This window comes from Paenibacillus sp. FSL R7-0340 (assembly GCF_038002205.1).
GTDB lineage: Bacteria > Bacillota > Bacilli > Paenibacillales > Paenibacillaceae > Paenibacillus > Paenibacillus polymyxa_B.
Genome location: NZ_JBBOBY010000001.1, coordinates 230,687 through 461,372, shown reverse-complemented (window position 1 = coordinate 461,372; position 230,686 = coordinate 230,687). Strand labels below are relative to the sequence as shown.

The following is a 230,686-nucleotide window of genomic DNA, read 5'->3' as shown; positions in this document are numbered from 1 at the left end:
TAGTCGGAACCCTGACTGGCGAGGAAAACCACAACTCCCATCAAATCAGACGGATCGCCCCAACGACCCGCAGGAATACGCGACAAGATTTCTTGATTGCGACTTTCATCCGCACGGATTGGAGCCGTGTTTGCCGTAGCAATATACCCCGGCGCAATGGCATTAATCTGAACGTTATGAACTGCCAGCTCGTTCGCAAATGCCTTGGTCAAACCAGCTACCGCATGCTTGCTCGCTGTATACGGCGGAACGAATTTGCCACCCTGAAAAGCAAGCATAGAAGCGACATTGATAATCTTCCCGCTTTTTTGCTCTACCATCACCTTTGCCACTCCCTGGCTCAGATGATATACGGCATTCAGGTTGATCTCCATGACAGCGTCCCAATCCTCATCTTTATACTCGAGCAGAGGGGCGCGTCGAATCGTACCTGCATTGTTTACAAGGATATCAATTTTACCGAATTCATTGACGCATTCTTCTACAATTTTTTTAATGGATTCTTTTTGCGTCAGATCCGCCTCATGAAAGACAACCTTCACACCTGTAGGTTCGAGCAGACGTTTTGTTTCTTCATAATCATCATTGTTAGCTACAATGAACAGGTCTGCACCCGCTTTGGCCAAAGCTACGGAATACCCTTGACCCAAACCACTGTTGCCTCCTGTTACAATTGCCGTTTTACCTTTCAGACTGAAAAAATCCAATGAAAAATTGTCCAGACCCATGCCTACGCCTCCATCACAAATTAGTATAAAAACCTATATTTCCTGAAGCCTACAGCGCTGCGCGTACTTCCTTATATTTAGCTACATAACGTGCTGCATTTTCTGTGATCAAGTCGTAGCGACCCTCTTTGGCTGGAGCCGTCAAATTACCCCCAATTCCCACGGCTACACATCCGTTACGCAGCCAGGTTTCCATATTGTCCAGATCAACGCCACCGGTTGGCATAATCTGTACATGAGGCATTGGACCTCTGACGGCCTTAACAAAGTCCGCCCCCATCGCACTTCCTGGGAACAACTTCACGACATCACTACCCAATTTCATGGCTTCCTTGATCTCATTTAGCGTCATACAGCCGGGCATATAAGGAATCGCATACAAGTTGCACAGCTTCGCTGTTTCTTCTTCAAAAGAAGGACTCACGACAAACTCTGCTCCGGCCAGAATAGCAATTCTCGCCGTCAGTGACTCCAATACCGTTCCTGCACCAATCACTGCCCGATCTTTAAATTCGTCTCTCAATCTTCGAATGACCTGATCCGCATCCGGCGTCGTAAATGTAAGCTCAATATTATCCAAGCCGCCTTCAATGCAGGCTTTAGACATTAGATATGCTTCCTCCGCCGTGTTTCCCCGAATGACTGCGACGACACCTACTGAAGTGATATGTTCCAAAACTTTCTTTTTCGTCATGTTCCTGATCCTTTCCACGAATGGGATGATCATGTACCCTCAGCCGCTTGCAGGTCTACGCTCCAACACACTGATCGGATTAACGCAACTCGCTCATGGCAACCTGATCCATGTCTTTGTATGTTTTATTTTCACCGGCCATGCCCCAAATGAAGGTATAGCTGCCCGTAGCCGCACCGCAGTGGATAGACCAAGGTGGAGAAATAACGGCTTCATCATTCTTCATCACCAGATGGCGCGTTTCGTTCGGTTCACCCATCAGGTGGAACATTCTCGCATTCTCATCCAGTTCAAAGTAGAAATACACTTCCATACGACGGTCATGAACATGTGTCGGCATGGAGTTCCACACACTGCCGTTCTCCAACGTCGTCATCCCCATAACCAATTGGCAACTTTGAATGCCTTCATCATGGATAAAGCGACGCAACGTACGGTTGTTGGCTGTTTCCTGCGAACCCAGACTTTCGGACGGTACATCGGCAAAAGACTGCTTTGTCGTCGGATATGTGGTATGAGCCAGGGCCGAAACGATATAAAATTTTGCAGGCTTTTCACTGGAATCGCTTTCAAAGATCAACTCCTTACCACCTTTACCTACGTAGAGACAGTCTTTTGTGGCCAGCTCGTAAGTTTCACCGTCCACCTTGACCGTACCGCTGCCCCCGACATTAAAAATACCCAGTTCGCGGCGCTCCAGGAAAGTTTCCGCTTTGATTTGATCGTTACCTTCCAGTGCAACAGATTTATTCACGGGATAAATGCCCCCGATAATGACACGATCTTCATGCGTATAGACCAGCTTTACCTCCTCAGGTACAAACAGTTCCTGGATCAGATAGTGCTGACGCAACTCTTCAGTCGTAAAATGCTTGGCATGTTCGGGATGAGTTGAATAACGCATTTCCATAAAAACATTCCTCCTGTTTAGATAAACTTTTTTATCAACGGAATTGTTATAAAAGCGGTTTCTAACTCTACTTCTTAGCTAGAATTGTAATAATTATCTAAGAGGGTGTCAACCCAAAACTTCACTAATCCTAGAAAAACCCTTAATACACACGAAGTTTTACACGATTTTCACATTTTGATAAACAAAATCGAATTTTTTTATCTATATTACCCAAAAAGTTTTTAACAGATATATCAACTTCATCATTGTGAAAAACCGATTTATGTGATAATTTCAATTTATTCAGTTGGTGCATGCGCTTACAGATTAAGTTTACTAAACATAAGGAGGAATACAAATGACCGCAACATTGGATGCTGTTACCTTCGGAGAACCGATGGCCATGTTTTATGCCAATGAAGCAGGCTCTCTGGATGAGGTGCGTTCATTCACCAAAGCGTTGGCCGGGGCAGAGACGAATGTTTCAGCCGGTTTGGCGCGTTTAGGTCTACGGGCGGGACTCGTGACCAAACTCGGCGAGGATGCGTTCGGCAAGTTCATTGCCAGTGCGCTACGTCAAGAAGGGATCGACACCCAGAACGTCATGTTTACCAAAGACCACTCTACCGGCATGCTGATTAAATCCAAAGTTACAAGTGGGGACCCAGAGGTGGAATACTTTCGCAAACATTCCGCCGCCTCCACACTAAGCATCGCTGATTTTAACGAGGCTTACTTTTCCGGAGCTCGCCATCTGCATTTTACAGGTATTTCTGTCGCCCTCTCCCCTGAGTGCCGTGATTTCGCACGACATGCGCGGCAATTTATGAAAAAGGCTGGCAAAACCGTATCCTTTGATCCGAACCTCAGACCCAAATTATGGCCTGACACGCAAACGATGGTGGAGGCGATTAACGAAGCATCTGAGGGGTGCGACTGGCTTCTACCCGGCATTCATGAAGGTAAAATATTGACAGGCTACACCTCACCGGAGGATATCGCTTCCTTCTATCTTGACCGAGGTACCTCGCTGGTCATCATCAAGTTGGGAACCGAAGGTGCATATTACAAATCCGCAGATGCTGAGGGATACGTCAAACGCTTCCGCGTAGAGCATGTTGTTGATACCGTAGGCGCGGGTGACGGATTTGCCGCAGGTGTTATCAGCGCGCTACTGGAGGGCTTGCCCCTGGCAGAGGCCGTCAAACGCGGTAATGCCCTTGGCGCACTGGCTGTCATGTCAGCTGGAGATATGGACGGCTATCCGACACGAGCCGAGCTGGAATCCTTTTTGCTCAGCGCCAGCACGAATTAATCCGGTTTTATTCCCCGCATAGCCTTCACCGCTATTAGCGCAAGCTCAACAAGGCCGAATCCAAAGTCAGCCTTAACTTCCAATAGCCCGTATTCGCGTTTGTACGATCTGAGCAGCATACGCATACTCAGATCGTACAAAGGAATACGGGCTATTTTTATAATACATGACACATTGCTCGTCTACAGCGTTTTGACGGATTCTCCCCGATTAATATCCGGTACAAATCGGTAGATAATCGGAACCGATTCGCCGCCCTCCTCAATGCTGGACAGCAGCGTCTTTGCCGCTTGCTTCCCCATATCCGCAATCGGTTGTGTAATAGTCGTAATCGGCGGATTGTAAATATGGGCAAACTCCGCATCGTCAATCCCGATAATAGACAACTCCACCGGAATGCGTATACGACGGGCATTCACATATTTCAGCGCTTCTGCTAGCACAATATCATTCCCGGCCAACAGCGCAGTCGGCGGCTCTGGCAGCTGGAACAACTCCTTCAGTGTCTGCTGGATTTCTTCTCTCGGCACACTGCGCATATACTCTTCTCGAAATGGCAAGCCATGCTCCTCCAGCGCCTTTTTGTATCCGCTGAGCCGCTCCACCCGTGGAGTAATCCGATTCAAGCCAAGGGGCAAAGTAATCAGCGCAATTCGCTCATGTTTGTGAGCCACAAGTTCCTGAATCGCCAGCTTAATCGCCATTTCGTTATCCAGCAGCAGGCTGCGCGTATTCACCCCGTCTACCAAACGGTCCAAAAACACTAACGGATACTTTTCACGAATGAGCTGGTTGTAAATATCTGCATGCTTGCCTGTCGGGAAGATGATCAGGCCGTCCACCTGCCGAGCCTTGAGCATCTCAATATATTGGCCCTCCTTGTCCGGGTTTTCATCGGCGTTGCAAATGATCACCTGAATGCCAAAACGCTGCAATTCCTCCTCAATCGCACGGATGGACTGGATCGAAAGGGTATAGTCAATGTTGGCTACAATGACCCCGACCATAAACGTCCGGTTTTGCTTCAAGCTGCGGGCCAGCCCGTTAGGCTGATAGTTCAGCTCTTGAATAACCTCGGCAATCCGGTCTCTGGTCTGGTCGCTCATATATTTATATCGTTTGTTCAGAAATTGCGAGACAGTGCTTTTAGACACTCCTGCCTTCTGGGCAACATTCTCAATCGTCGGCTTCTTCATCGGTACACTCCTTGTCTTTCATGTACTGCGTTAGTGCAACAAAAGTATATCTTTTTTTTAGTAAATTTACCATACTTCTATTTATGAATGCCATTATGATATAAGTCGAACTTCAAAGTTGCCTATCGTGCCACCGTGTAGAAGTATGGTTCTCCAGCAGCAAAAAGAGGCAGCTCAAGATGTTCTCTTGAACTGCCTCCACGTAACCATAAATACTGCTCGGATCAGTGTGCTGGAACGGGCGTTGCAGACTGATCTGGTGTATCGTGCTCAACCAGCGCATGCTTTTCCCATAATCGGCTTTTCCAGCGGGCATACATGATGACAGCACGAGTCCATTCATCAGCAGCAATCGCCAGCCACACACCAGCGAGCCCCATGTCCAGCTTGAACACAAGCAGATAACCAAGCGGCAAGCTCATGCAGACCATGGAGATCAGACCCATAAAGACCGGGAACTTCGCATCTCCAGCAGCACGCAACGAGTTAATAATGACGATATTCGTTGTCCGGCCAGTTTCTAGCAGAATGCTAAGTAAAATGACCTGTGCTCCCAAACGAATAATTTCAGGGTTTTCCGTGAACAAACCAAGCAAGGGAACACGGAAAAAGATGACCACCGCATCAATAATCACGGTCACGAGCAACGCCCATTTCACACTGGTCAGTACACGTTTATAGGCAGTATCCTTCTGTCTGGCTCCCACGAGCCTTCCTACCACAATAGCCGTACCCATACCGACTGCCATACTGAACAAGTAAATATAGCTTGAAATATTATTCGCATATTGACGTGTCGCCATTGCTTCTGCGCCCAGATAAGTCACGTACAGTGTGAAGATGAGCTGACACGACTGATACATAATGGACTCCAGCGCGGATGGTACACCAATGCGCAATATCTTAGAGATAAACTTTTTGGACAGTTGGACGTAATATTTCCACTCGACACGAACCTCAGTGACCCGGTACATCAGCCAGAAGAAGATCAAGAGACAAATAAAGCGGCTACCTACTGTAGAAATAGCAGCCCCCTCTACTCCAAGTGCAGGCATTCCCCAATGCCCAAAAATCAAAACATAGTTGCCGACCACGTGGATCACGTTCATAAAAACCGATACATACATCGTTTCTTTGGTAAAACCATGTGTACGAATGGTCGCCGCCAGCGCATTAATCAATGCTTGAAGAAAAATGGCACCCCCGACGATGCTCATATACGACTCCGCGTAAGCCAGAATCTCACCCTGGACATTCAGCCATTGCAACATGTGCGTACCAAATACAAGAAAAATTACGCTAAGTAAAAGACCTACCATCAAATTCAACGTAATGGCCGTACCTGTAACCTGGGCCGCTTCGACTAGTTTCTTAGAACCGATATATTGAGCTACGACGATAGCAGCGCCGTTGCCGATAACCTCCAGTACAAGGATGGCAATTGAAATAATTTGATTGGACGCGCCTACACCCGACACTGCATTATCAGATACAGAACTGATCATGAACGTGTCGACGCTCCCCATTAGCATAAACAGAAACAATTCAAGGAAAATAGGCCATGTTAAACGGAACAAATTCAGTTCCTTAGCTTCGGACAATACCGAACCTTTTTTTAGTGCTCTGGTTGTCATTCATTCACCTTTCTTCATAGATTTATTTAACGATCAAAAGGTATGTTAGCACAGTCATTCTGAAAATACATCCCGTTTACGTAAAATGATTTGCAAAATGCGTAAGAATTCATTTATCACCCTCTTTATAATTGATTATCGAACTTTATTGAAACAGAATATTGCAAGAATATACCAGGAATCTGGTCTTTTCGACGTAATTATGAGCTAAAGAGTATAATAGAATACGAGCCTGTGAGCATTGCCGCTGACAGGTTGTGAAGATTGTTGTATGCTTCCTAAGCATAATTTGTGAATTAAAGATGGAATATATAGGACATTCATAGGGTTAAAAGGTAATAAAGGAGGCTTTTACAGATGACTCAATCATTTCAAGCTCTTGTCGTCGATCAGACGCAGGACGGTGAAGTTCAAGCAGAGGTACGTTCTCTGGAAGCTAGCAGTTTACCTGCTGGAGAAGTATTGATTCGTGTCGCTTATTCCAGCATCAATTATAAAGATGGGCTTGCTGCCCGCAAGGATGGAAATATTGTCAAATCCTATCCGTTCGTACCAGGCATAGATTGCTCGGGAACCGTCGTCTCTTCGGAGGATAGCCGCTTTAGCGAAGGACAAGCGGTGCTCGTTACCGGATACGGGCTGGGTGTGTCTCAATTCGGGGGATTCAGCCAATATGCACGTGTGCCTGCGGACTGGGTGGTTCCACTTCCAGACGGACTCACGCCGAGAGAGGCGATGATATTCGGGACAGCTGGATTCACCGCAGCCCTGTCGTTATATCGGCTGGAGCAAAACGGCGTTACTCCGGAGCAGGGCAAGGTACTCGTCACCGGAGCGACGGGCGGCGTAGGCGGGGCAGCCATTGCCCTGCTGAACAAGAGAGGCTATCATGTCGTAGCCAGCAGTGGCAAGGCTGATGCTCACGATTACCTCAAGGCGCTCGGAGCAGCCGAGGTCATTTCCCGCGAGGAGGTCTACGACGGTGCGGAGAGCATCCGCCCGCTGAGCAAGCAGCTTTGGCAAGCGGCTGTTGATCCTGTAGGCGGAAAGCCGCTCGCTTCGCTGCTCAGCCAAATCGCCTACAATGGCTCTGTAGCCGTGAGCGGCCTGACGGCAGGCACCAAGCTGCCTACGACGGTGCTGCCGTTTATTTTGCGCGGCGTAAGTCTGCTGGGCATAGACTCTGTCTTCTGCCCATACGACACCCGCCTAGCGATCTGGAAGCGACTCGGCAGCGAATGGAAGCCGGAGCAGCTGGAGCAGCTCGTTGAGCGCGAAGTCGGATTCGCTGACCTGCCAAGCGCGCTCGAAGACATCCTTGCAGCCCGCTCGCAAGGAAGAACGCTAGTACGGCTGGTTGACTAAGCAGAAGTATGTCCGCAAGCTAATCCGTAAACGCAGTTTCGCGTGAAGGAATGTTCATTCCGTAAGCTCTAGCTTCGGAAAATGTAAGAAGCCTGTAAATCTGCATTTTTTGAGATTTACAGGCTTCTTTTCGTTTATTGCTACTTCCTTATCCATAGATGAGCAAACAACATAGATACATCATGGTACATTTGAAGCAGACGGTTTACTTTTCGCAACCAAATGAACCTTTTGAGGACCTCAGTTGTTATATAGATAAACTGCACGAGAAAGGAGAGCACATCATTGGAGAGTAATCGAGAGTTGTTTGATTTGTATCAACGAGATGTATACCGAACCTGCTACTACATGGTACATAATGCATCGGATGCAGAGGATTTAACACAGGAAGTGTTTATCATCCTGTTTCGCAGCAATCGTGAACAGATCGAACAACTAAAAGCCTGGATTATGAAGATTACGGTCAATCATTGTCTGAATTACCTTAAACGCCAGAAAAGCCTGCATTTGAAGGTATCGGCTAATCCCTATCTATTTAGCAGGGCGGAAGGTAAGCCTGTAGACAGGCTGGTGGAAGAACGCGAATCGGCAGAGGAATGGGCCGTTTATATGAATCGTCTTCCAGCCAAAATCCGCGCTGTGCTGACACTCCGCTATATGCATGATTTCACGCTGGCGGAAATATCAAAACTGCTGGAAATTCCGCTAGGAACCGTCAAATCGAGGAATCACAAAGGAATAAAGTTATTGGAGCAAATACTGCGGGATGCAGGGGTACAAATTCCCGAGATGGAAGGAGAGAACTATGAACAACGTAGAAAAGGCATTGAAGCGCAAGTTAAATGATGATTCGGAGATGGCCTATCCTGACTTCGATGAGATGTGGAACCGGATGGAACAGACAGGGCATACTGCCCCTACGCTAACCGACACTTCCGATTCATTCACTCCTCACCGACACAGAAATTGGCGCAAAATAGCTATCGCCGCCTCTCTGAGTGCACTTCTCGTTGCCGTTCCCGTCTATGCCGCCATCCACTATAATTGGGGCGATCTGCTGCACGGAAGAAGCGGCATTCAGACGGCACTAAATCAAGATCTTGGACAGCCCTTGGAGCAATCCGTAACCAGAGACGGAGTGAAGCTGACGCTACATACCGCTATTGTCGATGAGAACCGGACCGTGATTCTGTACAGCTTGGAGGTCGGAAAACGAGCAGAGAACGAGTTTTGGAATGTCAAAGGCGTATCACTTAAAAGTGCTGCGGGGAAAAGCAGTGCGGGCGAGTATAGCTTTCAACAATGGGACCCGAAAAATCAACGGTACAACGGGTACTTTGAAAGTGACTGGACACCGCAGCAAGAAACAGAGAACGTGCGGCTGACCGTAGATCATATTGAGCTCACCAGCGTTCAAGAACTGGAATTGCCGCTCGATATCACATCGTCTCAGATGCAGACGTTCAAGCTGGATCGTAATGGCTTACAAGATATGAAAGTGCAGGTATTTGAACAAGGGAAGGATAAGCTGATGCTGTCCTCGGCAATTACCTTCGATTCGTCGATACCCAAGAGATGGGATAATCCGCAAATTGTTGCTTATAGAGGCGGCGAGCCTGTGATGTCGCAGCCTGGAGGGGCTTTTGGCAAACCCGGAGATAACGGGGAGTATACAGCACAGCAATATTTTTCTAAAGCAGATATACCGGAAGGACAGACTACTTTCAAACTGCAATATGCACAAACTGAGAAAAGTATACATGAACCCATAAACTTTGATCTGCAGCTAAGCAAGAAGAAAATGGAAAGTGGGACGATTAAAAGCGTGCTGAACACCCCATTGGAGAACGGCAATCGAAATTTTACGCTAGAACAAATGATTGTCACACCTACACAAATCCGTGTCACGATCAGAAGCGAAAAGAAATTCGCCATGTTACCTTATCAAAAGTACTTTCTTTCTGTGAACGGCACAACGTTAGAGGGTAGTCGTTGGTCTTCACCTGATCAGGAACACGATCTGAACACAATTCGTTTTGAACGACCGTCCAATCTTGTGATTACCAAGGACACTCCTGTTACTTTTACAGGCAAATACAAAGTTACGACCCATTCGGATGACAAAACGCCACAGCGTTTAACTGATATTTCTGAGCAAAGGCAGACGCTAACGACGCAAATCGGTGGCTATCCTGTGAAGTGGACCTACTACAAACAGGGATCGGACTTATTCGTAGAAACCGAAAGCGAGGATGCTCACTTTGGAGGGATTAACCAGACGCATATTGGCCTGGGTAAAGAACGGATTATCGGCAAGCCAATCACAGCCAATTTCGCCGGAGACGGCAATAACAAGGCAGTGGATGTCTACAAGAACTTCAAAGGGAAGGAAGCTTCTATCTATATGTTCTATTATACAACGGACGACCCAGAAGCAGAGACAACCATACCCTTGCGGCCTCTGACAAGCAACAGCAAAGCATCTAAATAGCAATGTTATAAAAAGAGGGTCCTCTATACCTGTGTGAACCGTGGTATAGGGAACCCCTTTTTATTTTCCTAGTAAGGCACAGTCTGCCTGAGACGATTGACTCCCGCCCTACTTCACAGAACCTTGCGTAACGCCATTGATAATCCATTTTTGTGCAATCAGATAGACAATAATCATCGGCAGCAAGGCCATCAGGTACGAAGCAAAAGCCAGATTAAAGTCGGTATTGAACTGCCCCTGGAACACATACTGAACGAGCGGCAGTGTATACTGCTCTGCATCGCTGATAATAATGAGCGGCAGCAGGAAGTCGTTATATGTGGACAGACAAGTGAGAATTCCCACCGTAGCACTAATCGGCGCCATCAGCGGGAATATAATGCGCCAAAAAGTACCCCATGTCGTCGCACCATCTACCGTGGCTGCCTCTTCCAATGCCACCGGAATGGAGCGAATATAACCGACATACACGAAGACATTAAACGCCAAACCATACACCGTATGCAGCATAATAAGACCCAACAGATTAGTCATATGAAGGCCCGAGGCCAGTTTTACAATCGGCAGCATGATGATCGGGAACGGTATAAACATGGCGCTCACAAAGTAAAAATATAATCCCTTAAAAAAGCGTCGCTGCATATTACGGGCAATCGCATAAGCGACCATCGAATTGGTTAGCAAAGTGAGTATGACCGTCGATGTCGTGACCATCACACTGTTCTGAAAAGCGCTGAAGAAGTTGGTCATTTCCACTGCACGACTAAAATTCTCCCAATGCAGCTCGGTCGGAAAGGCAAAGGCGGAATGCGCCATCTGCTCGGGATTTTTAAGTGCTATCGTCACCGTCATATAGAGGGGAAACAGAATAAATATTGTCCCCAACGCTACCAGAAGCAGCACAGGCCAGTTGGTACGTCTGCTTGTTTTCATCAGTTATCCATCTCCCTTCTCTGGAGGAATCGCAGCTGTAAGATGGAAATGATCGCGATCACAATAAAGTAAATAACAGAGTTAGCCGACTGATAAGCAAATTCTCCGCCTCTAAATCCCCCGGTGTATATCAGGTGGGAAATCGACTGGGTGGCTCGTCCCGGCCCGCCATTCGTCAAAGCCACGATCTGATCGAACACCATCAGGGAATTTTTCATCGCCAATACCATATTAATCGTGAAAAACGGTGCAATTAACGGAAAGGTAATGCTCCAGAATTCGCGCCATTTACCCGCACCGTCCAAATTGGACGCCTCATACAGACTTGTCGGAATGGTTTGCAGCCCGGCCAGATAGAGAATCGTATTAAAGGCAATCCCCTGCCATACAGCTACGATGACAACCCCCACCCAAGCCAGTTGTTCGCTGCCCAAAATGTTCGTCGACAATGAGGTAATACCTAAATTTTGCCCCCAAATCGTAAACACGTTCGAGAACAAGTAATTGAATATGTAACCCACGATTAGCACGCTCAAAATATTAGGCAGAAAATAAATACCGCGGAAAAAGTTACGAAACCGTATTTTAGCATTCAGCCCAAGCGCAATCAGCAAACTAAGGATATTAGTCGCAATGGTAACCACAATCGCAAATTTAAAAGTAAACCAGTAGGCGTTCCCCACATTGTCGTCCTGAAACAAATTAATATAGTTCTTAAACCCGACAAAGTGATACTGATGACCAAAGCCGTTCCAGTTCGTAAGCGAATAATAAAAGCCCTGCAAGGCAGGCAAGGTCAAAAATACAAAAAACAATAGCACCGCTGGCACCGTCATCCAGTAAAAAGTCGTTAGTCGCTTATTCATGTCTCCTCCTCCTCTCCTATCGGCGGTTAGCTACCTTATTCCACTCACTGTCTAGCTTGGCCAAATAAGCGTCGATGTCTCTGTTTTGCAGGAAGGCCTGCACAATAGAATTCAATTGGACCGCTTTGGGAATATAGTGATCGGCAAAATCAATGACGCGGCCCGATTTAAAATAAGGCAACAGCTCCGCCACACTCGGATCATCCTGCGTAACTCCCTTCACCGCCGAAAACAGCGTTTGCTCTGTAATGTATTGCTTGCTGTTCTCCGGCTTCAACAAGAAGGCAATGAACTCCTCGGCTTCCTTTTTATGCGGAGTGCTCTCCGATACGGCCAAGAGCGTATCTATACCGGACACCAGTTTGACCGCCTTTTCGTCATTCCCTGTCGGTAATGGGAAAAAACCAAGCTCCACTTTCGGATTGGCTTTGCGAATTTCAGATATGGCCCACGAGCCCTGAATGTACATCAATCCCTGCCCGTTAGCGAAGGCACGATTACCGTCGGCATAGTTTTTGCCAAAATTATCACCATGTCCGTATTTCAATAGCTCCAGCTGCTTTTCAGCAACCTCGCGGTACTTGTCCTGAAAGGTGACCTGATTTTCACGCCGTTGCAGGAAAAAATCAATGCCCACCAGATTCGGGCCCAGGGCATTAAAGGGGAGGTTCGTTTGCCAATCATCTTTATATGTAAAATAGAACGGGATTTTCCCAGCAGCCTTGATCTTTTGCGCCGTTGCAATCAGCTCATCCCACGTTTTAGGCACCTGTAATCCCATTTCCTTAAAAAGCGTTTTGTTATACATCACACCATTCGCATTCGCAGCATAAGGAATTCCATACACGGGATCGACCCCGGTCACATCCTTAAGCATTTTGAGGTAAATCGGGTCAATCGTACGTGGCAATTCTGTATTCGCCAGATCCGTAAAAATACCGCTTTGTGCCAAAATGGAGTAGGTATCTGTGGCCCCAAGCCCCACAATGTCAGGTACATCGTTTTTGACAACCCGGGTCAATAACACGGTCTCTGCCTCTGGCGGGTTGACCTGTGTCACTTCAATACTGGGATGTTCCTGATTGAATTGAGAGATTAGCTTATCGAATGAACCCTTGGCCTCCGGCTTGTTTTGAAAAAACTCAATTTTTACCTTACCTGAAGCATCGCCCTTGTTGCATGCGCTTACAAAAACAACCAACAAAAGGATCGCCGCCAGTGTAGACAACTTTTTGACCCAACTCCACATTCTCATACCTCCTTTTCCCCTATGTCAATCTATGCGGGACTAGACAATTAATACCCGTCCCTTATGGAAAAGAAACGATAAAAGATCCAACTGACCTCAAGCGGTCGGTTGGATCTTTCTTTTACTTTTATGATGTTCAGGCTACGGATGCCCCTAATACAGATAATCATCAGTCACAAAACGGCGGTATGCGCCCCAAGTAAAAAAGATAAGATATAGACTAACCACGGTGATAATCGCCCTATCCACAGACGAATTCCCGATTAAGGACCTATCTAATCCTGTATGCTGCATATATGGAATAACCATAAATGCGATCACATTGTATAGGTATGGGATATGAGAAACAAAAGAGACCAATTTTAAATACAATGAATCAAACAACAAAGAGCCCAGATTGTAAACCATACAAACACCGATAGCATACGTTACACTTTTGCTATACATAGCGATAAAACAATAAAAGGAGCTTATTGCTAATAATGAGGCAAGCGCCCAACCATAGTATTTAAGCATCTGCAGTCCTTGAGATCCGGACAGCCCCGCATCACTTACATCATATGAAAGAGTCCATACTTCAACGATCACCTGCGAGGATACTGCAAATACAATGAGAAGAAGCAAAATAGTAACATTTAAAACCAGCAGCTTACTCCAGAAAATCTGTCCGCGGGTAAATCGGCGCATAAATAACAAACGCAGTTGCCCGCTTCGAAATTCCTCTGTGTATACAGCAGCAGCTAAAGCAGCCACAGCTATGTTGCATACTAAAAACAAATTCTCACGCAGACCAGTAACGACAAAGTTTAAGGATAATACCTCTACAGGAACCTTCATCGTGCGCAAAAAATATACTCCTGTCGAACAGGCTAGAATCGGTATACATAATACCATGAGCCAGAACCACTTTCGTCTCCACAATCGCTCGAACTCGCTGTATATTAATGATTTCATAGTCCCATCAATCCCATAAAAGCATCCTCTAGCCGTTGGCCGTCCTCTACTAATTGATCAGTAGGTCCCTGCCAAACTAGCCTGCCCTCTTTGATAACAATGAGTTCGTCACACATCTGTTGCAGTTCATCCAACAGATGACTGGAGATAAAAAAGGCATAATTCGCTGAATCACGTAGCTGAAGCACAATATCTTTCAGCTCCTGCATTCCCATAGGATCAAGCCCATTGGACGGTTCATCCAGCAATAAAAGCTCAGGAGTCCCCAGCATGGACTGCGCAATACCTAGCCTTTGCTTCATTCCCAGCGAATAGGTTTTCACCTTGTCATCTCCCCGTGTTTCCAGCCTCACCTTTGTAAGCAACTCTTCAATATGTGTCTCCCGATCTGAGGGCGCAATCTCAAAGTGTAACCGTGACAAATTGCGCAAAACCTGCCTGCCTGTCATATAATCAAAAAAGACCGGAGATTCAATAATAGCCCCCACCTTGGACAGCGCCTTTTCCCGATCCGTCTGTACATCATATGAGGCTATCTTTACAGAACCGCTGGTTGGCTGCATTAATCCGGTCATGGTTCGCATCATTGTGGTTTTACCAGCTCCACTAGGTCCGATGAATCCATATATCTTCCCTTTCTGAAGCTTAAAAGAAACACGGTCTAACAAGTGCCTTTTTCCCATTTTTTTCGTTACCTGACTGACCTCCAGTAAGGAGTCCGACATACTATTCCCTCCATCCATAACAAATCACAACATAGTTCCAACGCGTGCATTTGATATGTAAGATCATGATGGATAAAACAAACTTCATTTAACAATGACTCATATTGTTTATTCAATTTAAAAACTATCATATGTTGCGAAATGCAAACAACTTTCTTTATATGTAAAATATAATAACAATAATACATCAATACCATTTATCTTAATTAATGGTCATTAATTTTTGTGATGATATCTTTGTCTTTTCACTGCAAAAAAGGTAGCCCTTCAGTAAACGTTCTACCTCAGGGCTACCCTCTATATAAAATAAACTGTTTTCTAGCCAGTAACTACTAGCCTGTCACCTACTCCAGCTCAACCCACTCGCCGAGCAACGTGTCCAGCTCGGCTTGCAACCGCTCACGCGCATCCCACAGCTCCGCCATGTGGATCGTATTGCCGCTTGTGCCGAGCAGCTCCAGCTCGGTATCCGCCGCCGCCAATTCTGCTTCTTTGGCGGCGATGGCCCGCTCCAACCGCTCGCTGGATGCAGCGGGCGTGCGTGATGGCTTCGCGGCCTTCGCTTCGCGGGCTCCAGACCCGGCAGCGGGCGAGCCCAAGCGATTTGAGCGTGCACGGCTCGCATCGGCTCCCGCAGTCGCTTCCGTATGCGCAGCCGGCCCCGTGCCATTGCTCGCTGCACTGGAATGTGCAGCTGTGCCCGAGCCTGAGCCGCCACCGGATGCGGCTCTGCTTGCAGATGTCGGGCGCGTCCCGGTACCCCCCTCGCTCTGTAGACGAGCGTTTTCCATCTCCCGCTTCTTCGCTCGGTACTCATCAAAGCTGCCCAGATAAAAGGTCAGCTTTCCAGCCTCCAGCTCCCACACGCGTCCTGCCAGCTTATTCACAAAATAGCGGTCATGTGAAATCGCCAGTACCGTTCCCGTGTAGGTGTCTAACGCTTCCTCCAGCGCCTCGCGTGAGTCAATGTCCAGATGGTTCGTCGGCTCATCCAGCACCAACAAATTTGGCTTTTTCATGACCAGCAACGCCAGCCGCAAGCGGGACCATTCGCCACCGGACAGCATGCTCACGGGCTTAAACACATCGGCACCGTAAAACAAATACTTCGCTAGCAGCCCGCGTGCCTCACCTTCTTCCACCCCTGCTTCCTCCTTGAAGTAAGCAAGCACAGTCGCCCGGCTATTCCGTTCTCTCTCTTGCTGCGCCAAATATCCATACTCCACGCGCGCACCCCACTGGACCGTGCCTGCATCCGCGCTTTCCTGACCAAGCAGCAACTTGAGCAGCGTCGTTTTGCCTGAACCGTTATCGCCCAGCAAGGCCACCTTTTCACCGAATTCCAGGCTGCCCGTTGCCCCGTTTAATATCTGACGCTCTCCATAGGCTTTAACGATTTCTTCAAACTGTAGCACCCGGCGACCGGAACGATCCTCCAGCTTTAAGTGAAATTCCGCCCCCTGCGGGTCCAATACAGGCCGCTTCACCAGCTCCATACGCTCCAACGCCTTACGAATGGAGGCTGCTTTTTTGAAAAACTTTTCGTTGTCGCCATTGCGCCCCCACTCTTCAAAACGCCGAATGGCCTCTTTCATCTTTTTAATCCGCTTTTGCTGTTCCTTATAATCTTCAAATTGCAGTAGCAATCGTTCTTCCTTTTCCTTAACATAGCCGCTGTAGTTCGTATAATACGTAAACGCCTCGCCATCCTCAAGCTCAATCATTTTAACGGCGACCCGATCCAGAAAATAACGATCATGGGACACAACCACACATGCACCTGTGTAGCCCTGCAAAAATTGCTCCAGCCATTCCAGCCCCTTCAAATCCAGATGGTTGGTCGGCTCATCCAGCAGCAACAAATCCGGCCGCCCGATGAGCTGTGATGCCAGCGCTATTTTTGTTTTCTCTCCACCTGACAGCGAGCCGAAGCTGCGCGTATACATTCCTTTGGGAATACGCAGACCATCCGCTACCTGATCAATATTTGCATCCATTTCATAGCCGCCGTTGCGCTCAAACCGTTCCTGCAAGGCAGCATACGATTGCAGCAGCTTCTCCAGAAGGCCTACGTCTGCTGCCACAACCGGATCTGACATTTCCCGTTCCAGTGTGCTCATCTGATTGCGGCAATCCTTCAGCTCACGATAGGCGTAAGCCAGCGTTTCGTACACAGTAAAACTCTCAAACTCCGCCGGAATTTGCGGTAAATAGCCGATTTTCGTATCCTTGGCGATGACGAGCTGCCCTTCATCCGGGCGGGACAAACGTGCGATTAGGCGTAATAGGGTGGTTTTACCGCTTCCGTTGCGGCCGATGAGTCCCACCTTTTCTCCTGTGTGGATATCAAACGATGCACCATCCAAAATCAGATTGGCAGCGTGGTATTTTTTCAATTGTTGACCGTTTACTATATACATGTTCAGGCTCTCCTTTATTTAGGAAGACCCTTACCTGGGTAACACAAAAAGAGCCGCAGGAGCAACCCCGCGACTCTTCGGAAGATACAGCAATCCGTTCGAGTTAAGGTAGGCGTCTTCTCGCGATGTTTACAACCGTATGATTAAAATTGGACAGACTTCTCCCGTTGTATAGAAAAGCATGAACAATGCCAGCCATAGCAATCGGCAGCTGGCTAATACGGTTGTTCAGCATCTCGTGATTCACCTACCTCACCTCCTTCTTCATAATTGTGTGTAGTATAACATGTTTGCTCGCATTATAAAAGAGGGCGATGGTCCAGCAAATTATGAAACAGAGTGGTGCCCTCTGACAGCCTGCGATGTCCCCGCTCTGGTAATCGAAAATACGCCGCAGACAAAAGCAACAATCACAAATGCCCCACCCACCCAAGCGTTCGTGGCAACAGATTCACTATTTTCAATCACTACTCCTCCCAAGGCAGAACCGAGAGCGATCCCGACCTGGAGTGCGGAGAAATTAAAGCTTTGCTGAATACTACCCGATTCGGGTGCATTTTCAATAAGATAACTTTGCATCGGGGGCGACAAGGCCCAACTCAGTATGCCCCAGATGATCAGTAGTGGCGCAAATACATAAATCGAGTGGATTGAGAATGGCAGCAAGAACATCACGGCGATAAACACGCCTACGACGACTAGAATACTTTTCGCTGTGCCGAACCGATCTGCCAAAGAGCCGCCAATAAATCCGCCGCTCACTGCCGCCAGCCCAAAGACAAAATAGGCCACACTAATCCACGAAGCGTTTAAGCCCATCATATTTTCTAAAAATGGAGTGAAATACGCATATAACGTGTAATGGCCCGCCAGTGTCAGCGTGGTCACCAGATGAGCACTGATGACTTTAACATTTTTTAAGGATTTCAGCTGATCGCGCATAGGCACAACATGTTCCGTCGGAATCCGCTCCATAAACAAGTTGATAACGATCATAGCAACGACCGTCAACAAGGCAATGATCAGGAAAAGCACCCGCCAGCCAAACGCATTTCCAATCAGCACCCCGGCTGGAATACCTAGAACGATGGAGGAGCTAACCCCCATGGAGATGACACCAAGGACACGGGCCTGATAAGCCTTGGACACCACTTTGACTGCAATGGTCAGTGACAATGTCACGATCAGCGACCCGCTTGCAGCGGTAACGATACGGGATACAAACAAGACAGCATAATTCGGACTCCAGAAGGCCAGCAGACTTCCCAGAATAAAGATAAACATCGACCACAGGTACAGTCGTTTTCGTTCAATTTTGGCGGTCAACGCCAACAAAGTTGGCCCAGCAATAGCATACACGAGCGCATAGATCATAATAAGCTGTCCTGCCGTGCTTACGGAGACATTCAAATCCTGTGCAATTTGGGGTAGCACGCCACCGATAATCAGCTCCACCAAACCCACCGTAAAGGTCGCAATCGTTAAAATAACTACTTTGAAGTTCATTACATTAGCTCCTTTGCTGTCATGTAAATTCCCTCGTATTACGCAAAAAAATCCTGACCACAAGAAATGTACAAGACGTACACTTTTTGTAATCAGGATTTATCGGTTCCTGGTAGAGACCCTCAAACCATATTATTGAGGTTATACAAATGGGGCATTCATTTATTACGCATTCACGAAGGTTATAGCTATTACTATAAAGGAGCCTGTGGCTAAGTTCAACCCCCTACAGCCGCAAAAATTCGCTCATGGCACGATCCGACAGATAGGGTAGATACTCATGACCGTATTCGTGATACAGGAGTATTTCCTTGTCTGATACGATTTTATTGTACACCGCAAACTGCGTGGAGGGTGGACAGATGGTGTCCGACAGCCCTGTCACAAACAACACACGACCACGAATACGATCTGCCAAATGTTGAATATCAATGTAGCCTAGTCGGTGAAAGAGCTCCTCCTCGCGCATATGATTCGGATCAAACCAACGAAAATAATAAACCAGTTCTTCATATGCAGATGTAGTGGCATCCAGCGCCCAAGCTCTTTTATAGTCCGACAGAAATGGATATACCGGAACTGCCATACGGACACGTGGCTCCAATGCAGCGCAGGCAACCGTTAAGGCCCCTCCCTGGGAGCAGCCAAATGCGCCGATCCGTTCAGGGTCGACCTGCTCCATAGACATCAGAATGCGTACCGTCTGCACGGTATCCAAAAATACATTGCGGTAATACATCCGATCCGGGTCCGGGTCGTCAATCCCCCGGATGATATGGCCGCGAACCGTCGTTCCTTGAACCTGCAAATTGTCCTCTGATAGCCCTCCTTGCCCCCGGCAATCCATAGCCAGCACGGTGAATCCGTGTGCCGCATAGCTCACCTTGTCGAACCAGTCACCACTGTCGCAGGAATATCCATGAAACATGGCCAACGCTGGACCTTGTTCCGTAAGGTGCTTAGGACGAGCCAGCTTCCCATGAACCTTCGCTCCGCCCACTCCAGTAAAATATAGATGGTAACACTCCACCATCGGAGAGACAAAATCAGCAGGCTCCAGTGTATAATCAAGCGGCTGCCGCTCCAGCTCCTGTAATGCCCGTTCCCAGTATGCGTCAAAGTCCGGCGGCTTCGGGTTACTCCCCATATATGACTGCAATTGCTGTAAAGACATATCCTCTGGCATTCAAGTTCCTCCTACATCCGGCCCGACTCACGGTCGTCTGCGACCACTTCATCCGTTGCGATAACATACTTCATAATGTCAGACACTGTCGTGTATGCAATACCTACATACGTGTCAGCGGCTCCATAATAAATCGCAATCCGCCCGGTGTCCGCATCATGCAGCGTAGCACACGGGAACACCACATTCGGCACAAAGCCCCGTTCTTCGTACCATTCCTCCGGGGTCAGCACGAAATTGGAGGAACGATATTTAACTTTAGAAGGATCATCCAGGTCAAGAACGGCTACGCCCATACTGTATACCAGCCCATTGCACGTGCCCGTCACCCCGTGGTAGAACATCAGCCAACCCTCGGTCGTCTCAATCGGGGCCGGTCCGCCGCCAATCTTTACCGATTGCCACCAGCCCTGTCCGCCCTTGCTCATGACATGACGGTGCTTGCCCCAATAGACCAAGTCAGGACTTTCACTTAGAAAAATGTCGCCAAACGGTGTATGTCCGCTGTCGCTCGGACGGGATAGCAACATAAAGTTTCCGTTTAGCTTGCGGGGCAACAGCACACCATTGCGATTAAACGGCAGGAACGGATTTTCCAATCGTACAAAGCTTTTAAAATCCTTTGTTTGTGCTATCCCCAACGCTGCACCGTAAAAATCTGTACACCAGATGATATAATACGTATCCTCCACGCGGACCAGACGCGGATCGTAAGCATAATTAGGCTGGTAATCGCTTCCTTCCTCATCGACCAAATGCAGACGTTCTGTCTCAATGTCCCAAGCCAACCCGTCGTCACTCCAGCCTAGATGCAAATGCGGACGTCCATTAATCGTTTCAGCCCGGAATACCCCTACAAACCGTCCCTCATACGGAGCTACTGCACTGTTGAAAATACGGGCAATACCCGGCACCGGATTGCGTCCAATGACTGGGTTTTCAGTATGCCTCCACACCGGAGCCTCGCTACCTTCCGGCTTATCCTGCCACGGCATTTTCGACAGACTTTCTCCCACAATTCGTACGTCACCTACATCCAAATCCACATTCAATTTACTCATACGTATATTCTCCTCTCACCGAGATACTTGATCTCATCATTTTTCTATTTCGCCGTTATTCTATTTCACTGAACCCTGCGCGAATCCGTTATAGATATATTTTTGTAATGATAAAAACGCAATCAGCGTCGGAATAATGGCAATGATAATGCCCGCGCTAATAACTTCCCATTGCGAGCCATATGGCCCTTTAAACTTGAACAGCGCCGTCGATATAACCTGAAGGCTTGTTTTGGGCATATACAGGAACGGGGTGTAAAAGTCGTTGTAAATATTAACGCCTTTGATAATGATCACCGTCACAATGGCAGGCTTCAGCAGGGGCAAGATAATGCGCCAGTAGATCGTCAGATAGGAGGCCCCATCCAGCATGGCTGATTCATCTAGCGCCACCGCAATGGAATCCAGAAATTGCAGAAAAATATACACCGCAATAATATCCGTTCCCAAATACAGCAAGATTGCCGCCCAAGGCGTGTTAAACAGCTCCAGCTTGTTGATAATTTGAAATGTCGATACCTGAGTCGTTACCCCCGGAATGAGGGTCGCGAGCAGGAACGCTCCGAGCATAAGACTTTTGCCCTTAAATTTAAAACGGTTCAAAATATACGCGATCATGGAACCCGTTAATGTGGCTCCGATGATCGAAATCAACAGGATAAAAGCTGTGTTCACAAATCCGGTCAGCATATTTCCGTTAATAAAGGCTTTGGTATAGTTAGCCCAATTCAGCCAGTTCACGGGGGGAGTCAGAGGACTGGTTGCCGCATATTCAGTCTTCGTCTTCAAAGATGCAAACAAAATGACGACAATCGGCAGCAGTGCAATGAACGCACCTAGTAGTAGCGCCGCATACTTGATGCTGCTAGCCAGTATTATTTTCAGCTTATACATGATTAGTCCTCCTCTCCCCGAATTAGCAACCGTTGAAGCAGCGTAACAGCGATTACGATCAGCAGCAGAACAACCGCCATCGCCGAGGCCAAACCGACCTTGCTGTATTTGAATGCCACATCAAGCGTTTGAATGACGAATGTTTCGCTACCGTTGGAGCCACCGGTCATAATATACGGAATATCGAATGCACTGACCGCACCGCTAATTGCCAAGATGAGATTCAACTGCAAAATCCGCTTGATGCTCGGCAAAATAATTGAGCGGAACTGATGCCAGCGGTTGGCTCCATCGATATCGGCTGCTTCATACAAATCACTGGATATGGAAGAAATCGCACCCAGAAACACAATAAAGTTAAAGCCCATGTATCTCCAGATCGACGTGCCAGCCAGCGAAATATTGATAATCTCCGGGTTGCCCAGCCACAGCTTGACATACGAACCCAGCCCCACTGCCTGAAGCAGGGTATCGAGCGTGCCGTCTGGCTTAAAAAAGAAAAGAAAAATAAAACCAATGGCCACCCCGTTCATTAGGGAAGGAAAAAATAAAACGCCTTTAAAGAAATTTTTAAACCAGGTCTGAAAGCTGAGAATGGTTGCAAAATAAAGGGCCAGACCCATCTGTACAAACGTGGCTACAAAGTAATACAGACTGACCTTAAACACCGAGAAATACTCGGGGTCGGTAAAGATTTTGATATAGTTTTCAAAACCCACATATTCCAGACGCTTACTATAGCCGTTCCAGTCCGAAAAGCTGTATTTAAACATATTGATCACCGGCAAGTACGCAAAAGTGATCAGCAGCGCTAGCGGAATAAATGAAAAGGCAACAATAATCGCCAATCTTTGTTTGGAGTAGCTGAGATTCGAAAATTTTAACATGCTGCACCTCCTGGCTATCCGTCCATCGACTGCTACGTCGATCCTTTTTTTCGTCAGTTCAGATGGCTATTTTGCTTACTTTGCAGCCACTTCAGCACGCGCCTTCACCCATGCATCGTTCAGGTCTTTCATAATGGCGTCATACGATTCCGGGCGGTTACCAACCGCTGCCTCAATAATGCGTTTCTTGAAATCAGGCTGCCACAAACCAATTTCGCCCATTTTGTCTATTTTATCAACAATTCCTTCCTGTCCTTTTTGAGACGGAGTAAGCGTTTCAAAAACGACTCCCTGATCTTCGTATTGCTTCAAAATGCTAGGCATTGGGGCACCCTTCAGCGGACTAATACTGCCTGCCTGCTCTACAGCATAGTTGGACTTTTCGGTAAACCAGTCCACCCAAGCACGGGCCGCCGCTTTATTTTCACTGTTTACGTTAATACCGAGATTAAAATCACCCGCTAGCGGTACAAGTACCTTCGAGGCATTCGTCGGGAAAGGCATAAAACCGATATCTTCCTTGTTAGGAGCTGTGCTTTTGATCTGGTCAATCGCCCAAGAGCCAAGTACCATCGCACCGATTTTGCCTTGAGCGAGATCCGCCTTGGAGGTCTCCCAATCCGTAGTCGTTGGATCTTTTTCAATCAGGCCTTTTTTAGCTGCATCGTACAGGACCTTATACAGTTCATAGTGGGGCTGGCCTTTCGTGAAATTGTCATCTGTATTCGGCTGTGTGATATTCACGTATTCCTTCGTACCCGCCAATGTTGCCAGACTAGACTCCCACTGGGTCAGTGCCCAACCAGAGGCATAGTTCGTAAACAGCGGCACTGCCTTGGTTTTGTCCTTAATCTGCTGTAACGCTGTTAAGAATTGGTCCGGTGTTTTGGGAAGCTGCGTGATTCCTGCGTCCTTGAACACCTTTTTGTTATAAATCACACCAGAGTAAACCATCGCAATCGGAATACCGTAGCTGTTATGATCCACCGTACGTTCTTCAAGGCCGGTATACTTGTTTTTCATCTCCTCATAAGTACCCAGCGGCTCGAAAAAGTTGGGCAGCTCTTCAACTGGAATACTGCCAGGAATCAGCAAAACATCTCCATAATCCCTGGTCCCCATACGGATTTTAATTTGACCCTCATAATCGGCCAATGCCTGAAAATTGACCTTCACGTTCGGATAAAGTTTGTTAAATTCCTTGGCGTAATCCTGAAATACGGTATCCACAATATCAGTCCGCTGTGTGATAACCGTAATTTCACCTTCCACACCCTTCGGATCAGAGCTGGCAGCTGGCTCATCCTTCTTTGAGGTACAGCCAGTAAACAGCCCCGCTAACAAAACCACGGATAGTAATGACATCAAAACCTTGGACAACTTCATGAGACGACTCCTCCTGTTGTTTTCGAATAAGGTTATCGTTAAAGTAACAAAATCATTTTATTATGTTAGCGCTTACTATGTCAATTGCAATATTCTTTTTGTAAAGTGGAATGGGTCACATCTTATAAAAAAACACCAATTTAGCATGGTTGACAGTTTACAAACAGCTAGATATGATAATCCTGTAAAGTTAACGATAACCTAATAATTCATTTTCCGAAGGAGGCTTTGTCTCTTGGAAACATTACTGGACGAAATTAGACAGGAATGGAAGGAGCACATACTCCCATTCTGGCTTGGACTGAAGGATGAGACACACGGTGGGTTTTACGGCGAGGTGGACGTGGATCTGCACACTCATAACCAAGCCGACAAAGGCGGGATTGCCACTGCACGGCTACTCTGGTCATTCTCGGCGGCTGCCCGTGCAACAAGGGAAAATACCTATGCAGAAGCCGCACGACATGCATTCACATTCCTGCGGAATCACCTGCTTGATCCATTACATGGAGGAATGTACTGGATGGTGGACTACACCGGGCAACCCGTGGACACGTGCAAGCATGTATACGCGCAGGCATTTGCGATCTATGCGATAGCAGAGTATGCACGTGCCACAGACGACCCGAATGCATTACCACTAGCTATGGAGCTGTTCCATCTGCTGGAGCAAAAAGGATATGATCGCACCCGACAGGCATACGGCGAACAATATGACCGCTTGTGGAACACGCAGCCTAATGAGCTACTCAGCGAAAATGGGGTTACCGCGCATATCACCATGAATACGCATATTCATGTTTTGGAGGCGTATACCCAATTGCTGCGCGTCTGGCCAAATGAAGAGGTTCGAAATGCGCTGACGAACGTACTGGATATTTTATATCATCGTGTTTACGATGCTTCTGCCCGACGATTGGGGGTATTCTTCGACCGTGAATGGCGCTCTCTGCTTGACCTGACCTCATATGGTCACGACATCGAAGCCAGCTGGTTGATTGAGGACGCTATGAGTGTGCTGGGTTATTACCCGTCAGAATACGTGGATATGGTGATGGATATTGCCAATGCGGTAGCAGAGCGCGCTGTTCAGCCAGACGGATCGCTCATCAATGAGCGGGAAGGAGAGCGAGTAGACACCTCACGTATCTGGTGGGTACAGGCCGAGGGGATGGTTGGTTTTTACAATGCGTTTCAACGTACAAAAGACGAACGTTTTTTGCAAATTGTGAAAAATCTATGGTCCTATACCCGGCAATATATCATCGATCCGCGCCCCGGAGGCGAATGGTTCTGGTCAGTTCAAGCGGATGGTAAGCCTGATGCGAGAGAGATTGCAGGACCCTGGAAGTGCCCTTATCACAACAGCCGATTTTGCATAGAAATGCTAGAAAGGATGGAAAACCAATGATCCATAGCAAATACAATGAGCTGCGGTTGCAGCAAGAGGAACTGATTACACGCCCCAATGAGGTTAAAACTACCTTTTATAATGGTATCTACGAACGCTACCTCTATCCAGTGCTCACACGCCATCATGTTCCACTTCACTGGCGGTTTGATCTGGATGCGCAAACTAATCCCTTTTTCATGGAGCGGCTGGGTGTAAATGCGGCATTGAATCCAGGGGCAATCTATCATGAAGGAAAATACATTCTTGTTTCGCGTACCGAGGGACTGGATCGAAAATCATTTTTCGCTTTAGCAGAGAGCGATAACGGCATTGATCAATTTCGATTCATTGACGCCCCCCTAGTATGGGAGGATATCGACCCAGAAGAAACAAATATGTACGATATGCGGCTGGTGAAGCATGAGGACGGCTGGATTTACGGTATTTATTGCTCAGAGAAAAAAGACCCTGACGCACCACCTCACGATACCTCCAGTGCTGTCGCTCAGGCCGGACTGGTCCGTACTCGTGATCTTCGTACATGGACCCGGCTTCCCAACATCACTACCCAATCCCCACAGCAGCGCAACGTTGTCCTGCACCCTGAATTTGTGGACGGTCAATATGCCTTCTATACTCGTCCCCAGGACGGGTTTATTTCCACCGGTTCAGGCGGAGGCATCGCCTTCGGCCTGTGCAAAGATATTACACAACCCGTGATTGAACACGAAACCGTCATTGATGAGCGCTGTTATCATACGGTGTACGAAGCCAAGAATGGTCAGGGCCCTGCCCCGATCAAAACCAGTCGCGGCTGGATTCATATCGCTCACGGGGTACGCAATACGGCCGCTGGGCTGCGGTATGTGCTGTATACCTTTGCCACCAGTCTGGAAGACCCTACGCGCGTCATCGCTAAGCCCGGCGGGCACTTTCTGGCTCCTTATGATGAGGAACGCGTGGGCGACGTTTCGAATGTTATTTTTTGCAATGGGGCAGTCGTTAACGAACAAGATGAAGTCTTTATTTACTACGCATCCAGTGATACCCGTATCCACGTAGCGACGACCACCATCGCTCGACTGGAGGACTACACCTTCAATACACCATCCGACCCGTTGCGCTCTCTCAGCAGCGCCGCTGTTCGTCGTGAACTAATTCATCACAATGAAGCGCTATTGCAAGCACACTCCCGTCCTTCCCAGCGGACATAAGCCGCAGGCTTTATCCTGCTTGCGGAACCATGTATACTATCCATAGAACAACTGTTACCCGCAGGCTAACAGTTGTCTATGGGCAGCCATGCTGCCAGTCTTTGTATCTTTACAGGACAGCAACCCTGCTAAGTCTTTTGGATTTTTACAGGCGGCTAAGCTACTGATATATTCCCCAGCATTTTGCATCCATTCTCTGGATTAGGCAAAATGCTTATCTTTTTAAAATTGGAAGGCGGAACAGGAATGAAGAGCAACGTAACGATGCGGGATATTGCAGATAAGCTGGGAGTAAGCAGCGTGACCGTGTCGAAGGCGCTCAATGACAAGGATGGGGTTAGCGAGGAGCTAAAAGAGCGTATTAAGACGCTCGCAGGAGAAATGGGTTATCGTTTCAATACCGTTGCCAAGTCCATGAAGGAGGGCCTCACCTATAACATTGGTGTTGTCATCCCTGAACGTTTTACCGGCCCTGGCCAATCGTTTTATCTGCACATCTACCAGCAAATTTCACGGGCACTGGAGCCATACGGCTACTACGGTATCCTTCACATCCTCCATCGCGAAGACGAAGAACAGCTTAATCTGCCACGTATCTATTACGACCGCAAGGTGGACGGCTTCATTCTCCTGGGCCAAGTGAGCAAGCCATATATTGAGCTTGTACAAACCATGGACCTACCCAAAATGTTTCTCGATTTTTATGATGAGCATGCCGATATCGACTCCGTGGTGACGGATAATTTTTACGGAGCCTACGAGCTGACCAACTATTTGATCGCCCAGGGACACCGGGATATTGCATATGTGGGTAATATCTATTCCACCAGTAGTATTCAGGATCGTTTCCTCGGCTACTATAAATCCTTGCTGGAGCACAGGTTGCCCCTCCGTAACGAGTGGGTGCTCAGTGACCGGGACGACGAAGGTACTTATGTTGAAATGGAGCTTCCTCAGCCGCTACCAACTGCCTTTGTATGTAACTGCGATCAGGTCGCTCACAATCTGGTGCATAAGCTCATTGGTCTGGGATACCGCGTACCTGAAGACTGCTCTGTGGTCGGCTTTGACAACGATGTATACGCCACTCTTATTGTTCCGCAACTGACCACGGTCGGAGTAGACATCGAGCAGATGGCACGTACCGCGATTGATTCGATGATGAAAAAAATAAGCCATCCCGGTAGCCGCTTTGGTCGAGTCCTGGTGCAGGGACATATTGTATATCGTGATTCCGTGCAGCCCATCCAGAGACCATGATCAATGCATACCTTACTTGGGGACAGGTCACCCCTACTCTAATTTCCACAACCAAAAGCCGCTCAGCATGTCGCTGGAGCGGCTTTTGACGTTCATAAATTCTGCAGTGTGATCATCGTACTCACATTCAATTGTAGATTTTGCAAAATCCTGGATTAGGAGCGCTGGGCGACAAAGGAATTGCCCGCCCGATTGAGAATCGGCAGCATCCGCATTTCTTGCCCCATCGAGGCTTGGCAAAGTGGACAAGCTGGCTCGTTCAAAAAGGTGAAATCCGTTCGCATCCAACCGTTGCAACCCTCGTTTGTACACGACCAAATAGCCGTATTTTCCTCTGGAATGATTTCCGGGGCCTGGCGTCTGTACATCTATATCCCCCCTCGGTTTTTATAGGGTAATATCCCCTGTCGGCTTACTGTTAATTTCCACCTGTCCGGGTATTAATATGCTCTAACGTCCAAAAAATATGCGCAATTTACCAAAATGTTTATTTACGGATAGCCTTGGTCCAGAAGCCGCCATGAAATTGCTTCGGCTCTACCGTAATGACAAAAGCCTTAGGATCCAGCTCCAGAATGGACTGATACAGCTTATTCTGGTTTTTCCGTTTAGCCAAAATTTCCATCACCAGGCGCTCTCCATCACGTCCACTGCCCAGCCAGGCTGTAACACCGTATCCTTTGTCCCGCAGCGCATTGGCAATTCCTCCATTGATCTCATTACTGATCACCTTAACGGTGACATAACCAAGCGCTATTTTTTCCTCAATCCATGCTCCAATAAGAATGCCCAATGCATAGCCAATGGCGTATACTGCAAGACTTGCCACTTGATCCAGGTACTTAAGCACAACATTCAAGCCCAACACATAGACCGTAACTTCCACGGTGCTAATGAGCGCAGCAATGTACTTCTGTCCTTTCAGCGTCAGAATCATGCGCAGTGTATACGCCGATACGTAAATAATTTGAATAACAAGAATAAACAATAAAATTTTGAGCATGCGCTCACTCCCCACTTCACGTTCTGATTTAACCCGTATCCAACATTATACCCCCGTCTGTGATATACAGCCTCTGGTTTCGTATTACCCTCGCTCGGGTAATGACTAACTACAGCATGCTGAATGAAAATTCGATCACATAAGGAGGGCTACAACATGAAGGATAACGGAACTAGCGATAAAATCAAAGGTAATGTGAACAAAGCCAAAGGTGAAATCAAGGACCAAATCGGGAACGCTACCGATAATAAGTCCCTTCAAGCCGAAGGTAAACTGGATAAGGCCAAAGGCCATATTCAGGAAACAGCAGGCAAACTGAAGGACGGCAAATAATTCTGAATGGATAACCTCGACGCACTGTTTTACCAACAAGTCACGCTGTCTTGTGCAGCGGGCTTGTTTTGTGTTGTTCGGATACTTTTGGAAAAACTTTTGCGCAAACAGGGCAACTTTTACGGTTGCTGTTGCGTCTAACCAATATAAGCACAACCCATAATGACTCTCCAAGCTGTTGGATTTTGTAGGCATTAATGTTACTCTAGTCTATGAACCAGGCTATAATTCTTAAATAAAGGGGTAGACCAACGAATGAAATCACTGAAATCTATCAAAAAACCTGTCATCATCACTGCCGTATCCGCCTTGGCCATATCCGGGGCTCTTTTCAGCCAATCCACATATGCCGCACAAGTGACTAAGCCGATCCAAGCAGTATATAACAATATCAAAATCATCTACAACGGAACCGAGGTTCCTTATGATGCCAAAACAGAACCGTTCCTGCTGGATGGCGTAACGTATATCCCACTGAAGCTGGCAGGTACAGCTTTGGATAAAAAGGTAACATGGGATGGTACAAACAAACGCGTAGTCATTGCCGACAACGGCGTTCCGATTGATCAGTCTACAGTTACGGCGTTGAACAACCAGATTACGACGCTGACTCAAGAGCTCAACACAGCGAAAGCAGCGAACACGACGAAGGACGCTACCATTGCTCAATTGCAAAAAGACAACCAGACGCTAAAAGATGAAGCAAGCAAAAATAGCTCTAGCTCCTTGAAGGATCTTCAAAAGAAGCTGAACGATGATCACAGGGATGACTACAATACCAACTCGGATATCACTCTGGATGGTAACAAAAACGATATTACGGTGACCATCGAAATGACAAAATCCAGATGGACTGAGCTATCTGACAGCAGAAAGGAAAGCTTCCTGGAGGACATCGTGGAAGATATTTTGAAAGAGTATAAAGATGCCGATGTAGAGGGTACGGTTAAAAACTCTAGTAATAGAGATAAATTAGCAACCTTTACAACCAATAGCAGAGGCGATGTTACTTTGAAGGATGTAGCTTCTTCCTTGGATGCAAGTACGATTCAACGCGATTTGGTTAATAGATATGGCAATTACGCTGGCGTTGGCTTTGATTTCACAGTAAGAGGCGACAGCAGTGAAGCTAGCGTGGATGTATATGTAAAGACTGACGCTTGGAACAATACACTTACTAATGCGCAAAGAAACTCTCTTATAGAGAATGTTCTTTATGAGCTTAAAAACAGAAACTCGGTATCTCGAGTAGTGGGTAAAATTAAGTCTAGCGAAAACAGCAACACGATAACTTCGTTCTAAATCGCACTTTTTTCAAAAAAAGCGACAAAGGCTACAAAGCCTTTGTCGCTTTTTTATGATGTACAAGAAACATACATTCCACTACTTAATTAATCTGCCAACAGAAGTAATATATTTTATATAATCTTCATCCGCATTGGTCGTATCTATATTTCTCGTATAAACCAGATTACCAGGACTGGTTATTTTAACTTTGTAAAACATACTGGGTTTAGAATAAGGATTTACACTATAGGTCCCTTTGCTATAAACAATCATAGGATTAAAGTCAATTTGCTTGAAGGCGGGCGATAAGTCGCCCTCGTACATAGCATAAATATTCAATATGCCTTTCCTGCGATCCCAATCAAAGGAAGTAAGATCAAACGCATTCGCATCAATGACTTGGGCCAAGTCTTGTCCCTTAAACCTCATAAGAACTGGACTTTCCGTAAAGCTATCATGTCTTAGTTTCAATAAGCCACGTTTGGGATCCCACTCCATCTTCGCATCTGTATCCTTCAACAAAATGGATACCGGCAAAAACATCGCGTTGCTTTTCATGATGGGGACTGTGTCCATTGTCATCGGCTCACCGTTAACTGATATTTCGGGTGATCCAATCGTTGCCGCTACATTACGGTCCAACAGATCAACAGAAGCGGTTTTGTTCGCTGCATTATAAGTTACTTTGCCGCCCAGTATATCTTCAGCCACTTGGAGCGGTATAAGCAGTCTCCCCTTCTTATCCACAAAGGGTGATGCAGGGTAGGTGTATAGAACATAATGATCATTGACCTTCAGGTGTATGGGGGTTTGAGCTTGAGCTGATGCCAAATTCGAGTTTGCAGAAGCAAGACTTAGTACAAGCATAAGGCATATTAATAACCTGATTTTCATAATGCCCTCCTTGTTATTATTTAGGCTCAAAGCCAAAATTATGGTAGAGGAGTCCAGTTGAGTATGCTTAACATGGAAAAACATCTGCCAAACCACATTGTTGTAAGTCTCACCCAACAACAAAGGAAATGACAGATGCTATTCAGTATATTTTAGCTTGAGCCATTGTTTAACTAATTGTTCTTATCGGTTGTTGATCCACACACTTGGACCATAATGAGTAATATAATCGGCGGGCCAATCAATCGTACCGAACCACTGACTTCCATCCCAAAAAGAGTAATCCCGATAGTCATCCCATGGATAATAATAATCTGAATTGAATTTTGAGACTACCAATTCTGAAAACTCTCCATTGATAGAACTTCCATAGATATTGCTGCCATCAAAGTTTTTTTTCGCTATTGCCGTCACTCTCTTAACCGACATGGATGATAGGTCTGAAGAGTCAAAAGAGGTTTGCATAACGACGATGTCTCTGTATTTTGCTAACAGATAAGCGTTATAGGTACTATTATCAATATAAAATTTAACTGAATCATTTATGTCGTGATTTTTCCACGTCTCTAAAGAGTATTTGAAACCATTATTGTTCCTAATATACCCCTGCCATACTTCTCTGCCTGTTTGATAGGAAAATCCCCCCTCAATTCCCCGTCCATTCTTTGCATCAAAACCGTAATACATCCATGGCTGTTCGTTTGCTCCTAGGTACTTAGCCCTTGGCGTAATCACATTTGCATTAACCCCATCAAAACCATCATAATCCAATTGAACCCTTGAGAAAGTTCCCGTTGTCCCTCCACTCACTTGCGATGGAGTGGGATTATTTTTACTTGATATGGAAACATCATGATTGTTGCTTGGTTCACTCAAAGAGTTTGTTTTCATATAAGTAGCATCCGTTACACTATCTTCTTTTGATTCAACTTTATCCGCCATGCCTACATAACCCTTTTCTGAGCTGTATACTTCTCCATCGAGTGTAAGATATATGTATTCCGATTCGTTAAGCTTCTCCAGATTTTGTTTTAGATCACTATTATTCTTACTCTTTAGTGATGTGCTATCCGCTGTATTCAGTAGTTCAGCAATAGATGCTTTCGGGTTAACGGTGATCTTGTGTTCTTGAAGCTCATGGACTATGGCCCGCTGTTTGAGATTTTCAAAAAATGAAGCATCGTACGTACTAGATTTCGATTCCGCATAGGCAAGACTTCCCGAAAGTGAGGAGCACATGAGAATGGTTGCTAACCCCATGCCTAAAAACTTTTTTTTCCTAAACATACACAAACCTCCTAGTTATTTTTCGAGACTAGCATACTCCCGTAAATATATAACGTCAACCATAATTTATAAATTTTACCTAAAAAGAGAGTATAGTATTTTACATATCGTAGTGTATAGAAGGATCAACTACGTATCAAAAAAGAAAGTGTGGAGCAGTGGCGTCAAAGTCGCTTGGATGCTGAGACCCTCCTTATAGCCATATAATTCATAAATACATTAATAATACTCATAAATATAAAGGTATTTAGCAATGAAAGCAGAATATATCACTGTACTCCAATTCAGAAAGGGGCAAATGTGTATGATGAGAAGTTTTGTTAAACGTAAAGTCAGGAAAAGCATTGCAATAACACTAACATTATTATTAGCAATCGCAAGCGCACCATTAGGTGCAATAGACGCGGCGGCAACGGTGCCAGACCAAAACAAAAAGCAGGATGCGCCAACCTTCTCTAATGTATCGGTTCATGACCCTTCCATTGTCAAAGACGGTGACACTTATTATGTATTTGGGTCACATATCTCTGCGGCGAAGTCAAAAGATCTTACAAACTGGACTTCTTTTGCAAACGGTTACACCACGCCTGGAAACACACTTTACGGGGATTTATCGAAGAATCTGGCCGGATCTTTCGCTTGGGCGGGTGAGAATGATGCGGATAGTAAGGGAGGATTCTCGGTATGGGCGCCCGATGTATTTTGGAATGAGCATTATGTCAATGAGGATGGGACAAAAGGGGCATATATGATTTATTATAGTGCATCTTCCACCTACATTCGTTCCGCGATCGGCATTGCAGTTGCACCCAAAATCGAGGGTCCATATCAATATGTGGATACCATTATACACACTGGTTTTACGAAGGATACTGCTTTCGATAAAGATAGCAAGGTAGATAAAAAATGGACAAATACGCCGATTCAACAACTTATTAAGGAAGGCAAGCTTGAGGGGCCCAGACCAGGATGGTTTAATACCGATGGTTCTTATGCGAATCGGATGTTCCCAAATGCAATCGATGCAAGCGTTTTTTACGATGCAAACGGTCGCTTGTGGATGACGTATGGATCATGGTCCGGGGGAATATTTTTACTGGAGCTGGATAAAGCAACTGGCAAACCCATGTACCCAGGTAAAGATGGAACTACAGAAGACGGTCGGCTCATTGATCGTTATTTTGGCACCAAGATCGCAGGTGGATACGGTGAGTCAGGGGAAGGTCCGTATATTGAATACAACCAGGAGACGGGTTATTACTATTTGTATGTAACCTACGGTGGCCTTGCAGCGGACGGAGGGTATAACATGAGGTTATTCCGTTCCAAGAGTCCGACAGGACCTTATAAAGATGCCAAAGGACAGAATGCTGTTTTGCCAGCAAACACCAAAAATATAACTTATGGCAACAAGTTAATAGGTAATTTCTTGTTCGATAGTAAAATAGGTGACCCCGGTACAGGCACTGGCTACGGCTATGTTTCCCCTGGACACAATTCTGTATACACCGATCCTGCTACTGGACAAATGTTTGTCGTCTTTCATACCCGATTCCCTCATCAGGGGGAGACACATGAGCTGCGTGTACACCAAATGTTCATGAATCAGGAGGACTGGCCCGTCGTAGCTCCTTATCGTTACGGTGGCGAGACGCTTACAAAGCTAGATGAGAAACAATTCATTGGCGATTATCAATATATTAATCATGGCAGTGATTCTTCGGCTACGATCAAGAATACGCAATTCATTCAGCTTAAAGCAGATCATACCATTGAAGGCGATGTGCAAGGAACATGGCGCAAGTCGGGGGATTCGAATATCCAATTAACACTGGATGGTGCTGTATTGGATGGGGTGTTCTTAAGACAATGGGATCAGGTTACGAATCAATTCATCCTGGCGTTTACAGTTTTATCGAATAAAGGTGAGATGGCTTGGGGCAGCAAGCTCCCTGATATGACCGATACGACAGTAGTGGACAGTGTGTATCGTGAATTAGATCTTGGCGATACAAGTCGGGTGACGGCTAGCCTGAATCTTCCGAAGGAAGGCAGTCGGCAATCCCGGATTACCTGGAAAACTTCAGACCAAAGCGTCATTACGGATACAGGTGAAATCAAGCGTCCAGGAATCGGAGAAAAGGCTGCATCTGCCACTTTGACAGCTACCATTACCAAGGGAGAACGTAGTCGGGACAAAATTTTTAACATCACGGTATCCCCTTATGAGAAGGCAACATTGACTGCGTCATACACGTTTGAAAATAATCTGGAGGATCAGCAAGATGCTTTTGCTAATGGCGAAGTTATCGGTGACCGAATCGATCGCCAGGGAGGGAGTGTGTCCTACGCTGAAAGCGTAAGAGGCCAAGCTGTAGTCCTTGATGGAAAGTCGGGCATTGCTCTGCCTGAAGGACTCATATCCAGCTCAGCATATTCCGTGTCACTGTGGGTAAAACCAAGCGAATTGACTCTGCATACACCAACTTTCTTTGGAGCTATGGATAGTAATCACTGGATTAGCCTTTTGCCCAGAGGACCTGAGAAGGATAACACAATGGTCTGGTCCGGCAGCTCATCTTGGTATACTGGCAGTACCGGCCTAAAGATCAAAACAAATGAATGGACACATCTCGCCTTCACTGTAGATCGTGGAATGTTAGCCGTGTATGTGAATGGAAAGATTCAATTTACCGGCTCAGGATTTCCAGATGTCTTTACCTCTAAATCTGGATCATTCAGCTTAGGTGTCAACTGGTGGGACCCTGCGTTCAAAGGATCTATTGATGAGCTGAGTATATTTGAAGGTGCGCTCCCCCCTGCACAGGTGGCGGAGTTAGCGAAGATGAAAGTGAATTAAGACTAATGAATCGTGAGTATCGCTAGTGTCGAAAAGAAAAGCTACAAAAAAGAGAGCGCTGAATAGCGCTCTCTTCCAATGAACCATATAAAATGTAAGAAATATTAATAGGCCAATGCAAAAAGTCCTTTGATGTGGGACAAGTAACGGATGTTACTGCCTTCCTTCATCAAAGTGGCTACAGCGCCTTTCAGTTGGGTGCCATTCGCGCCTACAGTACCAATCGCGTCTGTTCTGCCCAAGCTGCCCAGTGTACCGGAGAATACTGGTGTAAAGCGTTCCATTTTCGCTCCGTTGAAATAAGCGAAGATGTTGTAACCAACTAATTCGCCCATTTGCCAAGCCAACTGTGCAGTTGGTGGGTATGGACGCTCGCCTTCACTCGGGAACACCACTGCACTGTCGCCAGCGAGGAAGATGTCTTCGTGAGAAGTCGATTGCAGCGCACCATTCACAGTTGCGCGACCACGGTTTACTTCAATACCAGATGCGCCAACCAGTGCATTACCTTGTACGCCGCCTGTCCAGATCAGTGTGTTCGTTTTGATCGAACGTCCGTCTTTCAAGAGAACTTCGTCAGCTTTCATTTCTGTAATCGGAACACCCGCTACGATTTGAACGCCACGTTTTTCAAGGCTTGTTACTGCACGATCAACCAGTGGTTGAGGGAAGCCTGCCAAAATAGATGGTCCAGCTTCTACGCAATACAAGTTGATATCTTCGTAGTTAATACCTTTTTCGCGACAAATTGCAGGCAATTTGTCAGCATATTCGCCCACCAGCTCAACGCCAGTCAGACCGCCACCACCGATAACGATTGTAGCGTCCGCTTGGTTACCGGATTGCTTGTAAGCATCCAGACGAGCTTCCACATGTGCGCGAATGCGATTTGCTTCTGCCACTGATTTCAGCGTGAAGCTATGCTCTTGCAGTCCTGGAATACCGAAGTAAGCCGTTTCACTGCCCAGGGAAATAACGAGAGCATCATAGCTCAACGTAGCGCCACTGGCCAAGGTTACTTTTTTATCGTCAGGCTTGATTTCGGAAACAGTATCCACTTTCAGGATAATTTCCTTGTTACGCAGCAGTTTTTCCAAAGGAAGCGCAACAGCTTTTTCAGCAATTGTACCTGCCGCCAAACGGTGCAGTTCCGTAATAATTTGGTGCGACGCAAAGCGGTTAACCACTGTAATGGTTGCTTGGCTAGCGTCCATATGCTGGCGTGCTGTAAGAGCGGCCAGCAATCCGCCGTATCCGCCGCCCAAGATCAAAATTTGCTTCGACATGTCCATCCTCCGTTCTTGATCAGGTAATTATTTGCTTTCGCGTTGGCGCTCATTCAGAATATCCAGGAAAGCCTGGCTGAAACGCAGCGTTTTTTGTACATTCGGATCTTTAAGCATTTTGAGCAGGCCAAACAGACCTACGCTGCCGTCCGTAGTTTGTACACGGTCATTTGCTTCAATTGCAGCAGAAGCCAATCCTTTAGCCGAATCTGTAACAGGCTTCACAAACTCTCCCATGGAGCTTTTCATATCTCCGATAAAGACAGGGTCAGTCGCCAGACTACGAGCTACATCATAAGCGTCGGTCATCAAAGTAACCATCTCAGTCAACTTGGGCAGATTTTCTACCAGCACGGTCAGCGATTGCTGAACCTCCGGTTTCATCAATTGGTCCAATACATCCCGAGACTCTTTGGTAGCTTCTTGTGTTACTGCCACCTCTTGTTGGTTTTCAGACATGCGTGAACGTCCTCCTTTACTGTGAAAATAGAAGTCCATTCCTTTCTCGTAACCTGTATCCATAAACTCTAGCAATAAAACGTGCATTGAATTCACGCCCTAAACATGCAAGAAGCACAGCTAAAACCGGCCTATACCCTAAAGGGCAAGACTGATTTATCGCAGATGCCAATTGTATATTGCTCAGACGGTATTCTGTTGTTACTGCTGCGGAATATCCCACGAAGCGCTCCTTCGTGACTACAACAGGCCGAAACGGAACCCTATACCTCTATATTACACCTTTCACAACACAATCGTCGAAGAAATTTTAAATTTGCACAAATTTCTGCAAAATTTTTATTGTTATTTTAGATAAAAATTAGAATAAGGTCGATTTTTGTCCAAGTTTCCCTTAAAAAAAGGGTCATTTTATGCTAGAGGAGGGTAATAGAGAGCGTACGTTTCAGTTCGATAATATGAAAATAACACAAAATATATTCATACGGAGGTTTAAAACGATGGCTAAAACATTTGGAGATATGGTTCAAGAAGCGAGACAGCACGTTCAGGGCATTGATTCACAGGAGGCACGTCAGCGAATGGAGGCAAATCCTGATACATTCGTTATCGATGTACAGGACTCCCATGATGCAGGCGCTTGCGGTCTGATTCGCGGAAGCGCCAATATTTCATTGGGCATGCTGCCCATCCGCGCTGACTTGGAGGTTCCACAGGATTTGCGTGACGAACGTCTACGTGACCGCAACCGCCCGATTATCACCACTTGTGGGGCAGGCGGACAAGCTGCATTGGCAGCTTATACACTCCAGCAGATGGGCTTTACCAATGTAGCTTTTATCGAAGGCGGAACAACAGCCTGGAAGGAATCCGGCTTTGAAGTAGAACTGTACTAAGGGACCTACGCTCCAAGAATCGCCCTACGTACGTAGGGTGTCTTCAGAAGTATCAGGATTATCAGGTGCTTCGAAATCATCAGGAGACGGCTGCGGCACACCAGATTCAATGAACTCATCTACATCGCGGGCAGCCTTAACTTGATTGCATTCATTGCAAGCACATACACAATTGACCGGCGTCGTGTGCCCCCCTTTTGCCCGAGGCAGTAAATGATCAATCGTGTCACCGTAGTCTCCGCAAAAAAAGCAAGTATAGCGGTCACGCTTAAGCACATATTGACGAAATTCCTTGTTGCTATACAGTCTGCGCACGGTGTATGGATTAACAATCACCGCCATACGCTCTCTGACCAGGGTCATGGCCAGATCAAGCTCAATCTCTTGATGCCAGCGTCTCCCCTGGTCGGTTTTGCCTCTTAGCCGAATCATGCCATTGCGATTGAGCCGCAATGCCCGGGTATCCGCAGGCTTCAGCCTGCTAAGCAGATGCCGAACCCGTTGCCGGTGGCGCTCACGCGCTTTATCCGTGACCAGCTTCCTGCGGGGGCGTTGTGCCTCCATAGGTAGTGGCGCCTCCAGGCTGTGCGCAGCCGTATTTGCTTCAAGGCTATGCTGCGTCACGGGAGCAGCCGAGGGGTTCGTTTCCTCGCCGGAAGGAGCGGACGTAGCCGCACGTTCTTGCGGGGCCGGGGCCAACCCTCGGCAGGAACGGCAAGGACCACGCCGTGAATAAGGACCAGCCCGGCGACCCGTTCTGCGCTGAAAGTCCGTTAAAGGTTTCATTTCCTGACAATACGTACATTTTTTAATCAGCGGTTTGCTCGCTTCATCCTTGTTCTGCTGCGGTTCTGTCACGTCCACCCCTCCTTTCCTCTGTTGCTTGTGCTTTACGGTTTTCACCAAAACCCGAACTATTGTTAAGTTAGATTCATTTTACCGTTTTCACGTTCCCTTTTCTAGCTACCCGAGTCGTTGGGAACACTTAGGTATAACAAATTTTAATGATTTAGCATACGTTATACAGCGATCCTTGTTCTTCATTCAGCATCATATTGACCGTCTGACGTTTAGCCCCCCTCACTTGGTGGGTAACTTGTTATATATGAAGGAGGGACGCACATGAAAAGGAACCATACGATGATGCAATTTTTCGAGTGGAATGTCGAAGCTGACGGTTCTCACTGGAAGAAGCTTACCCGCCTGGCGCCGGAACTGAAGGCCAAAGGAATTGACGCGATATGGATTCCACCTGTCACCAAAGGCCAATCGCCCGAGGATACGGGATACGGCGTCTATGACCTTTATGATCTGGGCGAATTTGACCAAAAAGGTGCGGTGCGCACCAAATACGGAACCAGGGAAGACCTGCTGGAGGCTGTTGCCGCCTGCGTTCGCCACGGTGTGGCCGTCTATGTCGATCTGGTTATGAACCATAAGGCTGGCGCGGATGAAACCGAAGTGTTCAAGGTCGTCGAGGTCAATCCGGATAACCGCAATGAGGTCATTTCCGAGCCCTTTGATATCGAGGGCTGGACTAAATTTACGTTCCCCGGCCGTCAAGGTCAGTATTCCACATTTCAATGGAACTTTGAACATTTTAACGGAACCGATTATGATGCAAGCCAGGACCGGACAGGAATCTATCGTATTTTAGGTAAAAATAAAAGCTGGAGCGAAAATGTAGATGATGAATTCGGCAATTATGATTATTTAATGTTCGCCAATATTGATTATAATCATCAGGATGTGCGCAAAGAGATGATCCGCTGGGGCAAATGGCTGGTAGATACTCTGCAATGCAACGGATTCCGTCTGGATGCAATCAAGCATATTAATCATGAATTTGTACGAGAGTTTGCTACAGAAATGATTAAAAAACGCGGGCAGGATTTTTATATGGTAGGCGAGTTTTGGAAACCGGATCTGGAATCGTGTCAAAAGTTCCTGGATACCATTGATTATAAAATCGACCTATTTGACGTATCCCTCCACTACAAACTACATAGCGCTTCCTTGGGTGGCAAGGATTTCGATTTAAGCACCATTTTCGAGGATACGCTTGTTCATACCCATCCCCTGAACTCGGTTACTTTTGTCGATAATCATGATTCCCAGCCGCATGAAGCGCTTGAATCCTGGGTGGAGGACTGGTTCAAGCCCAGCGCCTATGCACTTATCTTGCTGCGCAAGGACGGTTATCCCTGCGTATTCTATGGCGATTACTACGGCATCCAGGGACAAACGCCCGTCAAAGGCAAGCAGGCTGAGCTAGACCCGCTTCTATATGCCCGATACCATAAAGCTTATGGTGAGCAAAAAGATTATTTCGATGATCCCCATACGATTGGATGGGTTCGTCAAGGCGTGCCTGAGCTGGAAGGCTCCGGATGTGCTGTGGTGATCACCAACGCAAATGACGGAGAAAAGCGCATGTTCGTAGGCAAACAACATGCAGCGGAAGAATGGATAGATTTGACCGGGCGTCACGATCATACCGTAAAGATTGAGCAGGATGGCTACGGCATATTTCCCGTTCGTGCCGGCAGTGTATCGGTGTGGGCACTTCCCGCAGAGGAAGACAGCCAGGAAACAGAAGAAGAAGCGAACGCTTAATCTATACCCAACACAAAGAGGACAGGATGCGAGGAAGCGCCCTGTCCTCTTTGTGTATGGAAAGTCACTCCGTTACCTTGCTTTGGTTGGCCACAGCCTGCTTCTTAGCCTCTACATGACTCGGATCACCGAGATAAAAGCGCCGTATGGGATCTATATGCTCATCCAGCTCGTACACCAGGGGAATGCCTGTGGGAATATTCAAATCCAGCAATGCGGTTTCGTCCAGATTCTCCATATACTTGATTAAGGCCCGCAAAGTGTTACCATGTGCAGAAATGATAACTCGATCCTTTTTGAGAATCAAAGGTACAATCCGCTGCTTCCAAAACTCACCGACCCGATGCACTGTGTCCTCCAGACTTTCCCCAAGCGGCAGCTCTTCTGGCTTAATATTGCGATAACGCTCTTCCCGATGCGGACTCCGCTCGTCCTTCTCATCCAGCATGGGTGGCCGCACTGTTAGGCTACGCCGCCAGATATGAACCTGCTCCTCGCCGTATTGCACGGCGGAATCCAGCTTGCTAAGCCCTTGAAGAGCACCGTAATGGCGTTCATTCAGCTTCCATGACTTCTGCACAGGTATCCACAGATGATCCAGCTCATCCAAGATGTGATACAGCGTGCGGATAGATCGTTTTAGCACAGAGGCAAATGCCAAATCAAACGTATATCCTGCCTCCTTGAGAATACGTCCTGCCTCAATGGCCTCATGAGTCCCTTGTTCAGTCAGGTCCACGTCCGTCCAGCCCGTAAACAGGTTTTGTCGGTTATACACGCTTTCTCCATGCCTAACCAGCACCACTTGATACATACACTCACTCCTCTCCTGTCTGTCTTTATGTTTTACCCAACTTCTATGTATTTAACGTAAAATGCAATTTTTAAACCGTCTATTTAATACAAAAAAGGACGGCATTCAGCCATCCTTTTCTTCTCACCCTGCACTTAGTCCCTCTTACTGAACTTGGCCAACAGATCCAAAATCCGTACATACAGCCATACTAGAGTCACCAGCAATGCAAAAGCACCATACCATTCCATATATTTGGGTGCACCTTGATCTGCTTGCTCTTCAATAAAATTGAAATCAACCAGCAGATTCAAAGCCGCAATGATCACGATAAATAAACTAATACCAATACCCAGCCAACCCGTTTCATGGATATACGGAACATTCATACCGAAAAAGTTCAAAATAAAATCAACCAGCGTCACCAGAAAAATCGCCATCGTACACAGGACAACGAATGAGATAAAGCCGCGTGTCACCTTGATGATTCGCTGTGTGTACATAAAGAGCATCAAGAACAAAATACCCACGGTCAGCAAAATGGCATTGGCTACAATTCCAGGGTACTCATACTCCATAAAGGCTGAAACGCCACCCAAAGCAAAACCACTCAGAATCGCATATACAGGAGAGAGTAACGGAGCGGTTTTTGGAAAAAAGGATATCGCAAGTGCTACGCCTGCCATACCAATAAAGCCTGCCGTCAGCAAGGATAGCACCTCTACGGTTCCCTCGTAGGTCATGTACCAGGTAATGCTGCCAGAGACGATGAGCAGAACCAGCAGAAGCAACGTTTTGTTCACCGTTCCTCCGATGGTCATGCGTTGTTCACTAGCTTCTCTTTCATCTTCGCGCAAAAAGATGTCATCACGTAAAACTGGATTGCTAAAGCTCATACAGGGTACTCCTTTTCGATGTTGTTGTTTGCTATGCTATATGTATATATCGGCACAATATGAAAAAAGTTTCAGAAAATTTCAAACAAAAAAACTCTAACCTTGCCATACGGCAAAGCTAGAGTTAGAGGGTCAGGTCGTTACAGGTTAAAAATCAGCCGTAGCAATTTGGATGGTGCCTGTCACAGCTCCAGCTGGAGTAGCTTGGAGAGCAGCTACCAGCAACAAAGCCACTTCTAACGTCAGACTATTGGCTGCCGGGATAACATACGTGATCACGGGAGCATTGACACGTGTAACAACCAGATCCACCGGATTGGCACCCGTGTTATTCACGGTAATTGTAGCATTATTACCGCCTTTCAAATTTTCAAAAAAGGATTTACCCACACCCGCAGCGAGATTGTAGATTTGCGAAGGTAAAAGGATCGCCATAGAATTCACCTCCCTTGCGTTTGATAGTGTATTCTATGCTTCCAATCTATGAGCGTAACGTTAAGTGACTCAGTAATAAGACACAATTTAAAAGACTGATAGATTAACATACCCTAAGCTATGCCAAAAAGGAGTTGCCCTCTCAGATCCCTTTCAGAATCTGCGGACAACTCCTTTTTTAAATAATGGAAGTCTCAAACGGTATACAAGCGGCTAGTAGGATTATATGTTGCCTTTGCTCCCTTATTGCACGTGAATGCTCAATTCCTGCGGACCGAAACGGGAAGGCGCAGAAACCTTCACACGAATTTGTCCAGCCTCCCCCTTCGTACGAATCCAGAATGCAATGCGTCCACCAATTAGGGATAAGCTTGAAGGACCGATCAATTCACCCACCCCTTCGACCTCCACCGAAACTGGATCTGCATAGAACGGCAAGACGTTGCCGTATTCGTCCAGCGCATCCACTACTACTCGGGTTACGTCCCAATCGCCAACTTCCAGCACCATATCATCTGCAGCTACCCGCAGCTCTGTCGGCACCGGATTACGTGAATAGTATTTGCGGGTCACTTCTTGCCCATCTACGTATCCAATGAATACAGCGTCTTCCCACTTCATGCCCCAGTGGCCTGTCAGCTCGTCGATCACGACAGGGGGATGAGGAAGCGCCGGGTACTTCTCTCGGTTCGGACGATAAACACCTTTGCGCTCATGACCGTAGATGAACTCCACCTCATCACAATTGGTGAACACAACCAGCGGCACGATGCCTCCAATATTCCGCTCACCACGCGACCAGTAAGTGACCGGCTCCATAACGATTTCCTGTTCGACGTTCTTCTGGCTCCGGTACACACTCGCTGCAAATTTAGGCAGGCGGAACATATCCATGACACCGTGGTAGCAGATTTTATCACCGGAACCAAAATCAGCATGCGTGTTATAGTCAAAAGCACACCAACCAATCGCCCCGGCAATGCCCTCATCGGCATAGGAAGCATTTTGGACCCGCGTATGGCGCAGTGCATGCTCCATTACCCGTTCCTCCTGGTCAAAGCGCTTGGTCGGGTACATATGCCCGTTATATTCCGTTACCAGATAAGGGACCGGATGATCCAGCTTTGTAACGAGAGACGGCTGGCGCAAGCCTGTCGTTTCGCCATCTACGCCTTCTGTATCGTCATACGTATCAAAATTGCGGATTTCCTTAGCCAAATATTTTTTGTGCCCACCATCATGAACAAAATCATTTATCGTATATACATCTTCCAATAGCTCACTGCCTACAATATAACGCACACCACCCGTAGCACGGGTCGGATCTAGCTTTCGTGCTAGCTCATTGGTACGCGTGTACAGATCATGGTCATCCTGCGACTCATTAATTCGTACCCCCCAGATTACAATGGAGGGATGATTACGATCACGGACAATCATGTCCTCTACGTCCCTCACCGCCTGCTCCTTCCACGCTTCACCGCCAATGTGCTGCCAACCCGGAATCTCTTCGAAAACGAGCAATCCGATCTCATCACAACGGTCTAGAAAATGACGGGACTGAGGGTAGTGGGATGTCCGTACCATATTCAGCCCCAGCTCCTCCTTGAGCACATCTGCATCACGACGCTGCGCTCTTTTAGGCATAGCATAGCCAACGTACGGATAGGACTGGTGACGGTTCAAGCCAAGCAGCTTGATCTTCCGCCCATTCAAGTAAAAACCGTCCGGCTGAAATTCGGCCTCGCGGAAGCCAAAGCGCACGGTCACCTGATCCAACTCTTCTCCGCTTCGTAGCAGCGTCAGCTTCGCTTCATATAGCTTGGGATCATCTATATCCCAAAGTTGCAGGCCGCCCAGCTCTTTCAGCTCCAGCGTTACTTCCGCCGCCGTCATCGCTGCCAGCTCGGTCTCCGCCTTCACGCTCGCTCCGTCCAGCAATTGCAGCGCGACCGTCAAGTCGTCCTCCTGATCGCCGATACCCTCCAGCTCCACGACCACGTGCACCGTCTTGCTTGCCGCAAGCGGCTCTGGTGTCTGAATGAATACCGTTCCGAGGTGTACAGGCTCCACTATTCGTAGCTGCACTTCGCGGTAAATACCGCCGTAGGTCAGATAGTCAATGACTGCCCCAAAGGGAGGGATGTCGTCCCGTTCCGTGGAATCGACAATGACCGTGAGCACATTGGGGCCGCCATATTCGGCAAGTTCGGTCAATTCAACGCTGAACGGTGTATATCCACCTTTATGCTCCCCCGCTTTTACCCCGTTTAGAAATACCTGGGCATAGGTCATGACTCCTTCAAAATCAACATACACTCGCTTACCTTTGGCATCTGCCGGAATGTTCAACTCTCTTTTATACGTAGAAATAAACTGAAATGCCTTGTCGTCAAAATAATTATACGGAAGCTCTACATTGGTGTGCGGCAGCTGAATTGGCTCATACCGACTTGCATCAATGCCTGCACTTACTTCTCTCTCGACATATTCAGGAAGATAAAACCATTGGTCATTCAACGGCAAAATGGTACGCATGGGCAGTCACCTCAACCTTTTATTTTCCACTCTTATACCATAGTAAAATATTTAAGTAAAAATAACGAGTAAAACTTAGTAAAATAAATATATGTTCAATGTAAGCATTTACAAGGTAATTGTCAATCCATTTTTGTATCTTTTTATATCAAAAAAACAACCCCGGTAAGCCGGGGCTGTCCAAAACAATAACGCCGATTTTATTTGGTATCGGTATGTAGCGGTGCACTGCTGTTGCGAATCATTAGCTCGGTCGGAATGATGACCTTGCGCCCCACCTCGTTTGCACCGTTGCGTACTGTATGCAGCAAGAGCTGAACGCCCGTTTCTCCCATCAGTTCGGTGTGCGTTTTGACCGTTGACAGAGATGGGGTCAAATATTCCGCTGTCGGAATATCATTGAAGCCAACAATTGAGATACGTTCCGGCACCGCAAGGTGATGCTGCTCCAGCGCCTTCAACACCCCAATAGCCACCGAATCGCTCGCGACAAAGAAGGCTGTAGGCAGGCTTTCTGTTCCTGCCAGAATAGCCGCTTCCATCGCACGGAAGCCGTCTGCCGCCGTTCCGCCGCACACATGAATATCATCCGACGTGCACAGCCTGTGCTGTTCCTGATACCGCAAAAACGTCTCATAGCGGGCATCTAACTCGACTCGTTCGGAATCATGGGACTGCTCATCCTTGCCCATACCTACATATCCGATGTGACGATGGCCTGCGCCCATCAAATAATCCAGTGCATCAGCCGCAGCGTGAGCAAGGTCAATGACCACATAGTCTGCCCCTGTTCGCTCTACCGGATGATCCAGAAAGACGCAAGGAATGGGCAGTTCCAGCATACGTTCTACCTCTTCGCTGCTAAAATGCCCCAGCACGATCAGCCCATGTAGCCCTTCGGATGATGTCTTCAGCGCAGTCAGATCCTCTCTTCTGAAAATACGCTCCAGCTGCGCCCCGCTTTGGCGGCACTCTTTTTCCACGCCAAACCGGATAGACAGATAATAAGGGTCTTCCAGTTCCTCGTACGCGCTAAACCAGTGCACCATGCCCAACCGGATGGGTCCCTCTGCCTTCTTGCGGGGCTGACGACCAATACCGCCATTTTTACGTTTAACCGTCGTATATTTCATGCGCTCGGCAACCTCAAAAATTTTACGCCGCGTTTCCTCAGAAACAGACAGTGTTTCATCATAATTCAGCACTCGGGAGACCGTGGATATCGAAACCTCTGCCTCCTGGGCGATATCTTTTAACGTAGGCATTGCAGACTCCTTTAATGGTTTTACTCTGTTTTTACTTTTATTTTACTATTATCTTACTCGTCTCCCCTGTGCAACACAACCCGTCATTCCGAAAAGGGTCAACCATTTTTTTCATATTATAAGCCTAATCATGATAAAATACGTACCATAATAGAAATGACACCAAGGAGGATACACACATGAAACAGGAACTGATTGACCGCCTAACTACATATGTTCAGGTAGATACCCAATCTGATGAAAGCAGCCACACTTGCCCCACTACACCCGGACAGCTCACATTGGGCAACCTTTTGGTGGGCGAATTGAAAGCCATTGGTATGACAGACGTAACCATTGATGATCATGGTTATGTGATGGCAACCCTTCCCTCCAATACGGATAAAGAGGTTCCCGTCATTGGTTTCCTCGCTCACCTCGATACGGCTACCGAGCTGACTGGCGCAGGGGTAAAGCCGCAATTGACGGAAAACTATGATGGGGGCGATATCACGCTGAATGCTTCGCTTGGTGTGGTTCTTTCTCCACGTGAGTTTCCCGAACTGACTCAATATAAAGGCCACACCCTGATCACAACAGATGGTACCACCCTGCTCGGTGCAGACAACAAAGCCGGGATCGCAGAAATCATGACAGCTATCCACTACCTGATTGACCATCCAGAAATTCAACATGGCAAAATTCGCGTTGCTTTTACACCGGACGAAGAGATTGGAAGAGGACCGGAACGCTTTGATGTAGCCGCTTTTGGCGCTGAATATGCCTATACGGTAGACGGCGGACCGCTCGGAGAACTGGAGTATGAGAGCTTTAACGCCGCAGCCGCCCATATTACCATTCACGGTGTGAATGTGCATCCCGGTACGGCTAAAAACAAAATGATCCACGCTGCCAAAATCGCTATGGAGCTGCATAGTCGGTTACCTGCAAACGAAGCCCCGGAATATACAGACGGATATGATGGCTTCTATCATCTCTTGGAGTCTACAGGTACGGCAGAACAAGCTAAACTGTACTATATTATCCGTGATTTTGACCGCGAGAGCTTTGAAAACCGGAAAGCTTATTTAACAAATGTAGTCAAAGAGCTGCAGGCCGCATATGGAGAAAACCGTATTGCACTGGAGCTGAGAGATCAGTATTACAACATGAAAGAGAAAATAGAGCCAGTCAAGCATATCGTCGATGTCGCTTATGAAGCAATGACAAAGCTGAATATCGAACCTATTATCAAGCCGATTCGTGGCGGTACAGACGGTTCACAGCTATCCTACATGGGACTGCCTACCCCGAATATTTTCACAGGTGGGGAGAATTACCACGGTAAGTTTGAATATGTATCGGTGGACAACATGGTACTTGCTACCAAGGTTATTGTGGAAATCGCACAACTGTTCGAGCAACGCGGCAAGTGAACTACCTATACACAGCACTGACACGTTAAGATTAAATAGAAGGCATATCGTTCCGTAATGGAAACGGTATGCCTTTTTTTCTGAAGCTTTCATTTCCCTTTAAATTTTCAATATCTTTATAACTTTTATCCGTCTTTAGACCGACAACTATATACGAGACTATAAAAAATATATCTAGTAAAGAAAGGTAGGTTATCTATTTGAATACAATAGATGCATTAATTGCAGCCATTCCCTACATACAACAGATTATGCGTGAGAAAGTGACCCTTGCTCTCTTCGACCGCACTCATGTCCTTATGTATACCCAATCGGAGGGTATGGATCTCGGCTTTGAAACAGGCTCGGAGCTGCTCGAGGACTATAAAGATTTTGCCATGCTTAAAAATGGACGTGAGGCCAGCCTGACCCACATTCCTGCTGAAATTCTAGGGTTTCCTCTTGATATGATCAGTATCCCTGTATTTGACGAGAAAGGTGAAGTCATCGCAGCATTTGCGGCCTCTTATAATTTGACTAACAAAAATCAACTGGATCAAATCGTATCCGAGAATCGCTCCATCACCGAGCAGCTCATTGATATGGTACAGCATGTAGCGGCTCATTCCGAGGAGCTTCAGGCAACCAGTGAACAGATTTTGAAAAACACTCAAATCGCCGTACAAAACTCGGGTAAAATCAATCAGGTAGCTGTGTTCATCAAGGAAATTTCCGATCAGACCAACCTGCTTGGATTGAATGCAGCGATCGAAGCCGCACGTGTAGGAGAAGCAGGAGCAGGCTTTGGTATCGTCGCTCAAGAGGTGCGCAAGCTATCCGTAGAATCCAAAAAGGCGACGGTCGATATTGAAGGAGCCCTTAAGGATGTACAAAACTCCATTCGTCAAATGGAGCAGGAAATTGAGCAAATTGTTTCTTCTTCTCAGGAGCAGGCGACTCTGGTAGGCTCCTTCACTGAAGTGATGGAGCGTATGCAAAAGGCGAGTGAAACGATGCAACATCTGGCCAATGACCTGACTTCGTATGCCATAAAATAAATCTTGGGATAAAAAAGGGGAGCACACTGATCGCAAAATGCGTAAAAGTGTGCTCCCCTTATGTACAAAAGCCCTATCGGGCTTGATGGTCTAAATCTGAAACTCAAGCAGTATAAGAAAAAACACCATGATTTGAAGGAAACACTGGGTCTAACCCTCCCAAAATATTTCCCACCGGAAGAGCAATACTAAGAAACGCCAAGACCATAGTTACCGAGATTAATGCCTTTTTCATTATGAAGCCCCCTTAATAAAATGGTTTGGTATTGCTCTTGCTGTGATGGTGTTGCCAAATCTCGATAAGTTTCAAACAGAGCAACCAATGTCCTGAAATCGGCATCCGCTTCTACACTGGCAGAGAATTGCAGAGAATCAAGGACATAATTTAAGGCAGCGGAGTACTGCTTCTTCTTGAAATGGTAAATGGCCAATTGGTTGACCAGTTTTAAATAATATACGCGGTTTGCTCTATCTTCATAACCTTCAAATATCTTAATATCATCAGCAAAATCGTTCAGCAGGTCGTCTATATTCCAATTATTCAAGTTAGCCGCTTCGGCAATACCAACCAATCCTGGAAGTAGCTCCTCTTCATTGTCGTGAAGAAATTGAACGTACTCAGGCAAAAGTTCCCTTCTCCCCGAAAGTAATTCAATCGTAAATAAATTGGCCTTGGCGAGGAAACGGAATCTCTCTACTTCTTCGTGACCGCTCTGATCCAGCCCCATAAACCAGCCCATTTCGCTATACTTCATAATATAGTTTCTGGCTTCCTCATACTTTCCCATATTCTGATAGTAAATAGACTTCGCCAGATAACTGTAAGCATAATAAAACACTAGCGGGTGTTTGGTGTCCAATGTCTCATACTTGCCGTCTGCAGCATTTCTCAGTTGGGTGTGATACAGGCTTTCAGCCAACGTATGCAGATAATCTGCTACTTTGTTCGCTTCATCCCAATCATTATGTGTGTAGCTGATTCTAAACAACTCACAAGCTTTATCGAGTTCGTGGCTGTCCGACAACAAATAAATGGCTTCCCTTTGGTTCAGGACCTCTTCCACTAAAACCCGCCTCCCTATCCTGAAAATTGCGATTACCCCTTAGCACAGCGGCTACTCTTCAGGGTAGTTATGCTCTTAGCCTCCATTTTTTGCATACCAGTATATTACAAATATAGTCAAAACCTAACTTGAAGTCAATTTAATCATCGCTACCTTCTTTTTTTTGCAACCTTACATTGCTGTGTATGGTTATGGATTTTGCAAAATTCGATTCCAGTCGCTCCGAAGTGCAAGATATAGACGAACTAAACCATTTCGATCTATATCTTGTTCATTGGAAGTCGCTTATGGGATTTTTGCAAAATCCTTGGTTACGAATAATCGACTCCCCTTATAGAAATAATGCTAAAGAAGACAAAATGCAGGCTCTCTCATGAATGGTTTTTATGATGCTATAGTATCGTCGGGGTAACTACGTTACGAATTAGTGCGTACTTTTCAATCGGATATCGGGGCCTTACAATCAAACCTGTGCATGAAACCAAAGTATAGAGTAATACTCAACAGAGCATGTACCTGTTCATCAAAATATAAATTCACTTAAGGAGTGAAGTTAATAACATGGAACTTCAATTGGCTTTAGACTTAGTAGATATCCCGCAAGGTATTGCATTGGTAAAAGAAGTAGAGTCGTATATTGATATCGTAGAAATCGGTACACCGATTGTCATCAATGAAGGACTTCATGCAGTAAAAGCAATGAAAGAAGCATTCCCGAATCTGAAAGTGCTGGCTGACCTGAAGGTTATGGATGCAGGGGGCTATGAAGTGCTAAAAGCTTCCGAGGCTGGTGCAGATATCGTTACGATTTTGGCTGTAGCTGAAGATGCAACAATTAAAGGTGCAGTAGAAGAAGCGAAAAAACAAGGCGGCAAAAAAATCCTGGTGGACATGATCGGTGTTAAAAACCTGGAGCAACGTGCGAAAGAAATCGACGCTCTGGGCGTTGACTACATCTGTGTGCATACAGGCTACGATCTGCAAGCTGAAGGACAGAGCCCGTTCGAAGCACTGCAAACCGTCAAAAAAGTCGTGAAAAACTCCAAAACTGCCGTGGCTGGCGGTATTAAACTGAGCACCTTGGCTGAGGTCGTGAAGGCTCAACCGGATCTGGTTATCGTCGGCGGTGGTATCACTGGCGAGGACGACAAAAAGGCTGTAGCTTCCCAAATGCAACAGCTCATCAAACAAGGTTAATCCCAATGGAAACCTCTCAATATTTATCCGAGGTACTCAAGGAGCTGCAATTGGTTCCACAATTGATCAGTGATACAGAATCGGAGCAGCTGATCCACTCCATCGCCGCTGCGAATAAGGTATTCGTGGCAGGTGCGGGCCGCTCAGGGTTCATGATTCGCTCGCTGGCGATGCGGCTGATGCATATGGGGATTCAAGCTTACGTGGTCGGGGAAACCGTAACTCCTGGTTTGGGCGAGGGCGACCTACTCATTATTGGTTCAGGCTCTGGTGAAACCAAAAGCCTGACCTCCATGGCAGAAAAAGCAAAGAAACTTGGGGCCTCTCTGGCGCTTCTAACCACTTCCCCGGGTTCCACCATTGGCAAACTGGCCGATATCATCGTCAAGCTGCCTGGTGCGGCCAAGGACCCGTCCAACAAGGACTACCAAACGATTCAGCCTATGGGCTCATTGTTTGAGCAAACCCTGCTGTTATACGGTGACGCATTGGTACTCAGAACGATGGAGCTGCGCAAGCTGACCTCCAAATCTATGTTTGGCCAACACGCCAATTTGGAATAAAAATGTAATTCCTTTACGATAACAAAGCAGGCCGTCCTTTACATGTCACATGTGAAGGACAGCCTGCTTTTATGCTTGTATAAGGCGACTTTCCTATCTACACCGTTTGGACGTTTATTCTTCAGGTTTGGCTTATATGGCTTATATAGTCCAAGCCATCGTAGGAGAAATATTGAAAGTATGCGGGAGTCGCGGCGACAGATACCGGTTCATCTACAGCGACGGTCGATACAGCATACATGCCAATCAGCGCTCCCGTGAAACCGCCATTGCTTTCAGATGAGACTACAAAAGCCGGAACCGTAGCGAGCGGTACCCAGTTGCCTGGACGCACAGCATAAGATAAGGCGAAATGATACGCATCGGATAGGATGCGAAGCTCCATACCTTCACCGCTTGGTATATCAGGAGCCGCCAGCGGTACAGAGACCCATTCGGTTCGTTTTCCCTGATCTGCGACCGAGACCACTACAGTAAGCATGTTGCCTTCTCCATCCCGACGAATACCAAGCGTAAAGTGACCGTGCTCATTAAGTCGTACCGCAAGGCCGGCTTCCTCGCCCTCATGCTGTGGTTGAAAATAAAGCCGGCTACGGACGGCGATCTGATGATGCCGCAGCCGGGTGCCGAGGAATACGCTCGGCGCTTCGTCCAGCAGCGTGTGGCGATTGCCGATGAGCGTTAGCCATCCGGGGCACGCTTCCAGGCTGATGCAGGCTTCACACAGCCTGCGCGGAGCAGCCCAACGGAAGTCCAGCCGCTGACCACCAAAGTCATCGCGCCAGCTATGACGCTTTGCAGGCGCGAGCGGCGCAGAAGCAGGCGGGCGAGCCTGCTCCGCCAGACTGAATGGCTGACGGTCTACAGACATGTGCAATTGCACCGTGCCTGCGTTGTTGTCAGCCGTAGGCCATCCGTCCGTTGTCCAGCGGACGGGGGCCAGAAAGGTTTCGCGTCCGAGCACGCTATACGAAGGTGGTACCTCAGCCTGAGGCTCGACAGCCTCCAAGCGGTCAGCCACAGGCTCGATGTCCACCACCGGACGGACACCGAGAAAAAAAGCCCACCAGTCCCCGCGAGTGTCCTCAACCAATTCGGCATGACCTGTGTTCTGAATCGGATGTGCAGGGAGAGCGTTATGCGTGAGCATCGGCTCTGTCATACGCTCGAACGGACCGTAAGGGCCCTCCGCACGATACACGAGTGTTCGATGATCACGCCCCGTTCCGCCACATGCGCAGAGCAAATAATAGTGGCTGCCGATGTGATACAGATGCGGCCCTTCGGTCCATACGCCGCCATCCCCGTGAGCAATCGCTATAGGCTCTGTCAATGCCTGACCTGTAGTGATATCAATCTCATACTGGATAATATGCGACTCGGCATCTGCCCCGGATTGTACGGTCACATACACTTTCCCATCGTCATCCAATAGCAGAGACGGATCTATATTCCCGTAAGGAATACAGATCGGGTCTGACCAAGGCCCAGCGGGGTTCACAGATGTGATATAAAAATTACCTATCCCCATCACATCTGTCGTAATCAGATAAAAAACACCTTGATGATAGCGCAGTGTGGGCGCATATATGCCTTCCGAGCTTTTGCGAGTGGACAAATCAATCTGACTGCGCCGGTTCAACGCATGCCCGATCTGCCGCCAATCGGTCAGGTTTCGGCTATGAAAAATGGGCAAGCCCGGCATGTATTCAAACGAGCTTGCCGCCATGTAATAATCTTCTCCGACGCGTATCACACTCGGATCAGGATAAAATCCGGGGACAACCGGATTCGTATAGCGTAAGGTAGCCATGCTCCAGCTCTCCTTTTGAACAGCTCTATTCCTCTGTTTCATTCAAACTATTCATTGGTTATTCCCCGCTGGCAACGGCGGGACTTTGGACGAATCAGCAAGTGCCCAATAGGCATATTTGGCCTTTAACCGTTCGTCGAATAGTAGCGGCTTATCCAGCCGGGCTATCGGAAACGTGCTGAGCCACGTATTTCCATCATCCGTACCCCAAATCGTCACATTGCTGATATGATTCTGCTGCCTTGAAAACATATCGAACAGCGCCCGATAGCGGTGAGCCTGCCGGATCAGCATAGATTCTGGAATCGTTTCATAGCGATCTGTGTCATTGGAATAAAGACCCATATCCAGCTCGGTAATCTGATTGTCCAGACCAAGCGAAGCAAACTTTTCTATGGACTGCTCAATCTCGCTAATAGCGGGAAACTCCAGGCGGATATGCGATTGGTGGCCTACCCCGTCAATCGGTACACCTTTAGCGAGCAGATCACGTACCAAATTGTACAGAAAATCCCGTTTCTTCGGCTCATGTGTGTTGTAATCGTTAATGAATAGTCGTGCGTTCGGGCCCGCCGCTTCCCTCGTGACACGGAATGCTTTTTCAATATAATCAGTACCAGTAATCTCATACCACTTGCTGCGGCGCATGCCATCCGGCTGATCAGGATCAATGACCTCATTCACCACATCCCAATCGGTGATGACATTTTTATATCGGGCTGCAACAGCGCGAATATGCGTCTCCAGCCGATCCAGCAAAAGCTTTTTATTCTCAGCAGTCGGCGTCATCGGCTGTCCATTCTTATCCTTGAACATCCAATCCCCAGTTTGGTTATGCCACACCAAAGTATGGAAGCGAATTTCCAGTCCATGCTGTCTAGCAAATTGCACAATTTGGTCTGCTTCCTCCCAATGGAACTGTCCCTCGGACGGTTGTAAGGAGATTGGCTTCATCGCATTCCCTGCAACGACGCTGTTAAAATGCTTCTGTACCAACTCTCCGTAAGCCCCTTCGGTCTGGAAAGCTTCAATCGCCGTGCCAATGCTAAACTGTCCCCCATATAATCCATGCAAAGAAGGAATGTCCTTTTCAATAGCCAGCGGCGGTACAAGTGACAGCTCGAAATCATCCATATAAAAGGAAGACGTTCCTTCTGCCGTTTCCAAATACATAGAAACGGTGTCTGCATCATGCGCAAGCGTATACGTACCAGACAAATGCATCCATCCCCCTGTCGTAGTAGCCGTGTCGCCTACAACAGTTTCATACGCACTATCCCCTTGGTGATCACGCTGTATGCTGAGCCTCACCTTGGCAGGCTGCTCACCCGGCGCCAGCTTCACCCAGGCACTGACCGTATATCGGCTGCCCTTTTGCATCGTAGCAGTCACATCCAGCTTGGGGCCGGCATATGTCTTTTGTCTGCCTGTTGTCAGCAGACTGTATGAGCCGGTTCGTGCATCGGCATTCGAAACCTGCACGGTCTCGGCTCCCATACGGGACACCCATCCTTGAGCCGTACCATCTTCAAACCCGGATACGATACCATTGGCCGGCTCCGTTGGCGTCTTCGATACCTGTGTTATTTCTACCTCATCCACATAGTAGGCCTGCGCGGGATTCGAGCTTTCCACATACAGCTTCAATGCATCCATCCCCCCGGTAAAAGTATATTTCCCCTGAAGTTTGATCCACGATGTATCCGCCGTCTCCGTCTGCGCTACCGTCTTCCATGTCGTAGTCCCACCTGTCGGCTGCTGCTCCACTGTAAGTTTAACCATGCTCGGAACCGCAGAATGACCATCTAGCTTCACATAGCCACTAATTTCATACTCTACATCCGGCTGCAACAGCGACTTCACATCCAGCTCCGCCCCGTTCCAAGCCGCTGTGCGGGCGGTTGCCTTCAGACTGTGCGTGCCGCCATATGCTGCTTCCGTGACGGATGCAATTTGGGTATAAGTTCCCCGAGGCTTCCAGCCATCGCTGTTTCCTTGCTCAAATCCATACGTTCCAATGGTTTTATGGATATTACCCGCTGACAGCACCGTATCCGCAACGGGCGGGGAATGTTCTATAGACGTAGCTGCCTTCGCTACAGACGCTCCCCACCAACCAACAGGCGATAACAACAGCGCTCCAGCCAGCACCAGACAAAAAGGCTTAACCCAACATGGCCGCAAAGCAATCCCTCCCGCACTCAAATTTTTTGAATTCGTATTGGGCACCATTGGATTTCAGTTACTATCCTTTGACACCTCCCAAGGTCATACCCTTCACAAAGTATTTTTGCAAAAAAGGATAAACTAAAATAATAGGCACTGAAGCGACAATCGTCATCGTGGCCCGAATCGAGGTAGGCGTGACCGACTTCGCCAGATTTTCCGAACCAGCGAATTGGCTCGCATAGTCCTGAGTGTTAACAGACGTGTTGGAATTTTGCAGTATTTTCATCAGCTCATATTGAAGAGTGCTCCATTGCTCATATGACGAATTGTACAAAAACACATCGAACCAGGAATTCCATTGCGCGACCGCTGTAAACAGCGACACCGTCGCCAGTACGGGAACACACAGCGGCAAAACGATGCGCATAAAAGTGGCAAACTCCCCAGCCCCGTCAATACGCGCCGACTCCAAAATCCCTTCCGGCAATCCCTCAATAAAGGAGCGAATGACAATCACATTAAACACCCCGATCAATCCCGGCACGACATACACCCAGAAAGTCCCCAGCATCCCAAGCTCACGAATCAGGAGAAAGTTCGGAATCAATCCACCGCTAAAATACATTGTTAAAATAAAAGCAATCGAAACAAATTTGCGCAGCACATATTCCGGCCGGCTGATCGTATACGCCACCATCGCGCAGCAAAACACAGAGGTCACCGTACCCGCAACCGTACGTAATACAGAAATCAGCGTAGCATGGAAAATCGTCGCTTCCTTGAACACATATTCATAATTACTCCACGTGAATTCACGCGGCCACAAATAGATCCCGCCCCGAATCGAATCATTCGCTTCATTCAACGAAACCGCCAGCGTATTTAAAAACGGATACAGCGTGAACACCATCAGGCAGAGCATAAACACGATATTGCACGCATCAAAAATTCGATCCGAGGGGGCCCGAAATCGCCCGTGTACGGCCTTCCCTTTGCCCATGACTTCCGCTCCTTTCTAAAAAATAGTTTAGGCATTTGGATCGCGCACCCTCTGCTATCTCCTTCGAATAGCACAGTCCTAAAAAACAGCCTCTAATGGCGATAGCGAAGCTGAGCCAGCTATCATGACGCCCAAGGAAGCGCGAGTCACGCGTCTTCCTTAAGCTCTCCCCTTGCCACTACCCTCAGTTCTTAAAAAAGTGACTTTATGGCGGGCAACAGCGGAGCGGGCGGAATTGTTCTGAAGAAGCGGAGCGTTCGGCTAAAAGCTTTCCAGAGGAAAGCTCGCATCGTAAGCATAAGCTAGCCCCGGATTCCAACCTCTAATGTTTTATGATAAAAAGGAATACGGGGATAACAGCGATCGGAAGAACAATCCGCACGCGAAGCGGCCGTCCCCCCACCATAACTCACTCTTTTCTCAGAACAATCTCTCCTCCCCTAACCGCTTCGCAATATGATTGGCACTAAACAGTAAGATGAAGCTGACTACCGTTTTGAACATCCCAGCAGCAATGGAAAGCGAGAAATTACCCATCTGGATACCATATTTCAGTACGAAAATATCCAGATTCTCCGAATAATCCACGTTCATGCCGTTGCCCAGTAAGTATTGCGGCTCAAAGCCGGATTCCAGCAGATTGCCGATGTTCATAATGAGCAGGATGATAAATACAGGCTTCAATCCGGGTAATGTCACATGCCAAATTCGCTGAAAACGCCCTGCTCCATCCATCTCGGCCGCTTCATACTGCGAGGGATCAATCATCGTCATCGCGGCCAAATAAATGATGGTGTTCCAGCCGACATTTTTCCATACCTCCGATGCACCGAGAATGCCCCAAAAATAGCTTCCCTCGCCCAGCCACAGAATAGGCTCTTTAATCAACCCCAGCCACATCAGCACCTCATTGATGATGCCGCCATCCGCAGACAGCGCCGTACTGATGATGCTAGCCGCGACCACCCACGAAATAAAATGCGGTAGATAGCTGATCGTCTGTACCACCCGCTTAAATACGAGCTGGCGAAGCTCATTCAGCAAAATCGCTAATGTTATAGCGGTGACAAAGCCCAGCACCAGATTAATAAAGCTCATCGCCAGCGTATTGCGCATGACCCGCAGAAAGTGTTCATCCTGAAATAGAAAATGGAAATGTTTTAATCCGACCCATTGCTGATCGAGCAACTTGCGGGCAGGCTTAAAATCCTGAAAGGCAATTGTCCAGCCCCAGATGGGCAAATACTTGAAGATAAACAGCCAGATTAAAAAAGGGACGGACATCCATACCAGTGCCCGTTGCTGATTCAGCTTGTGCATAAATCCCCTAAAGCCGGTTCGCCGCGAGGGCGGCAACTGATCCGGGGAGATCGTGACTGCTGGTGGTGACGAGTGGCCCATAGCTGCTTCCTCCTTTATTTTTTACCGGGATTCTCGATTTTTTTGGCAACCTCCTTCGTGATCAGCTCCTCATACGCCTTTACATCCAGCTTGTTAAATTCAGTAGTGTATTCACTCCAAATCGCATCAAACTGCTCCGGTGCAGACAGCACCAAACGCGGGAAATATTTGCGCTGCAGGTCCCCCTTCTTTTGCTGGAAGAGCTGCGCAGGTGAACCTTGAGCAATTGGGATACTCCAGGCCGGATACCATGGGCGCTCGTCTGGTGCGGAAAACATTTGCGAGAAGGACTCTACACCATAGACTTTTAGTAGCTTTTTATCTCCCTCGGTGTAGGACATACGCGCAACCTCCGGCTGCCGTCCGGCACCAACGGAGTTGCCGTCAGGCAGGGTAGAACCGCTACCGTATCGCGGCCAACTGTATTCAAAATATTTGAACCCGAATGATTCGCGGAACGCGTCCTGACCAGTCTGCTTAATTTGCTCCTCAGTCCGGTAAAAGCGTCCTTTTTTATCTACATCATAGGTTTCTCCCTTGATTCCCCAGTTGGATAACACCTGGTTTTCGTCGGTCAGCAGGTTGTCAAAAAATTTGATGATACGTACCGGGTCCTTGGCACTGACCGTAATTCCTATGCCTCGGTTATTAACGAATGACGACGGATCAATGTACTGATCCTTTATATTCTGGTCGTATACAACAGGCAGCCCTATATACTCCATATCATCATTGCCCGATTGCTTGGAAGCCTCCTGCAGATTATTCAGGGCCTGCCCCGCCTGCCAGCGGTAGTCGAAAAAGCCCAGCACCTTACCCGAAGTCAGCTTCGCCAGATATTGATCGTAATTGTCCACAAAGGACGATTTATCAAATAGGCCTTCTACATTGAGCTGATTTAGCTCTTTCAGATACCGCTTTGTGATTTCCATATCTCCATAATCCATGGCCCGGTGTGTTTTCATATCAATAATCGTGCCGCCATCATTCGGATAGCCTGCCAGATGCATCGGTGCGTTCGTAAGAGCATAAAACCTATCCTGCGTGGTTAACGCCAGGTACCCAGTCAATCCCTCATCTGCATGCTTTTTCGCATAGTTACGAATCAGGGCTAAATACTCGTCAAGTGTTTTGATTTTTGGATATCCCGCTTCTTTTAATACCCTGCGTTGCACCCAAAAGGCTCCTTGCTCTAAGTTAGGTGCAGGTAAATAATCGCCTACCACCGCACTGAGCGGCAGAAAGTAAATGTTCCCATCCTCCGCCTTCATCAAGTTGTAGTACGGTCCATATACACGCTTAATATTCGGTCCATACTTGTCGATCAAATCATTCAGGGGAATAAAAGCCCCGGCATCCAGCAGCTTATCGATCGTGCCATCCGGTACTATCACATCCGGGTAATCGTTACTGGCAATAAATGTACCGATCTTCGTATTGGAATCACCCACCAAATGCTCCAGCTTCCAGTTTACCCCCGTCTGATCCTCCAGGATTTTGCCGATCCGCGTTTCTTTGGTATTAATGTCCCTCCCCGCAGTGGCATTAAAATACGTGAATGTGACCTTCTCCTTGCTATCTCCTGACGCCGGCTCCTTGCCCGAGCTCCCTGAGCAAGCAGCGATCATAGACGCCATCATAACCATTACCAGAGTGATGATTCCGAACCTTTTGCTTGTCATGCCAGACCCTCCCCTTTCGTCCTCTTTTGTCGATTGTGTGTGAATATCGTGCGCACGTACCTCAAGCACTGAGAATCCCGTACGCCCTAAATTGTAAGCACTTTCATTTTATAAAATGCCGTTCATTTCGTTCACCTGTCAATCTAAAGGTGTTACTTAGAAAACTATAGGTAAAGGTCCTTCAAAGCAAAATAGGCGTTGCTGTCTACCCTCACTCCCGATCCGCAGGAATCCTAATTCGAATCTCCGTACCTTCGCCGGGTGCGCTGCGAATGGCAAGCTCAAAGCGGCTCCCGTAGTAAAGCTTAAGACGATAGATGACATTTTGCAGACCTATACGCTCACCCATTTCCTCCTGCCTTTGCATGTAACCATATAAGCGTTGTACCTGTTCCGCAGACATGCCCACCCCATCATCCCGAACCGTTAGAATCAGTTGTCCTTCCTCATGCTCAAAATGTATCTCAATGCGTCCCCCATGCTTTAGCGGCTCAATGCCGTGGATGCTTGCATTTTCAACCAGTGTCAGCGCGACCATTTTGGGAAGCAGATTGTCCAGGTCCTCAGAGCGCGCTTGCACTTCGTACTGTATTCGCTCACCAAAGCGATATTGCTGGATTTCCAGAAAACAACGGATCAGCTCCAGCTCCTCCCGCAAAGTAACCCGATCCTTGTTCCACACCAGCGAATTGCGGAAAATCCGTGCCATGTTATGAATAATGCGCGCTGTCTCATCCTCATGCTTCATCAAGCTCCGCATGCGAATCGTCTCCAGCGCATTGAACAGGAAATGCGGGTTGATCTGGCTGTGAAGTGCATTCAACTGGGCATGTCTGCGCTGAATTTCCAGATTTTTTCGCTGAATATCGGCCATATAGACATCGTTAATCAGTCGCTTTATTTTCAGCGTCATCCGATTAAACTCACCTGTTAATTGCCCGATTTCATCTCTCGACTCTGTACCGCGAATCAGCTCAAAATGCTGGTTTTTCACCTTCTTCATGTGCTTTAAAATACGATGAATCCTCACGTTCAACGAACGTGTAATCCAAATAATGATTAATGTAGGCAGCAGCATATTTACACAGGTTAACAAGAGCACAAAATTGCGAGATTCCTGCATTTCATACAGCACTGCATCTCTCGATACCGCAGCCACAATGCTCCAGCCATTCAGATTGCTCGTAAGCACATAATTCGTCTTGAACTCCATCGTGTCCTCGGGCAGCTTGAGAGTGTTATAGGCTACATGTTTGTGGTTTATATCCACTTTGGGGTCCGTTGTATATTCGATTCCCCCTCGTTCGTTCAGCAGAAAGAGACTTCCCTGCAAATTCAGGTTATTGAAAATCTCCCGAATGGACGACATTCGCAGTTCTATTTTCAGTATTTTTTCACGACCATTTTGGGAATAAAAGTAGTTCATCCGCCGAATCAGGCTAAAAGGGTACATCTGTTCACCTGTGCTGTCATCGGTACGTACAAATATAGGCTTGGACTGGCGTCCAGGCGAGATTTTGGTATACCAGGGCAAACTTCTGACTCCCTCATCTATAAAGCTGATTCCCCCGGAATTCAGCAGCGTTGAATTATTGGTGTAGATCGTAATTCCACCTACGGAATGGTATGCAGGACTGTAAGTGTTGTTCAAGATATGACGTAAATAAGAGTCATAAGCGGCGATATAGTCAGCAGGGTGGGGATATGTTTCTTCCAATACCTCATTGAGCTGATGATCAGTATAAAAGATAGACGAGATTTCCATCGCATCTTCAAATTCACGGTAAAATTCAATTTTAATCTGTTCCAGTGCGCGCGAAATATCCTGCATACGCTGTTCCTTCACGTTTTGCGAGGTGACATGGTAAAAAATAAGATTGGTCAGCACTACAGGCGTAAAAACACAGAGAAAATAAAGCAGCAGCATTTTATCCCGCAATCGCACATGATCAAGAGTCGTTCTCAGCATCTTCATTCGCTGGCCCTCTCTGGCTCGTCGCCAATACTCAGGCTATTGCGGTATTCACTAGGCGTGGCGTGCGCCATCTTTTCAAACTGGGTAACAAAATAGTCTGAACTGCCGAAGCCCACGCGCTCAGCAATTTCATAAATCCGCAGATCCGTCTGCCGCAACAAGCGTTTCGCCTCCTGAACACGCAATTTCAGCAGAAATTCGTTAAAGTACACACCATACGTTTTCCTGAACAATTGACCGAGGTATACCGGGTTCATGTAAAAGCGAGCCGCAATACTTTTCAGGCTTATATTCTCGGCGGCATGCTGCTCAATGTAAGCACGGATGTGCTGGATGCCTCCTTGCTGACAATCCTTGCGCAGAACCCCAATATACCTTCCACTTTCCTCTGCAAAAGCTGTAAACAATCGCTGTAGTTCACCCAGGGACAGGTTCATGTCCTGCCAGTTCATCATCGGTTCTAGTGACTGAAGTGAGCGCTCATTTCCCTGCATGTTTTGAATGACCCGAACGATACTAAGTAAGCATTGATGCAGACTCATTTTCATAGCCTCAGGTGCATAACACTCCTCCCGAAAGCTGCTAAATAAATAATCCACGGCCACACACAGCTCATCCAACCGCAGTTCCTCAACTTGTTCCGTCAAGCGATCCAGTACGTCCTGAGGGATGGTCTTATAGTGAAGTGGTGGCATTCCCTCCCGTAGATATACAACAATACCGCTATTGTCATAAATGTATTTATGGAGCACTGCTTCCTTCGCACAGGCGTAGGACTGCTGGATATCCTGCAACCGATTCACAGGCTTTCCTGCATAAACGAAAACCCGACTTCCCAGCTGACCTTTTAGTGTCTTCATCCCCTCTATCTCTCGTTGTAGCGCTTTCATAAAAACTTCGACCTTGCCTTCAAAACACCCCAAAAAGAAGTCCGGTACGATAAGACCAATCCGGTTACGATGCTCATGAACATAGAGAGGGTACTTGCCATCCATTAAACGATGAAGCGCTTGCTCTATAAGCTCCCTGAACTGAAAAAGTGATAGCATGACACCATCGTCACCGGAGCGCCAGGGATGTTGGTCATTCAGCTCGACGAGTACATAGTACATATACGTGGCTTCCCCAAGCCGCAGCTGCTGCTCCCACTGTGTCACCACTACATCATCCACTGGGTTCATCATCACAGTCTCTAACAGCCCACCTGCATGGTGATTCTGATATCGTTGTGCATTCTGTTGTTCACGATGCAGTCTTTCACTCAGCTTGCGCAGTGTAGCCGAAAAGTCACCCTCATCAATCGGCTTAAGCATAAAATCATGAACCCCATAGCGGATTGCCTGCTGCGCATAAGCAAAATCACTATAACCGCTTAAGATAATAAACGCGGGATGTTCTGTACTCTGTTCGAGCACAGACCGGATCAGCTCTAATCCGTCCAGCACAGGCATACGAATATCGGTAATGACCAGGTCCGGGTGAATACGGCTGATTAGCTCCAGCGCATCCTCACCGTTATCAGCTTCTCCTACGATTTCAAAACCACAGGCTTGCCAATCCATGAGTTGAAGCAGCCCTTTGCGAGTAAAGGTTTCATCATCCACCACAATGGCTCGATGCAGCTTCATAACACGCTTCCTCCTTTTGAAGTATGCCTATTTTATTATTTTAGTTAACTATTCCAATGATCTCAGTCAATATGGTAATGTAAAACATCAGAAATTGGAAATTTTCGTTATACCTATTATATGACGAATAGAGGGGTGCAAAGCATGCGCACTCCAGCAGCCAAGCCAAAGCAGTAAATATACAAAAAGGAGACGAATCCCTGAATAGGGGTTCGTCTCCTTTTTTGCTATTGCGTAAAAAGCTTTTATTATTCTCTTATTCGTGAATTCAGGCTATCGCTCAGCGATGATACTGACCGCTTGCAGATGGTCGGCGTACTTTACAAACTGCTTGCGCATACCCATAACCCTTGTCCGGGCAGCATGGTTACGCATAAGGTTAAAGGCGATTTTTCCAAATCTCAACCAGCCCTCGTCCTGAATGATACGTGGCAGATGCAATAAGTGCATGGGAACCGTATAGATTTTAACGACCTTAAAGCCTTCCTCTTTCAGCAGCTGTTCCCACTCTGACACCGTCAACGGTGTCGCATTAACTCTCATGGCTGTAGCCAAATCCTTGTAAATTTGTTTTCTGAGCGCAGGCTCAATATGGTTAGAAGCAAGGCACATCTCATGAATAGCATACTTCCCGCCCGTTTTCAAAAGCCGCCTGGCTTCCGAAATAATCTGCGCTTTCTTGGCTCTTGTGTGCATCGTCAGCATGGCTTCCCCATATACCACCGTCGCAGAGGCATCCGGCAACGGAACCTGTTCAGCATCGGCAATAATAACTTCCCGGTTTGCTCCGCTTGCATACGTTTTTACAATAGAAGCCGCCTTCTCATTCTGTTCAATCGCAATATAACGACGGGGATTAAGCCGCAGTGTGATTTGGGCAGTTATACCCAATCCGGGGGCAAACTCAATAACCTCATCCTGCCCGGTTACGTCAAGTCCCTCTATCATCCAACGTGTTGTTTTTAACCCTCCGGGCCTAAGCACGCGCTTACCGAGACTTGCTAATATCCAGTGCCCTGGCACCTGTTTGTAATCTACTGTCTGCATTGGCTATTAACACCTCTCCTTAAAATTTGATAATGATATTCATTATCAATACGAGTGAAAAAAAATAACTATTTTCTTTTTTTTTTATGAGCATGTTGCTGCTGTGTCCTCTTTTATATGTTTTGCGCATAGCTTTCACTTGGCGTTTTGGTCAACACCACATGCAGGCTGGAATTCACCTCTGCACCACCACGATAGGAAAAGTGCTCATCTCCCGTAACATGAATGATATCCCCTTGGACAACTTCCGTTGCTTCGCCGTTCACAGTTACAGTCCCGCTGCCTTCAAGAACAAGCAAATATACATTCGCTCCTGGGTGATTATGTGTTGGTAGCTCGGCATTAGGAGTAAAGTTGAGAATAAAAATTACATTGTCGGCTTCCTTATGCACAATTCGTTTTGTAAACCCAGCTTCTTTATATTCCTGAAATTGAATGAGGTTTGATTTTTTCATATTAGTTCACGCTCCTGTTTGAAATTAAATTTGCTTAAGATGGATTAATACCTTTATTGTATTGGATTATTTCGCTCGCCTTGTGATTGCAATCACAAAACTAAATTTAAGTAAAAATACTTTTAAAATATTTAAAAATTTGATTTCAATCATCTTTTTCATCGACACATCCAACTAGAATCAAATTGTGTTAGATAAACAAAACAAGCAGGAGGTTATTCCATATGAAGCCTGGATTCAAGCTGGCAAAGGATATTTATTGGGTAGGAAAAATTGATAATCGTGAGGTTCCCTTTCATCGTCTTCTACTATCAAAGGGTACAACCTATAATGCATATCTATTGAAAACTGGAAAACCAACCATTGTGGATACCGTAGATATGGCGTTCGGTAGAGAATTTGCCGAAGCTGTAACCGAATTGATCGATCCATTGGATATTCAATATATCATCGTCAATCACACGGAACCAGATCACTCGGGCGGATTGGCGGCACTTGCTTCCAAGGCAACGAACGCTACGATTGTCTGCACTGAGATTGCCGTTCCGGAAATTCAACAAATGTACAAGCTTCAGCATCGCAACTTCCTCGTAATCAAGGATGGGGATCAACTGGACATTGGAGGCAAAACGCTGCTATTCAAAGAAACTCCTTATCTGCATACAGAAGAAACCATGATTACGTATTGTATAGAAGATAAAATCTTGTTCCCTTGCGATATTTTCAGTACACACGTGGCTGTAGAGCATCTATTTGCTGATGAGGCTGGTTTTGATATCACCGAGGACTTTATCGGATACTACCAGGCTATTATTCATCCACATCGCAGATATGTCCGCACATTAATCGAAGCTGTTGCTGATCTGGAAATTGAGATGATTGCACCTTCCCACGGCTTCGCGATCCGACATGATATTGCCAAGTTTATTGATTTGTACGCCTCTATGAGTACCGAAACCAAGGAGGATAAAAAAGTAGCGATTGTCTATGCCACCCTGAAAAATAACACTAAAAAAATGGCAAACATCCTGAAGGACTGCTTTTTGGAGAACCAAATCAAGGTGGAGCTATGGGACGTGGATAAAGCGGATGGAACGGAAATATTGAATAGTATTGCCTCAGCAGATGCTGTTTTCGTCGGTAGCTCTACCAAATATGCCGACATGACAGGCAAATTGGAAGACCTATTGCAACAAATGCAAAAGATGAATCTGGAAGGCAAGCTGGCTGCTGCCTTTGGTTCCTACGGCTGGAGCGGGGAAGCCATTGAAGTTGTACAGGATTACTTGAATGGTACTAATATGAAGGTCCAAAGCACTTCAGATGTAATCAAATCAACGGGTATGACCCATGTGGAATTCCCGGTGCGTATTCGTTTCTCTCCTACAGAAGTTGAAAAAGTGAAAAAAATTAAAAATGCCGCTGAATTTGTCTCAGATCTACTGCTTAGTGTTATTTAAAACACAGTAGCGTATAGCGAATAGGAGAGATACTGAATGGGTAACCAACATTACGTTATTATCGGAGGCAGTGTCGCCGCCGTCAACGCGGCAAAAGCGATTAGAGATCATGATGAGCTGGCCGAAATTTCTATTTACGGGGAGGAAGCATCCTTTCCGTATAACAGAGTCAAACTTTCCAAGGGACTATTCACTGATTTGCACAGTGACAAAATCCTGATCAAAAAGGAAAAATGGTTTGCCAATCAACGAATTCATGTGTATTCCGGCATCAAGATAACCGAGATACATCCAGAGGATTGTACTATCAAAACAATAGATGGACAAACCGTTGCTTATGACAAGCTACTGCTGTGTACAGGAGCTCACAACCGTAAGCTTGTGCTAGATGGGGCTTCTCTAAGGAACGTTCACAATATCCGTTTTCGACAAGATGCGGATCGCCTTAAAGCGGAATTGCGACAGGGAGACCGGATATGTATCATCGGCGGCGGTATTCAAGGCGTGGAAACCGCCTGGTCCTTCCAGCAAGCAGGATATGCTGTAACCATACTGGAAGCTTCGCATCGGCTTATCCCCCGTCAGCTAGATGAAAAGGCCTCCGCTATTTTGACCGATCGGATGACCGAACAGGGTACTCAAGTACTCCTTGGGCAAGGCGTAAAACGTATTAAAGGCACAGATCACGTAGAAGGTGTGGAACTACAGGACGGCTCTGTTATCCCCTGCGAGCATGTCGTGTACTCTATCGGAATTGTACCGAATACGGAGCTTGCTCGCCAAATCGGCCTTGATATTGGACAAGGCATTCTGGTGAATGCGCAGATGGAGACCAGCTCCGCCAATATCTATGCAGCAGGTGATGCAGCCGAATTTCAGAGTAGAGTAGATGGGCTATGGGAAAGCGCAATGGAGCAGGGAAAAATAGCAGGCGCTAATATGGCGGGCGCATCCGTCAGCTATCAGCATCCCCTCCCTGTAACCCTTTCGAACTGCTATGAATCTCCTCTCTTTTCCATCGGTCTAGTAGATGAACAAGTCTGCGACACCAGCCTGATTACTAAAAATCAAGCTTCTTATACACGTATGTTCATACAAAACGGCTCTATCTGCGGCGTGATTGGCTTTGGAGATGCCCTTGCTTCACTAACATACAAAACAGCCATCATGCAGGGACTCAAACCGGACGCACCAGAGTTTACAAAAATTTTGAATGACAAGGAGAACTAGAGATGAAAAAATATGTATGTCAGCCCTGTGGATACATTTATGATCCTGCTATCGGTGACCCCGATGAAGACGTTATGCCCGGTACAGCGTTTGAGGATCTTCCAGAAGACTGGGTTTGTCCAGTCTGTGGTGAGGATCAAAGTCATTTTGCCCCAATAGATGATACAGAATAACAACCATGCGCTATAACCTGTAGTTTCCGGTTTATGAATGGAGTGAATGAATGTGAATGAGATGTCCTGCCCCTGCCAGTGCGAAAAGGAGCCCTGTGCCCGCAAAGTGCCTATCTTTTCCTCTTTGTCCTGCGAAGATTTGTGTAAGGTCAGCTCCATGATCCGACACCGAAAATATCAGAAAGGCGAGGCCTTGATTGTGGAGGAGCAGGCTTCCGATACGCTGTACATTATTAAAAGCGGGCATGTCAAGCTGCTGAAGATGACGCCTCAGGGCAAGGAGCAAATTCTGCACATTCTGACAACTGGTGATTTTTTTGGCGAGTTGAATATTTTTAACAGCGATGAGCTGAGTAACTTTAGTGCGTATGCCTTAAAAGATACTGATATTTGTATGCTCACCAAGGATGATATGGAGCAGTTGATCCGCGACAATCCCGATATCTCTTTGAAGCTGCTCAAAACCATTACTAAACGCTTGGCACATACCGAAAACCTGGCTCAAAGCCTAGCTACCAAAGACCCGGAAATCCGCATCGCCTACATGATTCTTGAGCTTGGACATAAATACGGCAAGCCGGATGGTTCCTACATTAAAATAAACCTTCCCCTTTCACGCGAGGAAATGGCTAATTATGTGGGTGTCACCCGCGAAACCATCAGTCGCAAATTCGGAAAATTTGAACAGCTGGGGATTATTCATAGCAAGGGTACAAGAGAGATTACCATCTGCGATGTACAGAAACTGAACGAATATATGGATTGAGACACATAGATACAATGTTACTCTAACATGAGGACAACAAAAAACCGCTTCTTTAACTTATGGATTGTAGTTGATCTATCAACCACTTCCATTTCGTTAAAGGGCGGTTTTTACCGTATTTTATACTCCACTAACTATCAATTGTTGTGTTCACACTTGGGGAAGACGCACCCCATATAAGTTTCCCTGAAGGTGACTCCGATGGAAGCATGTCCTTGGGAGGGGCAGTCTCAATCGTGGTCGATTTGGAGCAATCCCACACTACTTTGACCAAATACCCAAACAACAACACATTCAACAATGATGTCACACACAAAATAATACCGTATTGATCCCGAGAGTTGGAGCTATAGAAAATATCGAAGGTGTTTAGGAAAATCGTAAGACTAAACCCACCCGCAAGCCACAAAAATCTGCGGTCTCGTAAATACAGATACGCCAGTACAGCTAACGCGGCCGCAGGGAACAAGTACCGTTCATGCATGCTGGAAGCGAAGGTAAATACACCTGCAATGAGCACCAGTGCAGCTGCCGCTGCAAATTGTGGTTTGCGACTACGGATATACATCCACCACGTAAACAGAGTCACCAGCACAATGCAGATCATACCCCATGTATGGTAACTGAACAGGAACAACGTTGTAGTGTCCTGCGTATAATTGCCACCGATCAGTGCAAAGAAATTATATGCGTTCACCGAAGCATACGGATACTCGCCGACCGTTCCCTTGTATAGGTCAAGCAGCCATAACGGCTCCTGCCCCCACGAAAATGGTAATATGACCAGAATGGTCGTCACAACGGCACCGCCAATGGACAACAGCCAAGGCTGTATTTTACGTTGTCTCAGCAGCTCAAAGAACAGAACAGGCCCATAAATAATTCCCTGTGGCTTCATCAATACGGCTACCGTAAACAATACGGCTGACCAGCCGACCCGGTTTTCCACAAGCAGCACAATCATGCCCACAATCAGCATAGTAAAGAAAGAATCCACCTGCCCCCAGAAGGTCGAATTGATAAATACAGCTGGGTTAAACACGTAGAATATAGCCAATCCAAGGCTTATTCCATAGCCGACCCGTTTGCTTGCCAACCGGTACAGCATGTACGCTGTCACGATATCGGCTAATATATTGGGAAGCCGCAGCAGTACGGACATGTAGGGACTGAAAGCATCCGTAGAGCCGATTTGACCGATCACATATAAAATATAAATATAGAACGGCGGATAATCACTTGATCCATTCGTGTAAAAGCCCGATAAGCTATCCGCTGCTGTCGTAGCCCAGTTCCGGAATAGCATTAAATCCATATGACCCGAGATCCATGGGGCGATCGCCATTCTTAAAAAGAACCCCACACCCAGCACTGTCCACAGCATCAGTCCCCGATTACGTTCCCCGAGCTTCCATTCACGAGCCCGAAAACGGTACGCAATAAACACGAATGCACCGAAGAACAAAGCAGCGAAAATCGCCAGCGGAGTAGCATAAGCAGATGAGGAGTTCCCACTTCGTCCACCACCCATACCACCGCCAGGACCGCCCATACCAGATCCGTTACCAGACATGCCACCGGGGCCTCTGTGCTGTCCGTCTCTGGCAACACCACTGCCGCCCGAAGACGTATCATTCCCGGCCGTTGTACCTTTGTCACCCGATGTCGATGTTCCCTCAGTGGAGGAGTTGGTAGGTTGCCCCGGTCCTCCCATACCTCCACCAGGTCCGCTTCCTCCTCCGAACCCGCCGGATGGGCCCTGTCTAACAGCCGCAGACTGGGACGCAGAACTACCTGAATAACTCCATAACGAAACGACACTAGCGACAGCAAACAATATGAGACTAAATAGAAGTATATATTTCAGACCGTTCGCTTTCCAAACGTTCAAATCCGATGCACCTCTCTCTGTTTCTATTTTCCCATATTGTATCTGCCTTAGCTTAGGACTTTGTGAGTTCTGGCTGAATGTTGGCTGAATACCGAATCATCACACTGAAGTTTGTCGTTCCAGCTCCATAATCGCCCTTTCCAGCTGAGATTGTGGATGCTTCAGCATGTTACCGTGACCGACAGCTAATAAAGATGGATTGAAACTCACCAGCTTTTTGGCGCTTTTCAGCGAAATTCCCTTGTTCCAGGTAGCCAGTGCCGGAAAAGGAAACAGCGGCTTAAGCCTTCCCGATACCGCTATACCACCTCGGGTCTGGAAGGCGTCGCCTGCAATCAACGCACGGGTACGAGTATCCAAAAATGCCATCGAGCCCGGCGTATGTCCTGGTGCGCTAATCGCCAACAGCGAACCTACATGATCCCCATCCTCCAGTAAAACGTCAGGCTGGGTAAGGATATGCTTCGGTACATCGCCTCGAATAGGAGTATCCGGTTCTCCTGCCTCCAACGATACATCGCCCTGTAGCAGCGGTGCGTCCCGCCTTGAAATGAACACTTGCGCGTCAGGATACCTTGCCTTGAGCTTATCCAACGCACCCACATGATCCCCATGGGCATGGGTAAGTACAATTCGAATAATCGGCTGCCCGATCTGCGCCGCAGCCTGCGCTATACCACGGGTACTGTATGGCAATCCGGCATCTACCAAGGTGAGCCCCTCTTTCTCCTCCACCAAATAACAGTTCACTGGGAACAGCCGGGGCATAAACGTCAATTGATACACATGCTGCACCTGAACAATACGCATTTTAGCTCATCTCCTTGTCTTAATTATAAACTAATCATATTAGTATTATAAATAATATAATTAGTTTTAAGCAAATATTTTTGCTGCTATTCAGCCGGAGTTGGAGCTGGAACTGCTACGGGGACGATCATACTGAGAAAACAGCAAAAAGCATCCCCGGGACTCTGCCCCCGGGGATGCCTCTCACAACAAGAATTAACCTTTTCCTCCTGTTATTAATAACGAAGCCTTCTTGGCTATTTCCTCTTTATCAAACGGAGTATTTCCAGATGCCCATAAATAACCAGCCTCATGTATGATATTGGCATAAATAGGTACATAAAAACTCTTCTCTGAGTCTGTACATATGTTATCTAAACTTTTCACTAAATATTTTTTCAGCTCAATTAACATTTTTTCTTTCAACAGAGGCGCAAGACTTAAATAGCTACGACGGCATTGAATTTTCGGTTGTTGATGAAAGTCACATACTGCTAGAACGAGTTGATTTATGGTGTCCTGATCGAACTCGACTACTCCTAATGTTCGTTTTTCAATGACGTTCGAAGCAGAGTCGTCAATCATGTAATCCAACATTTCGTACTTATCATTAAAATGGGCATAAAATGTAGCACGATTCACTTGGGCCCCTTTTGTTAGATCTGCTATTGTTATCTTTTCAAAATCCTTTTCATTCACTAAATTAACAAAAGCGTTAATCAACGATCTCTTTGTATGTGTCATTCGCATATTTTTCACTTTTGTCCCCACGTTCTGCCCTCCTTATTTGGCACATTTCAATTGTTGTTTCTATAGCAACATTCTCATTTAATTGTTGGTTGTTCCATATATTAAGCGGGCTTATACTTACTAAAACAACATATGTTGCTTTAAAATATATCACAAATAAGGAGTTCATATAAGATGAAAACTATTGCAATAATTGGTGCAGGACTCGGGTTAGGTTTATCTATCGCGAAAAAATTCGGGGCGCAAGGGTTTAAGGTAGCTTTAGTTTCTCGTAATCCAGAAAAATTGGAAATCATCACAAATGAACTAACAAGCCTGAATATTGTAGCGCGCTCTTATGTCACGGATATTACGGATTTGAACGCTTTAAAACAAGCCTTACTGGCTGCTAAAAAAGACCTAGGAAGTATTGATGTACTCGAATTCAGTCCTTATGCAGGATGGAGTAATTTCACAGATATTTTAGAAACAACGCCCTCAAGCGTCTTGGAACAAGTCAACAGCATTGTGCTTCCTGCAGTTCTATCCGTCAATGAAGTATTGCCTGACATGATCAGCAATGGTTCAGGCGCGATTCTATTTACAACGGGCATATCTGCCATGTTCCCTTTGCCCAGTCTTGGGAATGGTGGTATCGTGATGTCCGGTCTTCGAAACTATGCAACTAACCTGCATAATGAACTGAAAGAAAAAGGAGTTTTTGTAGGACACCTTTCAATCGGCACTTTCATACAAGCTGGTACGGCAGGAGATCCAGATATCATCGCAGAAGCTTGGTACAACTTATACGAGAAAAAGCATAGCTTTGAAGAAACATTCCCAAAAGAAATGGATCCAACCAAGCTGTAAAATTATTAAAGCGAGAAGATGACCATTGTGCCCGTCTTCTCGCTTTATGGTCATTTATAAGCGTCCTCTGCAACAACTTCATCCGTAATTACAGCCGGATTGCCTCAGCAATAGGCGTACTGCCAGACACCAAATTAATTGCACGTTGATACGTCTGCTGTTCCTCCAGCGCTGCTACCACCGCTGCCGCCACATCTTCACGAGAAATGGTGTGGCTGGTGAGCTCCTCACCGGTAGCAACTTTGCCGGTGCCCACATCATCCGTCAGACCACCCGGACGAAGAATCGTGTAGTCCAGGTTGCTCGCTTCCAACAGGCGGTCAGCGTAATGCTTCGCCACATAATACGGTTTAATGGATTCAGGCCACTGCTCCCGATTCTCCGCATGTAGGGCGCTGACCATAACGAAGCGCTGGATACCCGCTTGTTCGGCGGCTTCCATCGCCTTGACCGCTCCATCCAGGTCGATAAGCAGCGTTTTATCCGCTCCTGTTTTTCCACCGGAGCCTGCTGTGAATACGACAGCATCGCTGCCCTTTATAGCTGCGGCAATATCACCAACCGTCCCTTCGAGGTCAGCTACCACCGTTTCTGCTCCCAAACGTTCAAGCGCTTCGGCCTGATCCGAATGGCGGATCAACGCCTTTACGCGATGCGATTTATTTTGCCCCAGTAGGCGAACAAGATGTCTGCCTACTTTTCCATTTGCGCCAATCACCAGTACGTTCACTCATACCCCTCCTGTATTCGCAGTCTCTCATCTACATTATACAGATGTATTTTACCCTTCGGGTCTGCGACGCAATCATGTTAGCTGCATCAGGTTGAAATCAGACTTCTTTGGTAAGCTCGACATCTCGCTTTTGCCGCACACGCAGACCTGCCAAAAAGGTAGCCATCATCACCTCAATACTCCGGTCCACCTCCACAGGTAAACCAAAGCCGCCCTTTTGTTCAAGCGAGGCGAATCCATGAAGCAGACTACGGAATCCCCTCGCTGCATGAATGCAATCTTCTTCCTTGAAGCCATAACCACTGGACAGGACGGTAATGACCAGCTCGGCCACGCGATCCGCAGCCTGCCTCATTTCGGTATCATTTCGATCTGTTGCATACAGCATCGCTTCATACAAACCGGGTCGCTCCCGAGCATACCGCATATACGCCTTCCCCATAGCGGTCAGCGCATCTTCGCCCGCTCTACCCACCGCTGCGCTCATCAAAGCTTCCTCCAACTGTTCGAGGCTGTGCAATGCCAGTACTTGGCGCAGTCCGTTCAATCCGTTCACGTGGTTATACAAGGACGGAGGGCGAATGTGGAGTTTTTGAGCCAGCGTGGTGAGCGTGACATCCCCCATCCCTTGTTCATTGGCAATGTCCTCGGCAGCCCGCAGGATATCTTGCAACTTTACTCCGTTTCTAGGCGACATCATCCTGTCTCCTTTCATCGAATTTCTATGTAATCCGGTTCCTTATACCTATACAGAATTGATCCAGATTCTATTTTAACTAATCCTGTTAGTTTATACAAAGAAGATGCCGTTTACAACAGCCGGCCTGCATTGAACCTTTATAGAAGAGCATAGCAGTCATTACTGATATAATAAAAAAATAAGATCATAGAACGGATCTGATCCCTTTCTCGATCCCCTACAAAGGAGCTAGCTATATCTATGGAATCCAAGCCACTTCCAGCTATTGAATTCAATCACATTATCAAATATTTCGCCGGGTCTGGACAGCAACGTGCTGTTCTGAACGGGATTACGGCAAAAGTTTCCCCCGGCAAAATCACCACGTTGGTCGGTCCATCGGGGTCTGGTAAAAGCACGTTGCTTTCACTGTGCAACCTCCTAATGACACCGGATGAAGGGGACATCCGTGTCCTCGGCAAACCGATATCGGAGTGGGAGATCCCTGAACTAAGACGGAGAGTAGCATTGGTTTTTCAGGATGCCCCCATGCTTCAGGGAACTGTCCTGTACAATCTCCAAACCGTAGAACGGCTGCACGGTACAGTGCTGGATGATCCTGCCGGCCTGTTGGAACGCGTAGGACTCACCCACGATCTGTTGGAACAAAAGGCGCAGGAACTGTCCGGTGGACAAAGACAGCGCTTGGCCTTGGCGCGGACGCTCGCGAACCGCCCGGATATTTTACTGCTGGATGAGATTACTTCTGCACTGGACCCCGCCTCAGTCAAAGAGGTTGAGGAACTGCTGCTGCAAATGAACAAAGAAGAGGGAACAACGATGATCTGGATTACGCATCATATGGAACAAGCACGCAGGGTAGGCCACGAGACATGGCTGATGATCGACGGAAGACTGGTAGAACAAGCGGATACGGAGACATTTTTTAATACTCCACAGCATAGTGAGACCCGCAGGTTTGTAGCAGGAGAATGGGTATGACGATTGTTGCCTTGATTCTCTCTCTCGGTTTTGTATTTATCGCCATCGTCATGTCCAAATCCTTCAAACTCGGTCTGGACCGAGACATTATCATCGCCACAATCAGAGCGTCGATTCAACTGCTGGCGATTGGATATGTATTACATTTAATTTTTGGGATGCAAAGCTACGGATTTATCGTATTATTCATTCTGCTCATGATTACCGTAGCCTCACAAAATGTTGCGCGCAAAGGACGATTTATCCCCGGTCTCATGTGGAAGTCATTCCTGACGCTGCTGTGTGTGGAAATCGTTACGCAGGCGTTCCTGATTGGCCTGCATATTATTCCGGCGACAGCCCGATATATGATTCCGATTAGCGGCATGATCATTGGCAGCTCCATGATTTTGTCCAGCCTGCTGGTGTCCCGGCTCAAGTCGGAAGTTCTGCTGCGCAAGCCTGAAATCATGCTCATTCTGGCGCTAGGCGGCACGCCTAGACAAGCCATCTTCCCTATACTCAAGGATTGCATACGTTCCAGTATGATTCCAACCATTGAGGGGCAGAAAACGCTGGGGCTTGTCCAACTTCCCGGCATGATGACCGGACAAATCATCGCAGGTGCCAATCCGATTGCCGCCGTGCGTTTGCAATTGCTAATCGTATTCACTACCATGACCTCTGCTATTTTGACCAGCGTGCTGCTCAGCTTGTTCATTTATCCGGCATTATTTACCCGCCAGCAACAATTGAACACAGAAGCATGGGAACGCTGATCGAGGCGGATATATCCAGTTATTTACCAGCTTCTATAAAAAAGTAGACATGTTTAATTCCTGACATGAAGGTTAATAGATACACGAACACGCTTTACTAAAATTCGATGAGGAGTGATTGAACATGGCTAACAACAACCAAAATGGCAAACTGAGTCGCGAAGAAGCAGGACGTTTAGGTGGAGAAGCTACTGCTAAAAATCACGACAAAGAATTTTATCAGGAGATTGGCGAAAAAGGTGGCGAAGCCACTTCCAAAAACCATGACAAGGACTTCTATCAAGAAATCGGACGCAAGGGCGGTGAAGCCCGTGGCAATTCAGACCAGAGTGATAGCGACGGGAAAATGAGCAGGGAAGAAGCAGGCCGCAAAGGCGGCGAGGCCCGCGCCCGTCAGCGTAGAAATAACTGACAATAGGGAGTAGTGGTTGGTGCAATTGCAATGTAGAGGCACAGACTGCGTATAAACACGAAGTATAGTGGACGTTTATGTTATAAAAGCCTATCTGCCGTTGTTTTGGCAGATAGGCTTTTTGTGTGAAAGTTACTTTCGTCAACCGATCATACACCTTACAATATACATAAACAGGTTAATTAACCAATCATACATAAAATGAAAGAATGGATTATAGGAGGTTTGCGCGAATGTTGATTACAAAGAATAAAACGGCTGCAACTATTTTAAGAATTATATTTTTTTCACTGATTTTCAGCTGGATTTATTATTATTCAGGTCATCACTCAGCAGAAACCGCTAAATTAGTTAAAACTACAGATGATTACTTGGTCATACAGAGAGATGCTTCTAACGGAGGTGAATATAAAGAATTATATATTTCCTCAAAGTCTGTGATCCCTCCTCTGGTTATAGGCAAACAATATTATTTCGTATCTGATCAAAGGTACTTTCAACGCCCATATATCCGTTATGTAGAGGAGTAAAATAGAACAAGACAACAAGGACTAACATAGCCCTTGACTAAAGCTTCATGAATAATACAAAAGAGTGCATGCAACTCAAGTCAAATATTCCTGTATTCCGGCTGTTAAGATGGAGTCGAAAGGAGGGAACCCTCGTGTACGAATGGAACGAAATGGTCCAGCTCATGATCGATTGGATTGATAATAATCTTACTTCAGCACCTTCGTTGTTGAGAATGTCCGATCAGTTAGGCTACTCCCCTTACTACTGTACAAAACAGTTTCATTCTCTTACAGGAATGACGTTAAGGGATTATGTGTGGATGCGCCGGATTAGCCGTGCTGCACTGGAACTCCGGGATAGCAATGTCCGCATCCTCGATGTTGCAGTAAAGTATGGGTTTTCTTCACAGGAGGCTTTTACACGGGCATTTGTAAAAGCGTTTGAGGTAACTCCGGCTGTATACCAGAAGGAGCCCCGACCTATCCCGTTAGCCATTCGCGTTGAGGTGTTCTCTCCTTATCATTACCATTTGAAGGAGCGGGATAAGATGGTTAAGGATCATTTGCAAGAAGCTGAAGTCAAAATCGAGCGTATACCAGCACACAAATTTATTGGAATTTGGGATACTTCTTCACGAAACTACGGTGATTTCTGGAGAAACGGTCACAATTGTGATGAAATTTGCGGAACATTGGAAAGCATGTCTCATCTCAAGCTTCCCGAACAATTGGGCCAAACTGCGGGCTGGTTCTATCAGGATGGTCAGAAGGGCTATCTCTATGGAATACCGGTCGCCGCTGACTATGCCGGAGAGATTCCCGCAGGAATGAAGTGCCGGGACATCCCCGAATCAGATTACCTGGTGTTTTTTCACCCGCCCTTTAATTATTTAAAAAACAATGGAGACGTTATGAGAATGGTGGAGGAGAAGGCTTGGAACTTTGACCCTAGCAGCCTGGGGTATGAATGGGATGAGGAAACGAAGCAGGATTATCAGCGGCATTTCCCAGAAGGATATGGCTACGCAGTGTTACGTCCAGTGAAAAAAGTGTAGAGAAAAAGAATCCGAAGAAGCCGCTACGATCAGGGTGCTGTTCATCGTCTTGCTAAAGTCTGTTGAAAAATAATAACAGTCTATTACTAACGGGTCCCATTTTGAGGTGCAATACACATCGAATTGACATTGTGGACACAATACGATGTAAATATAGAATAAACCGATCACTGAATCATACAGTTGTCGGTTTATTCTTGATCAGTATTTTTATTTTGCAAGTAACTATCAATGATTTTAACCCAATCCGGTAACAACGCCACATGGTGTTTTATCGTTTCACTATCTGATTCCAATACAATCACGCCATCTGAGCTGCTGTTGTCAATGACAATTAAATGATCGATAAGTTTAAGATGTAAGAGAAGATTGTCCAGTGAGGTCTGATGCCGTCTTATAATATCAGCGGTATCAATGTGGTGACCCCCATTTCGAACTCGTGCAGCAACTCGCTCGATATTAAGACGATAATCACCAAGGCCCACATAAAACATAATAACTTCAAAGCCCTTTTCTTTTGCCACTCGCATTTGTCGAATCACATTGCCACCAGCAAGTGTCGTCTCTACGGTAAAATCTCGTTTATTTCTTATACAATCCCGCGCTAGCTTAATCGCTTCCTTTCCTGCCGATACTTTGTGTCGATCAGGGTTTTCACGATCAATCCCTCGCGCTAACGCATCTGGATCGATATTAACACTTACACCAAGTTTATCAACGATTAGATTACGAATTGTACTCTTACCACTTCCGTTGTTTCCTGCGAATACAAACATAGTAGCAAACGGCTCACTCATGATAAAATATCCTGTTCTTTAATTCGTTCGACTTGACCATTACTGTACTCTTTAACAAATTGACCATCCGGCGTTTTGTAGACAATATATGTGCCATTTGCTTTAGCGTCTAGTTTTGCTCTATCTCCAGTTAGTTTGATTAGCTTGCCTAGGTCGTGTGTACGATTCATTCAGTCATCACCATCCCATACAATTCATATATCGAGAGTATATCACAAATCGAAAAGTCTGAAAGAATCCAGCGTCACTCAAAACCACACGAATACCGTACGTCTAAAAATCGTGACAAGTAAATAGGATCGAAATATCGTTCTTTTTAATACATTTTAATAAATAAATTTGGAATAAATGCTACTTCCAGCTTTTTGATTCGTCTATAACAACAAATACACTTGCGGAGGTATAGGCAATGAAATCTTTTCGTTTTTGGCTGGTCCTACTCTCATGTCTAGTTATTACTGTAAATATTACGGGGTATGACGACTATAATATACTATTGCTACCATTAGCCCGCTAGTTTGGATGTATGAATCATTTCGATTTGTGCGAGAGGCAGACATCCCCATAGCCATTGTTTACTTCACTACCCTAGTTTTCTGGTATCTCATTGGATACGCTTTGGACCGTATGATTAGAAAATTGAAAAATTAAAATCACTTGAAATTATCTTCCAAAATATTGTCTACCTTCTCAGGCTCGTACTCGATCGTTCTGTAGTCAGGTGATGAAGGAATCATATTGATCACAACATTTCTCATTTGTAGCTTGTACTTTCCTTCCTCAAAAGCAAGAACATGCTTAATGGAAGGTAACTCCATATCCTCATACTTCGTTATCGACGAAACAACAATCTTGGAAGGGTTAGAATCATCCACAGACACGATACGATAATCAATCGGTGTTCCCTGAGCTTTTAGAAAGTTAAGCCGTGCCTGTTCTGTTTTAAAGCGATAATCATCAGACAGTGAAAGCATCTTATCGTAATCCCGACTCATAGAAGCGTTCATATATTCTGAAAATGTCGAGACAGCAGCCTCTTTGGGCTTATCGGGAAGTTTATAAGGTTCCTTATCCCCTCCAAAACCTGTAGCAATTACAGTCAAAATCCCTCCGAGGACAACCAAGCAAGCCAACTTATTACGCGATACAAGCCTCAATAAATAAAACCCCCTTTGTTGTAAATTTTACCACCTATTTTCAACGTATCTCAACTTAAAAAGCCACTGTAAAACGCGGTATAACTTTTTGTAAAACCCCATTCATTTAAATCCAAAGCCATTCTTTTAATATAATTTTATTTTAACGTTAATACTCACTGAACACCTTTGTTACCTTATGTAATGTCGCCTTCCCATCCTGTAAACTAAGTTCCATCAAGCGATAACCGCTGGATCATAGAGAGGATGAGATATTTATGAGTTTGGATAATAGAGTTTTTGCGATACAAGCTGGTCTGGACGGACGTGTAAATGCAGTTATAGATCAAACCCTTGCCGAGAAGCGCCTGGTCGGCGCAGTCGTCATGATATATATGGATGGTTCACCCGTGTATGTCCGAGCGGCGGGGCTGGCTGATCGAGAAGAACAACGTCCTATGCATGAGGAGGCTTTATTTCGGCTTTCTTCTGTATCCAAACCGATTGTATCGACTGCGGCTTTGGTTTTGGCAGCCCAAGGATTGATTAAGCTCGATGAATCTATTGAACGCTGGTTGCCCGATTTTCGCCCCCGATTAATCAGTGGTGAGCAGCCCTCCATTACAGTACGCCAATTGCTGACACATACTGCCGGGTTGACCTATGGCTTTTTAGAGGAAGAAGGTGGCGGTTTCTATCATCGTGCAGGCGTATCAGATGGCATGGATTTTTCAAATCTTACGCTGGAAGAGAACTTGCAACGTTTGGCTTCTGTGCCTCTGTTATATACACCGGGTAAAGCATGGGGATATTCGATTGCTACTGATGTGCTAGGCGCGATCATTAGCCGTGTATGTGGCACAACCCTTGATGCAGCTGTTAAAAAGCTCGTTACAGAACCTCTCGATATGCACGACACCAGTTTCGCGGTCGCGGATGCTGGACGGCTTGCGGCTCCTTATGTCAACGATATATCAGAACCCCGGCGGATGCGTGAGCTTGAGGTTGCGCAGGTTTTTGAAGGCACCGCAGGACTTCGTTTTCAGCCTGCACGAGCCTTTGATTCCACGGCTTTCCACTCTGGTGGCTCGGGTATGATTGGCAGCGCAAAAGATTTCATGCGGCTGCTGGAAACACTGCGAAACGGCGGCAATCCGTTACTTTCAGAGGAATGGGTCCGTGAAATGGGCACCATCCAGACCGGGAACCTTCCCTTGGCAGGCTGGCCGGGGCGGGGCTTTGGACTAGGATTCACCGTACTCCAAAATCCCGACGAAAGTGGAACAGCAGAATCACCCGGAACGTGGCGACTCGGAGGAGCTTATGGCCATTCGTGGTTCGTTGATCCCACACTAAGACTTAGTGTGGTCGCCTTTACCAATACAGCATTCGAAGGGATGTCAGGTCCGTTTACAACTGAGCTTTGCCAAGCCATTTACGGTAGCTCAAATAGGGTCTAATAAAGTGGGGGTTACATGTTTATGGTCTACAGGCGAGGACAGGACAATTAACGTGGTAGAGTGCCCGTGCTTTCCACACTCATCCCCGAACTGCTCCAGCTTGAGCATAGACTCAACCATGACTTTCAGTAAGTAATTTTGCTCACCGCTGATTCTATGGCATTCAATGACTTCGGGTGCAGATTGGCAAAACTCAACAAATGAATTGCATTGATTCGTATGCACGAGCACGTGAGCCATGATCGGCTTTCCAACTTTCTCATGTGAAACTATGGCACGATACCCGGCGATAATACCTTTATCCTCCATGCGCCGCACTCTTTCCGTTACGGCAGGCTGGGAAAGCCCAACCTCCTTACCCAGCTCGGTCATGGAGATACGCGCCTGGTTTTGTAGACACAACAAAATTTTATGATCCACTTGATCCATCAAATCCATCTCCTTAAGTCCAAGGTAATATTACAAAAACACAATTATTATTATGTATTATTCCGAATATTGCCTTATTATTTTATGATTTAATGAAATATTAGCACGCAAAATCAAGGACGTAAAGCAGGAAGAAGTGGAGAAGGAATGAAACTAATGAAATATAGTAAGCCCCTGCTTTTCATTGCGCTTGGCCTATTTGGTGTATACACGATCGAGTTCGGTGTGGTTGGCATTTTGCCAGTCATCATTGAACGTTTTCATATTACGGCAGCCCAGGCCGGGTTTCTTGTCAGTTCATTTGCATTGATCATCGCGCTGTTCGGTCCCTTCATGGTGCTATGGATGTCCAGGTTTAACCGCAAGCGAATCATGACAATGTCGTTGTTTGTTTTTGCCATAACAAGCTTGCTGTCAGCCTATACATCCAACTTTTATCTACTAGTCATTTTACGTATCATTCCGGCTCTGTTTCACCCGGTGTATTTCTCGCTTGCCTTTGTCGCTGCCACTGCGTTGTATCCCCCGGAAAAAGCAACGCAAGCTTCTGCCAAAGCCTTTCTCGGCACGAGCATGGGAATGGTACTCGGTATTCCAATTACAGCCTATATCGCCAATCAATTTTCATATGAGGCCTCCTTCTGGTTTACTGCGGTAGCGAATGGGATTGCAGGGATCGGTATTTTATTTATGCTGCCGGATACACGACAAGCCGAAATGTCCTCCTATCGGAAGCAGCTTGGCATTTTGCGTAAGGTATCGCTGTGGCTCAATATCGGGGCGGCTACTTTTATTTTTGCAGCCATGTTCTCGGTGTATAGCTATTCTGCCGAATATTTGGGGCAAAATACAGGGATGAGCAGCAATGTTATCAGTTTTCTGCTTATTATTTTCGGCATCGGCGGAATGCTCGGCAATCTATTGGCTGGCAAGCTCATGGGCTTGCATAAGGTACGCACCGCTCTTTTTCATCCAGTAGCCTTGGGAGGCACCTATTTGCTGTTGTACGGGATCAGTTCCTCATTTATCCCTACGCTCTTCATCATTATCGTGTGGGGGGCCGTTCATACCAGCGGACTGATTGTCGCCCAGATTTGGGTGATTGATGAGGCCAAAGAAGCTCCCGCGTTTGCCAACAGTCTTTATATCTCGTTTATTAACCTAGGGGTCTCACTGGGCTCACTGGCAGGGGGGTGGTTTATTGCCAGAGCGGGGATCCATGGGACGCTGTGGAGCGGTTTGCTGTTCGCCATGCTGGCGATGGTATGCATCGGGTCTAAAGTGATTTATCCACGTATTTTGCGAAAATATAAAGGGTTAGATGTGCAAAGCTAAAGAGTTGCAAGAGGCAAGCCTGTTATCATAAAAAACCAGTTCAACACTTTGTATGGTGTTGAACTGGTTTTTGTTTAAAAATTGATTCCTGCCTGTCGGATTGGATCAGAATGAAACACGCACTTCGTTGCGAATTAGATCAACGTATAACCGCCATCCGGGAACAGCACGCTTCCGGTGGTAAACTTGTTTGTCATCAGATACAACACAGTATGTGCGATTTCCTCATTATACCCCACTCGACGGAGCAAGGTTACTTCCTTGTATTCCTCAAAAGCCTGTGCCCGCTGCTCACCCTCAGGGCCGTCTCTCCTGATCGTTCCAGGGGATACGACATTAACCCGTACTGGGGCCAATTCTACTGCCAACGCCTTGCCCAAACTTTCAATCGCGCCGTTAGCCGCTCCATATGTAGCACCAAACCCCATCGGTCGTTGACTGAAAGCCCCGGACATAAGGACGATCGAGCCGTCCTTGGAGATATGCGGTACCGCATGCTTGGCAGCAAAATATTGCGGCCAGAATTTCCCTTCGAACGGGGTTTTAGCCTTTTCCGTATCTATCGTGATCGGACCACGCGTGTAGCTGGCACCCGGTGTAAACAGATGGTCGAATGCTCCAACTTTTTCAAAAAACGCTTGAACCTCTTCCTCTATCTGATTATTCAGTTGGAAGGTTTCCACCGATTCGGCAGGGATGACCTTCTTCGCCTGCTCCAGTTTTTCTGCGGAACGCCCAGCGATCACAATGCTTGCCCCTTGCTTTGCTGCTTCTATGGCTGTTGCCAGCCCTATACCTGCACTGCCGCCAATCACGACGACACGTTGATTATGTAAATTCATATTATTCTCAGCTCCTTTATAAGGATTATATCATAACTATTTTAAAGACATACTTATTTTTATTCGAATAGGCTTTCCTGCACCGTGCTTTTGCGATAGGATGTCGGCGATTGGCCCGACCAGCGCTTGAATTGTCTGCTAAAATGCGCAATATCCCCATAGCCGAGCATATCGGCAATTTGTTGCACCGACCATTGCGGATCAGCCAACAGCAACTTGGCCTCATGCAGCACAAGCCCGGATAGATATACACGGGGAGATACGCCGAAAACGCTACGGAATACACGATTACAATGGGACACGCTAATACCTAGCTCGGATGAAATCCCCTCGATCCCATCCTGCTTTTCCACCGAGCCGGCCTGTCCATAAGGCTGATTCACTCTGCCCTGAAGACGACTGGCAATCTGATGGGCAAGCTCTGCCTGCACATATCCACGCCCCGGCAGATGGGCCGCTTCACTGGATACAGCCTCCCATAACGTTGCGAACAGTTCAAACACAGCAGATTGAATCCGCATTCGCTTTGCCACCGAATCACTACCTACTCCTATGTCTTCCGGCGCTGAAAGATCGAGCAACTTGCCCAGCGCTGGTCCCATCTGCCCTGCCACTGTTCCTTCAGCTGGAAACAGCACCTGCTCCAGACGACTCAGGAGCGAGAGAAACAGCTTATCATCAATATCGAAATGCATACAAAAATACGTAAATCCCTCTCCGTTACTATGGCTGGAGTGGACAATCCCCGGTCGCAGCAGCACCAGATCACCCTGTCGCTGGGTATAGCTGCGACCATCCACAACCATGATCTGTTCTCCCGCAAGCACGATGTTAATCTCATATTGAGGATGCTCGTGTAGCGGATAGCTCCACTCTCTTCCGACACTTCGTGTATGAATAGCAAACAAATTGACTGTGGTTCGCACATCGGGAAAAAAGAATTCCTCTCTGGCAACTGTAAGGTCTGGATGATGGGGGCGCTTCGGTAAACGTGATGTCGACATGTTTTCCCTCCTGGCTTACTTGCATGGATATACTCCAGTATATCGCTTTCAGCGCGATTTGGATAAATAGTTGAGCGATTTGACAATGGTTCCCCACCACATGACATGCTAGGCTCTAAGTGAAGTTACTCAAAGTTAAACTTTATCATGAAAGGGGTTTCATTATATGTCGAAAAATATATTTTATAACACACAGCATGCACCTATCGGTTCTTTTTCCAGCTTTACACTTGGGTTTAAGGGTAATCGCGGCGGACTTGGTTTGGAGCTGGGCAAGCCTGCCGATGAAAATGTATATATCGGGCTGCAATCCAGAGATGGCGGAGTATACGAGGCGCTTCCCTTTTTTACATCCACACAGGATGAAAGTGCCCGCTACGACGTGGAGAAAAAGGGTAAACGAACGGAACCGCTGCTTATGGCCTTTGCCGATTCAGACATTACCCGTGAGCTAAAAGCAGGAACGGATACATGGCAGGCTGGCGATTTGACGTTCCGGCTGTACTCTCCTGTTCGCCCAGTGCCCGAGCCGGGAACCGCGGGTATGGATGAGCTGCGGGCAGCGTTGGCCCCGGCGGTATTCGCCGAGCTAACCGTCGATAACACACAGGGGACTGCAGCGCGAAGAGCTTTTTTCGGCTATCAGGGCAGTGATCCGTATAGCGGCATACGCATTATAGGAGAAGATCCGCGTAGGGACGCTACGGATTCTACCCAATTAGAGGAAAGACTCACAGGCATCGGCCAAGGACGAAGCACAGCCATTGTGACCAACAGCAGTGAAGCGGTACCTGCCAGCGGATTTGCAATGGAGAAGCTGCTTGGGGAGACCATGGCCGAGAATTTATCCTTTGGCCTGGGCGCGACGGGTGCGCTTCTGATGGACGTTCCCGCAGGTGAGAAGCGCACATATGCCTTCGCCATATGCTTCTATCGCGGCGGCATTGTGACAACAGGCATTGAAGCGTCGTATTACTATACCCAGCTGTTCAAGGATATTGAAGACGTGGGAAGCTATGCTTTGAAGCATTTTTCAAACCTGACCGCAGCCTGTGTTCAGGCTAATCGCTGGATGGAGTCGGCCGACCTGAGCCCGGACCAGGAATTTATGCTCGCTCAGGCGATCCACAGCTACTATGGCAGCACCCAACTGCTTAGTCACCAAGCGGATGGAGAACCGATCTGGGTTGTGAACGAAGGCGAGTATCGGATGATGAATACACTCGATTTGACGGCAGATCAGCTCTACTATGAATTGATTTTAAATCCATGGACGGTACGCAACGAGCTGGAGTGGTTTGTCCAAAGGTACAGCTATCGGGATGAGGTACGCTTTCCGGGAGAGGAACATACCTATACCGGTGGTATCACGTTTACGCATGATATGGGCGTGGCAAACGTGTTCTCCCGGCAGGGGTACTCCTGTTATGAGCTGGCTGGGATTGACGACTGCTTCTCTTACATGAGCCATGAGGAACTGGTGAACTGGCTTTGCTGCGCCACGGTATATATCGAGCAGACACAGGATCAGTCATTTACGACACGTATGCTGCCTGTCTTGTGTGACTGCTTCGAAAGCATGCTGCGGCGGGATCACCCCGACCCGGCACAACGAAACGGCTTGATGGGCTTGGACAGCTCTAGAACCCGGGGAGGCGCGGAAATTACGACCTACGACAGTCTGGACGTATCTCTGGGTCAGTCTCGCAACAACATTTATCTAGGCAGCAAATGCTGGGCAGTATATGTTGCACTGGAAAAGATATTTGCCTCAAAAGGGCTTAACTCCCTCTCACAGGAGGCTGGCTTACAGGCGGACAAATGCGCAGCAGCGATCACAGCACATATGACAGACAAAGGTTATATTCCTGCAGTTATTAAGGAAGGTAATGATTCGCAGATTATTCCTGCCATTGAGGGGCTGATCTTCCCTTATTTTACAGGATGTGAGGCTGCGCTTAAGCCTGATGGACGGTTCGGTGGATATATCCAAGCACTGCGGCGTCATTTGGAAACTGTACTGGTACCGGGAGTTTGTCTGTTTGAAGACGGAGGCTGGAAGCTGTCCTCGACCAGTAACAACTCCTGGCTGAGCAAAATCTATCTGTCACAGTTTATTGCCCGCGAGCTGCTGGAGCTGCCTTCGGAAGAAGCTGGGCAGGCCGCAGATGCTGCCCATGCCTCATGGCTCCTTCACCCTGAAGAATCCTATTGGTGCTGGAGCGATCAGATACTCTCCGGTATTGCTCACGGCAGTAAATATTATCCGCGCGGAGTTACCGCTATTTTGTGGCTGTATGAAGGCAAGGGCAACCGTCTGACTCTCCCTGAGCATATGAGTCAGGATCAGGAACAGCATGTCTGAGGATCATCTTCACCTGCCCAAAAGGAGGTTCCAATATGAGCAAGCTGATGGATATGCCAAAAGAGAGCGGCTATGCGGCTTGGCTGCATTACAGCCGCAATAGTAAGGTAGAAAAGCTGCCCGCTTGGTGCAGGGTCATCGTGGTCCATGGGACAGATGAAGTGCTTCAATCGGCTGCGAGTGAGCTTCAGCACGGATTGACCTCCATGTTTGGACAGCAGCCGAAGATCAGCGCCGTTCCTGTGAATACGCCATTCATTGCGCTGGGTACGTTCCCAGAGCATCCTTTGGTCGCAGAACGATTCAGCGCAAAAGAACAGGCAGAAGTGAGCGCAGAAGGCTACCGAATTCGCGGGATAGAGATGCCAGATCCGGCATATTCAGCTTCGCACGGTAACGATGATATCAAGGGACAGTACGTTACAATCGCGGGGCAGACCTCCAAAGGCGTATTGTACGGAGTCTTTCATCTGCTGCGCTACCTGCAGGGAGGACTAGACGGGAAGTTGAAGCCCACCACCGAATCAGTGCACGTCCCCATTCTAGACCAATTATCCAACCCTGCTAATTCCATCCGCATGATCAATCACTGGGATAACATGGATGGTAGTATTGAACGCGGGTATGCGGGTGGCTCTATTTTCTATGATAATAATGCCTTTACTACAAATATGGAGCGCCTGCGAGACTATGCCCGTCTACTCGCTTCTGTAGGCATTCAAGCACTATCCATTAACAACGTGAATGTCCATCAGGTAGAGACCGAGCTGATTACAGATAAATTCCTACCGGATGTGGCTAAAGTAGCTGCGGTATTTCGCGCCTATGGCATACAGATCTACTTGAGCATTAACTATGCCAGTCCTATTCAGCTCGGTGGGTTAACCACCGCCGATCCCCTGGAACCAGCTGTAGCTGAATGGTGGCAGACCAAAGCCCAGGAAGTTTACGCCGCCGTTCCTGATCTGGGTGGTTTTGTGGTCAAAGCCGATTCCGAAAATCGGCCTGGACCGTTCAGCTACGGGCGCCATCACGCCGATGGAGCCAATATGCTGGCAGATGCGTTGCAGCCCTATGGCGGACGTGTGATTTGGCGCTGCTTTGTCTACAACTGCAAGCAGGACTGGCGCGATCGCAAGACGGATCGGGCCTGCGCAGCCTTTGACCATTTTAAACCGCTGGATGGATTATTTCGGGAAAATGTCATTTTACAGATCAAAAATGGTCCCATGGATTTTCAGGTGCGGGAGCCTGTCTCCCCCCTGTTCGGTGCGCTGGAATCCACTCAGATACTGCTGGAATTTCAAATTGCGCAAGAGTACACCGGGCAACAGAAACATCTATGTTACCTTGTTCCCCAATGGAAGGAAGTATTGGATTTTGACACCTACGCCCAAGGAAAAGGCTCCACCATCAAGCGTATCGTGAGTGGCGCTCTGCATTCTCCCAAGCATACCAACTATGGAATAGCCGCTGTATCCAATATTGGTGCAGACACCAATTGGACCGGACATTTGCTCGCCCAATCCAATCTTTATGGCTATGGTCGGCTGGCATGGGACCCGGATCTGTCCGCAGACGAAATCGCTGATGAGTGGGTTCGGCTGACGTTTGGCAGACAAGGGAATAGCGACGGCGGCACAGATTTAATTTCTACCCTTAAGCAGATGCTGCTCGATTCATGGAATGTCTACGAATCCTACACCGCCCCTCTCGGGGTCGGCTGGATGGTCAGTCCCGATCACCACTATGGGCCGGATGTAGACGGGTACGAATATTCCATGTGGGGCACCTACCATTTTGCTGATTGCAGGGGGATCGGGGTAGATCGCACGACCGCAACCGGAACGGGCTATGCAGGACAATATTTTTCTCCCAATACTGATATCTACGAATCTACGGACACCTGCCCGGATGAGCTGCTCTTATTCTTTCACCATGTTCCTTATACACACTTGCTCCACTCCGGCCAAACTGTCATACAGCACATTTATGATACCCATTTTGAAGGTGCAGAACGTGCGGCCCATCTCCGAGACACATGGGTTAGTCTACGAGGGCAACTGAATGCTGCCATGTATGAACAGGTGCTGGAGCGGCTGGAGCATCAGGCAGAGCATGCCAAAGAATGGCGGGATCGGATCAATACGTATTTCTACCGTAAAAGCGGCATTTCCGACCAGAAGGATCGCCCTATTTATTAAGTAAGCAACTATTAAACAAGCTGCCTCGGCAATACTTTCATACAGACTGGAACAAGGCTTTTATACGCTTAGGTTCACTTTCTCCTATACTGGCATTGGCTCGCACATCACTAAAAGGCATGCGTCTTACTCAGACCTATGCCTTATTTTTTTGTCTGAATACTTTTAAGCACACGGTTGCTTACGTAAAATGTCATATTTGTCCACCCTGAGTGTGCAATAAATTCTTCTTTTTATGCAACCGCTTGCTTTATACTATTTTTGTAGACGTTTACAAAATGTTGTCGAATTAGACTATGCTTTGGGGAGGATGATCGGTTTGACCTTGTATCGAAGTCTATGGAAAAAAGGGTGCCTGATGCTATTAAGCATTGTGCTATCTCTGACCGCCTTTATTGGCTCACCCTCCAATACGGCAAGCGCAGCGGTTGCTGATGATTTTCAGGCTTCTGTCATGGGGCCGCTGGCGAAAATTAATGACTGGGGTGCCTTCAAAAAGCAACTGCAAACGCTGAAAAGTAACGGTGTGTATGCTATTACCACCGACGTCTGGTGGGGCCATGTGGAGAGCGCAGGAGATAACCAGTTCGATTGGAGCTACTACAAGACCTATGCAGATGCCGTAAAAGAAGTGGGATTGAAGTGGGTTCCTATTATCTCTACGCATAAGTGTGGGGGAAATGTGGGGGATGATTGCAACATCCCGCTACCAAGCTGGCTGTCTAGCAAGGGCAGTGCAGATGAAATGCAGTTCAAGGACGAAAGCGGTTTTGCCAATAACGAAGCCCTCTCTCCATTATGGAGCGGGACTGGTAAACAATATGATGAGCTGTATGCCTCATTTGCTCAAACCTTTGCTAGCTACAAAAGCATCATTCCCAAAATTTATTTAAGCGGTGGGCCCTCTGGAGAATTGCGATATCCTTCATACTATCCGGCAGCGGGATGGAGTTATCCTGCACGGGGCAAATTCCAAGCCTACACTGAAACAGCCAAAAATGCGTTCCGCACGGCCATGAATGAAAAGTATGGATCAATGGACAAGATTAATGCAGCCTGGGGTACCAAGCTGAGCAGCCTTGGCCAAATCAATCCACCGACCGACGGGGACGGATTTTACACGAACGGCGGGTATACTTCCACGTATGGGAAGGATTTTCTGTCGTGGTACCAAAGCGTGCTTGAGAAGCATCTGGGCGTCATCGGAGCTGCTGCACACAAAAACTTCGATTCCGTGTTCGGTGTCCGTATCGGAGCCAAGATTTCCGGTCTGCACTGGCAGATGAACAATCCTGCCATGCCTCACAGCACAGAGCAAGCAGGTGGATATTATGATTACAACCGTCTCATCGAGAAGTTCAAAGATGCGGATCTGGATTTGACCTTTACTGCTCTGGAGATGAACGACAGTGGTACAGCACCAAATTATTCCTTGCCGTCCACATTAGTAGATACTGTCTCCTCGATCGCTAATGCCAAGGGTGTTCGCCTAAATGGTGAAAATGCACTCCCAACAGGCGGTAGCGGCTTTCAAAAAATCGAAGAAAAAATCACAAAGTTCGGTTATCACGGCTTTACACTTTTACGCCTCAACAATCTCGTCAACAACGACGGCTCACCAACCGGTGAGATGAGTGGATTCAAACAGTATATCGTAAACAAGGCCAAGCCCGGCGATAACGGTGGCGGTACAGGCAACAAGGTAACGGTATACTACAAAAAAGGCTTCAACTCACCTTACATTCACTACCGTCCGGCTGGCGGAAGCTGGACTGCTGCGCCTGGTGTGAAAATGCAGGATGCCGAGATTAGCGGCTATGCCAAAATTACCGTCGATATCGGGTCTGCCTCCCAATTGGAAGCCGCTTTTAATGACGGCAATAACAGCTGGGACAGCAACAACACCAAAAACTACTCCTTCAGCACGGGCACTTCTACTTACACGCCCGGTAACAGCGGCAATGCGGGAACGATCACATCAGGCGCTCCATCGGGCACGGTTCCCGGGGATGGCGGCGGTACAACTAATAAGGTAACGGTATACTACAAAAAAGGCTTTAACTCGCCTTACATTCACTACCGCCCGGCTGGCGGAAACTGGACTGCCGTACCCGGTGTGAAAATGCAGGATGCCGAGATTAGCGGCTATGCTAAAATTACCGTCGATATCGGGTCTGCCTCCCAACTGGAAGCCGCTTTTAATGACGGCAATAACAGCTGGGACAGCAATAACACGAAGAACTACCTTTTCAGCACGGGAACTTCTACCTACACGCCCGGCTCTAACGGAGCCGCAGGAACTATCCGAACGGGGGCACCTTCGGGGAGCATCCTCAGCGTAGGGACTTCCACCTACACAACCAACCTCAACGAAGTTGCAGGACCTATCCAAACAGTGGAACTTTCGGGTGCATCCTTAAACGTAGGCACTTCTACGTACGTACCCAACTCTAACGGAGTTGAAGTAACTATTCAAACGGAGGCGCCATCGGGCGCCTTCACTCCTTTAGATCTGGGTACCCTCTCCAAGCCCACTCCCCTCAACACAGACTGGAGCAAACAGAGCATTTATTTTATCATGACAGACCGATTTAGCAACGGAGATCCATCCAACGATAATTACGGTGGTTTCAATTCCAACAACAGCGATCAGCGCAAGTGGCATGGTGGCGATTTTCAAGGTATTATTAACCAACTCGACTACATTAAAAATATGGGGTTTACCGCCATCTGGATTACTCCGGTAACGATGCAAAAGAGCGAATACGCTTACCACGGCTATCATACGTATGATTTTTATGCGGTAGACGGGCATCTTGGTACCATGGACAAGTTCAAAGAGCTGGTTGGTAAGGCACACGACAAAAATATCGCTGTGATGCTGGACGTAGTTCCCAATCACACTGGCGATTTTCAACCTGGGAACGGCATCGCCAAGGCTCCTTTTGACAAAGCGGACTGGTATCATCACAATGGCGACATCACAGGAGCAGACTACAACTCAAACAATCAGTGGAAAATCGAAAACGGTGACGTTGCCGGATTGGACGACCTGAATCAGGACAACCCAGATACAGCGAATGAACTCAAAAACTGGATCAAATGGCTGCTGGACGAGTCGGGGGTCGACGGACTGCGGGTGGACACTGTGAAGCATGTACCCAAAGGGTTTTTGAAGGATTTTGACCAGGCCGCCAATACCTTCACTCTCGGTGAAATTTACAGTGGCGATCCTGCTTATGTGGGTGATTACACCCGGTATCTCGATGCCGCACTGGATTTTCCGATGTATTATACAATCAAGGATGTGTTTGGACACGATCAATCTATGAGGAAAATCAAGGAACGCTACTCAGATGATCGTCACTATCGCGATGCCCAGACCAACGGCGTATTTATCGACAATCATGATGTAAAACGTTTCCTGAATGACGCCTCTGGCAAGCCGGGTGCTAACTATGACAAATGGCCTCAGCTCAAGGCCGCCTTGGGCTTTACTTTGACCTCACGCGGGATTCCTATCATCTATCAAGGCACCGAGCAAGGCTTTAGTGGCGGAGATGATCCTGCCAACCGGGAAAACGTTGTGTTTAACGCCAATCATGATCTGTATCAGTACATCGCTAAGCTGAACCGTGTGCGCAACAGCCACCCTGCCCTGCAAAACGGGAGCCAAAAGGAAAAGTGGGTAGACGACTCCTTTTACAGCTTCCAGCGCTCTAAAAATGGAGACGAGGCCATCGTACTTATCAACAACTCCTGGAGCAGTCAAACCCGCACGATTGGCAACTTCGACAATCTGTCCAACGGCACTCGCCTGACCAACCAATTAAGCAACGACTCCATTCAGATCAACAACGGTTCGATCACCGTGACCCTCGCTCCAAAGGAAGTTAAAGTTTTCACCAAATGAGTTACATCGATTATTCAATTGTGCTAAAATAAATGATAGAAGGATATACTAAAAAAGAGCAAGGATGCTGGTAACATCCCTACTCTTGGCAACAGCCGCTTTGAAGAGCGGTCGGCTGAACAGGGCTAGCTCTATTAGAAATAGACCGTTTTCCCTTGTCCAGGGCGGTCTATTTCTTTTTGTTTTGGTTCAACGCAATAACAATCGTAACGATTAATCCGATCAACGCTACTAATAGCGTTCTATATGATATACAAAATATAACCACTACTACGTGTAAGATTGCTTACACTGTACCATCTGTCCATAAAACAAAACAGGCACCTGACGAAGCGTACGCTTCGTTGCAGGTGCCTTGTTTATATATAAACAACGTGGGGATTACTTAGGCCTCAGTAGCCACGTTGATATTGTTCAGGTATGGAAGGCTTCTCGCCGCGTAGCGTCACTGCTGCATGAATCGCCCAATATGGATCGCGCAGCAATCCGCGTCCCACAGCGACCAGATCGGCATCCTCGTTGCCGATAACGGACTGCGCCAAGGCTGGGTCATCCAGTGCGCCGACAGCGATCACCGGGATGTTCAGTGCCTCGCGGATTTGGCGTGCGAACGGCACTTGATAGCCCGGATAGTTGCCCGGCTTCCTGGTGCCTGCAGGTCCTTCCCCGCCCGAGCTAACATGGATCACGTCTACGCCTGCCGCCTGATATGCACGGCTCAGCTCAATGGCATGATCCACATCGTACCCACCATCTACGTATTCCACCGCGCTGATGCGTAAGATTAACGGCATACCCGCAGGCATTTCCTTGCGTACAGCCTGAATGACTTCAACACCGAAACGGGATAAATCCTTACCGTACTCGTCGTCCCGCTTGTTTGTAACTGGCGAATGGAATTGGTGAATCAAGTAACCATGTGCCCCGTGAAGTTCAATCGTATCCACGCCCGCTTGAACTGCACGCCGGGTAGCGTCTGCGAATTTCTGCACCATGCCACGGACTTCCTCCGTCGTAAGCGCGCGTGGCTGTTTATAATTCGCATCCGGGTATGCAATGGCCGAAGGAGCAACTGGCTCAGCTGCATCCTCAGCTTTACGGCCCGCGTGAGCAATCTGGATGCCTACCTTGGACCCGTGCGCATGAATGCCATCAACCAGCTTCTTATAAGCTGGGACATGCTCGTCTGACCAAAGACCCAGATCATAATCTGTAATCCGTCCATCTGGTTCCACGTCTGTCATTTCTATAATAATCAGGCCCGTACCTCCAATAGCCCGACTCAGGTAATGAACATGATGCCAATCATTCGGAATCCCGTCCTTGGCTGTCACCGAGTATTGGCACATCGGGGGCATCACCACACGATTCTTTAATTCCAAATCTTTCAGTGTATACGGTGTAAACAACGAATTCGTCAAAACGTTCATCTCCTTTTTACCTTTACCACATCAATGAAAATGCGTTCCAAATTACACGGTCTATTATAAACATGATCGGCATAGTCCAAACGGAATAAAGAGATTCCCTCAAACGGGGGATCTCTCACATTTGCAACTTGCAGTCATTATGTATGTCGTACGTTGTAGATATATTGCACACAACCTATTATCCACAACTCAATAACTTTTTGCAAGTAAATATTTAATTATTATTAAATATTTTTTTATCCACGCCCTCTTCGCCTCCTAGCTATAACACAAAAAGACGCCCTTACGGACGCCTCTGCAGAACTAATCTTATTGTGCTGAACCTAATTGCACCCATGCCTTCTCAATCTCTGCAACCGCCTGATCCTTGTTCATGTTGCCGCTGATATATGCCTGCATCAGCTCGCCAAATTTTTGGTGGAACGTATCCAGCGAGTAGTTAACAGACAGATCACCGGACTTCGACGTTTTCAAAATGCTTTCCATTTCCTTAGGCATTTCCAGATCAGGAAGCGGTGCATCCTTAATTGGAGGAATCACCTTCGCTACCTGGGAGAACCAGTTCTTGCCGTATTCCGAAGTGTACAGCCAGTTGAAAAATTCAATCGTTTCCTTCGATACTTCGGAATCCTTGTTGATACGCAGCGCCTGATCTGCACCGGTAATGATGACCGATTGATCAGCTTTGTCACTCACCGGATATCCCATGATGCCAATTTTAAGATCAGGATTAATTTTCTTGATTGCTTCCTCATCCCACGCACCTTTACCCGTCATAAACGCAGCTTTTCCGGATGCAAAATCACTTACTTCCGCATTGCTGTCCCGTTCCAGTGGCTTATCTGTGCCATGTTTCACCGTCAAATCAATGAAGTTAAAGAAGTTGTTGTACAGCACTGGGTAGTCCTTGATTTTTGCTTTGCCTGCGATAAAATCGCTAACGAGTTGCTTCGGTTCCACGCCCGCATCCTGCGCAGCAGCATCTACATAGTGTTGGAAGATATGCTTCCATACCCACCACTCTTTATATGCATTGGCAAATGGAGTAATGCCCTTCGCCTCTAGCTTGGTGACCGCATCCTGCATTTCTGCAATCGTCTTCGGCGGGGAGGTTACCCCAGCCTTGGTAAGCAAATCCTTATTGTAAATCAGCGTAAACAGGTTCCCCTTCACCGGGAATCCCAGCACTTTACCGTCACTGGAACTCATATTCGCTCGAACAGCATCCGTCATGGCTGCTGCCAGTGGCTCATTGGTCAGATCGGCGCTATAATCCGCATACGTGTCGATGTCGCCTCCAGCCGTCGTTTGGAATACATCCGGTGTACTACCTGAGGCTATTTTCGACTTCAGAATCGTGTTGTAGTCTGCCTGCATGATCTCCAGATTGATCTTCACGTTAGGTTTGACCTTCTTATACTCCTCAATATACGCGTTAAAAGCATCGGTATACTCTGGTGAAGCTGTGAACATGTTTATTGTAACCGTTTTCAAATCTTCTTTGCCGCCAGCACTTTCTTTCGACGCATCCGTGCCGCCGCTGCTTCCACATCCGCTCAACAAACCGACCGTCAAAAGCAAACTGCCGGATAACGCCATCATCTTCTTTAACATGGATACTCCCCCATTTGTTTGTGATCAACGTCCATGCGCTCATTCTAAAAAATATACTCCAATTTAAAAAGGCAGATTAGTGAAGCGTTAAGGGTAAAAAAGTGGTTTATTGCAGGCTTACGCGATACTCAGACGGTGACACCTGATAATAATTACGAAAAGCCTTACTGAAATAATTTTTATCTTTGTAGCCAAGCATATCCGAGATTTCCTGTATTTTCAGGCTAGAATCACCCAGCAGCTCCTTCGCCTTGTCCATTCTAACCTTCTGTACATATTCGTGAATACCGTAACCAAACTGCTGCTTGAACAGCTTCATCAGGTATTCCCGACTCAAAAAATAGGTTTCGGCAAAAAACGAAATTTTGATATCCTCAAAATAATAACGGTCGATGTGCCTTTTGATGTCCGTTATGTCAAAGGGCTGGTTCCCCGCTTGAGCATGTTGGACCCCAGCAATGTAAAGCTCCAGCATTCGATTCAATCTCTGACCGTAGTGGACAAAGCTCGTAAAATCAGCAGACAAATCGCTTTCCCCCACTTGCTCCAGATCTTCCAAAGCTCCATCTTGATTCAACGCTGACGTAGACGCACCCAACTCAATCGCAGCTTCTCTCAGTAAAAAATGGAACTCCTTCATCATTCGATCCGCATCCTGTAAACGGAAAATAGGGCCTGATGCCAATTGTTTCAGCAGATCGCCCAGCAGTACCTTTGCCCGGTTCGCCTGACCTGTCTGAGCATCCTTTTGGATCGACAACAGTCGCTCCGTCCATGACATTTCCTCTAACGTACCCATTTGCCGTGGCACTGTATGAAGAATGGATTCCCCTTCCAGCTTCAACACATCCGTGCTGTGAATGAGCGTCTTGGAATCCATATAAGCTGACGCTAGCTCCAATACATCTGTGCAGAGCTTACCCAATCCGGCAACTACCACCATGCTGAACAGCCCATGCAGGTTCGCCACCGCCTTCTGCGTCACTTGTGCCAATAGTAAGGCCATATGTTCTTCTTGTCCTGGGGCCAAGGTACAGATCGAAACGACCTCACGCTCCCGTCGCGGATGGGAGAAGCTAAAACAACTCAACCGTTCATCTGACGTCTGAGCTAACACATTGGTCACGGCAAAATCCATCAGATCGGCATCGCCATGAAAACGCGTCCTGCGAATCTCATCCCTGTTCAGCAGCCGCAGCACAATCACCCCAAAGCGATTCCCCTTCTGATCCGCTCCGATCAATGGGAGCAACGCCGTATTGGCCTGCCTTTTAAAGCTACCGTCCAAAATGGACAAATATAGCTTCTCTTTCAGCTTCGGCAGTGACATATTCAGCGTAATGTTCTGGCTAATGAACTTGTTTTTGCTTTGCTCTCGGCTTTCCAGAATGTCCACTGCTTTGCGCAGTGCCTGATTCAGATCCTGACGATTGATAGGTTTGAGCAGATAGTCCACCACCCGGGATTGAATCGCCTGTCGTGTAAATTCAAAGTCGTTGTAGCCGCTAATGACAATCGTCAGCAGATGGGGATATGCTTTTTCGATCGCACGAAGAAATTCGATACCGTTCAGCTCAGGCATTTTCATATCGACCATCACCACATCTATATGGTGCTGACCCAACAGCTCCAGTCCCAACCTTCCATTCGTCGCCTCATAAATATGTTCGATGCCCAGACGGTCCCAGTCCCCGATAATACGAATGGCTTCGCGCAACGGCTCTTCATCGTCAATAATCAATACGTTATACATGACTACTTCCTCCCCGGGGAATTTGCATTCTCATTTCCGTTCCCGTTTCATCCGTAAGTATGAATAATCCTGCCTGATCTCCGTACAAAAGCTTCAGCCGTGTGTTCAGATTTTTCAAACCAATATGCTCGCTCTCCCGTTCTTCCCATTTTTCATGGAATGAATCCAGCACCATTCTCAGCTTGTCCTCTGAAATTCCAGGTCCGTTGTCCCTGACTGCAATTGTGGCATTTGTAGAACTCGATTCGGCTGAAATGACGATCAGAATATCGCTTGATACTTTTTCCAACGCATGCTTGATAGCGTTTTCCACCAACGTCTGCACGGATAATCTCGGGATCGGCAGCTCCATCAGCGTTTCCTCCCATACCACTTCGACCCGCAGTCTCGCCCCGAACCTTGCTTTTTGCAGACCTATATACCGTTCAATGTGCTTGAGCTCTTCGCGGGCAACTACGATATCCTTGCCGTTGATGGAATACCGCAACGTTTGGGCCAATGCATCCACCATATCCGCCATGTCGAACATCTCCCGCTTTAATGCCTGTGTGGATATGGCTTGCAGGGCATTGTACAGAAAATGAGGATTAATTTCAGCCTCCAACGCCTTGAGTATGGCATTCTTTTCGACCAGCTTCATGCGATAGCGCTCATTAATAAGTTCTTCGGTTCTTTGGACCATTTCGTTAAAATGCAGCGACAAATATGCAATCTCGTCATGTCCCTTCACAGGAGCTGTTGCTCCAAAATCTCCGGTGCTAAACCGCTTCATCTGGGTGGACAGCTTATGTAAAGGTCGGGTAATGGCGTTCGAGGTCAGTGTCACTAATATAATAGACACACCTAAAAATAAAGCCCCGATGGCATAGCTCCAATTCCGTGTTGTCGTAGCTGCTTCATAAATCTGGCGGTATGGGATGGGCTTGATGAGCTGCCACCCATCTTTTTCACCAGCATCATAGACGACCAAATACTCCTGATTGCCACTGCTATCTGACCACGTTACTCGCCCGCTTCCTCCCTTGCCGATCTGTGCCAACACTCCGGAATCACGCATCCGCTCATATAGCGGAAAGCTATTCACATAAAAGGGAACCCCTTTAGGGCTCATTAGCATCAATTGGTCCCCTTTGCCCAGTGGGATGTTCTGCATGATTTCATCCACGGCGCTCGTATTGTAATAAAAGGACAGCACCGCCTGCGGGTGACGGGATGCAATCGACCTCAGCACTCGATGGTATGCCATAAAGCTGGCTTGTGGCGCCACATAGCCCATATCAGAACGGGACCCTACAAAGGATTGAAATGATTCGTTCGTGGTACTAGCCATCGCCTCTTTATACCAAGGAAGCTTGGGAATATCCGTGTTTATTCCTTTGCGCACCGTAATGTTGTACGTCTCCCTGGTAACCACATAGTATTGATGTCGGTCCGCCACGTACAGATAGATCGCTTCCAGATCATTACGTGAATAAAACATGCTGCGCAAGTAATCTTCAATGACCATTCGCGAAGCATAGTCCCGGTTCTCATTGGCAATCGCGTTCATGATATCGTTATAACGTAGCTGTGGAAGAGCCAACTGCTGCATTCCCTCCAAGTAATCCTCCAAATTCTGATTGACCAGCAGCAGATTATTGGTCGTGCTGGCGATGCTATGGTTAACCGACTCCTTTTCAATCATCTGATAGGAAATAATTGTAAGTGAGCCCACCACCAGAATAATCACCGAGGTAAAAAGAAGAATGAGTTTGTTCACTAATTTTTGCGTGATCCTCCTCCACATGGAGCGAAGAATCGTTCCTACGCGCTCTGACATCATGATAACCGCCCCTTTTGAAAGCGTACACATTTTTACCCTCAACTGTTTTCTTAAATCCATTGGTCCGGCCCTAGGGGCTATCCTATACTTTCATTATATCTTAAACAGCTTGGAGCGAAAGAGCGGAAAATGTTGAGAAAAAGAGGTGCGTTATGCTGAAAAAAAGGGGAACCTGGGGCGACAAGGGTAGTAAACTGGAATTCGGTTTATTCACACTGCCCGTAATCTTGTGCATTACGATTGCATTTTATATTCCGTTTTTGATGACGATACGCTATTCCCTGACCAAGTGGAACGGCATATCCAAACATCCGAAATTTGTAGGTTTGGATAACTTCAAGCAAATCCTGCTTGGGGACGCCAATTTTGCACATGCAGCCTGGTTTACCGTCAAGTATGCCATCCTGTACATTGTATTGGTGAATGTGCTGGCCATTTTGCTGGCGCTCGTTCTCGATATGAAGCTGAAAAGCTCGGCTTGGCTGCGGGCGGCCTTCTTTATCCCGTATATCCTCAGTCTCGTGATTGTCGGCTTTATATGGAAATTCATCTTCATGCAAGGCTTTGAGTCACTGGGACACAGTACAGGCTGGGGTATCTTCCAGCTGAGCTGGCTGGGTGAGGAAGGGCTCGCGTTTGTTTCCATTTTGGCGGTATCAATCTGGCAATCCATTGGCTTTTACATGGTCATTTATATTGCAGGCTTACAATCTGTGCCAGAGGATCTAAAAGAAGCTGCCATTGTTGATGGCGCGGGGCCGATTCGGAGATTTTTCAGTATTATTCTACCGATGCTCGCACCTTCCATTACGATCTCAGTCTTCATGGCACTGACCAACTCGATCAAAGTGTTTGACGTCATTTTATCTCTGACCGGCGGTGGACCGGGAGGTACGACATACAGCATTGCGTATGATATTTACCGGGACACATTCCAGAACAATCTGTATGGCTACGGAACAGCCAAAGCATTGATTTTATTCGTTGCAGTCCTGATCATTACGATTATTCAATTGTCTATTTTCAAACGCAGGGAGGTTGAAGCCTGATGCAACGCAGCCGTACGGGACGTATTTTGCTAGAAGCGGGCATGATTGTATTATCACTGTTATTTTTGTACCCGCTGTTTCTCGCCATTAACAATTCGTTCAAAAGCTTCGCTGAGGTCATGACCGACGTCATTGCGCTGCCCAAGCAGCTTTCGCTGGATAATTACGTATATGTATGGAAATTCATCGACTATCCACGCCTATTTCTCAATAACACCATTATTACCGTCGTCGGCCTGGCAGGTATCGTGCTGATATCTTCCATCGCGGCCTACAAGCTGGCAAGAACCAAAAGCAAATGGAGCTCCGTGATTTACATGCTGTGCATTATGCCGATGCTGATCCCGTTTCAGTCCATCATGCTCACTGTCTTGCGACTGGCGAAAGACTTAAATCTGGCAGACAGCACTTGGGGACTTGGCTTGCTGTATTGGGGCTTCGGCGCACCGCTGGCAGTGTTTATCTATCACGGCTTCGTGAAAGGTATTCCGGCTGAGATTGACGAAAGCGCCAAAATCGATGGAGCCTCGGGCTTCCGGCTTTTCTTTTCCGTGATTTTCCCCTTGCTGAAATCAGTCACCGCCACCATTGTCATTATCGACGTGATGTGGATTTGGAACGATTTTCTGCTTCCGCTTCTCATGGTTAATGGCTCACCCAGCACCAAAACGCTGACGCTGGCCGCCTACACCTTCGTCGGACAGTATACGTCAGACTGGCAATATGCCATGACCGCGATGGTAATGGCTGTGCTTCCTTCCATTATCGTATTTATTTTTCTGCAAAAATACATTGTTAAAGGCGTCGTCGCTGGAGCCGTCAAAGGCTGAGTCGAGGATTCGAAGCCAGATGCAAAAAAGAGGACTTGCGTGTTGTTCGCGCAAGTCCTCTTGTCTTCGTGATATCCATCATAGGCTTCTGTACAGTATTCATTAAGCCTTAAACTGGCCTAGCGCTTTTAGCATCTCTTCCATAGCAAGCTGTAGGTCAGCAGAGCAGGTATTTAGACGGTTAATCTCTTCCATCTGGTCAGAGGCTGCAACCGATACTTCCTGTGAGCCGCCGCTCGTCCTGCGGGCGATGACAATAATTTCAGTAGCAGAAGCGGTAACTTCCTGCACACCTGCCGACATTTGTTCTGCGGTTGCTGCCATGCTTTCGATCCGTTCCGCAATGTGAGTGCTTCTTTCTACGATATGTTCGAAGCTGTCATGTGTCTTGTTCATCATCCGCAGCCCGCTGTCCACATGCGTTACCACATGTCCAATCGCTTCCGCCGAGCGCTGTACATCTCCATCAATGTTTTGGATGAGCTGCGCCACTTGGCGGGAGGCTATTCCCGATTGATCTGCTAGCTTCCGCACCTCGGATGCTACAACCTCGAATCCTCGTCCCTGCTCACCTGCGCGAGCAGCTTCAATAGAGGCATTCAGCGCCAGCAGTCCCGTCTGTTCAGATATTCCCTGAATAACCTGCATGATTCCGGTGATTTCACCTGATTGACGGTGTAGCGCTTGAATCAGAGCCTCCGTATGCTGGATGGACGAATGCAGCTCCCCCATCTGTTCCACCGTGAGGCGCGCCGTTTCCGCTCCTGCCTCCGCCTGCTGCTTGGAGTAGATAGCAGCTTCCGCAATCTCTGAGGCATTTTCCGCGACATTCTGAATGCCCTGAGCCATCTCTTCCATCGCCGTCTGATTTTCCAACACGCTTCGGGTCTGCGCTCCGGCTCCGTCTGCAACCTGCCGTATGGTGTCTGCAATCCTATTGGCCTGTCTGGTCGATGCTTCAGCAATGACGGCAAGCCGCCCCGTTGAATCGGCTACCGCTCCACAAGCATGCATGCCCTCGGAAATCAAAATGCTCAAATTTTCTCGCATTTCATTATAGTTGACACTCAGCCGCCCAAGCTCATCTCCACTCCGGTCAAGCAGGACAGAAGTAAAATCCCCCTGACCTGCCTTGGCGAGCGCTTGGCCTACACGGCCCAGCCTGCGGTTTACCCTGCTCATGTACCAGAGAATCACGGCTAGCGACACCGCAATAGCAATTACAATCACAATCATAAACTGGCGGATAAACCCGCTAATGATCCCGTCAATGATCGATTGCGATGCACCTACATACAGAATGCCAATCACAGCACCGTCTGCACTGCGAATGGGTGTGTACGCAGCTTGATACGTTTTTCCAACTACTACCGCTTGACCATAATAGGGCTGACCCTGCTTTAAGACAACGGTAGCCACCTTCTCCCATACTTTCGTGCCTACAGCGCGTTTGCCCTCCAGCATGACATTCGTCGCTACCCGTTGCTCCCCTTGAAAGAAAGTCACTGTATCGCCTGTTGCCTCGCCAATTTCATCGACGATTTCCTCATTATTGTTAATCCGTTGGCTCCCCTTATATAATTGCCCGTCCTTGATCTTCCATGCCCCGCTATATTTGTAGTCCACCAGGCGGGTTGCCATATTCAAGTCATTTTTAGCCTTTTCGGTAGCAAAAGCCTCAATACCCTCCTGCATTCGGCTAGTAGCCACATAAGCGATCACGACAGACAACACTATCAAAATGCCGATCACCATACCACTAATTTTTGTGCCTATTCCTATTGTCCGCATGTATTGGATACGTCCTCTCTAATCTGACGCCATGCCGTCACAACTCTATACAACTTAAGCCGAATCTGTTCCATCATGGATACTTATTTTATCGTACAAATTACCTAAAATTTTAATTATTTATCGATTTGAAAATTAATACAGTTCTTATCAGGTGATCTTACCTTCCTTGACAATTCCTCTTAATAATGATTTACTAATTTTACTATTCGTAATTATTACGATTAAAGAAAGACAAAGAAAGCACGTCTGCTTTCCTATCTCGCATGATAACCACTACACCACATTCGACATTTCATGATACTTTCGAAGGGAAGAGTGATTACGTTGGCAAACGCTATGGAATTGGAAAAGAAAATACCGGTCACGGTACTAAGCGGGTACCTCGGCTCCGGCAAAACCACACTGCTGAACCATGTGCTGAATAACCGGGAAGGCTTGCGGGTAGCCGTCATTGTCAATGATATGAGTGAGGTAAACATTGATGCTGATCTCGTTCGTGACGGTGGAGGATTATCTCGTGTGGATGAGAAGCTGGTGGAAATGTCCAACGGTTGCATCTGCTGTACCCTGCGGGAAGATTTATTAAAAGAGGTAGAACGACTGGCACTCGACAAAAGGTTTGACTATATCCTTATCGAGTCCACGGGTATAGGTGAGCCCATTCCGGTAGCCCAGACCTTCAGTTATGTAGATGAGGAAAATGGAATTGATTTGACCAAGCTGACCCGACTGGATACTATGGTCACCGTCGTGAATGCACCGGAATTTTGGAAAGACTTCTACTCTAGGGACTCCCTCAGGGATCGCGGACAGGAAGTGGCAGAAGAGGATGCACGCGGCATCGTTGATCTGCTCATAGAACAGGTGGAATTTTGTGATGTGCTGATCATTAACAAATGCGATCTGGTATCCCCAGAGGAGCTGGAACGATTGGAAAAAGCGTTACGCGGCATTCAACCAAACGCCAAAATCATCCGTTCCGAGTACGGTAAGGTGGACCCAAAAGAGATTTTGAACACGCATCGCTTCGATTTTGAAACAGCTAGTCAGGCGGCAGGCTGGATACAGGAAATGAACAAAGAAGAGCACGTACCGGAGACAGAAGAATATGGCATTGCTTCGTTTGTGTACAAGCGCAAAATCCCATTTCATCCCGAACGTTTGTTGAAATGGCTGGCTCAATGGCCTGCTGAGGTTGTACGTTCCAAGGGATTGGTGTGGCTCGCCACGCAGAACCGCACTGCTTTTACATTCAGTCAGGCGGGTAGCTCCAAACAATTCGCACGCGCAGGACTGTGGGTATCTGCTTTGACTGAAGAAGAACGCGAATACTATCTTGGCGAAGATTTCGAAAAGACACCTGACTGGGACGAAAAGTATGGTGACCGGGTGACCAAACTCGTATTTATTGGTATCGATATGAACCGGGAAGAAATCGAGCGCACTCTGGATGAGACACTGCTGACCCCTGAAGAAATGGAGCAGGATTGGCGCAAGCTGCCTGACCCGTTTACGAAAAAAATATAATGAGGTTATAAAATAAAAGCGCCTTAAGTGAGGAATCTCCCCTCTTAGGCGCTCTTATATTATTTATGCTTAACCCATTGCGAGCTATCCACCGGCCAAAAAATCACATCCGCACGGCCAACGATATCTTTAATAGAAACAAAACCAATAGCACGACTATCCCTACTATTATTGCGGTGGTCGCCCATCACAAAAATATAACCCTCAGGTACCTTGGAATCGGTTATGGTCCCATTTGGAAAATCAACATTGTTATATAGTTCTCCCTTGGCGTGCGCATCCTGAATAGCTCCCTGAATGTATGACTCCTCTACTTTCTTACCGTTCACATAAAGATGATCTCCTTGATACTGAATCGTATCTCCAGCCACTCCAATAACACGCTTAATAAAGTCTTTTTGTTCCTTTCTCACATGGAATACAACAACCTCACTCGGCTTAGGATCACGAAAATCGTAAATCACCTTGTTCACGACCACTCGTTCATCTGTCTTGAAATTCGGTTCCATGGACGCTCCCTCAACAATAAATGGCGCAAATAATAGCCAACGTATAATGAACACGAGCACAATGGCTACAATAATGGCCTTAAGCCAATCGATCATCTCATTTTTCACTCGTGGCTGCTTTTCCTGCAATTGTTCGACAGTTGAATCCGTCAAATGATTTCCACTCTCCATGCACTAAACCCACCCTTTCTCACAGTTTTCATTCCTATTATATGTATAATGTTTAAGTATAATCAAATTTTCCCAGTCTAGCAAAATTGCATTTTTAGTTGAAACAAAAGTGTGAACTTTTTTTCACAATATCAAAAAAACAGTAAAAAACTGTTGATGCAAACGTTAACATATATTACACTGTGCATATACTTCTTAGAGCGTTTTGGACTAATGGTAGATCAATCTGTCCCCCCAGGAGGTGTCCTGTTTTTAGTGGAAAGACAGCATGAGTCACTTTTATAGATGCTATCTTCTTTTAAAATATGAGCTCAAATAAGGAGGAAATTACATGTTTAAACGAAATGATCGTCCAAAAAACGGATTTAACGCTCTAAGGCTCGGTGTTTCTTTTGTTTTCGCTTCTTCTTGTCTTATTGGAACCGCTTACGCAGATACGTCATCCAACGACATCCCTTCTTCTGCACTCACAGAAGAGGCAGTTAGTACAACCGACGCAACAGCTGTCTCCACAACGTTAGCGGCAGGAGATTTGTATGTGTCGCCAAATGGTAACGTGTCCAATCCGGGTACAATATCCAGTCCTACCACGCTCGAAGCAGCACTTACACAAATTGCTCCTGGTAAAACTATTTATCTGCGCGGTGGTAACTACACTTACTCCTCAACGATTACAATTCAGCGTGAAAACAGCGGCAATAACGGCTCACTCAAAGGGTTGGTCGCTTACGGTAGTGAAAAGCCGGTACTTGATTTCTCTGCTCAAGCCTTTGGTTCAGCCAATCGTGGACTTCAGCTTAACGGAGACTTTTGGCTAGTAAAGGGCCTTGAAGTAAAGGGTGCCGGAGATAATGGTATCTATATCGGCGGCAGCAATAACCGAATCGAAAACGTGGAAACCCACCACAACCGGGATACTGGACTCCAGCTTGGACGTTACTCGCCTAACGCTTCCACTAGTGAGTGGCCTTCGAACAATTTGATTTTGAATTCTTACTCTCACGATAACGCTGATCCCGATAATGGTGAGGATGCCGATGGCTTCGCGGCTAAATTAACTGTAGGATCAGGCAATGTGTTTGATAACTGCTTGGCTGCGTACAACGTAGACGATGGCTGGGATTTGTATAGCAAAACCGAAACGGGTCCCATCGGCGAAGTAACCATTTTGAACAGTGTGGCCCACCACAACGGGCAGACCTCAGATGGAACGTCTACCGCGAACAGCGACGGCAACGGATTTAAGCTGGGTGGAGACAAAATCAAAGTCAACCATATTGTGAAAAACAGCATTGCTTTCCAGAACAAAAAACACGGCTTCACCTACAATAGCAACCCCGGCAGCATTACGTTGACCAATAATACTTCGTGGGACAATGGACAAAGTAATTTTGCTTTTGACAAGGGTGATCACGTGTTCATAAACAATCTTTCCTTTGAGGGAAGCGCTAGTGACAAAACAAGCGGTACAGATCAAGACAACTCTAGCGTTTGGTGGAAAAACAAAAAATCGACAAATGCCAAAGGTCTGGTAGTCAGTGCAGACGACTTTGTTAGTCTCACGCCTTCTATCACTCGAAGTGCAGACGGTTCCATCCAGCTAGGTGATTTCCTTAAGCTGGCCAAAGGAAGCGATCTGATCGGCTCGGGTACTCCGAGCGGAAAAAATATAGGGGCACGTTAAAAGCCCCGCCTAATCAGGACGCCCTGGCCCATCTACCAACTTAGACAATTCTGCATAATATAGCGACCGGTGATTGTCCTCATAACCAGACAAAATATGAGGTGAACAGATCATGGAACGAAGAATCACACTGAAACATACACTCGCCTATGGAAGCGGTAACATGCTGGGAAGTGGCGCACTTGCTATTAGCGGTGCGTGGTTAATGTACTTTTATACAACCTTTTGCGGACTGTCTCCCGTTCAGGCCGCGGCCATTTTCTCTGTTGCCAGCATCATAGATGCGATCAGCAATCCGGTCATGGGCTTTATCAGCGATAACTTTCACCGGACCCGCTTGGGCCGTAAATTCGGCAGACGTCGCTTTTTCATCATGATGGGTATCCCGCTGATGCTCGTGTATCCGATGCTTTGGGTAGATGGGTTGGGCTTCTGGTATTACCTGAGTACGTATGTGCTGTTTGAACTGGTGTATACCTCTGTCATGGTGCCGTATGAAGCACTAGCGTCGGAGATGACCCGGGACTTCGGCGCACGCTCCAGATTGACTGGATGGAAGGCCATGTTTGGCAAAATTGCCAATTTCGCTGCCGCTTTTATCCCTGGTCGCTTTATTGCCGAGTATGGCAAAGACTCTCCATTGCCTTTCTTTTATACCGGTCTCGTTTTTGCAGCTATTCTGCTGATTGCGATGGCATTCTTATACAAAAACTCCTGGGAACGTCCAAGTGAGGAACTGCAAAAGGAACTGGAAGGTGAAGCTCCGCTTTCCTTTATAGATTCGATGAAAAAGTTGTTTGTCGACATTTCCTCTACCTTCCGAGTCAAGACGTTCCGTCATCATCTCGGGATGTACCTGGGCGGCTTTTCAGCTGAGTGGCTGTTTACTTCTGCTTTTACGTACTTTATTGTCTTCTCCTTGTTCCAAAGCTCGGAGATGGTATCCAATTTGAACAGCTTTAACTCTGTCATTCAATTGATTTCTACCTATTTCTTCATCCAATTCTGCGTGCGTAAAGGGTTCCGTATGCCTTTCATCGCCGCACTCGTTGTCGTTTGCTTTAGCGTAGCTGGTTATGGCCTGCTCTATATAACGGGAGCCTCGAATACGATGGTATGGCTATATGTCATCACCCTGTTCATGGGGCTTGGTACTGGGGGCGTCTACTACATCCCTTGGAATCAATACACGTTCCTTGCCGATGTGGATGAAGCGTTGACCGGCCGTCGCCGGGAAGGTATTTATGCAGGTATGATGACTTTTGCCGGAAAAATGGTGCGGGCCGTTGTCGTCTTCATTCTTGGCTGGGTATTACAGCATTTTGGCTTTGTATCCGGGGCTGATAGTCAGCCAGTCGCTGCTCAGCACGCCATCTTTTATGTACTCGTGGTCGGTACCATCGTTCTCGCGATCATCGGTATGATTGCGTCTGTCGTGATGAAGCTGGATATTGACAGCCACAAGAAGCTAATCGCCGAAATTGACCGCCTCAAAAACGGTGGCTCCATGAAATCAGCCAAACCGGAAGCACGAAAGGTATTCGAGGAACTGACAGGTTTCCATTACGATCGGTGCTGGGGCAACAATAACGTGGGCTTCAAGAACAAACCTGTTGACCCTAAAACACACACTCCGTCTATGTAATAACAATAACAAATACAGATTAAACATTTACTAAAGAGGTGACTGTATCATGGCAAATCCAACATCACAACCAACAACCAGTCCTACAAAAACAGATTCTTGGGCAGTACGTATGAGCGATTCCGTTCTACAACGGAGTCCAGAATTTTACGAAAAATGGGAATATGACCACGGCGTCATTTACAGAGGTCTGGAATGGGTTGGCGAACTGACAGGCGATCCCAAGTATATGGAATATATAAAGAAACATATGGATCATTTTGTTGACGAAAATGGCGTTATTCAGCGCTATAAAGTAGATGAGTACAATATTGACCATGTGAATAACGGCAAACTGCTCTTCTCTCTGTATCGTGCTACAGGAGATGAACGATATAAGAAGGCTGCCTACCAATTACGCAGTCAGCTGGAAAAACACCCGCGCACAAGCGAAGGCGCATTCTGGCATAAGCAAATTTATCCGTATCAAATTTGGCTCGACGGCTTGTACATGGGTGCCCCGTTCTACGCTGAATTTATCCGTGAATTCGGAGATCCGTCAGAGTTTGACGATGTGACCCTGCAATTCAAGCTCTGCTATGAACATACACGTGATCCTAAAACAGGCCTGCTCTACCATGCCTGGGATGAGAAAGGTGAGCAGCATTGGTGCAACCCGGAAACAGGCTGCTCCAAAAATTTCTGGGGACGCTCGATGGGTTGGTTCGTTATGGCACTCGTTGATGTGCTGGACTATATTCCAGAGGATCATGCAGACCGTCCCGTCCTGATTGATATGCTGACGGAAACACTGGAAGCCCTGCTGAAAGTGCGTGATAAAGAAAGTGGTGTCTTTTATCAAGTGCTCAACCTGGGCCATGTGAAAGGCAACTATCTGGAAGCCTCTGCTTCCTGCATGATTCTCTATGCTATTGCCAAGGGCGTTCGCAAAGGCTATCTGCCAGAGCAATATCGTCAAGAGGCAGAAATTATCCGTAAGGGAATTATCGATGAATTTATCACGATTACTGAAGAAGGACTTGTGAATCTGAACAAAACGGTGCAAGTAAGCGGTTTGGGTGGTAAAGATCGTCGGGATGGCACCTTCGCTTACTATATCAGCGAGCCGATTATAACCAACGATCCCAAAGGTATCGGAGCTTTCATTCAGGCGATGGGTGAAGCAGAACGCATCTAAACACGCGAAGTATAAACCTTAATTGCAAAAAGGACGGTGGCCATCAGCCCCGTCCTTTTCTTACATATAAACATATCCTACTTCATAACCTTAAACTCATATCCCTGTTTCTTTAGGAATTCTATAATTTGAGGCAACGCTTTTGCGGTTTCTTCTTTACCATAGGTGTCATGCATGAGTATGATTGCTTTTTCACGACCTTTGACTGACCTTATAAACTGGTTGATTAGTGCCGGTGCCTTCTTGGATTTCCCCTCTGCATCCTTCGTTAATACATTCCAATCTACCTGATGATAGTCCTTTTGATGTAAAACTTTATCCAAAGCAGCCATCCCCTGTGGATCTCTGCTATTCCATGTCATGTGGCCCCCCGGAAACCGGATCATTCTTGTGGTGAACTCTGGCCCCAGAATACTTTTTAACACCTTATTGTTCCTCTCAATATCCTGCATAACATGGTCCGTGCTTACCCGCTTGTTAGGATATAAATACTTATAATTATGAGAGTACGTGTGGTTTCCTATCGCATGACCTTCTTTAACAATTCTTTTGATAATGTTCCTGGTATGTTCATTTTCATCGGCTTCTTTTCCTACGATAAAAAAGGTTGCCTTGACCTTCTGTTTTTTCAGAATGTCTAATATTTTAGGTGTTACCGTCACGGATGGACCATCATCAAAGGATAAGTAGGCCACTTTTTTACCATCGGCTCCATCGGGCATCTGCCCTAGCATTTGCTGTTTTAAATATTTTTCGACAAAGGCACCATCTTCTACTTCGGGGTCGCTTTTTGGAGAGACTGCTTTACCATTTGCTCCCCCATTTACTTTACCTTTTGATGAGTCCTTGGATACGGAATCTGTTTTTTTAGCAAGCTCCTGTGTTGGCGCATGCGTTTTGTTATCTGAGACCTTTATCGCAATGAAAGTAATACAGCCTGCCACAAATAATATAATAGCAAGTAAAATTAGTCTTTTTCTGTTCCTCTTCAAGCGGTGTTCTCTTGTCCTACTATGTGAATAGCCCTTTTCCATTAGCTTATGTACCTCCCACTAAAATAAGAAAAACCACCGGATCAGGGTTGATGTACACACCTTAGAATGGACATGGGAAAAACCCTTAGGTTTAGCCGATGAAAATTTAGGGATGCACTTCAACCAGAGGACAACCTACTCCTGGTGGCTTTCTTGTCTTGCATTTGCATAATTTATGAGTATCATTGCAGTTTATTACGATTGCTTCGTTAAGGCCTGAGCCAACAAGGACGCATAAGCTTTAGCACCACTAGGTTTTAAATGTACTCCGTCATGCTCGAAATATGAATTTTTACCAGAGCTAGCTGCATACCAGTCAATCATTGTAATTCGCGGGTCCTGCAACGCTGCTTCGGCAAGATGCTTGTTCACAATACTCTCCCACGGCCGAGGCACACGGGTATTCACGAGTATAATATGCTTCGTATCCTTCAGACTGGCCAGCAAATTCGCTAACTGATCCTTGGTGAAAGCGCCGTTCGTGCCCAGCTCAATAATAACTGTCTTACCCAGCTGTCCGTTCTGTCTTAGCTGCTCCAGTACGGCAGGCGCCTCCGCCATCTGACGGCCGATCCGTCCATCTACAACAGCTCCCGGGAAGGAATCCTGAATGTACGACTGTACATCCAACATGACAGAGTCTCCAATGGCGGTCACACTCGACCCATCACCTGTAATAGGCGTAGCTTCTTTGGGTTTGTCCGAAGGTTCCGACGGTTTCGTAACATTATCCGTAGTACCAGCATGGACCGCCGTGTTTTTAGACATCTGGGCTTGAGACGGGACTGGGGTCTGCACCTTGCTGCCCTCGGCCCCTTGCAGCTTGATGGCTTTGGGCTCCTTGGAAGCCACGGATACCGTTCCGTGAAGCGGCGGCATCGCCTTTGCCTTTGCGACTGGCTTCTCATCACTTGATGCTGCCTGAATCGTTGCGTCAGGAGACGCCACGTACAGGTGGACGGTACCCACGAGAATACCTGCAAAAAGCACAGCCGCTGTAGTTGTAGGCATCCATCTCCACCGCGCCTGTCTACGAACCGCTGAACGGATTTCTGTGATCCAGTGGCGGAATCCTCCATGGCGAATCGGCTCCTCGATATATTTAAATGAGAGAGACGCCAGCAATACGGTAGCTAGCAATTGTAAAATGATACGCATCACATGCACGCCATCGGTATCTACTTGAGGCGTCGTTAGCGTAATAACCGGAACATGCCACAGATACAGTCCGTAGGAACGGGCTCCAATCCAGCGTAGCGGCTTGATTCCAAGGAGACGACCAAGGTGGCTTACCGGATGTGCCAACGCTGCGACCACAATAGCAGTGACCAAAGCTATGCCCAGCAGGCCGCCCCGGTACAGAGATGGGTCATATTCATTCGAGGCCCACGCCCAGTGACAAAGCAGCAGCAAGCTTATTGCACCGATGCTGTCCAGAAGCATACGCGCCTTAGGAGAAGCTTGCTCTTTCAGTTTGCCGCTTGGCCATACCAAGGCCAGCGCCGCACCAATCAGCAAAGCAAATCCGCGCGTATCCGTGCCATAATACACCCGGCTCGGGTCGCTTCCTGGTACGTAAATCACTGCCATCAGGAGTGCAGATATTAACGCCAGACAAGTCACCCAGCCTGCGAGCACAATACGCTTGGGCATGAATTTTAGCCCAAGCGCCAGTAGTAAAGGCCACAAGATATAAAACTGCTCCTCCACCGCCAGCGACCACAGATGCCCAAGCGGAGAAGGTGGGCCGAAACTTTCAAAATACGAAACCTGATGGAAGATAAACCACCAATTGCTCATATACACCAATGCGGCAGGTACATCTCCGCGCAAGGCCGTTAGCCGCGACGGATCGAAAAGCAACGAGCACAGGACAATGACAGCCACAACCGTCAACATGGCAGGCAGCAACCTTCTGGCACGACGCAACCAGAAATCTTTCATTTTAAAACTATGATATGTATCCCACTGACTCACCAAAATATCTGTAATCAGATACCCCGACAAAGTAAAAAACACGCCTACACCCAACAAACCACCCGGCAACCAATCCGGATTCAGATGATACACAATGACTGCGATGACCGCCAGCGCTCTTAATCCATCCAAACCTGGCATATAACGACGTTGTGACGGCAATTGTTTAGACTTCATTTCAGCCGCCGTCCTTCTTGCAAATTCAAGCTCCCTGTCTGTTTCAATGCTCTTCTGCCCTTTCCCTCTCCTGCACATCGTCTGTGCGATGCCCTGTAGCCTTTTCATTCATTATATAAAACTTCATAATCGTAATGATTTCAATGAAGTTAAAATTAATGACAATGTTTTTATTATATCATTCCTTTCCACAGTTAGGTAACCACTGATAGATATACAAAAAAAGGCATCTCTTCCCTTAGGAAGAAAATGCCTTTTTATTAGTATTCTATGCTCTTAAAATTTGATGATACCTGAGGTATGAAGGAAGACCAACAACATCAGGATCGGTGCAACATACCGGAGACCGAATAACCACACGTTGAACCAGAAGGGTTTGATGTTCGCATGCTCAGCCGCAGTCTTCCAGTAATAACCTGTGAATATAACAATCAACAAACCGCCTAACGGTAAGAAGATGTTGGAAGCGGTGAAGTCTACGAAATCAAAGAATGATTTATCCCCCACTTTTAATTCCGGCACCAGGCCCATGGACAATGCAGAAGGGACGCCCAGCATCAAGCACAGGACCGATACGACGATAACAGAGCGAACCCGGCTCCAACGCATACGCTCCATGACATAGGCTACTGGAACTTCCAGCAAGGATACCATAGAACCTAATGCAGCAACCGCCAGCAGTACAAAGAACAAACCGCCGAAGAATGCACCAAAAGGCATTGCCGAGAAAGCAGCCGGTAAAGCAATGAAAACCAGAGATGGTCCTTGAGCTGGGTTAATTCCGAAGGAGAAGGTTGTAGGGAAAATAATCATACCTGCGATAAACGCATAGATTAAATCTCCGCCACCAACTGCCAGCATGGCTCCACCCAGCGATTGACGGCGATCCACGTACGCACCGTACGTGATCATAATTCCCATCCCCAGTGAGAGTGAGAAGAAGGCATGTCCCAAAGCAACCAATGCAGACTCTATGCTTAGCTTAGAGAAGTCGGGATTCAGAAAGAAGGATACGCCCGCACCAGAGCCTGGCAGCATAAGAGCGTTAATCATCAACACGAGCAACAGGATGACCTTGGCAGGAATCAAAATTTTATTGAACTTTTCAATCCCGTTTGATACCCCAAGAGTAACCACGACTGCTGTAAATGCAAAAACAACTAACAGCCAAACCAACGGCGCATACCCGGAGGAAAAAGAAGCGAACTGTCCAGCAAAATCATTATTTGAAAACAGATTTCCGCTAAATGCCTCTACGGCATAATGCAGTGTCCAGCCTCCTACAATGGCATAGAACGATAAGATAACAAAAGGCACGATAACAAACATAATGCTCATCTTGCCCCAAATCGGGTGACCGCCTACTTTTACCATTGCAGAAGCAGCACTTCCTCGACCTGCACGACCAAGCGCAAGCTCTGCTAAAAGTACAGGCAAACCAACAAGCAACAGGCAGACAATAAACAATAAGAAAAATGCAGCTCCGCCATATTGTCCTGTAATATACGGAAATTTCCATATGTTACCTAGTCCTGCCGCACTCCCGATCGCCGCCAATATGAATCCAGCAGACGAGAAGCGTTCATTTTTATCAGACAGGCTATTCTGCCCCTTGCTCAAATTCATTATATCCCCCTCATTCTCTCTACTTACGCATAAACATGAGCATGCGTACATAAATAATTTTTACTCATTATAGCGTAAGTAGGATGTAAGGTCATGCATAATTTTTCACTATTACCGGATTTATTTTCATAATGTTCCGTATCTACAAAATACAACAGAAAACTACATATTTTCTTCAACATCCTTCTTTATTATGGTCTCTCCCATGCGATTAGATACTTTTTGATAAATATACGAAATCGCCAACAGTACAACACCAAAAGAGAAGTAGGCTACAATCGTGCTCCCCGTCGTTAACAGGTGCAGATCATACAACAGCAGCTTACCTGTCGACAGCAAGGTCAAGCCCAATCCAAATCTGCGAATGTAGACCACTCGCTTGAGGAAGCCGTATACAATATACAAAATGGCCAGCAGCAAATACACCAGACTGAACACAAGACCAGCATCCCCCAGGCGGAACTGAACTCCGAGAAAGGCGGTTATGATACCCAGCAAATATACACCCATAATGACCGGATACAACTCATTGCTTCTATAATGTCGGGTCATCAGTGCGTTCAGAAAATCCCTGCTGCTGAAGAATACCAGCACATTAAAGGCTGCGAGTACCACTAACGCCACATAATCAGCAGCCGTATTTTGTGCATAATTTTCATGCAAGGTTGGAACCGTTACGGTGATCACCAGTGCCAGCGCGTAGCCTATGACGTACAACGCCAAGCTGTAGTATTTAATCACCCGATCATACAGCAACCTCACCTTAGGCAGGAAATAAGCCAACACCAGCGATACGCAGGTGTACAACAACACTTTGTACAAGGTGTAATGGACAAACCCGTCGGATACAACGATGTTATACCAATGCCCGGCTTCATACAAAAGGTAGAAATACACGTTCACCAAAGCTACATATTTAAATCCTTGCATGATATGCATTTCGTACAAACGATTGTTTTTGAAAGCATTCGGACGGCTAAATTGAATCGCATAGAAGACGGTAACGATCAACATTCCCAGTGTAATGAGCGTATATTTGAGTCCAAAATAGTCTGTCTCAAATCCTGACAACAGATATATAGGGAAATCGACGAAAAAGAATGCGCCCAGACACAGTAATAAAATGCCCCAGCCAGCTCGTTCCAATTCCTTCAACCGGTAACGGTGCCCATATAATGTAAGAAGAACCGCTTCGATCAACCAGCCCATGGATAACCATCTAACTCCAAACTGGAACGGCACCATAAGGATGGCAAAGGTCAACGAAGTCGCATAAAATAATATTTTGGTTTGTTTCTCCTCTGGAATATATCGACGGACCCATTGTCCCAGACCCCCGTACACCAAGCAAAAGACGAGAGCCAGCAAGCCTTTATAATCATCCAGGCCTGCATCGCCGAACAGAGAATACAGAACGGAACAGCTCACGACTGTATTCAGAGCCAAAAGGGAGAAATCCAGCCATGACAGTTTTGATTTTAAACGGAACGGCACCCACAGCGTCATCCCGAGGTACATCGCAAATGTAATGACTGCATACAGCATGCTCGCTACGGCACTTTCCGATAACCACGCCAGCACAATCATCAAGGGCGTATTAAGTAAAAAGCTGATATATTGCACGACGACCCACCGTTTGCGGAAGGATACAAGCAGAATCAGCAAATTTAACAGGAACAAATAGCCCATGGCGATATACACGGCGTTCCCTTCCAGTCCGTTCGCTGCCATATAGGAAAAGAGCGGGAGATATCCCCCTACTAAACCAAAAGAGCATATCGTTCGGGATTCATACCTTAATGACAGGAGCACAGCGGTCACCGTAACGAGTACGGATAAGCCTATGCCTGTATACATTCCTATGATTTCTAACAAAAAGTAGCTGTAAAAAATCGATCCGTACAACACAGAAATACCGCCGCCCAAAATACCGAGCGCAAAGGTCTGCTTCTGCTTACGGTACAGCCACTCCCCGCCGCCCAGCATCAACGCTCCTAGCAGAAAGAAGGCCACGCCCTTCATATTTCCTGTAAACCAGTTCGAGTATGAGTATTTAAAAGCGGCTCCCACACCCAATATAATGAGCAAAATCCCCAGCTTGTTGATCCAGTTCAAGCCTAGCTTCATTTCAAACTGATTTTGCTTCATGCGCTTCTGCATCGTTTCTTCGCTGATCTCTTCTTCTCCGAACTGCTGGAACTCGCTTGCCGTCTGATGAAGCAATTTGCGCTCGGCCTCCTGAAACCGCCCGCGTTGCTCCATGATTCGGTCACGAATCTCCTCTGAGAACAGTCGTAATCTGGCGACGATCTCGTCCTGATCTTCTTTAAGCTCATGCGTAGTTTGCTGAATAAGCTGGTCCACCCGGTTTTTAGCCCCATATTCAAAGGCTGTCAGCCGATTTTCCCCTTCTGTAGTTCTGGAGGCAAAATAGGTCTCCAGCTTTTCACGCGAAATGCGGATCATATTCGCTTTTTCACTCAGCATTTGCTCCGTCAGCGCAGTGCGCAGCTTTCCATTTTCCTGCTCAATATGTCGTACTCGCTCTTCCAAGTGAATGCAGCGAGCCTGATAATCCTCGAACTTTTTTCGCAGAACCTCATTCTCCAGAATGATATCTGAGGCTTCATAGTCCGCGATTAATGTTTGATACTCCTTGAGCAGCTTGTTCTGTTCTTGGCGGATCGTATGTAAACGATCTTTAAAATCCTCCATGTTCTCCTCCATCGCTGTCCATTTTGGTAATCATTACATTTTACATGAAATTAAAAAGGCATTATAGAGACTATAGCCCATTTTGGACGTTAAATTGGGGCTTTTACTTAAATATTCTTCCAGTTTCATGATCGCAGATGAAGTAGGACAGATATACATAAGAAATAAAGACTACCTCTTCCCTTCGCAAACATGAAACCCGCATGGATGTGTTGCAGAGTCTACGCTGTGTATTTATTTTTATTGGAAAGATCATGATGAAAAAACTAAGTAATCCAATGTACAGACTCATGCCCTTGATTAACCTGCCGAAAATCCGTATACTTACAAAAAAGCAAACGATATTATGCCTATGAAGAGCATCCAACTCGGAGGCGTTTACGCCAAGGACCATACGTTAGCGTAGGATATGGCGATATGTACCTAAGTAAACCGGACCCGCCCGTTACAGCGGAGCAAAGTGGATTGGAGAGTTATGACATCTGTCATGCTGTCTGGTCAATTTGGGTGGCACCGCGAGACCAAAGCGCTCCTCGTCCCATGTGGATGAGGGCGCTTTTTGTATTTTTATCCGAAAAGGAGTGCGGTGTCATGTTGGATATCAAATGGATCAGAGAGCATCAAGAACAGGTTCAGACAGCAGCAGACGGCAAAGGAATACAGGTATCGGTCGCAGAGCTGTTGACCCTGGATGATCGGAGAAAACAGCTACTTCAGGAAGTGGAACAGCTTCGGCAGAAGCGTAATCAATGTAGTCAGGATATTGGCGCGCTAATCCATGCCGGCCAGAGTGAACAGGCAGAAGTGGCAAAGCGGCAGGTCAAAGAAATTAACGGACGAGTAGATCTTCTGGAAGCCCCGCAACAGGAAGTAGAGGAACAGTTTCAACAACTCTTGCTTCTGATGCCTAATATCGTATCGCCAGATACGCCACGGGGGAGATCGGATGAGGATAATGTAGAACTGGAGCAGGTCGGGCCGGTTCCGAACTTCGGATTTGAACCAAAGGATCATATGACGCTCGGTGAGCTTCATAAGCTAATCGACGTCCCTCGGGGTGTCAAAACAGCCGGTACCCGTAACTACTATTTGACGGGAGCAGGGGTTGCATTGCATCGGGCTGTGCAGCAGCTTGCGGTGGATCTGCTGACTGAACGTGGATTCCAGTTGCTGGATGTTCCGCTGATGGTACGTGCAGAGGCCATGCGCAGCACTGGTTTTTTCCCGCTCGGACTGGATCAGACGTACCGCATTACAGGTGAGGATCAGTGGCTTGTAGGCACTTCGGAAGTGCCTCTGGTCTCGTATTACAGCGGTGAGATCGTGGATGTTACGGACCCGATTCGGCTGGCAGCCGTGTCCGTATGCTTCCGCAATGAGGTTGGCTCGGCCGGAAGGGATGTGCACGGACTGTATCGTGTGCACCAGTTTGCCAAGGTTGAGCAGGTCGTCATCTGCGAAGCCAGCCTGGACGCTTCGGAACAGATGTTTCAGGAGATTACGCGCAATGCGGAAGACCTGCTTCAACTGCTGGAGCTGCCCTACCGTAAGATGGCTGTCTGTACAGGCGACATGGCGCAAAAAACCTACAAGCAGGTGGACATTGAGACATGGATGCCCAGCCGCCAGGCTTACGGCGAGACACATTCGTCGTCCCAGCTGCTTGATTTCCAGGCGCGCCGTTCCAACATCCGGTACCGCAATGCGGACGGCAAGCTGAAATATTGTTACACGCTCAATAACACAGCGGTCGCTTCGCCCCGGATTCTGATCCCGTTGCTGGAGCATCACCAGCAAGAGGACGGTTCGATCCGTATTCCGGAGGCTTTACGCCCATACATGCCGCAAGGTATGGAATTTTTGCGTACTCCCTTGTTATGAAAACAGGATCGCACTTTGAAAAGTAGTACCCAATGAGCAGGATTTCCCATTGTAATCATCGCAAAAAAGACGAAGGATAAATATCCTTCGTCTTTTTTGATGTGTCATTGTGCTTCTGCTTCCCATGCGCTAGCAGGACTAAAGAATTCATAGTGGATATCCGAAGCAGGGATATTCCACTCCTTCAACAGGCCGTATACCGATTGCATGAATCCCTCAGGGCCGCAAAAGTAATATTGTGCGTTACGTTCCGGTATCACGGATTGTAACCAGGCCAGATCCAAACGGCCTTCCTTGTGAAAAGCCTGTGCCAGCCGATCCTGCTCCGTTGGTCTGCTGTAACACCAGCGAACTGCAGCCTGTGCATGTGTGGCGACCAGCTTTTCTACCTCATTACGCAGAGCATGGTTATCCCCGTTGACTGCTGCGTGGACAAAGGTGATAGGCCGATGCGGAGCAGATTTCACCAAGGAAGCCAGCATACTGACCATCGGGGTTAGCCCGACACCGCCACTGATCAGCACGACAGGTCTGCGATCTGCCCGATCCAGCGTAAAATCACCCGCCGGTGCAGATACCTGAAGCACATCGCCCTCTTGCACCTGCTCATGCAGATACACGGATACTTTACCTGCCGGACGGGACTCTACAGCATCCTCTCGCTTTACAGATATCCGGTAGTGGGAGTGGCCCGGGGCATCCGAAAGACTGTATTGACGAATGTGGGTATTATGTTCACCCGGAATTTCCATTTTTAAGCTTATATATTGCCCAGGTTCGAATTCAGGCAACACCTGTCCATCCTGCGGCACCAGATAAAAGGACGTAATCTGGTCGCTTTCTTTAACCTTTTTCTGCACAACAAAGCTCTTAAAATCTGACCAGCCTCCCTGCTGCTGTCCAGCCTCCTTGTACATTTCAGCTTCCACGTCTATAAATACATTAGCGATCACACCATAGGCCTCGGCCCATGCGGCAATGATCTCGTCTGTAGCCGCATCTCCCAGTACGTCCTTGATCGCAGCGAGCAGATATTTTCCGACGATAGGGTAATGCTCGGGCTTAATTCCCAAACTGCGATGCTTATGTGCAATCTGACGTACCACCGGAAGAATTTCCTCCAGACGGTCAATGTGCTGTGCAGCCGCGTATACAGCATTGGCCAGCGCTCCCTGTTGACGTCCTTGTTTCTGATTCGCGTGATTGAATATATTGAGAAGCTCGGGATGGGCCTCAAACATCATCTGGTAAAAACGCTTGGTGATTGTAGTTCCGTGTACCTCCAAAACAGGTACAGTCGATTTGATCGTTGCAATGGTTTGCTCACTTAGCATCTTTGTATCCCTCTTCTCTCCAAAATAAGATAACAAAGGGTATTTCAATATATGTCCCATTTGTAACCCTCAATTTAAAGCAAGTATACCCACATAAAGTAACCGTTTATGTGATTCCAGTCACTTTAAATTTAAAATAATGTGAACGTGTCAATGACAAAACGCACAATTACAAACGCTTCCCACATAACTGACGAGCTTTCCCCAAAGTTTCAAATATTTATATACCTATTTTGTATGCAGTGATCAGATTTGTCCTTTCTCGTAACAACAGTTTCACCATGCTAAAGACTTCAATTTATTCCACTTGTAAACGCTTCCAATTAGGGTAAAATCGAAAATGAGGTGCCGGACAAGCCATTCCGACCCATCCTATCCGTGTTAAAGGAGGCAGATGATATCGTGAAGTGGATCAACAGCAGCAAATGGTTAGCCGCATGGATTTGTATCCTATTCGCAGTGGCCAGTGCGGGTCTTCAACCCGATACAGCACACGCCAATACAACAGGCGTTACGCAAGCAACCTACGGGACCGAGGTGAACCAAGCGCTGAATGGTTTGGACGTCGCCAATGCTGAACTATCCCTGAGCGCAACAGCAAGCACAGCCATTACGAACGGAGCGGATTGGAAAGACACCGCAGGTAACCCGATTCAGGCAAACAGCGGTAATATTCTAAAAGTAGGTTCTACTTATTATTGGTACGGCGAGCACGCCGAAAACTGGAAATTTGAAAAAGTGAACGTATATACCTCAACCGATTTGAAAAATTGGTCCTTCCGCAGCAGTATTCTCACCAAAGATTCCGCCCCTGAGCTGAATTCGAGCAAAATCGAGCGTCCCAAAGTTATCTACAACAAAACCACCGGAAAATATGTACTATGGGCGCACTATGAAAATGGCACGGACTACTCACTAGGTCGTGTAGCCGTCGCTACCAGCGATACACCCGACGGAAATTTTGCCTACCAAGGCAGCTTCCGCCCACTGAATTACGAGTCTCGTGATATGACGGTGTTCACGGATACGGACGGTAGCGGCTACCTTATTACAGCTTCCCGTAAAAATGGCGGCGCCAATGATACGATGGCGATCTTCAAGCTGACAGCCGATTATACAGGTGTGCAGGCGTTCGTTGGCTGGATTTTTGAAAATGGCTATCGCGAAGCTCCTGCTGTTGTGAAAAAGAACAATATCTACTACCTGTTCACCTCTCAGGCATCTGGCTGGTATCCGAATCAGGGCGCTTACGCAACCGCCAGTTCCATGACTGGAAGCTGGTCTGCTCTGTCGCCCTTCGGTGATCCGGCGGCTTACGGCTCGCAAATCCATTCCATCGCCACGATTACAGGTAGCGCAGGAACCAGCTACATCTATATGGGCGATCGCTGGAATCCGCTCAATCTGAGCGACCACAAATTCATCTGGTTGCCACTAACTCTGAATGACTCCAACAAAACAGCAACCCTGAACTGGTACAGTAGCTGGGATCTGGATGCTGCGACAGGCACAGTAATCCTGCCGTCCCTTGTGAATCACGCACAGGGCAAAACAGCGACTGCTAGCTCAGCCGCATCCAGTTCTCCAGCTTCACTGGCGAACGACGGCAACGCCCAAACCTCGTGGAAGGCTGCCTCCGCATCCTGGCCCGCTTGGTGGCAGGTCGATTTAGGCAGTACCAAGACCATCAGCGAAGTGGATATTTCATGGTTTATGTACAAAGGATCTGAAGCGTATTACAAATATAAAATTGAATACAGCATGGATGGAGTTAACTACTCCACGATTGATCGTACAGGTAATACCACGTATGGTTTTACCAGTGACAAAGTCAATTTTCAAGCTCGCTACGTGCGAATCAACCTTGTAAATGCAGTGCTATTCAATAACCCGAACAACTGGTATACCCCGACGGTGCATGAAGTAAGATTGCTTGGCAATTAACTTTCACACTTGGAATATTGCCTTAATCCTTAAAAAAATATCGCACAGCTCTTGCGCAATGTTGTACCCATTTGCAGGAGCTGTGCAATTTGTGTTGAACCGCTATGTTCGAGTACCTCTCTTAGACTCCTGAAGTGTCCCATGCCGGGCAATGATAGTGAGTCGCAGATAATCAGATATCAAGCGCTGCATGATATCCTTGATATATTGCAGTCGTGATAGTAGATGCCTTAACGCAATCTCCGATTTGTGCAACATAAGGTGCACAATCAATTAACTCATCTACTACGTTTCTTCTTGGACGTTGTCCAAGCGCACAAATGACTGAAGTACCTGGAACAAAATGTTCTTCACCATTTTGATCAGCGCAAGCAACACCTTCTTGTGTAACACTCAGCCCTTTAAATCCTAAATGAACCTGAATGTTATTCTTTTCGATTTCTTTTAGCATAATCGGACGATGTCTAATATTAGCATCCGGAGCCAGCTCCGTTCTCATCTCTACCAGATGAACCGTCTTACCTTCCTGGGCAAGGTGAATTGCTGCTTCACAGCCTGCCAGACCGCCTCCCAATACGACTACGCTATCGCTGACCCTATCCTTCTCCAGATAGTAGTTATTAACAATGACTACGTTATCACCATTCAATCCAGGAATTGGAGGAACAATTGCTGCGGAACCAGCTGCGATAATTAACGCATCAGCATTTTCTTTCTCTGCATACTCTTTAGTAACAGGTGTATTCAAACGGATCTCAACGCCAGCGTCTTTAGCCAGCTTTCCGAGAGTAACACCTAATTCATACATCTCATATTTAAAAGGAATCGCCTGCTCTCCCCTCAAAATACCGCCTATCTCGTCAGCCTTCTCACATAGAATAACTTTATGTCCGCGTTTGGCTGCAGTAAGAGCTGCATAAAGCCCGCCTGGGCCTCCACCGGCTACTAAAACCTTGCGTGGATTAGGGGAAGGGTAAATTTCTGTTCCATCCATCTCACGACCAATTAATGGGTTAACTGTACAGCGTCTTGTGGATGTTTCTGCACGTTCTGCCATACAGGTGAAGCATCTCAGACATTTAATAATGTCCTCGTCGCGGTTGCTCATCACCTTTCTTGGAAGCTCTGGATCAGCAAGCAGTGCGCGAGCCATTTCAACAACATCCGCCTGACCGCTGGCAATGATTTCTTCCATTTGTGCCGGGTCATTTAATCCGCCGACCGTTGCAACCGGAACACTTACATGCTTCTTAATCTCTGCTGCAAGATAAACATTACTTCCATGAGGCAAGAACATCGAAGGGTGTGTGATACCAAATCCTGTCTGATAGGTTCCTGCAGATACATGAAGCAAGTCGACTCTTGATTCGATTAATTTAGCAATTTCTATACCTTCTGTCAGACCATAGCCGCCTTCAAATAACTCTGAGCCACTCATTCTAAACTCGATTGGGAAGCCAGAACCCACAGCTTTACGAACACAGTCAAGAACCTCCTGTGCAAAACGCACCCTGTTTTCCAAAGATCCGCCATACTTGTCTGTTCTGCGGTTGAAATAAGGAGAAAAAAACTGATTAATTAACCATCCATGTCCGCCATGAACCATAATCATTTCGTAACCTGCTCTCTTGGCCAGTCCAGCACATCTACCATAAGCTGCTACAATGTCAGCAATTAGTTCTTGCGTAAGTTCCTTTACTTCTCTGCCGTCTGGACGTACTCCTGGACTGGGTCCCCACTGAGCAAGTCCTTGTTTCTTATTTTTGTCAGTCAGATAAGTTCCTGCATACTGTCCAGAATGAGACAATTCCACACTGGCAATTGCCCCGTGACGGCGAATAGCGTCTGCAGTATAGGTAAAACTAGCAAGAGAATCTACTGTCCCCAGATCCAGATGGTACATATGGGAAGCTTCCGTCTCAGGATGAACCACGACTTCGCTGACCGTAACTGACGCAGCACCGCCTTTTGCTCTTAATTCATAAAAAGCTGTAGATTTCGGTCCAATAGTGCAGTCAGCTGTAATATCTGTACCTCCCATAGGAGAGCCAAACATTCTATTTCTGAAAGTCACATTTCCAATTGTAATTGGTTTACATAGATTGGGATATTTTCTTTGCATGATCTCATGCTCCTTATCTGTATTTATTGCTATGGGTTAATTGATAGCTTTCTGATTCATATCCACAGCCATCTTCTGATTTTTTCGGGTAGTGAACTTATATACAAATGTTAGAACAAGTCCGGTTATGCCAAGTACGGCCGCAATGACAAAGGCTCTCTGATAGCTACTGTCTGTGCTGTAAACATGACTCATAATCGATGGGCCAAAGTATCCTGCTGTTGCAAATCCAATAAACATAATTCCATAATTCACACTATTATTTCTCACACCAAACTGATCGGCAGTAAATCCAGGAAATACCCCCATCAGTGCACCAAAACATAAACCAATAACTGAAATACCGATATAGAATGTCAACACACTACCTTCGCCTGAAAAATAAAGCAATGTGAGCCCTATGACCGAAAAGACAGAAGAAAAAGCCAGGGTATTGATTCGACCGATTTTGTCCGAAATATAGCCTGCAACGATTCGTCCGCCCGTGTTAAACAATGCCAATACGGAAACAACTGTCGTAGCGGCTGCCGCAGACATACCAATCATTTTCTGAGCTATAGGAGAAGCTTGTGATGTACACATGAGTCCGGCAAAAGCACCACACATTAATAACAAGATCATGATATAAAACAGAGGGCTTGAGAGCATGCCCTTCCAGTCTTTGTCGTTCTGAATAGAACGGCCAACATTTACAGTCTTGGGTGTCCATCCTGCAGGAACAAAGTCAGATGGACATTTCTCAATGAAGAAAGAAGCAGCACATACAATAATAAGAAATGCTATACCGATGATAATGAATGCTGATGTCACACCAGACCTACTGATTAAACTATTGGCAATAGGAGGTATAATAACTGAGCTTATTCCATAAGCAGCCGTTGTTATACCGCCAACTAATCCTCTTTTGTCAGGGAAAAACTTAATAGAATTGCTAATTGTGCATCCGTAAACCATTCCCGTTCCTAGGCCGAGTACGATACCGTAAGCCAATACCAGGTAACCTACAGATGTTGCAAATCCTGATAAAATCATACCGCCTCCAAATAGCAAGCCCCCTACAAAGATCACTTTCTTGGGCCCGAATCGATCATTAATCCAGCCACCTGAAATCATCGTGATAGGACCTACCGAATTTGTAATCGTAAATGCAATAGCCAAATTCCCCGGTGTTAAACTAAGTCCTGTGACGCTGCTCAAATATTCTGCCATTGGGGCAGAAAATACACTCCACGCGTAAATTGATCCAATACACAGATTAATAAAACAGCTTGCAATCAGAATAATCCATCTCTTTTTTGTAAGTTCCACTGAGATCTTCTTCTCCCTCGTCGTTGTATTGTGAAATCATTCACATATTTCGAAATAATATTAACACGCGCTTTGAAATATATCAACAGGAACATGTATGTAGTTATATGTTTTATTAAATATGTTTTCAATAATATATCAATCTTATTGTGGACTCGCTAAATATGTTATACTTAACCAATAAACGACGAAAATGTTAGGAAGAGTGCCTTATGAGAACTTTAAAATATGCCATTCTGGGCTTGTTAAATAAAGAACCTATGACTGGTTATGATATAGGTAAAGAATTCAGTAAAGATTTAGGCGAATTTTGGACTGCAAAGCATAGTCAGATCTATCCAGAATTAAAAAAACTGCTTAATGAGGGACTTATCGTCTACGAGATCCAAATTAGCGGAGAAATTTTAGAAAAAAAATTGTATTCGATTACGGAGAAAGGCAAAGAAGATTTTTTACAATGGCTAAAAAAAGCAGAGCCTATTGAACCCACTCCCAAAGATGTGTTTAAGCTGAGAATGTATTTTTCTAATCATCTGGATATAACAACCCGATTATATTTGTTGGAACATCAGCTGCTTCAACATCAAGATAGGCTGGAACATTTACGCAAAAATAAAGAACGTTATGAAACTATTCCTCCTCTTGATAGTGATAATTTTGGCGATTATCTTGTATTAGATGGTGCTATTTTACGCGAAACTATAACCATACAATGGATAGAAAGTTTTATTGCTTATTGTAAAAAATAAAGCATCTCATTTTCCCTTAAACTTATTGTAAACACAAAAAAGCACAAGGATTCGAGAATATGTAGCTCGAACCCTTATGCTTATTTTTTTACTAATCAACGCATTCGATTCACTGTGGTAAACACAAATTTATCGTACCGATGCCGCGAGAACGAGTATTCAAATGGTATACCCGTATCCAGATAACCCACCTGCTCAATTTCCAAGATTGGATCATCCGCTGCGCAGTCCAAATGCTCACGATCCAGTTCCGTTGACTTGGAGGCCCGGATGGTACGGTGTGAACCGACAATATTAAGTCCCAGCTCCTCCTTAATATGTTTGTACACCGAGCCGTACAGCACCTCCTCTGTAATACCGCTGATCAGCTTCGTGGGCATGTATGTGCGCTCGATAACATAGGGCTCACCCTCCACGACACGCAGACGGATCACATGATATACAGGAGAATTGGCATCAATAAATAGATGGGTCGCTACCTCTTCGGATGGAAATTGAACGTCAAAGGCGACGATTTTATTTTTGATCTCTTTCCCGCGCAGTACGTTGGTTAACCCCAGCATTTCATTTACGACAACGTTAACAGGGCCATTGTGAACTGATTTGACGATAAAGGTTCCGTGTCCTCTTTTACGATTCAGCAACCCGTCCATCACCAAAGTGTCCAATGCCCGCTTAATCGTCATCCGACTTACACGAAACTCCTTTGCCAGTGAGATCTCATCGGGAATCGGATCATCACTGCTATAGGTCTTATTCATAATCCGCTCTTTGACCTCTTGTGCAATCCGCTCGTATTTGTTCATCTGTCTACCACCTGTACTAAAAATTGTTTTATGTCAGCATTTTACCAAAACATCGGTAGCGCTGGTTCTTTTTGTTCTGCAGGCGGGACGTTAAGGTATTACGGTATAAGTAAGTATACCGAACATTATACTTTCTCACCAGCGGCGTACAGCACAGTTCTTTGACGATGATGAAGAAAAAAAGGCGGTCCAGAGGACCACCTTAGAATCCGTTATTATCGATCACCTGTTTGAACCAGTGCCCACTCTGTTTAACGGATCTCTTGCCACCGTCCTGAAGATCGACAGACACAAAACCATAGCGATTCTTATAAGCATTCGTCCAGGACCAATTGTCCATAAACGTCCATAAGTGATAGCCCTTCACATTGGAGCCTTCTGAGATCGCTCGTTGGACCCATTTGAGATGCTCACGGATAAAATCAATGCGATAGTCATCGCGGATCATGCCCTGTTCATCTCTGAACTTTTCTTCACCTTGAACGCCCATTCCGTTTTCCGAAATGAAGCATTCAATGTTGCCATAATTTTCTCTGACATTGGTCAGAATGTCGTAAATGCCTTTCTCATAAATCTCCCAGCCCCGCATTTCATTCATCTTGCGACCAGGCATGACGTAATAATCGAAGAAACGTTCCGGCACAAAAGGCGCATCCGGGTTCGGCAGACTTTCGCGAGCCTTGACTCTGCGTGGCTGATAATAGTTAATCCCCAGCAGGTCCACAGTGCCCTGGCGTATGATCTCCCGATCTCCGTCTTCCATGCTTGGTACATATCCCTCTTGGCGTAACAGCTCCACGAGCAAAGGATTGAATTCTCCCGTCACAGATGGGTCTAAAAAGGAACGATTAAAGAACGCATCGCATATTTCAGCAGCCTGCACGTCTGCCGGGTGCTGACTACGCGGATAAGTTGGCGTCAGGTTCAAAATAATTCCGATTTTGCCCTTATAACCGCCTTCTCTGTAAGCCTTAATGGCACTGGCGCTCGATAACAGGGTATGATATCCCACCTGTACGGCTTTACCGAAATCCACTTCATTCGGATAGTGGAAATCGTACAGATAGCCGCCTTCCACCGGGACAATCGGCTCGTTATGTGTAAACCATTTGGCTACACGATCCCCGAATAGCTCAAAGCAAGTGTTAGCATAATCCACGTAAGCCTCGACCGTCTCCCGGTTCACCCAGCCTCCACTTTCCTGTAAAGCCATCGGCAAATCAAAATGATACAAGTTCACAAACGGCTCAATACCCGCCTGATGCAACTCTTCAATGACGGCATTATAGAATTGAACCGCCTGCTGGTTTATTGCACCTTTCCCTGCCGGAAACAGACGCGACCAGGAAATAGAGAACCGGAAAGAGTTGTGACCAAGCTCTTTCATGAGTGCAATATCTTCTTTGTAACGGGTATAGAAACGGGACGTTTCGCCAGGTCCAACCTCGTCATAAAAACGGTTCGGCTCCTGCTCAAACCAATAATCCCAAATGTTCGGTCCTTTGCCGTCCCCCTCCACGGTTCCTTCTGTCTGGGTAGCCGAGGCCGATGAGCCCCACCAGAAGTCGGATGGAAAACGGTATTGAATGGTTTGCTGCTCTGTATCTTTCATTTCGGTATGATTCACAGCTCTACTCCTCTCTCTTTTGCAATGAATAAGCTGCTAATCTAGCAGCTTATCCACATTACATTCCAACAGTTTGATCCTTACCAGCAATGGCTGCTTGGCTAAGCTCCTCTTCCTGCTCTTTACGAACGTTCATCCGGTCAATAATTTTCAGGAACGGGAACCAGATGACAAAGACGACAGCCATATTAAACAACTGCAGCACGCCACCCATCAGGGAGCCCGTAGCCATCATTCCACTAAAGAACAACGGCATCGTCCAAGGAACCTGTATTCCGTTTGGCGGCGGCACAATCCCGGTGGTCATGGCAAAGTAAGTAATCAGCGTAACGATCATTGGAGAAATAACCCATGGAACAAAAATAAGCGGATTCATCACAATCGGCAGACCGAATATGACGGGTTCGTTGACATTAAACAGACCCGGTCCAAGGGCCAGCTTACTGACCTGCTTCAATTGCTTACTCTTCAGGAAGATCAGAATCGAAAGCACGACAGCCAGTGTCATACCTGTACCACCGATACCTACGGTGTAAATATCCACAAACTGCTTGGTGATGATATGCGGCAGTTCTGCTCCTTTGGAGTACGCTTCATAGTTTTCAAGTGCCAGCGTATTCCAGATTGGATCCATAACCGAGTTAATAATAATTTGACCATGAAGCCCAAAGAACCATAAAAGCTGAACAAAGAAAATAGCAATCAATGTAGGTATAATGCCACTGCCCAAATGCACCAGAGGTGCCTGTACAGCATGATAAATCAGATCATGCAGGTTATTATGAAGGGTCAGTGTAACTACAACATTAATGATCAAAAATATGCCCAATGTAATACATGCCGGAAGCAAAGCGGCAAATGATTTGGCAACTGCCGGCGGAACGCCTGGAGGCATTTTAATGACAAAATTCCGCTGCGTCACCTTTCGGTATATCTCAGCCGCGATAAAAGCGACGATCATACCAAGGAACATGCCTTTGGCACCGATCCGATCAACCGGAATGACACCAGCAATCGTGGCACCGCTTTCTTGTGTCAGCACAAACGGGGTGAGCATCAAGAAACTGGCCAACGCAATCATCCCGCCGAATATGGGCTCGACCTTATAACTTCGAGATAAATAATACCCAATCCCGACGATTACAAATAAGGTCATGATATTCAGTGTGGCATTAGGCGCAATGTTCAGCAGACTGCTAAAAGTCGCATAATTGCCGTCGCCCATCCACCCTTTTAGAAACGGCAGATTGATAATAACGACGATAATGGAGCCAAAAACCGTTAATGGAAATGACAGCATAAATGCATCACGCAGTACAGTAAGATAGCGGTTGTTGTTCAGTTTACCGGCAATAGGTATCAGTATCCGGCTTAATTTTTCAAACAAAGCCTATTCCTCCCCGCGAAGTGACTTGCATCAATAGGGTTGCAAGCTTTTCATGTCCCAAATTTCTCAAACTTACATGTTCCGTTATAAATTTCTGGATTTGAACAGTTCCAGCAATTCTAGAACCAGATCCTTCATGGTAACCGTGGACATCAGATGATCCTCGGCATGCATTAGAAGGAGCGAGAAAGGAGTTTGGGTACCTCCCGCTTCCTTCTTAACCATTTGAAAATGGATGTCATGCGCAGCACGTAAATCCTGCTTGGCTTGTTTGAGCAGTTCGTCCGCACCTTCTACATTCTCATTTCGATATTCTGTCAGCGCCTGAATTACTTTACTGCGAGCGCTTCCACTATGAAGAATAAGTTGGAAACTAATTTGCTCTTCCGTCAGTTCAGCTATATTGACTTTATCCATTTTTGCGTTCCACCAGCTTCACTGCTTGCTCATAGGCTTTCTTACCGTCAACCATCCCGTAGGCCATCATGTCAATCACTTCTACATGAATACCATATTGGGCTGCTTCCTTTTCCAGCTGTCCTTTAAGAAAACTCATTTGCGGGCCAATCAATACTGCGTCAGCCTTAGCCATATCTTCTGCCGCCTGATCTTGACCTACTGCCCAAATTTCAGCCTCGTCTCCAATGGACTTAGCATAATCCTGCATCTTAGTAACCAGCAAACTTGTAGACATACCTGAGCTGCACGCCAGCAAAATTTTCTTCATGATTGTTCCTTCCCTTCAAGGTCTGATTGGATGTTAAGTACTAGAAAACGTTTACAGCGTAATTATAAATCCAGTCTTTTGATTTGTCTATACATTTAATTTATATGTATAGACTTTTTTTAAAATGACACTGTTTCTTCACTTTTTTTCTTGAAAATGAACGTGATCTCTTATCTTTAATCTCTCAATAGTAATCGGTTTTCACTATAAGAGGTTCTGCCAAATGATATGTTATTCGATTCTGTAAAATGCTAACATGAGCTTACGGAGTAACTTGATAGCCCCTCCGTAGCCAAAGAATAGCTGGGGTGAGAAGAGATGAGTAGAGATGAGAATAGCAAGTGTCATACTTGGAAGCAGGGCTTTCTCATGTGCTGAAAATTAGAAAAATTTAGAATATCAAGAAACATTCCTACATTTTTATCGTCTATATTATGGAAGACCTTACGTATGAGGGTAAGATTTTTCGAAGCCTGAAGTTAAAAAGTCAACTCACAAAGGAGCTTATGCATGTTAAAAAAGTTAGGATTAGCTGCATTGATTCTGGTTACTAGCCTCTCCGTTATTGGAACAGGCTGGGCCGCATCCAGCACAACAACCATTGAAGTTTCTAAAACTGCTCTGGATTACAACGTTGCTCGCCCGCTGAGCGATGGTGCTTTTCATGATGGCTTATTAGCCGCTGAAACATCTGCTGGAAACCTCGTGTATTACAATTCCAAAGGAGAGAAAGCTTTCTCACTTCCCGCCGAGCTTAAACCCATTGGTGATTTTCATGAGCAGCGAGCCGTAGTCAAAAATACAAAAACCAATCTCTATGGATACATTAACACCAAAGGGGCACTGGTCATCCCTTGCCAATATACCGAAGCCAATTTCTTTTCTGAAGGAAAAGCAAAGGTAACCATAGCAGACACCAAAGAAAATGCAATTATAGATCGAACGGGAAAAATCCTTTCTCATTTTAAAGAAAATGTGGAGTCAGAATATGTATTTACAGACGGTCTGGCCCTCGCCTACGCCCCTAACACTGGCAAGATCGGTTTTGTGAATGCCTCTGGTCAACTAGCGATTCCTTATAAATACAAATACAGTCGTGGTTTCTCGAATGGCTTGGCTATTGTTCAGAATAGCAAAGGGCTATACGGATATATCAATACAGCAGGGAAAGAAGTCATTCCTCCTCAATATAAATCCGGTGGAGACTTCTCGGAAGGATTGGCCCCGGTGCAAAATACCAAGGGAAAATGGGGATTCATCAATAAACAGGGAAAAGTCGCGATTCCCTTTAAATTTACGGATGCCCAGGATTTTAGTGAAGGCCTGGCGAGTGTGAAAAATGCAAAAAACGAAGTCGGATTTATTGATAAAAACGGAACGCTGGTCATTAAATATCAACAAAAATACGATGTTGCCTCTCCGTTCAAAGAAGGCCTTGCTTTAGTCGGTAAACAAACACAATCATCCGTCTCAGACGGCAAATTCGGTTACATCAATCGTCAGGGGCAACTGCTGACTAAACTTGAGTACAGAGTGGAATCCTCCTCCTTCTCCAATGGCTATGCTGTTGCTTTTATCAAGCCAGGCAAAGCGTTCATTGTATCTAAACATTCTGTTTCGAAATAAAAAAACGACCCTGGAGGCAGATCGGATGGATCTGCTTCCAGGGTCATTAGATTGCCGATATCTCGAATCCAATTAGTCGTGTGTGTAGAATTTCACTCCAGGCAAATCTGCTGCCACCCACGAGTAGTTAATAGTGTTACTGTTATAATTTTTTGTCCCCGCCTGAGCAACCTGTACCTCTTTCAAAATCGTAATCGATGAACCCTTCGGTCTGACAACGACTACATGACCATGACCATCCGCTTTTTTGATACCGATGGTAGGATACCCTAGATTTGCTCTTTTTTGAGCATCCTGAAAGGTTACAGAGTCCCAGCCCGGCGCCTTTTTATTCAGTAAAGCATCAGCCATTTGATTGGCTAAGCCACTTGGCAGGGAAGCCGACATCGCAGACATCACATCTTGTGCAAAAATATTACACTTCGTTCCACCTACTGGCGAATACTTTTTGTTCGTTTCTACCTTAAAACCGTCAATTACAGACGCGTAAGTACTTGCACTTCTAGCCATTGAAATTCCCCCTGAATATAAGCTGTAGAGGAAATGACGGAGTCGCTTGAACATCTGAATGGCTCCACATTCATTGATGTTGGCCTCAATTCCCTCTCAACTATTAGGGTGAATTCCGGCTTACTTTAACAACGTAATACTACAAAAAATTAACTTCATTCTCACAACTGAAGGCTTTCTTCACTGATTACGGTTGGAACGATAAGCTCAGGAGGAGTCGTAGGCTTAGCTTGTGTTAAATAGTCTGCTGCCCCCATCATCAGAGCGATGCCGATAAATAGCACGACCCAATTACGATTCTTTTTCATCATCTGTACCTCTCATTCTTCACTGCGCCCGTTCAGCCACTTGAACCAATGGAGCAGATGACTGAATCGGTATTCATGCTGCAAAGCATACGTCCATACTTCAGGCTCTTCACCAGGCTCCTTCCAGACGAGCATGGAAAAGTGACCCTCTTCCTCGCTCGCAACCGACAGCAGCGAAAGACGATCATCCCCGAATCGGTATGGAGCCGATTCCACCCAGTAATTCCGCATATCGCTGATCCAGCTGCGGAACTGCTCTGTACCTGCGATCCGCAGCACTTCATCTGGCAGGAGCAGATGCTCGTCGATGTCCTTCCAATCCCCCGCATATCGGTACCGCGCTGCCAACATTGGACTGAGCGGTCGGGTTTTGCCGGGGGCCAACGTAGGCATATAGGCGACGGGAACGACCGGACCAATACTCTGGATAGCATAAGACTGGCATTCCTCCTCACTCATTCCGTAGGACATAGCCTCCGCGAGAAAATGGTTTCGTCTTACCCCAAACTGATGCTGATACTGTGACATCTCATCCTGTAGCTCCAATACCATACCCTGTACTGCATCTATTCCGATCATTCCCAAACACCTCTCATTCCAAAATATAGTCGTGCAATTCCCGTTGCGCTCGATACTTTGCCCAATTGAATTCAGGCCAAGCCGATTCTTCTCTCGTCATGCTTGTCAAACGGGCTTGTAAAAACTCATCCAGCGCTCCATGTTCCTTACGGCTAAAGTCAATCAGCAGCGGAATCGCGTCTGCCGATAGCTCACTCAAATATTCCTTATCTATCACCGATGTCGTACGATATCGTTCGAGATTATTTTCAGCAATCCGTATATCAATGCCCACATAGTTCACGACGACATAGGCGACCAGAGCGAGTACAATATAATATTTCGCCAACGGCAGTTGACGGAAATGAATGCGCACTGCTGCAATAAGCAGTAGCAAGCCCAGAAAAATCATAAACGCGTGTACCAAATAGCGGGTGTACGTATAGCCGTATGCTTCTTCGTACATAACCAGCCGGGTATATCCCGAGTACAGCATCACACCCGAACAACCCACGAGTATGTACAGCAGGCCGCTGTTCATTTTTTGCACTATACCTGAGCCAAATTCAGTCCACTTCAATACACTGATCATCAGCACAAAGTTGATACCTGTTACCATAACCAGCTCCCCGAATCCTCTTCTCGCATATTCAGCATACGAGGTTCCTTCGGGCAGAGCACCTTCCCATGCACCAAACAGATATCCGAACTGCAACACAACGAACACAACATACACCAAATTCATGACAATCAGCACCGTAGCGGTAATTACAGGATCAAACTTGATCGCGACCGGCTCGTGGTAAGGCACCGTTGGTCGGTCAATCATCACTGAAGAATGACCATCATACTCGGTGGTTGGACCATTCGTGCGCTCATTTAACCCGTGCCATGATTGAGTCTCTCTTTGCGTATTACGCGGAGCAGGCTGTACAAATCCCCACAAGTAGCAGAAGAAACAGAAGGTGAAAAAGCAGGTCCAGATCAGCCGCAGCATGCCACTCCCAAAGGACAGTGTGCCGATCCAATCGGGTATGCCAGATAACAGCTTTTCGAACATCCCATCTGCCGAAGCCAGCAATGATATGATGATGAACAGTAGCGGCAAGGCAATAAGCAAACCGATTATCACTTTGCCCAATACACGCTTACGCTCATCCTTCACATTCCGAAGGGCTACTGTCTTAACCATCCGAAACGGGGTCACGATATGACGAAAGTTTTGATAAAACCAATGGCTTAACGCCTGACCAATAATACCGGGTTCCGACCAGCCATGCCTTTTCTCCCCAAACAGCAGCACCATGTGTACGCTAATCAGAGCAGGTATCGCCAGCGCATTTAACACATATAGGACCGGATTATTGAACAGCGCATATGTCAATGCCAGCATGAAAATGATCACAAACAGTAAACGCCCTATCCATGATCCTAACTGGAAACGATCTCGATTAAAGGCATACATATAGGCGTAAAACACAATAACAAAAATTGGCATAGACACGCCCAGCCCATGTCTGTAAAACAGATATTGATGAACCAGCGCCAACACAATTGCGCCAGCAAAGGCGGACAGAAACGACGTTTTCGGCAAAGACGTTCCATTCATCTTGTCATGCATGGTAAATACCTCCACAAATATGCTTTATAACCCTTATTGTAGATGATAAAATAAGAAGATAAAGAGAAATTAATTCAAACAAAATTTCCTATTTTATAAAAGTGGCTACGCTTTTAATCAAATATAGGGGAAACGGAGCAACCTTGAATGAAACTCCATGCCCAATTTTTACGGCTTCACTCACACGCAGCTGACGACAAGGACGAAAACCATACCATAGAGACGACGCTGGATGAGCTGGCGGCTATTTTTGACTGTACTCACCGCAACGCCTTGATGATCATTCAGAAAATGGAGCAGCACGACTGGATACAATGGACTCCCCGCCGAGGCAGAGGCCGCCGCTCCAGTCTGCGCTTCCTCATTCAGCCGGAAGACATTGCCGTGCAATCCATGATGCAAGCCATAGACCGCCATGATATCAAACGCGCGCTGGATGAGATCCGAGTTCATTCACGCTCCTCCACCATGCAGGAGCATTTGCAAGGCTGGCTGCTAAATTATTTTGGGCATCACGCGGAGGTGCGCAGTGATCAGCAGCAGATCGACACGCTGCGTCTGCCTATTCGCCAGCAACTCTATACGCTGGACCCGTTGTACTTGAACTGGCTCGCCGAGTCCTTCGTATCCAGCCACGTCTTTGATGGCCTGGCCCGCCGGGCGAACGAAAGCGGTGAGATTTTGCCGGGATTGGCGCACGCTTGGGAGGTGGACGCCACTCGTACACAGTGGACCTTTTTCCTGCGTAAAGAAGTGCTGTTTCATAACGGAAAAATACTGACCGCTGAAGACGTCGTCTATACCTTTGAGCGACTGAGTCGGGCGCCGGGAAGGCGACTTTATCATTTTATCGTCCGGCAAATTCAGCACGTCCAGGCGTTGAGCCCGACGATGGTACGCTTCGTACTAAAAGAGCCGAACGAGCTATTTCTATCCTTCCTGTGTACCAGCCGGGCTGCGATTGTGCCGCGTGAGCTTAATCAGGTGGGTGAGGCCGCCTTTGGCATCCGCCCTATCGGTACAGGGGCATTCAAAGTCACGGAAATGAACGAAAGCCTGTGTACACTGGAGGCTTTCGCACCTTATTTTCAAGGCCGGGCTCATCTGGACCGAGTGGAAATTGTCCAACTCCCGTGGGCGACTAAGCTGGAATCGTCGGATACGGAAGACACCGCTTCTTCTTTTCACATTATCCATAATCCCGTATCAGCGGGAGATACGGATACCGCATGGAGCCAGATTCACTCGGCGGCTTCGGTACGCAAATTTATCACATGTAATACACACAAGGATGGACCGTTGCGCAACCCAGAAATACGTGCCCGCATTGTAGCATGTCTGGATCATCGCTCCCTTCCTCCAGCAGTGGATTCATCTAACGATTCTTATGAACCACTGGCGGCACTACAAATTGCTACCATTCCCGAGTATAAAGCGGACGCAGACCGGGTTGCGGCTCAGCTCGAATCCTGTGGGTATACCTGTAACATCGTGGCCGCATCTATGAATGAATTCAAAAGCTCATCTATCCGTATGGAGTCAGACTTAATCATCTTTTCTCTCTTTCGTGACCGTGATGAGCAATTACGCCTGTTTGACTTGTATCTCAATGTATCTGGGCATGTGGAGCCTCATAGCCGTGTGGATATCGAAAGACTGCTGCGTGAAATTGCACGGGAGGCCGATCATACTGTTAGGGCGCAGCAATTTGAACATATCGAAACTCGGCTCATGGATGAGCACCAGCTGCATATTTTATATGAAAAGCCCGTTCAGACGGCCTATCTTCCTTCTGTGCGCGGTGTATCTTTTAACAGTCAGGGCTGGGTGGATCTGCGTCATGTCTGGTTTCCGCCTGCTCAACTTCCAACTCCCCACTCTTGACGGCAAAAGTGCTCCTTCAAATGCACTTCCACATCAAAAAAAGGTATCCTCTTCTTCATAAGAGGATACCTTTTGGGTTACGACAATCTAGACCTTTTCAGGTAGATGTATCAAGGGATGAAAAAGCCCATCCCCCCAGCCCATGACTGTGGACGTCGCTAGGATCTTCCATAGGGGGGGGAACGGGTGAAAAATTCAATAGGACAAAAACATTAAATGCGAGCAGAGAAAAAACGATCTTTTTTATCATGGATGTACTCTACCTCTCCAAGTAAGTTTTTATATTCCTCTTTGTCCTCAGAAGTGGCAGTATGCCGAAACTTTTCAAATAATCCTACACATTTGATTGTGACAGGATTACCATTCAGCACGACGGAATAGGAAAGGCTCTCGAGCAGGAATTTCATACCTTTGGAATAACGATGTTTGTTGAGATCATAACAAGCCATCTCTGCCAAAAATCGTGCATAGAGATCTGCTGACATTTGCTCCGTATAGGTCCCTACCTTGACATGCTGATCTGCAAATGCCTCAATTTGTTTTTCAAAGCGCTGCAGTACATGATCTACATTAAAATCATAACGGTTGGCCGCTACCATAATTTTATGTAGCCCCACCAGAATTTCACCTTCGTTTTTTTCCAAATAATCTACATACTGTGGAATCACATCCAGGCTGCCGGACATCAATTGATATAAATACCCGTTGGCCTCAGCCCAGTTGCTACAAAGGGCCTTCAAACGCTGAGCTTCTTCCGTATCCTCTTGCACCCAGCTCAAATCAGAGTATAGGGATACAAATTCCAGCGCCTTCTGATAATCCCCGCGCTCATCCCACACCCCGGCGCGCAGCACATAAGAGTATACAATATACATAAACAAAGGACCCTTAGGTTCCTTGCCACGCTCCGATCTTCTGGTATTTCCGTATTTTTGCTCGTATTGTACCTTGGCTTTTTGAGCCATTTTTTCAGCAAACCATTCTACTTTATCCCAACGCCGCAAGGAGGCATAGGTATTGGCCAAGTCTCTTAAGGCATCCAGTTGGTCTGCTTCACCCAGTCGGTCCACAAAGCTTTCGAAATGTGTGGCTGCCCATAAGTTTTCGTCCTGGTCATCGCCAACGGCAATCGTAAATAAACGGTATTGGCAGAGCGCCAGACGCTCTGAATGTTGGTACTTTTCACTTTCCGAAACATTTTTATAAATAATTGCCGCAGCCTCGAACTTACCTTCACTGAATAATTCTTCTGCTGTCTCAAACAAAGCTGGGGCGTATATGAGATAGTCCATCATAAACTCCACGACTTGCTTAATACAATCCAGTTTGTTCAGCTCTGCACAGCGATGCAAAAAGGGGCGAACCCGTCGCCAATTCGGTGCCGTATTCCGTATAAATTCATCAATGTATAACTCATAGAGGCTCCCTTCTTCAAGCCCCATGCCTTCACCAATCCGATCCAACAGCAGCATCGCAATCGGACGATTACCGTTAATAATGGCACTGATCGTTCCTGCATTAATACCTGTGTTCTCCCCAAACTTACTAATCGTAATTCCTTCTCGTCTGATGTACTGCTCCAGCTCTGCGCGAATTGTGGTTGTTTCCTTCAAATCAGGCACCCCCAGGGATTACTTGCATGATTACAATACAAAAAAAGAAAATTCCCGTGAATATTCCCTTAATTATACAAAAGAAAGCCCACTTAGCCAACCGCTCAAGTAAATTTATATCAGAAAATTCAATAATTCTCCGAATTGCCGTATACTACGGGGAGGTGAGCCGAACAGCTACACCCAATCGGTACGCAGGAAAGGATACGACAAATGGACAACACCCCTACAACAGAACAAGAGATTGCACAATGGATGGTCGCGCAGATCCGTGAAGTGGGCACCCTGAAACAAGAAGATGCAATTGCATATGTACGCTCTGAGTATGGAGAGCAGTATGTGTTTATAAGCGAGCATGGTCATGTATCTCTGGAAAAAGAAATCAAAAAAGCATTCCGCAAGCTTCATGGTGGCAGAATTGCCTGGGATCGTGACGGATTTCTCTGGGCCTGGACTTAACAAGCAAAGCATCTGCCCTAGGCAGGTGTTTTTTTAATCATTTATCCATATATCCTCTGGAGTCGGTTAATTTCTTCCTTCACAAACTGTCGGAGTGTTACAGGCTCCACAACTTCAACCCTACCGATCCAATCCATCGCATCGCGACAAGCCGCTTCATAACTATACATGTTGACCGTTAGAATGAAATGATTGCCTTCCTGTACAGACTGGATGATTTCCATTCTTTTCGCTATAATTCCCGCTTGCTTCTTATTCGTTCGGATCAGAACGGGATAGTATTCTTTTTCTGTACAAAGCTGCTTAAACGCGGTTTCTTGCCTCATCCAATGATGTTCCAGCGAAAAATCGACCGGAACCTCAAACACTTCCGCAGACGGCTGAACCTCCTTGATTCGCTCACATTTAAAGGTCCGAATCTCCTGCCCAACTTCACAGAAGGCAATGAGATACCAATCTCCTTTTTTCACCACAAGTCCATAGGGATGCACATGACGGGAAGAACAGATTCCGTCAGCCTTCTCATATTGAATGGTTATTTTATGGGACCCCCACACTGCAGCTCTCACGGCCTCAAGACAAGGAATGGCTATACGTTCCGTCCACCACGGCGTATCATCAAAATAAAACCGTGCTTTGGCTTTCTTAATATCGGACTGATACGGGTCTGGCATCGTCTGTTCCAGTTTGAGCAGAGCATTCTTTAACTTCAAACCCGATTCGGTGGGCCCGCCTGTATAAATGCCCATCCCTGTTAAATACAACTGAATGACATCCCCGCCATTCAACTGTTTCAGGTTCGCCGTATAACCCTCCATTAAATAAATTCCGCCCTTCGGGCCGGATGCGGTAACAATCGGAACGCCGGCTTCAGCCAGGAGGTCGATATCCCTGTAAATGGAGCGTACAGAGGTTTCCAGTGCCAACGCCAATTCCTTGGCCTTCATTCTCCCTCTAGATTCGATACATAATAAAATCGCGATTAAACGATGCAGTCTCACAATCATACCTCCACAATAGATGGTTAACCCGAATTGAAAAGATGATGCAAAGATTGTTGACACCCTGTTGGCAGCAATAGGTGTGTATCATAGAAGTAAAGGGGTGTAATGGATGATGAATATTGGAATATTGGGGACGGGATTCGGCGCATATCATGCCTCATTGTTAAACAACCATCCCAAGGTAAACAGAATCATGGTATTTGGAAGGAACGAAACCAAGCTGCAAAAGCTGAAAGAGGAGCTAAACGTAGAAGTCACACAAAATATAGAGGATATTCTGCTGGATCCAGACGTGGATATCGTCGATCTATGCCTGCCCTCCCACCTGCATAGGTCATATGCTGTGGATGCGCTAAAGCACGGTAAGCATGTATTTTGTGAAACACCCGTTTGCTTTAATCTCGAAGACGCTCTTCTTATGCAACAAGCTGCGGAGCAATATGGCAAAAAGATTCTGGTCAACCAGTTCATTAAGTTTGATCCCGCCTATACCTATCTATATGAGGCATACCGCCAACAGAAGTACGGAAAGCTTATCTCCTTATCTTTGAAAAGAGAAACGCCTCCTCTGTGGGGGGATCTTGGACTAAGCTCCATCCCTACTCAGTTCATGATTCATGAACTGGATTTACTGACCTGGCTATTAGGCCCCTGTGATCCATGTACAGTCTGGGGTACAGAAGTTACCCATCCTGAACAAGCACAGGTTCGTGCTTACTTTCAGCATCGGGATACATTCACAGAAGTCATCGCCTCATCCCACATGCCGGGAAGCTACCCCTTCACAGTGGCCTATGAAGCTTATTTCGAAAAGGCCAAGCTGGTATTTCATGAAAGCGACGAAAACGATCTTATACCTACCGCATTATATGAGTATACCGCATCAGGACAGCAAAAAATCAACCTCGAATCTGCCAATCCATACGAAAAAAGTTTGGATCATGCACTTGAATGCTTTGGTGGACATTCGGAAAGCCTGATTCCACTGGAATCGGCTGTACAAGCGCTGAAAGTGGCTATTGAGATTAAAAGCAGACTGGGGCAAGGCCAGCGTTAACCCGTATTTTTTCTTATGCCTGTTCTTATCTACGGAAATCAGCTTCCTATAAGGAAGCTGTATCCGCAGGCAGGGAAACTTCGTCTGCGTAGTTCGTTGCCATAATCTTGGCTACCCCGGCCGGATCGGTCGTCTGCCCCAACGCCCACATCATTTTCGTCACCAGCGCTTCCGTTGTCATGTCATACCCCGGAATAACACCCTTCTCCAGTACCTTTTGCCCCACTTCGTAAATCGTCAAATCCCCGCCCTCATAAGGACATTGAGTAGTCACGACAATACTCATACCGTCCTTCATCAGTTCCTCGATTTTACTGATCAGGCTTCTTTCTTTAAAAGGGACGCCACCCATACCAAAGCCCTCAATGACGATACCTTTATAGCCCAAGCCCTGAATGGCATCGAAAATCGCCGGATTCGTACCCGGAATCAGCCTGAGCAGAAATACTTCGGAAGCATACCCGTCGTTGTATGGATGACGAACGGTACTGCGATTTGCAAATACGCCCTCCGTATAGACCACCTTACCGTTCTCCACGAGGCCAATGTACGGATAGTTAATACTCTCAAAGGCGTTATAGCTGCGTGTTCTGATTTTCGAGCTACGGCTACCATTGATAATTTTGCCGTTAAACACGACAAAAACCCCAGCCACCTCGCCACATGCGGTCAGGAATGAGTCAATTACATTTTTTTTGGAATCGCTGTGCTCCGCCAAAATGGAAACTTGTGAACCTGTCACAACGACGGGTTTGTCTACGGTTCCCAGCATGAAACTCAAGGCTGAAGCCGTATAAGCCATCGTATCCGTACCGTGTGCAATGACAATGCCGTCGTACTGATCGAGCGAACGATGTACCATCCGGGCGATGGAAGCCCAATCCTCTGGTTGTGTATTTGTGCTATCAATGCTCATCAGATTATGGGCATCAATCTCGCAAATCTCCTTCAGCTCCGGAATTTCCGCCAAAATATTTTCAGCCGATTGGGTCGGTGTCAGGCCGTTTTCCTGATAAGAGGAAGAAATGGTCCCTCCGGTATTAATGAACAAAACCTTTTTCATATGCCAATGTTCCTTCCCGATTACATCTTCACTGTATTGTTCTTAGAATTTATCATGAATAAGTGTGATAAGCTACTTTGCAATGGAAAAGAATTTGGGATAAGAGGCGCCAAAAAAGCACGACAAACAAGCGCGGGCTTTCCTTCCTCCTGCGACTTGTCTAACGTGCTTTTTACTATAAGTGCAATAAGTCTACAGCGTTGTACATACCTATAACCCATCCACGTACTTTTTATGGGGATACAGGCTGCTCCTGTGGCGCTCTCTGTACCAACGCTTTGCCCAGAAACTGCCGTGTCCGTTCTTCCTTCGGATTGGTGAAAAACTGCTCCACGGGTCCCTGCTCCACGATCACACCATGCTCCATCAGCACAACCCGATCCGCTACATCTCTCGCAAAACCAAGCTCATGCGTGACAATAATCATCGTATTGCCTTCACTCGCCACCTTTTGGATCACGGACAGCACTTCATCCACCAGTTCAGGATCAAGTGAGGATGTCGGTTCATCAAACAACAACACCTGCGGATTTAGTGCCAAAGCACGGGCAATCGCAACTCGCTGCTGCTGTCCACCCGAAAGCTGGGCAGGATAATAGGTCATACGATCCTTTAACCCGACCTTTTCCAAAATGCCTTCACTGATCTCCCTCGCCTGCTTACGATCCAGCTTTTTCACACTGGTCAGACCAATCATCACATTGTGGAGTGCATTCAAATTTTTAAACAATTGATATTGCTGAAATACCATTGCCGTTGCCATCCGTAGTCCGAGAATGTCCTTTTTTCCCGCCTTGGCGGCATCGACCTTTACACCGTTAATTTCAATGACTCCGCTGTTTGGCTGTTCCAAAAAATTAATGCTGCGCAGCAGCGTGGACTTCCCCGATCCGCTTGGGCCCAGGATGACTACAACTTCTCCCTTGCCTACCGTCAGGTCTATGCCCTTCAACACATGATGCTGCCCAAAATGCTTATGAATTTGATGAAGTTGAATCATACCCTTACTCACTTCTTTCGTAAATTCGAATACGCTTCTCCAGCACGACAAGCCCGCGCTCAATAATAATGCACACCAACCAGTAAATCAGAGACACCGCAACATATACCTCAAAAAAAGCCAACGCCCGCGCGCCCATAATTTTAGCCTGTCCCATCATATCGACGACACCGATCATAAAAATAAAAGACGTATCCTTCACCGTACTGATCAGCGTGTTTCCCAAATTGGGCAAAGCCACCGTCAACGCCTGCGGCAATACAATTTTGAGCATAATTTGTGTTTGGCTCATGCCGATGGAATTAGCTGCCTCAAATTGTCCCCGGTCGACTGAATGAATCGCCGCCCGGAACGTCTCCGACAGATAACCCCCGAGATTTAGTGAAAATGACAACAATGCGAAAACCTCGGGTGGAATCACGTAGATATTTAATTGCTGTAAGAAACCGTATTCGCTCTGAAAATAATATAAAAACTTGGGTATTCCATAATATACGAGAAACAGCTGCACAATGAGCGGTGTTCCCCGGATGTAGGAGACATACAGCGTAGACAGTTGCGCCAAGACAGGCACCTTGTATATCCGAATTAACGCCGTTGCCAACCCGATAATCGTACCCAGCAGCATGGACAAAAATGCAATCCATAGCGTAACGGGTAGATACTCAACGATCCGGGGAAGGCTTTTCAGCATATAATCAAGGTCAAACAGCTTTTCCATAGGAACCTCACTTTACCCTTTACATTGTTGTTACTGCGGGATATATTCCCCACCTGTCCATTGTTCAGACAATTTTTTCAGTGTTCCGTCCGTTTTCAACTCTTTAATAATCGGGTCGATTTTAGCTTTCAGCTCTTCGCCCTGCTTATCCTTTTTGAACACCAGATTGATATCATCCGTTTGCACAGGATCACCTATCGCTTCGACCTGCAAACCTTCCTTCTTGATCGTAGCAGCCGTCATGACTGGATCATTCACATAAGCGTCCACCCGGCCATTTTGTACGTCTTGAAGGTTATCGGACGAAGTGCCTGTATCATTGTATTTCAAAATAATTTTATTCCCATTCTTCGCATTATATTGTTCCAGCAATTGTGTGTAGGAATCGCCTACTGATGCGGCTACCTTCTTGCCTTCCAAATCCTTGAGAGAGTGTATATCCGTTCTGCCTTTTTTCACAACAATGACGGATTGTGCCTGAAAGTAGGATTCATCCGAGAACAAATATTTTTGCTCGCGCTCAGGATTTTTGGCGATTTCATCTGCTACGACCTGAATCTTGTTCGATTCCAGCGCCATGAAAATTCCGTCCCAGCCAGAAGGTACAAACTCAAACTTGTAGCCGTCCAGCTTCTTGTCGATCTCCTTGACTACTTCCACATCGTACCCGGTCAGCTCGTTTTTTTCATTCGTAAAAGCAAACGGAGGGTAGTCATTTTGTGTGCCTACATAGATTACCTTATCCCCCGATGCCGCATCCTTCGAGGAACATCCACTCAAGGCACCCGTTAATAACACAAGAGATAGGCCAATCGCTGCCACCAAAGCAGATTTCTTCATATATGACATCCCCTTTTTAATATCCAAGTAATTTACTATGATTTTATATTATAACGGGTTATTCAAATAATACAACAAGTAAATTTCATTTCGATTATTTATCCATATGTTGCACAAAAAAAGGACCCTTGCGGGTCCACTGTTATCCATGAAGCGGAAAACGCTCTGCTGGATGTTCCGGCAAAATGGACGAGATCAACCGTCGTACAGCCGGATGAGCAGATTCAAAAATCTGATCCTTCTCATCACAGCGCTCAATCAATCTTCCCTGCTCCATCACAGCAATGCCATCACAGACGGCATATGCCGCCCGAATATCATGCGTGATGAACAGATATGACAATCCAAACGAAGACTTCAGTTCTCCCAGCAGGGATAAAATATGCATCTGGTGAACCATATCGAGGCTGCTGACGGACTCATCCAGCACGATCAGCTTTGGTTTGAGCGCAATCGCCCGTGCAATGTTGATCCGCTGTAATTGTCCGCCGCTGAATTGATGCGGATATTTAATCCGATCTTCCGGCTTGAGGCCGACCCGTTCCAGCAGGCTTTCGACCGTTCTTTTTTGTTCCTGCACCGATAACCGTTCGTAATTGTCCAATGGCTCACCAATAATCTGCCCGGCGGTCATTCGGGGATTTACAGCAGAGTAGCAGTCCTGAAATACGACCTGCATATCCCGTCGCAGTCCCCTGCGGACTTGGGGGCTCGCATTATAAATGTCCTGTCCCTGGAACAGCACCTGACCCTCCTGCGGCTTCTCCAGCCCCAGAATAACCTTGCCCAGCGTGCTTTTACCGGCTCCGCTGGTACCAAGTAAGCCTAGGCAAAACCCACTTTCTATAGTAAGCGAAACGTTAGCCAACACAGGAGGACGTGGTTCAGAGCGGCCCAGCCATTTGCGCCTTCCATAGCTATGAGTTACTTTCTTCACTTGTAGCATGCGCATTCGCTCCCCTTTTGAAAGTGTAACCGTCGAACAGGCGACTAACCACCTACCTGATTTATGCCCCGAATGGACAACTTGGGTCTGACATGCAGCAGCATTTTCGTATATTCATCCTGCGGGTGATCGAATAACTGATGGACCTCGGCCTGCTCAACAATACGACCCTGCTGCATAACAGCCACTTCATCCGCCAATTGGGAAATGACGCCCAGATCATGCGAGATCAGCAAAATGGACGTATTGTATTCCGTACGCAAGCGATCCAGCTCTCTTAGCACCTGTAGCTGATTGACCACATCGAGCGCCGTCGTTGGTTCATCCGCAATAACTACTGCTGGCCGCAGGCACATGGAAATGGCGATCATGACCCGTTGCAACATCCCGCCGCTCAACTGAAACGAATACCGCTTCATCAGCTTGGCCGGATCGGGCAGATTCATATTTTCCAGAGCCGTTATGGCAAGTTCATGGGCCTGTCGTTTGGTTAATCCGGTGTGCGTGCGGACCGTTTCCATAAACTGAGCTCCGATCGTATACACTGGCGTAAAAGCGCTCATCGGATTTTGCATAATAAACGCGATTTCCTTGCCCCGAATACGGCGCATCTCCTCGGCCACCATTCCGTTCAGCTCACGCCCGTTCAGACGGACACTACCTTCCACGTCCATCGTCTGGCGATCCAGCAGTTGGAGCAACGCTTTACAGGTTACCGTTTTGCCGCTTCCACTCTCGCCGACAAGACCCAGTACCTGTCCCTTTTTCAGCTCAAAATGAGTTGGCTCCAGCAGAGATACCGCCCCGGCACCGGTTTTGAGCTTCACCTGTAAGCCGCTGACCTCCAGCACCTTCTCCCTGTCGTCCATCGTTGTAACTCACTCCCGTTTTACTGACGTTTGGCAATTCCGTATCGGTCGGACAGCGCCTCCCCCAATATATTGAAGGCCATCACCACCACCAGAATCATAACCCCCGGATAGATCATTAATTCCGGATGACTGCGAATGTATCCCGTTCCCTCATGAATCATCGCTCCCCATTCGGGGGTCGGCGGCTGAATGCCTAGACCAAGGAACGACAACGCGGAAATATCCATGATCGCCCAACCCATTTCCAGTGTACCAATGACCACAATCGGCCGCAGCACATTCGGAATAATATGCCGCCGGATAATGGCCCCTGAGGAGGACCCGCTAATCCTTGCAGCAGCTATAAAATTCCGTTCTTTCAGACTGACGACCATATTGCGGCACATTCTGGCATAATACACCCACTGCACCATCATCAAGGCAAGCAGCACCTGCATGAGGCCCGGTCCAAAAATACCGACAATGCCCAGCACAAGCACCAAATTCGGAAACGCCATAATACCTTCGCAAAACCGCATCAACACACTATCGACCCAGCCACCTACATAACCTGCAAGCGACCCGACCACAACGCCGATGCTAAGCGAGGACAGGAAAATTAATGTCGCAAAGCCGAGGGAAATCCGCGCTCCATACAGCAACCGGGATAAATTGCACCGACCCAAATGATCGGTCCCCAGCCAGTATTCTTTCGAAGGTCCCTCCAGCTTGTGCAGTAAATTGACTTTAACCGGATCATGGGGAGCCAGCCAAGGAGCTAGCGCCATAATGATAAAAAGAGCAGCCAGTACGACAGAGCAGACCACGATTACCTTTTGACCTTTGAACATTGTACGCAACCTTATCATCACTGCTCTGCTCGTCCCTTCGATGAAATTCGGGGGTCCATATACAAATGCACCAGATCAACGAGCAAATTGCATACGATGAACAGGCATGCCGCCAAAAACACATAGCATTGTATGACGGGAATATCCCGGTTAAAAATCGCTTCCACAAAATAACGGCCAAACCCGGGCCATGAAAACACCTGCTCCACAATAATTGTTCCGGTCAGAAGCTTGCCCAGATTCATACCCAGACTTGTAATCAGTGGAGCAATGGCAATTTTCAGTACATGCTTGAGCATGATCACCCGCTCACGAATCCCTCTAGTTCTGGCATACTGCACATACGTTTCCTGAAGCTGCTCCAACACACTGGAACGCAGCAGGCGCGTATATAAAGCAATCAGAACCAGCGACAGGGTCAAAGTGGGCAACACCAGATGTTGCCACGTTCCTCGCCCCTCTACAGGGAGCCAATCCAATCGGACAGAGAAAAAGAAGATTAACAAATATCCCAGCCAGAACTGGGGTATAGACGCGCCAAAATATGAAATTCCTCGACTAAGCATGTCGATCCATCCATTTTTACGCATCGCCGCCAGCACGCCCAGTGGAATACTCACCACAATAGATAGCACCATACTGCTCACAGCCAATTCAAAAGTGGCGGGCAGCCGAACCTTGACCTCATCCCACACCGGCTTGTTGGTCAGATACGAAGTACCAAAGTCCAATTGACTGATTCTTTGAAGTGTATGCATATACTGCGTCAGCAAAGGCTGATCCAGCCCGAACTCATGTCTTTTCTGCTCCAGAATCTCTGGAGTAGGATAAATATGAGCAGCCGTCAAATAGGCCTCGGCCGGATCAACTGGTGAAATATGAATCAGTGCAAAGGTAACGAGGGTGGCAAAGAGAACAATAGGAATGACCGCTACCATTCGCTTCCCGATATAGCTGATCATGAGTTGTCCTCCTATCCTGTAAACTACCGTTACCTATCGGCTTCAGCTACTTTCCGATTTCAATTCCCTCAAACGGATTTTCATCCCGATTAGCCGGGAATACAAAGTTTGTAATCTTTTTCTGGTACACTGCCGTTTTCTTAATATAAGAAATAGGCACAATGGCAGATTGCTCCTGAAGCGTCTTCAGAATCGAAGCATACAGCTCTTGACGCTTGGTTTCATCTGTCGATGAGAGCGCTTCGTGTACTTGCTGATCCAGATCTTTCTTCATCGGAAGGGCACTCAGCACCTCGGAAATTCCGAAGCTCTTCTTGGAAATGACATTAATAAAGGAGTGCGGATCATAAGGCGCACCATAGTTGTACCAGAAGTACAGATCAAACTGGTTGGATCTAAGGCGCTTGATTTGAACCGTCAGCTCCAGTCCGGTCAGGTTCACTTTGACACCCAATTCTCCCCATTCAGCCTGAATGGTTTCAGCCATCGCCTTTTGGATCGGATCAGTCTTATCAAAAATCAGCTCAAAATCCAGCTGTTGTCCGTCTTTTTCCCGTACTGTACCGCCTGCGGGCAGCTTCCAGCCAGCCTCATCCAGCAACGATTTGGATTTTTCCACATCATAGCCAACAGGCTGTAAGTTTACATTCGTATACGGATAGTTTTTGGATAAAACCGTATCCGCTGTTTCCTCCAGCCCCGAGGTTACACCTTCCACCATTGCCTGCTTGTTAAAGCCATGCTGGAGTGCCAGACGTACCCGAAGGTCTGCCAGCTTGGGATTGGATGAGTTGAGTAACAGGCTTCTTGTACCTACAGGCTCGGACAGCGTGGTAACATACTGATTCGTGTCGCGAAGCTGTTTGAAAGCATCCAGACTAATGACACCCTCTCCATAAATCAGATCCAGGTCGCCTTTTTCAAAGGCCATTACACGGGTTTCGCCATCGGGAATGATTTTTACCGTAATTTTATCCACCTTCGGTGCAGTACCCCAATAGTTCGGATTACGCTTAAAGGTTGCATATTCATCTTGCTTGTATTCATCCAGCATCCAAGGTCCTGTACCTACAGGTTTCTTGATTCCTTTGGACGTATCTCCATCATCCGGGAACCCAGCTTCACCCAGAAAACGGAACGGGCGAACGACAGACAAATCCTGAAGCACTGGGTAGTATGGCTCTTTGAGCGTCATTCGGAAGGTGCTGTCATCTACAGCTTCAGTTTTGTCGAGAACGCCTACTATACCAAGCCAGCTGTGCGTTTTCTCATTTTTCATAATAGCGTCAAAGTTCTTTTTGACAATGGTCGCATTAAATAGCGTTCCATCCGAAAATTTCACACCTTTGCGCAGCTTAAACGTATATATTTTGCCGTCCTTGGAAATAGTCCAGGATTCAGCCAAAGCAGGCTCCAGCTTGCCTCCTTGCTTGTAGCTGACTAACGGCTCATAGACCATGGATTGTGCAAAAAGTTGGGAAGGATTGTATACGTGAGGATTCATCGTACCAATGTCACGCGGCCACGATAGCGTGATCGACTTTTCATTGGCAGCTCCGTCAGTAGAGGTGGATGCAGGGGTTTTTTCCTGCTTCGCGCAGCCCAAAACAACGGATAATAAGAGGAGCGCCACCAACATAAGGGTGGCAGTCTTGCGGTGTCGAACGGACATCAATGTATTTCCCCTTTTCTATATATGTGATAATGATTATCATAATCATATTTAGAATAGGTACCACGTTCTATTTTGTCAACAATATTCGACAAGCAATCCTCTTATTTATTTTAAATTTGTATAATATTAAATTTATGGCTTAATTCTCCAACGCTTGAAACAGAGTACGCGTGTACTCATGCTGTAACAAGTCTTCATCCCATTCCTTAAAGATTTCCACGATCTCCCCCTGAACCATGACGGCAACTCGATCACAAAACTGGCGAGTAGATTGGAGATCGTGAGTGATGAATAGGTAGGACAACTGACGTTCCATCTGCATTCTTTTGAGCATGTCCAGTACAGAAGACTGCGTTGTCGTATCCAGATTGGCGATCGATTCATCGAACAAGATAATATCCGGCTCCACCGCCAACGCTCGGGCAATACATACCCGCTGTTTTTGCCCGCCACTCAGCTGTGCTGGGTATTTTTCCAGACTGTCAGCCTCCAATCCTACTGATTCCAATAGAGACAGACAAATATCCAGCGCCTGCGCTTTTCGCTCAGGAAAATAGTTGTGGATCGGCTCCATTAAAATATCTCGAATGGTCATACGAGGATGCAATGAGGAGGACGAATCCTGTGCAACCAACTGGATTCGCTTGTACAGCTGAACGTCCTTCGTCTTTTCGAAATGTATAGGCTGATGATCCAGCCAAATCTCCCCTGAGGTCAACGACTCCAGCCCTAGAATACATTGTGCCAGCGTGCTTTTGCCACTTCCACTTTCTCCAACCAATCCAAGACACTCCCCCTGCCGTAACTCCAGACTCACCTTCTTCACGGCCTGCTCGCTATCTTGCGTGCTGAACCAGCCTTTTCTCCGTTTGCGGACAGGGTATGCTTTGGTCACATTCTTCAATTCCAGCATCACTGGTGCATCCTTCCTTCCGGGCTCATCTCCAACACTCGATCTGCTATGCGGCTCATACCTTGGCGATCATGTGAAATCAACAATATGGTGAGATCAAAGTCTTCTCTCAATTGTTGCAACAATGCCAAAACCTTGTCGCGGTTGATAACATCCAACGCCGTAGTAGGCTCGTCGGCAATAAAGAGGCTCGGACCGGAGCTTAACATTGCAGCCAGCAGCACCCTTTGACACATGCCTCCGCTTAGTTCAAAAGGATATGACGACAAAATATGCTCAGGATCTGCAAACCCAACCTTGCGGAGCAGAGAGCGCAAATAGGCCTCCCGCACTGGAGTAGCGCCTCCTCTGGCTATCTCCGTGGCACGACTCAGCATCTGCCGCATCCGTGGCAGCACGCCCAGTGGGTGGACTTGCTTCGGTGCAGTGTGGGATGGGGCTGCATCAGCGTGCCCCGGCTCCATCTGGTCGTGCGGCATCCAACGCCGCCCGTACAGTCTAAGCGTATCCATCAGCTGGGCGCGGACAGTCCGGATCGGATTCAACCCGCTCAGCGATTGTTGAATGAGCAGGGCAATATCCTCTCGGCGCAGCCTTTGCCAGCGCCGTTCCTGGAACGGGAGAATGTCTTCCCCGTTATAGTAGATACGCCCTTGCGTAACACCGATACCTGGCTCCAGCATGCCTGCGATTGCGTGTGCGGTCAGACTCTTGCCGCATCCGCTCGGTCCGGTCAGGGCCACAATCTCCCCTGAATATATGGAAAAGCTCACATCCCGCAGCAGTGGTTTGCTCCCACTTCCGCTTGCTCCTACGCCTGTGCGGCAGATTTCCAAATGTTCCACGTGTAACAACGGTTTTCGCCCTGCCACTTGTTCTATCGTATCCTTGCCCCCAAGGGCTATTTGATCTCCCACTATTTGGCCGCCCCCTTTTCCGAAAAGCGGTCGCCCAAAAGCTGGCAGGCAAGTACGAATAGCATAATCGCCAAGCCCGGGAAAATCATGACATGCGGAGCCACCTGAAAATATGAGGTTGCATCATGCAGCATCACGCCCCACTCTGGCTTGGGCGGCTGTACACCCAGTCCAAGAAAGGATAGCCCCGCGATCATCAGCACCACGCGTCCGATATCCCATACCGTATAAACCAACAACTGCGGCAACGCTTGTGGCAATACATAACGTCTCAGTATACGCGCGTGTGAATTGCCGGATAAACGGGCATACCGAACGTAGTCCTCCTGACAGGCTTTTTGAACCAGACTACGGATATACCGGACATAACCCGCCCACCGTACCGCAATAATCGCAAGGGTCATGTTAACAAAACCCGGGCCCAAAATGCCCACAATTGCCACCGTTAAAATAATATCAGGAAAAGCCAGTACGCCGTCGATTCCCCGCATAATCAGCTGATCCACGCGTCCGCGCACATAACCAATGAGCAACCCTATAGGTAGACTGAAGCACAGCGTAGCTACAGTAATTGCACATGCGATTAGCACGCTCGTCCGAATCCCGTAAATTAGCCGTGACAACACATCCCGACCCAGATGATCCGTACCGAAAGGATATTTCCGACTGGGTGGTGCCAGACGGTTCAAAAGATCCACTTGAAGAGGATCATGAGGAGCGACCCATGTAGCCAATAACCCAAGCAGCACGATCAGACCAAAAAGTACGCCTCCTGCCAGCAAGCTCCCTTGAAAGGAAAGCCGTATCTTTTTCATTTTCAGCTTCCCCCTTAACGCAAACGTAGCCTCGGATCTATCGCCGTCTGGACCAAATCCACCAAACACTGAACACCTACAATTAAAAATACGGCAAAAATAACATACCCCTGAATCACAGGATAATCTCGCTGGGTAATCGCATCTATAAAATACTTGCCTAACCCCGGCCATGAAAAAATGGTCTCGACGATGACATTACCTGCCAACATAAATGATAGATTGGTACCTAGCAGTGTAATCATAGGCAGAACCGCATGCTTAAATATCTCAAAAAACAGGATATGCATACGTGAAAAGCCTCGAGCCTTCGCTGCTTTCACAAAATTCCGGTCACCCAGCTCCAGCATTTGAGCGCGCAGTACACGGGCTTGCACCGCTCCCAAACCTGCGCCAAGAGTCAGCGCTGGGAGCACTAGATGTGTCCAGTCCTCCCTTCCCATGGATGGGAGCCAGCCCAAGCGAACGGAGAATAGATAGATCAACAGAAAACCAAGCCAAAAAGAGGGAATCGACGATCCCAGCAGGGCAAACAGCCTGCCCAGACGATCCAGTGGGCCGCTGATTTTTAGCGAGGCAGCCAGTCCCAGCCCCAGCGTAAGCACCGTCATGACGGCAAAGCCCGCAGCAGCTAGCTCCACAGTAGCAGGCAGTCTGTTCCATAGTTCGGCTAGCACGGATTCCTTGGATACATACGAGGTGCCCCAATGCCCCGTGAACACATCTCGCAGCCAGTTCACATATTGAATATGAAGCGGCTCGTTTAAGCCCAGTTCCTGCCGTAGCGTCGTCAACGCCTCCTCAGAGGCAGGGACATTATGCGCGGTGAGCAAAATAGTAGCAGGGTCACCAGGAGCGAGCCGCATCAGTACAAAAGTCAGCGTGGATACAACGAATACAATGATGAGCAGCTGCGCCACACGTTCCAGTATAAAACGAATCATAGGATACGCAGCTCGTTATTCCGTAATATCAGATTGCGCTGTAATGTAGTAATACTCGATCGGATGGGGTGTAAAACCCTCCACCCCTTTTTTCACACCAAACACATTATCAGGATGCACAATGAACGACTGTGGCAAATCCGCATTGATGATATCCAGCGCTTGTAGTGTCACAGCATTACGCTGCGCTGTATCCTTCGCCAGCTTCAAGCTGTTAAGAATACTCTCTAGCGGTTTGGAACTATACCGGCTTACATTGGCTTCGCTTTTCGAAGAATAAAACATGTCCATAAAATATTGCGGCTCTCCTGTATGAGCAGTAAGCATGCTGTACATTGCAAAATCCCAATCGTTTTTGGTCAACGCCTCGTCGATATTTTCCACCTTGCGAATCTTGACCTGGATTCCCTCTTTCAGCAATTGGCTTTGGATGACCTCAGCCATAACGGAGAGCTCTGGACGCTGAGGGAAAGTCAGCAGTGTAACCTCGAACGGCTTGCCTTGCTTAGTCCATGTCCCTTGGGCGTCTTTCTGCCAGCCATCCTTCGTCAACAGCTGCTCTGCCGTTCCGTTCAGCGCTTTACGCTCAACTTTACCGAAGGGAAGAATGCTCGGGAACGGACTGCTTGCTTCCGTACCGAAGCCCCTCATGACGGCGCTCACAATCGATGTGCGTGGAATCAGGCTGTCCACCACCTTACGGTTCGCCGCATCCTTGAATACTGGCGATTCCATATTGTACACGATCATATGGGTGCGCAAGGAGGGAGCCGACAGCACTTGTAGCTTGTCGTTCTTTTTCAGTACCTCTGCGTTATCAACCGGAATATCCGTCGCCACGTCCACCTCGCCGGATTGCAGCGCCATCAGGCGCGAATTCCCATCCGTAATGAACTTCATCGTCGCTTCAGCCAGTCGTGCCTTCTCGCCCCAATATCCGTCATAACGCTCTACGACCAAGGATTGGTCCTTGTTGAATGCTTTGATTTTAAAGGCGCCTGTCATCGCTGGGTAGCTCTGCTCATCTTTCATCGATGCCACATCCAGTACAATCGTCGATGGATCAGCTAGATTGGACACCAGCGCCGCGTTCGGCTGGTTTGTCGTGATTTTCAAAGCCAGCGGGCCGCTTACATCAATGGACTTCACATTCAGTAAATCCTTCGCCAGATGGCTTTTCTCGATAGAGCGCAGCAAAGACGCTTTTACACCTGCTGCATCCATACTCTTTCCATCATGAAAAGTGACTTTATCCTGCAAGCTGAACGTCCAAACTGTAGGACTATCCTGCTTCCACTCCTTTGCCAGCCAAGCCACAGGCTCCAGCTTTTCATTCAAACGTACCAGTGTCTCACCTGCACCGGATCGCATCACATCCCAGCTATTATCTCCGTGCGGGTCAACGCCTGACGGTTTCCATGTATACGCCATTACCAGCTTTTTATCTGTCGCTGTTTGTTGTGCTGACGCGTTTTCACCCTTGCCGGAGCTATCCGACGTCTTATTGCTGGCACATCCCGAAAGAGCCATAACTGCCAGCAGCAGCATCACCCCTGTACATATCAACCATGAACGCCTGCTACGATTGCTAATCATTCAATGAATCCCCCTCTATCTTGTAAAATCATATAAACCTAACGCAAAACGCGAAAAAAGCATTCCGGACCACTTGATCAGCAGTCAGAAATGCTTTCATTATAAAATGTCAAAACTCACCTCGAAGCCAACTCCAAAAACATAGAAGGGATCGGATCGGTTTCAGACATTCCGTATGCAGCACGCCTAACCACCTCCCCAGCATCCCGTGGGTCTGACAGTGATGTCAAAACAGGCAGGTCTCCTGACTCCAGGCGCATCTTTCAGGCCTTCCCGGTTCTTCACAGTTCCAGTGGCTGTTCTGAAAGCTCCAGCAGTATCCTGCTGATGCCTGTATACAGTGGCGGGTCCGTGTCGGAATCTACCGAACTTCCCTTTTAAGTGAACACGCTCAACAACCATCTACATGGTCTCAACAAAACCTCGTACATAGAGTCGTCCGGCTCACACCTGTTTTCTTCCTTTATTTCTTTCCATTACGATCTTATTTTGTTGTCACAGGCTTGTCAATAAATGCTGCACAATAATTTAAATTTGAACGATGTGGCGAGAATGAAGGTGATGTCTATTCATTGCGTGCACGAAATGACGGGCATTCCGTCTCCCTCATGATGTCCCGAAAACTGTACCAGACTACTTAATGAATCTAAAAGAACGAAAATTTAGCAGCGAGATTGCAGATCAATTTGTACAAGCTATTAAAAAAGATACATTATTCCAAAGGCCTGAAAAAGCAGTTGGTTATTCCTTCTCCAAAAAATTGAGGAAGAAAAAAATTTGAAAAGCGACAAAACCAAAGAGTTGATCGGAAATTTAGTGAGCAAACCTTGTGGAATTTCTATTATAAGGATAACAGCATTGGGGGCAGCTACCAAACAAAAGAACTATATTGTTGATTCTTCTCAGACAGCCTTTGAGACAAATTTAACTATTAGAGAATTTACCCGTAAAACATTCCTTAGTGATTTAGAGAATGAGTTTGAAAAGCCTCCGGTGATTAGCCGGGGGCTTAATTTGTTAACTGACCATTTCCTGACAAGCCATGTCAGCGTGCCGTTTAGGTGCCTAGCAGTCAAGTTATTTTTTAGCTAGTAAGTGAGCGAAGCGAGGGATCTTGCAGGTCGTTCACAGCGTCGTACTGTAAACCAGGACGAAGCGACGGCTTGCTTTTACGCTCGAAAAGTTGTGGAGCTAAAGAGTTTTGTACGAACAACCAAACGGGGAGGCACTTGCTATTAAACCGTCAGTTAATAAAAGGACCGTTGCGATCAATACGGCTCTCTTCTATCTCATTTTAAATTTTATCCATTAAATAAAATTATTTACAAACATAAAATTTACAGGTAATATTTACTTATTCCTTCTTATGGATAAAAAAACAATTGTATACACGACTCCAGAGAGGAGACTTAGTAAAAATGAGGTTGATAATGTTCTGAAAATAAAAGTAGATGCGGACACTGTGTAAAGTTGCAATGAGCCGTTAAGCGAAGAAGTTGTCGTCGTTGGTCCTTGAATAAAGGAATAATATATTCCTACCAAAAAACCGTAAGACAAATACTTAAACAGATTTTTTTCAAATTTACTCATTTCTTAGCCCCCAATAATATTTTTCGAAGAGGAGAATTTTAATACTATGAAACCATTCAAAGTCATGACTAAAACAGCAATAATTGCAGCATTGACAGCAATATTATTACCATATGGAGCCATTGCTTCTGCAAATGATGCGCCGAATCCATTGTCATCGACGATACAATCAGAAGCCGGAAAATGGGAACCGACAGATGAAATAAAGGCCAAGGAAGGACAAGTCTACAAATATATCGATCCTAGTAGTGTTAACGATGATGTTTATTACTATTATGTCAATTACGACAATTTAAATCAAGAAAAAGGTAATAATGATAGAATTAGTACCCAATCCATTGGGGTGACTCCTATTGTTAAAACCCATGAAAATCTAGGTTATTGGGTTGATACAAACAATGCAATTCGTGTAAGTACATATACTGGGCCTGCTGCTGCAAAAATTACAGTGAAAACTAATATTAAAGTGAAAGCGGAAGGAGCAATAACAGGTGGTGTTAAAGCTATAGAAGGCACATTGGGTTTTGGTATAGAAGCTGATATTGGCCTAGATGATGAATATTCAATCAATGTTCCTAAAGGAGAAAGATGGGTTATTAGTGCTTTTCCACGATATGAAAAACATAGATTAGGAATGTATTGGCCAGCTCCATTCATAGGTGATCCTTTCATAGGTTATGTGAGAGTAGACAAGCCTGTGGGAATTGCTTTCAGAGTAGAAAAGCACTAATCATATCAAATAAATTGAAATAAAAAGAGAGGCCGTTGCAACCAACACGGCTTCTTTTTTTATAGCGGAAAGTAGCGGGACTCTCGCGAGTCTACTCAGTTACTTTGGACTGGAGCTGTGGCGTCCGAACGATCTATTGCGTTCAAAGGACTTTATATCATACCTAGACAGGGTTACACGAAAGAATGTCGAATAGAGCGGGCAAGTAAAAAAATGATGAAACAGGATTGTAATTCGTCGTGACGGACAATTAAATACTTGGTACTACAGGCTTTTTATTGACAAGCACGGAGGGTGATGAAATTAACAAGACAGCGAAATTTGAGGATTGGAAGACCGGACATATGCACTCACAAAACTCTGGGTTTTGGAATTTAATTTCGTATGGAATCTTACTGTATCAGCATAGGGAGGCATTCACTTTATCTATCTGCTAACGCATACGGTTCGAATAATCTTCCGTGATTTTTGCTAGGATAAAAAAACCAACACGTTTCCAAAGAATATTTTCTATCGTCCACGACTTTCACGTCCAATAGTCATAATTCTGGCCCCCTGCTTTAGCTTGTCCCAATCCAGGAAATAAAGCAGCCCCCTTGTTGACGATCCGCGACTGTTGCGCATCTGCTTACGCTGGCTGCGAACCAATGTAAGCAGCTTCGTTAGGTTATAGCTGTCCAACTCCAAACTCAATCAATTTGGGTGTGCTGCGTCTGGCTCCGGCCAGCCTGACGCCTGCCGTAATAGATACCAGTTTGCACAGCCTATCTTCTCTGCTCATCTTCCCTGGATAACTCCATGCCAAAAAGCCGGAAAAGAGGCATATGTCCTCTCTCCGGCTATCTTTATTTATTCCTAATCATCAAACCTTCTGTGGAACCTCCTGAACCGTCACGCTTTTGACCGAGTCCCCTTGTTTTCTCGTCAAAACGATGTTCAAGACAATCGCTGTAATCGAGCCTGAAACGATACCATTTTGCAACAGCATTTTGGCAAAGCTCGGCAGCTGGTCGAACATTTGTGGCAGAACGGCAGAGCCTAGGCCCACGGCAATACTGCATGCTGCGATCAGCAGATTGCTTTCCTTCCGCAGATCCACTTCTGACAGAATAGACATGCCTGATGCAGCGACCGAGCCGAACATGACGATCATCGCCCCGCCCAGCACAGCGTTAGGAATCACTGTCGTTAAAGCAGCCAGCTTAGGCAGCAAACCGAGAACAACCATGATACCGCCCGCAGCAAAAATAACGTTCCGCGATTTGACGCGTGTGAGTGAGATCAGACCCACATTTTGCGAGAAAGCTGTATAAGGAAACGCGTTAAAAATACCCCCAAGCATGATCGCAAGTCCCTCGGAACGCAGACCATTGACGATCTGCTTCTGCTCCACCTTCTGATCAATTGCTTTGCCTACTGCCAAATAAACGCCTGTAGACTCAACCATACTGACAATATTGACGATAATCATCGTACAAACTGCCATAATGCTAAACTCAGGCTTACCAAAATAAAACGGCTGTGCAACACTCACCCATGAAGCCTCCGCCACGGGAGCAAAATGCACCATTCCCATTCCATAAGCAACCACTGTGCCCGCGAACAACCCAATAAGCACGGAAATCGAGCGCAAAAAGCCTTTTGCCAACCGATTCACAAGCAGAATAACCAGTAGTGTGACTAAGGCCAACAGTAAATTACGTGGCTGTCCAAAGTCCGAACTGCCCTGACCCCCTGCTACATTGTTCATCGCCACCGGAATAAGGGATAGACCGATAATCGTAACGACCGAACCTGTAACCACCGTCGGGAAAAAGCGTAGCAGCTTGCCATACAACGGTGCTGCTAACACCACAAATATACCAGACAAAATAATGGCACCATACGCTGTCGCTAAATTTGAGGTCGAAGCAATCGCGATGATGGGCCCTACTGCCGTAAACGTACAGCCTAAAATGACAGGCAGTCTACTACCGAAAAAGCGTGTGCCCATAATCTGTAATAACGTAGCAATCCCGCAAGTGAACAGATCGGCAGCCACCAAATAAGCCATCTGGGCTGGCGTCAGGTGCAATGCTCCCCCTACAATTAGAGGTACAGCAATTGCTCCAGCGTACATCGCCATGACATGCTGGAAGCCCAGCGCGAATAACTTTTGTTTACTTAACATCCCACATTCTCCTTAACGGGAGGAATCACCACGCCAGCTTCCTCTATAAAATGAACCTCGCCTGGTGCCATGGAAGCGATACGCGCAAGAGAGCGCACAGCAATGCCTCTCTGCTCCAACAGTCCACGACCTTCCTGGAAGCTCTTCTCAATCACACAGCCAACCCCGGCCAGCTCCGCTCCTGCTTCCTTCACAATATCCGTAAGTCCAACCAATGCTGCGCCAGTAGCCAAAAAATCATCTACGATTAGCACATGGTCGCTGGCATCGAGATATTTTTGGGAAATACTCACCTGATAGGTTTCCTGCCGAGTGAATGAATGAACCTCGGCGAAGTATACCTGCTCATTCAGCGTGATTGCTTTCTTTTTCTTCGCATAAATGAACGGGACCCCCAAGGCAATAGCAGTAGCCATAGCAAATTGAATACCACTAGCTTCAATTGTAAGCACCTTGGTGATCGGAGCACTGCCGAAAAGGCGTGCAAACTCCTTACCAATCTCCAATGCTAATGCTGTATCTACCTGATGATTCAAAAATGAATCTACCTTTAATACGGTGTCAGATAAAATTTGTCCCTCTTGACGAATACGTTCCTCCAAAGCTTTCATTATGCGAGTATCGCTCCTTCTGTACTTTAAAATAGTATAAAACCTGCCAAAACCAAAAAAAGGACAGGCTCCCTTGAGTTGTTTCTCAAGTGAAGCCTGTCCTTGGGGGTTGTAATCCCTGACGGATTGGCGCACAAATAAATGCCCGCATTCATCCAAAGCCGATGCGCTATCACTCATAGTCGGACGATTACAGTGGTCATCCGGTAGAAACTTCTGGGCCATATCCCCAATATTATACGAGTCATATGAAATTGATATCTTGTATACTACACCCTCTGGCGGGCGGTTTCAAGACTATTTTTCATACAGACAGCGGCATTTGGAGAACCTTCCACAATTGGAATATCGTAAATCAAGCCGACCTTTGTTCAAGGTATATATATTGTAAGGACTTTGCATAATCCTGATTGTAGAAAACAGATAAAAAACAAAAATACATGCAAAACAACATTTAATTTTAATTATAATTTTAGAAAACAAAAATAAAACCACAAATTATACTTCCGTTTATGTTGACTACAAAGAAAAACGGAAGTAGTATGGAGTTAGTTAAGAAAGCAAAAGGCAGACTTTCAGGCTGCCAGTATTTTATCCATGCAAGGAGATTGGGTATGAATAATTATCTTGCTGTTGATATTGGAGCTTCAAGCGGAAGGCTCGTAAGTGCAACTCTGCAAGGTGACCAGCTACACTTGCAAGAGCTTCACCGTTTCAACAACTCCTTTACCGAAAAAAACGGACACGATTACTGGAATATCGACGAACTATTGAATGAGATTATTCAGGGCTTGCAAAAAGCTAAACAGACGGGGATTCACTCCTGTACGCTCGGCATTGATACATGGGCTGTAGATTACGTGCTGCTTGATCAGAAAGGAAACCGCATTCATGAGGTATACGCTTACCGGGATGCACGTACCCTCCATGCGCCCGACAGGCTGCACCAGATCATCAGTCGAGAGGCTGTGTATGAGAAAACAGGCATTCAGGAACTAAACTTTAATACCCTGTATCAACTGTTTGTCCATGATCGGGAACAGCTTGCCCAGGCGGATAAAATATTGATGGTCCCCGATTATCTGTACTATCGCCTGACAGGCATCATGATCAATGAAATGACGAATGCGTCCACGATGCAGCTTCTCAACGTGAACACACGAGAGTTTGATGAAGACCTGCTGTCCCTGCTCCAACTGCGACGCAATCAGTTTTCAGAGCTTGCCGAGCCTGGACGGGTTCTGGGTTCTCTTTTGCCGGAGCTTGTTCAAAAATACGATCTTCCGGACTGTCAGATCATTCTTGCGCCTACTCACGATACTGCATCGGCTGTTGCAGGTGTTCCGTCACAGCGGGAAGAATCTTGGGCCTATATTAGCAGCGGAACGTGGTCACTACTGGGAATGGAACGTTCCAAAGCCTTGAATACCAAGGCAGCCATGCAGGCGAACTACACGAATGAGTGGGGTGCTTACGGTACGTACCGTTTTCTGAAAAATATTATGGGATTGTGGATGATTCAGGAGGTTAGGAGGGAGGGCGGTTCCGCACATAGCTTTGCTGAATTGGCCGAACTGGCTTCAGCAGAGACACCGTTTGTCAGTCTCGTCCTCTGTAACCAGTCATCCTTCTTAAACCCGGATAGTATGACCCTTGAAATCCAGCGATTCTGTGAAGAAACAGGCCAGCCCAGCCCCAGAACGCCGGGTTCGCTCGCCCGCTGTATTTTCGACAGTCTGGCCTTAAGCTACCGCGATGCCTTACACGAACTGCAACGTTTAACAGACGAAACGATTACCAGATTGTACATTGTCGGCGGAGGCGCTAACAACGAATTACTATGTCAGCTTACAGCCGATCTCTTGGGAATTGAGGTTCAGGCAGGTCCTTCCGAATCTACAGCCATCGGCAATATTGTCGTGCAATTAATCAGCTCTGGTGTTCTTGAGGATCTCAAAGCTGCTGGCCGTACCATCGCCCGCTCCTTTCCGACTCGGCTATATGAACCGAAATCGGTGGAAGGCTTGCAAGAACTCCTGGATCGCTGGGAGCGCCTCAAGATACAAGCAACATCCTCTATTCAGATATCTCAATAAAGGAGTAAAGCCATGAATGAAGCTATTGAAGCCAGTTATAACGAAGCGAAAAAGCTGTATGCCCGCCACGGTATTCAAGTTGACGACATTTTACGGAAGCTTTCACAAATCAAAATATCACTGCACTGCTGGCAGGGAGATGATGTTCAGGGATTTCTGTTCAAAGACAAACAGCTTAGCGGGGGGATTGCCGTAACGGGCAGCTACCCGGGCAGAGCAGGCACGCCGCATGAGTTGCGTCAGGATTTAGAAAAAGCTCTATCGCTTATTCCGGGTAAACACAAGGTCAATCTGCACGCAATCTATGCGGACACCACAGAACAAGTGGATCTGGATCAACTGGAGCCACGCCATTTTCAGAACTGGGTAGACTGGGCCAAACAGCAAGGGCTCGGGCTTGATTTTAATCCAACTTTGTTCTCCCATCCCAAAGCGGAAGACGGCTTCACACTGAGTCACAAGGATTCGGAAATCCGCGATTTCTGGATCACACACTGCAAAAAATCACGCAGGATTGCAGAGCATTTTGGCAAAGAACTCGGTCAGCCCTGTGTCACAAACCACTGGATGCCGGATGGCTATAAAGATACTCCGGTTGATCGGTTGGCTCCAAGAGAACGTCTGCGTGATGCGCTGGACGAAATTTTTAGCGAGGAAATCAGCGAGGAATACAACATCGATGCGGTTGAAAGCAAGCTGTTTGGCATCGGCTCGGAAAGCTATGTCGTAGGCTCACATGAATTCTATATGGGATACGCCCTGACACGCGGTAAATCCATCTGTCTCGACGCTGGTCACTTCCATCCAACCGAAGTCATTTCGAACAAACTGTCCTCTGTGCTGATGTTCACCGATCAATTATTGCTCCATGTCAGCAGACCGGTTCGTTGGGACAGTGATCATGTCGTGACGATGGACGACGAATTGCTGGACATTGCCCGTGAGCTGGTTCGCGGTGAATTGCTTTCCCGAACCCATATCGGTCTTGATTTCTTTGATGGAAGTATCAATCATGTAGCAGCATGGGTCATCGGAACACGCAACACGATCAAAGCGCTACTTCGCGCTATGCTCGAACCGATTGAAGCATTAAAGCAGGCGGAAGAGGAACAGGATTTCACCACTCGTCTTGCTCTGGTCGAAGAGTTTAAATCGTATCCGTTTGGTGCCATATGGGATTACTATTGCGCTCAAAACGGCGTTCCTGTTCGTGAGGAATGGTTGGCCGAAGTAAAAAACTATGAACAACAGGTACTGCTGAAACGGTAACTACTGCACTGATAATGCTTATATTCATATCATACAAAGGGAGAGATTATCCATGACTACTGTGCTGGAGAATCAAAAAGAACGCAAATCGGGACTGGATATCCCATTTGTTCGCGAGATGGCGGAAATTACACAAAACATGTGGAAATTCGGCTGGGATGAACGCAATGGAGGTAATGTAAGCTATATTCTGGATGAAGCTGAGGTTGCAAAATATATAGATATTCATCAGGTCATTCGGACGATTAAACCTGCTTTTCCGGTGAATGAACTGGCTGGTAAATATTTTATCGTCACCGGATCAGGAAAATATTTCAAAAACGTAATTGCCGATCCGGAAGCCAATTTAGGAGTTCTTCGTGTCTCGCAGGATGGCGAGCAATTGGAAGTCTTGTGGGGCCTCAAACATGGCGCGGTGCCTACCAGTGAGTTACCTTCCCATTTTATGGGCCACATTGAGCGCTTGAAGGTCGATCCTAACCATCGTGTTGTGATTCATAATCATGCCACCCATGTTATTGCCATGACCTTCATTCATAGTCTGGACGAAAACCAATTCACCAAAACGCTGTGGGAAATGTGTACCGAATGTATTGTCGTCTTTCCAGACGGTATCGGCGTAATCCCTTGGATGGTACCAGGTTCCAGCGAAATCGGCCGCGAAACGGCTAAAAAAATGAAGGATCATCATGCTGTATTATGGCCTCATCATGGCATTTTCGGAACGGGCAGCTCCATTGATGAAGCGTTTGGCCTGATTGAAACGATTGAAAAAGCGGCGCAAATTTATATGCTCATTGCTCACCATGATATTCAGCAACGAATTACGGATCAGGAATTGGCCGATCTGGCGAAAGCCTTTAACGTTACTCCAAAAGAAGGAATACTGAACGTATAAACATAGGCCAACCTCATAACTCACAACTTAAAAGGCTCCATGGCTCGTCTCAAATCGACCATGGAGCCTTTGGCATACCTAGTTTTAATTATATAACCCTTAATTCCAATGAATTAACTTGTAATTACGCTTCCCTTTATATACAATAAAATCAAAATTCCCTTATCTCCACCAAAGGAGAGGTGACAAGTTATGAAAAGAGCAAAAAATGAAGATCACTTCGACATCGTGGAAGACCATTATTTCACAGCTACCGAACTGGAAAAATCCAGCGCCATTTGGCCAGTCAGACTGGGTATGGATATTTCGAAAACAAGCTGCCATGTCGGTCCCAAGGCTGTTCCTTATTTTTATTTGATTTTTGTACTTGAAGGTCAGGCTGAGTTTATTTATAAGCAGCAGAATTACCGTGTCCAAAAGTCTGATTTATTCTGTTTTTTTCCGCATCTTGCCCATGAATATTACACCGATCAGGAGCACCCGTTGCAAAAGGTATGGATTGCCTTTGAGGGACCTAAATCCCTCGCGCTACTGGAGCGGATCGGAATTAATCCCTCTACGCCATTTATGGCTAACGCAGTGAGCGAGGAAATCCTTGAGCTTATCTCCAACCTGTTTTCCATCGTAAACGACAACAGACAGGGTAGCGATCTGGCCCGCTTGATTACACTGCATCAGATCTTCGAGGAGTTATCCCGCAACACATCTGACGTACTGCGCAACTTTGTATGCTCTGATTATTGGCTCCAGCAGGGGAAAGATTACATTGAAATGCATTATTGTGACCGTGTTACGATTGAGCAAATTGCCGAGCATGTAGGTGTGGATCGTGCGCATTTTTCACGTAAGTTCCATTCCACCTTCCTCATCTCTCCCGCCAAGTATTTGCAAAACCTCAAGATTAACGAAGCCAAAAGATTACTGGAGCAGACAACTTACAATTTGTCGATCATAGCCCAGTCCATCGGCTATACCGATATGTCCACCTTTTCCAAGGCATTTAAGAAAACAGCAGGGATTCCACCGCGTGAGTATCGCTTCCGACATCAGTCCCGGCAAGAGATTCGTACCGTCAACGCTTAGTCGGAATCCAGTAACGTTAAAGAGAGCCGCCGTATACGGTGGCTCTCTTTTTATGACCTGATCCTAATTTCCACTTGGTTCTGAGCCCTTTCAACGCTATAATAGGCTTCAAACCAACAGGAAAGGTACGTGAAATCCATGCTGCGATTCAATGCGATACGTACGGGCTATCTGCTGGGCATCTCACTGATACTGGCCGCAATTATTTATTTTTTCGCCTCCAATTGGGGCGGACTGGATCGGACATCCAAGATTGTACTTGCTGCTGCGCTTATTGTTCTGTTCTATGGCTTGTCTTTTGTATTTGCACGGATACGTGCTGTTCCCGGCCAACAAGCTTTTCTGTCTAATATGTTTTTGGTGGCTGGCTGTATAGCCTTTGGCGTTTCCGTGGCATTGCTCGGTCAAATTTACAATTCCCATGCGGACAGCTACGGATTGTTTTTCATTTGGTCGGTGCCGGCTCTGCTACTTAGCTGGATTACTCGCTACAATCCCTTTTATATGCTGTCTTATGTACTGATTCAACTTGGTTTGTGGCTTTATTTTTACCCTACGATGCAAAGTGTGCCTTATAGCGAACTTCGATCATTGTCGATTGCCGGAGTGTTCGCACTGGTCAATCTGGTGTTGTTTCTATTGGCGTTCCTTCATCGTATACGCTCTGCTCCACTACAATATATGAGCTTTACTGTTTTTCATATAGCCATGTTAGCGATGACCAACTCTTTTGCATTTGATGGGTATGGGCTGGTCATGAATATACCGTATATCGCTGTGATTGCTTTAGGATTTTATATATTTATCAAGGTGCGACTGAATAAAACGCTACTGACCTTGAATGCATTGGCGCTCTCAGCGTTTGCTGTCTTTAAATTTATAGAGCTGGCAGAGGCGTACTCCTCATCTCTGTTTTTTGTGTTTGGTTTGATTTTTGTGGCGCTGCTGCTGACGGGTAACGTGTGGTTTTTCCGTTATTTGAATCGTTTGGGAAAAACACCGCCGGAAGCAGGGATAACGGACATTAGTACATCAAAGACTGAGACGACCGTTCCCGAGGAACATGGCAGTGAATGGATCAGCAAAACCGTATCCCGTGTAATCAAAGTGGTTGGAGTGCTGATCGGTAGTATATCTCTCATCGGATTGATTATGATTAGCACGAATGTAAACCACACCGAATATGTACTGTTGGTTGTGTCGTTGCTGCTTATGATTTTGATGATTGTCATACCGGAATCGAAGCTGGATTCGGTAATACGTTATACACTGCTGACCATCAGCTATATTACAGGCTTGGCGGCCATTCTATGGTCAGATCAGTCGCTGCTTTCGGTATTATTTCTGATCGTTTCCATCGCTGGATGGTTCCGCTCCAAGGGGAAAAGGCAGTTGTTTTTTGCCTACACCTTTGTAAACCTGAATCTGGCGACCATTTTATTTCAGCAGTATCAGGAGTGGGATGGTTGGAACTGGACCTATAAGTTCATCATCTTCTCTCTTTTCATCGTCAATGCCGTGTTATATGGGGTAAGTTACTTTATATTCAAGACGGAGTTAAAAGAACATCTGCGGAATAGCTCATTATTTTTCAGCTTGTTGTTCCTGTTTTGGGCGACGTTTTTCGAGGATGTCATTCCACACTCTTATATGTTCATTAACATTTTTTATTTTGTTATCGTTACCGGGATGATCTTTGCCTTTGCCCGTCTGAAACAAAAATCGGAGACCCTCATGAGCGTTGTATTCTGGTTTATTTTTATCGGCTTCAAATACTATGATTTATTGTGGACGCTACTGTATAAGTCTTTTACGTTGGCGCTTCTGGGGGTCATTGCACTCGGCTTGACCTGGTGGGCGGATCGGCGAATGGCCCATAGCGGCAAAGCAGCATTTGATGCCGACCACCGCAGCTTTAGCTTCATGCGCTTAAGCCCGTTACTCATCGCTATTGTCATCGTGCTACAGCTGGGGATCATCGGCTATCAGACGGCGAGAAGTGAAACCCTGCTCGCCACAGGGGCTTCCATTAAGCTCAAACTGGCTCCTATAGACCCGCGCTCCCTGCTGCAAGGCGATTATGTGGCACTGAATTACGACATATCTACCCCGCCTTCCAAGACCCCTCTTCAGGAGGAGGAATGGAGCCGAGGCAAAGTCAAAGTCGTTCTCACACCAGATAGCCAAGGAGTATACGTCGCGGATCGCCTATATCAAGATGGTGAAAAACTTACCAGTCATGAGGTCGTTCTAAATGGACAATGGTATGGTTCTCGTATTCTGTACGGTATTGAGAATTATTTCATCCCTGAGGGAACCGGACGTACTGTAGAACAGAACGCACATTTTGCCCATATTCGGGTGAGCCGCAATGGGGACGCGCTGCTGGAACGTTTGGCAGAAAGCTGACCGGATCGGCGCAGGTAGTCAACAAAGCAGGCTGAACCAAGCTGCTCCATTGCTGGAGCACAACTTGGTTCAGCCTGCTTGTTCTTTTTCGGGCCATCGAGTTACCTCTTATAAATAACCTTTATCCCTACGCTACGCTTATCCTCGTTTATACATCTCTCGTCCATGATGCTATTTCCTCAATATCCAGCGGCTGAGTCCGGCAACAGCCGCCAATCAGACGAGCTCCCGCTTCATACCATTGGCGGGCACTTTGTCCAAATGTCTCTGTACAAGTGCTGCCGTGCCATGTCTTGCTGACCGGGTCATATTCCTCCCCCAGATTGGGATATACCACCACAGGCTTATCCGTGTGACTGCGTATTTCGTGAATAAGCGATGGAACGAAATTCGGCAAAGTGCAATTGATCCCTACAGCGGCCACTTGCTCATGTCCATTCAGCCACTCAGCACATGCAGCGGCAGACTCACCATTGCTGATATGCTGCCCATCCTTTGCGCTAAAGCTGATCCAGGCATACGTGCCTGGGAATTCCTTCAGCAATCGGGCGATGGCCTTGGCTTCAACCAGACAGGGTATCGTTTCACAAGCTAAAATATCTGCACCCGCCTCAATCAGAGCTTTCATACGCGGCCTGTGGAACTCCACTAGCTGTTCCTCGCTCAGCTTGTAATCGCCGCGATACTCTGACCCATCTGCCAAAAACGCCCCGTAAGGGCCAACAGAGGCCGCGACTAGAGGCTTGGGACGATGCCGCTGACTAGTAGTAGCCGTCACGTCAGCCCAAAACTCATCGCGTGCCTGCACAGCAATCCGCACCGATGATTGAATCAGTTCCAGCGCCTCATTTTCACTTAGGCCCCGTTTAACATAGCCTTCAACGGTAGCCTGATAGCTCGCAGTAATCGCACAGTCTGCCCCAGCCTCAAAATAATCTCTATGTACACGCTTGATCGACTCCGGATGCTCATGGAGGATTTTAGCTGACCATAAGCTATCGTTCAGATCATGTCCATGACGCTCCAGTTCAGTCGCCATGGCGCCGTCCAGCACGATCAGTTGAAATTCGTCCAGTATATGTTGTATCGGATTCATGTGGCCCCTCCTGCTCGTCTTTTCTATTTAACCCACTAATCAAGTAGGGTTTAATGATTTACATTATAGCACGGAAGTTGATGAGCACTCACAAAGCCAAGAAATAATCATTCCGTGAAGACGTCCCCTCTCGTTTCATTTGCCATCTGATGTAACGTATAAATTTTTTAAATTAGTTTCATAAGTTAAATTAATTAGATATTGTTCTTTTTTTCACAAAGTCATTTTACTATAAAAGTGCAAACCAACACTTTGGCCAAAAGATCAGGGAATTGCATCGTCACATTCTGCATCGTCATTTATGTGAAAAAAGGTACAAGAGAGGGTTTTATCTATGTCTTTACTAGAAATGATTACAGCGACCTTAACAGATAACAAAATTCTCAGTTCTATCGCTTCCACCGTTTTTATTATTCTTCTTGGTTTCTTTTGCCGGAAGAAGGGGATTTTTAACGCAGCAGTAGGAAAGATGTTATCCAAGGTTGTTCTAACCGTGGCTCTACCAGCACTAGCCTTTAATTCTTTCATGCAGGATATTAATCCTACAATGTTAAAACAAGGAATGAATGTTTTAATATGGGGAATTCTAATTTATATTATTCTCATCTTTATTTCTAAACCGTTCTTCCTGAGCTACAACAAGGATAAACAGGATGTTTTGCGGGTGTTAACCATTTTCGGTTCTACTACTTTCTTCGGAATTCCAATTGTCGGAGCCATTTACGGTCCTACCGGAGTGATGTACAGTTCCATTTTTAACATAGGGTACCGCATTTTCTTATACTCCTATGGCTATATCAAAATGAGCGGCTTGAAAATGGAGCTTAAAAATCTCAAAACCATGTTTTTGAATCCCATCGTTATCGCCACGTTTCTAGGCTTGTTTGTTTGGTTGTTTCAAGGTTATTTGCCACAAATGAGTGTAGCTACAGAGGATGGGGCCATTCAGCAGTTCGCCTTTCTAAGAATTGATCAAACCGCTGTCTGGCTGTTCAAGCCCATGACCTACCTAGCTGGACTAGCTTCTCCATTAGCCTGGTTATCGATTGGCTCGACATTGGGGGAGATCAGCTTCAAGTCGGCAGCTACTGATAAGACCTCTTGGTATTACAGCATAGTTAAGGTTTGGCTTGTTCCTATTGTTAACATCGTCTTGCTGGCTTTGTTGACTGTATCCCATATTCTGTCAGTCGATTCTGTCGCTTTAGCTACTATTGTCATCATGATGGCTACTCCTACAGCTACCGTAGCCGCAGCCTATGCCATCAGTTTTGATAAGGAAGCCATATTAACTTCTAATGCATCGCTTCTATCTACTATCACTTCTGTCGTCATGATTCCAGTGTGGATCATTACGCTCAATGTCATTGATAAAATTGGAATTTTCTAAATCAGGGGGAAAACAACATGTTAAAAATCATTTGCTATGGTGTCCGTTCTTATGAGAAACCCTATTTCCAGGATCTCAATAAATATAACTTCCAACTAACGCTAGTAGAAGAGTTGTTAACAACCAGCAATGCAGAATTGGCACAGCATCACGATGCCGTTTTGCTAAGAGGAAACTGTGCTGCCAATCGGGAAAATATCACAAAATTCAATGAATACGGCATTCAATATGTTTTCACCAGAACAGTCGGAATCAACCACATTGATTTGGATGCCTGCAGCGAATTCGGAATGAAGGTGGCACGCGTGCCATCCTACTCTCCGAATGCCATCGCCGAGCTCTCCCTAACTTTAGCAATGATGCTGTTCCGACACACCGCTTATATGACTACCAAAAGCTCGTTCAAAAATTTTATTGTGGATGAGCATACATTCAGCAAAGAGATCCATAACTGTAAAGTTGGGATTATCGGGGTTGGTCGCATTGGTCTGACGGAGGCCAAATTGTTTAAAGGATTGGGAGCCTCTGTTATTGGTTATGATGTGTACCAATCAGATGCGGCCAAGGAAGTCATTCCATTCACGACCTTGGATGAATTACTGGCAGAGAGTGATGTCGTTAGTGTGCACGTTCCTTATCTGCCGGGACAGAACGACAAAATGATTAACGCCAGCTTTTTGGCAAAAATGAAAAAGGGATCTATTCTCATCAATACCTCACGTGGAGAATTACAAGATAACCAAGCCATTTTGGACGCTTTGCTCAGTAACCATCTGGAAGGCTTCGCTACGGATGTCTTCCCTAAAGAAGATGAATTATTCTTTAGAGCATTTGAACCATGGCAAATGCTCCCAGACCCAACGATCCAGAAGCTTGTGGAGCTGTATCCAAGAGTTTTGGTAACACCTCATGCTGGCTCGAATACCGTTACGGCGTTATCCAACATGATTGAAACTAGCTACGACAACTTCCATGATATCGTTACAACTCATTCTTCGGATAACCTAGTCCCACTTCCTGTTCTCTCTATGAAATAATTAGGAAGCTCGGTACTCTTGTTGAACAAAAAAGAACCGCTATTTCCAGATTACATCGGAAATGGCGGTTCTTTTATATCAGGATTCAACTGATAGAGCATTAGCGGCCTGCCAACCTTGTGGTATTCTATCGATTCAACCAGAAAGCCATCGTCCACCAGGAACTGAATATATTTTTTTACCGTGATACGGGACAAGTCCACTTCTCTGGCTAACGTTTCAACCGAGAATGGTCCGTCCAGCTCTTGAATATTCTTCAGTATCGTGGTCATGGTTAGTTTGGACAAATTTTTAGATAGGTTTTTCGGTAGATTATGCGATGGATGTTCAACAGGTTTTTTCTTTTCCACACCCGCATGCTCTTCTTTATTAAAATAATGGTCAATAACAGCTTGATTAATTCCGTTCCCTTCCTCCATCACCGTGGCTAGGCGCTGGATTTTCTCAACAGCCAGTCTAAAGCGTTCGAATGTAAAGGGTTTAATTAAATAGTCTGCAACACCATAAAAAACAGCTTCCTTCACCGTCTGAATATCTTTTGCAGCCGTAATTAAAATAACCGAAGCATGATATTGATGCTCCTGCATATGTGATAATAAAGTTAATCCGCTTTTTCCAGGTAAATAAACGTCCAGTAATACCAGATCCGGTTTCCACTTTTGAAGACAGTCCTGTGCTTTCTTGACGGTATCTGCCTTACATACAACGTCCAAATTGTCCATGCGCTCGATAAACTGTTGATTGAGCTCAGCAACCATCGGATCATCCTCAACAATTAGAACTTTCATTCATTTGTCACCTCCAATGTACAGGGCAACTCTACATAAATACTTGTTCCCAGACCCGGTTGGCTATCAAGCTCAATGATTCCTTGATGATTTTCCACCATGGTTTTAACCAGATTCAAGCCGTAGCCTCTGTCTTCTCCTTTGGTTGAAAAGCCATGCTCGAATATCCTTTTTTGCATCTCAAAATCAATCCCCATACCATTATCTTTCACTTTCAAAATGAATACATTTCCCTCACACTCATAATTCAATTTCAGCTCAATTTTGCCGGGTTCTTTTTTTTGTAAGATGGAATCTATGGCGTTGTCAAAAAAATTACCCAGGATGTGTATGACATCATGAACGATATCCTGCATCTCCACATTAGAGACATCCGAGCTTTCTGCAAGAAGAACCGAAATATTCTGTTCGCGTGCTTCATTGATTTTACCCATAATAAAACCTGCTAATGCCGGAACTTTAATTCTCTCAGTCAAAAAGCCTACCTCATCTTGATACCGGTGATTTAGCTGCTGAATATATTGACTGACCTCCGCATATTTCCTCATTTCAATCAGGCCGGATATTACGTGCATTTTGTTCATAAATTCATGGGTCTGTCCGCGAAGGGAGTTAATATAATATTTTGTACCACTTAACTGGTTGCTGAGATGGATCATCTCGGATTGGTCGCGCAGCGTTGCAACTGCCCCAAAAAACTCATTTTCAATATATATAGGGGTTACTGTCGCAATGACTTCTATACCATTCACATAAAATGAGCGATCCTTGATTTTCTTTTTATCATCAAACACTCTCTTGAAGAGCACGTTATAAAAGTTGGTATCTAGCTGCTCGCCAATCGGGGCTTTCATCTCTTGGTTTGCCAGTTGATACTTGGCCTGAGCTTCTTTGTTCATGAGCATAATTTTCTTGTCAGCCGAAATGGCTATAATTCCTTCAGCGACCTCATTTTCAATAATTTCTTTTTCGCGCAATCGTGTCGCTATCTCTTGCGGCTCAAGCCCAAATAAAATCGTTTTGATTTTCTGAGCCAGAATGATCGCGCCCAGAACTCCACTAAAGAGCCCCAGCATCAGCCCCCCAAAAATGGTATACTGCGCCTGCATCAAATCATGATTTAGGGTTCTCATGGTCAGCCCTACACATACAATGCCAATGACCTCATGCTGTTGATTAAATATCGGCGTAAAATATCGGTAACCTTTGCCCAAAATACCTATATTCTCAGAAAAATGTCCCTGACCGGATAGTGCTCTTCTGGCATCATTCAAATCAGAGAACGGTTTGCCAACCATCGTTGCATCCGGATGAGATAGCCGAATTAAATCGTGATTCAAAATGACAACGAAATCCACATTAACGTTGTGCATGACTCCAAGCGAGTAGTCTTGGATCTGCTTCACAGGAACTCCCTGCTCAACATTACGAATAACATCGTTGTCACTAGCAACCATCTTGGCAATACCCGAAAGTTTTTCCTTCGTATTATCAAAATGCTTGTTAATCACGAAATTACGAATGAGAAGCACGGATATAATTAAAGAAATAATGATAACTAAAACAACCAAAATAATAATCATGAATTGTAGCGAAACTTTGAATTGTCGTCTCGGTTTCGACTTACTTTTTAACCGCAACCCCATCACCTAGCTTCTTTGTTAAGCTCTCCATTAGGAAGAAGAGCCTATCTCTGACCCTATATTCCCTTGATATTCGACATCGTTTGACAATTTCCTTCTTATTCTGCAAGCTCTGCGCGCTCCACCGACAACCAAACGTATCCTTTATCTGAAATAAAACGATATGCTGAATAAGGAAAGATCAATTCTCCATAATAAGGACGTATACCTAATGAAATGGAGGATATCGGATGATTGACAATCTCGAAAGCAATTACAACTGCGCTAATGCAGGACAAGACCTTCATCAGCTCAAGCAGGAACTCGCTGCGCTTCAGGAACAAGGTGCAAACGACCAGGCGTCCGAGGAAGCCATTCATCGGCTGGAAAATCAAATTTCGTTCATCTTGAACAAGTGCGATATTAACCACTAGTTGATGCTTGGCTATTTCAGTAAAATAAAATAAAGCCGACTTGTCTTTTAAAGACAAGCCGGTTCTATATGAATTAGTGTATGCAAAAAGGTTCCAAATTCACAAAATTCCCCGTATCTCATCCAATGACTGCACCTTTTCCCGCTGCATCCATTGTTCAAGGCCATGTACCAGCTCAGCCCCTGCATGTAAATGAACAAAATTGTACGTTCCCACCTGAATGGCAGCGGCCCCTGCCATGGTGAATTCAATAATATCCTCCACCGAGCTAATCCCGCCCATCCCGATCACCGGAATCGACACCGCCTGTGCCACCTGGTGAACCATGCGCAAGGCAATCGGTTTAATTGCCGGGCCGGAAAGACCAGCATACGTGTTGGCGAAGACACTGCGACGCCGGCGTATATCTATTTTCATTGCAGAAAATGTATTGATCAGCGAAACTCCGTCTGCGCCTTCTTCCTCGCACATAACCGCCATCTGTGTGATGTTCTCTGCGTTTGGAGACAGCTTGACGACCAACGGAAGCGCCGTCACATTGCGCACCTGACGCACAACCTCCCGCGCTACCTCCGTCTGGATACCAAATTGCATTCCACCCTGCTTCACATTGGGACATGAAATGTTCAATTCCAGCATATCAACGCCTCTGCGGTTCATCGTGCGACGCTTTTGTGCGTTTTCCGTAATCATCGCTACGGCCTGAACGTATTCCTCCAGATTGGAGCCGCCCACGTTGGCAATAACAGCCGTGTTCCAGCGTGTCATGTCATCCAGCTCATCCTTCAAAAAGGCGGCAACACCCGGATTCTCCAGCCCCACACTATTGAGCATGCCCGATGCTGTCTCATGTATTCGTGATCCCGTATTACCAGCCTTCGGATGCAGGGTCAGTCCCTTGCCGACGATACCACCCAATAATTCAGGAGAATAAAATTCCGCATACTCACGTCCGAATCCAAACGTACCGGAAGCCATGATGATCGGGTTCTTGAATGGTACACCCGCAATATTACACACCATGGAGATCATCAAACTCCACCTCCTCCACCGGGAATACAGGCCCTTCTTTACATACCCTTCGATTGCCTCCACGGGTACGCATCGTACAGCCCAAACATGCGCCAATACCACAGGCCATGTGTCTTTCAGTTGAAATATATAAACGGGATGACGTATCCACCGTTTTCATGGCGAGTGCTTGCAACATCGGAGTTGGCCCGCAGGAGAACATATTTGCATAAAGCGTCGGATCAACCTGTTCGACGATGCTTCCCCCTACCTTGACCTGCACAGATGCCGCCACAGCTTCGAACGCTTCAACCCCGAAGGCTTGCTGTGCAAACCCCAAATAAACGTGCGCATGCGGGTAATACTTTGCAGCCAACAGCAACGGAGCTGTACCCATGCCACCGCCGATCAAAGCCAAACTACCCTCTACCTGCGGAAAACCGTTTCCGAAAGGTCCTTCTAAATGAATCTCCTGACCAGGCTGTAATTGGGAAAACAAATTTGTCCCCTCTCCAACAACCCGGTACAAAAAGGAAATACTCTCTTCCCCGATATCATAAATGCTGATGGGTCTGGGCAGCAGTGGGTAACCTGTCCCGCTGCGCAGCATGTAAAACTGCCCCATGTTCCCTTTAAACTTTCCCTCTATTTTCATCACATAAATGCTCGGAACGAGCGCCACATTCGAAATTACGTTAGCCATATAACCCCTCCACTAACCACTCACTATAACGTAAAAGCAGCAACTATTACGTGACTATTTTCACATTTTCGGGTAGCGTTTCGCCCTGCGGCTCGTGATATAAAAAAGCGTACTCCTGTTAGAGAGTACGCTTGTGTATTTAACTAATGGCTTCGCGCTCCGCATTGCGGCTACCCTTGGCATCCTTGCGGATTTGCTTGCTGCGTAGCTGCCCGCAGGCCGCGTCAATATCGACTCCATGCTCCAGCCGAACACTACAGCTAATGCCTTGTTTTTTCAGAACATCATAGAAGCCAGTAATCGACTCCGACTCACTCCGCTGGTATTGGCTATGCTCATCCACCGGATTGTACGGAATCAGGTTTACATTGGCCAGATTACGGCGATGGCCCACCAGCTCAGCCAGTTCGAGCGCGTGCTCCTTACCGTCATTAACATCCTTCAGCAAGATGTACTCCAGCGTAATCCGACGATTTGTTTTGTCCAAATAATAATCAATCGCCTGCATGAGTTTCTCAATCGGAATCGCCCGGTTGATCTTCATAATGCGAGTACGAATCTCATTATTCGGAGCGTGGAGGGAGATCGCCAGATTGACATGCAGGTCGGAATCTGCAAATTCAATGATTTTATCAGCCAGTCCACTTGTGGAAACGGTAATATGCCGCGGCCCAATCGCTAGCCCTTTGTGATCCTTAATGACCCGAATGAAATCGGACAGGTTCACGAAGTTATCAAACGGTTCGCCAATTCCCATCACAACAACATGACTGACCTGGTCGCCCGGGCGTTCCTGATCCAGATACAGCTGGACCTTCATAATTTGCTCTACAATTTCACCGCTGGACAGGTCACGGCTCTTCTTCAACAATCCGCTCGCACAGAAGCTGCACCCAATGTTACATCCTACCTGCGTAGTCACACATACAGATAAGCCAAACTTATGCCGCATCAATACTGTCTCAATCAAATTACCATCCTGAAGCCGGAACAAGAACTTGACCGTCCCGTCTGCTGACTGTTGCTTCACGTGTTCTTCAAGTGTTTCAATGGAAAAATGCTCGGCCAACAGGCGAGTACAATCCTCATGAACCTCTGCCATCGCTGCAAAATCAGTAACCCGCTTCCGGTACAATGCGTCCCATACCTGCAATGCCCGGGATTTCTTATGTCCATGCTCGATGAGCCATGCTGTCAATTGATCTAGCGTTAATCCATAAATGGATTCTTTTTTCATGTTCGATCCTCTTTTCAAAACATTCAAATTCGTCTTCCTCTATATGAAACTAAGCACGCACCATTCGTCTCAACCATCATTGCATCATAGCATGTTTAAGTAATCTGCGCTATTTAAACGCCTCTTCCATTGTCCCAAATTTTAATTATGAACACAAGGGGGCAGGCACATGGTTTCTCCAAAATTTTAGCGCGAAATTATATCTTGAAACAAAGTACAAGCCACATTAAACTAGGCGACAGAACCTGTTCAACAAGAGCACGCAAAGACAGGATTACAGATACTCCTAATGATATGATTACAACTAAGGAAGGTGATGCGGTTGGAATGGTTGCTTCGGATCAAGAACGCACTGGATCTGATGGAAGAGAGAATGCAGCAGCCACTCGATATCGATGAAATTGCAAAGGCAGCTTACTCGTCTCCTTTCCATTTTCAGCGTATGTTTCATATGCTAACCGGCGTTACGGTTGCAGAATATGTGCGCAAACGTCGATTGACCTTGGCTGCTCAGGAATTGAGTCTTTCTTCCGCCAAGGTGTTGAATGTAGCGTTCAAATACGGATATGATTCCCCCGAATCTTTTTCTAAAGCGTTCCGAAGGGTACACGGTATTTCTCCCTCTGAGGCCAGAAGCCCTGGGGTAAACCTGAAAGCCTTTCCACGCATCACCTTCCATCTATCGTTGAAGGGAGATCAGGAAATGGATTACAAAATTATAGAGAAGGCGGCCTTTACGGTCATTGGCAAGTCCATTCAAGTCACCACTAAGAACGGCGATAATCTTCGAGAAATCCCAAAATTCTGGAACGAACTGAATGCGGATGGTACATCGGATCAGATTCATGCCTTGGGAACAGGCGACGATATCCTCGGTATTTGTTTGGATTTCAAGCATGGGGAAGAGAAATTCACGTACCTGATTGCCGCAGAAGGCAGCGAGGACGTAGCCGCTTCCAGCGGATTAGAAGCCAGAACCATTCCAGCTTCAACCTGGGCAGTATTTACATCCATCGGCCCTATGCCTCACTCGATCCAAAAGGTATGGCAAAGAATTTTTCAGGAATGGTTCCCTGCCAGTAATTATGAGCATTCAGGCGGCCCGGAACTGGAAGTGTACACTATGGGCGATTCACATGCTGAAGACTACCGAAGTGAAGTTTGGATTCCGATTAAGAAAAAGTAAACAACGAACCGACTGCCTATTGCAGTCGGTTTTATACCGTACTGTATTTACATCAGAAGGTGACAGAAACACAATTCCCTGCATACTCGCTACTCTAGCTTAATGCTCCCAGGCAACTCCCCAAGCTCCTGCTTCAACACAGAGTATAGGCTTGAACCTGCCGGCTTTAGCGGATAGTCTGTTGCTTTGCAAAGAAGGCCGAAGGTCATATCGATCAGGCTGCCGCTTAATTCCCTCACCGCTGTTCCTGCTGGGACAGAACTGACCAGAATTTGTGGCACAAGTGCAATACCTAAATCGCTCTCCACATAAAATTTCAGAGCCGTCATGCTGCCAATTTCCATCGTGTTTAATATGGTTATTCCATATTCCTTCATGACCATTTCAAGTTTGCGACGATATGGACAGGTGGCCGACGTAATAAGCAACCGCTGCCCCTGTAAATCCTCCGGCCTAATCTTTTCTTTTTGCGCAAGCGGGTGATTTTCAGGCATCAATACTACAAATCTCTCCCTAAATAAAGGTTCAAAATATAGCTCTGTGCCCAAATCCGGTGCGGAGCACAGCGCTAAATCAATATCCCCCTTGAGAACACGCTCGCTTAGAGTAGGGGTATTCCCAAACTCAACAGAAACCCGAATGTTCGGATAATGGGTTAAGAATCGTTTTAAAATTTCTGGTAGTCGGTAACTGGCAGTCGGTTCGGTCACTCCTATACGAAGGTCGCCTGCGGTTCCTCTTTGCAGATTGTCCATATTTTCCTGCAATTGCTCCATATCCTTTACAATATGTAGACTTTGCTCGTAAAACATCCTGCCTGCTTCAGTTAACTTTATTTTCTTGCCCCGTTCGATCAGTTGAATTCCCATATCGGACTCCAGCTTCTGTATTTGCATCGTCACGGTAGATTGTGCGTAATTCAACTCTTCCGCTGCACGAATAAAACTCCCGTAATTCACAATCATTTGAAATGTTTTGAGTGTTTTAATGTCCATTCTCAAACTCCTATATGTACAATTAATTCAATTTTATTGAATTGTAAATTCAGTTAATTCAATTATACAGAAGACAATACATCTTCTACAATGATACATATCAGATCATATTATTTTTCAGACGCAAAATGAACTGGATGGGAAGGAGCGAATATATATGGATTTACATCAAAAAGTAGCACTGGTTACAGGTGGAGGTACAGGAATTGGGAGAGCCGTATGTATGGCCTTGGCAGATCGAAAAGCTACGGTAGTCGTAAACTATTCCCGCTCTAAAAACGATGCTGAGGAAACTGTACGTATGATCCTTGAAAAGGGCGGACGTGCTATCGCATTACAGGCAGATGTTTCCCGAGATCAGGAAGTTCGAACTATGGTTGATCAGATTGTCCATCAATTCGGTACGATTGATATACTCGTGAATAACGCTAGCATTACACATCACATTCCTATGGATGATCTGGAGGCAGCCACGGAAGAGGTATGGGATGATCTATTTGATGTAAATGTAAAAAGCATGTTTTACTGCGCCAGAGCCGTAGCTCCTTTTATGAAGCGTAGTAAACAAGGAGCTATCGTCAATCTGGGAAGTATAGCAGGGCAAACAGGGCTAGGTTCCTCGCTTCCCTATGCGGTATCCAAAGCGGCCGTCCACGGGCTGACCAAATCTTTAGCACGAGCACTGGCACCGGATATTCGCGTCAATTGCATCGTGCCGGGAGCCGTAGCGACAAGATGGTGGGCAGGCAGGGAAGAACAAATGAAGCAACTGTTTCCTCATTTGCTCCTACAGCGCATTTCTACGCCCGAGGATATTGCTAGCATGATCTGCTCTGCTTTGGAACAGGAAGCCATGACAGGCCAGACTATTACGGTGGACAGCGGACAAACGCTGTAAAAATACTGGGATTTCTGCGTAAAAACAAGCCGCCTTCTCAGACAGAAGGCGGCTTTTGAGCTATCGTATACCGTCGTTGACTACGTTTTAGCTTAGAGATACCGCAATTCGTGTACCTTTCACGAATTTAACAAATAAGTACCGAACAAGCGGCCCCACAATTAAGAGCTGCAGAGGGAAAGCAAAAATAAAATTCTTAAAAACTAAAGACAAGTAATTTTTAAATAATGACTCTCCCGAAAGACCATTAAAAAAGTAAGCCGTCCCCAATCCATAAAGTGACATACAGAGAACCATTCCAATGACCATACAGCATGAGAGGGACAGAATCACAAATACCTTTTTAGATTTGTCGTATGGTAATGAGAAGGCTATTTTCTTTGCTAGTGGGCCGACAATAAATAATTCCAATACGAAAGCAATGATAAAACATAAAATAAATTGCAGAAACATTACTTTTAGAGATATTGTGCCAATCAAGTCATTTGTATATAGATTATAAAATGTCATGAATACGACCATCCCCAAGCACATCATTAAACCAAAATAAAAATCTTCTTTCTTCGTTGTTGGCAATTCCATCATCCCTTCTGTGTACCTTGGTAATTATATAAATAGTCAAAACCTCCACATAAGTGAACTTTCTGTGAACTTTATAGTAAGCGCTTCTTTTTTGTATATAAGAAATAGGCATCGTTCATCTCAACGATACCTTGGAATACTGCGTCATGTCCCTCAATGATCTGCTTTTAAATCTAAGCCAAATCTCTTCAGCTCAATAAAAACACCTTCCAGTCGCTTTCCTTTTTCCGTTAACGAATATTCAACACGCGGGGGAACCTCGGCATATACCTTTCTTTCTAACAGGCCGTTATCTTCAAGTTCCTTCAGGCGTAGGGAAAGCGTTTTGGGGCTAATCCCCTTCATGGATTTTTGAAGTTGGCTGAATCTCAGTGTTCCTTCGATAAGAAGGTCACGAATGATTAAAAAAGTCCATTTCGTTCCGATCAAATCAAGTGTTTGGGCAATAGGACACGGCTTGCCTGGTATTCCTTTGGTCAATTCAATAGGTTCTTGGGCGTGCATAGGAACTCCTCCAAAAATATCTGTTAAACCCAATGGTATCACAATAGTTCCATTTAGGAAACTATATGAATTAAATATCACTACTTCCCTAAATAAACTTACTACATATACAATATCGGTGTAGCAAGTCATGTTTTCTCTAATACGAGGAGGTGAAGAGATGAAAAATATACTAATCATTAACGGTCATCAAAAATATGATTCGTCTGAAGGGAAATTGAACCGAACATTGATGGACAATATGGTGCGTCTCTTAAGTGAAGAGAACAAAATCAAAACAACGTCTGTTCAAAATGGCTATACCCTCAGCGAAGAACAAGAAAAATTTTTATGGGCGGATGTAGTCATTTACCAAACCCCTATCTATTGGTTCAGCGTTCCTGGATTATTAAAGACTTATATGGATGAAGTCTATGCTTACGGTGTATTCTTCACGGGTGCTCATAAATATGGTAGCGGAGGTTTATTAACCGACAAGAAATATATGTTCTCCACGACTTGGAACGCTCCAGAAAAAGCTTTTAATGATCCAAATCAATTTTTTAATGGCGCTAGTCTAGAAGCCGCACTCAGGCATTTGCATTCTGCACATACATTTCTCGGCATGGAGCCTTTGAAAAGCTTTGCGTGCTACGATGTTATTAAAAATCCAAATATACCTAAATTTATTACTGATCTTGATATACATCTACAAGCCGTATTACATGATTAACAAATCCAGAGGAACACTAGGAGGGAATCCATTTGCAAAACCAAAAGATTGTCATTATTGGTGGAAGCTCAGGTATTGGTTTAGAAACAGCTAAGCAAGTCATTTCGCTTGGAGCGGAAGTGGTAATCGCCAGCCGCTCGGAGGATAAATTGCACAAGGCCAAAGAAATGCTGGGCCCTCGTGCTGCAATACATGTGCTGGACACGTCAGATGAGCAGCAGGTAAAATCCTTCTTCGGAAAAGTCGGCCCCTATGATCATCTTATCGTTAGCGCGGCAGAAACCTCAGGTGGGTCATTCCTTCAGTTGGAGACGGATCAAGCCCGCAAGCTATTCGAAAACAAATTTTGGGGCCAGTATTATGCAGCTAAATACGGAGCTTCCCAACTTTCAACCGAGGGTTCCATTACCTTATTTTCAGGAGTGGTGGCATACAAGCCGATGATTGGCTCCTCTGCGCTCGGTGCTGTGAATGCAGCGGTTTCGAATCTTGGTCAAACCTTGGCGTTAGAGCTTGCTCCCATCCGCGTGAATGTCGTCTCACCCGGCATTATTGATACACCTTCACGCAGCAAAATGCCTGAAAATACGCGCAATCAATTCTATGATACGATCGCGCATAAGCTTCCTGTGAAGCGAGTTGGACTTGCCGAGGATGTTGCACGAGGTGTAATTTATTTGATTCAAAATCAGTTTGTGACCGGAACAGTCCTTCATGTGGATGGCGGACACATTTTAACATAAAAGCTTCGTCTTAAATCCGTCAGTCATTTAACAAAAAAAACGAAGAACGCTCCCGCATCTTTGCTTGGGCGTTCTCCTCTTTTCTTATCAATGAATGATTTCACAAACTTTATCCTAGTGATGAATACGACGTTTGTTTCTCAAAATGTTGCGAATCATCTTGTGATTGGGGAGCTGCCTGAACAACATATGTCCGGGATGCGGATTGGCCTCGATAATCCAGATTTGACCGCTCTTTTCAATAGCAAGATCGATGCCCAGCTCGCGAACCGGATGATTTGTATCTATCGTGTCGGCAATGATTCTAGAAAGCTCGGTGATCTGGTCCAGAATCTCTTTCATTTTTGTTCTGTCATTTTTAAAGACCCTTAAAAGCACTTTGGACAACGGCGCCGCATGTCCTCCCTTCCGATAGTTGGTAACGACTTTTCGAGGTGCAGCGACACGGCCGGTTATTCCTGAAATGACCCATTCCGATTCCGGCTTCTGCATATACACTCTGGCATCAAAAATGGAACCTTTGTACTTGGCTAACTTAAGTCCTTGCTGTACCAAATAACGGCGATGAGGTCTCCGATAGGTTCTAACTGCTCTTCTTACCGCGTGGGATCTAACGACTCTGCGACTGGAGCCACAACGAATCTCATATTTCCTCCCCAGCTTTTTCGCACGTATGATGCCAGTTCCTCCACTCCCATAATTAGGCTTGATGAAGACTGTGCGATAGGTATCCAGCATCCGTAAAGTCCTTGCATTACTGATCCAGCGGGTTTCGGGCAAGTGAGAACGTAAAATGGGATGTTGTCGCATTTCCTTGTATTGAATCATCTTTCCAATGGGCACGAATATCCCTCGATTCTGTTGGGTTTTTGCACACATTACATGAATATGCATCTATATTCTATCTTGGTAACGGCGAATGCCACAGTTTGCTATGAAAGAGGCAAATCTCCTACTTTCTTTAAGGCGAGTCTTCTTTGATTTCAAGAGAGAAATGAACAAAGTGTTCTTTGCATGACGAAGTTATTGCAAATACCTATAAAGTTGATTCCAATAATATATTAGACCAATAATAATTCTGGATATATGATGTATTAAAAAATAACGTGAGGAGGAACGTTAATATGTCTATTTATGATTTTCAGGCAACCTCAATTAACGGGAAGCCGATTGAATTCTCAGATTACAGAGGAAAGGTTCTCCTCATTGTAAACACAGCCAGCAAGTGTAGCTTCTCCAGTCAATTCGCTGATCTGCAGAGGCTCTACGAAAGACGGAGGGAACAAGGTTTTGAAATCCTTGCGTTTCCTTGTAACCAATTCAATGAAAAAGAGCCGGGTAGCCATTCGGAGGTTCAGGGAATCTGTCAAATGAACCATGGAGTAACCTTCCCGCTATTTGAGAAGACGGATGTAAGAGGCTCATCTCCTCATCCTTTATTTCAATATCTGACCCAACAGGCACCGTTTCAAGGCTTCGATACCCAGACCAAAGACGGTCAATGGATGGAGGATTTCCTGCGGGATAAGTATCCAGAAATATACGCTGGCGACGGTATCAAGTGGAACTTTTCTAAATTCTTGGTCGATCGCGATGGCCATGTAAAAGGAAGATTTGAAGTAACAACCGAGCCCTGTGCCATTGATCCTGTCATCGAATCGCTATTGTAATTTTTCCGTTCACTTCTTTGGATTCTTTAAAAAAAGAGTATCAAATGACAAAAATGAATATTTGTCATTTGATACTCTTTGTGTTATCCTGACTTCAAGGAGGTGACTCACACGGCACTTGACCGTGTCCCTATGGAAAAATCCTCAGATGTGCTAACCAAGGAACAGATTCTCATCGCTACAGAAGACACCCTTAGACGTTTTGGTGTAGCCAAAACCTCCGTGACCGATGTTGCCAAAGTACTGGGAGTAAGTCATGGCACCATTTACCGACACTTTAAAAGTAAGGCCGAGCTTCTTGAAGGCGTGACCGAAAAATGGCTGAATGAAAAGATTATTGGCCCGTTAACGGAGGTCTGTCAGAATTCATCTATACTGGGAACGCCACATTTAAAACGATATATACAGACCTTAGTCGAACTTAAGCAGTATTATGCCCGCGACGACGAGGAAATGTTTGAGATGTATACGAGGGTCACCGAGCAAGCCGCTGATTTAATCGACCTGCATATCGCCCACATTGTGGATCAGCTCGCTGATATCATTGCACGCGGGGACATCACATCGGATCAGCCAGCCCAACTGGCGTGTACCCTTTTCTATGCCACAGCCCGTTTTCATCATCCCGCTCATGCTTACGAATGGAAGAGTCCCGTGATTAATCAGGAGTTTTCGGATGTGTGGATGCTTTTAGAAAAAGGAATCACTTAAAATAGATAAAGGAAAGAAGGACAAAACACATATGAAGCATTTGGACGGAAAAACAGCAATTATCACCGGGTCCTCCAGAGGGATTGGACGTGCCATTGCCGAGCAACTGGCTGATCTGGGCGCTAATGTAGTCATCAATTATGCCAGCAGTCCGGACAAAGCCCAAGAAGTCGTGAAGAGCATTCTTCAAAAAGGCGGCAAAGCCATTGCACTTCACGCTGATCTGGGCAAAATGAGTGATATTGAAGCATTATTTACAAATACGATTGCTGAATTCGGTAAAGTGGATATTCTGGTTAACAACGCTGGGCTGATGATCACCCAACCTCTGGCTGAGGTGACCGAAGCTGATTTTGACAAACAATTCGCACTCAATGTAAAAGGCACTTTCTTTGCATGTCAGCAAGCCATGAAATATATGGAGAACTACGGAAGAATCGTGAACCTGTCTACATCCGTGATCGGACAAATGTTCCCGGCCTATAGCGTATATGCAGGTACCAAGGGCGCAGTGGAGCAATTTACCCGTCAGCTAGCCAAAGAGTTCGGAAGCAAGCAAATTACGATCAACGCTGTGGCTCCCGGTCCTGTGAACACCGAGCTTTTCCAAGCAGGAAAAACCGAGCAGCAAATCGAAGGCATGAAAAAAATGAATGCTATGGGTCGGCTCGGCGAACCGGAAGATATCGCTGATGTGATTGAGTTCCTGGTCAGCGCCAAATCACAGTGGGTTACCGGGCAAACGATCCGCGTCAATGGCGGGTTCATCTAAAAGCTGGAATACATGGAATGGAGGCTGTTTACGTTCATGATATTAAACAAAGGCGAGACCTTATTTCGACAAGGAGAATCCGGCCCTTTATATCACTTAAAGAGCGGCTTGTTAAAAATTGTCCGAGTCCATGAAGACGGCTCGCAAATTTTAGTTAATGTGATTGTGCCCGATGAAATCATCCCGCACCACTCCCTGATCAGCCCCAATCCTTATTATGGTACAGCGGTGGCGTTGGTAACCTCTGAGGTCGAGGTTCTGTCGCAAAAAGAATGGTATCAGGCGCTGGAGCAAGATCCGGCTCAATGTCGGGCTATCGCTTTGCAGCTACAGGACAAGTTACGCATGATGCAGCAACGAATTGACCAGCTCACCGAGGTGTCACCTGCCGAGAAGCTTCGGAAGCTCCAACGCTGGTTCCACTCCTACATCGCACCCGCCACGTTAACGGACGTGCTGACGCAGGAGGAAATCGGCCAGTTTATTGGGCTGCGTCGGGAGACGATTAATCGGCTATTGCGTGCTTCAAGCGCTCCTTCTGCAAAAGATGATGACGATAATGCATCTCAATGAGCTCAAACCACTCTCCAGCATTCAACGCACCAAAACTGGGATGAGAGACGGTGAACAGCGTTGTTGATTTCCCAACGGTCGGCTCAATCTCTCTCATCTTGCGGATCACGACGTTTAATCCCTCCACAATTTCTTCTTTGCTAGTGGGTTGTTGGGGAGTGTACTGAGGGGATGGTGGAACTTGGATACGCATTGGCGGAAAGCTCCCCAGATTAAAAATGGCTGTGCCTGCCTCCGTTTTAACTCCTGTCTCCCCATTAGGCTGTAGACAAAGATCAATGTTCTTAAGATGCATATACAGTGCAGAGTTCACCAAATGAAGATACATTTGTCCAAGCGACCATTGACCCTCCTGAGGTGTGTATTGCAGTTCCTCCAAGCTAAAGCTGTCCAATTCAAGAAGATAGTGTTGTGCCGTTTCTTCGAAACGCTGCAATGTTTCAGTTGTATTCATATATTAATAATTGCCCCTCTCTATCAAAGTAGCTTTACTATACAAAAATGCTACTGACAGCATTATGTCAGTAGCATTTCAACATTTTTTCCACTTCCACACGTATCCGCTCCCTGAGCGACTCAGGCTCCAGCACAACCATATCCGCGCCCCATCCAAGTATCCATTGCAGTAGTTCCTCTGGCTGTCTGACGCGGAAGAGTACATGCAGTCCATCTGCACGCTCCTCTATGGCCTCCATATAAAAGTTGTTCGCTTCCTTCACCTTATCTGCGATATCTGAACGTGCTAATATGCGAACAGTTACATGACGGTCATCGGTTTGCTTGTAATCCTGCAAATGAAAATCGACAGGCAACTGAAACCTGTCCTCCAGCACGATAAGCTTGTCCATACGTGACAGACGGAAATGGCGAAGCTGCTGTCGCAATTCGCATTGCCCAATTAACATCCAAGAACCACGGAGCAGTACAAGACCATAAGGAGCGACCACACGCAAACTTTGACGATTCCCGTCAGCCTCTGGCATTCTCTTGGAGTAGCCAAACTGTACTTTCCGTTTTTCCAATACAGCGAGACGCAGCGTTTCCAAACAGGTTTTCTCACTATGGTTTACCCCTTCACCCACCGCGAGCAGTCTGATGGTCGTACGCACCCGGGAAACTTCCCTGCGAACGCTCTCCGGTAATATGGCTTCAATCTTCCTGCGGGAGGTTTGCGCCTTGATACCGTAGTCTGTATCAAATTTTTGTTCGACAAAATCCGTTCCGATTAGCAACGCCACAGCCTCTTCTGCGGTAAAGCTCAAGGGGGGCAGAAAGTACCCCTCCATCAAGGAATATCCAATGCCCGGTGCTCCTACAATCGGTACGCCCGATTCACTTAGAGCCTGAATATCCCGATAGATGGTCCTCACACTCGTTTCGAATATGGCTGCCAAATCCTCGGCTCGTAAAATATCCTTACGCTGCAACTCTAGCAAGATCGCTAGCAAACGATCTGTTTTATTCATGCCACGGCCCCTCTCTGGAAGGATCTAAAATGCAGAAATACAAAAAAGCAATAAGGGCAGTACAGTCACTGCGACTTATTGCTCTTTTTTTTCATACGGAAGTTACTTCATTATTTAAAAAACACTTTTTCGACGTTATATTTAGCCTTTTGTGAATTGATGATGTAGGTTTCATAGATTTCTCGCTCTACAGCATCTTCCACAATACAAACCTCAATAATCGCTACTTCGTTCCGCTTGTCCTTGATCGGCGATACGGTATCTTCAAAATGCTTTTTGATTCTTTGTCTCAGCTTTCTTGCTTTACCAACGAAGAGCAATTCCTCCTGTGTGTTGTAGAACATAAAGATACCAGCCTTATCTCTAGGGATCAGGTGAAAGTCGGTAAATCCGTAAATATGGCTGAGCTCAGGGTTAACCTGTTTGGTAATTGTGATATCCGGAGTTGGAATTGTTATATTAATCACTATGTCACTTCCTCATTCTATATAGGTGTAAATATTATCACAAATCCCGATGTAACACCATTTAATAATCCTTGTCCCATGACTAAAACTCCCGACTTAGAAACTGTATGAGAAAAAGATGACTCTGATGAATACAGAGCCACCTTTTCATTTATGTTATCCATTTTTGTAATCCGTAATGCGGTAATACATCGTTTTATCCTTCAACTTACGGAAATGGGACCTTGCCGGATAAAGATTAGCCTCAATAATCCCGATACGTCCTTTCCGGTCTATTCCAATGTCCAGTCCATACATACGATGTCCCGGAAAAAAATTACTTAATCTCTTCGCGGAACGGATGGAAACACGATTAATATGGGACTCTAGGGCACTGGCAGACAGGTGCCGAACAGAAGATTGTTTTATGCCGGATTTAAAACTGAGTAAAGTTCCCTTACTCCGTGTATTGTTGGAAACAATATAACCTTTGCCTGCAACTTTGATAACCTTCCCTGTGACTACCCATACAGGTGAGCCGGTTCTCCGTTGAATGATGACTCTCATATCAAAAGGGCGTTTGTTGATGGTCGGACGGGTAATTCTGCGTTGAACCATATAACTGGCGTTCCCGATTTTTCTTCTAATATAATGATACGTATTGGTTCTACCCCTTACTAAAACTCTTTTATTCTCGTAATGTACGATGTACTTATGGTTTCCTAACCAGGAGACCTGGAAGATCCCCCGTCCACGACTCCCCCACACCGGTTTCACAATAACATGCACGTACTTGGAGAGAAGTTTCGAGAAATTATGCCTATCCAGGAGCCTCGTCTCGGGGACATAAGACCTCAGAGACGCATACCTTCTCAATAACAAATATTTGTACCACTTATCTTTTGCTCCTGATGCCATGGGAACTCCACCTTTCTCATCCGCATTTTATGCTACTGAGATAGCCTTCAAGCAATTCCAAAAATAACTCCATTTCCTTATACGTAATATCACCTATATTGGCAATCCGGAACGTATTTAGCTTCTCTAGCTTGCCGGGATAAATCATCATGCCTTTGCTATAAAAATAATCATGCATAGATTGAAAATCATAACCTGCACAATGAGGCTCAAGAATGGAAGTAATGATCTTGGAATGATGCTCTTCGGGAATGATATAGGTTAGGCCTAACCGGGCTAACCCGTTAATTAAGGTTTTCCAGGATGTCGCGTACCTTTCGTACCTTTTATCCACCCCTTCCTGCTTTAATTCCTCAATCGCTTGTCTAAGCGCATATAAGGTTTGGACTGGGGGAGTAAACCGCATCTGCCCATGTTCCACAAAGTAGTTATATTGAGCATACAAATTCAAATAATAGCTTCTTGGTTTCTGGCCTTTCAAATTCTCCAATTTGCTTTTTTCGGCGATCACAAACGAAACCCCGGCCATTCCCTGTAAGTTTTTGTTGGAGCTTGCCGCCAGGTAGGCAATGTTCATTTCCTTCAATTGAATTGGAACGGCCGCAAATGAGCTCATGGCATCCACGATCATGTCGATTTGATAGCTTTTGCACAATTCTCCGATATCCTTCACCTTGTTAAGCAGGCCAGTTGTCGTCTCATGATGTACGACGGCCAGATGGGAGACAGTGCGTTCGGAAGATTGGATACACCTTTCTAATTCGGCCAAATCAATCGCATCATCGGGAGAACTTTTGAACTCAAAATAATCCACTCCATAAACCTTCGCTATCTCGCACATCCGTTTTCCATAGGCCCCATTGCTGACAATGATTACTGCATCGTGATTCGGGACCGAACTGATGATGGATTCCACCGCTGCAGTACCTGATCCGCCAAACAATACGGTCGCATAATCATCCGGGTCAGCAACCAACCGGGTCAGTTCTGTAGAAATGTACTCCATGATTTGGCCAAACTCGGCTTCACGAGGACAAATATCCGGAACCACCTGTGAACATTTCACACTTTCTGTAGTCGTTGCCGGCCCAGGGGTTAGCAAAATGTTTTTCTTGACGACAGAACTCATGAACCGCCCACTTCCTTGCCCTTCAAAGGATCGTTATGAATAAAACGCTGCAGACGTTCTTTTACTTCGTGAGGCTTCATATGCGGACGAGCAAGCTGATCCTTAGAATCTTTGGATATTTTCAGGCACAAAAACGTAAGTTCTCTATTCATTTTCCATTCTTGTAAAAAGACTTTTAGTTCCTCGAGACTGTGAACAAGAATCGACTTTGTATACCCACAGGAAGCAGCAATATTTATAAAATCAATATTATGCGATACCGTACTTTGCCCGCCTGTTGATTCATGGGCATTATTATCTAGCATGATATGAATCATATTGGCCGTATGGTAGTGCCCGTTGGTTGCCAGGCTCCCCATACGCATCAGCAGAGATCCGTCTCCATCAATCACGACAATATTTTTGCTTGGTTGGCTCAGAGCTAACCCCAGTCCAAAAGAACCGATGCACCCCATAGAACCTACCATGTACAGGTTGTTATCTGCATCTTCAATTTCATATAGTTCGCGCCCAGTTTTACCAGTTGTTGCGAGCTGGACGGTATGGCTGTCTTTCATGGAGTTAATCGCACATAATGCATCATAGCGCGTAGGCATTTGATGATTCGCACGACCATGCTGCCGGATCTGATTTAAATGGATGGAGGTTTGCTGTTTTTTCAATGGCTCTTTGTCGAACGTGCCTTTTTTAACGACAAAAAAGAACGGGCGATTCCGGGCAATTTGCTCATTAGCCTGGATCAATTGATTTTTTACCTCCTCTAAATCCTTGGAGAGATACTGCCATTCCACATCCATCAAATCCAGCATTTGCGTTGTAATCTGGCCCATCAGTTCATGCTGAGGCTCGTCAGGTATCCCCGGTTCTCCGCGCAGGCTGACAAATCCAAGCAGAGGAATACGAAAAGGGTAAGTGAGGGAGGTCAATGGCGAAACAGCGTTGGTCAGCCCCGAATTTTGCATAAGGACTACCGATTTCTTCCCCCCTATATAAGCTCCGGATGCAATGGCGACCGCATCCCCTTCGTTAGCCGCTGCAACATAATCGCATTCGTTTATGGCATAATTGATCAAGCTTTTCAAGAAGGAGCATGGAACACCGCTGAAAAAGGTAAATCCTAATTTTTTCAGCTCTTCTCCTAACAATTTCGTGTCCATTATACGCGCTCACCCGAATCCGGTTCTGACGATGGAAGATATTTCTTTTCCGCAGCTTGCAGCTCTTCGACCCCTTGAAGCCGGAATACTTCTTCGAGGGTTGCGACTTCCTTTTCGACATGAACAAGGCTTTCATCCCGATAAATTCGGCCAGATAATTGTTTCATGGCTTGAATGGATGCTCTCAAATTATGGTTTGCCCAAATCACAAGGCTAATCCCCATCTCCTGAAACCTGATGGTTGGAGTCGTATAGTATTTGGTAGGCACGATCACTACTGGCAATCTTCCAGCCCATTCTTTCATGAACGCTTCAATCTCTGCGGCATCCGATCTTTTGCTGTGTATAAATACGGCATCGGCTCCTGCCTTTCGATATGCCTCCGCCCGCTGCAGCGCCACTTTAAGCCCACTCCCGGTAATAAATGCCTCTACTCTGGCCACCACCGTAAAATCCGTGTCCGTCTGCGTATCTTTCATCGCTTTAATTTTCCCGGAAAACTCTTCGATATCAGCCAAAGTCTGCTCTTGACCGTTAATGAAAGAATTCGTTTTGGGGAACCGCTTATCTTCGATACATACCCCCGCAATATGGCGCTGCTCCAGTTTCTTCACCAAGCGCCTTGCATTGTTGAAGTTGCCGTACCCCGTATCTCCGTCCAACAAAATCGGGATGGAGGTAGCGTCACTCATGAATTCCAAAACATCCAAAACCTGCGTCCAGGAGGCCTCATTGTTGTCCCTTACTCCCATCGCTGCAGAGATGGATAACCCGCTGGCCCAAATTCCTTTAAATCCTGCCTCCTCCACAATTTTGGCTGACAGACCATTATGAGCCTCCATGATAAACTCTGGTTTTTGTGAATTGACCAAGTCTCTAAGTTGCTTTGTTTTTTTCATTGAAACTTTCTCCTTCTCCCCTAAAAATAACGTGCATGGAATCTACTTTCGAATAAGACTCTTGTTTCTCATGATGGTGTTGATCATAGTAGGATCGGGAAATTGAGTAAATAGCATATGTCCTGGGTGTGAATTGGCCTCGATAATCCAAATATGACCTTTTTTATCTATGGCAATATCAACCCCCAATTCGCGAACCGGATGCCGTTCATTGATCTTTTTGGCAATAATGACGGATAGTTTGGAGATTCTACGAAAATAGGCATCTGCTTTCGCGCGGTTGTGCTTAAAAAGGCTGAATAGCACTCGATGCAAGGATACTGCATGCCCTCCTTTAAGATAATTGGTAACATACTTATGAGGTGCCGCGACACGGGCAGCCACCCCGGAAATAACCCATTTCCCCCTTGGCTTCTGTAAATATATCCTGGTGTCAAAAATCGACCCGTGGTACTTAGCCAACCGAAGTCCTTTCTGTACCAAATACCGATGTCTGGATTTCCGGTATGACTTAATTGCTTTTAAGACAAAACGAGATCCAACAAACTTTCGACTTGAACCGCTACGAACCTCATATCCTTTTTTCAATCTCTTGACCCGGATGATCCCGCTGCCACCACTCCCGTGATTGGGTTTTATGAAGACCGATGAATAAGTATTCAGCATCCGCGAGGTCCTTGAATCCGTATACCAGTGGGTTTCAGGTAAATGCGAACGCAAAACGGGATGTTGCAACATTTCTTTATGCTTTTTCATTTTTCCAATAGGCACTAGTCATCCCTCTTATCTTTTTGGGTTTTTGCGCATACAGTATGCATATGCATCCAGATCCCCTTCTGCGTGGGCCGCTACCTCTGCTAGAAACCAAGATTTATGTCACAAAAAGGCATGTCCCAGCTGTTATAAATACGCCCCCCTTGGAGACACCCTTTCGGACAGACTCGGGGTTCGGACCACAGAAAATAGGCTGTCACACACTGTACTTGAAATAAAACCCATTTTGACCGAAAATATAAAGGGTAATTATGTAATTAATTCAACTATTTTGTTAGGAGGAATATGTATCATGTCAAATATCTTTAATCGGAAGGTCAGGTTTAGCTTCTTACTCGTAGCCATCATTGCGTTCGTTATTCAAAATTCTACAGGAGACATTCATGTAGCCCGAGCTGCGGACAATGTAATTAATGCCAAGGATTTTGGTGTTAAAGCCAACTCGAATTCCTCACAGTCAAAGGAAATTCAGAATGCATTAAAGTATTTCTACGACCGAGGAATGGAGGGAACCGTCTATTTTCCAAAAGGAACATACTTGGTTGACGAATCTATTCGTTTATATGCCGGGGTTAGCCTGAACGGTGACGGAATGGGAAAAACGATTTTCAAAAAGACAGGGTCTAAAAGCCAATACGTCGTTGGCGATCCGATTCTACGAAACAATTCTGACCGACTAGACGTGAAGTTATCTAATCTCACCATTGATGCAGACCGTGCCAACCGTGAAGCCCGTGGCGAAAGTCAGGTAGGCGGTATTATTATGGAAATGGCCGTCTCTCACTTCACGCTGGATCACGTGGAAATTTGCGATACAACGATCGGAGCCCTTCTTCGCAGAACGAGAGATTCAGAGATTACCAACAGCCGCTTTGACCGAAATAATGGACATGCTATTGCCACCGGACACGAGAGCTTTCCGGCAGGCGAGTTCCGCAATGTCAAAATTACGAATAACCAGATTACCAATTCGGGCGGCGGCAGTGGAATCAATTTATCACGCGCAACCTACACGACAGTCACTGGGAACCAAATTATTAACAAGACCCATCAATCTGATGGATACGCAGGCATTCGCATCCCTAATAATGGCGCCAACAATACTGTAAACAATAATGTGATTGAAAATTACCCGCGCGGGATCTTTGTCCTGACTGGAGCAACAGGTAACAATGTATACGGAAATACTGTAAAAAATGCATCCCTGCAAGGTCTTTTGGTCCAATCGGATGGCAATACGTTTACCGACAACGAATTTATTCAAACCAATTCCTCACTTACTCCAGAGGCAGTCATTCGCCTTGCTGACGCAAACAACAACAAAGTTATTGGTAACGAGATGACCACATACTCCGGGTTCTCCAATATAGGAATACGGGTCACCGATTCCAACTCCAATGAAATTAAGGACAACATCACAGATACTAGAGGTAAATCAGTCAGTATTGAAGGCGGGCGTAATAACGTCAATACAGGCAACCGCAATCGGTAGAAATTTTATGAATTACCTACTATGCGAGTACGTCGGTTTCCGTTACAATATGTCAGTGTGATTCTGGCATCGGCAGATTGACGCGTACTTGAACATTATTGGAGGCTTCTATTTTTTCATGCAAAACGAATCTCATTCTAACGTAAAAATCATAACGGCCGATCCGAGTGCGATCGGCCTGTTTGGCTTGGCTATCGTAACGCTTGTGGCTTCATCCCAAAAGCTTGGTCTCACCGAAGGCTTAAGCTTCATCATCCCTTGGGCTATATTTCTCGGTGCTTTTGCGCAGCTGTTTGCCTCCATTCAGGATGCAAAACATAACAATACCTTCGGCATGACGGCATTTGGTGCTTACGCCTTCTTCTGGTTAGCCGTAGCTAGTAGCTGGATGATTAAAATGGGCGTATTCGGCCCTGAGCTGGCGTCTGCTGTAGACGGCAAGCAGCTCGGCTTTGCCTTTGCGGGCTATCTCATCTTTACGCTCTTTATGACCATTGGAGCGATGGAGACGCATAAGGTTCTATTCTTTATTTTTGTGTTGATTGATTTTCTGTTCCTCGGTCTTAGCTTCGATGCATTCGGCGTTGCACCAGAGATATTCCATACCATCGCCGCTTATGCTGAAATGGGCATTGGTCTACTCTCACTGTACGGTACAGGAGCTGCCGTTCTGAATGCTCATTTTGGCCGTACATTCCTGCCCGTTGGACGTCCTTTCGGCATTTTCAAGCCACGTCCTTAACTGTATATGTAAACCCACAAAGCCGCCTTTCGCGCCGATCCGCGTAAAGGACGGCTTTTGTTTTGGGATTAATATGCTATCTTAATTATTCAGCTTGCCAATTCGGCATCCGCTCTGCCGGATAACGAAGGCCTGCTGCCATTCCTTTTGGAATGATTGCGTTAATAGCTTCCATTTCCTGTGTGGATAAAACAACATCGATGGAACCTGTATTTTCCTCTAAATACGTAACCCGCTTGGTTCCTGGAATCGGTACAATTCCCTCTTGCGCAAGCAGCCATGCCAACGCCAGTTGAGAAGGTTTCACTCCTTTTTGGGCAGCAAGGTCCTTAACATGCTGCACGAGGTCCAGATTTTTCTGGAAATTCTCAGGTTGGAAACGTGGCACCGAGCGACGGAAATCATCTTCTGCAAAATCATCAAACTTCTGAATTTGCCCGCTCAAAAATCCGCGTCCAAGTGGACTGTAGGCCACAAATTCGATACCCAACTCCTTACACGTCGGTATAACTTCATCTTCCGCTTCCCGGCTCCATAAGGAGTATTCCGTTTGCAGCGCTGTAATCGGATGTACCTTGTGAGCGCGTCGAATGAGCCCAGGAGAAGCTTCGGACAGCCCCAAATAGCGGACTTTTCCCGCCTGAACCAAGTCACTCATCGCGCCAACCGTTTCCTCGATAGGTACATTCGGATCGACACGGTGCTGGTAGTACAAATCAATCACATCTACACCCAGTCTTTGCAGGCTGCGGTCACATGCCTCTTTTACATATTCAGGACGGCCACTTACACCCATAAATGCGCCATCTTCCCCGCGCATAATGGAAAATTTAGTGGCCAATACGACTTCGTCACGGTGGCTCCGCAGGACTTGGCTAATCAGTTTTTCATTTTTCCCCACACCGTAGACATCGGCAGTATCCCAGAAGTTTATCCCTAGCTCCAGCGCACGATGAAGCGTTTTGATCGACTCCTGATCATTCAACTCACCGTAATATTCGGACATTCCCATGCAGCCCAGACCCAGTGCAGATACTTGAAGGTCGCTGTTACCCAGTTGTTTCTTTTTCAATTTTTATCACTCCTAAATTATCAGAATAGTCATCGCATTTCCTAATCACTACGTCACATTCCGTATGTTACTACTTAAAGTTAACTTGAAGTCAAGCATTGTCTTGTATATGCTATTTCAAAATTTTTTAGAAAAATTTGATTTCCGGGTTGTAAGAGGCAGCTGTAAATTTCCTATATATATGAGAAACGAATTATCGCGCGAGATTCGGTTTCAAAATAATCCAATTGGAGGTTTAACATGCCAGCAAACTACTCTTACACCAAAACGTCCGATGGTTTCCATGTTATCATCACGCCAGCTTCGAATATTCAAAATAAAAATATTCGAAGCCGGATCACACAGCAAACCGATTACGGGATTAATGGGGGCTTCTTTAACCCAATCAGCACAACAAAGGCGCCGACCGAGTGTTTGTCTATCGCGGTCACACCTAATAATACCCATGATACTAAGGCGAATGCCAAAGGGAATAGCCGTGGTACAGCATTTGTATACACGGAGAGCAACAAAACGAAAATAGGGATTACCCGTGCTTCAAGTGTGACGGATCTCAAAAAACAAATGGGGACTTCGATTACGTATAAGTCTATTATTAGCGGCGGTAGCCTGTCGCTGAAGAAAGAGGAAGAAGCATGGCTTGAGGATTTAAAAGATATTGAAAAATTTGATTTGAACGGAACGTTGCGATACACCGATTCCACCGGGCGAACTGGCCTGGGCTTCAAGGTCGTAAATAATGTTTGGCAGGTCTACCTGGTTGTTCATGAAAATGCGACACTGAAACAACTTCGCAATTATTTTATTAAACAGGATTGCTTTGAAGCCATTCTTCTTGATGGTGGAGGCTCGTCCGGTATTCAAGTTAAGAACTCTGCAGGCACTATGGTTAAGTATGAGCAAACACGTTATATCTACAACATGGTAAAACTCATTAATATCACCTAAGCCTTATGATATAACGTGCTTGTATAGGAGTAAGGAGGCCTTACCGGCCTCCTCTATAAATCATCCAGCACAACGATTTCCAATGCCAGGAAAACAGGTGTTACAGGGTACAGATAAGAAACTTCAATCGGTTGCCCCGCTTGTAATTGTGCTGGATTGATTATTTGCCTCCGCTGACCATCCATCTGCTTATAAATATGTGTATCTGGGACAGATATATAGACCGCTTGGATAGGTTTTTCCGTTGGATCATCACTTTGGGGTAGTTCTTTAGCAAATTGAACAGGCTGTTCAAATCGGATCAAATAGTTCATGGTAGGGGCTGCTAAGGGTTGTTCTACTTCTTTTTCAATTCTTTCAATACTTTCGATTTTGGCACGCCCTGTGTATACCGTTGTGCTTTCCAGACGGTCTAAGTCAAAAATAGATTGAGCCACCGCTCCATTAGATTCGTTAACCGGCGTAGCCGATTCTGTTGTAGAACATGCAGGCAGTAATGCTGCCGCAAGCAAGACAAGGACAAGGGCAGAAACTCTATTTTTCATAAGTGATCCTCCCTAATCTGGTTTATAGAATATGTTCACTATTAAGACGCGGACAGGAACAATTTGGTTGCTTTAGTCTGTATTTATCCATTACATTTTGAAAGGTGTGCAATTATATGTTAAAAAAACTCAGTTTGGTAGCTCTCGCTGCATCAACACTTTTAGTAGGAAGCTCTATTACGGCAAGCGCTGATTCTACTGTAAATTACGATCATTTGCTCTCGGCAGGGACCACTAACGCTTTCCTGGCCATGGAAGATGGATCTTCATTTTATGCAACGGGAAGTAACAGTGATGGCAAGCTCGGCGTAGGCGCTGGCGGAGGGAATAATAAAACAAGCCCAATGCAAGCAGATGTATCCGACATCGCAATGATTGATGCTGGTGATTTGCATTCAACTTTGCTCAAAAAAGACGGAACCATCTGGTCTTGGGGGTTTGCAAGTTACGGCGAACTAGGGACAGGGAATAAGAGGGACACGGCAAGAGTACCTGTTAAAAACAAATATATTGATAATGTTAAGGAAGTGAGAGCAGGAGGTCAATTTACGCTTGCGCTCAAAAATGACGGCACAGTGTGGGCTTATGGAGAAAACAACTTTGGACAGCTGGGGATTGGCACAAAAGGAGTTTCCGCCTTTTCCGTTAAGCCTGTTCAGGTACAAGGTTTAGAAGATATTGTATCCATTGATGCTGGTGACAGTTTTGGCGCAGCCCTGGACAAAAATAATCAGCTATGGGTATGGGGACGTGGTTATGACGGCGCACTGGGGCAGGATGACAAAGAAAACCAGCTTACCCCTGTTCAATATCGAATTGATGATATCAAAACTTTTACTGCCGGAGCTGACCGCATTTATGTACTAACGAACAGCGGAGAAGTATATGCTTCCGGGAGTAACACTTCTGGAAAGCTTGGGGATGGAACCTCTACTTTTAGAAGATCACCCGTATTGATCAATGTTTCCAATGTAAGTAGACTGAAAGCAGGCAAAACTCAAACTTTTGCACTTAAAAATGATGGAACTCTTTGGGGCTGGGGAACCAATAATGAGGGACAGGTAGGTGACGGGACCGATGTATTTTCTGTTAAAGTCCCATCCCAAGTTGTAGATGACACAAACACGCCACTAACCGATGTAGTAGCATTCAGTGCAGCAGGAACCCACTCCCATGCTTTGACAGCCGATGGGACGGTTTGGTCCTGGGGATATAACAAAAACGGCGAACTGGGAATCGGTAGCACCAAGGAACAATATGCTGCCACGAAAACGAATTTCCCAAATCCTTTTTCGGAATAACCAATATTCTTATCCTTAATAAATTGTTTAAGGAATACGCTTAGCCCTCCGTTTTTTCCAACCCCAAAAAAGCAATAAGGGCAGTCCAATCAACTGCCCTCATTGCTTTTTATTTTCATTTAGAGCTGCTTTATTACAAATAAAACTATGATTATGTATGAACAGAAGCGCTTCAGTAGCTTCTGGACGGTAGGGAAATTCATTTACAGAGCTAAGGCTTCTTCCGTAATCTTTTTGATATCAATGGATGAAGGCGTTTCTTCCTTGACCATATCGGGCAGGATATTTTCCAAAAAATAATCAACACAGTGTAACTGAATATTCTTGATTTTCACAAGCGCATTACGATACATGACTATAAATTCTTTTTCAGTATTTCCCCGCTGTAGTTCGGCAAATGCTTCGTACACCTGATCCATCTTGTCAGCAACTTCAAGGATCAAACCTTCTACTGAATTATCTTTGCCTTCACGTAACTGTTTGCGAAAAATAGCTTTAAAATCCTCGGGAATATTCTCTTCAATAAAATACTCAATCATACCTTCTTCGACCTGCTGGATTAATAATCGTAGTTCCTTAGAGGAATGCTTAACAGGCGTTTTGATGTCCCCAATAAAAATTTCCCCGTAATCGTGACTGCTCGTAATCTCGTATAGCTTTTTCCAGTCAATACTGACACCATTTCTCTCTTCAATATCAGCCAGCGTTTTAGCGTATTGTACTACTTTCCAAGAATGTGCCGATACGCTGTGTTCCTCGAATTTAAACTTACCCGGACAACGGATGATTCTTTCCAGCTCATTTAGCGACCGAAAATACGTGTGAATTCCCATCATTGCATCCATCCTTTAACATATATGAGATAGTCAATATAAACCCCACTATAAACCTCAACTATTAACAGCAGATTATCGCAGTATCAAGTTGAATCCACACATGTAGCACATATACAATTTTTGCTATACACTTTATAAAAGGGGAGTTGCAAAATCCTAAAAAAAGGTTAAAGTGGTGAAATCGTTGTTCAAAATCCTACTAATTGAAGATGATGAAACTTTGTTCCATGAAATGAAGGATCGGTTAACTCAATGGAACTATGATGTGTATGGCATCCAGGATTTTAATAAAGTCATTCAGGAATTCACAACGATAAAGCCTGACCTGGTCGTGATAGATATTCAATTGCCGAAATTTGATGGGTTTCATTGGTGTCGAATGATTCGATCCCACTCTAACGTGCCCATTCTTTTCTTATCATCACGGGATCATCCTACGGATATGGTGATGTCGATGCAGCTTGGCGCGGATGATTTTATCCAAAAACCGTTTCATTTTGATGTACTCATCGCAAAATTACAGGCGACACTCCGCCGCGTATATAATTACAATACAGAACCTGTCTCCCTGAAAACATGGCGTGGAGCGACGGTCGATTATGAAAAAAACGTAGTAGCCAATGAGGCTGGCTCCATCGAATTAACCAAGAACGAAATTTTTATTTTGAAGCTGCTGATTGAACAAAAAAATAAAATTGTCGCACGAGAGGAATTAATTAAAAGCCTCTGGGATGATGAACGTTTTGTCAGCGACAATACCCTGACCGTCAACTTGAACCGCCTGCGTAAAAAATTAGACGAGCTGGATTTGGGCCGTTTCATTGAAACGAAAGTCGGGCAAGGCTACATGGCTACAGAAGAGGCACCTTCCTATGATTAAAAAATATCTTATAGAGAGGCGAAGCTGGATTCTACTGTTTGTATGCCAGCAATTCCTGATCCTGTTCATTGCTTATGTGGATGCAGCAATTCCGTTAATGCCCATCCTTTATATTGTCTTCTTATCCATGATGATTTTCTTGGTTTTTTTAATCATTCGCTATCCCAAGGAAATCAAATTCTATACCACACTAGAAGAATGGAGGAGCCCTCTTGAACTAACGGGTATAGGCGAACCGGAGAGTCCGTTTGAGCAAATCATTGAACAAAAAATCACTGACCAGACCGAACGGTTACAACAGATCATCTCGCAAAATCAATTGACACTTGAACATGAAAAAGATGAATTATTATCCTGGATTCATGAGGTAAAAACACCTTTGACCACCATGCATTTGATGATTGAGCGGTTGGACGATAAGCCCCTAAAAGCTCAGTTAACCTATGAATGGCTACGAATCCACTTACTGCTGGATCAGCAGCTCCATCACAAACGCATATCCTTTATTGAAAATGATCTGTATGTCGAGCAAGTGAATTTAAAATCTCTGGTTTTTAATGAAATCAAAGCATTACAGTCATGGTGCATCCAAAAAGGGATCGGTTTTGACATCCAATTGGAGCACATGGAAGTGCTGAGTGATGCCAAATGGCTGGCTTTTATCATCAGACAGCTCTTAACCAATGCCATCAAATATAGCGATGCCAGTGATATTATCATTCACAGCTATGAACAAAGGGATCGAATACAGCTTGAGGTCCAAGACTTTGGGCGCGGTATTGATCCGAAGGATATACCCCGTATTTTCGAGAAAGGTTTTACCTCCACAACCCAACATTCTGATCATACTTCAACGGGTATGGGGTTATATTTAACGAAAAAGGCAGCACAGTCCTTGCTCATACATATAGATGTGCACTCCAAACCGAACGTGGGTACAACCTTCACTTTAATTTTCCCCAAACGAAATGATTTCGTGAGCATGGTGAGCATGTGACAGAGATGTCACATGCTTTTATGTATTGTTCGCCCAATCAAAGGAAAAACATCGGCTCTATTTTTATAATAAGGCTACAAGAACAATAAGGAGTGCATCGAAGTGAGTATTTTAGAAGCCCATAAAATTCATAAAAGCTACGGTAATAAGTTAAATATGCAGGAGGTTTTGAAGGGAATAGATATCGTCATTGAAGAAGGAGAATTTGTCAGTATTATGGGAGCCTCCGGCTCAGGTAAAACCACACTGCTGAATGTTCTTTCCTCCATTGATAAAGTGAGCCAAGGCTCCATTAAAATCAATGATATCGAAATGACGAAAATGAAAGAAAAGCAACTGGCTGAATTTCGCAAAAAGCATTTAGGCTTTATTTTTCAAGAGTATAATCTGCTGGATACGCTAACTGTGAAGGAAAACATCCTCTTACCGTTATCCATCACCAAAACCCCTAAAAAAGAAGCCAACCAAAAATTTCAGGAAGTAGCTACAGAACTGGGAATTTATGAGCTCAAGGACAAATACCCCAATGAAATTTCGGGTGGACAGAAGCAGCGTACATCTGCGGCCAGAGCGTTTATTCATGAGCCCAGTATTATTTTTGCCGATGAACCTACGGGTGCGCTGGATTCCAAGTCGGCTTCCGATTTATTAAATAAGCTGGGCCAGTTGAATCAAAAACGCAAGGCAACCATTATTATGGTCACGCATGATCCTGTCGCTGCCAGCCATTGCAGTCGGGTCATTTTTATTAAAGATGGGCAAATGTATACGCAGCTTCACAAAGGCGAGCAGGAAAGACAAAGCTTCTTCCAGGATATCATGAAAACCCAAGGGGTCTTAGGCGGGGTCCAATATGAACATTAATCTGCTCATTCTAAAAAATTTGAAGAAAAACCTGAAAAATTATTACCTTTATGTTTTTGCTCTCATTTTCAGTGTTGCGCTCTATTTCGCTTTTGTCACATTACAATACGATCCCTCCATGGACGAAGTGAAGGGTTCTGTTAAAGGTGCAGCCTCCATACGGGCAGCTTCCGTTTTACTGGTCGCCATTGTCTGCATCTTCCTTTTGTATGCTAATAATATCTTTATAAAAAGACGCAGCAAAGAAATTGGCCTATTTCAATTGATCGGAATGACTAAAAATAAAATTTTTCGCATCCTGAGTGCTGAAAACTTAATTCTATACTTCAGTTCACTATTCATCGGAATTGGGGTTGGATTTTCCTTTTCCAAATTAGTGATCATGATTTTATTTAAGACGACGGGCGTCGAAGCCATTGCCACTCTATATTTCTCTAACCAAGCACTTATTCAAACACTCATCGTTTTTGGTATCATCTATCTGTTGATCATGCTCATGAATTATTCCTTTATCAAAAGACAGAGTATTTTGTCTTTGTTCAGAGTAACCTCAACCACCGAAGGGAAAATCAAAAAAATATCTATCTATGAGATGATCATCGGGATCATTGGAGTTTCATTCATCGCTTTAGGATACTATGTTTCTTCCAAATTATTTGGCGGAGACTTTACATCCATGAATGAATTGTTTATGGCTATGGTGTTTATTTTGGGCACTGTCATCATCGGAACACTCCTTTTTTATAAAGGATCTATCCGCTTTATTTCCAATATCATCAGAAAAAGTAAAGGCGGCTATTTGAACATTAATGAGGTGCTATCTCTCTCATCCATTATGTTCCGTATGAAATCCAATGCTTTGTTGTTGACCATTATTACGACGGTATCGGCACTTGCCATCGGTTTACTCTCCTTAAGCTATATCGCCTATTATTCTGCGGATCAAGCAGCTGAGGACAATGTGCCTTCCCATTTTGCAATGACGAATGTACCGGAGGCTGAGAAATTCAAAACGTTACTTCAGGAGCATGACATAAAGTATCTAGAAAAGAAAATTGAAGTTATTCAAGTCAGCGTGAACACAGCGCAAATTATGGACACTCCTCTGGAAGGATTAAATATCGGTGCGAATTCCATGACGTTGCCTGTCATAAGCGATCAATCTGTGAAGGGTACGGATGTATCTCCAGGCCAAACGATTTTAACGGGCTATAATGATTTGTTACAGAAATTTATGTCCTTGAAAAACTCAGGTCCATTGGATTTGAAGGGAAATAAGGAAGTCATACACCAACAATATGTGGGTCTAAAAAAGGAGTACGTGATTCCCTACTATTTCACAGCCGGTGGATTACCCTCTGTCATTGTAGACGAAACTATCTTTGAGCGGCTAAAGAAAGATGCAAATCCTGAGATTCAAAAGAAGTCATCCTTATATATTGGAATTGATATGATAAATGCAGAACAGATCAAAGAAGCCGATCGTCTCTTTGCAGCTGCGAATTTTAATGATCAACAAACATCACGCCTTGAAATGAGCAGCAATCAGAAGCGGAACATGGGAGTGATCATGTTTGTAGTTGGCTTTTTAGGACTGACCTTTCTCATTACATCAGGCTGCATCCTTTATTTTAAGCAAATGGATGAGAGCGAAGACGAAAAAGCCAATTACACCGTGTTAAGAAAGTTAGGGTTCACCCAAAATGACCTGCTTAGAGGCATTAAAATAAAACAACTCTTTAACTTCGGCATTCCACTAGTAATTGGCCTTTCACACAGCTATTTTGCCGTTCAATCCGGCTGGTTCTTGTTTGGAACTGAAATTTGGATGCCTATGATCATCGTTATGGTACTGTACACCGCCTTATATTCCATTTTCGGGATACTATCCATCCTGTATTATAAAAAGGTCATTAAATCAGCATTGTAATCGGCAAAAAGAAAAAAAAACCCCAGGCGAAAGCGCTGGGGCTTTTCCAAATATTTGAGCATTTTCGTTCCTATGTGTACAATAAAATAACTATCATCGTTACCCCAAAGGGGGAGAGCTTATTTTATTGTTAATCATCAATGGCATCGGCATCGTAGCCAATATCATACTCGGTTCCTCTGTAGGCGTGGCTATTATCGTAGGAATCGTCTTTTTCCTGATTGGCTTTCCTGAGTTTAAAAGATCGCCGAAACTCACGAAAAAGGCTAAAAAAGATATCACCTATATTATGTCAACCCTATTAACTCTCCTTATATTCGTAGTTATTGTTTCTTGGAATCTCCACACTTCAGGTGACCAGTTTCTTGAAGGTCCGCTAACACCGCAAATGAAGTTTCACTGGGGACAAAAGGTGTTGCTGCTAGGGTTACTGGAGGGCTTATGGGCTGTCATCAGCCTAAAATGGCTGTTGCCTATCTTTTTTGATCCGCTGGATCTCAGTAAGAAGCAAATCCTTGTTTTAGTAAGCGGGATTGTATTTAGTGTCGTTTCAGGTATTTATGCCATGCTTGAAGCAAGTTAAAAAGTCTGGCCCTTCTCTGTTACGCACAGGAAGAGCGAGACTTTTTCATTAATGGTTCCTCTCTACAGAGGCTCATGTGAACGCTTAACGCAAAGGTTCAAAACCCTCTGCTTGCTTGAGAATCCGCTCAATTTCCGCGCATGTCTCCGGTTGCAGCGTCACTTCGACTGCTTTTACATTTTCTTCGATTTGTGCCGGTTTAGTGGCCCCAATGAGCGCAGCGCTGATACCCGGTTCTCTCAGAATCCAGGCAAGCGCGAGCTGTGACAGGGTGATACCCAAATCCTTCGCCAGCTTATCCAGATCCTGAACACAGTTTAGAACGGTATCGTTCATGTAACTGCTGATGACATTATTGACAGAGGCATCAGCTCCGCGGCTGCCCGTCGGTAAAGGTTGTCCAGGCTTGTATTTACCCGTGAGGATACCTTGGGCCAGAGGCGAAAATACAATTTGGCCGATACCTACCTGCCCGGATACGGGAAGTACCTCATGTTCGATATAACGTTCGAACATATTATAGATCGGCTGATTGGCAATCAGTGGCCGCAAATTCAGCCTTTTTCCAATCCCATAGGCATCCGTGAGCTGGGCAGCACTCCATTCACTGACAGCAGCGTATAGAATCTTACCCTGAGCCTGAAGGTCATCAAGCGCTCGCAGCGTCTCTTCCAAAGGAGTACCCGAATCATAACGATGACAGAAGTACATGTCGATATAATCCGTGCCAAGACGCTTCAGACTCGCTTCACATTGCTCCATAATGTGCTTGCGTGACAGTCCCCTGTCATTGGGACCAGAATCCATAGGGAAGTAAACCTTGGTAGATAACACATAGCTCTCTCTTCGATAAGGCTTCAAGGCAGCTCCCATAGCCTTCTCGCCTTCTCCCCGGTTATACGCGTTCGCGGTATCAAAGAAATTAATCCCGAGTTCAAAGGCTTTGGCAATACAGGTATGAGCTGCTTCCTGCTCGGCAGCTGTACCGTACGTTAACCAGCTACCCAGACCGATTTCACTAATTTTAAGACCACTGTTGCCTACATTTCTATATTTCATATCTACTCCTTCTTTCATAAGAAGATCATATTTTTATATTTTAACATGTAAACCCTTTCATTAAAATCATTGATAAAGGACTCATGGAGTTATATGAAGGATATCTACCACCCTAACTGTTAGGGTGGTAGATGCTTATAGCCTCACAATCTCAAATCATATTTACTTGCTTCCTACAGGAAAAAGCGCATCATATGCGGGACAAGGCAGTTTGTCGAGAAACTCCTGAAGCTGCTTCGGTTTATTTTTGTAAATATCCTTTAGGGATGTTCCATTATAAATATTGCCGATGACCACAGGATGGCATAGCTCACAGATCAGGATGTCCCCGTTCCCGTGAAGATGGAGCTGTTTTTTACCATCAACACAGTTGGAAAAATAAACACCAGGCTGTTCCTTGAAGCCCAGCGCTTCTGCAAAACGGTCCATACAGGTGAAATACAACACAGTATCATCTTTTTTATGTGCAATCAGGTCATGAACGGAACGGACGAGCGCTTCCTTGGTGGAAATAGCATTCCAGTTCGTATGATCCATCACAATGCTGTTTTGGATTTCATGGATGCGCACACCGAGTTCATATACCTTTTCGCTAATCGCTGGCATGTTGTTCTGCGTCTCCGCAAACAGCAACGTCTCCAGCACCGTTTCCAGCTTGGCTTCGGTACATAATCGGATATTTTGAACGATTTTCTCATACATGCGAGGATGAACATGATAATAGGTTGCATATTTATCGGCATCCGTGAAGTTGAAAGAGATATGAATGTTGGAAAGTCCTGCATCACGCAGTTTCTCAATTCGTTCAGGGATGAGCAAGCTGGCATTGGTATTGAGCTGGGTAGCGATGCCCTTGCTTGAACAGTGAGCCACAATGTCCAGACAATCCTCATACTTCAAGGTCACTTCTCCCCCGGACAGTCGCACACGTTTTAACGTTGGAATATCATCAATAATATCAATGACCTCTTTGCTGCTAATGCATTGCCCATCGTTCCGCTGATACGCGCAGCAGTAATCACACTTGAAGTTGCAATTAGAGGTGACCCCGACTTCCAGTCCCTCCAGCTCGTAGATGCCCGGCTTTTCCAGTTCAAGTGCTTTATATTTGTTGTCTATACTCACTTTCTCATGATCCTCCCGATCTCAGGCTTATGTCTTGAATTCCCTTGAGATTATACAGAATAGGAGCGGTTTGTAGATATGACATTGGTAACGGTGGGCTACTTTACAGGAGTAAGAAATTCTTTATCTACATACTTATAAGTCTCAAATAAACCTTGAGAACCATAAGGCACATCTAATTCATGTCCATTCAAAGTAATATAGGATTGTCCTGTTACAGCTAACTCCTGATGAAAGGGATCTATCTTTTTAATGTTTTCTACATTTGTAAATGAAAAAACCCATATCTCAGTATTCGTAGATAAGTCACCCGCTGCAATGATTAACTCGTTAGTTCCATCATGATCAAAGTCGTAAACGCTCGCTTGAAGCCTATAGCCTGCTTTCAATTCCCCAAACTCGTCAAAGGCTTCCGATTCTCCAGTTGAAGACAGGTCGAGCGGCCAACCTGTAGACTCGGAAGGGAATATCACCAACGTTTTCACCCCGTTAGGATGATCCATCCCTAATACAAGTTCAGCCTTAGTTTCGCCCATTTGGAGAGGTAACTCCACATCAGGTTGGCCTGACGTCCAATCTGCATGAACTAACGAATTTCCTTCTTCTGAACGTATAATAGCTTTTTCTTTAGGTACGACTACTTTCATAGATTGGCCTGCATTAGTTGCACTATCCTTCTTCTGTTCAGAATTTATCGGTTGCTCGGAGGACAAATTTTTGGAGATCGAAGCTTTTGAAGATGAATCCGTATTCTTCTCTTGATGGGTTCCACATGCTGTCACAATCAGCAATAAAAATAAAATCATTATAGACGATGTTTTTTTCATAAATTTCAAACCCGTTCCTTTCTCAATTATCCTAATATTTCATAAAACAATGGTGCTATGTAATTTCCATAGATAATAATAACATATAGTGAATAGTGATCTTGATCCGACACATGCCCTGCAATTGTGAGCGATATGTGAACTGGGCATACTTCTCATTCCCAAATCCATACTGAATATATCTGTTGGTAATGGAGGCGGGAATTGTGGATAAAAGGATGAATCTGCTTATGTTCAGCGGCGATTATGATAAGGCAATGGCTGGACTGATTCTGGCAAATACAGCGCGGGAATTGGACGTGGACGTGACGATGTTTTTTGCGTTCTGGGGACTATTTCTGGTTCGTGATCCTGACAAGATGACGTTTGAGGACAAGACGATTTATGAAAAAATCATGGGCTGGATGACTCCAAAAGGACCCGAAGAGTTGCCATTATCCAAAATGAATTTTAGCGGCCTTGGCAAGCTGATGCTGACGGAAATGATCGAAGATAACGAAGCCCCGAAGCTCATTCATTTCTTAAAAGGAGCACGGAAGAAAAATGTGAAATTTTATGCCTGTAAGCTATCGGTCGATATTATGGGCTTTAAACCGGAAGAATTTATACCTGAACTGGAAATTATCGAGGCCAAAACGTATTTAAAAGATGCGCTCGAATCCGATATGCAGTTGTTTATATAAGATAGACTTGCGCCTTATCCGGCTGTTGGATGAGGCTTTTATTGTGACTAAATGATGACACTCGCCTATTTTTTTTAACCTATTCGGGCCTACCTACGTACCCTAAGAAGACAGAACGACTTGGGAGGCGCCGTATGCTCATGGCTCGAATTGGAAGCAGTAATTGTAGGTATCAGCCTTCTAACGAGGCTTATTTCCAAAGGTATCGTGAAAGTACAATCGGATATCACCAGACCTTTGAATCTCCATATGGGCAAAAAAAGCTGATTTATGCGGATTGGGCAGCCAGCGGCCGTCTGTATGGACCCATCGAGTCGAAAATAGCTAATGAATTAGGCCCTTTTGTGGCGAACACGCATACGGAGTCTAATTTGACAGGAACTCTGATGACCCAAGCCTATGAAGAAGCGAAACAAATCATTAAAAGCCACGTTCATGCTAATGAACATGATATCATCCTGTTCGCCGGGTCTGGTATGACAGGTGCAGTGAATAAGCTTCAGCGACTGTTAGGATTGAAAATACATGAAAAATTAAAGCCCCTCTACCCCATCGCCGAAAAAGAACGTCCCGTTATTTTCGTTACACACATGGAGCATCATTCCAATCATATTTCCTGGGCAGAAACCATTGGAGACGTTGTGTGTCTTCCTCCGGGTCCCGGCGGAATTGTCGATCCAACTCATCTCGAACGACTGCTGCTTCAATTCCAGCATCGCCCTATCAAAATCGGCGCCTTTACCGCCTGCTCCAATGTTACAGGGTTCGAAGTACCGATTTACCAGCTAGCGCGCAAAATGCACGAACATGGTGGCATTTGTTTCGTTGATTTTTCGGCAAGCGCACCTTACGCCGAGATCAACATGCACCGTACAGATCCCCTTGAGAAACTGGACGGGATTGTATTTTCTCCTCACAAATTTCTTGGGGGGCCCGGTACAAGTGGCGTTTTAATTGTGGATTCGAGGCTGTGCCTCAATTGTGCTCCGGATCAGCCCGGAGGGGGCACAGTTAGCTGGACCAATCCTTGGGGTGGATACGAGTATAAAGAGAATACTGAAGCCCGTGAGGATGGAGGGACGCCTGCTTTTCTACAGGCCGTTCGAACGGCGCTCTGCATTCGGCTGAAGGAACAAATGGGACAGAAGCGCCTGTTGGAGCGCAAAAAGGAACTGACATCTCTATTACTAAAGAGCTTGAGTACCATACCAGACCTACACATTTTAGGAGGAAGTAGCCAAGAACGAATGGGAATCGTTTCTTTCGTTGTCGGCCATATTCACTATAACCTGATTGTGAAACTATTGAATGATCGGTTTGGCATTCAGGTCCGGGGCGGCTGCTCTTGTGCAGGCCCCTACGGACATTATTTGCTGGGCATCGACCAGCAAACATCTAAACAAATGACAGACCTGATCCATGCGGGAGACTTATCTCGAAAACCGGGCTGGGTGCGTCTGTCGCTCCATCCCATGATGACGAATCAGGAAGTCTCCTATATCGCCTCTTCCATACGGGCAATCGTGGAAAACATCATGACCTGGCAAAAAGATTATACCTATCAACCAGAATCAAACGAATGGCGATCTATGCATGAACATCACAAAATAGACATCAGCAAATGGTTCAATTTCAGCGATTAAGAGACTCCTGTCCGTTCCCTTCTTTCAAAATTCTCATAGGATACACTGTAAATTACTATATGAGGAAAGAAGTGACGACAATGGGTCTCAATTTTCGCAACAGTACTAGTGCAGCTATCTTTGTAGTCTTTGCCTACCCGGACTTCAGCTGTACTCCTGTTAACTACTCTAAAGCAGGCTGGTACCGTGTTAACCCCGGACAGACTATTCAGGTTTGGAGCGGCTTCGCAGGAGGTAATACGTTCTTCTATTACGCTGAAGATGATTTTGGACGCGAATGGCGGGGTTCATATTTCACTCAAGTTCCTGAAAATGCCTTCAATTGGTGCTGGGATACAGGCTGTACCACTTGTAGAAGCGTGGGACTGCGGAGAATCGCAGTTAGTCCGTTCGTCTTGGACTACACCATCAACTTTGTAACGAGTAGCAGTCAAAGAAAACCTGCATCATCCACACTCCGCATGACATTGCCTTCCAAAGCAACCCAAGAGAAACCTATTTTGCGCAGAGTTCCTGCAACACCTAAGAGACTAAAACAAGGCAAAACTTTATTGCAAAAACGTATTGCGCATAAAAAACGGACCAAATAAAAAATGATCTGATCAGCTCGCATATAGTTTTTTAGAACCCAAAAAAGGAGCGACCTCACCCCCATGGCCTGCTCCTTTCTCTTTTATCTATGAGGTAACCGCTTATTTACTCTCGGATTCCCACTTGGATATCTCTTTACGAACCCGTGGTGCTACCTCTGTTCCCAATAGCTCAATAGCTCTCATGACATCATCATGCGGCATCGTACCGACGGGCACGTGCAACAGAAAACGTGTAATGCCTACCTGTTTACGCAGATGAATGATTTTCTTGGCAACCGTATCGGGATCGCCTACATACAACGCTCCTTCAAAGCTGCGTGCGGCATCGAAGCTGGAACGAGTGTAAGGGCCCCAACCACGTTCACGCCCAAGCACATTCATGCTCTGCTGAGTGGAAGGGAAGAACTTATCCGCTGCCAGCTCAGTAGTCTCTGCGATAAAACCATGCGAGTGTGATGCAACCGGAAGCAGCGATGCATCATGACCGGCATGCCTAGCGGCTTTTTTATACAGTTCCACCAACGGGGCAAACTGTACAGGACTACCCCCAATAATCGCCAGAACCAGCGGCAACCCGAGCAAGCCTGCACGAACCACAGATTCCTGATTGCCCCCACTCCCAATCCATACGGGCAAAGGATTTTGAACTGGACGCGGATACACACCCAAATTGTTGATTGCCGGCCGATGTCCGCCTTTCCAGGTGACTTTCTCGGATTCTCGGATTTTCAATAACAGCTCCAGCTTTTCATCGAATAATTCATCGTAGTTATCCAAATCATACCCAAATAACGGAAACGATTCGATAAAAGAACCTCGGCCTGCCATAATCTCAGCTCGTCCATTCGAAATACCGTCCAGTGTAGCAAAATCTTGAAACACACGTACGGGATCATCCGATGAAAGCACCGTAACTGCACTGGTTAACCGAATTCGTTGGGTCTGTGCTGCTGCAGCAGCGAGGATAACAGCCGGAGCAGATGCCGCATAATCTTTACGATGATGCTCCCCCACGCCGTACACATCCAGCCCTACCTGATCTGCAAGCACAATCTCCTCGACCACTTCACGTATACGTTGTGCGTGACTGATAACCTCACCCGTTTGGGTATCCGGCGTTGTTTCTACAAACGTGCTTATACCTATCTCCACTTGTTCTACCCCCTATTTTCATGCCCTATTCTCATACGACTGCTTTCGAAGCCAATCATTTTAAAAACCGATATCTTTATATTGAACCTTTTTCACATCTTTTTCAAGCTCTCCTTTTTTGAGTCTGAAAACCAGCCAAGGGAAGTGTCCAGATTCGCCGCAGGAAAAGAAGTCTCTTTGTCGAATATTTTATGGAATAAAGAAGATTCCCATCCCCACAACATGAATACAACAAGGAGGCACATACATTTATGGCTTTTGTCATTAACAATTTAAAGGATAACAGCAATGTTGCCATGACTGACCAATTAGGTGGATTTACGGTACTAGAATACATAACAGATTTGAGTTCTACCTCGGTTATGGCTGCGAAAGACAATTACTATATGAGCAAAAGTAATATGCGCCGCAAACAGCTCATGATCGAAATCAACAATAGTGAGATTATGATGAAGGCGGGAGCCATGCAATATACTGTGGGTAGCATGGAAATGACTACTGGTGTAAAAGGCGTTGGAGGCTTAATGCGAAACTTGGTGTCCGGTGCTGTAACGGGAACAGGTGCCATTAAACCACACTATAGAGGCACGGGTACGATTATGCTGGAGCCTACTTACCAATATATTTGGCTTATTGATGTGGACAATGATGATATTGCCATCGAAGACGGCTTGTTTTTGGCTTGTGACACGACGCTGGACATTTCCGTCGTTGCACGTAGTAATCTTTCCTCTGCTGCACTGGGTGGAGAAGGGTTATTTAATTTAAGCGCCCGCGGAAAAGGAGTTCTGGCACTTCAAGCTCCAATCCCTTCTGAGGAAGCGGTCGTTATAGAATTGCAAAATGATGTGCTGAAGGTGGATGGTAACTTTGCCCTCATGTGGTCCAATACCTTACAGTTCACCGTCGAAAAATCCGGGAAAACCAAAATGGGCTCGGCTGCTTCCGGCGAAGGGCTGGTAAATGTGTACAGGGGAACGGGAACCGTATGGTTAGCACCATTGTAAATAAAAAAGGAGAAGCCCTCGGCTTCTCCTTTCTTACATTTTAATTCTTTTTTACAAACTCCGATTTTAGCTTCATTGCTCCAAAACCATCAATTTTGCAGTCAATATCGTGATCGCCATCTACCAGACGGATGTTTTTTACTTTGGTGCCGATTTTCAAGACGGATGAGCTTCCCTTCACTTTAAGGTCTTTAATGACAGTTACAGAGTCACCATCCTGCAGGATGTTACCATTCGCATCTTTAACAACCTTTACGTCTTCACTGCTTGCTTCTGACTCGGTAGACCACTCATGAGCGCATTCCGGGCAAATGAAAAGACTGCGATCCTCATAAGTGTATTCTGAATTACATTCAGGACAATTTGGTAAATTAGACATGGTATTATGTACTCCATTCATTTTCAAATTCTACTGCTATGCTAAGCTTCCTTGATAGACCAAGCTTGCTCCAAGTCTTCCTTGGAGTTCCCTACAAGTATATTGGATAATCCGTCACGATTCCACTCATTGATGAAACTAATCTGAGTATTGTTGTACCTTATATGTAAGCGTTCTGTCTACTGAAAATGCCGAGAGGTAAACATGTAACTAAAAAGGACGCTGTCTTCCTAGGCAGCATCCTTTTTTACGGCACGTTTATTATGCTTGGGTTTGCTTGATCAGTTCACTAATTCCTTGACTAAGCGGCGTAAGGGGGCGTTTCAACAGCTTCTCGAAGTCGTTGCTTACGACATCCAAGGCTCCTTCACGAATTGCTTGTTGAATACCGACCACAATAGGGATGGCACCTTCCGGGACTCCCGCACCGAGCATAACCTCGGCATACGTAGCATCATCCACCTGCTGTACAGGAACGTCTTTGCCCAGAACCTCAGCAAGTACCGCTGCAAACTCTTCTTGGGTAATCGGCTTACCGGAGAGCTCGTATATTGTATTCTCATGCCCTTCGCCAGACAAAACGGTTGCAGCTGCTTGCGCATAATCTGCGCGGGTAGCCCAACCTACTTTACCGGACCCTGCCGAGGTTAGCCAAGGAGCCCCCGCGAGTACGGATTGGATCGTGCCTGCCTCATTCTCCAGATACCAATTATTACGCAAGAAGGAGTAAGGAATACCTGACTCGCGAATGAACTCCTCCGTGATACGATGTACGGGCGCAAGGAATAGAGTGCTGTCAGCGGCATTGGCAGCGCTAGTATAAACGATGAAGCCTACTCCAGCACGCACAGCAGCATCAACAGCCGCTTTATGCTGACGGATTCTAGTATCATTATCCCCGTCTGCGGATATAATCAGCAGTCGATCTACTCCAGCAAACGCCTGATCCAGCGTCTCCGGTTTATCAAAATCGCCATGACGAACGTCAACACCACGAGACCGTAAGTTCTCTGCTTTTTCTGGATTTCTTACGCTAACAATAAGATCGTTTGCGGAGACAGATGTAAGCAACGTATCTACCACGATGGAACCCAGTTGCCCCGTTGCTCCTGTTAATGCAATTTTCATATGAAATCCTCCATTCAAATTGTATTCACTTTTATATAGTAACTAAAAATATAACACATGTCTAATCTAGAGTCTAAAGGTCTGCTTTTCGGGTAAGAGTTGGTAACCCAGACTTTCCCCAGAGAAAGGAACATGTATATGAAGAAAGCTATGATTATTGTAAATCCCTCTTCCGGCAAAGAGGAATCCCTCCAACATGTCAGAAGCGTAGAAGAAATTCTACGTGATCAAGGATACGTTGTTACGGTTAAAGAGACGGCAAAGGAACTGGACGCCACTCGTTTTTGCGTCAATGCGTGTGAGGAAGCTTGTGACCTAGTCGTTTCCATCGGCGGGGATGGCACACTTCACGAAACAATCAACGGTTTCATTGATCAAGACCACCGTCCAAGACTGGGTGTCATCCCCCTGGGGACAGTCAATGATTTTGCCCGTGCCTTGCAAATTCCGCTAAGTCCCGAGCTAGCGATCCGTACACTGACTTCTGCCCGCGTGAAAAACGTAGATATGGGTCTCTTAAACGGCCGAATGTTTGCCAATGTTGTTGCCACAGGTTCGCTTGCTGAATCGCTATCAGCTGTATCATCAGACGATAAATCCATGTTTGGCACGTTTGCCTACTTCAAAGAAGGCATGAAAGAGCTTATCAGCCATCCTGCCCACTCACTTATCGTCCGCTATGATGACAATATCTGGGAAGGAAAATCCCCACTCTTTTTGGCTACTTTGACCAATTCAGTTGGCGGATTCGAGAAACTGGCGCCCGATGCGGCTGTTGACGATGGTCTGCTTCACTGCTTTATTTTCAAAAACCTCAATATATTGAACACCGTGACGGCCAGCATATCCTTATTTTTAGGCAACCTGAAGGATCATAGTGATATCGTTTACTTTACCGCAAAGCATGTAAGTGTCAGCTCTGCAGAACCGGTCAGTACGAATGTAGATGGTGAGGAAGGGCCGTCTTTGCCTATCGAGCTTGGTATTTTACCGCGTCATATTGAGGTAATTGTGCCGGAAGAGGTTTAAGTAATGCGGTGCTGATCCTCAAGCTTGAGGATCATACTCGCTCAATTTCCCCTCGTAGATCAAATGGAATCGATCACTTTGACGAAAATCGTCTGGCGTAACAAGAGCGGGCAGCTTGTTCCATATTTTTATGCCGGATCGCTGTAAAATTTCCGCAACGAATTGCGAACAAAAATAAGAATTACTGAACTCGACTGGTTCTTTGAGTGCAATACCAATCAAACCCAGTAAGTTATACATATATTTTTGACGACTTCGGATAAATACATGTAAAACTCGCTTCATTTTTTCAACTTCACGGTCGGTTACTTGAAGCTCGTAGATAACACATGTTGTATTCGGAAATCTGCTGTATGTACCTGTCTTAATATCCTCTTTCACGAAACCACCATCCAGAGGGTTATTAGGGGTCTTTCTCCCGAAGCTGTATAACTCCGAAAGTTCCCGGTTGAAGGAAATGGAGGCGTGATTGTATGGCGCTCTCGTATAGCTTTTAATGACTCTCGTAAGAAACGTTCCCGTATTCGTAAGCAAGATAAAGACGGATTGATCTGCTACCATTTACGAAATTTCCCCTTATCAAGTTTGAATTATTCCTTCATAATAACATAGGAGCCTTAATGGAATCCTATTTCGCGATAAGTTGGTGAGTGGTAATGGACAGTTCGCTATTAACGTTAATCCTTATTTTCGCAGCCTTATTGGTCATCCATCTGATTTATATAGTGGTAGTCAAAACACAGCCAGACAAAGACTATGCAGCTATTGGGCTTCGCATCAAGACATGGTGGGGTATGTTCTTTATCTTTTGCTTGGCAACTCTTTTCAATCCGATCGTTTCACTGCTTTCCTTGATGGCACTCACCTTTTTTGCGCTAAAAGAATACTTTTCCATGATTAGATCCAGAAAAGCTGATCGCAGATTGTTTCTATGGGCGTACTTAGCGATTCCCGTACAATTTTATTGGATTTATATCGGGTGGTACGGAATGTTTATTGTCTTTATCCCTATCTATGTATTCTTACTGCTACCGCTCCCGCGATTGATCAACAAAGGAACGGTTGGTTTTTTGCGCAGTGTCAGTTCGACCCAATGGGGGCTCATGCTGATGGTTTTCGGGTTGAGTCATCTGGCCTATTTTCAGTTTGCTACGCCGCAATACGGAGCAAAACTTGTACTTTTTCTAGTGGTACTGACGCAGCTCAATGATGTCGTACACTATCTAGCATCACTCTATTTCGGAAAGCGGAAAATCGTCCCGACATCCAATCCCAATATAACTTGGGAAGGCTTTGCATTCGCTTTTCCCGTAACCATAGCGGCTTCCTATCTTATCTATCCCTATCTGACGCCGTTTGACCTGAAATTTGGAATTATTTTCGGCATGCTGATCAGCTTGAGCGGTTTCTTCGGTAGCTTAACGGTTTCCGTGCTGAAGCGGGATTTATTAATCGGCGATGATGACAAGTTCGATGCTTTGAAAAAAAGCTATTTAAGTCGGGTGGATAGCTTGACCTACACCTCGCCCGTCTTTTTTCACGTGATCCGTTATTTTTTTGACTTTATGTAGCGATTACATGGCTCAAACCTAGATGATCATGGAACACAATATCTTGTTGTGAAAAAAGCAGCCTATCCTCACGGGGTTGTATTCCCGTCAGTACACTGTTGCTGTCCTATATCATCCTCCGTGAATCCTTCTCATTGGCTCATCTGGCTGGTGCAGGCTTTGTATTTCTCGGCATCATACTTATATCACGCGGTGAACGCCGCTGACTTACGCAAAGACCTTCTCAAGAAAAGAGGCTCCCGGCTGAAACTTCGGGAGCCTCTTTTTTTTGATTCAAGTTCTTGGCGCATTGAATTAATGCACCTGATCCAGCAATTGATATGCTTCTTCCTTCGAAGCAACCGCCAAGAGCGTTTCTCGGAAATGATCGTCCATCAGCTTACGTGATAACATTTGCAGCACTTTCAGATGCGCATTTTCCTTGCTGTTGCGCGGTACGGCAATCATGAAAATCAGTTTTGCTTCACTTCCGTCTGCACTATTCCAGTCAACACCACCCTGCTTGATGCCGAAGACCACGCTTGGCTTCAGGACAGCTTCCGATTTGCCATGAGGAATGGCAATATTCATTCCAATGCCTGTGGAGCCTTCTTCCTCTCTGGCTAATATTGCCTGTTTGAAATCACTCGCAGAGCTTACGGCTCCATTTCTCTCAAGTGCTCCGATCATTTCATCAACTACAGCATCTCGTGTCGTTCCTTCCAGATCCAGATTAATCAGATCCATTGTTACAATATCCGTCAGTTTCTCAATGTGAATGGCCTGCGAAGACACGGCTGGCCCGTTATTTGTGACAGTTGTTGAGGCAGATGACTCCGCAGCGGCCATTGTAGTAATCGCAGATTGTCCAGCTTCCCCAGCAGCATCTGGAGTTACAGTTGCTGCAATATCTTTTTTCAGCAAGCTCACCAGGACAACCGATACAGCTACGCCGACAATAACGGCGATAAAGAACATAAGCACATGATCTACTGCACCAAGTACAGCTACAATCGGTCCACCGTGAGCTACCTTGTCACCTACATTCCCCAACATCGCAATGACTGAACCGACCATGGATCCTACCATGATACTAGGAATAACACGCAGTGGATCTTGCGCCGCGAATGGAATTGCACCTTCGGTAATACCGAACAACCCCATTGTGAATGTTGCCTTCCCAGCCTCGCGTTCCGCAGGTGCAAATTTACGTTTGTTGATCATCGCTGCAAGTCCCATCCCAATCGGTGGAATACAAATCGCAACGGCGATTGGCCCCATAATTTCATAATTCCCTTCGCCGATCATGGCCGAACCGAATAAGAAAGCAACTTTGTTCACAGGTCCACCCATATCGAAGGAGATCATCGCACCTAGAATCAATGCCAGTAGAATTGAGCTTGTACCTTGCATACCTGCAAGCCAACCTGTTAAAGCTTCAAACAATTGTGCGACTGGAGCACCGATTACAAAGACAAAGATTAATCCAACAATTAATGATGCCAATACAGGGATAATAATTATAGGCATGATCGGCTGTAATGCTCGGCCAACTTTGATTTTCCGAATCCCAAGTGCAACATAACCGGCCAGGAAACCAGCGATAATGCCGCCGATAAATCCAGCCCCCGCCTCACTTCCATAAAAGCTGCCGTTCGCAGCAATGAATCCGCCAATCATACCTGGTGCAAGCCCCGGTCTATCCGCAATACTCATCGCGATAAATCCGGCGAGGATCGGTATCATAAAGGTAAACGAAGCTGAGCCGATATCCTGAACCGTCTTCCAGAATGAACCGTCCGGTATAACCAAACCGCCTGGAGTCTTCTCACCGCCAATCGTCAACGCAATGGCAATAAGCAATCCTCCAATGACGATGAAGGGTACCATATAGGATACACCGTTCATCAAGTGGCGGTAGATGGGATTTTGTTTCGGCTTGTTCTCCTGTGAGCTACTTTCGGCAGAACGCGACTCTGCCTGGTATACAGGCACATTCCCCTTCATCACCCGCTGGATCAATTCCTCCGGACGGCGAATCCCATCCTGTACGCCAACGACCAGCAGTTTTTTGCCGACGAAGCGGTCTTTAACTACCGTTTTATCCGCTGCAATAATAATGCCATCTGCCTCACGGATCTCCTGCTCGGTCAGTTGATTTTCGACTCCAATGGATCCTTGTGTCTCGACCTTCATCTCAATGCCCAGCTTTGCTGCTGCCTTTTGCAGATTCTCAGCTGCCATATACGTATGTGCAATTCCGTTAGGACATGAGGTAATCGCCAATATCTTCATAGTCATTCCCCTTCTCTCTAGTGTTTCCGCTTACATTGATAGTATAAACGCCTATCTTGCTGTTATCGGACGAACTTTTTACCGGAACTTTCGGAAAAACGGAATTATACCGACAAAAAACAGGACTTATCTATAAGTCCTGCTCCAGAGCACAGCTTTTGATTTCAGTTTATCCCTTTATTTTCCCTAATAGTCTCATTGCATCGGTCTCCTTAGATAAGGCATGAACCAAAGCAGGCTGCTCACTGATCAGGGACAATTCCTTGAATAACTGGCGCATCTCTTCCCGCCCATCCTGTTTAACCGCAAGCAAGAACACAAGCTCTACTTTCTCGGTTCCCCAGGTAAGCGGCTGCTTCAAGGTAGCGATTACAATGGAGGACTGCCTTATCCACTCAGAACCGCCATGCGGGATGGCTATGCCTCCCCCAATCGTCGTAGCCGACATTTTTTCTCGCGCCAGTACGCTGTCCACATAACCGGGCTCCACATATCCTTTGTCCTCCAGTATTTGCGCCAGCTTGGAGATCAATTGTTCCGGATGCTGCACTTCCTGCTGGGGAAAGACCAAAAAAGGTGTTGTATATTTAAAAAATACAGATTCGTCTGCCGCCCTATGTTCCGGCTCATCCAGTCGCCGGATCACTTGCTCCAGCCGACGCTCGTCCTTGGCATCCAGCAAGGGAGAGACGAGAATATGCGGAACGTTCATCTCTGGGAGATCTACAGTGGTAATGACGAGATCCACCTCTTGGGCTGCCAGATAATCCTGGACTTCTGCTTTGGAAAGGGTTGTCTTCACATGTACAGCCGGAAATTTACGTTCCACCTTGGTGCGCAGCAGTTGGGACATACCGATGCCCATGTGACACACGATGATGGCTCTCTGGGGGTGACTCTCTTTCTGGTGCAATCGCTCCACAGAAGCCTGAAAATGCAGCGTTAAATACGCCGCTTCCTCCTCGGGGAAGGATAGACGGATCCATTTCCCTACCTCTTCCAGTGTAATAATAACTCGGTCGAACATGTAGGGGTACATCTTCTTGATCTCGGCCAGCATAGGATTGGACACGGTCAACCCATATTGAAGACGGTTCAGGGTCGTATATAAATGGACATTCAACCCTTTCAGCAACATCTTGTCCTTGGAAAAGGCAATCATATTCAGCTCGGACATCCGCCGAACTAACTGCTCAATCAACTCAGGCAAAAGCGGGTGACTATCTGCCAGCTCACCTTGTTTTCCTGTTCTTCCCTCCTGCTGGTAACGGAACTTCCCACTAAGCAGGTGCAGAGTTAAATACGCCGTCTCTTCCTTGGAAAAAGGCACGGCAAACAACTTTTGCAACTGCTGCAAAAAAGACGTAGCCCATGTAAATTCGCGTCTCTCCTGCAAAAAGGCAATGTCCTGCTTGGAGAGCGAAATGGGTTGTCCCATCTTGGTTCGTTTGACCATTAAGAGAATATGCAGCATTAGAGCTTCGAAAGCTTCGTCAGTAAAGCTGAGCTCATGGCGTTTTTGAAATGCTTTTAATTCATGATTTATGGTTGTAATCTCGTGCGATTCAAACTGTTTGCGCATCATCTGTCCTGTTAACTCAGGACTGTCAATCAGCTGGTTCATCCGCGCCAAAGCGATGCGCTTATTTTTCTCAGAGCCTTGAATGGTCAATCCAACGCGCTGCTTGGTAATCAAGGCCAGATCAAAGCTGTGCAGCCAGCCATCGATCTTCTCCATATCTCTACGAATCACCGTCTTGTTCACATAATACTGTGAAGCTAGATCCTGGATGGTCACAGGCTTGGCATTCATCAAGAGCCGATAGGCGAGATGCAGCACCCTTTCCTCATCCGACTCATGTTGGGCTGTACTCTCGTCCGCATACAGTCGATGGAACAATTCATTCTGATCCGCTTCACCCATCTCCAGATAAATGCCGCGTCCCGGCCTTCTCACTAGATTGGCATCAGAATGCTTGACGATATAATCTTCAATTACTTTCAGATCGTTGCGGATCGTCTTTTCAGAGCAGTCGGTCAGATCCGCCAGATCCTGCGCTAACCACAACCGGTCCGGTTCAGTTAACAACATGCGTAAAATTTCCATTTGCCTTTTATTCATTCCATTCTCCCATCTTCCAAAATAAAGAATGTCCAGGGCATTTCGAGCTATATTTTTGCTGGTTTTGTGTTGACTTTAAGTATACTCCAAGTAGTACATTTAAAGCATGGTGGCCGCCAAATTCAAGAATAATGAAAAGAGGAATCTCTCATGACTATTGGGAAAACAGCTCTTATTACTGGGGCCAACAAAGGCATCGGGTATGAAACAGCCAGACAATTGGGGGGGATGGGTATTACAATCCTGATTGGCTCACGGAATGAGCAGAGCGGCCGGGAAGCGGTGGCTAAGTTGGCTAATGAGGGAGTAGAAGCCCGATTGATTTTGTTAGACGTGACGAATCAAAGTACGATTGATTCCGCAGTCCAACAGATCAAACAAGAATTCGGTTCCCTTGATGTACTAATCAACAATGCCGGCATATCTTTAGGAGGAGCCACTCCTCCAAGTCAGTTCTCTTTGAACGATTTAAGAGAAACGTATGAAACGAACTTTTTCGGTTTGGTCGCCGTGACGCAAGCCATGCTACCTTTATTGCAAGAATCTCCTTGTGGTAGAATCGTTAACTTGTCGAGTGGCCTTGGTTCGTTAACCTATAATGGCGATCCTGAGCATGAGCATGCACAATTTAATTTGCTTGCCTACAATAGCAGCAAGGCAGCGGTTAATATGTTCACCGTCACCCTTGCCAAAGAATTCAAAGACTCACCTCTCAAAATTAATTCGGCTGACCCTGGCTTTACCGCCACTGACTTAAATGGCTTTACAGGACCGGGTTCGGTACAACAAGCTGCTGCTGTCGTTGTTCGTTTAGCCACTTTAAATAATGACGGGCCGTCAGGAGGGTTTTTCGACTCGAATGGAGAAGTGCCTTGGTAATCGTTACAATTAAGGAGTGGGATACTTTGCAGGAAATTCCGGAGACCATAACCTCTATTAGTCAAGCTGCAGAACTAACAGGTTTAACAGAAGATACTATACGCTATTATGAGCGAATTGGCTTGCTGCCTTATGCAGAACGAAAGGCTAACGGACACAGGTTCTACAGTAGAGATCAGATTCTGGGGATTATCTTTTTAACCCGATTAAAAGCTACTGGAATGACTATAGAGGAAATGAAGCATTATCGAGAACTTTCGATGCAAGGCAACAGCACCATTCCGATCAGACACTCCTTACTTGAGAAACATAATCAGAAGATTCAACAAGAAATTTCCAGACTGATGGAAACCCAAAAAATTATTGAATATAAGCTCAACCATTATCGTGACCTCTCTACCAATCCTGATCTTAGCGACACGAATTGCAACCCTACAACACCCAGCACCAATCCCCTTTTTTAAGGGGTTTTTTTATTTTCAGCGGGAGATTGATGGAGCTCCCTTAATTCCCTATAATCCAAATATAGTATGAATTTCTAGGGGGAATAACGGTGATCACCTATGTGAGATGCAATGACGTCAGTATGGAACACATTTTCCAAGCATTTTCGCTTGGGTTCTCGGATTATTCCATTCGTCTGACCACGGATCAGGACGATTTCGCAGCACGTTTTTTTGGTCCAGAGGGTAATACACGGAATCACTCTTTCCTTGCCATGGATGAGGATCAACCGATCGGCTTAATTCTTGGCGGTGTCCGGCAGTTCGACGGGTACAAGACCATGCGTTGCGGCACGCTATGCATCGCCCCGGCTTACCGTGGTCAGGGGATTAGCAACAAGTTGCTGGAATTACATAAACAAACAGCCATCTCCGCGGGTTGCCAGCAGCTATGGCTCGAAGTCATCAAGGATAATCATCGGGCCGTCAAATTATATGAAAAGCAAGGCTATCAGCCACGCTATACGCTGAAATACTACAACGGCACTCTGCCCTCCACCCCACCCGCTGCCCTCTCATCTTCGTATATTCTTAAGGAAGTTACATTTGATGACATCGCAGCTTTTCGAAAGACCCTTATCGACTGCCACATCCATTGGCAAAGTGACACACCTTATTACGCCACTAGTACACAGGAAGCTTTTCTCGGCATCTACGAAGTAAATCAAACGTGCCTCGGCATGGTGAGCATGAGTGCTAAGGGTAAAATCAACTTTCTTTGGGTCGATCCTAAGCATCGCAACCAAGGATTAGGATGCGCCCTCCTTCATAGAGCAGCAGAGATCCAAAAGATTGAGAAGGTGTACATCTGTCTGTCTGACAATGACTCTCTTGAAGGCTTTATCCAAAAAATAGGTCTCTCGAAAGACTCCATTGAGCAATATGAAATGGGTATGCCGCTGAAGGTCGATCATGTTGTACAATGATCAACCTTCTTCCTATCCATGCTCCCCTGCTTGATTCACCTACATCTATCATTTCTGAGAACGATTGATATACTCTGATTTGACCAATGCGCACATGTAAAGATCCTCATATTTCCCTAACGTAAATTCATATTGGGAGAGGAGCCCTTCTTGCCGAAAGCCTGCTTTTTCAAGCAACCGCAAGGATTGTGCATTCTCTGGCTCTACTAGCGCCTGAATGCGGTTCAATGAGAGGAAGGGATATTTATAATAATTTCTTTGTTTATAGAATGTTTTCCTAAACATGGATTATAAAATGACCGTTAATATAAGGAGTGTGTTTTTAATTATTAAGAAGAGGTGTATTTTTTGGACGAACAGCACATATCACACAATCCGCAGGAAACTTCAAGACAGACGTACATTCAGCATGGTCAAAATTATGGGGTAGATCCAAACAGGATGGCGGCGTTATCAAAAACATACGGGAATTCTACTCTGTTTAGACGGTGGGGATCAACAGTTTTTGATTGCATATTTTTTGTAATCGGGTATATTTGTTTTTTTATTTCTGCCATTCAAATAACGGACAGATGGTTTTTGCCTTTAGCGATTGCAACCCGTTGTATTCTGCTTATTGCTTTCTTCAGCTATTATTTGCTTTTGGAAGGTTACACAGGCTATACGCTGGGTAAGTTCGTTTTTCGTATTAAGGTGGTTAACGGGGAAGGAAAGCCTCCTGGTTTTCTTAAATCACTCATTCGTACGCTGCTCAGACTCATAGACACCAATCCGTTGCTAATGGGTGGGATACCTGCTGGTATCAGTGTGTTAGTAACTGCATCAAGACAACGAATTGGTGATTTAGCTGCAGGTACATATGTTGTAAAGGTACGGGATTTAGAGCCGATTAACAAAAAGACAATGAAACGTTCGCTCTTTATATTTTTTACTGCAATGGTGATCTTGGGAGCCTCGTTTGTAAATGCTATTTTTATACTTGCAGACAGTTACGTACCTCCTGAAGCTCCAGTGAGCAAGAAAGAGCAAAGCTATGTAAGTAAAGATGGACGATTTCAAATCACGGCCCCGCTGGACTGGTCAACAGACCCGGACCGTGAAGGAAAAGCAGAGATTGCGATATTTAATCCGTACATTCAAAAGTCCGTTGCGGTAGTATCCAATTCGAAAAAGGAATTGGGCAATGTAACTCTCCAGCACTACACAAAGAAAATTCAATACAACATGACCAAAGAGTTTAATCTCTCTACTGTAGGACCTTCATCTAACACAACGATTCATGGATATCCTGCCATTGAGTTTACGATTAAAGGACAAAAAGATGTGAACCATTATGTCACCCATGTGGCGATTATTGAGACCGAAAATGATTATTATCAGGTGCTCGGATATACACCCGCATCTAAATATAGTCGTTTTAAGAAAGAGCTACATGATATTATCTACAGCTTCCGCGAGGTCCGTCATTAGACAGCGTGGCTGGCAATAAAAAGGATAGACAAAAAGCAGGTGCTCCTATGAGCCCTGTTTTTTTTGCGTACAACTATACTCTAGATTACACTCAATACAAAAATATATAACATCGTTTAATGGATTATCATAATACGCTGCAATATCACACCTATGATAAAATTGACTGACATGTTCGGTAATCCGCTTTATCATATTGTTCAGATGCACAATAAATTGGAAACCCTTTCATAAAGGTAGTACATTAAAATATACTATATTACTATAGATAAAGGAGGAATCCTGATTTGTTTCAGCTCTCCGAAAAACAAGCCCAAGACATCGTAGACAAAATGATGAAGGATATTCCATACAATATCAATATTATGAATGAACGAGGCATCATCATTGGCAGCGGCGAGAGTGAACGAATCGGAACCATTCACCAAGGCGCTGTTCAGGCGCTCGAAACTGGGAAAATGGTTGAAGTGTGGCAGGACGGCCACTATGAGAAAAAGGGAACCAATGAACCGATTGTCATTCATCATGAGTTAGTTGGTGTCATTGGTATTTCAGGCAATCCTGATGAAGTGCGTCCTTTTTGCAATATTGTTAAAACTACGGTGTCTCTCCTGATTGAACAGCGGATCTCCTTGGAGCATCTGGCCCACGAAGCCAACCGCAAAAAATCTGTGCTGGAAATGCTGTTAAATCATCAGGGAGCCTACACGCAAAAAATAAAAAAAGAAGCAGCCCAATATCACATTGATTTGCTTCTAAAAACTTCGGCTGTATATGTAAAGTACCTGCCTACTGATCCAGCTCATTTAGCCGAGTTGTCCAATATATTTATGCAGCATCCATCCTTTCGTATGGAGGAAGACTGCTATCTCATCCTAATACAAAATCAGGAGCCGACAGACAAACTGCTAGAGCCACTTGTGCGCAGCCATCCCGATGTGCTGGTTACGGTCAGCAGACAAGAGATCAACATTGCGGATGTTTATATGCAGGCCAAGTCAGCTATGAATGTTTTACTGGCTTTGCGCCCGCCTGTGCAAAAAATTTCTTTTGCGGAAGTCGAATTTCTGGTCAAATTGAGTCAAACGAACCTGACGAATACGATCTATCTGGTTAGCAAGCTGGAAGATACCGTGGATTTGCTGGATACGCTGCGAAGCTTTATTAACCATAACGGCAGTGTCTCCTTTACCGCAGATGAATTAAATATTCACCGAAATACGCTGCAATACCGCCTGAAGCGCATCCATACCTTAACCGGTAAAGATCCCCGGAATCTCCTTCAGCTTTTTGAGCTTACGCACGGCTTATTGGCACTGTATCAATGAACTGCTGTATCACGCCAGGCCATGCGCCAGTAATACCACATTTCCGCTCGCCATCACTCCCAAATTTCTTAGTCAATCCTGCTTTGGCTAAGTTCGGGATTACAGGCGAGCGCTCGTATTATATCGTATTTGTATGATGCCGTTTTATATTTATAGCCCGCTTCTCCATCTGTTCATTTCTCGCTGAATTGAAGTACTCTTGCGATATTCTCGCACGTACGCTCTACGTTTTGCGGCCCTTCGGCCAGCAGCTTACCCAACTCCGAGGCTCCCGGCACGATGCCGAACACCGCATCTATTCCCTCCTTGTACAACGTGTCGATCCCTTCCCCGATATAACCTGCGACCGCAATGACCTTTTTTCCAGACTGTTTTGCCGCCTGGGCTACTCCATAAGGAGTTTTACCGAATTTGGTCTGAAAATCAATACCGCCTTCCCCCGTCAAAACGATATCGGCAGTGGCGAGCTTTTGTTTTAAACCGGTGTATTCAATCACAATTTCAATGCCTTTTTGCAGCGCCGCCTGAGTGAAAATTAATAAGCCCGCACCCAATCCACCTGCTGCGCCTGCGCCTGGGAGATCGCGCACATCCTTGCCCAGCTGCTGCTTCACCACATCGGCGTAATGAGCAAGATTGGCATCCAATTGCTGCACCATTTCCGGAGTTGCCCCTTTTTGTGGCCCGAATACTTGAGATGCCCCATGCTCTCCGCACAGCGGATTTGTCACATCACAGGCTACAATTAATTGTACCTGCTGCAAGCGGTCATACAGTGATGAAATATCAACACTGGCCAGTTCGCCCAGACTACCGCCGCCGCGCGGAAGAGTATTGCCTTTTGTATCCAGAAATCTGGCGCCCAGCGCTTCCGCCATTCCTGTACCGCCATCATTCGTCGCGCTTCCACCAATGCCGATGATAATTTTTCGAATTCCCTGGTTCAGACATTCACGGATTAACTCCCCTGTTCCGTAGGTTGTTGTCTTTAACGGGTTTTTGTTATCCTTGTTCACCAAATGGATTCCACTGGCGGATGCCATCTCGATTGCCGCTGTGGTGCCGTCTCCCAGCAGGCCGTATGCAGCAGTTACAGGTTCTCCAAGCGGTCCTGTCACCTCGATATAACGAATCTGTCCGCCTGTCGCATCCACCAGTGACTGCACCGTTCCTTCACCGCCGTCCGCCATCGGTACGTGGACATAATTCGCCGCCGGATAGACCTTGCGCAGTCCTTTCTCCATCGCGA

206 protein-coding genes, 1 pseudogene and 3 riboswitches (2 of these 210 cut by a window edge) are annotated in these 230,686 nt (G+C 46.1%); of the genes and pseudogenes, 83 read left to right on the top strand and 124 right to left on the bottom strand.

Annotation, left to right across the window (positions count from 1 at the left end; genetic code table 11):
* The 3 genes from kduD to kduI form a co-directional block, all read right to left on the bottom strand.
* A protein-coding gene (kduD, locus tag MKX59_RS02025) for a 2-dehydro-3-deoxy-D-gluconate 5-dehydrogenase KduD (RefSeq protein ID WP_071558081.1) crosses the window boundary here: on the bottom strand, positions 1-728 show its 5' portion. Its footprint begins 49 nt before the window's first position; the window shows 728 of its 777 coding nt (coding positions 1-728); the start codon lies at positions 726-728; the stop codon falls past the left edge of the window.
* Positions 729-777: 49 nt separating this feature from the next.
* The gene (locus tag MKX59_RS02020) at positions 778-1,422 is read right to left on the bottom strand and encodes a bifunctional 2-keto-4-hydroxyglutarate aldolase/2-keto-3-deoxy-6-phosphogluconate aldolase (protein ID WP_025683172.1); all 645 of its coding nucleotides are present in this window, start codon (positions 1,420-1,422) and stop codon (positions 778-780) included.
* 79 nt (positions 1,423-1,501) lie between these two features.
* On the bottom strand, positions 1,502-2,332 hold the full coding sequence (gene kduI / locus MKX59_RS02015; protein WP_023990866.1) for a 5-dehydro-4-deoxy-D-glucuronate isomerase: 831 nt from the start codon (positions 2,330-2,332) through the stop codon (positions 1,502-1,504).
* Between the two features lie 340 nt (positions 2,333-2,672).
* On the opposite strand from kduI, the gene MKX59_RS02010 reads away from it, so the two are divergent.
* The gene (locus MKX59_RS02010) at positions 2,673-3,629 is read left to right on the top strand and encodes a sugar kinase (protein WP_028540799.1); all 957 of its coding nucleotides are present in this window, start codon (positions 2,673-2,675) and stop codon (positions 3,627-3,629) included.
* Between the two features lie 182 nt (positions 3,630-3,811).
* Here MKX59_RS02010 and MKX59_RS02005 read toward each other — a convergent pair whose 3' ends face one another.
* Both MKX59_RS02005 and MKX59_RS02000 read right to left on the bottom strand, forming a co-directional pair.
* On the bottom strand, positions 3,812-4,825 hold the full coding sequence (locus tag MKX59_RS02005) for a LacI family DNA-binding transcriptional regulator (RefSeq protein WP_068939051.1): 1,014 nt from the start codon (positions 4,823-4,825) through the stop codon (positions 3,812-3,814).
* Between the two features lie 224 nt (positions 4,826-5,049).
* On the bottom strand, positions 5,050-6,459 hold the full coding sequence (locus MKX59_RS02000; RefSeq protein ID WP_023990870.1) for an MATE family efflux transporter: 1,410 nt from the start codon (positions 6,457-6,459) through the stop codon (positions 5,050-5,052).
* Positions 6,460-6,816: 357 nt separating this feature from the next.
* Between MKX59_RS02000 and MKX59_RS01995 the strand changes: the two genes are divergently transcribed.
* The 3 genes from MKX59_RS01995 to MKX59_RS01985 all read left to right on the top strand — a co-directional run bounded on the left by MKX59_RS01995 (position 6,817) and on the right by MKX59_RS01985 (position 10,315).
* A complete protein-coding gene (locus MKX59_RS01995) occupies positions 6,817-7,824 on the top strand; it encodes an acrylyl-CoA reductase family protein (RefSeq protein ID WP_068939053.1) in 1,008 nt (335 codons plus the stop codon).
* Between the two features lie 285 nt (positions 7,825-8,109).
* Entirely contained in the window at positions 8,110-8,670 is a 561-nt protein-coding gene (locus tag MKX59_RS01990; RefSeq protein WP_068939055.1) for an RNA polymerase sigma factor, read from the top strand.
* Complete coding sequence (locus MKX59_RS01985) at positions 8,630-10,315, top strand: DUF4179 domain-containing protein (RefSeq protein ID WP_340857488.1); 1,686 nt, start codon at positions 8,630-8,632, stop codon at positions 10,313-10,315. The genes MKX59_RS01990 and MKX59_RS01985 overlap by 41 nt, the downstream gene beginning before the upstream one ends.
* Positions 10,316-10,423: 108 nt before the next feature.
* Here MKX59_RS01985 and MKX59_RS01980 read toward each other — a convergent pair whose 3' ends face one another.
* From MKX59_RS01980 to MKX59_RS01920, 13 genes are all read right to left on the bottom strand, one after another.
* Complete coding sequence (locus MKX59_RS01980) at positions 10,424-11,248, bottom strand: carbohydrate ABC transporter permease (RefSeq protein ID WP_023990874.1); 825 nt, start codon at positions 11,246-11,248, stop codon at positions 10,424-10,426.
* Positions 11,248-12,114, bottom strand: coding sequence for a carbohydrate ABC transporter permease (locus MKX59_RS01975; RefSeq protein WP_053326352.1), 867 nt, complete (start codon positions 12,112-12,114; stop codon positions 11,248-11,250). Before MKX59_RS01975 ends, MKX59_RS01980 begins: the two co-directional genes overlap by 1 nt.
* A gap of 16 nt (positions 12,115-12,130) precedes the next feature.
* Positions 12,131-13,363, bottom strand: coding sequence for an ABC transporter substrate-binding protein (locus MKX59_RS01970; RefSeq protein WP_340857486.1), 1,233 nt, complete (start codon positions 13,361-13,363; stop codon positions 12,131-12,133).
* A 153-nt stretch (positions 13,364-13,516) separates the two neighbouring features.
* Positions 13,517-14,317, bottom strand: coding sequence for an ABC transporter permease (locus MKX59_RS01965; protein ID WP_316244390.1), 801 nt, complete (start codon positions 14,315-14,317; stop codon positions 13,517-13,519).
* Positions 14,314-15,042: an ABC transporter ATP-binding protein gene (locus tag MKX59_RS01960; RefSeq protein WP_340857484.1), complete on the bottom strand. Its 729-nt coding sequence runs from the start codon at positions 15,040-15,042 to the stop codon at positions 14,314-14,316. Before MKX59_RS01960 ends, MKX59_RS01965 begins: the two co-directional genes overlap by 4 nt.
* Positions 15,043-15,386: 344 nt before the next feature.
* Positions 15,387-17,462 (bottom strand): ribosomal protection-like ABC-F family protein, encoded by a 2,076-nt coding sequence (gene abc-f, locus MKX59_RS01955; protein WP_340857482.1) that lies wholly within the window; start codon positions 17,460-17,462, stop codon positions 15,387-15,389.
* Between the two features lie 103 nt (positions 17,463-17,565).
* Entirely contained in the window at positions 17,566-17,709 is a 144-nt protein-coding gene (locus MKX59_RS01950) for an RAxF-45 family protein (protein WP_340857481.1), read from the bottom strand.
* Between the two features lie 80 nt (positions 17,710-17,789).
* Positions 17,790-18,968 (bottom strand): MFS transporter, encoded by a 1,179-nt coding sequence (locus tag MKX59_RS01945; protein ID WP_023990880.1) that lies wholly within the window; start codon positions 18,966-18,968, stop codon positions 17,790-17,792.
* Positions 18,969-19,037: 69 nt separating this feature from the next.
* Positions 19,038-19,137, bottom strand: a riboswitch (purine riboswitch).
* Between the two features lie 57 nt (positions 19,138-19,194).
* Positions 19,195-20,154 (bottom strand): acetylxylan esterase, encoded by a 960-nt coding sequence (locus MKX59_RS01940; protein ID WP_023990881.1) that lies wholly within the window; start codon positions 20,152-20,154, stop codon positions 19,195-19,197.
* 11 nt (positions 20,155-20,165) lie between these two features.
* Positions 20,166-21,215: a glycoside hydrolase family 130 protein gene (locus MKX59_RS01935; RefSeq protein WP_076264535.1), complete on the bottom strand. Its 1,050-nt coding sequence runs from the start codon at positions 21,213-21,215 to the stop codon at positions 20,166-20,168.
* Between the two features lie 60 nt (positions 21,216-21,275).
* Complete coding sequence (locus MKX59_RS01930) at positions 21,276-22,109, bottom strand: carbohydrate ABC transporter permease (protein ID WP_028540810.1); 834 nt, start codon at positions 22,107-22,109, stop codon at positions 21,276-21,278.
* 2 nt (positions 22,110-22,111) lie between these two features.
* Complete coding sequence (locus MKX59_RS01925) at positions 22,112-22,996, bottom strand: carbohydrate ABC transporter permease (RefSeq protein ID WP_053326360.1); 885 nt, start codon at positions 22,994-22,996, stop codon at positions 22,112-22,114.
* Positions 22,997-23,071: 75 nt separating this feature from the next.
* Positions 23,072-24,382, bottom strand: coding sequence for an ABC transporter substrate-binding protein (locus MKX59_RS01920; protein WP_076264536.1), 1,311 nt, complete (start codon positions 24,380-24,382; stop codon positions 23,072-23,074).
* A gap of 235 nt (positions 24,383-24,617) precedes the next feature.
* Here MKX59_RS01920 and MKX59_RS01915 point away from each other — a divergent pair, with 235 nt between their 5' ends.
* The 3 genes from MKX59_RS01915 (at position 24,618) to MKX59_RS01905 (ending at position 28,249) form a co-directional block, all read left to right on the top strand.
* Entirely contained in the window at positions 24,618-25,793 is a 1,176-nt protein-coding gene (locus MKX59_RS01915) for an AGE family epimerase/isomerase (protein ID WP_076264537.1), read from the top strand.
* Positions 25,790-26,989, top strand: a complete 1,200-nt coding sequence (locus MKX59_RS01910; RefSeq protein ID WP_028540814.1) for a glycoside hydrolase family 130 protein — start codon at positions 25,790-25,792, stop codon at positions 26,987-26,989. The genes MKX59_RS01915 and MKX59_RS01910 overlap by 4 nt, the downstream gene beginning before the upstream one ends.
* 246 nt (positions 26,990-27,235) lie before the next feature.
* Entirely contained in the window at positions 27,236-28,249 is a 1,014-nt protein-coding gene (locus MKX59_RS01905) for a substrate-binding domain-containing protein (protein ID WP_023990888.1), read from the top strand.
* Positions 28,250-28,404: 155 nt separating this feature from the next.
* On the opposite strand, the gene MKX59_RS01900 is transcribed toward MKX59_RS01905, so the two are convergent.
* Complete coding sequence (locus MKX59_RS01900; protein WP_023990889.1) at positions 28,405-28,617, bottom strand: cold-shock protein; 213 nt, start codon at positions 28,615-28,617, stop codon at positions 28,405-28,407.
* Between the two features lie 119 nt (positions 28,618-28,736).
* Positions 28,737-29,252, bottom strand: coding sequence for a DUF2179 domain-containing protein (locus MKX59_RS01895; RefSeq protein WP_023990890.1), 516 nt, complete (start codon positions 29,250-29,252; stop codon positions 28,737-28,739).
* A 156-nt stretch (positions 29,253-29,408) separates the two neighbouring features.
* Between MKX59_RS01895 and MKX59_RS01890 the strand changes: the two genes are divergently transcribed.
* Both MKX59_RS01890 and MKX59_RS01885 read left to right on the top strand, forming a co-directional pair.
* Positions 29,409-29,585, top strand: a complete 177-nt coding sequence (locus MKX59_RS01890; RefSeq protein ID WP_340857471.1) for a CsbD family protein — start codon at positions 29,409-29,411, stop codon at positions 29,583-29,585.
* 255 nt (positions 29,586-29,840) lie between these two features.
* A complete protein-coding gene (locus tag MKX59_RS01885; protein WP_068939079.1) occupies positions 29,841-30,887 on the top strand; it encodes a stalk domain-containing protein in 1,047 nt (348 codons plus the stop codon).
* Positions 30,888-30,968: 81 nt separating this feature from the next.
* Here MKX59_RS01885 and MKX59_RS01880 read toward each other — a convergent pair whose 3' ends face one another.
* Positions 30,969-31,766 carry a copper amine oxidase N-terminal domain-containing protein gene (locus MKX59_RS01880; RefSeq protein WP_068939081.1) on the bottom strand — a complete coding sequence of 266 codons (798 nt, stop codon included), beginning with the start codon at positions 31,764-31,766 and terminating at the stop codon, positions 30,969-30,971.
* Positions 31,767-31,949: 183 nt separating this feature from the next.
* Positions 31,950-33,053: a hypothetical protein gene (locus MKX59_RS01875; RefSeq protein ID WP_075154909.1), complete on the bottom strand. Its 1,104-nt coding sequence runs from the start codon at positions 33,051-33,053 to the stop codon at positions 31,950-31,952.
* A 304-nt stretch (positions 33,054-33,357) separates the two neighbouring features.
* On the opposite strand from MKX59_RS01875, the gene MKX59_RS01870 reads away from it, so the two are divergent.
* The gene (locus MKX59_RS01870) at positions 33,358-35,913 is read left to right on the top strand and encodes a LamG-like jellyroll fold domain-containing protein (RefSeq protein ID WP_340857469.1); all 2,556 of its coding nucleotides are present in this window, start codon (positions 33,358-33,360) and stop codon (positions 35,911-35,913) included.
* 104 nt (positions 35,914-36,017) lie between these two features.
* Here the strand turns inward: MKX59_RS01870 and MKX59_RS01865 are convergent, their stop codons facing one another.
* Positions 36,018-37,199 (bottom strand): NAD(P)/FAD-dependent oxidoreductase, encoded by a 1,182-nt coding sequence (locus MKX59_RS01865; RefSeq protein WP_023990895.1) that lies wholly within the window; start codon positions 37,197-37,199, stop codon positions 36,018-36,020.
* Between the two features lie 27 nt (positions 37,200-37,226).
* A complete protein-coding gene (locus tag MKX59_RS01860; protein WP_013312528.1) occupies positions 37,227-37,658 on the bottom strand; it encodes a DUF1641 domain-containing protein in 432 nt (143 codons plus the stop codon).
* 500 nt (positions 37,659-38,158) lie between these two features.
* On the opposite strand from MKX59_RS01860, the gene MKX59_RS01855 reads away from it, so the two are divergent.
* Complete coding sequence (locus MKX59_RS01855) at positions 38,159-38,554, top strand: rhodanese-like domain-containing protein (RefSeq protein WP_023990896.1); 396 nt, start codon at positions 38,159-38,161, stop codon at positions 38,552-38,554.
* Positions 38,555-38,578: 24 nt separating this feature from the next.
* Here the strand turns inward: MKX59_RS01855 and MKX59_RS01850 are convergent, their stop codons facing one another.
* On the bottom strand, positions 38,579-39,412 hold the full coding sequence (locus tag MKX59_RS01850; protein ID WP_068939086.1) for an HNH endonuclease: 834 nt from the start codon (positions 39,410-39,412) through the stop codon (positions 38,579-38,581).
* 264 nt (positions 39,413-39,676) lie between these two features.
* On the opposite strand from MKX59_RS01850, the gene MKX59_RS01845 reads away from it, so the two are divergent.
* Positions 39,677-41,170: an alpha-amylase gene (locus MKX59_RS01845; RefSeq protein ID WP_023990898.1), complete on the top strand. Its 1,494-nt coding sequence runs from the start codon at positions 39,677-39,679 to the stop codon at positions 41,168-41,170.
* Positions 41,171-41,234: 64 nt separating this feature from the next.
* On the opposite strand, the gene gpmA is transcribed toward MKX59_RS01845, so the two are convergent.
* The 5 genes from gpmA to MKX59_RS01820 all read right to left on the bottom strand — a co-directional run bounded on the left by gpmA (position 41,235) and on the right by MKX59_RS01820 (position 47,097).
* Entirely contained in the window at positions 41,235-41,984 is a 750-nt protein-coding gene (gpmA, locus tag MKX59_RS01840; protein WP_025721385.1) for a 2,3-diphosphoglycerate-dependent phosphoglycerate mutase, read from the bottom strand.
* 134 nt (positions 41,985-42,118) lie between these two features.
* On the bottom strand, positions 42,119-42,859 hold the full coding sequence (locus MKX59_RS01835) for a Bax inhibitor-1/YccA family protein (protein WP_023990900.1): 741 nt from the start codon (positions 42,857-42,859) through the stop codon (positions 42,119-42,121).
* A 147-nt stretch (positions 42,860-43,006) separates the two neighbouring features.
* Positions 43,007-43,294, bottom strand: a complete 288-nt coding sequence (locus MKX59_RS01830; RefSeq protein ID WP_023990901.1) for a hypothetical protein — start codon at positions 43,292-43,294, stop codon at positions 43,007-43,009.
* Positions 43,295-43,537: 243 nt separating this feature from the next.
* Positions 43,538-45,832 (bottom strand): glycoside hydrolase family 2 protein, encoded by a 2,295-nt coding sequence (locus tag MKX59_RS01825; protein WP_053326367.1) that lies wholly within the window; start codon positions 45,830-45,832, stop codon positions 43,538-43,540.
* 200 nt (positions 45,833-46,032) lie between these two features.
* Entirely contained in the window at positions 46,033-47,097 is a 1,065-nt protein-coding gene (locus MKX59_RS01820) for a LacI family DNA-binding transcriptional regulator (RefSeq protein ID WP_053326368.1), read from the bottom strand.
* A gap of 179 nt (positions 47,098-47,276) precedes the next feature.
* On the opposite strand from MKX59_RS01820, the gene pepT reads away from it, so the two are divergent.
* Both pepT and MKX59_RS01810 read left to right on the top strand, forming a co-directional pair.
* Positions 47,277-48,512, top strand: coding sequence for a peptidase T (gene pepT, locus MKX59_RS01815; RefSeq protein WP_023990904.1), 1,236 nt, complete (start codon positions 47,277-47,279; stop codon positions 48,510-48,512).
* A 200-nt stretch (positions 48,513-48,712) separates the two neighbouring features.
* Entirely contained in the window at positions 48,713-49,549 is an 837-nt protein-coding gene (locus MKX59_RS01810) for a methyl-accepting chemotaxis protein (protein ID WP_023990905.1), read from the top strand.
* Positions 49,550-49,737: 188 nt separating this feature from the next.
* Here the strand turns inward: MKX59_RS01810 and MKX59_RS01805 are convergent, their stop codons facing one another.
* Positions 49,738-50,613, bottom strand: coding sequence for a DNA-binding protein (locus MKX59_RS01805; protein ID WP_076264544.1), 876 nt, complete (start codon positions 50,611-50,613; stop codon positions 49,738-49,740).
* Between the two features lie 561 nt (positions 50,614-51,174).
* Between MKX59_RS01805 and hxlA the strand changes: the two genes are divergently transcribed.
* Positions 51,175-51,810, top strand: a complete 636-nt coding sequence (gene hxlA, locus MKX59_RS01800) for a 3-hexulose-6-phosphate synthase (protein WP_013312540.1) — start codon at positions 51,175-51,177, stop codon at positions 51,808-51,810.
* Between the two features lie 5 nt (positions 51,811-51,815).
* Complete coding sequence (hxlB, locus tag MKX59_RS01795; RefSeq protein ID WP_023990908.1) at positions 51,816-52,373, top strand: 6-phospho-3-hexuloisomerase; 558 nt, start codon at positions 51,816-51,818, stop codon at positions 52,371-52,373.
* 121 nt (positions 52,374-52,494) lie between these two features.
* Here hxlB and MKX59_RS01790 read toward each other — a convergent pair whose 3' ends face one another.
* The 9 genes from MKX59_RS01790 to MKX59_RS01750 all read right to left on the bottom strand — a co-directional run bounded on the left by MKX59_RS01790 (position 52,495) and on the right by MKX59_RS01750 (position 65,543).
* On the bottom strand, positions 52,495-54,186 hold the full coding sequence (locus tag MKX59_RS01790; RefSeq protein WP_028540824.1) for a glycoside hydrolase family 43 protein: 1,692 nt from the start codon (positions 54,184-54,186) through the stop codon (positions 52,495-52,497).
* 51 nt (positions 54,187-54,237) lie between these two features.
* Entirely contained in the window at positions 54,238-56,370 is a 2,133-nt protein-coding gene (locus MKX59_RS01785; RefSeq protein WP_076264623.1) for an endo-1,4-beta-xylanase, read from the bottom strand.
* A gap of 61 nt (positions 56,371-56,431) precedes the next feature.
* On the bottom strand, positions 56,432-57,355 hold the full coding sequence (locus MKX59_RS01780) for a carbohydrate ABC transporter permease (RefSeq protein WP_028540826.1): 924 nt from the start codon (positions 57,353-57,355) through the stop codon (positions 56,432-56,434).
* Positions 57,356-57,775: 420 nt separating this feature from the next.
* Positions 57,776-58,756: an ABC transporter permease gene (locus tag MKX59_RS01775; RefSeq protein ID WP_023990911.1), complete on the bottom strand. Its 981-nt coding sequence runs from the start codon at positions 58,754-58,756 to the stop codon at positions 57,776-57,778.
* A gap of 14 nt (positions 58,757-58,770) precedes the next feature.
* Positions 58,771-60,438, bottom strand: a complete 1,668-nt coding sequence (locus tag MKX59_RS01770; protein WP_076264546.1) for an ABC transporter substrate-binding protein — start codon at positions 60,436-60,438, stop codon at positions 58,771-58,773.
* 211 nt (positions 60,439-60,649) lie between these two features.
* Positions 60,650-62,413: a sensor histidine kinase gene (locus MKX59_RS01765; protein WP_023990913.1), complete on the bottom strand. Its 1,764-nt coding sequence runs from the start codon at positions 62,411-62,413 to the stop codon at positions 60,650-60,652.
* Positions 62,410-64,041, bottom strand: coding sequence for a response regulator transcription factor (locus MKX59_RS01760; RefSeq protein WP_340857460.1), 1,632 nt, complete (start codon positions 64,039-64,041; stop codon positions 62,410-62,412). Before MKX59_RS01760 ends, MKX59_RS01765 begins: the two co-directional genes overlap by 4 nt.
* Positions 64,042-64,314: 273 nt before the next feature.
* Positions 64,315-65,088, bottom strand: coding sequence for a class I SAM-dependent methyltransferase (locus MKX59_RS01755; protein WP_028540834.1), 774 nt, complete (start codon positions 65,086-65,088; stop codon positions 64,315-64,317).
* 113 nt (positions 65,089-65,201) lie between these two features.
* On the bottom strand, positions 65,202-65,543 hold the full coding sequence (locus MKX59_RS01750) for a cupin domain-containing protein (protein WP_076264549.1): 342 nt from the start codon (positions 65,541-65,543) through the stop codon (positions 65,202-65,204).
* Positions 65,544-65,767: 224 nt separating this feature from the next.
* On the opposite strand from MKX59_RS01750, the gene MKX59_RS01745 reads away from it, so the two are divergent.
* The 4 genes from MKX59_RS01745 (at position 65,768) to MKX59_RS01730 (ending at position 69,172) form a co-directional block, all read left to right on the top strand.
* Entirely contained in the window at positions 65,768-67,003 is a 1,236-nt protein-coding gene (locus MKX59_RS01745) for an FprA family A-type flavoprotein (protein ID WP_076264550.1), read from the top strand.
* Positions 67,004-67,039: 36 nt separating this feature from the next.
* Positions 67,040-68,233, top strand: coding sequence for an NAD(P)/FAD-dependent oxidoreductase (locus MKX59_RS01740; protein ID WP_340857458.1), 1,194 nt, complete (start codon positions 67,040-67,042; stop codon positions 68,231-68,233).
* A 2-nt stretch (positions 68,234-68,235) separates the two neighbouring features.
* Complete coding sequence (rd, locus tag MKX59_RS01735; RefSeq protein ID WP_007432984.1) at positions 68,236-68,406, top strand: rubredoxin; 171 nt, start codon at positions 68,236-68,238, stop codon at positions 68,404-68,406.
* A 61-nt stretch (positions 68,407-68,467) separates the two neighbouring features.
* Positions 68,468-69,172 (top strand): Crp/Fnr family transcriptional regulator, encoded by a 705-nt coding sequence (locus MKX59_RS01730; RefSeq protein WP_028540837.1) that lies wholly within the window; start codon positions 68,468-68,470, stop codon positions 69,170-69,172.
* 130 nt (positions 69,173-69,302) lie between these two features.
* Here MKX59_RS01730 and MKX59_RS01725 read toward each other — a convergent pair whose 3' ends face one another.
* From MKX59_RS01725 to MKX59_RS01715, 3 genes are all read right to left on the bottom strand, one after another.
* A complete protein-coding gene (locus MKX59_RS01725) occupies positions 69,303-71,063 on the bottom strand; it encodes a glycosyltransferase 87 family protein (protein ID WP_340857456.1) in 1,761 nt (586 codons plus the stop codon).
* 99 nt (positions 71,064-71,162) lie between these two features.
* Complete coding sequence (locus tag MKX59_RS01720; protein ID WP_023990921.1) at positions 71,163-71,873, bottom strand: MBL fold metallo-hydrolase; 711 nt, start codon at positions 71,871-71,873, stop codon at positions 71,163-71,165.
* 195 nt (positions 71,874-72,068) lie between these two features.
* Complete coding sequence (locus MKX59_RS01715) at positions 72,069-72,623, bottom strand: TetR/AcrR family transcriptional regulator (protein WP_023990922.1); 555 nt, start codon at positions 72,621-72,623, stop codon at positions 72,069-72,071.
* A 153-nt stretch (positions 72,624-72,776) separates the two neighbouring features.
* Between MKX59_RS01715 and MKX59_RS01710 the strand changes: the two genes are divergently transcribed.
* A complete protein-coding gene (locus MKX59_RS01710; RefSeq protein WP_076295207.1) occupies positions 72,777-73,451 on the top strand; it encodes an SDR family NAD(P)-dependent oxidoreductase in 675 nt (224 codons plus the stop codon).
* A gap of 88 nt (positions 73,452-73,539) precedes the next feature.
* On the opposite strand, the gene MKX59_RS01705 is transcribed toward MKX59_RS01710, so the two are convergent.
* Together MKX59_RS01705 and MKX59_RS01700 are read right to left on the bottom strand one after the other, a co-directional pair.
* Complete coding sequence (locus tag MKX59_RS01705) at positions 73,540-74,181, bottom strand: SDR family oxidoreductase (RefSeq protein WP_076295206.1); 642 nt, start codon at positions 74,179-74,181, stop codon at positions 73,540-73,542.
* A gap of 100 nt (positions 74,182-74,281) precedes the next feature.
* On the bottom strand, positions 74,282-74,881 hold the full coding sequence (locus MKX59_RS01700) for a TetR/AcrR family transcriptional regulator (RefSeq protein WP_053326378.1): 600 nt from the start codon (positions 74,879-74,881) through the stop codon (positions 74,282-74,284).
* 243 nt (positions 74,882-75,124) lie between these two features.
* Here MKX59_RS01700 and MKX59_RS01695 point away from each other — a divergent pair, with 243 nt between their 5' ends.
* The 5 genes from MKX59_RS01695 (at position 75,125) to MKX59_RS01675 (ending at position 78,602) form a co-directional block, all read left to right on the top strand.
* Complete coding sequence (locus MKX59_RS01695; RefSeq protein WP_053326379.1) at positions 75,125-75,865, top strand: ABC transporter ATP-binding protein; 741 nt, start codon at positions 75,125-75,127, stop codon at positions 75,863-75,865.
* The gene (locus MKX59_RS01690; RefSeq protein ID WP_023990927.1) at positions 75,862-76,623 is read left to right on the top strand and encodes an ABC transporter permease; all 762 of its coding nucleotides are present in this window, start codon (positions 75,862-75,864) and stop codon (positions 76,621-76,623) included. Before MKX59_RS01695 ends, MKX59_RS01690 begins: the two co-directional genes overlap by 4 nt.
* 124 nt (positions 76,624-76,747) lie before the next feature.
* Entirely contained in the window at positions 76,748-77,035 is a 288-nt protein-coding gene (locus tag MKX59_RS01685) for a KGG domain-containing protein (RefSeq protein ID WP_068939104.1), read from the top strand.
* A 233-nt stretch (positions 77,036-77,268) separates the two neighbouring features.
* Entirely contained in the window at positions 77,269-77,565 is a 297-nt protein-coding gene (locus tag MKX59_RS01680; RefSeq protein ID WP_023990929.1) for a hypothetical protein, read from the top strand.
* A gap of 134 nt (positions 77,566-77,699) precedes the next feature.
* Positions 77,700-78,602, top strand: a complete 903-nt coding sequence (locus MKX59_RS01675; RefSeq protein ID WP_023990930.1) for an AraC family transcriptional regulator — start codon at positions 77,700-77,702, stop codon at positions 78,600-78,602.
* Between the two features lie 191 nt (positions 78,603-78,793).
* Here MKX59_RS01675 and MKX59_RS01670 read toward each other — a convergent pair whose 3' ends face one another.
* The 3 genes from MKX59_RS01670 to MKX59_RS01660 all read right to left on the bottom strand — a co-directional run bounded on the left by MKX59_RS01670 (position 78,794) and on the right by MKX59_RS01660 (position 80,556).
* Positions 78,794-79,399, bottom strand: coding sequence for a zeta toxin family protein (locus MKX59_RS01670; RefSeq protein ID WP_028540845.1), 606 nt, complete (start codon positions 79,397-79,399; stop codon positions 78,794-78,796).
* Positions 79,396-79,569 (bottom strand): hypothetical protein, encoded by a 174-nt coding sequence (locus tag MKX59_RS01665; protein ID WP_023990932.1) that lies wholly within the window; start codon positions 79,567-79,569, stop codon positions 79,396-79,398. Before MKX59_RS01665 ends, MKX59_RS01670 begins: the two co-directional genes overlap by 4 nt.
* Before the next feature lie 483 nt (positions 79,570-80,052).
* Complete coding sequence (locus MKX59_RS01660; protein ID WP_264454398.1) at positions 80,053-80,556, bottom strand: hypothetical protein; 504 nt, start codon at positions 80,554-80,556, stop codon at positions 80,053-80,055.
* Between the two features lie 257 nt (positions 80,557-80,813).
* Between MKX59_RS01660 and MKX59_RS01655 the strand changes: the two genes are divergently transcribed.
* Entirely contained in the window at positions 80,814-81,995 is a 1,182-nt protein-coding gene (locus MKX59_RS01655; RefSeq protein WP_340857446.1) for a serine hydrolase domain-containing protein, read from the top strand.
* Here MKX59_RS01655 and MKX59_RS01650 read toward each other — a convergent pair.
* Positions 81,981-82,424 (bottom strand): Lrp/AsnC family transcriptional regulator, encoded by a 444-nt coding sequence (locus tag MKX59_RS01650; protein ID WP_028540848.1) that lies wholly within the window; start codon positions 82,422-82,424, stop codon positions 81,981-81,983. The genes MKX59_RS01655 and MKX59_RS01650 overlap by 15 nt on opposite strands.
* Before the next feature lie 156 nt (positions 82,425-82,580).
* On the opposite strand from MKX59_RS01650, the gene MKX59_RS01645 reads away from it, so the two are divergent.
* On the top strand, positions 82,581-83,759 hold the full coding sequence (locus MKX59_RS01645; RefSeq protein WP_049828354.1) for an MFS transporter: 1,179 nt from the start codon (positions 82,581-82,583) through the stop codon (positions 83,757-83,759).
* 134 nt (positions 83,760-83,893) lie between these two features.
* Here MKX59_RS01645 and MKX59_RS01640 read toward each other — a convergent pair whose 3' ends face one another.
* Entirely contained in the window at positions 83,894-84,601 is a 708-nt protein-coding gene (locus MKX59_RS01640) for an SDR family oxidoreductase (protein WP_069081059.1), read from the bottom strand.
* A gap of 59 nt (positions 84,602-84,660) precedes the next feature.
* Positions 84,661-85,605: an AraC family transcriptional regulator gene (locus tag MKX59_RS01635; protein ID WP_069081058.1), complete on the bottom strand. Its 945-nt coding sequence runs from the start codon at positions 85,603-85,605 to the stop codon at positions 84,661-84,663.
* 166 nt (positions 85,606-85,771) lie between these two features.
* Between MKX59_RS01635 and MKX59_RS01630 the strand changes: the two genes are divergently transcribed.
* The 3 genes from MKX59_RS01630 (at position 85,772) to MKX59_RS01620 (ending at position 94,087) form a co-directional block, all read left to right on the top strand.
* Positions 85,772-87,970, top strand: a complete 2,199-nt coding sequence (locus tag MKX59_RS01630) for a glycoside hydrolase family 52 protein (RefSeq protein WP_340857443.1) — start codon at positions 85,772-85,774, stop codon at positions 87,968-87,970.
* 35 nt (positions 87,971-88,005) lie between these two features.
* Positions 88,006-90,174, top strand: a complete 2,169-nt coding sequence (locus MKX59_RS01625) for an alpha-glucuronidase family glycosyl hydrolase (protein WP_076264560.1) — start codon at positions 88,006-88,008, stop codon at positions 90,172-90,174.
* 319 nt (positions 90,175-90,493) lie between these two features.
* Positions 90,494-94,087 (top strand): family 14 glycosylhydrolase, encoded by a 3,594-nt coding sequence (locus tag MKX59_RS01620; protein ID WP_076156605.1) that lies wholly within the window; start codon positions 90,494-90,496, stop codon positions 94,085-94,087.
* Between the two features lie 169 nt (positions 94,088-94,256).
* Here the strand turns inward: MKX59_RS01620 and MKX59_RS27550 are convergent.
* The 5 genes and pseudogenes from MKX59_RS27550 to MKX59_RS01600 form a co-directional block, all read right to left on the bottom strand.
* Positions 94,257-94,334 (bottom strand): annotated as a pseudogene (locus tag MKX59_RS27550) (putative holin-like toxin); the annotation flags it as partial.
* Between the two features lie 145 nt (positions 94,335-94,479).
* Positions 94,480-95,508, bottom strand: a complete 1,029-nt coding sequence (locus MKX59_RS01615; protein WP_139116776.1) for an NADH:flavin oxidoreductase/NADH oxidase — start codon at positions 95,506-95,508, stop codon at positions 94,480-94,482.
* Positions 95,509-95,826: 318 nt separating this feature from the next.
* Positions 95,827-97,131 (bottom strand): ABC transporter substrate-binding protein, encoded by a 1,305-nt coding sequence (locus tag MKX59_RS01610; protein WP_028540854.1) that lies wholly within the window; start codon positions 97,129-97,131, stop codon positions 95,827-95,829.
* 106 nt (positions 97,132-97,237) lie between these two features.
* On the bottom strand, positions 97,238-98,884 hold the full coding sequence (locus MKX59_RS01605) for a response regulator transcription factor (protein WP_338532973.1): 1,647 nt from the start codon (positions 98,882-98,884) through the stop codon (positions 97,238-97,240).
* A complete protein-coding gene (locus MKX59_RS01600; protein ID WP_023990949.1) occupies positions 98,877-100,736 on the bottom strand; it encodes a cache domain-containing sensor histidine kinase in 1,860 nt (619 codons plus the stop codon). Before MKX59_RS01600 ends, MKX59_RS01605 begins: the two co-directional genes overlap by 8 nt.
* 122 nt (positions 100,737-100,858) lie before the next feature.
* Here MKX59_RS01600 and MKX59_RS01595 point away from each other — a divergent pair, with 122 nt between their 5' ends.
* Positions 100,859-101,755: a carbohydrate ABC transporter permease gene (locus tag MKX59_RS01595; protein ID WP_013312582.1), complete on the top strand. Its 897-nt coding sequence runs from the start codon at positions 100,859-100,861 to the stop codon at positions 101,753-101,755.
* Positions 101,755-102,585 carry a carbohydrate ABC transporter permease gene (locus tag MKX59_RS01590; protein ID WP_013312583.1) on the top strand — a complete coding sequence of 277 codons (831 nt, stop codon included), beginning with the start codon at positions 101,755-101,757 and terminating at the stop codon, positions 102,583-102,585. Before MKX59_RS01595 ends, MKX59_RS01590 begins: the two co-directional genes overlap by 1 nt.
* 102 nt (positions 102,586-102,687) lie before the next feature.
* Here the strand turns inward: MKX59_RS01590 and MKX59_RS01585 are convergent, their stop codons facing one another.
* Entirely contained in the window at positions 102,688-104,376 is a 1,689-nt protein-coding gene (locus tag MKX59_RS01585) for a methyl-accepting chemotaxis protein (RefSeq protein ID WP_076156622.1), read from the bottom strand.
* Between the two features lie 327 nt (positions 104,377-104,703).
* Here MKX59_RS01585 and MKX59_RS01580 point away from each other — a divergent pair, with 327 nt between their 5' ends.
* Positions 104,704-105,906, top strand: coding sequence for a GTP-binding protein (locus tag MKX59_RS01580; RefSeq protein ID WP_081047510.1), 1,203 nt, complete (start codon positions 104,704-104,706; stop codon positions 105,904-105,906).
* A gap of 59 nt (positions 105,907-105,965) precedes the next feature.
* Here MKX59_RS01580 and lepB read toward each other — a convergent pair whose 3' ends face one another.
* Positions 105,966-106,586, bottom strand: coding sequence for a signal peptidase I (lepB, locus tag MKX59_RS01575; RefSeq protein WP_068939127.1), 621 nt, complete (start codon positions 106,584-106,586; stop codon positions 105,966-105,968).
* A 331-nt stretch (positions 106,587-106,917) separates the two neighbouring features.
* On the opposite strand from lepB, the gene MKX59_RS01570 reads away from it, so the two are divergent.
* The 3 genes from MKX59_RS01570 to MKX59_RS01560 all read left to right on the top strand — a co-directional run bounded on the left by MKX59_RS01570 (position 106,918) and on the right by MKX59_RS01560 (position 111,092).
* Positions 106,918-108,270 carry a right-handed parallel beta-helix repeat-containing protein gene (locus tag MKX59_RS01570; RefSeq protein ID WP_076295202.1) on the top strand — a complete coding sequence of 451 codons (1,353 nt, stop codon included), beginning with the start codon at positions 106,918-106,920 and terminating at the stop codon, positions 108,268-108,270.
* Between the two features lie 112 nt (positions 108,271-108,382).
* Positions 108,383-109,915 carry an MFS transporter gene (locus tag MKX59_RS01565; RefSeq protein WP_028540860.1) on the top strand — a complete coding sequence of 511 codons (1,533 nt, stop codon included), beginning with the start codon at positions 108,383-108,385 and terminating at the stop codon, positions 109,913-109,915.
* Between the two features lie 49 nt (positions 109,916-109,964).
* Entirely contained in the window at positions 109,965-111,092 is a 1,128-nt protein-coding gene (locus tag MKX59_RS01560; RefSeq protein WP_023990952.1) for a glycoside hydrolase family 88/105 protein, read from the top strand.
* 77 nt (positions 111,093-111,169) lie between these two features.
* Here MKX59_RS01560 and MKX59_RS01555 read toward each other — a convergent pair whose 3' ends face one another.
* The 4 genes from MKX59_RS01555 to MKX59_RS01540 form a co-directional block, all read right to left on the bottom strand.
* Positions 111,170-112,126 (bottom strand): polysaccharide deacetylase family protein, encoded by a 957-nt coding sequence (locus MKX59_RS01555; RefSeq protein ID WP_028540861.1) that lies wholly within the window; start codon positions 112,124-112,126, stop codon positions 111,170-111,172.
* Positions 112,127-112,321: 195 nt separating this feature from the next.
* Positions 112,322-114,280 carry an acyltransferase family protein gene (locus MKX59_RS01550; RefSeq protein ID WP_226887724.1) on the bottom strand — a complete coding sequence of 653 codons (1,959 nt, stop codon included), beginning with the start codon at positions 114,278-114,280 and terminating at the stop codon, positions 112,322-112,324.
* A gap of 276 nt (positions 114,281-114,556) precedes the next feature.
* Positions 114,557-115,906: a sodium-dependent transporter gene (locus MKX59_RS01545; RefSeq protein ID WP_013312591.1), complete on the bottom strand. Its 1,350-nt coding sequence runs from the start codon at positions 115,904-115,906 to the stop codon at positions 114,557-114,559.
* Positions 115,907-116,068: 162 nt separating this feature from the next.
* Positions 116,069-118,621 (bottom strand): DUF2339 domain-containing protein, encoded by a 2,553-nt coding sequence (locus tag MKX59_RS01540; RefSeq protein WP_076295200.1) that lies wholly within the window; start codon positions 118,619-118,621, stop codon positions 116,069-116,071.
* 591 nt (positions 118,622-119,212) lie between these two features.
* On the opposite strand from MKX59_RS01540, the gene serS reads away from it, so the two are divergent.
* Positions 119,213-120,502: a serine--tRNA ligase gene (gene serS, locus MKX59_RS01535; RefSeq protein WP_023990956.1), complete on the top strand. Its 1,290-nt coding sequence runs from the start codon at positions 119,213-119,215 to the stop codon at positions 120,500-120,502.
* Positions 120,503-120,606: 104 nt separating this feature from the next.
* Here the strand turns inward: serS and hmpA are convergent, their stop codons facing one another.
* Positions 120,607-121,836 carry an NO-inducible flavohemoprotein gene (gene hmpA / locus MKX59_RS01530; RefSeq protein WP_340857432.1) on the bottom strand — a complete coding sequence of 410 codons (1,230 nt, stop codon included), beginning with the start codon at positions 121,834-121,836 and terminating at the stop codon, positions 120,607-120,609.
* Positions 121,837-122,238: 402 nt separating this feature from the next.
* Between hmpA and MKX59_RS01525 the strand changes: the two genes are divergently transcribed.
* Positions 122,239-123,780 (top strand): family 43 glycosylhydrolase, encoded by a 1,542-nt coding sequence (locus tag MKX59_RS01525; protein ID WP_340857430.1) that lies wholly within the window; start codon positions 122,239-122,241, stop codon positions 123,778-123,780.
* 172 nt (positions 123,781-123,952) lie between these two features.
* On the opposite strand, the gene MKX59_RS01520 is transcribed toward MKX59_RS01525, so the two are convergent.
* The gene (locus MKX59_RS01520; protein WP_023990959.1) at positions 123,953-125,902 is read right to left on the bottom strand and encodes an oxidoreductase; all 1,950 of its coding nucleotides are present in this window, start codon (positions 125,900-125,902) and stop codon (positions 123,953-123,955) included.
* 36 nt (positions 125,903-125,938) lie between these two features.
* A complete protein-coding gene (locus MKX59_RS01515) occupies positions 125,939-127,210 on the bottom strand; it encodes an L-lactate MFS transporter (protein ID WP_023990960.1) in 1,272 nt (423 codons plus the stop codon).
* A 212-nt stretch (positions 127,211-127,422) separates the two neighbouring features.
* Between MKX59_RS01515 and MKX59_RS01510 the strand changes: the two genes are divergently transcribed.
* A complete protein-coding gene (locus MKX59_RS01510) occupies positions 127,423-127,959 on the top strand; it encodes a PadR family transcriptional regulator (protein WP_068939140.1) in 537 nt (178 codons plus the stop codon).
* Positions 127,960-128,054: 95 nt separating this feature from the next.
* Here MKX59_RS01510 and MKX59_RS01505 read toward each other — a convergent pair whose 3' ends face one another.
* The 5 genes from MKX59_RS01505 to MKX59_RS01485 all read right to left on the bottom strand — a co-directional run bounded on the left by MKX59_RS01505 (position 128,055) and on the right by MKX59_RS01485 (position 132,506).
* Positions 128,055-128,765, bottom strand: a complete 711-nt coding sequence (locus MKX59_RS01505; protein WP_023990962.1) for a GntR family transcriptional regulator — start codon at positions 128,763-128,765, stop codon at positions 128,055-128,057.
* Positions 128,766-128,967: 202 nt separating this feature from the next.
* Complete coding sequence (locus MKX59_RS01500; RefSeq protein WP_340858984.1) at positions 128,968-130,377, bottom strand: glycoside hydrolase family 1 protein; 1,410 nt, start codon at positions 130,375-130,377, stop codon at positions 128,968-128,970.
* A 73-nt stretch (positions 130,378-130,450) separates the two neighbouring features.
* A complete protein-coding gene (celB, locus tag MKX59_RS01495) occupies positions 130,451-131,779 on the bottom strand; it encodes a PTS cellobiose transporter subunit IIC (protein WP_023990964.1) in 1,329 nt (442 codons plus the stop codon).
* A gap of 84 nt (positions 131,780-131,863) precedes the next feature.
* Entirely contained in the window at positions 131,864-132,196 is a 333-nt protein-coding gene (locus MKX59_RS01490; RefSeq protein ID WP_013312602.1) for a PTS lactose/cellobiose transporter subunit IIA, read from the bottom strand.
* Positions 132,189-132,506 carry a PTS sugar transporter subunit IIB gene (locus tag MKX59_RS01485; RefSeq protein ID WP_013312603.1) on the bottom strand — a complete coding sequence of 106 codons (318 nt, stop codon included), beginning with the start codon at positions 132,504-132,506 and terminating at the stop codon, positions 132,189-132,191. Before MKX59_RS01485 ends, MKX59_RS01490 begins: the two co-directional genes overlap by 8 nt.
* 510 nt (positions 132,507-133,016) lie before the next feature.
* Between MKX59_RS01485 and MKX59_RS01480 the strand changes: the two genes are divergently transcribed.
* The gene (locus MKX59_RS01480; RefSeq protein WP_069081042.1) at positions 133,017-134,132 is read left to right on the top strand and encodes a WG repeat-containing protein; all 1,116 of its coding nucleotides are present in this window, start codon (positions 133,017-133,019) and stop codon (positions 134,130-134,132) included.
* A 72-nt stretch (positions 134,133-134,204) separates the two neighbouring features.
* Here the strand turns inward: MKX59_RS01480 and MKX59_RS01475 are convergent, their stop codons facing one another.
* The 4 genes from MKX59_RS01475 to MKX59_RS01460 all read right to left on the bottom strand — a co-directional run bounded on the left by MKX59_RS01475 (position 134,205) and on the right by MKX59_RS01460 (position 137,129).
* The gene (locus MKX59_RS01475; RefSeq protein WP_023990966.1) at positions 134,205-134,642 is read right to left on the bottom strand and encodes a hypothetical protein; all 438 of its coding nucleotides are present in this window, start codon (positions 134,640-134,642) and stop codon (positions 134,205-134,207) included.
* Between the two features lie 161 nt (positions 134,643-134,803).
* The gene (locus tag MKX59_RS01470; RefSeq protein WP_179085434.1) at positions 134,804-134,953 is read right to left on the bottom strand and encodes a hypothetical protein; all 150 of its coding nucleotides are present in this window, start codon (positions 134,951-134,953) and stop codon (positions 134,804-134,806) included.
* 9 nt (positions 134,954-134,962) lie between these two features.
* Entirely contained in the window at positions 134,963-135,529 is a 567-nt protein-coding gene (locus tag MKX59_RS01465) for a hypothetical protein (protein ID WP_069081039.1), read from the bottom strand.
* 13 nt (positions 135,530-135,542) lie between these two features.
* Positions 135,543-137,129 carry a DUF4153 domain-containing protein gene (locus tag MKX59_RS01460; RefSeq protein WP_340857420.1) on the bottom strand — a complete coding sequence of 529 codons (1,587 nt, stop codon included), beginning with the start codon at positions 137,127-137,129 and terminating at the stop codon, positions 135,543-135,545.
* 147 nt (positions 137,130-137,276) lie between these two features.
* Between MKX59_RS01460 and MKX59_RS01455 the strand changes: the two genes are divergently transcribed.
* On the top strand, positions 137,277-139,013 hold the full coding sequence (locus MKX59_RS01455; RefSeq protein ID WP_053326412.1) for an ABC transporter substrate-binding protein: 1,737 nt from the start codon (positions 137,277-137,279) through the stop codon (positions 139,011-139,013).
* Between the two features lie 212 nt (positions 139,014-139,225).
* Here the strand turns inward: MKX59_RS01455 and MKX59_RS01450 are convergent, their stop codons facing one another.
* Positions 139,226-140,626 (bottom strand): helix-turn-helix domain-containing protein, encoded by a 1,401-nt coding sequence (locus MKX59_RS01450; protein WP_028540871.1) that lies wholly within the window; start codon positions 140,624-140,626, stop codon positions 139,226-139,228.
* A 213-nt stretch (positions 140,627-140,839) separates the two neighbouring features.
* Between MKX59_RS01450 and MKX59_RS01445 the strand changes: the two genes are divergently transcribed.
* Positions 140,840-141,085: a DUF6953 family protein gene (locus MKX59_RS01445; protein ID WP_013312611.1), complete on the top strand. Its 246-nt coding sequence runs from the start codon at positions 140,840-140,842 to the stop codon at positions 141,083-141,085.
* 41 nt (positions 141,086-141,126) lie between these two features.
* Here MKX59_RS01445 and MKX59_RS01440 read toward each other — a convergent pair whose 3' ends face one another.
* Positions 141,127-142,086 (bottom strand): helix-turn-helix transcriptional regulator, encoded by a 960-nt coding sequence (locus MKX59_RS01440; protein ID WP_340857417.1) that lies wholly within the window; start codon positions 142,084-142,086, stop codon positions 141,127-141,129.
* A 112-nt stretch (positions 142,087-142,198) separates the two neighbouring features.
* On the opposite strand from MKX59_RS01440, the gene MKX59_RS01435 reads away from it, so the two are divergent.
* On the top strand, positions 142,199-143,146 hold the full coding sequence (locus tag MKX59_RS01435) for a Gfo/Idh/MocA family protein (protein WP_049828356.1): 948 nt from the start codon (positions 142,199-142,201) through the stop codon (positions 143,144-143,146).
* 46 nt (positions 143,147-143,192) lie between these two features.
* Here the strand turns inward: MKX59_RS01435 and MKX59_RS01430 are convergent, their stop codons facing one another.
* From MKX59_RS01430 to MKX59_RS01365, 14 genes are all read right to left on the bottom strand, one after another.
* Entirely contained in the window at positions 143,193-144,209 is a 1,017-nt protein-coding gene (locus tag MKX59_RS01430) for an asparaginase (RefSeq protein ID WP_013312613.1), read from the bottom strand.
* A 232-nt stretch (positions 144,210-144,441) separates the two neighbouring features.
* Entirely contained in the window at positions 144,442-145,209 is a 768-nt protein-coding gene (locus MKX59_RS01425) for an amino acid ABC transporter ATP-binding protein (RefSeq protein ID WP_103744489.1), read from the bottom strand.
* 4 nt (positions 145,210-145,213) lie between these two features.
* Positions 145,214-145,930: an amino acid ABC transporter permease gene (locus MKX59_RS01420; protein ID WP_023990975.1), complete on the bottom strand. Its 717-nt coding sequence runs from the start codon at positions 145,928-145,930 to the stop codon at positions 145,214-145,216.
* Positions 145,931-145,960: 30 nt separating this feature from the next.
* Positions 145,961-146,770, bottom strand: coding sequence for a transporter substrate-binding domain-containing protein (locus MKX59_RS01415; protein ID WP_023990976.1), 810 nt, complete (start codon positions 146,768-146,770; stop codon positions 145,961-145,963).
* Between the two features lie 142 nt (positions 146,771-146,912).
* On the bottom strand, positions 146,913-147,722 hold the full coding sequence (gene nikE, locus MKX59_RS01410) for a nickel import ATP-binding protein NikE (RefSeq protein ID WP_028540875.1): 810 nt from the start codon (positions 147,720-147,722) through the stop codon (positions 146,913-146,915).
* A 38-nt stretch (positions 147,723-147,760) separates the two neighbouring features.
* Positions 147,761-148,585 (bottom strand): ABC transporter ATP-binding protein, encoded by an 825-nt coding sequence (locus tag MKX59_RS01405; protein ID WP_068939150.1) that lies wholly within the window; start codon positions 148,583-148,585, stop codon positions 147,761-147,763.
* A gap of 20 nt (positions 148,586-148,605) precedes the next feature.
* The gene (gene nikC / locus MKX59_RS01400) at positions 148,606-149,436 is read right to left on the bottom strand and encodes a nickel ABC transporter permease subunit NikC (protein ID WP_080682961.1); all 831 of its coding nucleotides are present in this window, start codon (positions 149,434-149,436) and stop codon (positions 148,606-148,608) included.
* The gene (nikB, locus tag MKX59_RS01395; protein ID WP_053326417.1) at positions 149,436-150,380 is read right to left on the bottom strand and encodes a nickel ABC transporter permease subunit NikB; all 945 of its coding nucleotides are present in this window, start codon (positions 150,378-150,380) and stop codon (positions 149,436-149,438) included. Before nikB (MKX59_RS01395) ends, nikC begins: the two co-directional genes overlap by 1 nt.
* A gap of 46 nt (positions 150,381-150,426) precedes the next feature.
* Positions 150,427-152,052: a nickel ABC transporter substrate-binding protein gene (nikA, locus tag MKX59_RS01390; RefSeq protein WP_053326418.1), complete on the bottom strand. Its 1,626-nt coding sequence runs from the start codon at positions 152,050-152,052 to the stop codon at positions 150,427-150,429.
* Positions 152,053-152,194: 142 nt separating this feature from the next.
* Entirely contained in the window at positions 152,195-152,971 is a 777-nt protein-coding gene (locus tag MKX59_RS01385) for an ABC transporter ATP-binding protein (protein ID WP_340857408.1), read from the bottom strand.
* Entirely contained in the window at positions 152,968-153,885 is a 918-nt protein-coding gene (locus MKX59_RS01380) for an ATP-binding cassette domain-containing protein (protein ID WP_053326420.1), read from the bottom strand. The genes MKX59_RS01385 and MKX59_RS01380 overlap by 4 nt, the downstream gene beginning before the upstream one ends.
* Positions 153,885-154,700 carry an ABC transporter permease gene (locus MKX59_RS01375; RefSeq protein WP_340857406.1) on the bottom strand — a complete coding sequence of 272 codons (816 nt, stop codon included), beginning with the start codon at positions 154,698-154,700 and terminating at the stop codon, positions 153,885-153,887. Before MKX59_RS01375 ends, MKX59_RS01380 begins: the two co-directional genes overlap by 1 nt.
* Positions 154,701-154,714: 14 nt before the next feature.
* Entirely contained in the window at positions 154,715-155,644 is a 930-nt protein-coding gene (gene nikB / locus MKX59_RS01370; protein ID WP_023990985.1) for a nickel ABC transporter permease, read from the bottom strand.
* A gap of 15 nt (positions 155,645-155,659) precedes the next feature.
* Positions 155,660-157,240 (bottom strand): ABC transporter substrate-binding protein, encoded by a 1,581-nt coding sequence (locus MKX59_RS01365; RefSeq protein ID WP_076156651.1) that lies wholly within the window; start codon positions 157,238-157,240, stop codon positions 155,660-155,662.
* 217 nt (positions 157,241-157,457) lie between these two features.
* Positions 157,458-157,661, bottom strand: a riboswitch (cobalamin riboswitch).
* 356 nt (positions 157,662-158,017) lie between these two features.
* Here MKX59_RS01365 and MKX59_RS01360 point away from each other — a divergent pair.
* Both MKX59_RS01360 and MKX59_RS01355 read left to right on the top strand, forming a co-directional pair.
* The gene (locus MKX59_RS01360; protein WP_028540881.1) at positions 158,018-158,332 is read left to right on the top strand and encodes a hypothetical protein; all 315 of its coding nucleotides are present in this window, start codon (positions 158,018-158,020) and stop codon (positions 158,330-158,332) included.
* Between the two features lie 544 nt (positions 158,333-158,876).
* Positions 158,877-159,560: a hypothetical protein gene (locus MKX59_RS01355; RefSeq protein WP_028540882.1), complete on the top strand. Its 684-nt coding sequence runs from the start codon at positions 158,877-158,879 to the stop codon at positions 159,558-159,560.
* A 510-nt stretch (positions 159,561-160,070) separates the two neighbouring features.
* On the opposite strand, the gene MKX59_RS01350 is transcribed toward MKX59_RS01355, so the two are convergent.
* From MKX59_RS01350 to MKX59_RS01340, 3 genes are all read right to left on the bottom strand, one after another.
* Positions 160,071-160,241 (bottom strand): hypothetical protein, encoded by a 171-nt coding sequence (locus tag MKX59_RS01350; protein ID WP_155990445.1) that lies wholly within the window; start codon positions 160,239-160,241, stop codon positions 160,071-160,073.
* Between the two features lie 181 nt (positions 160,242-160,422).
* The gene (locus MKX59_RS01345) at positions 160,423-161,730 is read right to left on the bottom strand and encodes a nucleobase:cation symporter-2 family protein (protein ID WP_028540883.1); all 1,308 of its coding nucleotides are present in this window, start codon (positions 161,728-161,730) and stop codon (positions 160,423-160,425) included.
* Positions 161,724-162,341: a xanthine phosphoribosyltransferase gene (locus MKX59_RS01340; RefSeq protein ID WP_023990989.1), complete on the bottom strand. Its 618-nt coding sequence runs from the start codon at positions 162,339-162,341 to the stop codon at positions 161,724-161,726. The genes MKX59_RS01345 and MKX59_RS01340 overlap by 7 nt, the downstream gene beginning before the upstream one ends.
* Positions 162,342-162,500: 159 nt before the next feature.
* Positions 162,501-162,604, bottom strand: a riboswitch (purine riboswitch).
* 351 nt (positions 162,605-162,955) lie between these two features.
* Between MKX59_RS01340 and rhaB the strand changes: the two genes are divergently transcribed.
* From rhaB to MKX59_RS01315, 5 genes are all read left to right on the top strand, one after another.
* Positions 162,956-164,437: a rhamnulokinase gene (gene rhaB, locus MKX59_RS01335; RefSeq protein WP_028540884.1), complete on the top strand. Its 1,482-nt coding sequence runs from the start codon at positions 162,956-162,958 to the stop codon at positions 164,435-164,437.
* Positions 164,438-164,449: 12 nt separating this feature from the next.
* Positions 164,450-165,706, top strand: coding sequence for an L-rhamnose isomerase (rhaA, locus tag MKX59_RS01330; RefSeq protein WP_023990991.1), 1,257 nt, complete (start codon positions 164,450-164,452; stop codon positions 165,704-165,706).
* 52 nt (positions 165,707-165,758) lie between these two features.
* Positions 165,759-166,604, top strand: coding sequence for a rhamnulose-1-phosphate aldolase (gene rhaD, locus MKX59_RS01325; RefSeq protein ID WP_023990992.1), 846 nt, complete (start codon positions 165,759-165,761; stop codon positions 166,602-166,604).
* Positions 166,605-166,796: 192 nt separating this feature from the next.
* Positions 166,797-167,687, top strand: coding sequence for an AraC family transcriptional regulator (locus tag MKX59_RS01320; RefSeq protein ID WP_076264579.1), 891 nt, complete (start codon positions 166,797-166,799; stop codon positions 167,685-167,687).
* A gap of 138 nt (positions 167,688-167,825) precedes the next feature.
* A complete protein-coding gene (locus MKX59_RS01315) occupies positions 167,826-170,096 on the top strand; it encodes a GDYXXLXY domain-containing protein (RefSeq protein ID WP_179085441.1) in 2,271 nt (756 codons plus the stop codon).
* 148 nt (positions 170,097-170,244) lie between these two features.
* On the opposite strand, the gene mmuM is transcribed toward MKX59_RS01315, so the two are convergent.
* A complete protein-coding gene (gene mmuM / locus MKX59_RS01310; protein WP_076264580.1) occupies positions 170,245-171,192 on the bottom strand; it encodes a homocysteine S-methyltransferase in 948 nt (315 codons plus the stop codon).
* A 334-nt stretch (positions 171,193-171,526) separates the two neighbouring features.
* Here mmuM and MKX59_RS01305 point away from each other — a divergent pair, with 334 nt between their 5' ends.
* Both MKX59_RS01305 and MKX59_RS01300 read left to right on the top strand, forming a co-directional pair.
* Positions 171,527-172,582, top strand: a complete 1,056-nt coding sequence (locus MKX59_RS01305) for an AEC family transporter (protein WP_023990996.1) — start codon at positions 171,527-171,529, stop codon at positions 172,580-172,582.
* Between the two features lie 17 nt (positions 172,583-172,599).
* On the top strand, positions 172,600-173,619 hold the full coding sequence (locus tag MKX59_RS01300; RefSeq protein ID WP_028540889.1) for a 2-hydroxyacid dehydrogenase: 1,020 nt from the start codon (positions 172,600-172,602) through the stop codon (positions 173,617-173,619).
* Positions 173,620-173,669: 50 nt separating this feature from the next.
* Here the strand turns inward: MKX59_RS01300 and MKX59_RS01295 are convergent, their stop codons facing one another.
* Entirely contained in the window at positions 173,670-174,407 is a 738-nt protein-coding gene (locus tag MKX59_RS01295; RefSeq protein WP_076156674.1) for a response regulator, read from the bottom strand.
* The gene (locus tag MKX59_RS01290) at positions 174,404-176,053 is read right to left on the bottom strand and encodes an ATP-binding protein (RefSeq protein ID WP_143757848.1); all 1,650 of its coding nucleotides are present in this window, start codon (positions 176,051-176,053) and stop codon (positions 174,404-174,406) included. The genes MKX59_RS01295 and MKX59_RS01290 overlap by 4 nt, the downstream gene beginning before the upstream one ends.
* Positions 176,054-176,280: 227 nt before the next feature.
* Here MKX59_RS01290 and MKX59_RS01285 point away from each other — a divergent pair, with 227 nt between their 5' ends.
* The gene (locus MKX59_RS01285; protein ID WP_013312637.1) at positions 176,281-176,463 is read left to right on the top strand and encodes a hypothetical protein; all 183 of its coding nucleotides are present in this window, start codon (positions 176,281-176,283) and stop codon (positions 176,461-176,463) included.
* A 99-nt stretch (positions 176,464-176,562) separates the two neighbouring features.
* Here MKX59_RS01285 and MKX59_RS01280 read toward each other — a convergent pair whose 3' ends face one another.
* From MKX59_RS01280 to rlmN, 3 genes are all read right to left on the bottom strand, one after another.
* Positions 176,563-177,495: a dihydroorotate dehydrogenase gene (locus MKX59_RS01280; RefSeq protein WP_023991001.1), complete on the bottom strand. Its 933-nt coding sequence runs from the start codon at positions 177,493-177,495 to the stop codon at positions 176,563-176,565.
* Positions 177,476-178,177 (bottom strand): dihydroorotate dehydrogenase electron transfer subunit, encoded by a 702-nt coding sequence (locus MKX59_RS01275; RefSeq protein WP_340857383.1) that lies wholly within the window; start codon positions 178,175-178,177, stop codon positions 177,476-177,478. Before MKX59_RS01275 ends, MKX59_RS01280 begins: the two co-directional genes overlap by 20 nt.
* Positions 178,178-178,316: 139 nt before the next feature.
* Complete coding sequence (gene rlmN / locus MKX59_RS01270; protein WP_023991003.1) at positions 178,317-179,414, bottom strand: 23S rRNA (adenine(2503)-C(2))-methyltransferase RlmN; 1,098 nt, start codon at positions 179,412-179,414, stop codon at positions 178,317-178,319.
* Between the two features lie 316 nt (positions 179,415-179,730).
* Here rlmN and MKX59_RS01265 point away from each other — a divergent pair, with 316 nt between their 5' ends.
* Complete coding sequence (locus tag MKX59_RS01265; protein WP_316244424.1) at positions 179,731-180,600, top strand: AraC family transcriptional regulator; 870 nt, start codon at positions 179,731-179,733, stop codon at positions 180,598-180,600.
* 89 nt (positions 180,601-180,689) lie between these two features.
* On the opposite strand, the gene MKX59_RS01260 is transcribed toward MKX59_RS01265, so the two are convergent.
* Entirely contained in the window at positions 180,690-181,595 is a 906-nt protein-coding gene (locus MKX59_RS01260; RefSeq protein WP_076295187.1) for a LysR family transcriptional regulator, read from the bottom strand.
* A gap of 157 nt (positions 181,596-181,752) precedes the next feature.
* Between MKX59_RS01260 and MKX59_RS01255 the strand changes: the two genes are divergently transcribed.
* Positions 181,753-182,493: an SDR family NAD(P)-dependent oxidoreductase gene (locus tag MKX59_RS01255; RefSeq protein WP_340857379.1), complete on the top strand. Its 741-nt coding sequence runs from the start codon at positions 181,753-181,755 to the stop codon at positions 182,491-182,493.
* 87 nt (positions 182,494-182,580) lie between these two features.
* On the opposite strand, the gene MKX59_RS01250 is transcribed toward MKX59_RS01255, so the two are convergent.
* Together MKX59_RS01250 and MKX59_RS01245 are read right to left on the bottom strand one after the other, a co-directional pair.
* Positions 182,581-183,069: a hypothetical protein gene (locus MKX59_RS01250; protein WP_076292934.1), complete on the bottom strand. Its 489-nt coding sequence runs from the start codon at positions 183,067-183,069 to the stop codon at positions 182,581-182,583.
* A gap of 159 nt (positions 183,070-183,228) precedes the next feature.
* Positions 183,229-183,579: a winged helix-turn-helix transcriptional regulator gene (locus MKX59_RS01245; RefSeq protein ID WP_013312645.1), complete on the bottom strand. Its 351-nt coding sequence runs from the start codon at positions 183,577-183,579 to the stop codon at positions 183,229-183,231.
* A gap of 160 nt (positions 183,580-183,739) precedes the next feature.
* Here MKX59_RS01245 and MKX59_RS01240 point away from each other — a divergent pair, with 160 nt between their 5' ends.
* On the top strand, positions 183,740-184,291 hold the full coding sequence (locus MKX59_RS01240; RefSeq protein WP_023991008.1) for an NAD(P)H-dependent oxidoreductase: 552 nt from the start codon (positions 183,740-183,742) through the stop codon (positions 184,289-184,291).
* Positions 184,292-184,323: 32 nt separating this feature from the next.
* Positions 184,324-185,034: an SDR family oxidoreductase gene (locus tag MKX59_RS01235; protein WP_023991009.1), complete on the top strand. Its 711-nt coding sequence runs from the start codon at positions 184,324-184,326 to the stop codon at positions 185,032-185,034.
* A gap of 114 nt (positions 185,035-185,148) precedes the next feature.
* On the opposite strand, the gene MKX59_RS01230 is transcribed toward MKX59_RS01235, so the two are convergent.
* Positions 185,149-185,877, bottom strand: a complete 729-nt coding sequence (locus MKX59_RS01230; protein WP_023991010.1) for a YheC/YheD family protein — start codon at positions 185,875-185,877, stop codon at positions 185,149-185,151.
* Between the two features lie 281 nt (positions 185,878-186,158).
* Here MKX59_RS01230 and MKX59_RS01225 point away from each other — a divergent pair, with 281 nt between their 5' ends.
* From MKX59_RS01225 to MKX59_RS01210, 4 genes are all read left to right on the top strand, one after another.
* The gene (locus MKX59_RS01225) at positions 186,159-186,704 is read left to right on the top strand and encodes a glutathione peroxidase (RefSeq protein ID WP_023991011.1); all 546 of its coding nucleotides are present in this window, start codon (positions 186,159-186,161) and stop codon (positions 186,702-186,704) included.
* Between the two features lie 132 nt (positions 186,705-186,836).
* Positions 186,837-187,415: a TetR/AcrR family transcriptional regulator gene (locus tag MKX59_RS01220; RefSeq protein ID WP_023991012.1), complete on the top strand. Its 579-nt coding sequence runs from the start codon at positions 186,837-186,839 to the stop codon at positions 187,413-187,415.
* Positions 187,416-187,446: 31 nt separating this feature from the next.
* Positions 187,447-188,187, top strand: a complete 741-nt coding sequence (locus MKX59_RS01215) for an SDR family oxidoreductase (protein WP_023991013.1) — start codon at positions 187,447-187,449, stop codon at positions 188,185-188,187.
* Between the two features lie 36 nt (positions 188,188-188,223).
* Positions 188,224-188,760 (top strand): Crp/Fnr family transcriptional regulator, encoded by a 537-nt coding sequence (locus tag MKX59_RS01210; RefSeq protein WP_023991014.1) that lies wholly within the window; start codon positions 188,224-188,226, stop codon positions 188,758-188,760.
* Here MKX59_RS01210 and MKX59_RS01205 read toward each other — a convergent pair.
* The 8 genes from MKX59_RS01205 to MKX59_RS01170 all read right to left on the bottom strand — a co-directional run bounded on the left by MKX59_RS01205 (position 188,693) and on the right by MKX59_RS01170 (position 195,546).
* A complete protein-coding gene (locus tag MKX59_RS01205; protein ID WP_023991015.1) occupies positions 188,693-189,214 on the bottom strand; it encodes a DinB family protein in 522 nt (173 codons plus the stop codon). The two genes, MKX59_RS01210 and MKX59_RS01205, sit on opposite strands and share 68 nt — an antisense overlap.
* 67 nt (positions 189,215-189,281) lie before the next feature.
* A complete protein-coding gene (locus tag MKX59_RS01200; protein WP_023991016.1) occupies positions 189,282-190,226 on the bottom strand; it encodes a helix-turn-helix transcriptional regulator in 945 nt (314 codons plus the stop codon).
* Positions 190,227-190,336: 110 nt separating this feature from the next.
* The gene (locus tag MKX59_RS01195; RefSeq protein WP_023991017.1) at positions 190,337-190,693 is read right to left on the bottom strand and encodes a nucleotide excision repair endonuclease; all 357 of its coding nucleotides are present in this window, start codon (positions 190,691-190,693) and stop codon (positions 190,337-190,339) included.
* Positions 190,694-190,849: 156 nt separating this feature from the next.
* Entirely contained in the window at positions 190,850-191,590 is a 741-nt protein-coding gene (locus MKX59_RS01190; protein WP_023991018.1) for a YheC/YheD family protein, read from the bottom strand.
* Positions 191,591-191,606: 16 nt separating this feature from the next.
* Positions 191,607-192,719, bottom strand: coding sequence for a 2-aminoethylphosphonate aminotransferase (locus tag MKX59_RS01185; RefSeq protein ID WP_023991019.1), 1,113 nt, complete (start codon positions 192,717-192,719; stop codon positions 191,607-191,609).
* Positions 192,716-193,876, bottom strand: a complete 1,161-nt coding sequence (gene aepY, locus MKX59_RS01180) for a phosphonopyruvate decarboxylase (protein ID WP_023991020.1) — start codon at positions 193,874-193,876, stop codon at positions 192,716-192,718. The genes MKX59_RS01185 and aepY overlap by 4 nt, the downstream gene beginning before the upstream one ends.
* Entirely contained in the window at positions 193,876-194,775 is a 900-nt protein-coding gene (gene aepX, locus MKX59_RS01175; RefSeq protein WP_023991021.1) for a phosphoenolpyruvate mutase, read from the bottom strand. Before aepX ends, aepY begins: the two co-directional genes overlap by 1 nt.
* A gap of 42 nt (positions 194,776-194,817) precedes the next feature.
* Positions 194,818-195,546 carry a YheC/YheD family protein gene (locus tag MKX59_RS01170; RefSeq protein ID WP_023991022.1) on the bottom strand — a complete coding sequence of 243 codons (729 nt, stop codon included), beginning with the start codon at positions 195,544-195,546 and terminating at the stop codon, positions 194,818-194,820.
* A gap of 295 nt (positions 195,547-195,841) precedes the next feature.
* Here MKX59_RS01170 and MKX59_RS01165 point away from each other — a divergent pair, with 295 nt between their 5' ends.
* On the top strand, positions 195,842-197,041 hold the full coding sequence (locus MKX59_RS01165; RefSeq protein ID WP_053326441.1) for a glycosyl hydrolase family 28-related protein: 1,200 nt from the start codon (positions 195,842-195,844) through the stop codon (positions 197,039-197,041).
* Between the two features lie 118 nt (positions 197,042-197,159).
* The gene (locus MKX59_RS01160; RefSeq protein ID WP_053326442.1) at positions 197,160-197,783 is read left to right on the top strand and encodes an acetate uptake transporter; all 624 of its coding nucleotides are present in this window, start codon (positions 197,160-197,162) and stop codon (positions 197,781-197,783) included.
* 85 nt (positions 197,784-197,868) lie between these two features.
* Here the strand turns inward: MKX59_RS01160 and MKX59_RS01155 are convergent, their stop codons facing one another.
* Positions 197,869-198,855, bottom strand: coding sequence for an aldo/keto reductase (locus MKX59_RS01155; protein WP_075154964.1), 987 nt, complete (start codon positions 198,853-198,855; stop codon positions 197,869-197,871).
* 240 nt (positions 198,856-199,095) lie between these two features.
* On the opposite strand from MKX59_RS01155, the gene MKX59_RS01150 reads away from it, so the two are divergent.
* Positions 199,096-199,803, top strand: a complete 708-nt coding sequence (locus tag MKX59_RS01150) for a phosphodiester glycosidase family protein (RefSeq protein WP_023991026.1) — start codon at positions 199,096-199,098, stop codon at positions 199,801-199,803.
* Between the two features lie 53 nt (positions 199,804-199,856).
* Here the strand turns inward: MKX59_RS01150 and MKX59_RS01145 are convergent, their stop codons facing one another.
* Positions 199,857-200,348, bottom strand: coding sequence for a hypothetical protein (locus MKX59_RS01145; protein ID WP_023991027.1), 492 nt, complete (start codon positions 200,346-200,348; stop codon positions 199,857-199,859).
* A 116-nt stretch (positions 200,349-200,464) separates the two neighbouring features.
* Between MKX59_RS01145 and MKX59_RS01140 the strand changes: the two genes are divergently transcribed.
* Positions 200,465-201,649: an RCC1 domain-containing protein gene (locus tag MKX59_RS01140; protein WP_023991028.1), complete on the top strand. Its 1,185-nt coding sequence runs from the start codon at positions 200,465-200,467 to the stop codon at positions 201,647-201,649.
* Positions 201,650-201,852: 203 nt separating this feature from the next.
* Here the strand turns inward: MKX59_RS01140 and MKX59_RS01135 are convergent, their stop codons facing one another.
* A complete protein-coding gene (locus tag MKX59_RS01135; protein ID WP_023991029.1) occupies positions 201,853-202,482 on the bottom strand; it encodes a YfbR-like 5'-deoxynucleotidase in 630 nt (209 codons plus the stop codon).
* A 187-nt stretch (positions 202,483-202,669) separates the two neighbouring features.
* Here MKX59_RS01135 and MKX59_RS01130 point away from each other — a divergent pair, with 187 nt between their 5' ends.
* From MKX59_RS01130 to MKX59_RS01110, 5 genes are all read left to right on the top strand, one after another.
* Positions 202,670-203,365, top strand: a complete 696-nt coding sequence (locus MKX59_RS01130) for a response regulator transcription factor (RefSeq protein ID WP_023991030.1) — start codon at positions 202,670-202,672, stop codon at positions 203,363-203,365.
* Entirely contained in the window at positions 203,358-204,362 is a 1,005-nt protein-coding gene (locus MKX59_RS01125; RefSeq protein WP_023991031.1) for a sensor histidine kinase, read from the top strand. The genes MKX59_RS01130 and MKX59_RS01125 overlap by 8 nt, the downstream gene beginning before the upstream one ends.
* 102 nt (positions 204,363-204,464) lie before the next feature.
* Positions 204,465-205,226 (top strand): ABC transporter ATP-binding protein, encoded by a 762-nt coding sequence (locus MKX59_RS01120; RefSeq protein ID WP_028540913.1) that lies wholly within the window; start codon positions 204,465-204,467, stop codon positions 205,224-205,226.
* Entirely contained in the window at positions 205,216-207,156 is a 1,941-nt protein-coding gene (locus MKX59_RS01115; RefSeq protein WP_340857366.1) for an ABC transporter permease, read from the top strand. Before MKX59_RS01120 ends, MKX59_RS01115 begins: the two co-directional genes overlap by 11 nt.
* Positions 207,157-207,283: 127 nt before the next feature.
* Entirely contained in the window at positions 207,284-207,739 is a 456-nt protein-coding gene (locus MKX59_RS01110; RefSeq protein ID WP_235322344.1) for a hypothetical protein, read from the top strand.
* Positions 207,740-207,823: 84 nt separating this feature from the next.
* On the opposite strand, the gene MKX59_RS01105 is transcribed toward MKX59_RS01110, so the two are convergent.
* The 3 genes from MKX59_RS01105 to MKX59_RS01095 form a co-directional block, all read right to left on the bottom strand.
* Positions 207,824-208,798, bottom strand: a complete 975-nt coding sequence (locus tag MKX59_RS01105) for an aldo/keto reductase family protein (protein ID WP_023991035.1) — start codon at positions 208,796-208,798, stop codon at positions 207,824-207,826.
* 162 nt (positions 208,799-208,960) lie between these two features.
* Positions 208,961-209,923: a radical SAM protein gene (locus MKX59_RS01100; RefSeq protein WP_340857364.1), complete on the bottom strand. Its 963-nt coding sequence runs from the start codon at positions 209,921-209,923 to the stop codon at positions 208,961-208,963.
* A gap of 98 nt (positions 209,924-210,021) precedes the next feature.
* The gene (locus MKX59_RS01095; RefSeq protein ID WP_068939343.1) at positions 210,022-210,750 is read right to left on the bottom strand and encodes a hypothetical protein; all 729 of its coding nucleotides are present in this window, start codon (positions 210,748-210,750) and stop codon (positions 210,022-210,024) included.
* A 206-nt stretch (positions 210,751-210,956) separates the two neighbouring features.
* Here MKX59_RS01095 and MKX59_RS01090 point away from each other — a divergent pair, with 206 nt between their 5' ends.
* From MKX59_RS01090 to MKX59_RS01080, 3 genes are all read left to right on the top strand, one after another.
* Positions 210,957-211,433, top strand: coding sequence for a DsrE/DsrF/DrsH-like family protein (locus MKX59_RS01090; protein ID WP_023991039.1), 477 nt, complete (start codon positions 210,957-210,959; stop codon positions 211,431-211,433).
* A 134-nt stretch (positions 211,434-211,567) separates the two neighbouring features.
* Positions 211,568-213,076, top strand: a complete 1,509-nt coding sequence (locus MKX59_RS01085; RefSeq protein ID WP_340857362.1) for an aminotransferase class V-fold PLP-dependent enzyme — start codon at positions 211,568-211,570, stop codon at positions 213,074-213,076.
* A gap of 80 nt (positions 213,077-213,156) precedes the next feature.
* Entirely contained in the window at positions 213,157-213,666 is a 510-nt protein-coding gene (locus tag MKX59_RS01080) for a DUF1036 domain-containing protein (protein ID WP_028540920.1), read from the top strand.
* 102 nt (positions 213,667-213,768) lie between these two features.
* Here the strand turns inward: MKX59_RS01080 and MKX59_RS01075 are convergent, their stop codons facing one another.
* Positions 213,769-214,821: an LLM class flavin-dependent oxidoreductase gene (locus MKX59_RS01075; protein ID WP_053326455.1), complete on the bottom strand. Its 1,053-nt coding sequence runs from the start codon at positions 214,819-214,821 to the stop codon at positions 213,769-213,771.
* Between the two features lie 251 nt (positions 214,822-215,072).
* On the opposite strand from MKX59_RS01075, the gene MKX59_RS01070 reads away from it, so the two are divergent.
* Entirely contained in the window at positions 215,073-215,828 is a 756-nt protein-coding gene (locus MKX59_RS01070) for an AIM24 family protein (RefSeq protein ID WP_028540921.1), read from the top strand.
* A gap of 40 nt (positions 215,829-215,868) precedes the next feature.
* On the opposite strand, the gene MKX59_RS01065 is transcribed toward MKX59_RS01070, so the two are convergent.
* Both MKX59_RS01065 and MKX59_RS01060 read right to left on the bottom strand, forming a co-directional pair.
* Positions 215,869-216,207 (bottom strand): zinc ribbon domain-containing protein YjdM, encoded by a 339-nt coding sequence (locus MKX59_RS01065; protein ID WP_013312677.1) that lies wholly within the window; start codon positions 216,205-216,207, stop codon positions 215,869-215,871.
* Positions 216,208-216,468: 261 nt separating this feature from the next.
* On the bottom strand, positions 216,469-217,335 hold the full coding sequence (locus MKX59_RS01060; protein ID WP_023991044.1) for an SDR family oxidoreductase: 867 nt from the start codon (positions 217,333-217,335) through the stop codon (positions 216,469-216,471).
* Positions 217,336-217,473: 138 nt separating this feature from the next.
* Between MKX59_RS01060 and MKX59_RS01055 the strand changes: the two genes are divergently transcribed.
* The gene (locus MKX59_RS01055) at positions 217,474-218,364 is read left to right on the top strand and encodes a diacylglycerol/lipid kinase family protein (RefSeq protein WP_023991045.1); all 891 of its coding nucleotides are present in this window, start codon (positions 217,474-217,476) and stop codon (positions 218,362-218,364) included.
* 18 nt (positions 218,365-218,382) lie between these two features.
* Here MKX59_RS01055 and MKX59_RS01050 read toward each other — a convergent pair whose 3' ends face one another.
* Entirely contained in the window at positions 218,383-218,925 is a 543-nt protein-coding gene (locus MKX59_RS01050) for a hypothetical protein (RefSeq protein WP_023991046.1), read from the bottom strand.
* A 95-nt stretch (positions 218,926-219,020) separates the two neighbouring features.
* Here MKX59_RS01050 and MKX59_RS01045 point away from each other — a divergent pair, with 95 nt between their 5' ends.
* Both MKX59_RS01045 and MKX59_RS01040 read left to right on the top strand, forming a co-directional pair.
* Positions 219,021-219,935, top strand: coding sequence for a phosphatidate cytidylyltransferase (locus MKX59_RS01045; protein ID WP_025719205.1), 915 nt, complete (start codon positions 219,021-219,023; stop codon positions 219,933-219,935).
* Between the two features lie 38 nt (positions 219,936-219,973).
* Positions 219,974-220,141 carry an EamA family transporter gene (locus MKX59_RS01040; RefSeq protein ID WP_305954070.1) on the top strand — a complete coding sequence of 56 codons (168 nt, stop codon included), beginning with the start codon at positions 219,974-219,976 and terminating at the stop codon, positions 220,139-220,141.
* A gap of 88 nt (positions 220,142-220,229) precedes the next feature.
* Here MKX59_RS01040 and MKX59_RS01035 read toward each other — a convergent pair whose 3' ends face one another.
* Together MKX59_RS01035 and MKX59_RS01030 are read right to left on the bottom strand one after the other, a co-directional pair.
* Positions 220,230-222,209: a PTS fructose transporter subunit IIABC gene (locus MKX59_RS01035; protein ID WP_068939226.1), complete on the bottom strand. Its 1,980-nt coding sequence runs from the start codon at positions 222,207-222,209 to the stop codon at positions 220,230-220,232.
* Between the two features lie 169 nt (positions 222,210-222,378).
* Complete coding sequence (locus MKX59_RS01030; protein WP_340857359.1) at positions 222,379-224,331, bottom strand: BglG family transcription antiterminator; 1,953 nt, start codon at positions 224,329-224,331, stop codon at positions 222,379-222,381.
* A gap of 150 nt (positions 224,332-224,481) precedes the next feature.
* Between MKX59_RS01030 and MKX59_RS01025 the strand changes: the two genes are divergently transcribed.
* The 5 genes from MKX59_RS01025 (at position 224,482) to MKX59_RS01005 (ending at position 229,437) form a co-directional block, all read left to right on the top strand.
* A complete protein-coding gene (locus tag MKX59_RS01025; RefSeq protein WP_023991050.1) occupies positions 224,482-225,210 on the top strand; it encodes an SDR family oxidoreductase in 729 nt (242 codons plus the stop codon).
* Positions 225,204-225,674 (top strand): MerR family transcriptional regulator, encoded by a 471-nt coding sequence (locus MKX59_RS01020; protein WP_023991051.1) that lies wholly within the window; start codon positions 225,204-225,206, stop codon positions 225,672-225,674. The genes MKX59_RS01025 and MKX59_RS01020 overlap by 7 nt, the downstream gene beginning before the upstream one ends.
* An 89-nt stretch (positions 225,675-225,763) precedes the next feature.
* Complete coding sequence (locus MKX59_RS01015) at positions 225,764-226,639, top strand: GNAT family N-acetyltransferase (RefSeq protein WP_340857357.1); 876 nt, start codon at positions 225,764-225,766, stop codon at positions 226,637-226,639.
* A 348-nt stretch (positions 226,640-226,987) separates the two neighbouring features.
* Complete coding sequence (locus tag MKX59_RS01010) at positions 226,988-228,109, top strand: RDD family protein (protein ID WP_340857355.1); 1,122 nt, start codon at positions 226,988-226,990, stop codon at positions 228,107-228,109.
* A 287-nt stretch (positions 228,110-228,396) separates the two neighbouring features.
* Positions 228,397-229,437, top strand: coding sequence for a CdaR family transcriptional regulator (locus tag MKX59_RS01005; RefSeq protein WP_028540929.1), 1,041 nt, complete (start codon positions 228,397-228,399; stop codon positions 229,435-229,437).
* A 173-nt stretch (positions 229,438-229,610) separates the two neighbouring features.
* On the opposite strand, the gene MKX59_RS01000 is transcribed toward MKX59_RS01005, so the two are convergent.
* Positions 229,611-230,686 carry the 3' portion of a glycerate kinase family protein gene (locus MKX59_RS01000; protein ID WP_340857352.1) on the bottom strand. Its footprint extends 70 nt past the window's final position, so the window shows 1,076 of its 1,146 coding nt (coding positions 71-1,146); its start codon lies off the right edge, out of view — the gene reads right to left on this strand; the stop codon is at positions 229,611-229,613.

Coding starts and splice junctions, on each gene's coding strand:
- MKX59_RS02020 (WP_025683172.1), bottom strand. CDS start 1,422: ATGACGAAAAAGAAAGTTTTGGAACATATCACTTCAGTAGGTGTCGTC.
- kduI (WP_023990866.1), bottom strand. CDS start 2,332: ATGGAAATGCGTTATTCAACTCATCCCGAACATGCCAAGCATTTTACG.
- MKX59_RS02010 (WP_028540799.1), top strand. CDS start 2,673: ATGACCGCAACATTGGATGCTGTTACCTTCGGAGAACCGATGGCCATG.
- MKX59_RS02005 (WP_068939051.1), bottom strand. CDS start 4,825: ATGAAGAAGCCGACGATTGAGAATGTTGCCCAGAAGGCAGGAGTGTCT.
- MKX59_RS02000 (WP_023990870.1), bottom strand. CDS start 6,459: ATGACAACCAGAGCACTAAAAAAAGGTTCGGTATTGTCCGAAGCTAAG.
- MKX59_RS01995 (WP_068939053.1), top strand. CDS start 6,817: ATGACTCAATCATTTCAAGCTCTTGTCGTCGATCAGACGCAGGACGGT.
- MKX59_RS01985 (WP_340857488.1), top strand. CDS start 8,630: ATGAACAACGTAGAAAAGGCATTGAAGCGCAAGTTAAATGATGATTCG.
- MKX59_RS01980 (WP_023990874.1), bottom strand. CDS start 11,248: ATGAAAACAAGCAGACGTACCAACTGGCCTGTGCTGCTTCTGGTAGCG.
- MKX59_RS01975 (WP_053326352.1), bottom strand. CDS start 12,114: ATGAATAAGCGACTAACGACTTTTTACTGGATGACGGTGCCAGCGGTG.
- MKX59_RS01970 (WP_340857486.1), bottom strand. CDS start 13,363: ATGTGGAGTTGGGTCAAAAAGTTGTCTACACTGGCGGCGATCCTTTTG.
- MKX59_RS01965 (WP_316244390.1), bottom strand. CDS start 14,317: ATGAAATCATTAATATACAGCGAGTTCGAGCGATTGTGGAGACGAAAG.
- MKX59_RS01960 (WP_340857484.1), bottom strand. CDS start 15,042: ATGTCGGACTCCTTACTGGAGGTCAGTCAGGTAACGAAAAAAATGGGA.
- abc-f (WP_340857482.1), bottom strand. CDS start 17,462: ATGTATATAGTAAACGGTCAACAATTGAAAAAATACCACGCTGCCAAT.
- MKX59_RS01945 (WP_023990880.1), bottom strand. CDS start 18,968: ATGAACTTCAAAGTAGTTATTTTAACGATTGCGACCTTTACGGTGGGT.
- MKX59_RS01940 (WP_023990881.1), bottom strand. CDS start 20,154: ATGCCAGAGGATATGTCTTTACAGCAATTGCAGTCATATATGGGGAGT.
- MKX59_RS01935 (WP_076264535.1), bottom strand. CDS start 21,215: ATGAGTAAATTGAATGTGGATTTGGATGTAGGTGACGTACGAATTGTG.
- MKX59_RS01930 (WP_028540810.1), bottom strand. CDS start 22,109: ATGTATAAGCTGAAAATAATACTGGCTAGCAGCATCAAGTATGCGGCG.
- MKX59_RS01925 (WP_053326360.1), bottom strand. CDS start 22,996: ATGTTAAAATTTTCGAATCTCAGCTACTCCAAACAAAGATTGGCGATT.
- MKX59_RS01920 (WP_076264536.1), bottom strand. CDS start 24,382: ATGAAGTTGTCCAAGGTTTTGATGTCATTACTATCCGTGGTTTTGTTA.
- MKX59_RS01910 (WP_028540814.1), top strand. CDS start 25,790: ATGATCCATAGCAAATACAATGAGCTGCGGTTGCAGCAAGAGGAACTG.
- MKX59_RS01905 (WP_023990888.1), top strand. CDS start 27,236: ATGAAGAGCAACGTAACGATGCGGGATATTGCAGATAAGCTGGGAGTA.
- MKX59_RS01900 (WP_023990889.1), bottom strand. CDS start 28,617: ATGTACAGACGCCAGGCCCCGGAAATCATTCCAGAGGAAAATACGGCT.
- MKX59_RS01895 (WP_023990890.1), bottom strand. CDS start 29,252: ATGCTCAAAATTTTATTGTTTATTCTTGTTATTCAAATTATTTACGTA.
- MKX59_RS01890 (WP_340857471.1), top strand. CDS start 29,409: ATGAAGGATAACGGAACTAGCGATAAAATCAAAGGTAATGTGAACAAA.
- MKX59_RS01885 (WP_068939079.1), top strand. CDS start 29,841: ATGAAATCACTGAAATCTATCAAAAAACCTGTCATCATCACTGCCGTA.
- MKX59_RS01880 (WP_068939081.1), bottom strand. CDS start 31,766: ATGAAAATCAGGTTATTAATATGCCTTATGCTTGTACTAAGTCTTGCT.
- MKX59_RS01875 (WP_075154909.1), bottom strand. CDS start 33,053: ATGTTTAGGAAAAAAAAGTTTTTAGGCATGGGGTTAGCAACCATTCTC.
- MKX59_RS01870 (WP_340857469.1), top strand. CDS start 33,358: ATGATGAGAAGTTTTGTTAAACGTAAAGTCAGGAAAAGCATTGCAATA.
- MKX59_RS01865 (WP_023990895.1), bottom strand. CDS start 37,199: ATGTCGAAGCAAATTTTGATCTTGGGCGGCGGATACGGCGGATTGCTG.
- MKX59_RS01860 (WP_013312528.1), bottom strand. CDS start 37,658: ATGTCTGAAAACCAACAAGAGGTGGCAGTAACACAAGAAGCTACCAAA.
- MKX59_RS01855 (WP_023990896.1), top strand. CDS start 38,159: ATGGCTAAAACATTTGGAGATATGGTTCAAGAAGCGAGACAGCACGTT.
- MKX59_RS01845 (WP_023990898.1), top strand. CDS start 39,677: ATGAAAAGGAACCATACGATGATGCAATTTTTCGAGTGGAATGTCGAA.
- gpmA (WP_025721385.1), bottom strand. CDS start 41,984: ATGTATCAAGTGGTGCTGGTTAGGCATGGAGAAAGCGTGTATAACCGA.
- MKX59_RS01835 (WP_023990900.1), bottom strand. CDS start 42,859: ATGAGCTTTAGCAATCCAGTTTTACGTGATGACATCTTTTTGCGCGAA.
- MKX59_RS01830 (WP_023990901.1), bottom strand. CDS start 43,294: ATGGCGATCCTTTTACCTTCGCAAATCTACAATCTCGCTGCGGGTGTG.
- MKX59_RS01825 (WP_053326367.1), bottom strand. CDS start 45,832: ATGCGTACCATTTTGCCGTTGAATGACCAATGGTTTTATCTTCCTGAA.
- MKX59_RS01820 (WP_053326368.1), bottom strand. CDS start 47,097: ATGCCTACGTTAAAAGATATCGCCCAGGAGGCAGAGGTTTCGATATCC.
- pepT (WP_023990904.1), top strand. CDS start 47,277: ATGAAACAGGAACTGATTGACCGCCTAACTACATATGTTCAGGTAGAT.
- hxlA (WP_013312540.1), top strand. CDS start 51,175: ATGGAACTTCAATTGGCTTTAGACTTAGTAGATATCCCGCAAGGTATT.
- hxlB (WP_023990908.1), top strand. CDS start 51,816: ATGGAAACCTCTCAATATTTATCCGAGGTACTCAAGGAGCTGCAATTG.
- MKX59_RS01790 (WP_028540824.1), bottom strand. CDS start 54,186: ATGGCTACCTTACGCTATACGAATCCGGTTGTCCCCGGATTTTATCCT.
- MKX59_RS01780 (WP_028540826.1), bottom strand. CDS start 57,355: ATGGGCAAAGGGAAGGCCGTACACGGGCGATTTCGGGCCCCCTCGGAT.
- MKX59_RS01775 (WP_023990911.1), bottom strand. CDS start 58,756: ATGGGCCACTCGTCACCACCAGCAGTCACGATCTCCCCGGATCAGTTG.
- MKX59_RS01770 (WP_076264546.1), bottom strand. CDS start 60,438: ATGACAAGCAAAAGGTTCGGAATCATCACTCTGGTAATGGTTATGATG.
- MKX59_RS01765 (WP_023990913.1), bottom strand. CDS start 62,413: ATGAAGATGCTGAGAACGACTCTTGATCATGTGCGATTGCGGGATAAA.
- MKX59_RS01760 (WP_340857460.1), bottom strand. CDS start 64,041: ATGAAGCTGCATCGAGCCATTGTGGTGGATGATGAAACCTTTACTCGC.
- MKX59_RS01755 (WP_028540834.1), bottom strand. CDS start 65,088: ATGCAGACAGTAGATTACAAACAGGTGCCAGGGCACTGGATATTAGCA.
- MKX59_RS01750 (WP_076264549.1), bottom strand. CDS start 65,543: ATGAAAAAATCAAACCTCATTCAATTTCAGGAATATAAAGAAGCTGGG.
- MKX59_RS01745 (WP_076264550.1), top strand. CDS start 65,768: ATGAAGCCTGGATTCAAGCTGGCAAAGGATATTTATTGGGTAGGAAAA.
- MKX59_RS01740 (WP_340857458.1), top strand. CDS start 67,040: ATGGGTAACCAACATTACGTTATTATCGGAGGCAGTGTCGCCGCCGTC.
- rd (WP_007432984.1), top strand. CDS start 68,236: ATGAAAAAATATGTATGTCAGCCCTGTGGATACATTTATGATCCTGCT.
- MKX59_RS01730 (WP_028540837.1), top strand. CDS start 68,468: ATGTCCTGCCCCTGCCAGTGCGAAAAGGAGCCCTGTGCCCGCAAAGTG.
- MKX59_RS01720 (WP_023990921.1), bottom strand. CDS start 71,873: ATGCGTATTGTTCAGGTGCAGCATGTGTATCAATTGACGTTTATGCCC.
- MKX59_RS01710 (WP_076295207.1), top strand. CDS start 72,777: ATGAAAACTATTGCAATAATTGGTGCAGGACTCGGGTTAGGTTTATCT.
- MKX59_RS01700 (WP_053326378.1), bottom strand. CDS start 74,881: ATGTCGCCTAGAAACGGAGTAAAGTTGCAAGATATCCTGCGGGCTGCC.
- MKX59_RS01695 (WP_053326379.1), top strand. CDS start 75,125: ATGGAATCCAAGCCACTTCCAGCTATTGAATTCAATCACATTATCAAA.
- MKX59_RS01690 (WP_023990927.1), top strand. CDS start 75,862: ATGACGATTGTTGCCTTGATTCTCTCTCTCGGTTTTGTATTTATCGCC.
- MKX59_RS01685 (WP_068939104.1), top strand. CDS start 76,748: ATGGCTAACAACAACCAAAATGGCAAACTGAGTCGCGAAGAAGCAGGA.
- MKX59_RS01680 (WP_023990929.1), top strand. CDS start 77,269: ATGTTGATTACAAAGAATAAAACGGCTGCAACTATTTTAAGAATTATA.
- MKX59_RS01670 (WP_028540845.1), bottom strand. CDS start 79,399: ATGAGTGAGCCGTTTGCTACTATGTTTGTATTCGCAGGAAACAACGGA.
- MKX59_RS01665 (WP_023990932.1), bottom strand. CDS start 79,569: ATGAATCGTACACACGACCTAGGCAAGCTAATCAAACTAACTGGAGAT.
- MKX59_RS01655 (WP_340857446.1), top strand. CDS start 80,814: ATGAGTTTGGATAATAGAGTTTTTGCGATACAAGCTGGTCTGGACGGA.
- MKX59_RS01650 (WP_028540848.1), bottom strand. CDS start 82,424: ATGGATCAAGTGGATCATAAAATTTTGTTGTGTCTACAAAACCAGGCG.
- MKX59_RS01645 (WP_049828354.1), top strand. CDS start 82,581: ATGAAATATAGTAAGCCCCTGCTTTTCATTGCGCTTGGCCTATTTGGT.
- MKX59_RS01640 (WP_069081059.1), bottom strand. CDS start 84,601: ATGAATTTACATAATCAACGTGTCGTCGTGATTGGCGGCAGTGCAGGT.
- MKX59_RS01635 (WP_069081058.1), bottom strand. CDS start 85,605: ATGTCGACATCACGTTTACCGAAGCGCCCCCATCATCCAGACCTTACA.
- MKX59_RS01630 (WP_340857443.1), top strand. CDS start 85,772: ATGTCGAAAAATATATTTTATAACACACAGCATGCACCTATCGGTTCT.
- MKX59_RS01625 (WP_076264560.1), top strand. CDS start 88,006: ATGAGCAAGCTGATGGATATGCCAAAAGAGAGCGGCTATGCGGCTTGG.
- MKX59_RS01610 (WP_028540854.1), bottom strand. CDS start 97,131: ATGTTAAAGAAGATGATGGCGTTATCCGGCAGTTTGCTTTTGACGGTC.
- MKX59_RS01605 (WP_338532973.1), bottom strand. CDS start 98,884: ATGTATAACGTATTGATTATTGACGATGAAGAGCCGTTGCGCGAAGCC.
- MKX59_RS01600 (WP_023990949.1), bottom strand. CDS start 100,736: ATGTGTACGCTTTCAAAAGGGGCGGTTATCATGATGTCAGAGCGCGTA.
- MKX59_RS01595 (WP_013312582.1), top strand. CDS start 100,859: ATGCTGAAAAAAAGGGGAACCTGGGGCGACAAGGGTAGTAAACTGGAA.
- MKX59_RS01590 (WP_013312583.1), top strand. CDS start 101,755: ATGCAACGCAGCCGTACGGGACGTATTTTGCTAGAAGCGGGCATGATT.
- MKX59_RS01585 (WP_076156622.1), bottom strand. CDS start 104,376: ATGCGGACAATAGGAATAGGCACAAAAATTAGTGGTATGGTGATCGGC.
- lepB (WP_068939127.1), bottom strand. CDS start 106,586: ATGGAGAGTGGAAATCATTTGACGGATTCAACTGTCGAACAATTGCAG.
- MKX59_RS01570 (WP_076295202.1), top strand. CDS start 106,918: ATGTTTAAACGAAATGATCGTCCAAAAAACGGATTTAACGCTCTAAGG.
- MKX59_RS01565 (WP_028540860.1), top strand. CDS start 108,383: ATGGAACGAAGAATCACACTGAAACATACACTCGCCTATGGAAGCGGT.
- MKX59_RS01560 (WP_023990952.1), top strand. CDS start 109,965: ATGGCAAATCCAACATCACAACCAACAACCAGTCCTACAAAAACAGAT.
- MKX59_RS01555 (WP_028540861.1), bottom strand. CDS start 112,126: ATGGAAAAGGGCTATTCACATAGTAGGACAAGAGAACACCGCTTGAAG.
- MKX59_RS01550 (WP_226887724.1), bottom strand. CDS start 114,280: ATGAAGTCTAAACAATTGCCGTCACAACGTCGTTATATGCCAGGTTTG.
- MKX59_RS01545 (WP_013312591.1), bottom strand. CDS start 115,906: ATGAATTTGAGCAAGGGGCAGAATAGCCTGTCTGATAAAAATGAACGC.
- MKX59_RS01540 (WP_076295200.1), bottom strand. CDS start 118,621: ATGGAGGATTTTAAAGATCGTTTACATACGATCCGCCAAGAACAGAAC.
- serS (WP_023990956.1), top strand. CDS start 119,213: ATGTTGGATATCAAATGGATCAGAGAGCATCAAGAACAGGTTCAGACA.
- hmpA (WP_340857432.1), bottom strand. CDS start 121,836: ATGCTAAGTGAGCAAACCATTGCAACGATCAAATCGACTGTACCTGTT.
- MKX59_RS01520 (WP_023990959.1), bottom strand. CDS start 125,902: ATGCAAAGAAAATATCCCAATCTATGTAAACCAATTACAATTGGAAAT.
- MKX59_RS01510 (WP_068939140.1), top strand. CDS start 127,423: ATGAGAACTTTAAAATATGCCATTCTGGGCTTGTTAAATAAAGAACCT.
- MKX59_RS01505 (WP_023990962.1), bottom strand. CDS start 128,765: ATGAACAAATACGAGCGGATTGCACAAGAGGTCAAAGAGCGGATTATG.
- MKX59_RS01500 (WP_340858984.1), bottom strand. CDS start 130,377: ATGAAAGATACAGAGCAGCAAACCATTCAATACCGTTTTCCATCCGAC.
- MKX59_RS01490 (WP_013312602.1), bottom strand. CDS start 132,196: ATGGATAAAGTCAATATAGCTGAACTGACGGAAGAGCAAATTAGTTTC.
- MKX59_RS01485 (WP_013312603.1), bottom strand. CDS start 132,506: ATGAAGAAAATTTTGCTGGCGTGCAGCTCAGGTATGTCTACAAGTTTG.
- MKX59_RS01480 (WP_069081042.1), top strand. CDS start 133,017: ATGTTAAAAAAGTTAGGATTAGCTGCATTGATTCTGGTTACTAGCCTC.
- MKX59_RS01475 (WP_023990966.1), bottom strand. CDS start 134,642: ATGGCTAGAAGTGCAAGTACTTACGCGTCTGTAATTGACGGTTTTAAG.
- MKX59_RS01470 (WP_179085434.1), bottom strand. CDS start 134,953: ATGATGAAAAAGAATCGTAATTGGGTCGTGCTATTTATCGGCATCGCT.
- MKX59_RS01465 (WP_069081039.1), bottom strand. CDS start 135,529: ATGATCGGAATAGATGCAGTACAGGGTATGGTATTGGAGCTACAGGAT.
- MKX59_RS01460 (WP_340857420.1), bottom strand. CDS start 137,129: ATGCATGACAAGATGAATGGAACGTCTTTGCCGAAAACGTCGTTTCTG.
- MKX59_RS01455 (WP_053326412.1), top strand. CDS start 137,277: ATGAAACTCCATGCCCAATTTTTACGGCTTCACTCACACGCAGCTGAC.
- MKX59_RS01445 (WP_013312611.1), top strand. CDS start 140,840: ATGGACAACACCCCTACAACAGAACAAGAGATTGCACAATGGATGGTC.
- MKX59_RS01435 (WP_049828356.1), top strand. CDS start 142,199: ATGATGAATATTGGAATATTGGGGACGGGATTCGGCGCATATCATGCC.
- MKX59_RS01430 (WP_013312613.1), bottom strand. CDS start 144,209: ATGAAAAAGGTTTTGTTCATTAATACCGGAGGGACCATTTCTTCCTCT.
- MKX59_RS01425 (WP_103744489.1), bottom strand. CDS start 145,209: ATGATTCAACTTCATCAAATTCATAAGCATTTTGGGCAGCATCATGTG.
- MKX59_RS01420 (WP_023990975.1), bottom strand. CDS start 145,930: ATGGAAAAGCTGTTTGACCTTGATTATATGCTGAAAAGCCTTCCCCGG.
- MKX59_RS01415 (WP_023990976.1), bottom strand. CDS start 146,770: ATGAAGAAATCTGCTTTGGTGGCAGCGATTGGCCTATCTCTTGTGTTA.
- nikE (WP_028540875.1), bottom strand. CDS start 147,722: ATGCGCATGCTACAAGTGAAGAAAGTAACTCATAGCTATGGAAGGCGC.
- MKX59_RS01405 (WP_068939150.1), bottom strand. CDS start 148,585: ATGGACGACAGGGAGAAGGTGCTGGAGGTCAGCGGCTTACAGGTGAAG.
- nikC (WP_080682961.1), bottom strand. CDS start 149,436: ATGATAAGGTTGCGTACAATGTTCAAAGGTCAAAAGGTAATCGTGGTC.
- nikB (WP_053326417.1), bottom strand. CDS start 150,380: ATGATCAGCTATATCGGGAAGCGAATGGTAGCGGTCATTCCTATTGTT.
- nikA (WP_053326418.1), bottom strand. CDS start 152,052: ATGTCCGTTCGACACCGCAAGACTGCCACCCTTATGTTGGTGGCGCTC.
- MKX59_RS01375 (WP_340857406.1), bottom strand. CDS start 154,700: ATGAAAAAGATACGGCTTTCCTTTCAAGGGAGCTTGCTGGCAGGAGGC.
- nikB (WP_023990985.1), bottom strand. CDS start 155,644: ATGATTCGTTTTATACTGGAACGTGTGGCGCAGCTGCTCATCATTGTA.
- MKX59_RS01365 (WP_076156651.1), bottom strand. CDS start 157,240: ATGATTAGCAATCGTAGCAGGCGTTCATGGTTGATATGTACAGGGGTG.
- MKX59_RS01355 (WP_028540882.1), top strand. CDS start 158,877: ATGAAACCATTCAAAGTCATGACTAAAACAGCAATAATTGCAGCATTG.
- MKX59_RS01345 (WP_028540883.1), bottom strand. CDS start 161,730: ATGTTAAGTAAACAAAAGTTATTCGCGCTGGGCTTCCAGCATGTCATG.
- MKX59_RS01340 (WP_023990989.1), bottom strand. CDS start 162,341: ATGAAAGCTTTGGAGGAACGTATTCGTCAAGAGGGACAAATTTTATCT.
- rhaB (WP_028540884.1), top strand. CDS start 162,956: ATGAATAATTATCTTGCTGTTGATATTGGAGCTTCAAGCGGAAGGCTC.
- rhaA (WP_023990991.1), top strand. CDS start 164,450: ATGAATGAAGCTATTGAAGCCAGTTATAACGAAGCGAAAAAGCTGTAT.
- rhaD (WP_023990992.1), top strand. CDS start 165,759: ATGACTACTGTGCTGGAGAATCAAAAAGAACGCAAATCGGGACTGGAT.
- MKX59_RS01320 (WP_076264579.1), top strand. CDS start 166,797: ATGAAAAGAGCAAAAAATGAAGATCACTTCGACATCGTGGAAGACCAT.
- MKX59_RS01315 (WP_179085441.1), top strand. CDS start 167,826: ATGCTGCGATTCAATGCGATACGTACGGGCTATCTGCTGGGCATCTCA.
- mmuM (WP_076264580.1), bottom strand. CDS start 171,192: ATGAATCCGATACAACATATACTGGACGAATTTCAACTGATCGTGCTG.
- MKX59_RS01305 (WP_023990996.1), top strand. CDS start 171,527: ATGTCTTTACTAGAAATGATTACAGCGACCTTAACAGATAACAAAATT.
- MKX59_RS01300 (WP_028540889.1), top strand. CDS start 172,600: ATGTTAAAAATCATTTGCTATGGTGTCCGTTCTTATGAGAAACCCTAT.
- MKX59_RS01295 (WP_076156674.1), bottom strand. CDS start 174,407: ATGAAAGTTCTAATTGTTGAGGATGATCCGATGGTTGCTGAGCTCAAT.
- MKX59_RS01290 (WP_143757848.1), bottom strand. CDS start 176,053: ATGGGGTTGCGGTTAAAAAGTAAGTCGAAACCGAGACGACAATTCAAA.
- MKX59_RS01285 (WP_013312637.1), top strand. CDS start 176,281: ATGATTGACAATCTCGAAAGCAATTACAACTGCGCTAATGCAGGACAA.
- MKX59_RS01280 (WP_023991001.1), bottom strand. CDS start 177,495: ATGATCTCCATGGTGTGTAATATTGCGGGTGTACCATTCAAGAACCCG.
- MKX59_RS01275 (WP_340857383.1), bottom strand. CDS start 178,177: ATGGCTAACGTAATTTCGAATGTGGCGCTCGTTCCGAGCATTTATGTG.
- rlmN (WP_023991003.1), bottom strand. CDS start 179,414: ATGAAAAAAGAATCCATTTATGGATTAACGCTAGATCAATTGACAGCA.
- MKX59_RS01265 (WP_316244424.1), top strand. CDS start 179,731: ATGCGGTTGGAATGGTTGCTTCGGATCAAGAACGCACTGGATCTGATG.
- MKX59_RS01260 (WP_076295187.1), bottom strand. CDS start 181,595: ATGGACATTAAAACACTCAAAACATTTCAAATGATTGTGAATTACGGG.
- MKX59_RS01255 (WP_340857379.1), top strand. CDS start 181,753: ATGGATTTACATCAAAAAGTAGCACTGGTTACAGGTGGAGGTACAGGA.
- MKX59_RS01245 (WP_013312645.1), bottom strand. CDS start 183,579: ATGCACGCCCAAGAACCTATTGAATTGACCAAAGGAATACCAGGCAAG.
- MKX59_RS01240 (WP_023991008.1), top strand. CDS start 183,740: ATGAAAAATATACTAATCATTAACGGTCATCAAAAATATGATTCGTCT.
- MKX59_RS01225 (WP_023991011.1), top strand. CDS start 186,159: ATGTCTATTTATGATTTTCAGGCAACCTCAATTAACGGGAAGCCGATT.
- MKX59_RS01220 (WP_023991012.1), top strand. CDS start 186,837: ATGGAAAAATCCTCAGATGTGCTAACCAAGGAACAGATTCTCATCGCT.
- MKX59_RS01215 (WP_023991013.1), top strand. CDS start 187,447: ATGAAGCATTTGGACGGAAAAACAGCAATTATCACCGGGTCCTCCAGA.
- MKX59_RS01210 (WP_023991014.1), top strand. CDS start 188,224: ATGATATTAAACAAAGGCGAGACCTTATTTCGACAAGGAGAATCCGGC.
- MKX59_RS01205 (WP_023991015.1), bottom strand. CDS start 189,214: ATGAATACAACTGAAACATTGCAGCGTTTCGAAGAAACGGCACAACAC.
- MKX59_RS01200 (WP_023991016.1), bottom strand. CDS start 190,226: ATGAATAAAACAGATCGTTTGCTAGCGATCTTGCTAGAGTTGCAGCGT.
- MKX59_RS01190 (WP_023991018.1), bottom strand. CDS start 191,590: ATGGCATCAGGAGCAAAAGATAAGTGGTACAAATATTTGTTATTGAGA.
- MKX59_RS01185 (WP_023991019.1), bottom strand. CDS start 192,719: ATGAGTTCTGTCGTCAAGAAAAACATTTTGCTAACCCCTGGGCCGGCA.
- aepY (WP_023991020.1), bottom strand. CDS start 193,876: ATGGACACGAAATTGTTAGGAGAAGAGCTGAAAAAATTAGGATTTACC.
- aepX (WP_023991021.1), bottom strand. CDS start 194,775: ATGAAAAAAACAAAGCAACTTAGAGACTTGGTCAATTCACAAAAACCA.
- MKX59_RS01165 (WP_053326441.1), top strand. CDS start 195,842: ATGTCAAATATCTTTAATCGGAAGGTCAGGTTTAGCTTCTTACTCGTA.
- MKX59_RS01160 (WP_053326442.1), top strand. CDS start 197,160: ATGCAAAACGAATCTCATTCTAACGTAAAAATCATAACGGCCGATCCG.
- MKX59_RS01150 (WP_023991026.1), top strand. CDS start 199,096: ATGCCAGCAAACTACTCTTACACCAAAACGTCCGATGGTTTCCATGTT.
- MKX59_RS01145 (WP_023991027.1), bottom strand. CDS start 200,348: ATGAAAAATAGAGTTTCTGCCCTTGTCCTTGTCTTGCTTGCGGCAGCA.
- MKX59_RS01140 (WP_023991028.1), top strand. CDS start 200,465: ATGTTAAAAAAACTCAGTTTGGTAGCTCTCGCTGCATCAACACTTTTA.
- MKX59_RS01135 (WP_023991029.1), bottom strand. CDS start 202,482: ATGGGAATTCACACGTATTTTCGGTCGCTAAATGAGCTGGAAAGAATC.
- MKX59_RS01125 (WP_023991031.1), top strand. CDS start 203,358: ATGATTAAAAAATATCTTATAGAGAGGCGAAGCTGGATTCTACTGTTT.
- MKX59_RS01115 (WP_340857366.1), top strand. CDS start 205,216: ATGAACATTAATCTGCTCATTCTAAAAAATTTGAAGAAAAACCTGAAA.
- MKX59_RS01105 (WP_023991035.1), bottom strand. CDS start 208,798: ATGAAATATAGAAATGTAGGCAACAGTGGTCTTAAAATTAGTGAAATC.
- MKX59_RS01095 (WP_068939343.1), bottom strand. CDS start 210,750: ATGAAAAAAACATCGTCTATAATGATTTTATTTTTATTGCTGATTGTG.
- MKX59_RS01085 (WP_340857362.1), top strand. CDS start 211,568: ATGCTCATGGCTCGAATTGGAAGCAGTAATTGTAGGTATCAGCCTTCT.
- MKX59_RS01080 (WP_028540920.1), top strand. CDS start 213,157: ATGGGTCTCAATTTTCGCAACAGTACTAGTGCAGCTATCTTTGTAGTC.
- MKX59_RS01070 (WP_028540921.1), top strand. CDS start 215,073: ATGGCTTTTGTCATTAACAATTTAAAGGATAACAGCAATGTTGCCATG.
- MKX59_RS01065 (WP_013312677.1), bottom strand. CDS start 216,207: ATGTCTAATTTACCAAATTGTCCTGAATGTAATTCAGAATACACTTAT.
- MKX59_RS01060 (WP_023991044.1), bottom strand. CDS start 217,335: ATGAAAATTGCATTAACAGGAGCAACGGGGCAACTGGGTTCCATCGTG.
- MKX59_RS01055 (WP_023991045.1), top strand. CDS start 217,474: ATGAAGAAAGCTATGATTATTGTAAATCCCTCTTCCGGCAAAGAGGAA.
- MKX59_RS01050 (WP_023991046.1), bottom strand. CDS start 218,925: ATGGTAGCAGATCAATCCGTCTTTATCTTGCTTACGAATACGGGAACG.
- MKX59_RS01045 (WP_025719205.1), top strand. CDS start 219,021: ATGGACAGTTCGCTATTAACGTTAATCCTTATTTTCGCAGCCTTATTG.
- MKX59_RS01035 (WP_068939226.1), bottom strand. CDS start 222,209: ATGAAGATATTGGCGATTACCTCATGTCCTAACGGAATTGCACATACG.
- MKX59_RS01030 (WP_340857359.1), bottom strand. CDS start 224,331: ATGAATAAAAGGCAAATGGAAATTTTACGCATGTTGTTAACTGAACCG.
- MKX59_RS01025 (WP_023991050.1), top strand. CDS start 224,482: ATGACTATTGGGAAAACAGCTCTTATTACTGGGGCCAACAAAGGCATC.